The sequence below is a fragment of the Kribbella speibonae genome (assembly GCF_004331375.1).
GTDB lineage: Bacteria > Actinomycetota > Actinomycetes > Propionibacteriales > Kribbellaceae > Kribbella > Kribbella sindirgiensis.
The window spans coordinates 2,186,718-2,412,659 of record NZ_SJKC01000001.1 but is presented as its reverse complement, the minus strand read 5'-3'; the positions used below and the strand labels follow the sequence as shown (position 1 = coordinate 2,412,659).

Below are 225,942 nucleotides of genomic sequence, written 5' to 3'. Positions count from 1 at the left end.
ATGCGCCAGGAGATGTCGAGGCCGAGGCCGGTGCCTTCGCCGATCGGCTTGGTGGTGAAGAACGGCTCGAAGATGCGGCGCCGGATCTCGTCGGGGATGCCCGGGCCGGTGTCGCCGATCTCGACGACCGCGTAGGCGCCGTCCCGGCGGGTGCGGATCGTCAGCGTCCCGGATCCGCCCATCGCGCTGACCGCGTTGTCGATGATGTTGGTCCACACCTGGTTGAGTTCCGCGGCGTACGCCGGGATCGCGGGCAGCTCGGGATCGAAGTCCTTGACGATCTCGTACCCCTGCAGCTTGCCCGACATCATCACCAGCGTCGACTTCAGCAACTCGCGGAGATCGACGGTCTGGTACGGCGCCCGGTCGATCTGCGAGTACTGCTTCGCGGCGCCAACGAGGGTCGAGATCCGGGTCACGGAGTCGTCGATCTCGTTCATCAGCGACTCGGTGTCGATGGTGTACATCAGCCATCGCACGGCGCCTTCGAGGTACTTCGGGCCGACCGCCGCCAGCACGTTCTCCATCCACGGCACGTCGAGGCCCGCGGCGGCGAGCACCGGCGCCACGTCCCAGCTCGCCTGCACGTCGTGGTCGTCGAGCCAGTCCGTCAGCGTGTCCTCGCGGTCGGACAACTCCATCGGTGGGACGTCCTTGTCCTTGTTCTTCTCCAGCCGCTCGACCGCGTCGTCCTGCAACGCGACGATCTGGTGCAGCTTGGTCGCGTCGAGGGTGCCGTCGGCGAGCATCGCCAGCTTCGACCGCATCCCGGACACCCGCTGCCGCAGGGTCGCCGCGGCCCGGACCGCGGCGGCGGCCGGGTTGTTCAGCTCGTGGGTCAGACCCGCGGACAAGGAGCCGAGGGCAAGCAACCGCTCGCGCTCCCCGATCGTCTCGTTGGTCCGGCGCGCACCCATCACGAAGCCCTCGATCAGGTGCACCGCCATCGGGAACCAGGTGTTCATCATCGTCGCCATCGTCTCGGCGCTGATCACGAAGAACGCCGACGGCTGGGTCACCTGCATCGTCGCCGTGTACGACTTGTGGTCGTTGGCGCCGAAGAACGCGTTGAACGCACCGGAGTACACCCCGCGCTGACCGGTCCGGTTGATCTCCACGAGCTCGCCGTGCGACAGCTTGCAGAGCCGGATCTCACCCGAGAGCAGGACGTAGCAGCAGGTCGCCTCGTCACCCTCGTTGAACACGATCCCGTCGTGCACGTCCTCGACGTACCCGGCGTTGGACAGCCACTCGAGCTGCTCCTCGGTGAGGCTCTCGAAGAGGAACAGCGTGCGCAGCTCGTCGGGCGTCAGCCGCTTGACAGCTTGATCGGTCATCAGAGCATCTCCAGGTATCGGTGCACCAGTGTCACGGCCATCGCTCCGTCGCCGACCGCGGAGGCGACCCGCTTCACCGACTCGGCCCGTACGTCGCCCGCGGCGAACACGCCCGGCATACTCGTCTCCAGGTGGTACGGCTCCCGGTCGAGCGGCCAGCCCGGCGGTCTGCCGTGCAGATCGGGTCCGGTGAGCACGAAGCCTCGGTCGTCGCGGAGCAGGTCACCGGGCAGCCAGTCCGTCCGCGGGGCCGCGCCGATGAACACGAACATCCATTCCGTGTTCACCTCACGCTTCTCCCCGGTCTCGCTGTTCAGCAGGGTGAGGTGTTCCAGGTGCTCCGAGCCGATACAGGAAACGACCTGCGTGCAGGTGTGCACCTCGATGTTGTCGATCTCGTCGATCTGGTCGATGAGGTACGACGACATCGTCGCGGTGAGCGATGGTCCTCTCACCAGCATATGCACGCGTTTCGCATGCCTCGAGAAATAGACCGCCGCCTGACCGGCCGAGTTCGCCCCGCCGATGATGTAGACCTCGGAGCCGGCGCACGCCGGACCCTCGGTGGTGGCCGAGCCGTAGTAGATGCCGCGGCCGCACAGATCGTCGACACCGGGCGCCTGGAGGGTCCGGTACGAGACGCCGGTCGCGAGGATCACCGAGTGCGCCGAGATCTCGCTGCCGTCGGCGAACCGCAGCCGGCGGGCGTTCCCGAGCGTCTCGAGCCCGACTACCTGCCGCGTCGTCAGCAGTTCGGCCCCGAACCGGACTGCCTGCCGCCGGGCCCGGTCCGTCAACTGCGCGCCGGACACCCCGTCCGGGAAGCCCAGGTAGTTCTCGATCCGGCTCGACTGGCCGGCCTGTCCGCCGGTCGCCACCTGCTCGACCAGCACGGTCCGCAGACCTTCGCTGGCGCCGTACACCGCCGCGCCGAGCCCGGCCGGGCCGCCGCCGACCACGACCAGGTCGTAGAAGTCCTTCGCCGGCGCGGTCGACAGACCGACCTTCTGCGCGAGTTCGGCCTCGGACGGCGCGACCATGACCGTGGCGTCCGGCGTGATCACGACCGGCAGCGTCGTACCGTCCACGTCGGCGGCGTCAAGCAGCCGCTTCGCCTCGTCGTCGTCGACGTTCAGCCAGCGGTACGGCACCGCGTTCCGGGCGAGGAAGTCGCGGGCCGCGAACGACGGCGCCGACCAGCGGTGACCGATCACCCGGGTCTCGTCGCCGGACGGCTCCGGGGTCGACCGCCACAGGTCGAGCATCGCGTCGACCACCGGATACAGCTTCTCCTCCGGCGGGTTCCACGGCTTGAGCAGGTAGTGGTCCAGGTCGACCACGTTGATCGCCTGGATCGCGGCATCGGTGTCGGCGTACGCCGTCAGCAGCACCCGGCGGGCCAGCGGGAACAGGTCCATCGCGGCCTCGAGGAACTCGATCCCGGACATCTGGGGCATCCGGTAGTCGGCCAGCAGCAGCGCGACGGGTTCACCACGGAGCTTCAGCTCCTTCAGCGCGTCGAGCGCCTGCACCGGGTTCTCCGCCCGGACGATGCGGTTCTCCTCGCCGTACCGACGGCGGAGGTCACGGGCGATCGACCGGGAAACCCCGGGATCGTCGTCGACGGTGAGGATCACCGAGCGGGTCGTTGACGCTGTCATGACTCCTTCATACCAGCGACAACACACAAACCGGGATCGGTAATCCACAGGCCCGAGCCCGGTTCGCGACGGGCTGATTCGCGAACCGGGCGCGAGGGGCGGCCTACGGGAGGGCGTCGAGGTACGGCGCGTGGCTGTTCTGGAACTCCCAGTTGTAGTACTTGTCCCAGTTGATCGACCACGTCATCAGCCCGCGGAAGCCCGGCGAGGTCCCGCCGCGGAGGCTGTAGCCGCCGCAGTTCTGGCCCTTCACCAAGCAGTCGAGCGCGTCGTGCACGGCTGCCGGGGCGGTGTAGCCGTTTCCTGCGCTGACCGCCGCCGGGAGCCCGAAACCGATCTGGTCGTCGCGCAGTCCCGGAAACGTCTGACCGGTGTTCGCCACCGGGAAGCCTGCCTTGACCATGTCGGTCATCGCGATGTGGAAATCCGCGCCGCCCATGGTGTGGTACTGGTTGTCCAGCCCCATCACCGGGCCGGAGTTGTAGTCCTGGACGTGCAGCACCGTCAACGAATCCCGCAGCGCGTGGATCACCGGCAGGTACGAGCCGGTCCGGTTGTCGCCGCCGCTGGAGCCGCCGTAGAACTGGTAGCCGACCTGCACGAAGAACGTCTCCGGTGCCATCGTCAGCACGAAGTTCGCGCCGTACTTCGCCTTCAGGGTCTTGAGCGCCGAGATGAGATTGACGATCACGGGGGTCGTCGGGTTGCGGAAGTCGGTGTCACCCGCGTTCAGATAGAGCGAGTGCCCTTCGAAGTCGATGTCGAGCCCGTCCAGGCCGTAGCGGTCGATGATCGAGCTCACCGAACTGACGAACGCGTCCCGCGCCGCGGTGGTGGTCAGCTGCACCTGCCCGTTCGCACCGCCGATCGAGATCAGCACCTTCTTACCCGCGGCTTGCTTGGCCTCGATGGCTGCTGCGAACTCAGCGTCGCTCTCCACGTTCGGGCACTCTGCGGCAGGACACCGGTTGAACCGGATGTCTCCCGAGGTAACGCTGGTGGGCTCACCGAAGGCCAGGTTGACGATGTCCCACTGGTCCGGCACGTCAGCCATCCGCACGTACCCGGACCCGTTCGCGAAGCTCGCGTGCAGGTAGCCGATCAGCGCATGCTTCGCCAGCCCGGTACTAGTACAGCCCGCCGTCCTACCTGTCACAGCCGCCGACTTCGCCGACTCACCGGCACTGTTGTACGCCGCCACCGCGTAGGAGTGACTGCTGCACGTTTGGAGTCCGCTGACGGTGGCTGTCGTACCAGTGACGGTCTGTACGACGGATGCGCCCTCGTAAACGCGGTATCCGGTGACGGTGCCGGTGGAGGCCGGCCAGCTCAGGGACAGTGACGAGGTGGTCGAGCCGGCGACCGTCGGCGTACCAGGGGTGCTCGGAGCACCCGGCGTACCGCCTGGGCCGTCCAGAGTGAAGTCATCGGCCTGGTACGCCGGCTGACCGTACCAACCGTGCACGTAGATCTGTGCGGACGTCTGACTCGCACCTGTCGTGCAGGACAGGCTCAGCTGGCTGTAGCTCGGCGCGGACGGCGTCCAGGTGGAGACGCCGCCCGCGACACCGAGATAGACATACGAGCCGCGCACCCAGGCCGAGAGCGTGTACGCCGTGTTCGGCTGCACCGGCACCGTCTGACTGCACTGGGCGTAGTCCGAGCTCGTCACCGCCCCGTTCAGCGCATGCCCGCCCGTGCGTACCGGCGTACTGACGACAGAGCCGCCAGAGCAGGACCAGCCGCTCAGTGTGCCGGTCTCGAAACCCGGGTTGTCCAGAATGTTCGCGGCCTGCGCAGGCACAGCAAGGCCGGCCACCAGGACCCCGAGAACCACCGCAAGCCATCGCATAGCCATTTAGTAGAGATGTTCCATAACTCCTGGTCAATGCGCCACGGAGGCGGTTATCCGACGCTGTCGGGAACCCGGCTGGCAGGTTTTCGCCAGCGGCCAGTTGAAGCCAAAACGGTGTGGCCGGAGCGGTGGCTTGGCAGGCTCTTCGGCGTCCGAGCTCGGGGGCGGGCGGCCGGGGCTACAGCTACGGCCAGGACAACATGCCGTGGAGGCATCACGTGAACCATCCGAACCTGCGTCGGCGCGCCGCACTGCTTGCAGGCGCCGCGCTGATCACCACCGCCTTGGTGGCTCCACCAGGCTCCGCCGCACCGGCTCCAGGCGCAACTGGCGCATTCGGCTTCGCGCCCGGTCGGTACGTCGTGACGCTGGCCGACAAGCCGCTCGCGACGTACCAGGGTGGCCTGACCGGGCTCAAGGCCACCAAGCCGGCCGCTGGTCGCAAGGTCGAGGTCAACAGCACCAGCGGGAAGGCCTACCGCTCCTACCTGACCAGCAAGCACGCACAGGTGGCGGCTGCGGTCGGGGCGAAGGTCGACCGCGATTACTCGACCACCCTGAACGGGTTTGCCGCCTCACTGTCCTCGAAGCAGGTCAACGAACTCGCCAAGACCCCTGGCGTCGTGTCGGTCGTACCCGACCAACTGCACCACGCCCTTGACGACCGCAACCCGACCGACTTCCTGAAGCTGTCCGGCCGGACCGGCGTCTGGAACAAGCTCGGCGGTACGGCGACCGCGGGCCGAGGTGTCGTCGTAGGTGTGGTCGACACCGGCATCTGGCCCGAGAGCGCGTCGCTGGCCGGCCCGGCGCTCGGCACCAAGCCGCCGACGGACGCCGACCCGTACCGTCCGTACCTGTCCGGCTCGACGACCGTGATGCAGAAGGCCGACGGCAGCACGTTCACCGGCAGCTGTGAGACCGGTCAGGACTTCACCGCCGACCTGTGCAACACCAAGCTGATCAGTGCCAAGTACTTCGGTGAAGGGTGGCTCAGCCTGGTACCGCCGGAGCGGCGTGCTGACTACGAGTCGCCACGCGACGGCGAGGGCCACGGGACGCACACCGCCACTACCGCGGCAGGCCGCGCCGACGTGGACGTCGTACTGGGTGGCCGCGACCTCGGTACGGTCACCGGTGTCGCACCGGCAGCCAAGATCGCCGTCTACAAGGCGCTCTGGTCCGGCAAGACCGCCCAGGACACAGGTGGTTTCACGTCCGACATCGTCGCTGCCATCGACCAGGCGGTCGCCGACGGCGTCGACGTCATCAACTACTCGGTCGGCTCGACCATCGAGTCCCCGGCCACGGACCCGATCCAGCTGGCGTTCCTGTCCGCTGCATCGGCAGGTGTCTTCGTCTCCGCGGCGGGTGGCAACTCCGGTCCGGACGCGTCGACGCTCGACAACACCTCTCCGTGGGTGACGACGGTTGGCGCCACAACGGTCGCGCCCTGGAACGGGACTGTGGTGCTGGGCAACGGCCAGAAGTACTCCGGTGTCAGCACGACGGTGACGTCCGCGACCGGCAGCAAACCGCTCGTCAACGGAGCTGCGGTGAAGAAGGAGGGCGTGAGCGACGCAGACGCACTCATCTGTCTGGCGAACACTCTCGACCCGAGCAAGACGGCCGGCAAGATCGTCGCCTGCGACCGCGGTATCAGCGCCCGCGTGGACAAGTCCACCGAGGTACAGCGCGCCGGCGGCGTCGGCATGGTGCTGCTGAACCTCTTCGACCAGGACGTGGTCGGCGACTCCCACGTCGTACCGACTGTGCACCTGAACGCTCCGGGCTCGCTGTCGGTGAAGTCGTACGCCACACAGGTCGGCGCCACCGCAGAGCTCGTTCCGGGCAACCAAACCAGCGTGACGACGCCGTACCCGCAGATGGCCGACTTCTCGTCGCGTGGCCCGTCTCTGTCGAGCAACGGCAACCTGCTGAAACCTGACCTCGCCGCACCTGGTGTGAACGTGCTGGCCGCTGTCGCACCGCCTACCAACGGCGGACAGAACTACGCATTCCTGTCGGGTACGTCGATGGCCGCACCGCACGTGGCGGGGCTGGCAGCGCTGTACCTGTCGAAGCACCCGGACTGGTCGCCCATGGCGGTCAAGTCGGCGCTGATGACCACGGCCGGGAACGTGCTCACCTCGACTGGGGCCGTCAACACCAACCCGTTCGACGCCGGTGCTGGTGAGGTGCAGCCGTCGAAGATGCTGGACCCCGGCCTCGTCTACGACTCGAGTGACACGGACTGGCTCGGCTACTTGGAGGGCACCGGCGTCAAGACCGGCACCGGCGTACCTGCCATCAACCCGAGTGACTACAACGCGCCGTCGATCGCGGTCGGCCAACTGCTGGGCACGCAGACGATCACCCGGCGAGTGACGGCTGTTACTCCGGGCCTGTACCGGGCGACCGTTTCCGTTCCGGGTATGAAGGCCGTGGTCACGCCGTCGATCCTGTCCTTCAGCAAGGCCGGTCAGACCAAGACGTTCACGGTGAAGCTCACTCTGGACTCGGCCGACTCCGGCACCACCACCAACGGCTGGCTGACGTGGCAGGGCGCTGACAAGACGGTCCGCAGCCCGATCGTCGTCGTACCGACATCCGTACTCGCTCCGACTGCAGTCAGCGGCACCGGCGCTTCCGGCTCCACGGCGTTCACTGCGACCGTCGGTAAGGCCGGCGTACCGATCCGCTCGTACGGCGTCGTGTCGGCTCCGCTGGTGCCCGGTGCGGTACCGGCTGGTGCCGCGGACGCCGATCTGCCCGACTATCCGGTGACTGTGACCTCACAGACCAAGGCGGTGCAGTGGAACATCAAGACCGTGGACCCGGCCGGCAGCATCTGGCTGGTCCTCTACAAGGTCGTGAACGGTCAGATGCAGCTGCTGTCGTTCGTCGGTGACGGCTCGAACCAGGCGTCGGCCAGCCTGGCCGGACCGACTCTTGGCGTCTGGGGCGTCCTCGCGATCACCCTGTCGAACCCGCCGGGCGCGAGCACGACGGAGTACACCATGCAGACGAACGTCGTGACCGCCTCGTCGCCGCGCAGCCTGCAGGTCACGCCTCCGGTGGCGCCGGCCGCGTTCAAGCCGTTCCAGGTGACGGCCTCGTGGTCCGGGCTGGCGACCGGTCAGCGCTCGACCGGCTTCGTCGAGTTCCCGAACCGGGCCGGGACGGTGGTGACGATCAACTAGATCCAGCTGGTCAGATCCAGCGGCGGCGGGCGGCCTGAACGCCCGCCTGGAACCGGGTCTGCGCGCCGAGGACATCCATCAGCGCGCGGACCCGGCGCTGGGTCGTCCGGGGGCTGATCCGCAGCCGCCGGCTGATCATGTCGTCGGTGGCGCCACCGGCCAGCAGGATCAGGATGTCCCGGTCCGGCGCCCGCAGCTCCGCGACGTCGCCGTTGGCCTCGAGTTCCGGCATCGGCACGGCCAGTCCCCACAACATCTCGAACATCGCGATCAGCCCGTCGAGCAGACCCGACGACCTGATCATCAGGTTGGACTCGGCCGGCGCCCGTTTCGTGAGCGCGACCAGCGCCATGTTGTCGTCACCGAGCACCATCTTCATCGGCATCTGCGGCAGCACCCGGCTCACCTCACCGGCCGCCCGCAGCTCCGGCAGCACCGCCATGACCTCCTCGGACTCGAACACCTCGAACCCGTAGATCGCCCGGTACACCAGCCCGTCGGCCAGCCGATCCAGCTCGAGCTTCTGCTGCGACGCGGGCGGCGTCGAGTACGGCGGCCGATCCAGCGCCCGGACCTGCGTCGTGCAACTGCGCTGCATCTCCTCATACGTCCGCAGCAGCGTCGGCCCGTCCTCGATCAGCTCGACCTGGTTACCCTCCAGGACCGGCTTCCCCCGAGCCTCCCGCAACTCGTCCGCCACCACCCGCAACCGAGCGACCTGCGCATCCAGCTCGTCCAGCGGATCCACCACCGCGCCCTCCGCCACCAGCACCACCCCTCACCAGCCCGACCCAAACCCCCTCACACTAAACCGCGTCAAGTAACTCCTGACAGCGATGTCTCACGCACGGCCGGACGCTGGATCACCGGACAGGACCTAAGGACCGCAGTCGAGGCAGGGCCACGGACGGCCGCAGCGTGAGCAGCGGCCATCAGGAGCCGGCGCCGGCAGCCAGACCGTCGCCTCCTGCGTCTCGGGAGGTGGTGCAGCCGGCCGGACCGGCGGCGGGTCGAGCCAGTGCAGCCGGGTGCCGTCACCGGCGGCGTGAACCGCCAGCAGTGACTCGATGCCGTCCCAGGTCGAGGTGCTCGACCAGCGGCCGAGCCACCTGAGCGCAACGGCACCATCGGACCACTCCGCGCCTTCCGCGAGCATCCGGGAACCAGGGGCGTCGATGGGCCGGACCAGACGGAAGAGGCGAGCCTGTCGCTTCAGCGTGTTCACCTGCTCAGGTTCGCCCAGAACGCAGTGCGCACAACAGGTGTGGGCTGTGGGCTGTGGGAACAGCCCACAGCCCACATGCCCTTGTTTTCCACGGTTTTTGTCGGCGAGGGCTTGTAGCTTGTCCGACACGCACCACATGAGCTCGAAGCGCGAACGGGGTGGTCCTGTGACCGAGACACCGATTGGGACATCGTTTGGGACATCGTTCGGCCCGTTGCTGCGGCAGTGCCGGCAGGCGGTCGGTCTGAGCCTGCGCCAACTCGCAGCACGGGTCGGGTACGACCACAGCTATCTGTCGCAGGTGGAGCGTGGGCAGCGGCCCGGCTCTGCGGACCTGGCCCGGCTCTGCGACCGGGAGCTCGGCACTGAAGGCCGACTGACTGCCACCTTCGAGCGAAGGCCCGCCCGCGCGGATCAGCTCCGCCCGGCGGCCGGCCCGTTGGAGACAGCGTGGCGAGGGCTGGTCGCGACGCTCGGTTCCGGCGGACCGATGCCCGACGACTTCCGCAGTGTTCCACCGGCAGCGCTGCTCCCGGAGCTGGTGCGGCAGATGCAGAGCGCCGACGGTGCGGAGGCAGCCGAGCTGAGCATGCTGATCGCCGAGACCCTCGCCAGGCTGGGTGAGCGACACACTGCCAGGCGCTGGTGGTGGGCCGCACGCACGGCCGCGGACAGCATCGCCGAAGGCCCGCTGCCGGCACTCGTGCGGGCCAGGGAAGTCATCACCGGTCTGGCCGAGCGGCGTCCGTTGGCAGAGCTGCTGGAGCTCGCGGACGAATCGGTCGCGCTCGACCGGCAAGCACCGGGTGCGGCAGGTTGCGTGCCGCGGACAGCGCAGGCACTCGTCCTTGCCGAGCTCGGGCGGACTCAGGAGGCGCACCGTGCATTGCAGGAGCTGATCGGCGTCGGCGACGAGCTCACCCCGGAAGCGCGGCCGTACCAGTTGCACTGGGCGGAGGGACGAGTCTGCACCCTGCTGGGGTACGGCGTTGCGGGCTGCGTCCTGCTGGAGCGCGCCAGGGAGCTCTGCCCGGAGAGCTGGATCGGCGAACGCGCACGACTCGACCTGTCCCTGGCCGAGTGCCTGGTGGTCGCGGGCGAGACCGCGGCCGGCCTGGCCACAGCGCTCCGGGTCCTGGTCGAGCTGCCGGACGAGTGGCACGACTCCTTGGTGTACGACGCCGCCGATCGGGTGCTGCACCTCGTACAGGCAGAGCCCGGTGCCGCTGAGCTACGACAGCTGCTGGCGCGGTCGGCGTACCGGAGTGGTCGGAGTGTGGGCGGCGGGTCGAGCTGGAGATGAGAGCAGGGGTAGCGTGCGGCGAGTGACAGGTGAACAGCAGGCAACGGTAGTGACAGACGCGTGGGACTTCGCGGTCGAGCTGCGCAGCGATCCGGCCAGTGCGGAGGCCCGGGCGGCCGTGCTTGCGGATCCGGCGTTCGGACAATCGTTCACCGACCACATGGTGGTTGCGAACTGGACAGTGGACGGTGGCTGGCAGGGTTCGAAGGTCACGGCGTACGCGCCGCTGTCGCTCAGCCCGGCGGCTGCTGTCTTCCACTACTCGCAGGAGATCTTCGAGGGCCTGAAGGCGTACCGGCACGCGGACGGCTCGGTCTGGGCCTTCCGGCCGGACCGGAACGCCGCCCGGTTCACGGCGAGCGCGGAGCGGCTCGCACTGCCGCAGGTGCCTGAGGACGAGTTCGTCGCGGCCCTGCGCGCGCTGGTGACCGTCGACGAGGCCTGGGTCCCCTCAGCCGAGGATGGCGAGACCAGCCTGTACCTGCGGCCGTACATGATCGCCACCGAGGCCGCCTTGAGCGTCCGGCCGGCCCACGAGGTGCTGTTCGGCGTGATCGCCTCTCCCGCCGGCCCGTACTTCAACACCGGCCCCAAGCCGGTGTCCATCTGGCTGACCACCTCGACGATCCGGGCGACGCCGGGCGGGACCGGTGCGGCCAAGTGCGGCGGCAACTACGCGTCCAGCCTCGCCGGCCTGGCCGAAGCGGTCGCGAACGGCTGCGAGCAGGTCGCGTTCGTCGATGCGGTCGAGCACAAGTGGCTCGAGGAGATCGGCAGCATGAACATGTTCTTCGTGTACGCCGACGGCCGGATCGTGACGCCCGACCTGAACGGTTCGATCCTCGAAGGCGTCACCCGCGCGTCGGTGCTCGAGCTCGCCGCCGACCTCGGCCACCCGGTCGAGGAGCGCCGCATCTCGGCCGACGAGTGGAAGGACGGCGTCCGCTCCGGCGACATCACCGAGGTCTTCGCCTCCGGCACCGCCGCGGTCATCACCCCGATCGGCCGCGTCGCCTGGCCCGAAGGCGACCTCACCATCGGCGACCACTCCGTCGACCACGGCGTCGGCCCGGTCACCGCCAAGATCCGCACCACCCTCCTCGACCTCCAGTACGGCCGCACCCCAGACACCCGCAACTGGCTCACCCGCCTGGCCTGATGCCGTTTGTCCCCGGCGCCGGTTAGGTTGGGGCCCATGGCGACCAAGTCTCCGGCGATCGAGCTCGAGGTTGGCGGGCGGACGGTTCGGGTTTCTAATCCGGATCGGGTGTACTTTCCTGCGCGCGGTGAGACCAAGCTGGATCTGGTGAAGTACTACCTGTCTGTCGGGGACGGGATCGTGAACGCGCTTCGGGAGCGGCCGTGCATGATGCATCGGTTCCCTGAGGGGGTTGCGGGCGAGAAGGTGCATCAGAAGCGGCTGCCGCACGGGGCGCCGCCGTGGATGGAGACGGTCCGGGTCAAGTTCCCGCGGTACAACCGGACCGCGGACGAGCTGTGCGTCACCGAGATCGCCCACATCGCCTGGGCGGTGCAGATGTCAACCGTCGAGTTCCACCCGTGGAACTCCCGGCGCGCCGACACCGAGACGCCGGACGAGTGGCGGATCGACCTCGACCCGATGCCTGACTGCCCGTTCGACCGGGTACGCCGGGTCGCGCACACCGTCCACGAAGTGCTCGACGAGCTCGGCGCGGTCGGCTACCCGAAGACCTCCGGCGGCTCGGGCATCCACATCTACGTCCGGGTCGAACCGGCGTACGGCTTCTCCGACGTACGGCGGGCCGCGCTCGCGTTCGCGCGTGAGGTGGAGCGGCGGGCTCCGGACGACGTGACGACCACGTGGTGGCGCAAGGATCGCGACCCGCGCCTGGTCTTCGTGGATTTCAACCAGAACGCCCGCGACCACACGATCGCGGCCGCGTACTCCGTGCGCGGCAACCCCGAAGGCACCGTGTCGACCCCGATCCGCTGGGACGAGATCGACGACGTGAACCCGAAGGACTTCACGATCGCGACCGTCCCGCAGCGGTACGCCGAGCTGGGCGATCTGCACGCCACGATCGACGACGACGTCTACTCCCTCGACACCCTGATCGAGTGGGCCGAACGCGACGAAAGCGAAGGCGCCGAAGCCCCACCCGAGGACTGACCGCGCACCTGCACCACTCACCAACAACACCTTCCGAGCCGTGGTCAGGCGCGCCCGAGCGTGACCGCCGCGGGCCAGCCCGGCTTGGTGAGTGGTGGAGGTCCGGATCCCCAGGCCATCACAATCTCGCCGAGCGGGCGGTTCGCCGCGGGCGACGGCCGTCGCACAGCGATTGTGATGGCCTGGAGATCGGCTTAGCCAGCCAGGCCGTGGTGCAGGAGGTTGGTGAGGGTGTCGATGGCTTCCTCGTCGGTGATGGTCTCGCCGTTGGACGGGTTGACGACGAGCCAGGTGTAGGCGAAACCCTCCATCAGCGCGTTCATCGCGGAGATCGTGACCAGCGGTTCGGCCGGCGGGTTCGGCAGATGTGAGAAGTGCTCGATCATGTGCTGGTCGTCGTCCGCCATGATCTGCTGCAGTCGGCGCCCCAGCTCCGGGTCCACCATCGCGGCCTGCTTCACCGCGACCATCTCCGGCAGATGCGCCTGGTAGAACGCCCAGAACGCCGCCACATGCCACCGGATCGCCGACCGTTTGCTGAAGTCGGCGTCGTGCCCGGCCACATCGACGACCGCCTCGTCGGCCGCCGCCAGCATGTCGCGCAGCAGCGCCTCGAGCAGCTCTTCCTTGCTCGCGAAGTGGTTGTAGAACGACCCCGTCGCGCGGCCAGCCGCCGCGGTGATGTCGGTGATCTTCGTGTTCAGGTACCCGCGCTCGGCGAAGACCTCGCGGGCGGCCTGCTTCAGCGCCACCTCGGTCCCGGCCGCCCGTTGCCGGCGGCTCACCGTGTCCGTCACGACGTACCTCCTTGACAGCGAACCCTAGCCCTGTGCAAACTGAATCTGAATTCAGTGAATCATAATTCAGTCAAGGAGACCACCATGACCGTCCTGATCGCGGGCGCCGGACCGACCGGCCTGACCCTCGGGATCGAGCTGGCCCGGCGCGGGATCGCGGTCCGGGTGATCGACAAGGCGACCGAGTTCTTCAACGGATCGCGCGGCGACGGCCTGCAGCCGCGGACCCTGGAGGTGTTCGAGGACCTCGGCGTCCTCGACCAGGTGCTGGCCCAGAGCCTGCCGATCCCGCTGATGAAGATCTTCATCAGCGGTCAGCCGTTCGGGGAGCGCCGGATGGCCGACCCGGTCGACCCCACCCCGGACATCCCGTACCCGAACGCACGGATGCTCGGCCAGTCCCGCACCGAACAGATCCTGCGCGACAAACTCGCGGAGTACGGCGTCAGCGTCGAACTGAACACCGCGATCACCGGCTTCACCCAGACCGCAAAAGATGTCACCGCCGAACTGTCCACCGGCGAAACACTCACCGTTGACTACCTGGTCGGCGCCGACGGCGGGAAGAGCTTCGTCCGCAAGCACCTCGGGATCGCCTTCGAGGGCACCACCGACGAGTCGATCCGCACTCTGCTCGGCGATGTCGCGGCGGACGGACTCGACCACGAGTTCGGCTACTGGTTCGCGTCGCAGGACAACCCGATGGCCGGTATCGCGATGACTCCGCTGAGCGGCGGAGACCAGTTCCAGTTCGGCGCGCCACTCGACGGCGACGACGCGGACACCTCGCTCGAAGGTCTGCAGGCGCTGGTCGACAAGTACGCCGGCCCGGGTACGGCGAAGCTCCGCGACCTCACCTGGTCGACCGTGTGGCGTCCGAACGTGCGGCTCGCCGCGAAGTTCCGGGTCGGCCGCGTCTTCATCGCCGGCGATGCCGCCCACGTCCACCCGCCGACCGGCGGCCAGGGCCTGAACACCGGCGTCCAGGACGCGTACAACCTCGGCTGGAAGCTCGCGGACGGTCGCGAAGAGGTACTGGCGACCTACGAGAGCGAGCGTAGGACCAACGCGGAACGTGTGCTCGGGATCAGCGAAGACCTGATGCAGAAGCACGTCGACGGCGATGAGTCGGCGCTCGAGCGCGGCGAGAACACCCGCCAGCTGGACGTCTCATACCGGGACCCGTCGGACACCCGTCCCCTCACCTCAGGCGACCGCGCTCCCGACGCACCCCTAGGCAACAACGTACGTCTCTTCGAACTGCTCCGCGGCCCCCACGAGACTCTGCTGCGCTTCTCCCCCACCACCTCATCAACCCACCCGCACTCGGTCGACATCACCTCACCCGAGGCGTTCGCGATCTACCACGCCCAGCCGGGCGACGAGATCCTCATCCGCCCGGACGGCTATCTGGCGTAGCCCACCGAGGACTCCGAGCCGCCAACGCCAGGACGGCATCCGAGCCCGGCAGGATCGTCTCCACAGCGTCAGCCGGCACGCCACCGGCGCGTGGATCCTCAGGCTCGCCGATCCACCGCCGTACGGCGTCGGCCGGTGCGACGCCCTTGTCCCGGGCCCGCTTCAACCGACCCCGCCAGGGACCGCCGGCATCGAACCCGACCGCTCCGGCGCCATGGACCGGCCGGAAGCCCGCAGCGTCTTCGTCCACCGAGATGGAGCCCCACAGGAAGCCGAGCAACTTGCCGCCGAGGGTCACGGGCAGACAGCAGACCGGCGTTCGCGAGACTCCGATGTACTCGGTCCGCTCGAGTGTGAACGGGCTCAGGTCTCCGAACTCGGTGGGACGGCCGTAGTTCGGCGGTTCGGTCATCGTGACTCCTGGCGAGCTGAGGTTGCGCAAGGGCGGGCCGGCGGCGCAAAGCATCCTAGGATCGGCGGGGTGCGCACACTGGACTCAGCCGCTGCCTACGACCGTGCCGTCGAGTTGGCGACCCGTGGGCGGCGGCAGGTGCTGGGGATCACCGGGGCGCCGGCGGCGGGCAAGTCGACGTACGCCGAACAGCTCGCCGCGAAGCTGATCGCCGACGGGCACAAGGTCGCGCTCGTGCCGATGGACGGATACCACCTGGCACAGTCGGTCCTGGAGCACGAGGGCCTTGCGGACGTGAAAGGCGCGCCGCACACGTTCGACGGGTACGGCTTTGTCGCGCTCCTCAGGCGGTTGAAGGAATCACCGGATGAGCAGATCTGGGCGCCGCGCTTCGATCGCAGCATCGAGGACTCGATCGCCGCGAGCATCGGCATCGCGCCGGAAGTCACGCTGGTCCTGACCGAGGGCAACTACCTGCTGCTCGACGAGGCGCCTTGGTCGAACGTCCGCAGCCTGCTCGACCAGTGCTGGTACGTCGAGGTACCCGAGGAACTCCGTCACGCCCGCCTCGAGGCGCGGCACCGGGCGTTCGGTAGATCAGCCGAGGAAGCGCACGAACGCACGTACGGGTCCGACGAACGCAACGCCCATCTGATCGCGGCGACGGCCTCGGCGGCCGACGCGATCATCCAACCCGGTCAATGAACGCGGCGACCCCGTCCAGGTAGAGCTGCAGGCCGAAGTCGAAGTCGGCCTCGTTGTCCTCCTCGAAGCTCCCCACCTCGTCGAACACCCCGGCCTCGACCGTGCGCACCACGGCCGGATAGACCCGCGGATCCGCGACCTTCCGGAGCGTCGCGCCGAACCGCTGAAACGCGTCCGGGTTGTCCGCGTAGCCCGCAGCCAGGTCGAACGCCATCCGGATCTGGCCCTGCACGTAGGTGATGAGGCCCATCACCACGCCGACCTTCGCCTCCTCCGGCAGGCCGGTGTCGGCCAGCACGCCGAGTGCGGAGTCGAACCAGGCGAGGTTGTTCGGACCGGCCGGCGGACCGGAGATCGGTACCTTCGCGTACCACGGGTGCCGCCGGATCGCGGTCAGTACGCCGTCCGCCCAGAACGTCAGCCCGGTGCGCCAGTCGACACCCTCGGGCATCGGCTCCGGACGCTCGATCGCGGCGTCCGACATGATCACGAGCAGGTCGTCCTTGCTCTTCACGTGCCGGTACAGCGCCATCGTCGAGTTGCCGAGCCGCTCGGCGACCCGCGCCATCGAGACGGCGGCGAGGCCTTCGGCGTCGGCGATCGCGATCGCCGACGCGACGATGTCGTCGAGCGTCAGCGACGGTTTCGGCCCGCGCCGCGGCGTCTCCCGCAGCCGCCACATCAGCGCGACGTCGGCCGGCAGCTCGTTGTTCTCCACCGGGTCAGTTTAGGGCTTGCCCCGCCGTACTGCGTACCTGCTACGCTATTTAGCGTACCTAATACGCAGTAAGGAGGGGACGATGATCGTCGAGGCGAAAGGCTTGCGGAAGTCGTACGGCGCGACCGAGGTACTGGCCGGGGTCGACCTGAGCGTCGCGGAGGGATCGGTGCTCGCGTTACTGGGCCCGAACGGCGCCGGCAAGACCACCACGGTGCGGATCCTGACCACACTGACCCGCCCGGATTCCGGTACGGCGACGATCGCGGGGTACGACGTACTTCGCGAACCGGCCCGGGTCCGCGGCGTGATCAGCCTGACCGGGCAGTACGCCGCGGTCGACGAGAACCAGACCGGCCGGGAGAACCTGGTGATGGTCGGCCGGCTCATGCACCTCGGCCGGCGTACCGCGCGGCGGCGTACGACCGAGCTGCTGGAACAGTTCGGGCTCACCGACGCGATGGGCCGGCGCGTGAAGACGTACTCCGGCGGCATGCGGCGCAAGCTCGACCTCGCGATGAGCCTGATCGCACGACCGCGGGTGATCTTCCTGGACGAGCCGACGACCGGACTCGACCCGGCCAGCAGGTCAGCGATGTGGGACGCGATCGTGGAGCTGGTGCGCGACGGTACGACGATCCTGCTCACCACGCAGTACCTGGAGGAGGCGGACCGGCTCGCGGACCGGATCGTGCTGCTCGACCACGGCCGGATCGTCGCCAGTGGTACTGCGGACGCGCTGAAGACCCAGATCGGTGGCGAACGGATCGAACTGCGCTTCCCCGACGAGGTGCAGCTGCTGAAGGCTGCCGGCGTACTGAACGGAGTGGTCGACCAGCTGGTGCTGAACGTGCCGTCGGACGGTACGGCGGCGCACCTGCACCAGGTCCTCGACGTACTGCGTGACAACGGGCTGACGCCGGAGCGGGTCTCGTCCCACCGGCCCACGCTCGACGACGTGTTCCTCGCACTGACCGCCTGAGAGGTTGCTGATGTCACACCAAGGAGTCGTCGCCGCCTGCTCGGACGTGGTGACCATGATCGACCGCAGTGTGCGGCTCGCACGGCGCAACGTCGACACGTTGTTCGTGTCGCTGCTGCTGCCGTTGCTGATGATGGCGTTGTTCGTCTACGTGTTCGGCGGCGCCATCAACACGGGGACCGAGTACGTGAACTACGTCGTACCGGGGATCCTGCTGCTCACCACCGGGTACGGCGCCTCGTCGACGGCGATGGTGGTCGCCGACGACATGCACAACGGGATGATCGACCGTCTGCGCTCGCTGCCCATCCACAGCTTCGCCGTACTGACCGGCCATGTGGTCGCGAGCGTGGCGCGTAACGCGACATCGACGGCGATCGTCATCGTGGCGTCGCTCGCCATGGGGTTCCGCCCCAACGGTGGCGTGGTGGACTGGCTGGCGGCGATCGGGCTGCTGTTGCTGTACGTCGTCGCACTGTCCTGGCTCGCGGCTGGGCTCGGCGTGATCGCCAAGTCCGTGGAGTCGGCCAGCACGCTCAGCTTCTTCATGCTGTTCCTGCCGTACCTGAGCAGCGCGTTCGTGCAGCCGGAGTCGATGCCGTCGTGGTTGCGACCGATCAGCGAACATCAACCGATCACACCGGTGATCGAGACCGTCCGCAGCCTGCTGATCGGAACGCCGATGGAGAACAACGGCCGGGTCGCCCTCGCCTGGTGTTGTGGTCTGCTCCTGTTCTCCGTCGTCCTGGCGACTTCGCTGTATCGGAGACGATCGCGCCGCTGAGCGCACTTCTGGTGCCGTTCGACGAAAAGTGCTGAGAGTGACCCCTTGGTCGGGTTAACGTCAAACTCCCCCCCAACGTGTGGTGGTCCCACTCCCCCCGGGACCCACACGGACGAGCGCCCCGGTCATCGATCGGGGCGCTTTGTTTTCCCCGAAATTCTTTTGGAAGACGTGTCGAATCCGGCCCCTCTGCTCCGACGTATCAGTAAGAGCGACCAAAGGAGAGGGTCAGAATGAACATCACCACCGACATCCGGAACATGATCGTCACCATGCTGGCCGAGGGGAGCCCGGTCTGGTACGTGGCCGGCATGGTCAACATGCGCAGCCACGACGTGTACGTGATCGGCTGCGAGGCCGGGTACCCCGACAAGGCCAAGCTGCGCCGAGCCGTCTGGGCCGAGCGCAACCGCGTTCCCCAAGCCGCCTGACTCCCGGTCAGGTCGCTCCAGCCGCTGTCTGCCCCTGTGGCGGACAGCGGCTTTGTTCTGTCTAAGGTGATCGGGTGGACGATGTCAGCGTCGTGGACTACCACACGGCCGGGGAGCCCTTCCGGATCGTGACCTCGGTCGACATCCCGGGAACGTCCGTGGCGGACCGTCGCGTCACAGCGCAGTCCTCGGAGGCCATCGACGCCGTACGGCGATTGCTGGTGAACGAGCCGCGTGGTCATGCGGACATGTACGGCGGGTTCGTCGTACCGGGTGACGACGACGGCGCCGACTTCGGCGTGGTGTTCTGGCACAAGGACGGGTACTCGACCGCGTGCGGGCACGGGACGATCGCGCTGGCGACCTGGGCGGTCGAAACCGGTCTGGTCCAGCCCGGTGACGTCGTCATCGACGTACCGTCGGGGCGGGTGACGGCGCGGGTGGACGGTTCAGGCGTTGCCTTCCGCAACGTCCCGTCGTACGTGCTGAGCCGGGGCGTCCAGGTGTCGACGTCGCGCGGCGACGTGCTGGCGGACATCAGTTACGGCGGCGCGTTCTACGCGTCGGTCCCCGCTGCGTCGGTCGGTCTGTCGGTCACGCCGTCGTCGTACGCCGACCTGATCGCGATCGGTCGCGAGATCAAGTGGGCTCTGGACGCGGTCGCCGTCCACCCGACCGATCCGCGGCTCAGCGGTCTGTACGGCACGATCCTGTACGACGATCTCGGGCCCGCACACCAACGCAATCTGGCGGTGTTCGCGGACGGAGAGGCGGACCGCTCTCCCTGCGGTTCCGGCACCTCCGCGCGGCTCGCCTTGCTACACGACGAGGGCCGCCTGCGCACCGGAGAGGTCCTGCGCCACGACTCCATCGTCGGTACGACGTTCCTCGGCCGGGTCCTCTCGGAGACTCCCGAGGGCGTGATCACGGAGGTGCGCGGCAACGCCTACCGCACCGGCACCGCGACGTTCAGCCTCGATCCGCGGGACCCGTTGGGCACCGGATTCACGCTGCGCTGATCTCAGATTGCGACTCCGCACCGCGGCGCCGGCCGCTAGGTTGGTGCTCATGATCTTCATCACCGCGAAGTTCCGCGTACGGCCCGAGCACGCCGACGACTGGCCGACCATCACCGCCGACTTCACCACCGCGACCCGCGCCGAACCAGGCTGCCTGTGGTTCGACTGGTCCCGCTCAGTCGACGACGCGAACGAGTACGTCCTCGTCGAAGCCTTCGCCGACGACGACGCCGCCACCCACCACGTCACCTCCGCCCACTTCAAGGCCGCTCAAGAGCACCTCCCACCCCACCTGGTGGAGACCCCTCGCATCGTCAACTTCAAACTCCCCCAAGACAACTGGTCCGAACTCGGCGAACTAGCCGTCAAGTAGCGCTTCGCGAACCCAAACGCCTTCCCCCAACGGCCAAGTCTCAAGATGAGACCGGCGGCGTCAGCCTGTGGTGTGAGCATCCGAGGTGTACTGATCGGCCGGCGAGAAGGGGTGTTCCGATGAAGGCGCTCGTTTACCACGGACCGGGCAAGAAGGCTTGGGAAGACGTCCCGAATCCCACGATCAAGGACCCGACCGACGCGATCGTGAAGGTCGAGACCACCACCATCTGCGGCACCGACCTGCACATCCTCAAAGGCGATGTTCCCGCCGTCACCGACGGCCGGATCCTCGGCCACGAAGGCGTCGGTGTGGTCACCGAGGTCGGCCCCGGCTGCGAGAACGTCAAGGTCGGAGATCGGGTCATCATCTCCTGCATCAGCAAGTGCGGGACGTGCGACTACTGCAAAGCCGGCCTGCCGTCGCATTGCAAGACGCTCGGCGGCATCGGCTGGATCTTCGGTCACCTCATCGACGGCACCCAGGCCGAGTACGTCCGCGTCCCGTACGCCGACAACGGCCTGATCCCGCTCCCCGAAGGCGTCACCGCCGAACAAGGCGCGATGCTGAGCGACATCCTCCCCACCGGCTACGAGATCGGCGTACTCAACGGCGCCGTCAAGAGCGGGGACGTCGTCGCCGTCATCGGCGCCGGGCCGGTCGGGCTCTCCGCGATCATGACCGCGCGCACGGCCGGCGCCTCGAAGGTCATCGCCGTCGATGGGAACAAGTTCCGGCTCGACCGGTCCCGCGACTTCGGCGCGACCGAGACGATCGAGGCCGGCGAGAACGTCGTACAGGCCCTGCGGGAACTCAGTCACGACGGCCTGGGCGTCGACGTCGCGATTGAAGCGGTGGGCGTCCCGGCGACCTTCGGCACGGCCCTCGAGTCCGTCCGGCCGGGCGGCCACGTCGCGAACATCGGCGTACACGGGGAGAGTGTCGAGTTCCCGATCGAGCGGCACTGGATCAACAACCTCACCATCACGACCGGTCTGGTCAACGCCGTCACCGCACCCGAACTGCTCGAAGACATCAAGAAGGGCGCCATCGCTCCTGAGAAGTTCGTGACACACCAGTACCCGTTCGGACAGTTCGAAGAGGCCTACGACACCTTCGCCAACGCCGCCGAGCAAGAGGCCCTCAAGGTCATCATCACGAACGTTCAGTAGCACGTGGGAGGGTTTGACACCGCGGGTAGGAGCTGTCACAGTCCTGCGGTGCGGGAAGGGTAACTATTCACAGCAGTGGCGATTTCGCTCGCCACGGGTGCTCGCGGTCGTCGTACTGGCACGTGCGTTCCCACTCCGGTTTGTCTTGCTGCTCGGGTGCATCGTCCTCACCGCGATCTGGCCGGCGATCTTCGCGGCACTGGTCGCACACCTCATCACCGTCCTTCCGGGCCCGACCTCTCACGTCATCTCTGCGCTCGCCGGCATCGCTCTAGTGCTGGCAGCGCAGGAGGTGACGCGCGCCGCGTACGAGGTGGCGCGCTGGGCGCTGTACCGGCGGTACGAGGAGTACCTGATCGGCCGAGTGATCCGGGCCGCTCTCAACGCAAGCACCTTGGACGTCTTCGAACGCCCCGACCTGGCCGCCAAGACTGACCGTGCCGTCCGCATCGCAGGCCTCGAGCCCGGGGACCTGGTCGACGGCTTGACCATGAAGTGGCCCCTGCAAGCTCAGGGCGTCGCGGCCGGCGTGCTGGTGGCCACCGTCTCCGTCCCAGCCGCCGCAGTCCTGGGTGTGCTCTGGCTCCTAGTCGGCAAGAAACTGCAGGCGACCATGCGCCGCTCAGACCAGTTCACCTGGGAAGACGCCGTTCACGCCGCGAGCTACACGCACCGGATCGGATTGCGCCCGGAGTGGGCGAAAGAGGTTCGCATCTTCGGTCTCACCGGCTGGTTGTCGGATCGCTACGGTCGCCAGGCGGCGCGCATCCTCGCGGAGCTCGCCAAGGCCCGCATCATCGGACAGCGCTCGCTGACCCTGCTCTTCACCCTGATTGTCGTGGCCAATGCGGCCGTGGTCGCCCTGGCCGCAGACCTCGGCGTAGGAGCGATCGTCCTGCTGCTCCAAGGCATGCTCGGCATGAGCCTTCTCGCGGATCAGTCCGGTGACGCCCTCATCGAGTACGGCGCCAGCCGTGTCCCGGTCGTACTCGAACTGGAACGCCTCGTCGCCGACCACGCCACCACGCACCCGGGCACCACCAGTGCGACGGGACGTCCGACGGAATCGATCGTGTTCGAGGACGTGACCTTCGGCTACCCCGGATCCGGCAAGGTCATCTTCGATCGGCTGAACCTCGAGATCCAGGCGGGTACGTCGCTGGGCGTCGTCGGCCTGAACGGGGCCGGGAAGACAACGTTGATTAAGCTGCTCACCGGCCTCGAGGTACCGCAGAGCGGCCGCATCCTCGTCGACGGAACCGATCTCCGCGAACTCGATCAGGAATCCTGGCGGAAGTCCGTGGCGGCGATCTTCCAGGACTTCATCCGCTACGAGATGTCTGCGCGGGACAACATCGGTCTCGGAGCAGTCGGGCAGTCGACGGACGAGGAGATCGAGCGCTCCGCCGTACGGGCCGGCGCCGACACCATCCTCGGCAGGCTCCCGCAGGGCCTGGATACGACGCTCTCTCCGCGGCTCGACAGCGGCGTGGACCTCTCGGGTGGCCAGTGGCAGCGGATAGCTCTCGCCAGATCACTCATGGCAGTTCAAGGCGGCGCCCGCGTTCTCGTGCTCGACGAACCGACCGCGCAACTGGACGTCCGCGCGGAGTCGGACCTCTTCAACAGGTTCCTCGACCTCACTTCCGGCTTGACCAGCGTCGTGATCAGCCATCGGTTCTCCACGATCCGTCGTTCCCGCCGGATCATCGTGCTCGACGGCGGGCAGGTCACCGAGGACGGCAGCCACGAACAGCTCCTCGCGGCCGACGGAACCTACGCCCGCATGTTCCGCAAGCAGGCGATGCGATTCAGCTCCGACGACGAGGAGAACATCGATGAGTGAGAACCTGCGCGTCATCACCACGATGCTGCAGCTGGCCTGGCGTGCAGATCGCACAGCGGCCGTGCTTGCGTTCGTACTGGCCGCCCTGCAAGCCATCACACAGTCGGCGTACGGTCTGTGGCTGAAGTTCATCGTTGACGGCCCTCTTGCCATCGGCGCTGCCGGAGGTGTCGTCTCGATCGCTGCCACCGTCGCCATCGCGTACGGCGGCCAACGTGCCCAGTCTCGGCTGCGCGATCACACGCGGTACCTGATGAACGGGCAAATCCTCGACCTGGTCAGCGCTACACCGACACTGGAACTCCACGAGAGCCCCCAGCATCTGAACGAGCTGTATGCGTTCCAGCGAGACCGCTATCAGCTCAGCCAGGTCCTACCGAGGATGGTCGAACTCTGCGCAATCACCGTGCAGATCATCACGACCGCGGTCCTCATGGTTCTCGTCGATCCGCTCCTCCTCGCGCTCCCGCTGTTCGCGGTGCCGTCAGTGCTCATTACCTTCAAAACCAGCCGCATCTTCCGCGAGAGTGGCGAGCGCGCAGCCGAACCCGGCCGGCTTGCCGAACATCTCGTGGAGCTGACGGCCACCCCCGGCGGCGCGAAGGAGGTCCGCCTGTTCAGGTTGCAGACGGAGATGCTGCGCAGGTTTCAGCGCGCGCACCAGCAGATCCGACGCTTCCATGGACAAGCCCAGCTCCAGGCCGCCGGTTGGAGTCTCGCCGGACCACTCGTCTTCATCGCCGGATACGTGGCTTCCATCGCCTTGGTGGTGCGGCGAGTCGCCGTCGGCGAAGCGACCATTGGCGAGGCCGCGCTGATCGCGGTTCTGGCCGGTCAGGTACTCGGGTTGGTCAGCGGTTCCGGTGAGGTCCTGCAGCTCACGATCCGAAGTCTGGTCGCCGCCGACCGTTTCGTCCGCCTGCAAGACCTCTTCGGTCACGCGACGCACTCAGGAGACGGCCCCGTGCCGCAGCGCCTCGAGCACGGCATCTCTTTGCGCGACGTTTCCTACCAGTACGACGGCGCAGCACAGCCTGCCCTCCAGAACATCCACCTGGACCTGCCCGCCGGCTCGACGGTCGCCATCGTCGGCGAGAACGGCGCCGGCAAGTCGACGCTGGTCAAACTCCTCGCCGGCCTCTACAGCCCGACCACCGGCACGATCACGATCGACGGGGCAGATCTCGCCGCGATCGACCGCACCCAATGGCAGAACCGGATCTCCGCCGCGTTCCAGGATCACGCCCGTTTCGAACTCCTGGTCCGCGAGACGGTGGCCCTCGGAGATCTCGAGAACGTCGCCAACGATCCGAAGGTCCTTGACGCACTCGAGCGCGCCGCCGCCACCGACGTACTGTCCGCCCTCCCCCGCGGCCTCGACACCCAACTCGGCTCAAGCTGGCCGGCCGGCGTGGACCTGTCCGGAGGCCAATGGCAGAAGCTAGCGATCGCCAGAGCCATGATGCGCCCCGCCCCCGCCTTGCTACTCCTCGACGAACCCTCAGCAGCCCTGGACCCCGAAACCGAACACCAACTCTTCGAAGCCTGGACGAACGCCGCACACGCTCTACGAGAACGCGCCGGCACCATCACCGTCCTGGTCTCCCACAGATTCTCCACAGTCCGCATGGCCGACACCATCATCGTCCTGCACCAAGGAAAGATCGCAGAACACGGCCCCCACAAAGCCCTACTCCAGAGCAACGGCCTCTACGCCGAACTCTTCAACCTCCAAGCCTCCGCCTATCGCTGAACCCGCAGGTCAGGCACCACAAAATGAAGGCCCGGACCTGCTGATCCGGGCCTTCTTCCATAGCGGGCGAGTCGTCCCGACCAGACAACCGGGCACCAGCCATAGCAGGTAGGCCGCGGTAACGATCCCGCCGGTGACTTGGGCTCCCACCCCAAGGTCGGCTGAGGGGCGGCCCTGTCGAAGGTTCTCCGAAGATTCTCCGAAGGTGCACCCGCCAGTCTGTTCACGACATCAGCGCGACGATCGGCGATCAACCAGTCGCCTTCGCACGCAAACCAGTTCTCGTTCAGACCTCGGAGGAATCCTTCTCATGGCTCGAATTACACGCCTGGCGACGGTCGCCTTGATGACCGGTGCCAGCATTTTCGCCCTCGGTGCTCAGTCCGCGTCGGCGGACACCGCCATCGGGCGATGCGACCCGCCGATCGGTCAGGATGCCGCTGTCCGGACGTGTGTCTACATGGATTTCGACAACAACCACGCAAGGTCCCGGGCGGGCGCCTATGACGTCGCCGGCGGAACGAACTTCGATGTCGACGTCACCATCGTCAAGATCGAGGTCAACATCAACGGCACCTGGGTCAACGCGGACTCGGGCACGAGGGTCGAGGTCGGCTACCAAGACGCAACAGACACGTTGGTGGGTAGCTCTGAGACCTGCACCGGTGTTGGCAGGACTGAGAAGGTTCGTGCCGCGGCACGGTTCAGGTGGCGCAATCCTGCCGGCACCGAGGTCTATCAGTGGATGCACACGGACGCCCGCACCATCGGCTGCACGAGCTAGCTGCAATCTCCTGCCACTATCGCTTCGCGCTGAGCTCGCCGAGCTCAGCGCGATGCGGCCTGCAGCGACCATTTCGACCAGGCTGTGAATCTTCTTCGGCTGAGTCCTAACAAGTCGTGCTGGAGCCTGGCTGATCTGTGGCGGTCACGCGATTGAGGAGCTTCGTGCGCGCCCGGCCGGCGGCTGCGTGGTCGAGGCTGTCCAGAGCCAGGAGAGCTTGCTGCCAGGTTCGCCGGGCGGCGTCGCGGTCGCCCGCATCGAGCTCCGTATCGCCGAGGTCGGTGAGGCTGCTGACTTCGAAGTAGCCGTGGCCGATCTGGCGCCACAGCTCCAGAGCGTGGACGTAGCACGTTTGAGCTCGCTGGTGATTGCCGAGCTGGTGGTGTGCGTAGCCGAGTGTGTCCCAGGTGGCTCCCTGGCCTTTCGGATCGCCAACTCTACCGAGCAGAGCGATGGCACGCTCGCCATCGCTGATGGCCTGCTCGAAGTTGCCCAGCATGGCGTTGTTCCAGGCCATATTGCTGAGCGCGCGGCCCTGGCCGGTCGCATTTCCAGCCTTCGTTTGCAGATCGAGTGCCTGGCTGCTGTGTTCGAGCGCTTCGGCATAGTCCTGCTGCTCACAGTGGAGGTGAGAGAGGATCAGGTGGGTTTTGGCTTCCCCGCTCTGATCTCCATCGGCGCGGTAGAGGCTCATTGCGCACTCGAGAACTGTCGTAGCCTCGGTGAAGCGGCGCAGCCGGGCATATGCCAGGCCGAGTCCGCGGCAAGCTAAGCCCTCGGCCGACCGGTTCCCCAGGCGTCGAGCGGCCGCCAAGCCGGCATCCTCCATCGTGAGCCAGTCATGCCATAGGCCGTGCTGGTCGAGAAAGGTCGCGAATGCGTCGACCAGGTGAGTCACATGGGTGTCGAAGCCCTTCGTCGCTGCTTGGTCGACCGTCGCGAGCAGGACGGGACGTTCGCTGGCGAACCAGGCCTGCGCCTGACCGGCATCGACGAGCTCCTCAGGCACTACGCCCGGCTGAGACGCAGCTGGCGCTACCGGGTCGCGGTGCGGCGCGATAATGCGCAACGCCGCATGAGCCGTGTGGGCATAGTGGTCGAATGCCCGATGGACAGCCAACTGGCTTTCGGGCTCAGCCACCGAGAGTTCGGTGGCGTAGGCGCGCAGCAGATCGTGGAATCTGTACCGCCCCGGCGCCCACTCGATCAGCATGCTCGCGTAGCACAACTCGCCGATGAGCCGCGTCGCCTCCGACAGCCCGAGCGCGGCGAGGCTGGCCGCAGCGGCAACTGAGATGTCAGGACCAGGATGCAGACCGAGTAATCGGAACAAGCGCTGCGCTGGAGGGGTCAAGACGTCGTACGACGACAAGAACACCGCCCGCATCGTGGTGCGTTGATCATGGGTGTCCAGTGCGTCCAACCGCTCCCGTTCGCCCGTGAGGTCAGCCGCGATGGCAGCCAGGCTAACGGACGGGTCGATCGCTGCCCGCCCGGCGACGATCGCCAGGGCAAGGGGCAGCCGAGCACACTGCTCCATCAGTTCGATGGTCGCCGCCTGCTCTGCGGCCAACCGGTCGGCCCCGATTCGTTCCCGCAGCAACTGTTCGGCATCGGGGCGTGAGAGCACATCGAGATGGACCGGCCGGGCCCCATGCTCGGCGACCAAACCGGTAAGACGGTTTCGGCTTGTCACCAGTGCCAAACAACCCGGCGCGCCAGGCAATAGTGGTCGAACCTGGTCGACATCGCGCGCGTTGTCCAGCAGCACCAGCATCTTCCGATCGGCGAGGAGGCTGCGAAACATGGCGATCTGAGCGTCGTGCTGCTGCGGAATCGCTGGTGACGAAACGCCCAGTGCCTCGAGAAAGCCGCGGACCGCATCGATGGCCGACAGCGGTACCGCGCCCGGGTCGAAGCCGCGGAGGTTCACGAAAAGCTGGCCGTCCGGAAACCGATCGGCGACCTGGTGCGCCCAATACACCGCAGTTGTAGTCTTGCCGATCCCGGCCGTACCCACGATCGCCGAGATCACCACCGCCGTCGCGTTCTCCGGGAAGGCGATCAGTTCGTCGAGGACCCGCAACTCAGATTCGCGTCCTGCAAAACCTCGCGTCACAGCCGGCAGTTGACGCGGTACGACGCGAACCGCCGCCGAGCCGGCGGCCAAATCGGGATCCCGACGTAACAATCGCAGATGCAAGTCCTGCAGCTCATCGCCGGGTTCCTCGCCGAGTGCGTCGGCCAGGTACGTCCGAAGCTTCGCGTAATAGTCGAGAGCGTCAAGTCTCCGACCGTCCGACGCCAATGCGCGAATCAGGTAGCCGGCCAGCGGTTCGGACAACGGATACTCCTCGGCGACTATCAGCAGATCGTTCACGAGCGAGGCGAGGTCGCCCAACTCGTGGCGACGCCGCGCGAGCAGTAGCCAGGCCGACAATCGCTCCTCGCTCAACGTGTCGCGGAACCGGATCACCCAGTCACCGCTCAGACCGCCCAGCGGTACACCACGCCACAGCGCGAGCGCCTCGCCCAGCAACTCGACTGATGCAGGGACATCGGCCGCCTTGGCCTCGCGAAGCAAGGCACGAAAACGCACCACATCCACGCGGTCCGGTGGAACCTCACAGACGTAGCCACCATCACGCCGTACGATCCGGAGCCCGATGGCGCTACGAAGCTGGCTCAAATAGGGATACAGCGTGGCCGCCGGGCGCGCGGGCGGCTGGTCACCCCAGACCCGCTCGATCAGCACTTCGAGCGGTACAACCTGACCAGGCGTGACCGTGAGCGCCGCTAGCACCAGCCGTTGCTTCGGCGAACCAACGTCCAACTCCGCACCGTTGGTTCTGACCTCGACCGCTCCCAACAACTGGATCTCCATCAAGACCACAGGCTAGCCAACCCAAGGATCGGGCAGCCCGATCTTTCGAGAAGGCGTTGCCACGCGACGTACGGGAGCGTTGTCGGGTGTGAACCGCCCGAGTGAGCAACAGAGGTGCGGCCCAGGCTCGCCGTGATCGGTAGATCACAGCAAGGGCAACGCGCAGGTCAGACCCCGTAGAGCAAACGAAGGCCCGGACCTGATGGTCCGGGCCTTCTTTCGTAGCGGGGGCAGGATTTGAACCTGCGACCTCTGGGTTATGAGCCCAGCGAGCTACCGAGCTGCTCCACCCCGCGTCGTTGTGTCTTTAGTTTAGAGGATCTGGGCTGAGCAACCAAATCGGTTCCCGGTGTGGCCCCGGATCTGCGAAAACCCGTGTCTGCCGGGGGCGTGGCGGCGTACCGTCCGAGTATGTCCCGACACGTCATTCGCCCGTTCGAGGAGGCGGATCTGCCGGCTGCGGCCGGCCTGCTCGCCGAGCGGCACCTGGAGCACCGCAAGCGTCACCCGCTGCTTCCTGCTGACTACGAGGACGCCCAGCTCGCGCTGGTCGAGGTGACGGCCGCGTGGGAGACCGAGGGCGCGTCCGGTGCCGTGCTGGTCGAAGGCGGCGAGATCACCGGCTATCTCTTGGCCGCCCCGAAGCAGTCCCCGGTCTGGGGTCCGAACATCTGGGTAGAGGCCGCCGGTCACGCCGTACGTGAGCCAGAACACATTCGAGATCTGTACGGCGCCGCCGCCGCGCAGTGGGTCGACGACGGCCGCATCGCGCACTACGTCCTGGTGCCCGACGACCCCGCGCTGCTCGACGCCTGGTTCCGGCTGGCGTTCGGTTCGCAGCATGCGCACGCCGTCCGTCCTGCGCCTGACTCTCCCCTGTCGCCGCCATCGGATCTCGTCGTACGTCGTGCCGTTCGCGCGGACATCCCCGTACTCGCGGAACTCGACCTCGAGCTGCCCCGGCATCAGGGGTTGTCGCCGGTGTTCTCGTCCGGTGAACTGCCGACGCTCGAGGAAGCCGTCGCGGACTGGGAGGAATCGATCGACGATCAGGACTACGCGACTTTCGTTGCCTCGTACAACGGTGAGGTCATCGGCTCGTCGGTCGGTTGCTCGCTGGACAAGTCGAGTGCGCACAGCGGGCTCGCGAAACCGGACAACGCGGGGTTCCTCGGGTTCGCGGCCGTGCTGCCGTCGGCCCGCGGACTCGGCGCCGGCCGTGCGCTGGGCGAGGCCGTGCTGCAGTGGTCGGCGGAGACCGGGTACACGTCGGTCGTGACCGACTGGCGGGTGACGAACCTGCTGTCGTCCCGGGCGTGGCCGCGGCTCGGGTTCCGGCAGACGTTCCACCGGTTGCATCGGCTGATCGGGCACTGACCGCGAGGTTGTCCACAGCTCCGGAACTCGTCGGTTCAGACGAGGCACGATCACTGCACCTTCTTGGTCACGAAGGGCGTCTCGCAGCAGGCGGGGCGCCACCGTTTCCAGGAGGCAGCCATGTCGCGTTCAACGCTTCGTTCCCGAGCCGTGCCGTCCGCCCGCCGTATCGTGACCGGGAGCGCGGTCTTCCTGGCCGCGCTCGGGCTCTCGGCGACAGTCCCTGCCTCAGCAACGGAGTTCACACCGCCGTCGACGTACTCCGCGAAACATCCATCGACCGAGCAAAGGGCTGGCACCTTGGACGGCTTCGTGATCGAGAACCTTCCCGACGGCCTCGGCACGCCGAGCGACTTCGAGTACGAGTGGGAGGACGTGTCGTTCCACAGCCGGGTCTGGGAGACCGGGCCGGATCCGGAGGGCGCGTTCAAGGTCGACCTGACCGTGAAGACCCTCCGCGGCGAGAGACTCACCGATCTCGAAGCCGTCAAGGACTTCCTGGTCGAGTACGAGGAGAAGGAGCCGGGCGACTGGCAGCTCGAACCGGTAAAGGTCGGCGGGTACGACGCGCTGTTCGCCGGCAACGAGGTGTTCTACTTCATCGAGCCTGGCGTCGCAGCCGAGGTCACGATCGATCACGAGCGCTTCACCGACGAGGACGTGCTCGACACCGCGGCCGGGTTCCACCCGGAGCCGACGACCTGATGCCGTAGGCAACCAGCCGGCACGGCGCAGACGAACGGGGCGGCGACGCCGACTGATGTCGGTGTCGCCGCCCCGGGAACCACCCTGCGACTCAGCCTGCCGGTGAGGTCGGTGGACTCGTCGGTGTCGTCGAGGCCGGTGGGCTCGACGGATTCGGGGACGGCGTCGGCGATGGTGTCGTCGTAGGCGTCTCCGCTGCGCCGGCAGCGGCTCGGTCGAGCGCGGCCTTCATCTGGTTGAGGTTCGTCTGATAGCCGGTCAGGTCGCCGTTCCTCAGCGCCGTCTGCGCCCGGGTCCAGGCGGCCTGAGCGTCGGCGATGGCCTGCTTGACTGTCTGGTTGGGCTGCTGTGTCGTAGGCGGCTTCTCGGTTCCTGGAGGCAGCTCACCGGTGTCGACGCTGGTCTTGAAGACCTTGGTGAGGGCATCCTGCAACGTCCCGCCGTAGGCGACGCTGTCGCCGAACGACACCAGGACGTACCGCAGGACCGGATAACTACCCTGCCCGCTGGTCCGCACCGAATAGACCGGCTGGACGTAGAGCAGACCGCCGCCGAGCGGCAACGTCAGCAAGTTGCCGTACTGCGCTCTTGCCCCGCTGTTCGGCTGGTTGATCGGCAGCAACGCCTGTCTGATGCCTTCGTCGGTCTGGAACTTGTTGTAGACCTGCCCCGGACCAGGTATCTGCAGGTTCCCCGGCAATCGCAGCACCCGGAACTTGCCGTAGTCCGGTGAGGTGGCCTCGGCATCGACAGCCACGAACGCAGTCAGGTTCTCCCGTTCACCGTTCGGCACGTACACCGACGTCAGGGAGAACTTCGGCTCGGACTGATCGGGCATCCGCAACGAGAGATAGAAGGGAGGCTGGCTGATATGCGTCGCCGAGTCACCACCGGAGGAGACCGCGGTCGGGTCGTCCGGCACTCGCCACAGGTCGCTGTTCTGGTACCAGGTGCCGGCGTCCTGGACGTGGTACTTCGCGAGCAGGTCGCGCTGCACCTTGAACATGTCCTCCGGGTAGCGCAGGTGCGACATCAGGTCCGGCGAGATGTCCGAGCGCGGCTTGACCGTGCCCGGGAACGCCTTCATCCAGGTCTTCAGCACCGGGTCCTTGTCGTCCCAGGCGTACAGCTCGACCGAGCCGTCGTAGGCGTTGACGACCGCCTTGACCGAGTTGCGGATGTAGTTGATCTTCTCGCTCGGTTGCTGAGCGATCGTCCCGCGGCCGGTCGTGGTGTCCCGGGTGCTGACGTCGAGGTCGACCTTCTCGGAGTACGGGTAGTTGTCCGAAGTGGTGTAGCCGTCGACGATCCAGACCACCTGGCCGTCGACGATCGCCGGGTACGGGTCACCGTCCGGCGTCAGCCACGGGGCCGCCTTCTCGACCCGCTCGCGCGGGGTGCGGTCGTAGAGGATCTTCGAGGCGGAGTTCACCCGGCTGGACAGCAGGATGTTCGCATCCCGGAATTTCGTTGCGTAGAGCAACCGGTTGGCGAACGAGCCGACCGGGACGCCGCCCTTGCCGGCATAGGTGTTCAGCGTCGGGTCGCCGCCCTTCTGCCCCTCCGGCGTGTCGAGCTCGACCTTCTGGCCGCCCTCGGGAGCGCCGACGATCGAGTAGTCCGGCGACTGCTCGCCGAAGTAGATCCGCGGTTCGTAGTCACCGAGATCGCCGGTCGGCGGCAGGTCCTTCTCGGTGAACACCGGAGTACCGCCCTGCGATTGGTTCCCGTTGGCGGCGACGACCCCGTAGCCGTGGGTGTAGACGGTGTGGTCGTTGTTCCAGTTGCGCTGACCGGCCGGCAGCCGGTCGACCTGGACCTCGCGGACCGCGATGACCGTGTCGTTGACCTTGCCCTTGATCTTGTACCGGTCGACGTCGAGATCCGTCGGGAACGAGTAGAAGCCACGGACCTGCTGGAGCTGCTCGAACGTCGGTCCGATCACCGTCGGGTCGATCAGCCGGATACCCGGCAGAACTTCGGCATCCGCCGTCAGGTCCTCCGGCTTCGCCGTACTCTTCGCCTGGTATTCGGTGACCTCGGCGCCCTCGAGCCCGTAGGCCTGACGCGTGGCCTCGATGTTCTTGGTGATGTACGGCGCTTCCTTCACGGGCTCGCTCGGTCGCACCCGCAGCTGCTGGAGCGCGGCCGGCCAGAGCGCACCGAGGAGGATCGCCGACAGGATCAGCACGACCGTGCCCACCCCGGGAAGCAGCCAGGTCCGCCGGACCACGTTCGCGAAGAACAAGATCGCACACAGGACCGCGATGACGGCCAGGATCTCCTTGCTCGGCAGGATCGCGTTGTCACCGGTGTAGGAGACACCGGTGAAGAGCTTGGCGTCCGAGGTCGTGAGACCGAACCGGTCCAGCCAGTAGCTGAAGGCCTTGAGCAGGACCAGCAGACCGAGCAACACGGAGAACTGCACCTGCGCTGCGCCGGAGGCCTTCTGGCCCTTCGCGGACGGGCGGAAGCCGCCGTACAGGTAGTGCGTGATGATCGCGGCGACCAGCGACAGCAGGACGATCGAGTAGCCGAAGCCGAGCAGCACGCGCAGCCACGGGTAGTCGAAGACGAAGAACGCGATGTCCTTGTTGAAGTGCTTGTCGGTGACGCCGAAGGGGGTCCGGTTCCGCCAGGCCAGGAAGACCTTCCACTCCCCCGACGCTGCCGAGCCGCCGAAGACCAGCATCAGGGTCGCGACGACGCCGACCGCGATCTTGCCGTGCTGCTGCAGCAGTTCGCCGTACCGCTCGAATCCGGGACTCGGCGACGGGGCGAGGGCCACCCGGGGACGGGTTCGGAAGGCGACGATGATGTTCGCGACGACCGCGGCCGCCATCAGCAGACCGACGATCACGAACAACAGCACGCGGGTGCCGAGCACGGTGCTGAACACCGAGCCGAGGTCGACCGATCGGTACCAGAGCCGCTGGGTCCAGACGTCGGTGAAGATGCTGAAGAGGATCAGCAGGACGATCAGCGTGGCGATCGTCGGCAGCAGCGCGCGAGGGCGTCCGCCTGTTCGCCGGGTCCGGCGGGCCGGCGGCTCCTCGGGCATGTCATAGACGCCGTCGCTCATGGTCGCTTCTCCTCGTTGTCACTCAGGCCGTCGACCCCAGGACCCTCGCCCGACCGGATGCCGGTCGAAGGTTCGAATGTCAAAGACAGTACTTCGCACAGCGTCGGGACCAAGTCGATACCGGTGAGCACCGCGCTGTCCTCGTCGTGGGCACGCAACCGGACGGCGCCGAACCGCGCGCCTTCGCGGAGCACCGCCGCGACCATCCGGACCTCGTGCCTGCGTGGATCGCTCCCGGCCAGCCGGGCCAGTTCGGCGTCCGACTCGACGCTGGACAGGCCGGACTCGGACGCCGCCGGCAGCACGATCCGCTCGATCGCCAGTGCGCAGCCGGCGACTCCGTCCGGCCATTCGATCCGGCCGAGCGTGTCGGCCAGGCGGTCGTCCTCGACACCACCGGGAAGCTCGCCCTGGGCCACCGGGGTCAGCGGCTGCGATGCGTCCTCGGCGCCGAGTTCGGCGGCGAGGTTGGGTTCGGCGCGGAGCAGGTCCGCCGTCGGAACCAGCGCGAACAACTGCGCGGGCTGGTCCCAGCCCGCGCTGCTCACGTGCTTCTCGATCTCGACCACCGCGCGGCTGAGCGCGTCCGGTGGCAGCGTGCCTACGGAATCCATGCCGCCAGATCTTCCCTTCGGCTCACCAGTACGTACCTATCGCTCATTGGCTGCACGACGGGACCTCTCCCTTGCCGTCAGCGACCGCCTGCAGTGCGCTGATGGCGTCGGTCAGCGTGCTGATCTTCACCAGCTGGATGCCGTTCACGCCCGCATGCAAAGCGGCCGCGCAGTTCGGCGCGGGGACCAGGAACACCGTCGCGCCGTCGTTCCGGGCGCCGGCGATCTTCTGCTGGATACCGCCGATCGCGCCGACCTGGCCGAGCGCGTCGATCGTCCCGGTGCCGGCGACGTGCTTCCCGTTCAGCAGGGCGCCCGGGGTCAGCTTGTCGTAGATGGCCAGCGCGAACGCGGTGCCCGCACTGGGGCCGCCGATGTCCTGCCCGAGGTTCACCGTCACCTTGACCTGCGAGTCGACGCCGATCGTGATCCCCACCATCGGCCGGGTCTCGTCACCGGGCGTCGCGGCGGTCTTCAGCTCGACGGTCTGCTCGGCGGTGCCGCGGCGGATCAGGAAGACGACCTTCTCGCCGACCTTGTGCTTCCGGACGAACTCGCCGACCTGCGGGACCTGCGTCACCGCCTGCCCGTCGACCGCCAGCACGATGTCGCCGGCCTTCAGCTTGCCCTGCGCCGGGGAGTTGTCCGCGACCGTCGACACCTTCGTGTGGAACGGAACCTTCGCCGCCTGCAGCGCGGCCGCGACCGCACTGTCCTGCGAGCCGGTCATCTCAGCGGTGTTCTGCTGCTCGACCTCGTCGGCGCTCTGGTCCGGCGGATAGATGATCTCGCGCGGGAACAGGTCGTGGTGCGGGTCGAGCCAGTTCCGCATCGCCTGCGGCAGGGTCAGCTCCCGGTCCGGCGAGGTCACGGACACCGTCGTGAGGTCGAGCTGGCCCGTCGTCGGGAACGTGTCGTGGCCGGTGATCTCGACGACCGGCTTGTTCTTCGACAATCCCAGGGTGTCCTTGACCGGCCCGGGGCTGAACGAGACGAACGGCACCGGGAACGCGGTGACCAGCCCCAGCGAGACGACAAGCACGACGATCGAGGTGACCAATGTGGCGGTACGACGTGTCACGAACCCTGCCCTGCGATCTTGGAGCCGGAGCTACGGATCTCGGAAGAGACCGGCTGATGGTTACGACGACCCAGGCCGCGGCGACGTTCCGGAGTGGCCCGCGGGCCTGGCGCGGCGAGCGCGGCGTTGAAGCGGCGGAAGTCCTCGACCGACGCGAAGGCGCCGCCGGACCGGCGGCGCTCACGGCTGCGCCACCCGCGCCACGCCGCCCAGCACATCGCCAGCAGCGTGGCGGCCAGCGGGAACGCCAGCCACGCCAAAACCTTCATCCGGCCACCTTCATGCGCCCAGCGTACGTGTCAGTGAGCGCCGACCCACTCGCTGCCACCGTCGCTGAAGCGCTGGTGTTTCCAAATCGGGACCTCGGCCTTGAGTTCGTCGATCAACTGCCGACAGGCAGTGAACGCCACATCTCGGTGCGAGGCCGCCACCGCGACGATCACCGCCGCGTCACCGATCACCAGATCCCCGGTCCGGTGCACGGCGGCCAACGCCGTCACCGCGGGGTCGTCGCAGATACGCTGCGCAACCTTCCGCAGGTGCTCCAGCGCGTCCGGGTGCGCCTCGTAGCTCAAGCGGTCGACCGGCTTGTCCTGGTCGTGGTTGCGCACAGTACCGATGAAAAGCGCAGTTCCGCCCGCCGTCGGGTCCGCGACAGCCGCGAGAACCTCGTCGCTGGACAACGCACTGTCGCGAATGTCCAGCAGTCTGATCGCGTCGCTCATCCGTTCCTCATTCCGGCCAGGTCCCCACGCTCACACCACACCATTCCATCCCCCACACGCAATTCTCCCTCCCACCCTCCATTTCCAGGACATCCCCTCCCTTTCCGCTCACCGATCCGCTCGCCGGCACGGGGCGCTGCGGTGCGTGGTACGGCGTACACCAGGAGAGACTGTTGCCTTCCTCACCTACCTGCCGGACCGGGGTTCAGGCTCTGCCGGCGGCGAACAGCGACGGTTGTGCGTTCACCGAGCGAGGAACTGATGGACGGAACCAGTACGTTGGAGTTGTACGCCCCACCCGCACAGGAAGGCCCTCCGATGAGCGACGAACCGGACAACCCGGACAACCCGTTCAAGGGAACGCCGTTCGAGGCCATGTTCCAGCAGTTCTCCGGTGCGGCCGGCGCGGGCGGCACCCCGGACCTGAACGCGATCTTCGCCCAGGTCCAGCAGATGCTGAGCGGGTCGACCGACGGCAAGCCGGTGAACTGGGACCTGGCCAAGGACATCGCCCGCAAGACCGTCTCCGCCGCCGGAGACCGATCGATGACGTCCACCGACAGCGACCGGGTCGCGGATGCGGTCCGCCTCGCCGAGCACTGGCTGGACGACGCGACCACCCTCCCCGAGGTGTCCGCTACCTCCGCGGCCTGGAGCCGCGCCGAGTGGGTCGAGAACACGCTCCCGGTCTGGCAGACGATCGTCGATCCGGTCGCGGAGCACGTGGCCGGTGCGATGGGCAACGCGCTGCCCGCCGAGGCGCAGCAGCTCGCCGGTCCGATGGCGGGGATGCTGCGGCAGTTGGGCGGTTCCGTCTTCGGGGCGCAGGTCGGTCAAGGGCTCGGCGAGCTCGCCGGAGAGGTCGTCAGCTCGTCCGACATCGGGCTCCCGCTCGGTCCGACCGGCCAGGCGATCCTGCTGCCGGACAACGTGGCGAAGTTCGCCGACGGTCTCGGGCTGACCGACGAGGACGTCCGGTTGTACCTCGCGCTGCGTGAGGTCGCACACCAGCGGCTGTACGCGGGTGTGCCGTGGCTGCGTCAGCATCTGCTGGCCGCGGTCGCCGACTATGCGGCCGGCATCGAGGTCGACACCGGCAAGATCGAGCGGGCGATGGCCGACATCGACCCGCAGAACCCGGAAGCCATGCAGGAAGCACTCGCCGGCGGCTTGTTCGAGCCCGAGGACTCGGCGCAGCAGAAGGCGGCGCTCGTCCGGCTCGAGACCACGCTGGCGCTGGTCGAGGGCTGGGTCGACGACGTTGTCCGGCAGGCCACCAAGGACCGGATGCCCGCTGCGGTACAGCTCGCCGAGACGGTACGGCGTCGTCGGGCGGCCGGTGGTCCGGCCGAGCAGACGTTCGCGACTCTCGTCGGCCTCCAGCTGCGCCCTCGCCGCCTGCGTGACGCCGCGAACCTGTGGGCCGCCGTCCGCGACGCCCGCGGCGTCGACGGCCGCGACAACCTCTGGTCCCACCCCGACCTGATGCCGAGCACCAGCGACCTGGACGACCCCATCGGCTTCGCCCAGCACGCCGGCGAACTTTCCGACATAGACATCAGCGACTTCCTCACCGAAGAGACGTCCGACAAGCCCCAGGACGACGACGGCGACACCCCCACCAAGTAGTCACTCGCCCTACCCCGCCTGAGAGTGTCCGGGCGGGGATGGGGAGACTTGCGGGATGCTTCATGGGGATGCGGTTGAGGTGCTGGAGCGGTGGCGTGCGCCTGATGCGGAGCAGGAGGAGCTGCGGGCGCACTACCTGCGGCACCTGGTGACTCATCCTGACGGGATGTGTCGGAGTTGCCGGCCGGAACATGTGACGTCCAGCGCGCTGGTCGTCGACGGCGCGGGCAAGAACACCCTGCTCACCTTGCACAAGACAGTCGGCCGATGGCTTCAACTCGGCGGGCATTGCGAGCCCGGCGACACGACGCTGAGCGGTGCGGCTCTGCGGGAAGCGACTGAGGAGTCCGGGCTCTCGGGCCTGATGGTCAGCCGCGAACCGCTGCAGCTTTCACGGCATCTGCTTGAGGCGGGTGGGTGCGCGGGTGCGTACCACCTCGACGTCCAGTTCCTCGTTACGGCGGCAGCGAACACGGAGTACGTCGTGAGCGAGGAATCCCACGACCTTGCCTGGTTCCCGCTCAACGAACTCCCCCCGGACACAGACGCCTCCGTCCAGGACCTGGCCTCTCGAGCACGCAGACATCTCGCGCGCAACTGACCTCGCGACTCCAGGGCTGAACCGCCTGCTGGGCAGGCGATCCCGCTTCAGGTGACGTTCCTGTGGGCCGACCAGAGTTGGCCGGCCCACCTCCCCACAACAGGGCATTCCTCACCCCTCAGCCCTGCCGTACCGCGTCCCCCGCGATCCCCCTGTCGTGCATCCCCGTGCCCCCGCTGTCCCCCGTTGGTGCTCCCCCGTACTGCGGATTCGTGCAGCGTGCGCAGCCCCCCGACTGCGGCACTCCCCCGTGGTCTTACTGTCCCCGTGGTGTTGCTGATCCCCCGTGCTGATCCCCCGTGCGGTCCCGTCGGATGGTGCTCCCGGGCCGCATCCCCCGATGCGGGCCGGGTTTCTCGTCGGGTGCCGCCCCTGAACGGCATCGGCGATCGGTGAGGTTCCCCGTTGCATGGTGAACGAGCGGATCGGGAGAAGGTGACGGGTCAGGCGTGACGAAGTAGGGATCTTGTCGCATCCCATCCTTCGAGCCCGGGATCCAGTCGCGCTAGGTCAGCATTCGATCGCAGACGGTGCCATCCGGGGCCGATCGCAACGGCGTGACGGCGGGGTTTGCGGGCCTCGAGAACTGAGAGTGGGGTGTCAAAGGTCGGGGCCAGTTCGGCGAGCCAGTCGGCGATCGGGAGCTTCACCCCGATGGCTGCCAGGGAGCCGTCCTCGGCAGGCGTGACGGCGACGTCGGCGTTGCTCAACGCTCGGAACAGTTTGCCGATCAGCAGCCCGGGCAGATCCGGTAAGTCGTGCGACACCGCAACCACCGCTGCGGCAGGGCCAGCGAGTTCCACCGCGTGGAGCACCGGTCGCTCGGGAGAGACGGCGTACGTCGGTGTGCCGGGCCAGGTCAGCGCGCGTACCTCAGCCACAGCACTCTCGTCGCCGGAGACCGCGACCGCGACGTCGACCCGGTCGAGTGCGGCGATCACTTCGTACGTGTCCTCGGCCATCGCCAACCGCCACGCCTCAGGGTCCCTCCCCGGCGGAGCCCAGGTCCCAGCCTCCGGCACAACAACCACCACAACCCGCCGATCGGCCCCGTCCGCGGTTGTCATGCTGGGGTGCTCTCGGTGTCGTAGGTGGCGCGGGCGGTGGTCACTTCGGGCATGTGCGACTCGGCCCACGACTTGATGGCCGAGATGAGCGGCATCAACGTGCACCCCAGCGGGGTCAGCTCGTAGTCGACGCGCACCGGGACGGACGGGGTGACCGAGCGGGTCAGGAGACCGTCGCGTTCCAGGGAGCGGAGGGTCTGGGTCAGCATCTTCTGGCTGACGCCGGCAATGCGGCGCGACAGATCGGAGTAGCGCTGCGGACCATCTGCAAGGGCGCTCAACACCAAAGTCACCCACTTGTCGCTGATCCGGTCGAGGAGTTGCCGCGCGGGACAGGTCGCCAGGAACGCGTCGTACTCGCGCGCTGCCTCTTCGCGGCGCTGGGCTGCGGTGCGGGTGGGCATGGCTCTCCTCGTCGTGCGGTACGCACTCCGAAGTGCGTACTTCCCACCAGAGAGTAGCTCTCCAAGAGTGGTGCATGTTCCAGACACCACGAGGAGGAGAACGATATGCGCGCACTCGTTGCCCGGCGGCTCGACGGGCCGGACGCGATCGAGTTGATCGAGACCGGCGTACCTGAGCCGGCCGCGGGTCAGGTACGGATCAAGGTGGCCGCGGCCGCGGTCAACCCGGTGGACGTGGCGGTCAGCACTGGAAAGGCCGTCCAGTACGGGGTAACCCGTGCCCGCGACCAGTTCGGCCTCGGCTGGGACGTCGCGGGCACCATCGACGCGGCTGGCCCCGGGAGCGACCTCGAGCCGGGTACGCCGGTGATCGGGCTGGCGGATCTGCTCGGACGACCGCTCAAGACACATGCGGAGTACGTCGTCCTGAATGCCGAGGCGGTCGCGCCCGCGCCGAGGAACCTCGACCTCACCGCTGCGTCCACGATCGCCCTCAACGCCCTGACCGCGTTGCAGGCCCTCAAGGCCGTCCAACTCGACCCCGGTGAGACAGTCCTCGTCACAGGCGCGGCCGGTGGGGTCGGAGGGTACGCCGTCGAGCTCGCCAAGCACTTCGGCCTGACCGTCATCGGCACCGCGGCAGCGGAAGACGAACACCTGGTACGGCGTCTTGGCGCGGATCACTTCGTGTCACGTGCAGAGGACCTGACGGCTGCGGTACACGCGATTGCGTCCGGAGGCACCGACGGTTTGGTGGACGCGGCCGTACTAGGCATCGGTGCGCAGGAAGCGGTCCGCAACCGTGGCCGGCACGCGCACGTCCAGGCGGGTCCCACCCCGCCGCATCTGCGCGGCATCACCGTGCATCAGATCTTCGTCCATGCGAACCGTTCGGAACTGTCGGAACTGATACAGCTGACCGAGGCGGGGGTCATCTCCACCCGAATCGCCGACACTTACCCACTTGAGGACGCGGCAACGGCGTACCGGCGATTGGCCAAGGGCGGCGTCCGCGGCCGCCTGGCACTCATCCCCTAAGCGGAGACCTGCAGTTCCGGGGTGATCAGGCCGAGCCGAAGGGCGGTCATGATCGCGTTGGCGCGGTTGGTGGCGCCGAGCTTGTCGTACAGGCGCGAGACGTAGGTCTTGGCCGTCGACAGGCTGACGAACATCGTCCCCGCGATCGCCGGAACCGACTGCCCACGGGCCAGCAGGGCCAGCACCTCCCGCTCACGGGGACTGAGCGCCATCACGGGCGGCACCTGAGCGGCAGCACTACCGCGCCGAGCCAGCGCGGTCGCGAGTCCGGTCGCGGTGAAGGACGAGGCTGCCACCGCGGCGTGGCGGATCGCCCCAAGCACCTCGGTGTTCGGGGCGGTCTTGCCCACGAACGCGGACACCCCGGTCTCCAGCGCCCGGAACAGTACGTCGTCCTCGGCCTGCGACGTGAGTACGACGATGCCGAGCCCGGCGTGCCGGTCACGCAGCTCACGGGCGAGGCGGAGCCCGTCGGCGTCCGGCAGCACGACATCCAGTACCACGACATCCGGGCGGCTGGAGGCGATGACCGCGGACGCCTCGGAGGCGAGGCTGCACTCACCGACGATGCTGATCTCGGGATCCGCGCTGACCAACCGCACCAGCCCGTACCGCGTCAGTGTGTGTCCGTCGATGACGACGACGCTGATCGACCTGCTCATGGTGGCCCCCGTTGAATCCCCAAGCGCAGCGTGACGAGTATCACCTGCTGTAACTATGATCGCTCAACTACTACGCCGCGTTACGCCGATTCAAACAGGTGCTTTCAATCTAAACGGCCTAAACGGCCGGTAACCAAGTTCCCGAGTTCCTCAGTGCAGCAGGGAGCCGTACCAACGGGCGACGGGAGCTGCCGCGAAGACAGCCAGGAGGACCCCGGCGATCATGAACGGCCCGAACGGGAGAGCGGTCTTCCGCCCTCCGCCCGCAATCAGGATGACGCCGATGCCGACGATCCCGCCCAGCAAGAAGGCCGCGAAAGCACCGATCAGTAGCGCGTTCCAGGACAGGAACGCCAGTACACCGCCGACCAGGCCCGAAAGCTTGACGTCACCCCAACCCAATCCCGCCGGGTACACCAGCACCAGCAGCAGGTAGAACCCGAACAGCGCCGCCCCACCGATCACCGCTCGAACGAGCGCCGACCAGTCGTGGTCCCACGCCGCAGCACCGGCTAGCAGTGCTAGCAGAACTGGGTACGACGGCGCCACGATCGCGTTCGGCAGCCGTCGTACGTCGAGATCGATCAAGGCGAGCGCCACACCGGCGCCGACGAACCAGAGGTACGCCGGGAGCGCGGCAGCCGTGTCGAGCCGGAGGGCAACCGCCGCGAACAACAGCCCGGTCGCGAGTTCCACGAGCGGATAGCGCACGCTGATCGGTACCCGGCAGTCCGCGCACCGGCCGCGCAACAGGATCCAACCGGCCACAGGCACGTTGTGCCGGGAACGCACGAGGCTGTCGCACCGCGGGCAGTGCGACGGCGGACTCACCACCGACTCCCCTCGCGGCACCCGGTACACCACCACATTCAGAAACGACCCGACCGCCAGCCCCAGCACCCCGGCAACGAACGCGATCATCCCGGCCTCGACCAACTGAGCACCGTCACCTGACGATGCCCGGGACTCGGAGCCATCGGATTGCTGTCGACCAGAGCCACCTTCGATCGCAGGGCAGGTGTGCCGGTCGTCGAGCACGGCCCCGCTCCGGAGCAGATGTAGGCCGACAGGTAGAGACTGAACACGAAACCGGGCGAGTCGTCCGGTACCTCGATGACCGGCCCGCCGAACGTGAAGCTACCGGTCACCTTGACCCACAACGACCGCGAGACGACTCCGAACCGGAAGACCTGCTCCTCGGCGTTGTTGAGCGTGATGTCCAGAACCGCCTTCGGTGTGTACGTCGTGCCCTGGACGTAGAACAGGCTGTCGTTCGACTGTGCCGTGACGACCGCACAGGTCGACGCGTTGCCCGTGCCCGTGTACGGCGTGTTGGTGATGCAGCCGCTACCGGCGCGCAACGTGGGCGGCACGAACGTCAACTCCAGCCTCAGCGTGTCGAGCGACTCGATGCCCTTGTGCTTGACGCCTGCGGAGTAGCTGAGCTTCGCCCCGGAGTACCCGCCGGCGTTGACGAGTTGCGCGAGGGTTCCGACTCCGCCTTGGAGCACGTCGATCGACTCGGTGTGCATGGCGGCGTCGCCGTACGACGGAACCACGACGGTGAACGGACTACCGTTCGTCGGATCCACCCGGACCGACAGATTGTCCTGCGCGGAGCCGGCGCTGTTGCCGTGGACGACGACCAGCTTCGCCGCGGTGAGGACCGAACCCACCGGGATCGCGGTCGGTGGTGTGTAGCCCGACACCTTCACCGTCCCGGTCTCGTTGCTCGCGCTGGTCTTGGCCCAGGTCGCGCTCTGCCCGTCGCCCTGGGCGATCCAGCCCGGGTTGTTGACGAAGGGTCCGGCGTCGTCGACCGTCGTCATGGCGAGCGCGTTGGTGCCGGTCCAGGCCGCTGGCGTGTCCGATCCCGTGGTCTGACCGTAGATCGCGATCGGTGCCTTGTTGGTGTGGTACGAGCCGCAGATCTCCGCATGCCCCTTGTTGACCGTGAGCTGGCTGTCGCCACCGAAGATGAACTGCACCCCTACAGCGCTCGCGTTCTTGATCGGGTTGTCGCACGAGCCCGGTATCGCGGGCAGCACCGGCGGCTTGGCGATGATGTTGCCTGCGGCATCGGTCGGGGTGCCGCCGACCAGGGTCCCGTTGTCGATCGTCCAGACGTTCGTACCGGATGGCAGCAACGGATTGGCGTTCGTGCCGCTGTTGCGGAAGTCGAAGTAGTACGTGCCCGGCTTGAACCACCAGGTGCTGTCGCGGCACGCACTGCTGCTCCTCATCATCGCGCTCAGCCCTACGGCATCGTCGTACGTGCCTGGCTGGAAGGTGACGACCGTGCCGCGCGAGGTGCAGGCCGGCAGGTCGCGGTGCGGTGGCGGCGTGGTCGTGTCGGCCGCGTAGTTGGGGTCGTCGCCGAGCTCGTTCGCGGCGTTGCCGATGTTGCACGCCGTACCCACGCTCTGGATCGTTCCGGAGCAGGAGCCGCGGGCCCAGACGTTGGCGTTGGTGTTCAGGACGCCCTTGACCACGTTGATGTTGGAGTTCGAGAACACGTTGCCGTGCACTCGCAGAGCGGATCCCGTGTTCGGTTGCGTGATGTTCAGACCGTCCTCACCCGCGACCTTGCCCAACGTCAGGATTGCGTTGCCGGGCCGGTTGCAGTTCGACAACGACGGGCACTGGATCAGGACCTTCTTCGGGTCGGCCTCGCAGGTCACCGCAGCCGAGTCGCCGCCGTGGAAGTTGGTCAGTTGGAGTGTGTCGTCGGCGCCGAAGCAGTGCTGCCCGGTGTTGTGGTTGTAGCTGCTGTTGCGGAGGTTGTTGATCGCGGCCTGCAGGGCGCCGTCGGCGTTGTACGTGTCGGCGACCTGGTCACGGAGCCCGACGGTGGTCCGCACGCTGGTGTCCGACAACGTCAGGAGTGCAGACAGACTGAGCGCGATCACGGTGATCACGATCAGTGCGAGGACGAGGGCCGCGCCTTCGTCGCCGCGGGCACGGGCGATGCGGTCTCTCATTGCTGCCTCCGCTGACCGGTGAGCGTGATCGGGTAGTCGCCGACGGACGCCCGTGTGACCTGGAACGTCAGCGAGATCTGGTCCGGTACGTCGTCGGCCTCGCAGGCGCTCGAGCACGTCACGGCCACGCTGCCCGGCTTCACGTTGTGGGCGAGCACGACGTCGGTCCCGGTGGTCGACGGGCCGATGCACTTGACCCTGTGCAGCTCGCGCCCGTCCGGTGTGAGGTAGTAGGCCACGATGTTGGTGGCCGCGTCCGTCTGCGAGACGTCCGGGTCCCACGCGTCGGAGAGAAGCCGGAGCACGGCCGTCGCGGACCCGCAGGTGCCCCCGGCGGCGTTGTACGGCGCGCCGAGCTGGACCGACTGCTTGAACGGCACCGAGTTCGCGTTGACGGCCGCCCAGTTCCGCAGCCCGACCTCGGCGACGTCGCGAGCGAAGTACGACGAACTGATCTGGGCGTCGTGCGAGAGTTCCAGCCGGTCGGACGTGTCCGTCGTGTTGCGAAAGGCGCCGATGACGACGTTCGCCAGCGGCACCGTGATGACGGCCAGGATCGCGACCGCGACGAGCAGCTCGACCAGGGTGAAACCCTCGTCGGTACGGCGGGTCAGCATGACGTGTCCAGTCCGCAGGGTTTCCGCAGTACGACGTCCACTCGCTCGGTCGCGCGACCGTCGTCGCTGGCGACCTGGATCGTCAACTGCTGAAGGCCGAGATCTGTCGAGCAACCTGTCTGCCACGCACCGCCGTTCCAGTATTTGACCGAGCCGGCGACGACGCTCGGCGTGAACCCGGACGGCGCGCTGAAGGCCGGCACCAGAGCGTCCGGCTTGTACGACGTTGCGCCGGCACACGGGACGTAGTGCTCCCCGGCCACCGACGTCTGGATCGCCTCGGCGTAGTCCCGGACCGCCGTACCGGCCGTGGCCTGTTTGCGGTGTACGTCGGAGATGAGGACGCTGGTGACGAGCCCGGCCATGATCGCGACCACCGCCAGGCCCATGATCGCGACCGCGATCAGCAGCTCCAGCAGCGACTCGCCCTGGTCCCCCCGGGCCCCGCTCATGACTGGACCTGGCGGAAGATCCCGTACATCGCGGACACCAACGCGACCGCGACGAACCCGACGATCACTCCCATGACGACGATGACCAAGGGCTCGAACAGGCCGATCAGCTTCTTCAGCTTGTAGTCCAGCTCGCCCTCGTAGTACTCGGCCGTGACCTCGAGCTGGGTGTCCAGCGTTCCGGTGTCCTCACCGACCCGCATCATCTGCGCCGCGGTCTTGGGGAACAGCTTGGTCGCGGCCAGTGGACGGGCGAGGCCCTCTCCCTCCAGCAGGGCCTCACCCGCCACGCCCAGGGACCGCCGGAAGACCAGGTTCGGCAGTGAGCCGGTGGCGACCCGGAGTGCTTCCGGCAGCTGCACGCCCGCACCGACCATCGACGCGAGGATGCGGCAGAATCGCTCGACCAGGGCGAACTGGATCGTGCTGCCGAGCACCGGCAGAGCGAGGAACATCTTGTCCCTCAGGTAGCGGCCACCGTGGGTCTGAACGATGCCGAAGATGAGCAGCGCCAGGACGGCGGCTCCCCCGCCGAGGGCCCACCACCAGGCGGTGAGGAAGTCCGTGACCGCCAGCAGCATCCGGGTCGGCAGTGGGAGCGTCGCGTGCAGGCTGGCGAAGAAGTCCTTGAACCGCGGCAGCACGAACGCCGCGAGCACGATCACCGTGACCGTCGACATCACTGCCACGATCGACGGGTAGATCATGGCCTGCTTGACCTTGCGGCGCGCCTCGAGGTCGCGCTCGAGGTACGTCGCCAGCTGCTGGAGAACCGTGTCCAACTGACCGCTCAGCTCGGCGGAGCGAAGGATGCCGCGGTAGAACTCCGGAAAGATCTTCGGGTGCCGGTCGAAGCAGTCCGAGAGCTTCTCGCCGCCACGCAGCCCGTGCTCGACCTCTGCCATCATCCGTCGTACCGACGCGTTGTCGGCTTCCTCGCCGAGCGAGTGCACCGCATCGATCAGCGGCAGGCCGGCTTTGATGAAGGCACCGAGCTGGCGGGACAGATGCATCACCTCTTCGCGCTTCACGCGGCGCGGCGTGATCTCCAGCTGCAGGACGCTGCGCTTCTCGGTGACCCGGATGTCGCGCAGCTCGCGCTCGTACAGCGCCAGCTCGGCGTCCTCCCGGCTGTCCGCCTTGGTGATGCCCTTTGCGACCTGGCCGTCCGGCGCCGTCGCGACATACGCGTACCTCATCGGTCAGCTCCCGACCATGTAGATGGATCGCATGACCTCGCCGATCGTGGTGACGCCCGCCTCGGCGAGCCGGATGCCCTCCTCGGTCAGCGTGCGCATGCCTTCGTACCGGGCCACCTTGCGGATCTCGTCGTGCGCGGCCCGGTCGACGACCAGTTCGCGGATCGCGTCCGATACCGGCATCAGCTCGTAGACGCCGGTTCGCTCCAGGAACCCGGTGTGCGCGCAGAAGTTGCAGCCCGCGCCGCGGATGAACCCGTCGTCCGGCGCCCGTCCGCCGGCCGAGGCGAGGAACGCGAGCTCCTCGGCCTTCGGCTCGTAGTACTCACGGCAGTTGCTGCACACCCGGCGTACCAGACGCTGGGAGACCACAGCGGTCACCGAGGAGGCGATGAGGAACGTCTCGATGCCCATGTCCAGCAGGCGGTGCAGGGCGGTCGCGGCGTCGGTCGCGTGCAGCGACGAGAGGACGAAGTGGCCGGTCAGCGCGGACTGTACGGCGATCCGCGCGGTCTCGACGTCGCGGACCTCGCCGACCAGGATCACGTCGGGGTCCTGCCGCAGGATCGACCGCAGACCACCGGCGAACGTGATGCCGGCCGCCTCGTTGATCTGGATCTGGTTGATCGAGTCGAAGGTGTACTCGACCGGGTCCTCGATCGTCATGATGTTGCGCTCGGGACTGTTGATCTCCCCCAGCGACCCGTACAGCGTCGTGGTCTTGCCGCTGCCGGTCGGTCCGGCGCAGATGACCATGCCGTACGGCGCCCTGAGCAGACCCGAGTACCTGACGGCCATCTGGTCCGGCATCCCGAGCTGTTCGAGGCGGTACAGCGGACGGCTCTTGTCCAGCAACCGCAGGACGACCTTCTCCCCGCCGACCACCGCGGTCGCGGAGACCCGGATGTCGACGGGCCGGCCTTCGACGTCCATGCTGATCTGACCGTCCTGCGGGCGGCGACGCTCGACGATGTTGAGGTCGGCGAGGATCTTGATCCGGCTCACCACAGCGGGGCCGATCGACCCGGGCAGCTCGAGTACGTCGTGCAGCGCGCCGTCGATCCGGTAGCGCACCCGAACCCGGTCGCCGTGCGGTTCGATGTGCACGTCCGACGCGCGATCGCGCAACGCCTGGGTGATGACGAGCTGCACGACCTGCACCACGGGGGCGTCCTCGCTGGCGCCGGTCGACTCGTCACGGATGTCCTTGCGGACAGCATCGCGGGCCTCGAACACCTTGACCCGGTCGTCGATGCCCGTGAGCGCGCGGTACGCCGTACCGATCGCATGCAGCACGTCGGTCGGCGCAGCGACCTCGAGCGCGACCCGGCGTCCAAGTGCCGTCTGCAGTTCGTCGAGTACGGCCGGGTCGGCGACGGCCACGACGACGAGGTCATCGCGGAGCTCCAGCGGTACTGCGACCAGGGTGCGAGCGGTGCGTTCATCGAGCAGTGCGGCGGCGACCGGCTCCGGGCTCGTGGTGCGTAGGTCGGCCACGCCGAGGTTGTGCTGCTCTGCGAGGTGACGGGCGCGGGTGCGCTCGATGTGCAGGTCCTGTTCGGTGGCGGCCGGGATGATCTCCGGGCGCGGGTTCGGTGCGGCGTGCCTTGGTTCCGGCCGGTCGGCCTTGCGGAGCTTCATGCCGGCACCCCCGCCCGCAGTCGCGGCCTGGCCTCGATGTCCTTCGGGTAGAGGCTGCGCGCGACCGCGTCGTCGTACGTGACGACCCCGTTCTGCACAAGCGTCGACAGGGACTGTTCGAGAGTGAGCATGCCGTCGCGCTGACCGGTGACGACCGAGTTGCGCAGCTGATGCGTCTTGCCTTCCTTGATCAGGTTGCGTACCGCGGCGTCGGCGACCATCACCTCGTACGCCGCGACCAGGCCGCCGCCGATCCGGGGAACCAGCCGCTGGTACACCACACCGGTGAGTGCGGCGGCGAGCTGTACTCGTACCTGTGCCTGCTGCTCCGCGGGAAACACATCGATGATGCGGGCGAGCGACTGTGCGGTGTCGTTGGTGTGGAGGGTGGCGAAGACCAGGTGGCCGGTCTCGGCGATCGTGAGGGCGAACCGGATCGACTCCAGATCACGCATCTCACCGACCAGCAGTACGTCGGGATCCTCGCGGAGCGCCGAACGCAAAGCATCCGGGAAGCTCGCGGTGTCGCTGCCGACCTCGCGCTGGTTGACGGCGGAGAGCTTGTGGTCGTGGACGTACTCGATCGGGTCCTCGACCGTGATGATGTGACAGGCGCGATCGGTGTTGATCTGTCCGATCATCGCGGCCAGCGTCGTCGACTTGCCGGAGCCGGTCGGGCCGGTGACCAGGACGAGGCCCTGGTGTTTGCGGGCGAACTCGTACAGCACCGGTGGCAGGCCGAGCTCGTCCATCGTCGGGATCTGGCGCGGGATCATCCGGAGCGCCACCGCCGTGTCACCGCGCTGGGTGAACGCGTTCCCGCGGATCCGGGCCTCGTCGCGCCAGGAGAACGAGAAGTCGTGTTCGTGCTTGGTGTTCCAGTCCGCGGCCTGCTCGACGGTCAGGACCTCTGCGAGCAGGCTGTCGGTGTCGTCGCGGGTCAGTGGGTCCAGACCGTTGACGGAGTACAGACGCCCGTGGACGCGGACCTGTGGTGGCAAGCCCGCGGTCAGCAGCAGGTCGGTGCCGCCGGCGTTCCAGAGCTCTTCGAGCAGCAGGTCGACCCGGCTGCCACGAGCAAGACTGATCATGGTGCTTCTCCAGGTAGTCGGTAGTGCACGGCGAAAAGCCCGGTGAGGAAGGGCCTTGGGGAAACCCCTCCCCACCGGAGTCAGGCGATCAGCTGACGGTGCAGGCGCCGGTCGCCGTGACAGCGCCGGTCGAGCTGTAGGTGATCGTGTAGCCGTTAGTCGTCGACGGCTTCTCCTTCAGGAAGCCCTTGTCCGGCGTCGCCGAGACCAGGAGCTTGTCGATGTCCGCCGCGTACGCCCCGTACTTGGCGTAGTACGCCTCAGAGGCGATCTCGACGTTCTTGACATCGGCCTTGCAGGCGGACGCCTTGCCCGTGTCGGTGATGCCGCCGACGGCGAAGACGACGATGCCGGCGAGGACGCCCAGGATGACGATGACCATCAGGAGTTCGATCAGGGTGAAGCCGGACTGGTTTTTGCGGGCTTCGTGGATTCGGTTGAGCATGATGTGATTCGCTTTCTGTACAAGGGATTTGAATGGATGTGCGGAAGTGCTACGCGGAGGGCGGATCGCGGCTGCACCTCCCGTCGCTCGCACCCAGGGCATCGGCCAACCGGCGGACGGCCTGGCTGACGGGGTGGTCCGGGTAGCCGACGGTGATGGGTTCGCCCCGGTTGATCGAGGCGGGTACGTCGGTCCAGTTCGGCAACTGCAGCGTGATCGGGGCCCTGACCAAGTGGTCCACGTCCGCGGCGGTCAGATCCGCCCGGCTGTCCGACCGATTGACCACGACCGTCCGGTCGCCCGCGTCGTACAGGAGGTCGAGGACGTCGAGGGTCATCCGCAGGTTCTTCAGCGACGGCCGCTCCGGCGTCGCGACAAGCACCTGGTGGTCGGCCGCGTCCAGTGCCGCGAGTACCGACGCGTTGAACTGCGCCGGCGTGTCGACAACCACGTAGTCGTAGACACCCCGCAGTACCTGTAGAAGCTCGGCGACGAGCGTGTGCGGGATCTGCGCCGCGTCCCCGGGTCCAGTTGGCGCCAGCAGACAGTCCAGACCCGGCCGGAACGAGGCCATGAGGCCGACCGCCTGTTCGGCGGTCAGAGATCCTGCCCACGGCAGCGCGTCGTACAGGCTGCGCGCCGGACGCAGCCCGAGAAGGCAGGCGACGTCGCCGAACTGGAGGTCCAGATCGACCAGGCAGACGCGACGGGTGCCCAAGGCGCACAGGGCGACGGCCAGGTTCGTGGCGACGGTTGTCTTCCCGCTGCCGTCCTTGGCTGCGAACACTGTGATGATGCGCCCGTCCGGCATCTCGACACCCCCTGGCGCCACTCTGTGTCACCGCAATGCGCGTTGACTTCGCCTAAAGAGTGGCGGCGCAGCGGATTTCGTCACAGCGGGTGAACGGACGACAGAAGCTGTCGTTCGGTCGACACCCTGTCGTCCGAACGGCTGACAGGGTCACCCGAGGGCGGTGTGGAGGCGGAGGGCTACCTGGATGTCGAGGGCGCGGGCCGGGGTTTGCCAGCCGTCGCCTAGTAGGGCGGTGATTCGGTCGAGGCGTTGCTGGACCGTGTTGGGGTGAATGTGGAGTGAGGTGGCGGCTCGGGTCGGGCTTTGGCCGGCGGCGAAGTAGGCGTGGAGGGTGCCGATCAGGTCGGTGCCTCGCTGGGTGTCGTAGTCGAGGACCTTGCCGAGCACCTGGGACACGTGGCTGTGCACGTCGACTTCGGAGGCGCCGACCAGCCCAGCCACACCGAGGTCGTCGGGTGTGGCTGCTTCGCAGAGGCGGTTCAAGCGGACCATGGTGGTGACGAGGCGTGACGCCTGCCGGTGTGCCTCGACCAAGGGCTCTCCCCAAGTCGCAGGACCGGTGACAGCAATCGTTACCCCTGTGCGCTTGGCCAGCTCGGACAGGTCACGTGCGGTCGACACAGCGCTGGTACGAGCAAACAGCAGCACCAGGTCCCCGCCGTACGGACCGGACAGCACCAGTCTGTCTTCCAGTGGCGCGGAGAGCCGAGCGCGTACGGCGGTGTGGTCGCCACGGCACACTGCGACGACCAGGCGATCGTGCCGGTGGTTGGGCGCGAGTAACCGGAGCCGATCGGTGAGAGCGCGTGGATCGGCGCTTCCGCTCAGTACGTCGGCCAGCAGGTCGGCCTGTGCACGTTGGGATTGCTCAGCGGCCTGTCGGCGGAACAGCAGGACCAGTGCGGTCACAACGGCTGCTCGCTCGACGATGCGCTGGTCTGCGCCGGACAGGTCGTCAGCACCGCCGATGACCAGCGCACCGAGCCGCTCGCGCTTCGCGGTCGCCGCCACGACCCAGCAGTCGCCGATGCGAGTCAATCGACCGGACTCGGACTCCTGCCAGGGCACCGGCGTACCAGGGACGCTACCGGCCGCTGCCAGCTCGTTGCCGCTGGCATCGACCAGTACGACCCACATGTCGAGCAGCTCGGCCAGCGCGGCGGCGATGGCGTCCACATCCCCGCCGGACAACACGATCTCGGCAAACCGGTCATGGGCGGCGGCTGCGTGTTCGACGCCCGCGTGTGCGGCGGACAGCTGGTCCAACGCCGCAGCGGTCTCGGCCGCCGCCCGTACCTGCACCAGAGTCACTGCGGCCAGCGTGGCGAGTGAACCGAGCAGCGACACCTCGTCACGGCTGAACGGGCGTCGTGTCCGGTTGGACGCGAACAACACCCCCACGAAGGCGCCATCGACCACCAACGGCGTCCCGCAGATCGCCACCAGCCCCTCTTCGCCCACTGCGTCGTCGATGGGTGTGGTGTGCCGAAAGCGGTGGTCGGACGGGTAGTCCGCGGTCCAGTAAGGCTTGTAGGTCTCCGCGACCAGTCCGCCGAGTCCTGCGCCGAGGGGCAGCCGTAACTGCTGGAACGCCGCCGAGACGGAGCCGTCGGTGGCCCGCATGTACGTGTCGCCACGCGTCTCGTCGTACAGGGTGAGGTACGCGACGTCCGTGCCGACGAGTGTGCGGGCACGGTGGACGATGGTGTGCAGTACGCCGCCTGGGTCGCGGGCGGACGCCAACTCGCGCGCTACGTCGACCAGTGCGGACAGCTCGGCCTCACGCTTCTTGCTGGCGTCCATGCCGGCCCGGATCCGCAGGGCGAGGTCGCGTGCCACCGCGTCCTCGCCCGCCGCCCGGGCCAGCTCGCTCCCGGACGCATCCTCGGCCAGCAGCCGCAGAAGCTCCTCCATGGTCCTACAGCGTAGTGAGGTCCCGGCGATGTGTTTCGGAGTACGACGTCACCGCGACGATCGAGATGACCGCACAGGCCGCGACGTAGACAGCGATCGCGTACCCGGAGTCGTACGCCTTGAGTAGCGCGACCGCGATGAACGGCGCCAGACCGCCCGCGACGATCGACGCGAGCTGGTAGCCGACCGAGACACCGGAGTACCGCACCCGCGTCCCGAACAGCTCCGTGAAGAACGCGGCCTGCGGTCCGTACATCGCACCGTGCAGCACCAGACCGACCGTCACAGCGAGCGTCGCGAGGGCGAAGTTCTTCGTATCAACCAGCGCGATGAAGACGAACGCCCAGACGCCGACACCGACCGCACCGATGAGGTACACGGGCTTGCGGCCGATGCGATCCGACAGCGCGCCCCAGAGCGGAATGGCGAAGAAGTGCACGGCCGCGGCGATCAGTACGGCGTTCAGCGCGAACGACTTGCCCATACCGAGGTGTTCCTTCGCGTACGTCGCGATCACGATCGTGAAGATGTAGTAGCTGACGTTCTCCGCCATCCGCGCGCCCATCGCGGTCAGCACCTCACGTGGGTACCGGGTGAGGACCTCGAGGATGGGCAGCTTCTCCGCCGGGGCCTCCTTGGCGCGCGCCTCCTGGAACACCGGCGACTCCTCGATCCGCAGCCGCACCCACAGCCCCACCAGGACGAGCACTGCGGACAGGAGGAACGGGATACGCCAGCCCCACGAGTTGAACGCAGCGTCCGACTGGAACGCGGCCAGGCCAGCCAGTACGCCGTTTGCGATCAGCTGACCCGCTGGCGCACCAGCCTGCGGCCAGGACGCCCAGAAACCGCGCCGTGCCGGATCACCATGCTCCGACACGATCAGGACAGCCCCTCCCCACTCACCGCCCAGAGCGAAGCCCTGGATGAGTCGGAGCACTGTGAGCAGGATGGGGGCGAGCGCACCGACCTGTGCGTACGTCGGCAGCAGACCGATGGCGAACGTGGCGATACCCATCATGAGCAGTGAGAGCACCAGCAACTGCTTGCGGCCCAACCGGTCACCGAAGTGCCCGAACACGACGCCACCGATCGGACGGGCGAAGAAGCCGACCGCGAACGTGGCGAAGCTCAGCAGCGTTCCGGTGAGCTCCTCGCCTTTCGGGAAGAACAGGTCGCCGAACACCACCGATGCGGCGACCCCGTACAGGAAGAAGTCGTACCACTCGACCGTCGTACCGACGAGACTCGCGCCGACCACCCGGACGATCGAGCTCTTGGTGCGCACTGGTTCTGTAGCTGTCATTGGGCGGGCTCCTGAGTTAGTGGGCGGTCCAGCCGCCGTCGAGTACGAACGAGCTCCCCGTGATGGAGGCGGACGCGGGGCCGCACAGCATGGCCACCAGCTCCGCCACTTCGGCCGGTTCGATCAGCCGCTTCACCGCGACCGGCTCGAGCATGACCTTGTCCAGCACCTCTGACTCGGACAGGCCGTGTGTCGCGGCCTGGTCCGCCAGTTGCGCGGTAACCAGCGGAGTCCGGACGTACGCCGGGTTCACACAGTTGCTGGTCACACCGTGCGCCGCACCTTCCAGTGCGACGACCTTGCTGAGTCCTTCGAGCCCGTGCTTCGCAGCGACGTACGCGGCCTTGAAGGGACTGGCCCGGAGCCCGTGGACCGAGCTGATGTTCACCACACGGCCCCAGCCGGCGCCGTACATGTGTGGGAGCGTCTGGCGGATCAGCCGGAACGGTGCCTCGAGCATGAGCCGCAGGATGTAGCTGAACCGCTCTGGTGGGAACTGCTCGACCGGTGCGACCTGCTGAACCCCGGCATTGTTCACCAGGATGTCCACGTCCTTCGGGAGGTCAGACAGCCGCTCCAGGTCGGACAGGTCGGCCACGACCGTCTCAACGCCGTCCAGCGCGTCCAGACCGGCCTGGTCGAAGTCCACGGCCACCACGTGGACGCCGTCCGCGGCCAGGCGCTGGGCGCAGGCGGCGCCGATACCGGACGCGGCGCCGGTGACGAGGGCTCGACGGGTCTCCATGGCCGATGACTGTAGAAATCGGCGCACCGGCGCACTATGGGATACGGGCACACATCCGGGCACGGAAGCATGGCCCGACGAGCTACTTATCCACAACTGCGGCTATCAAAGCAGCGCGTCACGATAGGTGGACCTATTGTTGAAACATGGTCGATATCGAACAGCCGAAGAAGAAGGCCGCCGGCGTCCCCGCGGTGCTCTCGTCGTTCAAGTTCGGTTTCCGGGAGATGGGTCCCGCGCGGACCGGCAAGGTGTTCTTGAAGATGAACCAGGACGGCGGGTTCGACTGCCCGTCCTGCGCCTGGCCGGATCCTGACCACAAACGCAAGCACGCGGCCGAGTTCTGCGAGAACGGCGCGAAGGCGGTGGCCTGGGAGGCGACCCGCAAGCGGGTCCCGCGGGCGTTCTTCGCCGGGCACCCGGTCGAGGCGATGAACGAGATCTCGGAGTTCGACCTCGGCAAGCTCGGCCGGATCACCGAGCCGATGCTGCTCCGGGCCGGCGCGACCAACTACGAGCCGGTCGGCTGGGACGAGGCGTTCCAGGTCGTCGCCCGGCACCTCAAAGCCCTGGTCGACCCCGACGATGCCGTGTTCTACACCTCCGGCCGGACCAGCAACGAGGCCGCGTTCCTCTACCAGCTCTTCGTCCGCGCCTACGGCACCAACAACCTGCCCGACTGCTCGAACATGTGCCACGAATCGTCGGGTACGGCGCTGTCGCGGGTGATCGGCAGCGGGAAGGGCGCCGTCACCCTCGAGATGCTGGAAGAGGCCGAGCTGATCGTCGTGGTCGGCCAGAACCCGGGCACCAACGCGCCCCGGATGCTCAGCCATCTCGAGATCGCCAAGCGCAACGGCGGCGACATCGTCGCGGTCAACCCGCTGCCGGAGCCCGGCCTGATGAACTTCAAGAACCCGCAGACCGCGCGCGGCTGGGTCGGCAAGGGCACCAAGCTCGCCGACCAGCACCTGCAGATCCGGATCGGCGGCGACCAGGCGCTGTTCCTTGCCATCGGCCACCTTCTGCTCGAGGCCGAGGCGGAGCACCCGGGAACGGTGCTGGACAAGTCCTTCATCGACTCGCACACCAGTGGGTTCGAGCTCTACGCCAAGCACAACACCGAGCTCGACTGGCCCGCGGTCGAGCAGGCGACCGGGTTGCGGCGCGCCGAGATCGAGGAGCTCACCCAGCGGTTCATCAAGTCCAAGGCGACGGTGATCTGCTGGGCGATGGGCCTGACGCAGCACCGCGAGGCGGTCGCGACGATCAGCGAGATCGTCAACGTCCTGCTGCTGCAGGGCAATATCGGCAAGCCGGGCGCCGGCCCGTGCCCGGTGCGCGGCCACTCGAACGTGCAGGGCGACCGCAGCATGGGCATCTGGGAGAAGATGCCGGACGCGTTCCTGGACCGGCTCGATCACGAGTTCTCGTTCAGCTCTCCGCGGGCGCACGGCATCGACGCGGCGGAGACGGTGAAGCGGTTGCGGGACGGCGCCGTCCGCGTGTTCTTCGCGATGGGCGGGAACTTCGCGTCAGCGACGCCGGACACCGAGGTCGTGCATCGCGGGCTCCAGCAGTGCGACCTGACCGTGCACGTGTCCACCAAGCTCAACCGCTCGCACACGGTCACGGGCCGCGAGGCCCTGATCCTCCCCACGCTCGGGCGCACCGACCACGACCACACAGCAGCCGGTCCGCAGTCGGTTACGGTCGAGGACTCACAGGGCGCCGTACACCTCTCGACCGGGAACCTGATTCCCCCGGGTCCGGAGATGAAGTCGGAGATCGGCATCATCTGCGGGCTGGCGCAGGCCGTCGTACCTTCGGTCGGCGAGATTCCGTGGGCCGACTTCGCCGACGACTACAGCCTGATCCGGCAGCGGATCGGACGGGTGGCCGACGGGTACGAGGACTTCGAGGAGCGTCTGCGCGCCAACGAAGGCGGATTCCTGCTGGCGCACGCGGCGCGGGACAAGCGGGAGTTCAAGACGTCCGACGCGCGGGCGCAGTTCACGGCGAACGAGCTGACCTGGCTGCCGACCGAGCCCGGCCGGTTGCTGCTGCAGACGCTGCGCAGTCACGACCAGTTCAACACGACGATCTACGGCCTCGAGGACCGCTACCGCGGCATCCACGGGACCCGCGAGGTCGTCTTCGTGCACCCGGACGACCTGGCCGAGCTCGGCCTGCAGGACGGCGGGTACGTCGACATCGTGAGCGAATTCCAGGGCGTCGAACGGCGGGCCTCGCATTTCCGGCTGGTGTCGTACCCGACGGCTCGTGGTTGCGTGGCGGCGTACTACCCCGAGACCAACGTCCTGATGTCGGCCGACGACGTCGCGAAGGGCAGCAACACGCCGGTCGCCAAAGGCCTGACAGTCAGGCTGGAGCCACGCAGCTGAGGGCGTCAGCCCAACCAGGGGCCGACACCGTCCCATGCGTACTCGAGTTCATGGGCCGCCCCCGGATCCCGGAGCCGGGATGCGACCTGGGCGAGCGCTGCACGCATCCCCTCGATCCCGCCATGGGTGTCCAGCCTGCCGCCGAGCTCGCGGGCACGGGCCTCACCGGGACCGTCGTCGAGGTACTTCCCGGCATCGCCGATCTCCGTCAGTTCCTGAATGACGGCCTCGACGTCCAGGTCACCTGTCGGTTGCGACGCGTCGGTCACCATTCCTCCGATCCGGATCGAGCCGTCGCCTGACCCATGGTTGAAGTATCGCGAGTGCGAAGGCCACTGCGGCGGTTGTCAACCAGAGACCGTTGGGGCCTGCGGATTCGAGGAGCTGGGTGACGGTGACGGGGGCGATCGTGGTCGCGATGCCCCAGCTCAGGCCGAAGACCGCGAGGTAGCGGCCGCGGGCCTTCTCCGGCGCCAGGCCGGACGCCTGGGTGAGGTAACGCGTGAGCAGGAACAGCTCGCCGAGGCTCCACAGGATCGCTGCGAGCAGGAAGATTGCGAGGTTGTGCGCGAGGGCGACGACCACCAGGCCGACGCCGACGAGCACGTACCCGATCGCAATCGCGCGGAAGTCGTCCAACCGCTGCACGCGGAGTACGCGTTGAGCGGCGATCAGCGTGGCGGCGGAGACCGCGAGGATCAGGCCGGTGCCCGACTTTGGGAGTCCGTGCTCGAGCAGCGTGAGCGGTACGCCGATGATCAGCTGCATGTAGATCGTGGCGAAGACCGTGCCGCCCGCGAGGAGCAGTAGCAGCCGCCTGTCTCGCCAGACTGCGACGGGGCGATCCGCCGGGCGTTCCCGGCGTACGTCGGCCGGCAGCGCCAGCGCGACCAGTGCGGCGCAGGACAGGCAGGTGATCGCGTCGGCCACGAACAGCCAGCGGAGGTCCCAGTGGCTGATCGCGGCGGCGAGCAGACCTGCCAGCACGCCGGCCGCTGCCAGCGCCGCGCTGTACAAGCCGTAGGCGGCGGGGCGGTCCTCGGGCTCGGTGACGTCAGCGATCATCGCCTGGCTGGGCGGCTCGTAGATCTCGAACGCGAGCCCGAGCAGGACCGTTGCGAGGACCGCGGACCAGAGGGCGTGGCTGAGCGCGATCCACAGCTGGCCGATCGCGCAACCGACCAGACCGAGAACGATCGTCCGGCGGCGACCGAGGCGATCGGCCAGCTGACCGCCGAGCAGCCGGGACGGGATGGTCGCGACGCCGAAGACCGCGAGGATCAGGCCGACCTGATCGAGCGAGGCCTTGAACTCGACCGCGAGCACCACGCCGAGGAACGGGAGCGTGAACGCGCCGATCCGGTTCACCGCGCGCGCGACGACCAGGATCCACACCGCCCGGGAGAGCCCTCGTGCTGTGACAGCTACGTTCACCGCGAACTCCCATGACTGTCTAAGTGGTTATGATCGGTCACGCAAGCTCGAGCCTACGGAGGTATCGCGTGACTGGTCAAGTGTCTTTTGATAGTCATGCCCGGAGTGTGCTGGCGGCCTCGGTCGAGTACGTGAACCGGCTGACCCCCGGATACTCCGGCGGCCTCCCGTACGACGCTCCGCCCGACGAACCGGACGCGATCACGGCAGCCGTCGCCGAGGCGCTGACGGCGATCGGCCATCCGCCGAAGTCGGTCCCGGTCGATGACGCACGCCGGTTGAAGAGTCTCGCCGGCCGGATGCGGATCGTCTTCGAAGCCGCGAGCTCCGGCGATCTGGATGCGGCGGCGACGGAGATCAACGCGTTGCTGGTCGACACCAACGCACGCCCGCAGCTCGACCGCGGCAAGGACCGCCCGTGGAGCCTGCACTTCCACGGCCCCGACGAGCAACTCGCGAACGGCTGGGCCGCCGGCTGCGCGGCCGGTCTGGCACTCGCCGTCGGAAGCGACCTGGCCGGACGGCTAGGCGTGTGCGCGGCACCGCACTGCGACCGGGTCTTCGTCGACGTCTCGAAGAACGGTCAACGCCGCTTCTGCTCCCCCCAATGCCAAAGCCGCGTCAAGGCCGCAGCACACCGAGCCCGCCAGCAGACCGGATGAGGACCGGGTTGGCCGGATCCTCATTGTTCACGACCAGTTGAGCGCGTTCGGCCGGGCAGACCTGGGCGACGTACAGCTGCTCGCCCGGGATGTACCTGTTGCGGTAGCGCTCCTCGGCGGCCGCTAGCGAGTCCATCCAGGCTGCGTCACGGGCGGCTCCACGGCGGAGCACTGTCTCGAAGCTGACGTCGACGTAGATGCGCAGATCCCAGAACGCGTCGAGCTCCGGGCGCTGCAGGAATGCACCGTCAGCGACCAGGATCGCATCCGGCCCGGCAGTTCGAACAGGTGAGTCGAGGGCGATCCGGGCGTTGGCCTCACGAAGCCCAGCCGTGTACCGCCGATCACCACGCGGCCCCAGCGGCGCGAGCAACCGCTCGCGGATCGCGTCGTAGTCGTACATCTCGAAGTAGTAGCTCTCCGCCGACTCGATCGGATAGCCCGTCCGCAACTCCGGCGCCCGCTTGAAGTAGTCGAGCCCCGCCCGCAGCACCTCCCGATCCGACCGCCGCAGAAGCTCGGCCAGCTCATCGGCCAGCGTTGTCTTCCCGGCCGCCGAGCACCCGTCGATCCCCACCCGCACCGGGTGCTCCCGCCGAACTCCGAGCACGACCTCGGCCAACTCCCCCAGAACCGCCGCGCGATCTCCCATGGCAGCCATTCTCACCATGCCGGAGAGGATTGGCGAAAGGTTTCCGTCGAGCGCTTGCGTCAATTTGTTTGCTGGTCTCCGGTTGCTGGACCGAACACAAGGATCCCCGTACCGTTCACTCCGGGTAGGGGGGAAATACAAATGAAAGAATGCTTTTCTTGTGGTGCGGGCAATCGGCCCGGCGCCACGTACTGCGGCACGTGCGGAAAGCCGCTGCCGCCGGTCGAAGCCGATGTCGAGCCGGCCGCCGATTCACCGCCGTCGGACGCCACGCGCTATTTGTGCGCGGCCGTCCAGCTGAACAGCCAGTTCGCCGACCACGTGGTGCGCGACATTCTGGACGAAGAATTCAAGGCGCCGCCGGCGTCCCCGGACGTCGATCTGGTGCCGGTGATTCTGCACGCGATCGCCGCCCGGAAAAGGCACCTGGTCCGCGACGTCCTGCTGACGCTCCTGCTGGCCAGCGCGGTCTGGGGTGTTTACAGCCCGCGGTACGTCGTCGTTCTGCTGGCCCTCGCACTGTGCTGGGTGGTCGTCGTCGGCGAGACCTTGGTGGCGACGTACGGCGTGGTCGCCAACGACCTGCGTCCGGAACGGTTCGATCCGAAAGCCCTGTCGTCGAGCGATCCCGAGATCACCAGGCGGCTCGAGCAGGTCGCCACCGCCCGGCGCGGCAACGTGACCGTCTACAGCGCGTACGAGCCCTTCGTCGGAAGCGGCGTACTGGTCAAGGCCGAGTCCTTCACGCTGAACACCAAGCGGGCAGCCGAGGGACGCGACGCCGAGTCGTTCACCGCGCTGGAGATCCACGACTTCGTCAAGCGGAAGCTGTGTGACCTGCGGACCGGCCAGGTCGCGTTGTCCGACCGCGTGTTCGTCGACGGTCGCGACATCCGCGACGACCGCCGGTTCCTGCCGGATCGGCTGGCCGTGCCGAAGGCGAAGGTCGACCGATCGCTGGTCCGCAGCCTGATCGTCGAGCCCGAGGACCGGGCGCGCTCGTACCTCACCGTCCAGATCAGCGGTTGGCGTGGCCAGGTGGTCGTCTCGACGTTCCTGCGCTTCGTCGTCACGCCGCACGGTCTGGTCTACGAGGTCACGCACTGCGTCCTCCCGCCGGTACGCGACGAGTTCCAGGAAGTGGACAGGCTGCTGCCGGAGCCCACCGCGCGTCAGGCGATCCGGATCGGCGGGCGCGCAGTACGACGTACGCCGGGACACGTGGTGCGTGCTCCGTTCGCGGTCGTGGCCCACCTGCTCGGCCCGGTGACGGCGGCCCGTCAGCGGAGCAGGCAACGGCGCGAGATCGTCAGCTCGCTCCGGTTCGACTACGGCAGCGCCAGAAGTCCGCGCGAGACGGTCAGCGATCGCTCGTTCCAGCGGTACTTCCAGCAACTCGACGGCGCCTTGTACATCAAGGTGATCGAGGAGCGGATGCTCCAGGCCGTGGAGCAGTTCTTCGAGGCCAAGGGCATCGACACCGCCGAGCTGACGCAACGGCAGACGGTGATCCAGAACAACGGCGTACTCGTCACGACGGGCGGGTCCATCACCGCCGGCAGCGTCGCAGCGGGGACCGGCGCACGCGCGACGGCCGCGCTCCGCAAGGCGGCCAAGGCCGCCCGGCAAGGCGTCAACGAGGCAACGGGAAGGAACTGAGAATCGATGGAGAAGAACGACGGAATCCGGATCTCCGGCGGACACGTCTCGGTCGGCGCGATGGCCGCCGGCGACGGCGCGACAGCGACGAACATCTCGGCGGTATCCGCCGGTTCGCTGGCCGACGCGCGGACCGAGATGGCTCAGCTCCTAGAACTGTTGCGGACACATTCGGAGCGGTTGGACCGCCCCGAGGAAGCCATCGCGGTGGCGGAACTCGCCGAGCGTGAATTGTCCAAGGAGAAGCCCGACAAGACATCCGTACTTCGGCTGCTGGAACTGATCGCGTCCGGAGCGAAATCGATCGCGTCGATCGGTGGCGCGGTCACCGCCGTACAGCAGGCAGTCTCTGCGATCTTCTGAAACGTCTGGGGGGACGAAATTGCTATCTGTGTATTGCACAACTTGTGGGACGCGCCAGGCAGAGGGGGCCAAGTACTGCTCGCGGTGCGAGGCAGCACTCGAGGACGGCGCTGCCGCCTCGCGGAACGCGCGTGGTTCCGGTCCGCTCGGCTACGGACCGGGGTGGTTCGTCGGAGCCACCGTCGTGCTCGCCGCGATCGTGACGGGGGCGATCCTCGGCGGCGACGCACTCATCACGCGGTCCGTGGCAGCGCCCGACATACCCAGCTACAACCAGCGGCTGACGCCTGACGGCTACGTCACGACCGGTCCTGTCGAGCCCGAGGAGGCCCCGAGCGAGACCTGGACTCCAGCGCCGACGGAGGACGAGACAACCACGACCCCGACCGAGTCGACCGAGCCGGCTGCGCCGTCCGTTCCGGCCGTGGGGAACGAACTCGTCGCCGTGACGACGGAGGCAGCACAAGACGCGTCCGCGGCGGCCGTCGTCGAGGTGCTGACGGCCTACTTCACGGCCATCAACAACCGCGACTACGACGCCTACCAGGCGCAACACACCCGCGCAGCACGGGCAGCCATGACCCGGAAGCAGTTCACTTCCGGCTTCCGCTCCACCGTGGACACCGAGATCACGGTGACCGGGCTGAGCATCGCGCGCGACGGGCGGCTGGTGGCTGAGGTGTCCTTCGTCAGTCAGCAGAACGCGGAGGACGGACCGGACGGTCAGACCTGCACGCGCTGGACCGTCGGCAAGTTCTTCGAGGGCCAGGGCACGAACCTTCGGATCGGCAAGGCGCTGTCGGGCAGCAGCAGACACGAAGCTTGCTGATTGCAGTACGACGCCCCACCCGAACGAGTTTCGGGTGGGGCGTCACTGGGTTGTTCAGCCGACGGGGGTCAGCTCGCGCTCCTCCTCGGGGGCCGGCGGGGTCGGGGTGGCGTGCTTGGCGGTGTTGCCACGGAGCCACTTGGGGGCCCACCAGTTGGCGTCGCCCAGCAGGGTCATGATGCTGGGGAGGACCACGGCGCGGATGATCGTGGCGTCGATCAGGATCGCGACCGCCAGGCCGACGCCCAACTGCTTCATGTCCAGGGTGCTCAGGGTGGCGAAGACCGCGAAGACGCCGATCATCACCGCCGCCGCGCTGGTCACCACGCCGGCCGAGCCGGTGATGCCTTCGGCCACCGCCTGCTTGGTCGGTACGCCGCGCAGCACCGCCTCGCGGATCCGGCTGACCACGAACACGTGGTAGTCCATCGACAGGCCGAACAGCACCACGAAGAGGAACAGCGGCAGCCAGCTGACGACCGCGCCGTTCGACCGGAAGTCCAGCAGGCCTTCGGCCCAGGTGTTCTGGAAGACCGCGGTGACGACGCCGTACGCCGCGCCCGCGCTCAGCAGGTTGAGCCCGATCGCCGTGATCGCGACGACCACCGACCGGAACGTCACCATCATGACGATCATCGTCAGCAGCAGCACGAACCCGATCACCAGCGGCAGCTTGTCCCGCGTGTGGGCCGCGTAGTCGACGTCCGCGGCCACGAACCCACCGACCGCGTACTCGACTCCCGGCACCTTGCCGACCGTCTCCGGCATCAGCTCCTTGCGCAGCTTGGACAGCGAGTCCCGCGCCTGGTCACTACCGCCCTCGTACGGCGTGGCGACCTCGAGCGTCGCGACCGTGCCGTCCTTGGAGAACCGCGGCTCCTCGAGACCGTCCGACGCGTACAGGTTGTCGCCCTTGGTCCGCTGCATCAGCTCGGCCAGCGCGGCCTTCACCGCGGGCTGCTGGTTTGCAGGCGCCCGTACGGCGACCTCGTGGCTGGTGCCCGTGCTGGGGAACGCGGCCGTCAGCCGGTCGTACGCCTTCATCACCGAGGTCGTCCGCGGCAGATCCTCCGTCCCCGGGAACTTCAGCGTCATCCCCAGCGCCGGCGACGCGACCGCGAGCAGTGCGGTGACGGCGACCAGCAGCGTCGCGATCGGGTGCTTCAGGGCCGGCTTGAGGACCATCGGCCAGAACCGCGGCTCCTTGTTGCCCGCCGTCAGCCGCCAGACCAGCGGGATCCGCGGCTTGTCCACCCAGCGCCCGAGCTTCGCCAGCACGGCCGGCAGCACGGTCAGCGAACCGACGACGGCCACCGCGACGACCAGGATCGAGCCGACCGCGAAGGACGAGAACACCGCGTCGCGGGCCAGGAACAGACCCGCCATCGAGATGATGACCGCCGTACCCGAGACGACGACCGCGTGGCCCGAGGTCGCTGCCGCGATCTCGACCGCGTCGACGTGGCCGCGGCCCTTGGCACGTTCCTCACGTTCGCGGCGCAGGTAGAACAGCGAGTAGTCGACGCCGACCGCCATACCGATCAGCAGGATCACGCTGTTGACCGCGTCCACCGCCGGGACCAGTTGCGAAGCCGCCGCCGACAGGCCGATCGCGGCCGCCACCGCGGACAGCGCGAGCACCAGCGGGACGGATGCGGCGATCAGCGCGCCGAACGCGATCAAGAGGATCGCCAGCGTCACCGGCAGGCTGAACATCTCGGCCCGTTTGAAGTCCTTGCCCAGCGTCTCGTTCAGCGCCTTGCCGATCGACAGCCCGCCGACCTCCTCGATCCGCAGGTCCGGGTACTGCTGCTGGACCTTGGCGGTCGTGTCGAGCAGCGGCTGGACCCTGGCGTCGTCGTCCGAGCCCTCCGGCACGTCCTCCATCGTCACCCGGACGATCACCGCGTCGTTCTTCGGCGACGGCATCGGCTGTCCGACCTCCGCGACCCCACCGAGGGCGCGCATCTGCTGGATCACCACCGCCGCGGCCTGGTTGGCCTTGGTGTGGTCGAGCTGTCCGGACGGAGCCGTGATCAGCACGCTCTCGACATCCGGGTCGTCGAAGTTACCGGACTTGACGATGTCGTCCGCCCGGGTCACCTCACCGATGTCACCCTCGTTCTTCGACTCCTTGGTCCCGGTCACCTGCCCGAGCGCGAAACAGGCGATCACGACGACAACCCACATCGCGATCGCCCGCCACGGATGGGTAGCGCTCCAGCGCGCCGCCCGGACCGTGATCTGTCCCCTGGCCATACGTTCCCTGCCCCTCTGCGCACCCACCGGCGCCCCACCCAGCGCTCCCTGGCGTAACGCTGGCTACGGGAAGAAGCCTGGCTGCCGCGGACCGGTCGCGACCATGCAGGAAGCCCCCCACCTCCCCCTGAGGAAAACCCCACCCCACCCTTTCCCGTACGCCGTACGCACCCCGGCCGCCCCCCTCGAACCAACCCACTTTGAGCACCCACCAACCGTTTCCGCCCGCCGCAAACGGTTGGTAGGAGCCCAAAGTCGAACCGACGCGCGGGCGGCACGGCGACCCGCGCGACTTTGTGCATCTCTTCCGTATGCGGCACGCCGATCCGTGCGGACTGGGTGCACAAAGTCGAGCGAATGAGCGCGCGGGTCGGGCTGGGCCGGGGTTGGGCGAGCTGGGCGCGGTGTGGGGTGGCTCAGAAGTCGTCGAGGTCGAGCGACGACGCTGCTGAGACACCCTCCAGGTACCCCTCGGCGCGCTCGGCCTTCGGGTACCGGTGGACGAGGTCCCAGAAGGTCGCGTTGTGGGTCGGCTCGATCAGATGAGCGAGCTCGTGGACCAGGACGTAGTCGACGACCCAGGCCGGCATCGACTGCAAACGGGTCGACAAACGGATCGATCGGTCCGCCGGAGTGCAGGATCCCCACCGTCTGTTTTGGTTCGAAACCCACCTCACTGACGCAGGTTCGGGCACTTCCGGGAGGTGGCGACACGCGAGTTCGTGTGCTCTGGCCAACAATTTTTCGTCCGACACGCGCGATCGGCTGCGCTGCTTCTCGAGGCGCGCCAGCATGGTCTCGACCCAGCGCGCCTCCTCGGCGGCGGACAGCCGGTCGGGCATCAGCACGACCACCCGGTCACCGTCCCGGTACGCGCTGACCGTGCGCTTGCGGCGCTTGCTGCGACGGATGTCCACGTGAGGCGGGATCGGGCGCGGTGGAGAGTCGGCCATGGCTCAAAAATGTACCCCCCGAATCCGACAACTTTCTTCGGTCCACATCCTGTGCATCGACGTTTCCGCAGGTCAGATGCCAGATCTTGACCCCTGCGACCCTGGTTGTTCACATCCTGTTCCCCCGCCCGTCCACAGTGCCCGGCGGCGCGTCCCACAGGTTGCGCACAGGGTTATCCACAGGGGTGGACAACCCGGGCTTGCCACCGCCGCCGGTACCTCCTAGCGTCATCGGCAACAGGCTCCCGGACCGCCTCCGGGGCCGCTCGGAGGGGAAGCCGAGTGGTCGCGGAGGCGGATCACCGGGAGCCTGTTCCGCGCCGGCAAAAGTTTCGGTAAGGGCTTTCCTCGGGGGAATCACGCGGCACGCGGACCAGCAGGTGCGCTTGAGCCTGCGCCAGGAGGCCGTAGGGTGAATCCCGACTGGGCCGAACGGCCTACGGCAGGACGGTCTGCCGTTAGCATCCAACGACTGCCCGGGGCGAGACCCCGGGCTGGAATTCAGAGCAAGGAGAGGGCCCTCATGGCAGAGACCTGGAGCGGCGAGTTTTACTGCGTCAAGTGCAAGGCCAAGCGCACCGCCGACGGCGAGGTCAAGGTCAACGACAAGGGCACGCGCATGGCCAAGGCCAAGTGCCCCGAGTGCGGTACGAACCTGAACCGGATCCTCGGCAAGGCCTGACGCACCAGCACCAAGTCGTCGTAGAGGCGGTGTCCGGCACGTTGCGCGTGCCGGACACCGCCTCTCGTCGTACCCGGAGTCGTCGCCGCTTGGGTGACCGGACAGAATGGGATTGTGTCGGACCTTCCTCGTAAGGCGCTGAGCCGGACCGCGAAACTTGCCAGCCTGCCGCTCGGCGCCGCCGGGCGGGCGACGGTCGGCCTGGGCAAGCGCATCGGCGGCGCGCCCGCGGAGGCCGTGTACGCCGAGTTCCAGCGCCGTACGGCGGACCAGTTGTTCGCCGTCCTGGGTGAGCTCAAGGGCGGCGCGATGAAGTTCGGGCAGATGCTCAGCCTGATGGAGTCCGCGATGCCGGAGGAGCTCGCGGCACCGTACCGGGCGACCCTGACCAAGCTGCAGGACTCCGCCCCGCCGATGCCGGCGGCGACCGTGGACACGATCCTCAGCCGTGAGCTCGGCAGGCGCTGGCGGGACCGTTTCGACGAGTTCGGCGAGGTGCCCGCGGCCGCGGCGTCGATCGGCCAGGTGCACCGCGGACGGCTGAAGGACGGCCGTGAGGTCGCGGTCAAGTTGCAGTACCCGGGCGCCGCGGAGGCGCTGCGCGCAGACTTGCGCCAACTGGGCCGGTTCGCGCGGACGATCGGGACCCTGATCCCCGGCTTGGACGTGAAGCCGCTGATCGCCGAGCTCCAGGAGCGGATCGGCGAGGAACTCGACTACGACCGCGAGGCGCAGGCCCAGCAGCAGTACGCCGACGCGTTCAAGGACCACCCGGAGTTCGTGGTCCCGCGGGTCGTCAAGCACTCCCCCGCGGTGATCGTGTCCGAGTGGATCGAGGGCCGGCCGCTGTCGTCGTACATCACCGACGGCACGCCGGAGGAGCGGGACGCGATCGGGCTGAAGTACGTCCGGTTCATGTTCAGCGGGCCGAAGTACGCCGGTCTGCTGCACTCCGACCCGCACCCGGGGAACTTCCGGGTGCTGCCCGACGGCCGGCTCGGTGTCGTCGACTTCGGGCTCTGCGCGCGGCTCCCGGACGGCCTGCCGCCGGCGATCGGGCGGCTGCTGCGGATCTCGCTGAAGGGTGACGGCCTCGCGGTCCGCGACGGGCTCAAGGCCGAGGGCTTCATCAAGCCGCGGATGGAGATCGACCCGGATCAGCTGATGGACTACCTCGCGCCGTTCGCGGAACCGGCCCGCGAGGAGACCTTCCAGTTCAGCCGGGACTGGATGCGCGCGCAGGCGAACCGGACCGGCGACTTCCGGTCCCCCAACGCGTCGCTCGCTCTGCGCCTCAACATGCCGCCGTCGTACCTGCTGATCCACCGCGTCTGGATCGGCGGCATGGCCGTCCTGTCCCAGCTCGAGGCCGAGGCGCCGTTCCGGTCGGTCCTGGAGGAGCTGCTGCCCGGCTTCAGCGACGACTGAGCGCGGGCAGCGCGCGCAGGGTGACCGCCAGCAGGATCGCCATCCCGGCCAGCGCCACAGCGGTGATCCCGGCAGCCACGTGGAGCCCTGACGTGAACGCGTCGCGGGCCTGCTCCAGTACGTCGGCCGGCGCGCCTTGGCTGACCGCCTCGCCCAGCGAGTTGCCGCCGCGACCGTCGGTACGGCTGCGGTAGACGGCGGTGACCACGCTGCCGAGGACGGCGATACCGAGGGAGTACCCGAACTCGTTGCCGGTCTGGGTCAGCGCACCGGCCGACCCGGCCTTCTCCGGCGGGACCGACCCGATGACCAGGTTCGTCCCCAGAATGACCAGCGCGCCCGGCCCGAGGCACTGCACCGCGAAGGCGATCACCAGAACCGTGGTCGACGTCGTCAGGCTGACCACGGCCATGCCGGCCACCGTGAACGCGACACCGGCCGGGATCAGGATGCCCGGACGGATCCGCTGCGCCAGCCGCGGCGCGAGCTGGAAACCGATCGTCGACGTGATCATGCCCGGGACCAGCGCCACACCGGCGTCGAGCGGGCTCATCCCCTTGACCAGCTGGAAGTACTGCGCGACGAAGACCATCACACCACCGGACAGCATCGAGAACGCCGTCATGCTGCCGAGCGTGACGCTGAAGGTCCGCCGGGTGAACAGCCGCACGTCCACCAGCGGGTCGTCGAGCCGGCGCTGACGCCGTACGAAGATCCAGCCGAAGGCGCCGCCGATCAGCAGGGCCCCGACGGACTGGGCGCCGGCGCCGTGCGAGGCGAGGTGCTTCAGGCCGTGGATGGCCGGCAGGATCGCGGCCAGCGACAGCAGGACGCTCGGTACGTCGATCCGCCCGGCCTGCTCGTTGCGGTACTCCGGGAGAATGAACGGCCCGGCCGCGAGCAGAACCACCATCGCCGGGACGCCGATCAGGAAGGCCGAGCCCCACCAGAAGTGGTTGAGCAGCACGCCGCCCACGATCGGTCCGACGATCGCGCCGACGGTGAAGCAGCCGCCCCAGACACCGAGCGCCGTGGCCCGCCGGCGCTCGTCCGGGAACAGCGTGGAGATCAGCGACAGCGTGCACGGTGCGATCGCCGCGCCGGCGATCCCCAGCACCGCGCGGGCGCCGATCAGCATGCCGGGACTGACCGAGTACGCCGCCACGATCGAGGCGACCCCGAACACGGCCGCGGCGATCAGGAGCAGCCGGCGGCGACCGAGGCGGTCCCCCAGGCTGCCCATCGTGATCATCAGACCGGCGACCATGAACCCGTACACGTCGAGGATCCACAGCTGCTGGCTGCCGGTGGCCCCGAGCGCCTCGGTGACGGCCGGCACGGCGAGCAGCATCACGAACAGGTCCAGCGACACGAGCAGCGAGGCGAGGCACAGCACGCTCAGCGCGATCCACTGCCGCTTGCCGGCGGTCACGGGGTCCGCCACGAGGCTGAGGGTCATGATCCGGGGTCCTTTCACAGGAGTGTTGTCACTCCTGCGTCGAGCGGATCACCCTTCAATCGACACCGGGTCCAAAAGTCTCACCAGTAGACCGGGTCGAGCTTTCCCTCGATGCTGCGGACGTTCTCCCGGGCACACCGGTCGCAGTACAGCCGCTTGCGGCCGTCCTCGACCGAGGTCATCCAGGTCAGCGGCACGTCTTCGGACGCCGCTTGCTGGCCACACAACGCACAGGTAGCTCTGCTCACGCGGATCAGTGTCGCACCAGCAGCCTGCAGGAAGCGCCGTACCTCCGTCGTGAACGCTTCGGGAGCCTCGAGGTTGACCTCGTGGCCCACGCCGGGGAGTACCACGAGCTCTGCGGCTGGGATCGCCGACCGGAGCGCTTGAGCAACTGTCCCGACCGGGGAGCGGTCGTCGTGCTCGCCCCAGAGCAGCAGCGTGGGCACCGCGATCGTGGGCAGCACCGCGTTCAGGTCCGCGTCGGCGAACGCCGTCAGCATCGGCACGAGCCCGCCCGGACGACTGTCGAGCATCATCGACCGCACCAGTTCCAGCGACCCGGCCGGCGGCGCCCCGGCGAAGAAGGTGGGGAGATAGGCGTCCATCCACTCAGCCGGAGGCCGCTCTGCCTCGGCCAGCAGCCGCCGTACCCGGGCCTCGACCTCCTCGGGCGGCAGGGAGCCTTTCCAGCCCGCATAGGCGCCGACCAGGATGAGCGACCGGACCAGCTCCGGGTGGTGCTGCCACACCGCCAGAGCCAGGCCACCGCCCCACGAGATGCCGCACAGATGCGCCGCCTCGACGCCCAGCTCGGCGACGAGAGCGGCCACAGCGTCGGCGTAGTCGGCCATCGTCATCTCACGAGGAGGGTCGTCGGAGCCTCCGCAGCCTGGCGCGTCCCAGGCGATCACGTCGAAACCGTCACTCAAGCCGGCGAGCTGAGGTCCCCAGGCCCGGCCGTCACTCCACCCGCCGTGCAGGAACACCAGCGCGGGCCCGGCACCGGCCCGGTGGTACGCCATCGTCCGGCCGCCGACGTCGACCAGCTTCATCGTTCGCACCTCCCCCTATGCTCCTCAGCATGCGCTGGGTGATCCACGGTGAGGAAGAGGCTTGGGGGAATCGGTGGCTGAGCGTCCGGCGCTTGGACGTCGAGCAACCCGATGGGGAGCGGTTCGACTACCACGCGGTACGGATGAAGGACATCGCCGCCGCGGTCGTCACCTGGGACGAGGGTGTGCTGCTGATGTGGCGGCACCGGTTCCTGACCGACACCTGGGCGTGGGAGCTACCGATGGGGATCATCGAGGCCGGTGAGAGCCCGGAGGCCGCCGCGGCGCGGGAGCTCGAGGAGGAGACCGGGTGGCGGGCGGACGGGCTGACCGAGCTCATCCGGTCGGAGCCGGCCGCCGGGATCATGGACTCGCGGCATTTCGTGTACCGGGCGACCAGCGCTACACGGATCGGTGAGCCGACGGAGCTGAACGAGTCGGACCGGATCGAGTGGATCCCGCTGGCCGACGTACCCGGGATGATCGCCCGGCACGAGATCGTCAGCGGCATCACGCTGGTCGGTCTGCAGCAATTGCTGCTGTCCGAACGTGACTGAGGAGCGGCACCCCCTTTAGGTGCCGCCCCTCAGTGATTCAGCTGGTCAGGCTGTGGTTCTGGTGGATCAGACGAGGCGGGCGAGTGCGAGGCGCGCGCGTGCGCTGGCCCTCTCAGCTCGCCGGCCGGCCCGCTCGGCCTGCTTCTGCGCCTTCTCGATCTGGTGAGCGAGGCGGAAGCGCCGGTTCTGCTCTGCGTCCTTCAGCAAGGAACGACAATGAGCACGGGCGAGATCTTCATGAAGTAAATGCATTTCGATGCTCCTGGTGAAAGTCTGAGTGGTCACGTTGACTCGATTCGGATGGGTTGTAGTCGTTCAGGCGGCGGTTACGGTGTCACTCTTGCGGGGACGCCCACGGGGCCGCTTGCGCGGAACCACCACACCTTGGACGAACAGCTCGCCACCCCACACTCCCCACGGCTCGGAACGCTCGAGCGCTCCGGCCAGGCACTCGGCCTTCAGCGGGCAGGTCGTGCAGAGAGACTTCGCGTACTCGACGTCCGCCGGCGATTCGGCGAAGAAGAGTTCTGGCGCGTAGGACCGACAGGGCAGGTCCTGCGACGTTGCGACCTCGGTGAAGACATCGAGGAAGCTCACGCTCATTCCGGTCACCTCCCAGTGACTTTTGGTTGCTGATCTCTTGTTGTCGGTGACGGCTGCCGGTTGACGGCCGCCAAATCTTGGGACAAACAAAAGGGCCGCGGGACCCTTTGGTGGGTTCCGCGGCCTGGAGGTGCCGGCTCTGACGTCTGTCAGACCGGTGGACTCCATGCTCGAGAACCCGAACCGCCGTACTTCACATCGCCGACAGCTCCGCCCGCGAACGGGGCAGTGCCGGAAGCCATGAGCACAACGGTCGCGACGTGCAGGCGCGGCGAGGCACCCTGAATCGGGGCGCACGGCAGCGCGGCAGCGTCGCTGAACGGCTTCTTGACCGTGTTGGTGATCATTTCCAGGGCACCTCCTCTCGTTGTGGCGAAGCGGGCGGTTAGCTCGATCGCTATGGTGGTTTGAAGTTTTCGGCCAGGCTTCGACCGCAGAAAGAACAGTACGCCGTCCGCGCCGGAGCCCGCAAACTATTTAACGCCAGTTCGCGAAGTTGGCCGGAAGTTGCCGCTCCGGCGGCAAGATCTCACTGCCGGCGCAGGCTACGAACCGTCTTTCGGCACGCTCCGGGACGCCGACCGCACGCTCCGGGATCGTTGCCTCTGTCACCTAACTGCCACGTCTGCCAGGAGCAGAACACGGCACGTCCTCCAGGATGCGCCGTGGATCTCGTGCCTGGCAACAGGTTTGCCCGAAGAGGCAGCCCTCAGCGCGTGCAGAGGTTGAGGATGTGCTCGCCGTACTTGGTCAGCTTGGTGTGCCCGATGCCCGGGATCTGCCGGAGCGCCTGGGCGTCGCCGGGCTTCGTCTCGGCGATCGCGGTCAGGGTCGCGTCGGTGAGGATCACGAACGCCGGCATCTTCTCGGACTCCGCCTGCTCGGTGCGCCACTCGATCAACGCGTCGTACAGCTTCTGGTCGATCGAGGACGGGCAGTCCTCGCAGCGGCCGAGCTTGCGGGCTCCCGGGTCGGTCAGGCCGCGGCCGCAGACCCGGCACTTCGGGATCGGCCGGCCCGATTTCTCGGACCGCTCGGAGCGGGACGGTCGCTCCCAGCCCACGGACGACGACGGGGTCCACTCGGAGCGCGCCGTACGGACGCCGATCGGGTCGAGGAAGCGGGTCGGGCCCCGGGTACCGCGGCCGCCGGGCGAGCGGGAGGTGGACCAGCTGACGAACAGCTGCTGCTTGGCCCGCGTCACGCCCACATAGAACAGCCGCCGCTCCTCCTCCACCTGCGCCGGCGTCTGGGCGTAGCTGATCGGCAGCGTCCCCTCGTGGGCCCCGACGATGAAGACCGACTCCCATTCCAGGCCCTTGGCCGCGTGCAGGGTCGCCAGCGTGACGCCCTCCGCGAGCGGCGCGTGCTGGATCGTGGCTCGCCGGTCCAGCTCCGCCATCAGCTCCGGCAGCCGGGCCTCCGGGTGCGCCGCGGCGAAGTCGGCGGTCATCGTCACGAGCGCGCTCAGCGACTCCCAGCGGTCCCGCACCGCACCGGTCCCGGTCGGCGGCTCCTGGGTCCAGCCGGCCCCGGCCAGCACGCCGGTCACCGTGGTGACCAGGTCGTCCCCGGCTTCACCGGCCTTCGCCTGCCCGCGCAGCAATACGGCGGCCTGCCGGATCTCCGCGCGCTCGAAGAACCGCTCCGCACCCTTCAGCACGGTCGGGATCTTCCGCTCGGCCAGCGCCTGCTCGAAGTTCTCCGACTGCGCGTTGGTCCGGAACAGTACGGCGATGTCGCGCAGCGCCACGCCCTCGTCCTTGAGCCGTACGACGGCCCGCGCCACCGCATCCGCCTCCGCGACCTCGTCGGAGTACTCGCGGTAGACCGGAACCGGACCGGCCTCCTTCTGCGACCGCAGTGTGACCCGCCCGGGCAGCCCGGTCGGACCGGCCGCGTCGAGGATCTTGTTCGCCACGTCGACGATCTGCGGCGTCGACCGGTAGTCGCGGACCAGCTTGATCACGGTCGCGGACGGGTGCCGGGACGCGAACCGCACCAGGTTCTCCGGGTCGGCGCCGGCCCACGAGTAGATCGTCTGTGCCGGGTCCCCGACCACGCAGACGTCCTCACGGCCGCCGAGCCACAGGTCGAGCAGGCTCTGCTGCAGCGGCGAGACGTCCTGGTACTCGTCCACGACGAACGTGCGGTACTGCCGCCGGATCTCGGCCGCCACCCGCTCGTCCTCCGCGAGCAGCGCGACCGTGCAGAGCAGGACGTCCTCCAGGTCGATCCGCCCGCGCTCCAGCTTCACGTCCTCGTACGCCGCGAAGATCCGGGCGATCGTCGGCGGGTCGAAGGCTGCCAGCGCCCGCGCCGACTTGGGCGCCAGCCGCGCGTAGTCGTCCGGCCGGACGTTGCTCACCTTGGCCCACTCGACCTCGCCGGCCAGGTCGCGCAGCGCGGGCGTGTCCACCCGGACGCGGCACCGGGACGCGGCCTCGGTCAGCAGCGGGAACTTGCGGTCCGCGATCGGCGGCAGCTCCCCGCCGTACACCTTCGGCCAGAAGAAGCGGGCCTGCCGGAGCGCGGCGGAGTGGAACGTGCGGGCCTGCACACCCTGGACGCCGAGCTGCGCGAGCCGGCCGCGCATCTCCCCCGCGGCCCGCTGGGTGAACGTCACCGCGAGCACGCGGACCGGGTCGAACGTCCCGGTGCGCACGCCGTACGCGATCCGGTGGGTGATCGCCCGCGTCTTGCCCGTGCCCGCACCCGCCATCACCGCGACGGCGCCGTGCAAGGTGGTCGCGACCGCCCGCTGCTCCGGGTCGAGGGCCTCCAGGAGGTCCTCAGCGGATGCAGATCGTGTGAAGTCGCTCACGGGCTGAGACATGCGGGAACAAGCACCACCTGCGGCATGGTTCGAATACGTCGAAGGCAACCCTAGACGGGCGGCCCGACAAAACCCCTCCCCACTCCTCAAGGAGTCCGCCGATGTCGGCATTCACCATGTACTCGACCCCGTGGTGCGGTTACTGCCACCGCCTCAAGGGCCAGCTCAAGCGAGCCGGTATCGAGTTCACCGAGATCGACATCGAGCAGGTCCCGGAGGCCGCCAAGATCGTCGAGAAGGTCAACAACGGCAACCAGACGGTGCCGACGGTGGTCTTCCCCGACGGCACCGCGATGACGAACCCGTCGCTGGCCCAGGTCGCGGAGAAGCTCGTCGCCTGACAACTGACTCAGGTCATATCGCCTGAGTTATGGACTTTACGGTCATGACCGTTATACCTTGCGCTGAACGCCGTCGCAGGGAGTCCGCCCATGTTCTCGCGCCGTTCATTCCGTCGTGCCTTCACGACCTTCGCCGCAGTACTCGGCCTGCTCGCCACGGGTGGCCTGCAGGCCACCGCGGCCCCGCCGGGTGACCTTCCGGAGCCGTTCCCGTCGGAGAACTGGCCGCTCGGCACCCCGACGCGACCGATCGCGCCGTCCGCCGCCGATGTCATCAAGGACCTCGGCTCGCCGGTCAGCTCGCTCACGATCATGGAAGGCGCGATCGGCCATACGCCGGACGGCCGTGACGTCGTGTACGCCGTACCCGCGGGTGAAAACGCCCGTTTGAACGTGGTCGATCTGCACAGCCGCCAACTGATCCGCACCGTGCCGCTGGCGGGCGCCGCCGGCGGCTGGGCGATCGTCGTGACGCCGAACGGTGACGTCTACCTCGGCACCTACGCGAACGCGCACCTGTACCGCTACAGCCCCGTCACCGGTGAGGTGACCGACCTGGGTCAGCCCATCCCCGGTCAGTCCCAGATCTACGGCCTCACCTCCGACCAGGCCGGCAACGTGTACGCCGGGACGTACCCGAACGCCCACGCGTTCAAGTACGACGCGGCGACCGGAGAGGTCACCGACTACGGCTCGCTGGACCCGGTGCAGCAGTACGCGCGGTCCACGGTCTACGACCCCGACCACAACAAGCTGTTCGTCGGCGTCTCCACTCCGAACGCCAGGCTGCTCCGCATCGACGTCGACACCAAGGTGGTCGAGGACATCACTCCCCCGGGGACGACGGCGAAGGACTTCATCGACCTGGACTACGCCGGCGGCAAGGTGTTCGCGAACGCCAGCAGCCGTCTGGTGGTGGTCGACGCGGTGACCGGCGAGCAGGTCAAGTACACCGACAGCACCACGGGCCAGCAGGTGATGGACTACCCGATCGCTGCGCGCGGTGTCTCCGCGGCCGGACCAGGTGGCGTCTACTTCACCAACAACACCCTGTCCCTCACGCACTACGACCTGGACACCAACACGGTCGGTCCGGTCTCACCGCCGCGCACACTGACCCGTGGCGCGTCCATCGGCTACGGCTGGGTGACCGAGAACGGCGTACCGGTGCTGTACGGCCTCGCCGGCAACTACTCCGGTGGGACGTTCCGCTACAACCCGGCGGACGGGACTCTCGCGCAGTGGAGCTCACCGTTCCAGTACGTGCCCTCGCCGCTCATGCACACACTGGCCGACCCCAGCACCGGCAAGGTGTTCGTCAACGTCTATCTGAACGGCGCGACCTCCGTCTACGACCCGGCAACCGGCAAGTCCACCGTCACGACCCGGCAGGGCCAGGTGGAGGGCTGGGCCTGGGACGGCGCCGGCAAGATGTACGTCGGTATCTACCCGTATGGCCGGCTCTCGCTCTGGGACCCGACCCAACCGGACAGCCCGACCAACCCGAAGGAACTGTTCAGCCTCGTCGACAGCGACCACCAGAACAGGCCGGTCGCCGTGGTCCCGGCCGGCAACCGCGTGTACGTCGGCACCACACCGGCGTACGGCGAGTACGGCGGCGCGCTGACCGTGTACGACGTACCGACGGGCGGCCACACGGTCTACCGCAACCTGGTGACCGACCAGACCATCTCCTCCGTCGTGCCTTCCGGTGCTGATGTCTGGGTGGGCTCGAGCATCGAGGGCGGTCAGGGCACCGAGCCGCGGGCCAGTGAGGCCCATCTGGTCAAGGTGAACCCGTCCACAGGAGAGGTGCTCGCTGACGTCGTTCCGGTGTCCGGTGCGGCCAGTATCAACGAGCTGATCGTCGGACCGGACGGCAACATCTGGGGTCTGGCCGATGGCATCGTGTTCGCCATCGACCCGTCGACCGGCGCGGTGAAGCGGTCGTTGCCTGTCTTCAGCGGCTACACCGGCTCACAGGACGGCGCACTGTCCTGGCGCGACGGGTACCTGTACGGCGTGACGGGCGGCCGGCTGTTCGTGCTGGACATCCTGGGCGGCCAGACGACCGTTCTCCGCGACCACGGTCTCAACCGGCTGACCCAGACGCCGGACGGCACCTACTACACGCTGCTGCGTCCGGACGGATACATCAACCCGACCAACCTGGCGTCGTACACGCCACCGGTCGACGGGTGTCCGCAGTCCGACCTCCGCCCGACGGTCTGGACCGGGAACATCGACAGCCACGTCCAGAACCGCTTCCTGACCTACGGCTGCACGTTGACCGACGTACTGCCGGACGCAGAGGCGGACTGGCCCAGCCACAGCGCCTACGTCGCCGCTGTCGTCAAGAAGGTCCAGAAGCTTCAGGCCGACGGCTCCATCGAGCGCTGGGAAGGCACTCTGATCGTGGTGGCCGCAGCTCGGTCCGACGTGGGCCGGTGATCACCAGCTCCCGGTGAGGCTCTCGCCGTACCAGCCTTCGATCAGGCGGCGGGAGATCGAGATCGCGCCCGGGAGGGCCATCGTGCCGGCTTCGACCAGCACGCGGAGGTCCTCCCGGGTGAACCACTTCGCCTCGGCGATCTCGTCCTGGTCCACGTCGATGTCGAAGTTCGTCGCCTTCGCGTAGAACCCGAGCATCAGGCTCGCGGGCAGCGGCCACGGCTGGCTGCCCGCGTACTCGACCTCCGGTCCCACGATCACACCGGTCTCCTCGAGCACCTCACGCCGTACGGCGGCCTCCAGCGACTCACCGGGCTCCACGAAGCCGGCCAGCGTGGAGTACCGCCCCTCGGGCCAGGCCTCGTTGCGGCCGAGCAGTGCCCGGTCCTGGTCGTCGGTGACCAGCACGATGATCGCCGGGTCGCTACGCGGGAAGTGCGACAGCCCGCACCCCGGGCAGCGCCGGACGTGTCCGGCCTCCACGACCTCGGTGTGCTCGCCGCAGTTCCCGCAGTGCGTGTAGACGGCGTGCCAGTTCGACAAGCCGATCAGGTGCACGGCGATGCCGGCCTCACGGTCGTTCAGCACGGCGCCGAGCTCGCGCAGTCCGCCGTACGACTCGTCACCCTCACCGCTGACCAGTACGCCGAACACCGCGCGACCCTCCGCGGTCATCCCGGCCCCCGACTCGCGGTCGATGCCCAGGAAGATCCGGATCCCCTCCGGCGCCTCGGACGGCCGCACGAACCGCAGTGCGGAACGGTCGTCGACCACCTGGATCTTGTCGCCGGCCACGACCACCACCTGCGTTTCGGGCGCGGCCCAGGCCTTCTCCAGCCAGTCGTCGTCACGGCGGCGGTCGGCGGCGCGGTCCAGTACGGACCGGGACAGAGCTAGCGAACCAGGAGCGATGGAGTAGGCCACATGCCTCAACATATCCCGCGCCCGTGAGAGCATCCCCGCATGAGTATTCACATCGCCGCCGAGAAGGGGCAGATCGCACCGCGGGTGCTGTTTCCGGGCGACCCGCTGCGGGCCAAGTGGATCGCGGAGACCTACCTGTCGGACGTGACCTGCTACACCGAGATCCGCAACATGTTCGGGTTCACCGGCATCTACAAGGGTGAGCGCATCTCCGTGCAGGGCTCCGGGATGGGCCAGGCGTCCGCCTCCATCTACGCGAACGAGCTGTTCGAGGAGTACGACGTCCAGACCCTGATCCGGGTCGGGACGTGCGGCGCCCTGGTGGAGAGCGTCCGGGTCCGCGACGTGATCGTGGCGATGTCCGCGAGCACCGACTCGCAGATGAACCGGCTGCGCTTCCACGGCATCGACTACGCGCCGACCGCCGACTACCAGCTGCTCCGCGCGGCCGTGGACGCCGCCGAGGCGGCCGGGCTGAACGTGCACGTCGGCCAGGTGTTCTCCGGTGACCTGTTCTACAACGACCGCCCGGACCTGGTCTCGCGGACCGCGGAGTACGGGGTACTCGGCATCGAGATGGAGGCCGCGGCGCTCTACACGCTGGCCGCGAAGTTCGGCCGTCGCGCGCTCGGCATCATGACCGTGTCGGACCACCTGATCACGCACGAGGTGACCTCGGCGGAGGAGCGTCAGACGACGTTCTCCGAGATGATCACGATCGCCCTCGACGCAGCGATCGAGGTGCCGGTCTGAGCCGGACCAGGAGCGTGGCCACCGCCATCGCCGCTCTCCTGCTGCTGGCCGCCTGCTCGTCGAACAAGCCTGCCGAGAACCCGGGGGCTTCGTCGTCCGCTCCGTCGTCCGCATCCACGCCGTCGTCGGCTCCCGAGACGTTGACGCCCGTCAACGCGACCGCAGTGGTCGCCGGGCTGACCAGCGCGGGCTTCACCTGCGGTACTGACGAGGCATACGCCGCCTGTACGTCGGAAGGCGCCGTGGTGTCGATCCTGCTCGGCGACCACCCCAGGCCGCCCGTGGTGTCGGTGAACGCCGCCGGGCCGGTTGACACCGCGTCCGCCGCGATCGCCAAGGTGCTGCCGAAGGCGCTCGAGGTAGCGCACATCAGTCAGCCCGGGGACATCGTCACCTGGTACGGCGCGCAGAAGGGCAAGCCGTCCGCCGAGATGACCGCCGGCGACTGGCTGGTGAGCTACGCGGCCGAAACCGACACCGAGGAGCCCGGCGTGCACCTGACGATCACCGACAAGCTCTGCAAGACCGCATGTCAGGCGGAGTGAACCAACCGCTCCCCCAGCAGCCGCTGGAAGGGCTCGACCAGCCCGGCCCGCGTCCGTAGGTAGCGCCTGAGGGAACCGTCGTCGAGCATCAACTCGACGGCGGTTCCGCGCACCTCGCGGACCACCCGCGCCTGGTGCACCCGCACCACCGGGACGAACTCCGGCTGCGGGACGATCTCCATCAGGTCGTCGGTGATCCCCTTGGCCTCCGCCCGCAGCCGCCGCCGAGCCAGGGCCCGCGTCGTCATCGTGGCAACCCCGAACAGGTCACCCAGGCGGTCCAACGCGACCAGGACCACGGCCGCGACCAGCGCGACCGCGGCGACGGCCAGGAGTGCGGTGCGGAACCCACCGAGACCTGCGTTCCCGGCCAGCCACGCCAGCACGAGCGCACCGGCCATGACAACCACGCACCACAGTGAGGGGTCCATCCGGCGCCCGAAGATCGGCGTCGCCGTCCACCCGTCCGCAGTGAACTCCAGATCGACCAGTCCGCCCGGCTCCGACCGAACCCGCTTCACAATCACGGGACGCAGCTTAGGTCGTGCTCAGGTCGTGATGAGCTTCGGGAGAATCTGGCCGACGCGGTCGGCCAGGCGCTCCGGCGCACCGGCCGGGTCACCGGCGTAGCCGACCACGGCCTGCTCGAAGAGACCGTCCATCAGCGCGTACGCCGTTGCCGCGTCGACAGCCGCCTCACCTCCGACCAGCTCGGCGTACCGGCTCAGGATGCGCCAGATCATCTCTTCCAGCAGCTGGTCGATCGCAACCACATCTGCGCGCAGCTGCTCCTCGAACATGCTCTGCGCGCGCAGGTCGTACCAGAGGCGGTGCATCGGCGTCTCTTCGACCAGAGTCTGGGTCATCTTCGCCAGGAAGCCCGCACCGAGCTCGTCGGCGGAGGTCGCGGTCTCGACGACCTCGTCGTACCGCCGGGCGCACTTGGTCTTGTAGTAGCGCACGCAGTAGCTGATCAGGTCGATCTTGTCGCGGAAGTAGTAGTGCACGACGCCGTGTGTGAACTCGGAGTTGTTCGCGATCTCGCGCAGGCTGGTGCGCGCGTAGCCGAGCTCGCCGAGCGTCTTCAGCGCCGACTCCGCCAGCGCGACCCGGCGGCGCTCGATCTTGTCGATCCCGGAGACACGGGCAGGCCGCTCCTCAGCAGCGGACGCCACGGCAATCACCCACTCTCGCGCTCGGGACGGATCCGGTCGATGGGTCAGAGTACCCCGCCCCGGGCCAGGCGCGTCCCGGTGCGGGGAGATTTCTTGACAAGTGTCAAACAAAGTCTTGACGACTGTCAAAAGCCTGGCCAGAGTGTGAAACAACCCGAGCGAGCACGAAGGAGTGTCAGATGGGTTCACTCGATCTCTCCGGCCGCAAGGCCCTGGTCACCGGCGGCGCGCAGGGTCTCGGCGAGGGGATGGCGAAAGCCCTCGCCGCGGCCGGCGCCAAAGTCGTGATCAGCGATATCCAGAAGGACGTCGGCGCGGCGGTCGCCGACGCGCTCGACCAGGAGTACGGCGCCGGCAACGGCTTCGTCGCCCACGACATCACCGACGACGGCGACTGGGAGAACGCGGTCGTCGCCGCGAACGACATCCTCGGCGGCCTCGACATCCTGGTGAACAACGCGGGGGTGGAGATCACCAGCCTGCTCACCGAGGTCACCGCGGACCAGATCCGCAAGATGCTCGACGTGAACGTCCTCGGCACCACGCTCGGTATCAAGTGGGGTCTGCGGACGATGCGGCCCGAGGGCCTGGCCGGCCAGGGCGGCGCGATCATCAACGTCGCGTCGGTCGCCGCCACCATCGCGTTCCCCGGCATCGCCGTGTACTCCGCGACCAAGTCCGCCGTCGACCGGCTGACCCGGGTCGCCGCGATGGAGTCCGGCAAACTCGGGTACGGCGTCCGCGTCAACTGCATCTACCCGGGCCTGGTGCCGACCGCGATGGGCGCGGGCCTGGCGAACGACGTGGCCCAACTCGGACTGTTCGAGTCGCCGGACGCCGCCGTCGCCGCGGTGATCGGGCTGACCCCCGCCGGCCGGCTCGGCGAGGTCGCGGACATGGCCGACGCGGTCGTCTTCCTCGCGTCCGACGAGTCCCGGTTCATCACCGGCATCGGCCTGCCCGTCGACGGCGGAATGGGAATGTGATGGCGAAGCCTGTTGTTGTCTACGGCGCGTCCGGCTACACCGGGCGGCTGGTGTGTGAGTACCTGCGCCAGTACCACGTGCCGTTTGTTGCGGCCGGGCGTGACGAGGCGAAGCTCAAGGCCTCCATGGACTCGCATGTCCCTGGCATCGAGACAGCCGACTACGAGGTCGCAGCAGTCGACCACGACGTCGCTGCGCTTACTGATCTGTTCAAGGGCGCCTCCGTCGTGCTGAACACGGTCGGACCGTTCAGTGAGCTCGGTCCGGCGGCTGTGGAAGCAGCACTCGCAGCAGGTGCGCACTACACCGACACGACCGGTGAGCAGGACTGGCTGATGACCTGCGACGAGAAGTACGGTCCGCAGTTCGCCGAGGCCAACCTGGTGCTGGCCCCGGGGATCGCGCAGATGTACACCACCAGCGAGATCGCTGCGCAGCTGTGCCTCGAGCAGCCCGGTCTGGACACTCTGGACGTCGCCGTCTTCTGGGGCGGCAGTCCGACGATCGCCTCGACCCGCACGATTCTGGTGAACGCTGCGACGTCGAAGGCGCACTACCTGGAGAACAACCAGTACGCCGAGTTCCCTGAGCAGGGTCTGGTGCCGTTGGTGGTCCCCGGCCAGCACGAGCTCGCGCTGTCACTGCCCTGGGGTGGCATGTCGCACCCGGTGTGGTTCAAGCGCGATCCTCGAGTGGCGAACTGCAAGGCACAGGGCGGTGTGTTCAACGCCGCACTGATGAACGGGGTCCCGCAGATCGTTGCAGCAGCACTGGAAGCCACGAAGGACATGTCGCCCGACGACCGCAACACCGCCCTGACCGAGACCGCTCGCCAGGTGATGAACGAGATGCCGCCCCGGGAGAACCCACGCGTCAACAAGACGCTGGACTCGGTGCACGCGTCCGGACCGCTCGGGCGGGCGCACTGTGTCATCCACGGCAACAGCAACTACCAGCAGACCGGTCTGCTCCAGGCGTACGCGGCGTACTCGCTGCTGCAGACGCCGCCGAAGCGGGTCGGTTTCGCGAGTGGCTGCCAGGCGTTCGGTCACCGTGAGCTGCTCGGAGTACTGCGCAGCTTCGGGCTCGTGTCGGAACCACAGCTCACGGTGCAACGCTGATGCGATTGGTCGAGTACTTGGACAAGGGGGCGTCGCTGGCGCCGGACGCCCCCTGTCTGACCACGGACGGCGAGACGCTGACGTACGCCGACGTACAGCAGCTCTCGTACCGGATCGCGGGCGCGCTGGCGGCAACCGGCGTACAGCCCGGCGGCAAGGTGGCGATCCTGTCCGCAAACGACCCCGTGGCTTTCAGTTGCGTGTTCGGGATCAGCCGGGCCGGTGCGGTCTGGTGCCCGATCAACCCGCGCAACGAGGCCGCGGAGAACCGTGAACTGCTCGACCAGTTCGACTGCGAAGTACTGATCTACCAGGCGGCGTTCGCGCCACTGGTGGACCGCATACGGGACTCACTGCCGAAGGTCCACACGTTCGTGTGCCTCGACGGGGAGCCCTCCAGCTCCGGCCCGACCCCCCACCCCAGCGGCCGGAGCACTGTCGGCTGGGACGCGTTCTGCGGGGGCGCGTCCCAGCCGGCACCCGATCTGACCGACCCGCATGATCTCGCGATGATCGTCGGGACCGGTGGCACGACCGGGCGTCCCAAGGGAGTCATGCTCAGCAACAGCAACCTGGAGACGATGACCGCGCTCACGCTGATCGGGTACCCGTTCGGCGAGCGGCCGGTCTACCTGGCGCTGGCACCGCTGACACACGCAGCAGGTGTGCTGTGCTTCCCCGTGCTCGCGTCCGGCGGCGAGATCGTGATCATGCGAGCTCCCGACGTCCACGCGTTCCTGGAGCTGATACCGCGGCACGGGGTGACGCACACGTTCCTGCCGCCAACGCTGATCTATATGGTGCTGGCAGCGCCGGAGCTCGACTCCACGGACCTGTCCTCACTGAGGTGCTTCTGGTACGGCGCTGCGCCGATGTCGGTCGCCCGGCTCGAAGAGGCGCTGCACCGGATCGGTCCCGTGATGGCCCAGCTGTTCGGGCAGACCGAGGCGCCGATGATGATCTCGATGTTGCCGCCCGCCGCACATTTCGATGCCGGCGGCAACGTCGCCCGGGGACGGCTGTCATCCGCGGGACGGCCGTCCCCGCTGGTCACGGTGGCGATCATGGGCGCCGACGGGACGCTGCTCCCGCACGGTGAGCGCGGGGAGATCGTGGTGCGCGGGTCGCTGGTGATGCAGGGCTACTACCGCAACGCCGAGGCCACCGCAGCGGCTTCGGCGCACGGCTGGCACCACACCGGCGACATCGGGTACCTGGACGACGACAACTACCTCTACATCGTCGACCGCGCGAAGGACATGATCATCACCGGTGGCTTCAACGTGTACTCCACCGAGGTCGAGCAGGCGCTGATGGCGCACGCCGACGTACAGGACTGCGCGGTGATCGGTCTGCCGGACGAGAAGTGGGGCGAGCGGGTCGTCGCCGTCGTACAGCTCCAGCCGGGCAGTGCGGCCGAGCCGGACGAGCTGATCGCGTTCGCGAAGGCTCGCATCGGCAGCGTGAAGGCGCCGAAGGAGGTGCTCGTCTGGCCCGACCTGCCACGCTCCAAGGTCGGCAAGGTGGTCAAGCCGGAGATCAAGGCCCGGTTAGCTACTGCCTGATGCTCCTGCGGTCGACGCGACCACGATGGCGGCAGTGACGGCGGCCTGCATCTCGGTGACTGCCTTCTTCACTGCGGCGGCGGCCCAGTCCGAGTCGGCGATCTCCTTCGCCCGCTGCTTCAGCGCCTTCTTGTCCACCGCATCGGTGATGACCTTCGGTACGACGTTCAGCGCGCTCAGGAGCGCGACCAGCGCGGCAGTGCGCTCGTCCGGCGCCGTACCGACCTTCAGCACACTCTCCAGCCTGGCCCGCACGTCCTGCTCGTGCCGCGCATCCTTGGCCGGCCAGCGGGTCACCGGGAAGAGTCCGAGCACCCTGCCCTCGTCCTGCTCCAGCACACCCCGCTCCGCGAGCCGTGTCAGCAGCTGGTTGCGCAGCCGCTTCGAGAGCGCGCCGATCTGGTCCTTCGGCTTCTTGCCGGGCTTGTTGACCACGTACGCGAGGCGCTCGTCCAGGATCGGGTCCCCGGTCGGTGCGCCGTCCAGCACCTGCAGACGGCCCGTCTTGCCGTCGATGGTGATGTCGAGCTTCCGGTTCAGCGTCAGCTCGATCAGCACCGCGCCGGCCAGCGCGTAGTCCAGGCCTGGCGACCCGGCAACAGGCTTGCCGGTCTCGTCGTCGTACAGGAGCAGCAGCAGGTCCTCGGCGATCAACATGTCACCAACGTAGGCAGGATGTGCGGTTCGGCACATCCGCCGCGCGGGCTACTTCACGGGTCCGTCCTGGGATGGTTGGATCAGTCCAGGTAAGGTAAGCCTTAGCTTACACGCCCGCCCAGCCTGGGAGCATCCGCCATGACCCGAGCACTGCCCGAGCCGACGTACCGGCGTTTCGTCGCCGGCCTCGGCACCCTCAGCCTCCGGCCGTTCGACCTCGCCGAGGACGTGACCACCCTGCACAGCTGGGTCACCCAGCCGTACGCGCGGTACTGGGGTCTGCTGACCGCGTCCGTCGCCGACGTGCACGCGGAGTACCTCCGGATCGCCTTGACGGCGCACCACCGCGCGTTCCTCGGTGAGCACGACGGTCGGCCTGCGTTCCTGATGGAGCGGTACGCGCCGGCGGACGACGCGGTCGGACAGGTGTACGACGTGGCGCCGGGTGACGTCGGCATGCACGTCCTGGTCGGACCTCCGGTCACGCCGATCCCCGGGTTCACCGGGGCGGTGTTCGAGACGATCATGGACAGCCTGTTCAGCGATCCGCTGGTCGACCGTGTGGTGGTCGAGCCCGACGTACGGAACGCGAAGATCCAGGCGCTGAACGCGCGAATGGGATTCCGCAAGCACAGCATCGTGACGTTGCCGGACAAGCAGGCGTGGTTGAGCTTCTGCACCCGCGACCAGTACGCCGACGCACACCGAATGAATGAGGCGGGCTGATGGATTCCTGGGCAACGGTCAACCAGGCACTGGTCCGGAAAGCGCTGGCGGAGTTCACCCACGAGCGCATTCTCGAACCTGTTGCTGATGGCAATCGCTTTGTCCTCGGCCGGTACAGTTTCGCGGCCCGGCGTTATCCCTTGAATCATTGGGATATCTCGGACGTTGTTCGCGAGGACGGCGCGCCGGTCGACGCGTTGGAGTTCATCACCGAGTTCCACGAGCAGCTCGGGATCGGGCGCGAGATGCTGCCCGTGTACCTCGAGGAGATCAGCAGCACGCTGGCGTCGGCGGCGTACAAGCTGTCGAAGCCGGACCTGACGGCCACCGACCTGGTCACCGCGGACTTCCAGACCATCGAGGCCGGGATGACCGAGGGGCATCCGTGTTTCGTCGCGAACAACGGGCGGCTCGGGTTCGGGCTCACGGACTACCTGGCCTACGCGCCGGAGACCGGCGCGGGCGTGCAACTGACCTGGATCGCGACCCGGCGGGACCGAACCACCGTTTCTTGTAGTTCCTCCGTGGATTTCGACTCGCTCATGCAGTCGGAGTTGGGCGAGGACGTGCTGGCGCGATTCGCTACGGTCGCCGATCCGGCAGAGTACGTCTATCTGCCGGTGCATCCGTGGCAGTGGGACAACAAGACGTCGATCACCTTCGCCGCGGACATAGCTTTGCGGCACATTGTTCATCTCGGGTCGACCGATGACGTTTATCAACCGCAGCAGTCGATCCGGACGTTCTTCAACCGGTCCGAGCCGTCCCGGTGCTATGTGAAGACGGCGTTGTCGGTGCTCAACATGGGATTCATGCGCGGGCTGTCACCGTCGTACATGGCCGCGACGCCGGCGATCAACGACTGGGTGCATTCCGTCGTCTCGAACGACCTTGTGCTCAAGCGGTACGGGTTCACCGTGCTGCGCGAGATCGCGGCGGCCGGGTACCACAATCGGTACTACGAGAACGCGACCGACAAGACCTCGCCGTACCGGAAGATGCTGTCGGCGCTCTGGCGCGAGAGCCCGGTGCCGTCGCTGGAGCCCGGCGAGCGGCTGGCGACGATGGCGTCCCTGCTGCACGTCGACCGGCACGGCGCATCGGTGGCCGCGGCACTGGTCCGGGCCTCCGGTCTGGCGCCAGCCGACTGGTTGCGCGCGTACGTCGACGCGTACCTGATCCCGTTGCTGCACAGCTTCTACGCGTACGAACTGGTGTTCATGCCGCACGGCGAGAACCTCATCCTGGTACTGCGCGACGCCATCCCGATCCGGGTGATCATGAAGGACATCGCCGAGGAGATCGCGGTCCTGAGCCCGTCGACCGTGGTGCCGCCCGAGGCGGAGCGGGTGCGGGCCGACGTACCGGACGACGAGAAGCTGCTGTCGATCTTCACGGACGTCTTCGACTGCATCTTCCGGTTCCTGTCGCCGTTGCTGGATCGTGAAGGGCTGCTGACGCCTGCGGAGTTCTGGTCCGTGGTTTCGGAGGCGATCCGCGACTACCAGGCGGCGACACCGGAGCTGGCCGAGGCGTTCGCGAAGTACGACATCTTCGCGCCTTCCTTCGCGCTGTCCTGCCTGAACCGCCTCCAGTTGCGCAACAACCAGCAGATGGTCGACCTCACGGACGTGGCGGGGTCGTTGCAGTTCGTCGGCACACTGGACAACCCGCTCGTCACGGAAGCAGCTGACTGACCAGGGTGTCGCCGAGCCAGGTCTCGTACTCCGCCTCTGACCAGCCGCGATCGCTGACCAGCAGGCGGTAGACCTCGGCCGTCGTACAGGCGAGGAAGATGTCGAGCGCGCGGTCCTGCGGTTGGGCGAGGTCGCCGTCGAAGCTCTCCAGGTAGAGCTTCAGCTCGTGCTCGCGCGCGGCCCAGACGCGCTGCATCTCGTCGGCCATCCGCGGGTCGGCGCGTGCGGCCTCCTGGTAGATCTGGATGACGTCGATGCCGGCCACGAACTGGCGGGTGTTCCAATGCGCGGCGGCCCGGAGGCGCTCGGCCGGGTCGGCGAGGGCGAGTGACTCCTGCGCGAGCCGCCGGGTGTCCGCCTCGGCGATCCAGATCCGCGCGATCTCGCGCAGGATCGCCGGCTTGTTGCCGAACGCCGAGTAGATCGTCTGCGCCGGAATCTCGGCCGCGTCGGAGATCGCCGCGATCGTGGTGGCGACGTACCCCTGCTGCCGGAACAGTACGCGAGCCGCCCGCGCCACCTGTTCCTTGGTCGCCTGCGCCTGCCGGGCGCGATGCGAGTCCTTGACAGCCATGCCGTCAAGCTATCACTCTGTTCATCATAGTCTTACTCTGATGAACAGATAGGGGATCTGATGAAAACCTTGGACCTGTACGCCGACCCCGCCTGCCCGTGGAGCTGGCTGGCCGTGCGCTGGCTGACCGCCGTCGCGCCATCGCGGGAGCTGCAGTTGACCTTCCGCTCGTACAGCCTCTGGATGCGCGACGGCGACCGGCCGCTGGACGGGGTGCCCGAATTCGTCCGGATGATCGCTGTTGCCGCGAGCAAACAATCGCTCCGGCTGCTCCGGATCTTCGAGGCCCTCCGGGCGGCTGATCAGGAGCGCGCGATCGAGCGGTTGTACCTCGCGTGGGGCGGGCGCGTGTTCGTCCCGGGACCACCTCAGGCGCCGACGACCGCCGTACTCGAAGAGGCCCTCGCTGCCGCGGGCCTGGCGCCGTCCTGGCTCGACGCGGCGGACGACCACCGATGGGACGCGTCGATCGAGGCCTCCAACGCGAGACTCGTCGCACTGTCCGATAGCGCACCGGTCGTACCGACCCTGGCCAACGGACCAAGTGTCCTGTTCCGTGGCGCCGTACTGTCCGCGCCCGTCACGCCCGAGCACGGACTCGAACTCTGGGACGCCCTCACGATCCTCACCGCCGACCCCACCTTCGTCGCGCTGTCCCCGGCCCAGGTCGCGATGCCGGCGTTCGACCTTGTGGATAACTCCGACGGCGGTACGGCGAAATCGGTCAAGCTGATGCGGTGACCACAGTTTCCGCACCACCCGACGGCCGGCGGTACGAGGTGCTGGACGGGCGCCTGCTGATCACCGGCCCGCAGCCACCCGCCCACCACGCCGCTGTCATCGCCCTCATGGTGCTGCTGAAACACGCCTGCCCGCCCGACCTCCTGGTCGCGGTCAACTCCCTCGCCTACCGCCCCAACCTCACCACGACCCTCCGCCCCGACCTCCTGGTCTGCCACCGCACCGACGCCGGCCCGCAACTCCTCACAACCCCACCCGTCCTGGCCGTAGAAGTCCTCTCCCCCACCACCCGCTCCACAGACGTGGTCATCAAACGCGCCGTCTACGAGACCCACCAAATCCCGTCGTACTGGCTCCTGGACCCCACAACCCAGGAACTAACCATCCTCGCCCTAACCCCCACCGGCTACACCTGCCAAGCCGTCCTCCAATCCGAAGAAACCTTCCACACCACCCACCCGTTTCCCCTAACCCTCTGTCCTGCCGCCCTCACCAAATGACCCACCGATCGGGGAATCCCGGGGCATCCAGGGGCAGATCACCAAAACGGCCCAAACCACCGGCTGCACGCCCTCATGATGGTTGTGTGATCGAGAAGGAGGCACCACGATGGGATACGTGGAAACACTTGAGCCGGGGAACTTCACGCTGGCCGATCTCGAAACGCTTCCCGACGACGGGAACCGCTACGAGGTGGTCGACGGGACACTGCTGGTGACCCCCGCGCCGTTGCCGCTGCATCAGACCGCGGTGCTCGAACTGGCAGTTGCTCTCCGAGGGCGCTGCCCAGAGGATCTGAAGGTGTTCGTCGCGCCGGTCGACTTCAGGCCGACGCCTACGCGGTCGGTGCAACCGGACGTACTTGTCTGCCGCCGGAAGGACGTCGGTGAGAAGACGATCGAGAAGCCGCTGCTTCTGGCGGTCGAGGTCCTGTCGCAGTCGACGAGTCTGGCGGACCGGCTGCTCAAGCGACGGTTGTACGAGCAGGCCGGCGTCGCGTCGTACTGGATCTTCGATCCCGCCAACGAAGAGCTCACCGTGCTCGAGCTCGACGGCGACACGTACGTCGCGCGCGCAGTTGTCACCGGCAAGGAAGCGTTCGAGGCCACCCTGCCGTTCCCGGTACGCGTCGTCCCCGCCGACCTCGTCGTCTAGCAACTGCGGGGCAACCTGGGGCAGATGCTCATCTGCCCTCCCGTACCCGGGGCTCTCCGCTGCAGGCTCGGAGCAGGTGGCCTATCGAACCAGGTGAATTCACAACTGCTGACCTCGACGCGGCGCCGGACGAGGGGGCACGCTACGAGCTTGTCGACGGAGTCCTGCTCCTGACTCACATGTCGTCCCTCGTCCATCAGCGTGCCCTCGGCAACCTGCTGATGCAGATGGTCCCGGCGTGCCCCGACTACCTCGAGGTCCTGCACGGACCGCTGGAGTTCCGGCCCAACAGTCGGCTGGCGGTGGTGCCGGATCTGTTGGTGCTGCCGTACGAGGACAGCGCGACGCGGTGGGTCGAGAACCTGGCGCTTGCTGTTGAGGTTGTTGTGTCGACGACACGGACGGTTGATCGGGTACTCAAGCCTGTGTTGTACGAACGAGCCGGCGTTCCCGCGTACTGGTTGCTCGATGCAGAGGAGGCGACGTTGACGGTGCTCGAGTTGGTGGCGGGGAGCTACGTGGAACGTGCTGTGGTCGCGGAAGGCGGGGTGTTCGAGGCGGAGGTGCCGTTTCCTGTGCGGGTTGGGGTCAGCCGTTCAGTAGCGTGGTGAGTTGTTGTTTGGTGGGGAGGTTTTCGGGGCGGATGATGTCGGCGGTGCGGACGTAGTAGAAGGCTGCTGTTACCTGGTTGAGGGGGATGTTCATGAGTTCGGACCAGGCGACTCGGTAGATGGCCAACTGGAGGGGGTCGGCGGTTTCGCCTCGGGTGGTTTTCCAGTCGATGACGTCGTAGCCGCGGGAGCCGTCGGGGCGGACGACCTGGTAGACGGCGTCGATACGGCCGCGGACGACGCGGCCGTCGAGAGCGAGGGCGAACGGGGCCTCGATCTCGTACGGCGTGGTGTCGCCGAACGGGCCGTCGCGGAACGCGTCCATCAGGTCGGTGAGGTCGGTGTCGTCGACGATGTCCTCGTCCGCGGCGCCGGGCAGGTCGTCCGGGTCGAGCAGCAGCTGCTGGCCGAAGTAGCTCTCCACCCACGCGTGGAACCTGGTCCCGAACCGCGCGGCCCGGTTGGGTTTGCGCGGCATGGGGCGGGCCAGTTCGGCGGCCAGACCGTCCGGATCCTTCGCCAGTCGCATCAGTTGCGTCGCGGACAGCGCGGCCGGTAGCGCCACGTCGTACGCCTTCCGGCTCCGGCTTTCTCTTGCCTCGGACAACAATCGCTCGAGCTCCGAGTCCCAGCGCGCGACCGTCGCCTGCTCGTCGAGCAGCAGCGCCTCCTCCGCCTCGACCGACGGACCTTCCGCGCGTGACCGCTGCACCAGGGCAGCCGATTCCAGCCGTCGCTGGAACGAGTCCACGTCGTACGGCGTCGGCCACGGCGCCTGCGTCTGCTCGGCGAGCTCCGGGTTCTCCGCGGTCAGCTCCGGCTGTTCCGCCCACGCGATCACCCGCTCGCCGGCGTGCTTCTTCAGCACCGAGAGGTACGTCGAGGGCCCGCGCGGCCGCTTCTGGGTCGGACCCCACCAGTGCCCGGTCGCGACCAGCAGTTCCTTCGCTCGCGTGAACGCGACGTACCCGAGCCGCCGCTCCTCCAGCGCGTTCACGTCCTTGCACTCGTCCGCGAACGCCTTCAGCCCGGCGTTCGACAGGTCGTGGATGTCCGGCAGCGTGTCGGCGTCACCGCGCAACGGCCACGGAAGCACCTTCGCGTTCGTGGTCCACTTGTCCCGCCCGCGGTCCGACGGGAACACCTTCGACACCAGGGTCGGCACGAAGACGACCGGCCACTCCAGGCCCTTCGACCGGTGCGTGGTGAGCAGCTTCACCGAGTCGGCTTCACTCGGTACGGCGAGATCGAGGCCGGCGGCGTACTCCTCTTCGGCCGCGAGGTACGCGAGCAGGCCGTCCAGCGATCCGTCCGACTCGGTCGACACGAAGTTGCCCACAGCATCCAGGAACGCGGCGAGGTGATCGCGACGCCCGGCGTCGACGTGATCGGGGGTCGCGGTCAGCTCGACGTCGAGGCCGATCGTGCTGATCACCCGGCGGACCAGGTCGAGCAGCGGTTCGCCCGCGTGCGCGCGCAGCTCGCGAAGCTCGACGGACAGCTCCTTGAAGCGGGTAAGGGCTTCCGGCGCGTACGCCGACAGGCCCGGATCGTCGACCGCCTCGGCGAGCGAGATGACCTCGGTCGAATCCATCCCTGCAACGGCTGCGTCGAGTGCGGCGACCAGATCGTCGGCGGCCGGCCGATCCCCCGCGTCGGCGAGCGCTCGCGCCCGGTTGGCCAGCAGGGCGAGATCACGATGGCCGATCCGGTACCTCGGGCCGGTCAGCAGACGGAGCATCGCCGCGTTGGCGGTCAGGTCGTTGACGGCTTGCAGGGTCGCGACCACGTCGACGACCTCGGGGAGCGCGAGCAGACCGCCGAGGCCGACGACCTCGACCGGGACCTTCCGCGCGATCAGCGCCTCGTGCACCGCGCTGAGGTCGACGTTCGTCCGCATCAGGATGCCGATGTCCTTCCAGCGGCGGTTCCGGGTGCGGTGCGCGGCGACGATCGCGTCGGCGACCCACTCGATCTCCTGCGAGCGGGTCTCGAACAGCCCGACCGTGATCGCGCCCTCCGGCGCGTTCGCCGGGGCCTCGAGCGGGATGACACCGGGGTGCTGCTCGTACAGCTCGGCAGCGTGCTGGTTGGCGGCCGCGAGGATGCGGCTGCCGCAGCGGCGGTTGACGCTCAGCACATACCGCTGCGCCGGCGACCCATCGGCCTGTGGAAAGTGCGTAGGGAACTCGTCGAGGTTCGCGACGGAGGCACCGCGCCAGCCGTAGATCGCCTGGCACGGGTCGCCGACCGCGGTGACCGGATGGCCGCGTCCGTCGCCCGCGGCGAACAGTGCGGTGAGCATCCGGCGCTGCGAGACGGAGGTGTCCTGGTATTCGTCGAGCAACACGACCCTGTACCGCCCGCGCTCGACAGCAGCCACCTCCGGGCACTCCTCGGCGAGCCGCGCGCCGAGCGCCATCTGGTCGGCGAAGTCGACGACGCCGCGCTCCCCCTTGTACGCCTGGTACTCCTCGACGAGCTGCAGGATCTCCCCACGCTTCAACGCGGTCTCCGCGAGCTTGCGAACCTCCACCGTCTGCTTGCGCGCCGCCGCGACCTCCTGCCGTACGGCCTCGTCGTGGTCGCGGATGTCGTCGGGACGGAGCAGGTGGTCCGCCAGCTCACCGTCGAGCGCGAGCAGGCTGTTGACGAGGGTCGGCACGTGATGCGAGGCGAAGCGGATCGGCCCGGCGGACCGCCGTACGACGCGACCCGCCAACTGGAATCGGGTGGCGTCGGCGAGCACCCGGGAGTCGGGCTCGAGTCCGAGCCGGAGGCCGTGTTCCGCGATCAACGTGCCGGCGAACGCGTGGTACGTCGAGACGACGGGCTCGCCCGGCTCCTCGGGCTCCCAGTTCGGGATGTTGCTGCGCAGATGCGCCGCCAGAATCGGGTGCTGATCCTTCGGCAAGGTCGATCCGAGTACGCCGGCCTTCGTCAGGTCCTCGCGGATCCGTACGTCGAGTTCGTTCGCCGCCTTCTTGGTGAACGTCAGCCCGAGCACTTCTTCCGGTTTCACCTGCCCCGTGCAGATCAGCCACACGACCCGGGCCGCCATCGCCGTCGTCTTCCCCGACCCGGCGCCCGCGACGATCACGCCCGGTGCCAAGGGAGCGGTGATGGCGGCCAACTGCTGATCCGAGAACGGAATCCCCAACAAATCGCACAACTCGGCTGTCGACCGCAGCTGAACCATCAGACGATCTCCCGGCCTTCAGGCTGGATGGGGCAGAGTGCGCGGGCTTCGCAGCGGTTGCAGCCGTCGTTGCGTTGCGCGGTGAACTGCTCGGTGCGAATCATCGACTCGGCGTCGTCGACCGCATCGTCGAGCCAGGTACGGCCGTCCTCCGCAGCCTCCAACGGGCCCTGGTGCTGGACCTTCGGGAACCCGCCGTTGTCGTCGTGGCGCAGCTGGACGAGCTCGGCCCCGCCGGCGACCGCCTCCTCGCCGAGCTTCTTCAGCTGCCGCGAGTTGATCGCGCGCTGGTAGATCGCCAGCTGCACGTGCCGCTCCAGCGCGGGCTTGGTCGGAATGTTCCGCCCGGTCTTCAGGTCGACCACCCGGACCGTACCTTCTGGATCCGTTTCGACGCGGTCCATCCGGCCCTTCACGCGGACGGCCGGGTGCTCCTCGTCCGGCAGCAGTACGTCGAAGTCGACCTCGGTCCCCACCAACGTCCGGTCGGGCCGGCCCTGGTGCCACGCGACGAACCGCCGCAACGCCTGCTCCGCCTCGACCCGCTCCCGGTCCGAGATCCACGCGGACTCGAACTCGAGCTGCGTCCACACCTTGTCCAGCCACCCGTTCAGCTCGTCGACCGACGGCGGCAGCGTCCCGGTCGCGACGGCATCGGCCAGCGTGTGCAGCACCATCCCGAAGCCGATCGCCGACGTACTCGGCGTCTCCCCGCCGGCCCGCCTGGTCAGGAACCAGCGCAACGGACAGTCCACGATCGTCGTCAGCGCACTGCCCGACAACGGGACGGGTTGCGCGGGGTCGGCGATCGGCCGCACCGACTCGGTCCGTTCCCGCACACCCCACCACCGCGACGGATCGGCCGTCGGCACCAACGCCTGTTCGCGATCGTCGACAGCGTCCGCGAGCTGCGCCAACCGGTCCGCCGCGACGCGTTTCAACGCCGGTGACGACGACGGATCGGCCAGCACGCAGCGCAGATCCGCCACCAGACCCGGCAACGACAACGGCCGTCGCGGCCGCCCGGCGACCAGTTTCAAAGGAATGTCCAGCTCGGCCAGGAATCGGGACGGTTGGTCCCCGTCGGCCTCAGGCGCCTGTACGGCGGTCACGATCAACCGCTCGCGCGCACGGGTGATCGCGACGTAGAACAACCGTCTCTCCTCGGCCAGCAACGCGCCCGCCGACAACGGATCGATCAACCCGTCGGTCCCCAACCGGTCCGGCTCCAGCAACGACCCGCGCCGCCGCAGATCCGGCCACTGCCCCTCCTGCACGGAAGCTACGACGACGAGCCGCCACTGCAGACCCTTCGAGCGGTGCGCCGTCATCAGCTGGACGCCGGCCTCGCGGTACGTCCCGTCGAACCGGTTGTCGCCCGCGATGTCCAGCGACTCCAACTCAGAAAGGAACGCCGAAACCCCCTTGAACCCGACCTGCTCCTCCGCCCGGCCGGCCGCGTCGAACAACGCGCATAGAGAGTCCAGATCCCGGTTCGCGGTCCGCGCGGTCTCACCGCCCGACGTGGCCTGCCCGCGGAGCCGCCGCAACCACGGCGACTCCGACCACAGCGACCACATCACCTCGTCCGGCGCCGCTCCCGCGGTCACGATATTCCTTGCCTTGAGCAACCGCTCGCCGAGCGCCGCGAACCGTGCCTCGGCCGGCGACGCCTCCTCGTCGAGCAGCAACGGGTTCAGCATCGCCTCCCGCAACAGCTCGTCCGACGACCGCGGCAACCGCTGCCCGCCAGCGGCGTCCCGATCGCGCCGGCGGAGCACCCGCGCCAGCCGCCGCAACTGCCCCGCGTCCATCGCACCCAGTGGCGACAGCGCCAACGCCCGTACGACATCGACGGTCAACGTCTCCGGGTCCGCCACCGCACGCAACGCCAGCAACATCGGCCGTACGGCGGGCTCGCGCGACAACGGCAGCTCGTCGCCCGCGACGTCCACCGGGATGCCGGCCGCCGCCAACGCCCGACGCAACGGTGGAATCGAACGGCTCCCGGACCGAACGAGCACCGCCATCTCGCTCCACCCGATGCCGTCCTGGACGTGCGCGCGCCGCAGCAGGTCCGCGATGTGCTCGAGCTCCGCGCCGCTCGTCGAGTACAGGTTCGCCTCGACCTTTCCCGGGCCGAACACACACGACGAGGCGTCCGGGTTCCGGAAGCGCTCGAACGTCTCACGGTCCAGGGAGCCCGGTACGCCGAGCCGGTTGACGACGTTGCGCGACACGCGTTGCAGGGTGGTGCCGAAGCGTCGCGTCGTACCCAAAGCGATCTGGGCGGCCTCCGCGCCGTCGCGGGACCGGAACTCGTCGGTGAACCGCAGCAGTCCGCGCACGTCGGCCCCGCGGAACGTGTAGATCGACTGGTCCGGATCGCCGACCACGACCAGGTCGCGACCGTCGCCCGCGATCGCCTGCAGCAGCTTCGTCTGACCGGGATCGGTGTCCTGGTACTCGTCCACGAACACCGCTTTGAACTCGGTGCGCAGCTTCGCCTGCACCTGCGGCTGCTGCGCCAGGATCACCGCGCGATGGATCAGCTCGGAGTAGTCCAGCACCTGCTCGGCGTCGAGGACCTGCAGGTACTCCTCGAAGAAGTCGCCGACCGCGACCCATTCGGCCCGCTCCGCCGACCGCCCGATCGCGGATAAGTCCTCCGGGTCGAGACCGAGCTGCCGCGCCTTGCCGATCACGGCCTGCACCTCGTCGGTGAACCCGCGCGTCTTCAACGCCGGGTGGAGACTGCGCGGCCAGTGCACCGCACCGACCTCGCGGCTTCCCGACAACGCCTCGCTCAGCCGCAGTGACTGCTCCGGCCCGGACGGCAGCCGCAGCGGTACGTCGAACGCGTCGGCCGGAGTGAACCGTCGCAGCAACGCGTAACAGAAGGAATGGAACGTCATCGACGGCATCACGCGCGTCGTCCGCCCGAGGCGCCCGGTGATGCGATCCCGCAGCTCGGTCGCGGCCTTCCGGCCGAACGTCAGCACGAGCACCTCGTCCGGACTCAGCCCACGATTGCGGACCCGGTCGACGACCGCCTCGACCAACGTCGTCGTCTTCCCGGTGCCCGGCCCCGCGAGCACCAGCAGAGGTCCGCCCGGGTGATCCACCACGGCTTGCTGGTCGGCATCGAGGACAGGGGCCTCCGCGCTCCGGCGCTCCTCCCGGACCAACCGGTACCGGGACCTCTGTCTACTGACCACCGCCCTATCTCAACAGACCCCACCGACTTTTTTTGCATGGGGCACTCCGTAACTTTTCCACTGCGCTCTGCATCGAGTTCTCGACAGGTTCACAACCAAACAAGGAGCACCGAATGAGGACGATGCGGCGTACCGCCGCCCTCCTGGGGACGGCTGTTCTCCTCGCAGGTCTCGGCACCGCCACTGCTACCGCAGCCAATCCGAAGGTCCAGTCGATCTGCTCGCTGGACCTCGGCTCGATCACCGCGAACGGAAACTATGTCGACCAGGTTCTATCCGCCGCGAGCCCGCCAGCCGCGAGCGAACGCCGGGTCGGCCCGCAGGTCGCCGACCCGGGCGAAACGAAGGCCAGTGCGACCTGGGAGTACTCCTACGACAGCCACGACGGCATCGTCGACCGCGGCTACGCGATCTACGGCACCTGGCTCTACAGCACGCTGATCGCCCGGCCGCCGGACGGACCGTGGTGGGGTCAGGCGAACATCCAGGACGGGATGGGCGACTTCACCCAACTGGCCCGGTCCGGCTATCCGAAGGGCGCCGACCCCAGCCGCGAATACCTGTACGGGCTGCGCGGCGACGTACTGTTCCGCTGGAAGACGGACAAGGTCAACGGCTTCCAGCCACTCGGTTCGTACGCCGGGTTCTCGGCCGTGAAGACCATGACGCTGATCAGCCAGACGGCGACGTACGACACGCTCCTGGCAACGACCAAGGCCGGCGCGCTCTACACGATCCACATCCCGGTCACGTCGCCGATGAAGCCGGTGGTGAAGGTCGTCCGGGCGTCGACCTGGCAGGGGTTCGAGGCGATCGTCGCGGAGAAATGCGGTACGCAGAGCACGCTGCTCGCCGCGATCGACCGGGACAGCGGGTCGGCGTACCTGTACGCCGTCGGCCACGCGAACGGCACCGCCACGGTCATCCAGAACCTGGGCAAGGTGCCCGGCACGTTCAACGACCCGATCTACTTCCTGCGGACCCCGCAGGCGGGCACGCCACTGAACGGCGAGTAGAAACTCATCGGCGGCGCGGGGACCCGGGGCGGGGTCGCCGCGCCGCCGATGTCATTCCTCGGGGTCCCAGCGGACCTGGCGTAGATTCACGCGGCCGTTGGTGATCCGTACTCCGTCCGAGCGCAGTCGGTGCAGTTGCTCGTCGCCGACCTCGTCGGCCGGTACGCCGGACGCGCGGATCACCCGCCACCACGGAACACTCGCGCCGTACTCACGCATGATCGCCCCGACCTGCCGCGGTCCGCCCTGCCCGACGTACTCCGCGATGTCGCCGTACGTCGCGACGCTGCCCTCCGGGATCGACTCCACGGCCTGCAGTACGGCCTCGACGTACTCCTCCCTGTCCACGGAGTTCAATCTAGGCGAGGGGTGCGAGTGCCTTCGCGAGCGGCTCCAGAACGGACGGCGGCGCGTCCAGCGGGAGGTTCATGATCACCAGGTCGACGCCTGCCTCGCCGTACGCCGCGGCCTCGGCGACAGCCTTGTCGAGCGGGCTGTCGGGGTCGATGCGGACGTTCACCGAGCAGGTGATCTCGTTGACGTCGCGGCCGACCTCTTCGCACCGCTGGATCAGGACGTCCTTGAGCGCCTTCCACTCCTGCGGATTCGGGACGATGACGTTCCACTGCTGCGCCCACTTGGCGACCGCGCGGAGCGTCCGGTTCGGGCCCTTGCCGCCGATGGTGATCGGCGGGTGCGGGGTCTGCACCGGCTTCGGGTTGCAGTACGCGTCGGTCAGCTTGATGTACTTGCCGTCGAAGTTCGCGATCTTCTCGGTGAGCAGCGCGATCATCGCCTCGGTGCCCTCGTCGAACCGGTCGAAGCGCTCCTTCAGGCCGTACAGCTCGATGCCGTACGCCGCGGTCTCCATCTCGTTCCAGCCGGCGCCGATGCCGAGCTCGAGGCGGCCGTTGCTGATGATGTCCGTGGTCGCCGCCATGTTCGCGAGCACGGCCGGATGCCGGTAGATCATCCCGGTCACCTGGCAGCCGAGCCGGATCCGGGACGTCGCCTGCGCCAGCGCCGCCAGCGTCGTCCAGGCCTCCAGGTTCGGCCCCTGCATGTCACCGCTGAGCGGGTAGAAGTGGTCCCAGTGCCACGCCGACTCGAAGATCTCGAACTGATCCGCCGCGACCCACACGTCCCGCATCTGCTGCCAGGTCGTGTGCTCCGGCCTGGTCTTGACCCCGAACCGCATCCGCGCCTCCCTAGGGCAACCGTTTCCCGAAGGGAGACACTACTCCGCGCGAACGATCAGTCCAGGCCGAGGCGGGCGCGGACTTCCGGCCGCCGTAGCGGCGGCACGGTCTGGGGTGGGTTGCGGCGGGCCGGCATTTCCTCGAGGAGTTGCTCGGTGATGCGGGCGACCTCGGTGGCGGCGCGTTCGATCGGGGCGCGGGTCGTCGCGCTCAGGGAGCCGACGCCCGTCACCTTGCGGACGTACTGCAACGCGGCCGCGTAGATCTCCTCGGAGGTCGCGGACGGCTCGAGTCCCCGGAGCACGGTGATGTTTCTGCACATGCCACAAAACAGTACGCGGAACCACGGACAACCTACGAGGTATTGACATCCCTAATGCCATTAGGTTTTCCTCATGACATGAGCACTACAGCGCCGGACCGCCGGACCCGCCGTCGTCAGCAGACGATCGGAGAGATCCTCGACGTCGCCATCGAGCTGATGGAGGCCGAGGGGGTCGCGGCGCTGAGCCTGTCCGCGGTGGCCCGGCGGCTCGGCATGCAGCCGCCGTCGCTGTACCAGTACTTCCCGTCGAAGATGGCGATCTACGACGCGCTCTTCCAGCGCGGCGCCGAGCTGTTCCTGGCCGCTCAGCGGGAGGCTGTCGAGGCCGCAGCGACCGACGACGTCCTGGAGCTGCATCTGATCGGCACTACGGCGTACGCGCGCTGGAGCATGCAGAACCCGGTCTACTCGCAGCTGATGTTCTGGCGGACGATCCCCGGATTCGAGCCGAGTCCGGAGGCGTACGCGCCGGCCCAGGAGGCGCTGGCCGCTGTACGGGAAGGGCTGCAGACGGCCGTGGACGCGGGCCGGCTGCACCCGGACGCTGCGAGCGAGGAGGGTCTCGCAGTGTTCACGTCGATCACGGCCGGGGTGCTGTCGCAGCAGATGGCGAACGAGCCGGACGCGTCATTCGAAGAAGGACGGTTCAGCCGGCTGCTGCCCGTCGTACTCGAGATGTTCTACACGCACTACGCACCTGACAGGGGGAAGAGATGACCGCAGTACTCGCGGAACAGATCGGGCGGGCCGACCGGGCGCAGTGCCGGTCGCACCGGGACGCCGAGCTGACGGCGTGGCACGAGCTGCTCGCGTCGATCGAGGGGGACGAGTGGCAGCGCCGTACCGTCTGCGACGCGTGGGACGTCGCCGACATCGCCGGCCACCTGATCGGCCAGGCGGAGGACGTGAACAAGCCGTTCTCGTTCCCGCGCCGGTACCGCAAGGCGAAGCGGGTCTATCCCGACGTACTGCGGATCGACGCGCACATGATGGTGCAGGCCGACGAGCACCGCGGTACGCCGCCTGCGCAGCTGCGGACCACGTTCGACCAGGTGTGGGCCAAGGCGACCCGGAAGATCTCCAAGGAACCAGAGTTGATGCGGCGGGTGTCGATGACCATCGACGGATTCGAGTCCGTGAAGCTCAACCTCGGCTACATCCACGACATCCTGCTGGCGCGGGACCTGTGGATGCACCGCGACGACGTGTCCCAGGCACTCGGCCGCCGGTTCGACGCGGGACCGCACGCGACGGAACTCGTCGCGCAGGTGATGTACGACGTCATCGACGGGCCATGGTGGGGCGACCGGCCGACCGTCGAGGTGGAACTCACCGGACCGGGAGGCGGGGCCTACACGTTCGGGAGGGGTGAGCCGGTAGGCCGGGCCTCCGTCGACGCGGTCAGCTACATGCGAACCCTGTCCGGCCGCGACGACGCCCCGGCGGTGACGGGTGATCCCGTCGCTACCGAGGCGGTCGCGTCCTGCCGGATGCCGTTCTAGTAGGAAGGCTGACTCGGGTCGATCTGGTCGACCCAGGCGACCACGCCTCCGCCGACGTGCACCGCGTCGGAGAAGCCCGCGCCCTTGGCGATCGCGAGGACCTCGGCGGAGCGGACGCCGGACTTGCAGTGGAAGACCAGCTGCTTGTCCTGCGGCAGCTTCTCGAGCGCGACACCGGTCTGGAAGTCCGCCTTCGGGATCAGCACCGAGCCCGGGATCTTGTTGATCTCGTACTCGTTCGGCTCCCGGACGTCGATCAGCAGGAAGTCCTTCTCGCCGTTCTCCTGCAGCTTGATCCACTCCGACAGCTGCTTCACCGAGATGGTCGAGCCGACGGCCGCGTCGGCCGCCTCCTCGGTGATCGCACCGCAGAAGCTCTCGTAGTCGATCAGCTCGGTGACGGTCGGGTTCTCGCCGCAGATCGCGCAGTTCGGGTCCTTGCGGACCTTCAGCGCGCGCCAGTTCAGGTCGAGGGCCTCGTAGATGTTCAGCCGGCCGAGCGACGGGTCGCCGATGCCGGTGAGCAGCTTGATCGCCTCGGTGACCTGTGCGGCGCCGACGGACGCGCAGAGCACGCCGAGGACACCGCCCTCGGCGCAGGACGGAACCATGCCGGGCGGCGGGGGCTCCGGGTACAGGCAGCGGTAGCACGGCCCGTGCTCGGCCCAGAACACGCTGACCTGGCCGTCGAAGCGGAAGATCGAGCCCCAGACGTAAGGCTTGCCGAGCAGCACCGCGGCGTCGTTGACCAGGTAGCGGGTGGCGAAGTTGTCGGTGCCGTCGACGATCAGGTCGTACTGCTCGAAGATCTCGAACACGTTGTCGTTGTCGAGGCGCACCTCGTGCAGGACGACGTTCGTGTTCGGGTTGGTCTCGAGGATCGAGTCCTTGGCCGACTGCGCCTTCGACTTCCCGACGTCGGACTGGCCGTGGATGATCTGGCGCTGCAGGTTGGACTCGTCGACGGTGTCGAACTCGACGATGCCGAGCGTGCCGACACCGGCGGCGGCCAGGTAGAGCAGCGCAGGGCTGCCGAGACCGCCGGCGCCGATCACGAGCACCTTGGCGTTCTTCAGCCGCTTCTGCCCGGCCATCCCGACCTCGGGGATGATCAGGTGCCGCGAATACCGCCGCACCTCGTCAATCGTCAGCTCGTCGGCCGGTTCGACCAGCGGTGGCAGTGACACGTGTCGGCTCCTCAGGAAGACGTCGGACGGGATCTCCGGTTTTCAACCATCTGTCCCTCCTCCATGTTCCCGCACTATCCCAACTACCCCCGCCGCAGTCCACATCCCGGTCCTCGCGTCTCAGTTCCGCACTTTGAGCACCCATCAACCATTTCGGCGGGCGAGATCTGGTTGGTGGGTGCTCAAAGTCGGCTCAGTCGCTGGCGGCGATCGTGGCGGTCACGGTTGTTGGGAGGCTCAGGGCGGCGCCGTCGACCTGGTCGATCACCGCGGTGAAGGTCTCGGCCGGCTCCTTGAGCTTGTCGTCCAGGATCTTGACCTGGAGCTCACCGGTGGTCTTACCCGGTTCGACGGACCCCTCGACGGTCCGATCGGCCGTCCCGGTGCCGTCGTCGCTGACGCCGACGTAATCCTTGCGGATCACCGCCGTACCGTCCTTCAGCACGCCGGAGAAGCTGACGTACTTGTCGCTCGGCGCGGACAGCTTGACCGGGAAGCTCACGACGCCCGCCTTCTCGGCGACCTTCAGGTTGCCGATGGTCAGCGTCGGCGTCGGGTCGTCGTCGAGGACCAGACCGTGGCCGAACGACTCGTTCAGCAGCCCGTCCCGGGGCGCCGAGAGCACCAGGCTGAACGGTAGGTCGTAGCTGTCCCGGGTGTTCGCCGTGATCGGTACGGTCACCTTCTGCCGCACCTGTCCCGGCTTGAACACCAGCTGCCGCGCGACGTCCCCGACAGACTCCCCGAGCTCGCCGTTCGTCTCGACGTACACGCTGACCGGCCGGATGCTCGGCCGCGACATGCGCACCCAGAAGTCCACTGTGTGCGCGCCCTTGTCCCCCTCCTTCACGGTGACGCTGGACGCGGACAGCTTCGGCAGCAGCACCGCAGGTGCCGAGAACCCGAGTCCGGGCGACGAGAAGCCCAGATCACTCACGTACGCCGATCCGCTGGCGACCCTGTCCGTCCGCAGCTCCACCGCGCGCACGTCGCGCAGGTCCACGCCCTTCAGCGACGACACTGGGATGCGGACCGTCCGCAGCAGGTTCTTCGGCAGACCGACCTCATTGTTGCCCGGCATCCGCACCAGCGCATCACTGACCGCGGACACCGGCACGGCTGCCGCCCGGCCATGCCCGTCGACGACCCGGACACTCAGGTCGGTCTTGGGCGCACCGGCCGGGTCTGGTGCGGCGCGGAACGTCAGAGCCGCAAACCGCCGTACGTCACGCTGCCCAGCAGGTACGTCGACGCGTACGACCCCGTTGGCACCTGTCCACTTGAGTTTGGTGACCGCTGTGGTGGGCGTCTGCGCGGCGAACCACGCCGTGTCCCAGTGCGGCGCGTTGCCCCAGTCCTCGGTCTCCATGCACGTCGGCACACCCGACCGCCTGGTCGGACCGCTCACACCCGCGCACACAGTCGCAGACAACTTGCCGCTGACCGCACCGGCCGGAAGTGCCTTGTCGAAGTGGTTCAGGTCTCGCCGCGACCCCAGGGGCGCCTGCGACACCACTCGTACGACGGCCTTCCCAGCAGACGCCACCCGCGAGTCCGAACCATCGAACTGCGGCAGGAACTGGGTCTCGTGGCCCAACTGCAGCCGGAAGAACCCAGCGACGTACGCCGTGCCCACCGCCTGCTGCTGCTTCGCGGTCAACCGGCCCGCGTACTTCGCTCCGCACGGCGACTCCTTCTCTTCACCGAACCAGTCGTCGTTCGACGGAGCCACCGACTGACCAGGGGTCCACTCGGTGTTGAAAAAATTGTGGTTGGCGCCCAGCACCGTGACGGTCGAGCGCGGAGCGGTGTCACCGCCCACGGAATACCTGGTGTCGTCGTAGAACTTCTGGCCTTGCAGATCGGACACGTCACCGTCGCAGTACGGCAGGACGACGCTCATCGCCACACCGGGCACCGTGGCCCGGGCGAAGTCGGTGGGAGCCAGCGGAAGCACCGCACGGATGCCGAACTGGCCACCGCGGTCGGCGTTGAGCACAGCGGCCCGGGCGACGCCTTCGCCACCACGGGAGTGCCCCATCAGGCCTACGTTCTGCAGGTTCATCGTGCCGACGAAGCGGGTGCCGAACGGGCCGCCGCCGATCGTCGACCACTTCCGCCACAGTGCGAGGTGGTCCAGGATCAGTTCGGCCCGCGCTTGTGCGCCGGCGTCGTACGCCTCGCTGTCCCAGCCGTTGATCGCGTTGGCGCTGATGGAGACGACCTGGTAGCCGTTGCTCGCCAGTGCGGTCGCAGGACCGTCGTACCCGCGGTAGCTGGGGATGGGCTTCATACCGGGCGGACACGGCCACGGCTTCTCGGTGTCGGACGGGTTCGTGGGTTCGCCGTAGCAGACCTCGTGGCGGCCGTGCAGGAAGAGCACCACAGGCCGCGGGCCTACCGCGCCACTGGGCGAGTAGACCTTCCCGCGGAGCTCGGAGCGGTGCGCGAGACCTGGCAAGTAGACGGCCTCGTCACCGAGGTTGTACTCCGCGGTGTCGACCTTGTACTTGCCCAGAGCGCCGGGATCCGACGGCAGCAGCGGTCCACGCCGCGCCTTCAGCCAGTAGGCATCCGTCGGTCCGGCTGAGCTGATGCTCCGGTTCTGGCCGGTCTCCTTACCGAGGTCCCCGGACCAGACCAGGCGGACGTCGCGGGCTTTCAGCACGGCCGGATCGGTGCTGATCAGGGTCAGCGCCTTCCGGTCCGGCGACTGCTTCGCGACACCGAGCGGCTTGCCGTCGACCTCCAGCAACGGCAGCGATGCGCGCATCGGTGCGGGTGCGTCGAGGTGCAGGGTGAGTTGATATCCGCTGGCAACAGGCCGGACCTCCCATTGGTTGCTCTGAGCAACAACCGGTGGTGCGGCGGTCGCGGTCAGCGGCCCCACACCAAGGAGTACGGCGATCCCCAACGACAGATTTCGGGCGGTTCTGCCAATCACGCGCCCAAGTTGACCTGACGCTCCGCTCAGTCGTGTCTCAGCCGGGCGTCGGATTCGACTCGATCAAGCGATCAACTGACGGAACGCCCGCGCCACCTGGTCCGGGTGCTCCATCTGCGCGACATGTCCCGACTGCGGCAGGTAGAGCAGACGCGCGTTCGGGAAGCTGCGCTGGGCCTTGGTGCGAATCCGTGCGTCGACCAACCGGTCCTTGCCGCCGTAGATCAACAGCACCGGGCACTCCACTCTCGCGGCGTCGGCCCACAGCGACCTGCGCGGTCTGGCCAGTGACGAGCGCAGGATGCTGCGTGCGGCCTCCACAGTGGCCTGCCGGCCCCACGGGTCGGTGTCACGCCGGTGCAGCTCCTCCTCGTACGCCGCACGCACCTCAGGCGCCAGCGACCGCGGGTCACCGAACACCATCGCCAACGACGCCTGGAACCGCTGGTCGAACGGCAACCGCTGTGTTCGCTCCAGGACGACGGGACCGAGCCGGGGCGTCGCCAGCGCGGCGAACCACAGCGCGCTCGCCGACACCCGCGGATGCGGCAGTGCGGGCGACACGAGCGTCAGCGACGCCACCAGGTCGGGCCGCTGCGCAGCCAGCGCCACGGACGACGCACCACCCATCGAGTTCCCGAACACGTGCGCGGGCTGGTCGCACTCGCGTTCCAGGAGCTGGATCAGTACGTCGGCCTGCTCCGCGATCCCGGGCACCCCGGCAAGCGGCGTACGACCGAAACCCGGCAGGTCGGGTGCAATGCCCCGGATCGTGTCGTTGAGCATCAGGCCGAGAGCGGTCCAGTTCAGCGACGAGCCGCCCAGGCCATGGACGAACAGGGCGGGCGGCAGGTCGGGCGCCGCATCCGGCACATCTCTGACCAGCAGGTCCACCCCTGCGACCGGCACACGCCGCTCCGGCCACTTCTGCAGTTCCACGGGTGCGGCGTCCCCGGTTACTGGCCCGTAACTATCCACGGGGTCCATGTTAGGCATCTATTCAGGTGGAGACTGGGACGCATGGCGGGAGCGCAGCAGCAGCTGACTACCGAGGTGGATGGGCAGACGATGAAGCTCACCAACCTCAGTAAGGTCCTGTATCCACAGACCGGGTTCACCAAGGCCGAGGTCATCGACTACTACCACCAGGTGGCCGCGTTACTGCTGCCGCACCTGTCTGACCGGCCCCTGACCCGCAAACGCTGGCCGGACGGCACCTCAGCGGCGTACTTCTTCGAGAAGAACGCTCCTCGCGGTACGCCGGCCTGGGTACGGACCGAGACGCTGCCGACACCCGGTAGTTCGACGGGCCGCGACGAAATGAGTTTCGTGGTCTGTGACGACGTACAGACCGTGGTGTGGCTGGCCAACCTGGCCGCGCTCGAGCTGCACGTCCCGCAGTGGCGGATCGGGCTGTCCGACCAGGGGCAGGACCCGCAGGCCGACCTGATCGTGTTCGACCTGGACCCGGGTCCAGGAGCGAGCATTGTCGAGTGCTGTGACGTTGCGCTCGCCCTGCGGCAGCTCTTGGGCCACTACGGCATGGAGGGCTGGCCCAAGACGTCCGGGAACAAGGGGATGCACCTGTACGTGCCGATCGAACCTGCGTCGTCCAGGCAGACCAGCGCGTTCGCCAAGCAGCTGGCCGAGCAACTGGCCGAGGCGTTGCCGGAGAACGTCACCGCCAACATGACCAAGGCGCTGCGACCCGGCAAGGTGTTCATCGACTGGAGCCAGAACGCCAGCGCCAAGACCACCCTGGCGCCGTACTCGCTCCGCGGCTCCGACGAGCCCCGGGTGTCCACACCGATCGACTGGGACGAGGTGGCATCCGCAACCTCACCGGAGGACCTCCGGTTCCTGCCGCACGACGTCCTCGCCCGGATCGAGGAGTACGGCGACGTACTGGAAGGGCTGTACGACGACCCGCAGCCGCTACCCACGAAGGAGGCGACATGACTGAGACGGATTTCGAGGGCCCGGACTACGACCCGGCCTTCGACGCCGAGCACGACACCGACCAGGACGAGTCGGAGCCTGACGTACCCGCCGACGCCAACCCCGCGGATGTGGAGGAGCAGCGCCGCGAGCTGGGTGACTCCGGCGAGGACGACTACCGCTGACCACCGCCTGACGGATACCACGATGGAACGCCGATCGGCGGGGAAGCTACTGGCGAGGAGGACTGCTGGGTAGGATTCGGGGAACATCACCGAAGGAGTACCCACCGTGTCGACGACCCCGGAGACCGCACCCAAGCGTGGCAGCCGCCTGCCCCGGCTGGCCCGTCGCGCGCAACTGCTCGAGGCAGCCCAGGAAGTCTTCGTCGCGAACGGGTACCACGCCGCCGCGATGGACGACATCGCCGACCGGGCCGGTGTGTCCAAGCCGGTCCTGTACCAGCACTTCCCCGGGAAGCTGGAGCTGTACCTGGCGCTCCTGGACACGTCCTGCGACGCGATCGTCGCGTCCGTGCAGGACGCGCTGAAGTCGACCGAGGACAACAAGCTCCGGGTCGCCGCGACGATGCACGCGTTCTACGACTACGTTGCGAACGCGCAGGGCGCCTTCCGGCTGGTGTTCGAGTCGGACCTGACCAACGAGCCGGCCGTGCGGGAGCGCGTCGACCGGGTCACCCACGCCTGCGCCGAGGCCGTGTCCGAGGTGATCAGCGCCGACGCCGGCCTCAGCCGTGAGCAGTCGATGGTGCTGGCCGTCAGCCTGGTCGGCATGGCTCAGGTGAGCGCCCGCTACTGGCTCGGCGCCGGCGACCCGTCGTTCCCGCAGCAGCAGGCCGCCGACCTGGTCGCCTCCCTGGCCTGGCGCGGCATCCGCGGCTTCCCGAGGACCGACACCTGAAGGTTCTGCTTTGGGCGGACGGATGAGAGCTGGGGACCGCTAGCGGATAGGCTCGAAGCGTCATCGGCGAGAGTCGCCGGTCGGAGCGTGCCCGGAGGGTTTCGTGGAGGTCAAGATCGGCGTGCAACACGCCAATCGTGAATTGGTTCTGGAGAGCGAGCAGACTCCGGATGAGGTCCAGGAACTGGTGGCGGCGGCGCTCACCGGCAAGTCCGGTCTGCTCGAGCTGACCGACGAGAAGGGCCGCAAGGTCCTCGTCCCGGCCGACCGGCTGGCGTACGTCGAGATCGGCGAGGTATCCACCCGCAAGGTCGGATTCGGCGCGATCTGATCGCGTTCGGGACACGTTCGCGCGTGTCCTGGTTGCGGAGTGCCACCGACAGGGCACGATTGCGGTGAGACCTGCGCCGAACTGGTCTGGTTGTCACGGGGCACCGGGCCGGCGCAGGTTCACCATCCCTCACAAGGAGGAACCGTGTACTGGGTCTGGATGCTCATCGTCAGCCTCATCGCGGGCATCATCTTCGGGCCGTTGGCCCGGGCGGTGCTCCCCGGCAAGCAGAACATCAGCCTCGGCTGGACCATCCTCGGCGGCGGCATCGGCGCCTTCCTCGGTGGTCTGATCGCCAAACTCCTCGGCGTCAAGGACACATCGGGACCGGACTGGATCCAGTACCTGATCCAGATCATCTGCGCCGCGATCGTGGTCGCGATTATCTCCGCACGCAACAGCAAGCCCAAGTCCGCCTGACTCAGGCACCACCAAACGGCCGCCACCCCCACCCGGGGGCAGGCGGCCGTTGCCGTGTCCGGACCTAGGCCTGGAGGCCGAGGGCGGTCATACGGGCGGTGTGCGCCTCGGTCAGGCGGGTGAGCATGCGACCGATGGCGGCCAGGTCGAGGCCGGGGCGGTCCACGCTGCCGGCCAGGAGGGCGGCGAGGGAGTCGCGGTCGGCGGCGATCCGCTGGGCCTGGCTGAGGGCCTCGCCCACCAGGCGGCGGCCCCACAGCGCCAGCCGGCCGCCGAGCTTCGGGTCCTCGTCGATCGCGGCCCGGACCCGGTCCACCACGAATTCGGCCTGACCGGAGTCGGCGAACACCTCGAGCACCAGACCCCGCGTCTCCGCGTCCACGAACGACGCGATCTCCCGATAGAAGTCGTTGGCCAGCCCGTCCCCGACGTACGCCTTGACCAGGCCCTCGAGCCAGTCGGACGGCGCGGTGTGGTCGTGGAACGCGTCCAGCGGCGTGACGAACGGCCGCATCGCCTCCATCGGGTCCACCCCGAGCTGCACGAGCCGGTCCCGGAGCCGCTGGAAGTGGCCGAACTCGGTGGTCGCCAGCGCCGCCAGCTCCGCCTTGTCGTCCAGCGTCGGCGCCAGTTTGGCGTCCTCGGCCATCCGCTCGAACGCGGTCAGCTCGCCGTACGCGAGCACTCCCAGCAGATCCACCGCCGCGGCCCGGTAGGCGGGATCATCAAAGGCCGTCTGCTCCATGCCCGGCACCCTATCGGGCCGCGCGGAACAGTGGCGCATGCCACACGAAGCGGCGTTGACAGCCGCTGCGGTTACACTGGTGAGCGATTCGCCGGTGACGCGCCCAGATGGGCAAGCTGGTGCGAGGTGCTTGCACAGTGTCCCCGCGCCTCACGATCGGGGCTTTCAGGCCCCAGGCGCCCGGCCACTGAGCATCTGTCCGCACAAGCATGTGAGAGGCGATCAGCCTGACCACCTTCCGAGAGCTCGGGGTGCTCCCCGAGATCTGTGACGCGCTCGACCGCGTCAACATCATCGAACCCTTCCCGATCCAGGAGATGACTCTCCCGGTGGCCCTGATGGGCACCGACCTGATCGGGCAGGCCCGTACCGGCACCGGCAAGACGCTCGGATTCGGCATCCCGTTGCTGCAGCGCACGCTCGCGCCGCACGAGGCCGACTACGACGAACTGGTCGCGCCGGGCAAGCCCCAGGCGCTGGTCGTCACCCCGACCCGGGAACTGACCATCCAGGTCGCCAAGGACCTCGAGACCGCCTCCACCGTCCGCACCGTGCGGATCCTCAAGGTGTACGGCGGTGTCGCGTACGAACCGCAACTGGACGCGCTGAAGGCCGGCGTCGACGTCGTCGTCGGTACGCCGGGACGCCTGCTGGACCTGGCCAACCGGGGCGTTCTCGACCTCGGCCACATCAAGGTCCTGGTCCTGGACGAGGCCGACGAGATGCTCGACCTCGGCTTCCTGCCCGACGTCGAGCGGATCCTCCGCAAGACGCCCGAGCTGCGCCAGACCATGTTGTTCTCGGCAACCATGCCGTCGGCCGTCATCGCCCTGGCCCGCACCCACATGCGGCACCCGCTGAACATCCGGGCCGAGTCCCACGAGGACACCCAGATGGTGCCGACCACGGCACAGTTCGTCTACCGGGCGCACGAGCTCGACAAGCCCGAGGTGGTGGCCCGCATCCTGCAGGCCGATGACCGCGGCCGGGTGATGATCTTCTGCCGCACCAAGCGCGAGGCCTCCCGGCTGACCGACGACCTGCAGGACCGCGGGTTCAAGGCGGCCGCGATCCACGGCGACCTGAACCAGCAGGCCCGCGAGCGGGCGCTGACCCGGTTCCGCGGCGACAAGATCGACGTCCTGGTCTGCACCGACGTCGCGGCCCGCGGCATCGACGTCGAGGGCGTCACGCACGTCATCAACAACACCTGTCCCGAGGACGAGAAGACCTACATCCACCGGATCGGCCGGACCGGGCGCGCGGGGGCGAGCGGTATCGCCGTCACCTTCGTCGACTGGCCGGACCTGACGCGGTGGAAGGTGATCAACAAGGCGCTCGACCTGCCGTACGACGAGCCGCAGGAGATCTACTCCACCTCACCGGAGCTGTACCACGACCTCGGGATCCCGTCGGAGGCTAAGGGCCGGATCCGGGCGGCGCGGGAGGCGAAGGAGACCCGCGAGCCTCGTGAGTCGCGGGAGCCTCGTGAGTCGCGGAGCTCGCGCGAGGGGCGGTCCGAGGGTGAGCGTTCGGCCGCGAAGAAGCGCAACCGGACCCGGAAGCGCACGCGCGCCGGTCAGCCGGTCGAGGAACTCGCCGACGTCACCACGAAGACCGAAGTACCGGCCGTGACCGAGGCCCCGGAGGAGGCGCCGGCGCCGAAGGCCCGCAAGCGCACCCGCACCCGGAAGACCGCGGAGCCCGTGACCGAGGCTGTGGAGACCGCAGCCGTCGAGGCCCCGGCCGAGACAGCACCCGAGGCGCCGGCGGAGAAGAAGCCGGTCAAGCGCACGCGGACCCGCAAGACCGCCGCGGCAACGGAGACTGCACCCGCCGCGGCTCCGGCAGACGCTCCTGAGGAGAAGAAGCCGGTCAAGCGGACGCGGACTCGCAAGACGGCCGCGACGAAGGCACCGGCCGAGCCGAGCGCGGTGCCGACGACCACGCCGATCTTCAGTGCGCCGGAGTGAACGTCACCTAAAGGTGACCTGAAGCTGCAACACCCAGCCCCGCGTGGGCCGTCCTAGGGCGGTAAACCACGAGAGAGGGGCTGGGTGATGAGGCGGATCAGAGCGGTAACAGCCGTGGTGGCTGTCGTGGGGGTCATGGTGCTGGCCGGATGCGGTGCCAGCGGCAACGACAGCGCGACCAGCGGCGACGCTGCGCCGGCGCCGGCCGCGAAGCAGGGCTCCGGGTCCGAAGAGTCGGCGGGTCAGGCGAACCCGCAGGCACCGTCCGCCGGCAAGACGGACTCGGGAGCGGGCGGCGGCAAGGAACAGCCGGCGATTACGCGGGCGATCATCAAGACCGGCTCGCTGACCGTCGAAGGCGACGACGTCTCCGGGATGCGGCAGAAGGCGGTCGCCGCGATCGGCAGCCTCGAGGGTCAGGTGGCCTCCGAGGACACCGGCAGCGACTCCGACGGCAAGATCACGCGCTCGAACCTGGTCCTCAAGGTCCCGACCAAGTCGTTCGAGACCGCGATCCAGCGGCTCTCCGACCTCGGCAAACGCCTGCAGATCCACCAGGAGTCGACCGATGTCACCGAGCAGGTGATCGACGTGGCCAGCCGGATCGAGTCCCAGCGCGCCAGCCTGGACCGGATGCGCGCGCTGATGGCGAAGGCGAACACGATCGGCGAGATCGTCTCGGTCGAGAGCGAGCTGACCCGCCGGGAGGCCGACCTGGAATCCCTGCTGGCCAAGCAGAAGAACCTGTCCCTGCAGACCGAGCTCGCGACGCTCACACTGACGCTGACCGAGAAGGGCAAGCCGCCGGTGGAGACCGTGAAGGAGCCGGACAAGGGTTTCGTGGCCGGCCTCAAGGGCGGCTGGAACGCGTTCACCGCGGCGTTCTCCGCGATCGCGACCGCGGTCGGCGCGCTGCTGCCGTTCCTGGTGCTGCTCGCGATCATCCTCGTACCGCTGTGGCGCTTCCGCGGCAAGCTCCGCCGCCAGCCGACACCTGTGCCGGTAACTCCGCCGGCACCCAACGGCGGTCAGTAGAGCAACGCGACGGCCAACGCCCGGTAGGCCTTCGCACCGGGCGAGGCCGGCGCCGTGCTGAGTACGGTCTCACCGATCGCGGGCGCCTCCGCGAACCGGATCGATTTCGGGATCGCCGGCTGCAGCACGTCCAGCGAGTACGTGTCCGCGATCGTCTCGAGGACGGTACGGGCGTGCGTCGTGCGGCCGTCGTACAGGGTCGGGAGGACGCCGAGCACGTGCAGGCCGGGGTTGGTCAGCTGTTGTACGTCGTGCACCGTGTCCAGTAGTTGCCCTACGCCACGATGCGCCAACGTCTCGCACTGCAAGGGAATCAGGACGTCGGACGCCGCGGACAACCCGTTCACGGTGAGCAGGCCGAGCGTCGGCGGGCAGTCCACGATGATCCAGTCGTACGCCGTTCGCAGCGGGCGCAGCGCGGTGCGCAGTACCTGCTCCGGACCGCTCTCCCGGGCCAGCTGCACGTCGGCGGTCGCCAGCGCGATCGTGGCCGGCAGTAGGTCCAGGGCGCCGTCCAGCTCGATCAGTACGTCGCGGGCCCGCACACCGCCGAGCAGCACGTGGTGGATCGACTTGTCCAGGTCCTCGGGGTCGATACCGACCGAGAACGTCAGGCAGGCCTGTGGATCCAGGTCGACCAGCAGCACCCGTTGGCCGAGCTCGGCCAGGGCGGCTCCGAGGGTGGCGACAGTGGTCGTCTTGGCCACGCCGCCCTTCTGATTGGCGACCGCGAGAGTGCGAGGCACCCGGCCATTGTGCCGTACCGCGGAACGCGAGCCCACACCGAGCTGTTGACTTCAAGGACACTTGAGCTCTCAGCATGCTGGACATGACCGGCACAGCGATCTGCCCCGACCCTCCGACCCCCGACTGCGACGACGGCCCGGCGCGCGCCGGGCGGCGGGAATGGCTCGGGCTGGCCGTGCTGGCGCTGCCCACCATCCTGATCGGCCTCGACGGCACGGCCCTGCACCTCGCGGCGCCGGCTCTCAGCAAGGATCTGGCGCCCAGCTCGTCCCAGCTGCTCTGGATCATCGACGTCTACGGGTTCGTGGTGGCCGGGCTGCTCGTCACCATGGGCACGGTCGGCGACCGGATCGGGCGCCGCCGGCTGCTGCTGATCGGCGCGGCGGGCTTCCTCGTCGCCTCGCTGCTCGCGGCGTTCGCGACCAGCTCCGGGCAGTTGATCGCCGCGCGGGCACTGCTCGGAGTGGCCGGAGCGACCCTGATGCCGTCGACGCTGTCGCTGCTCAGCAACATGTTCCGCGATCCCGGTCAGCGCCGGATGGCGATCGCGATCTGGATGACGAACTTCATGATCGGCGGTATGGCCGGTCCCCTCGTCGGCGGCGTACTCCTCGACCATTTCTGGTGGGGGTCGGTCTTCCTGATCGGCGTACCGCCGTTGCTGCTCCTGCTCGTCGTAGCGCGGCCGCTGCTCCCCGAGTTCCGGAACGAGCAGGCCGGCCGCATCGACCCGCTCAGCGTGGTTCTGTCCATCGGCGCGATCATCTCGCTCGTCTACGCCGTCAAGGAGACCGCGAAGAGCGGACCGCACCTGAGCGCCCTGGCCGTCGCCGTGGTCGGCGTGGGCCTCGGCTGGGTGTTCGTCCGCCGCCAGCTCAGGCTGCCGGAGCCCCTGCTCGACCTGCGTCTGTTCAGCCGGCCCGCGTTCGGCGCCTCGCTCGGCGCGCAGATGTTCGGTCTCTACGTGCTGGCCGCCGTGCAGTTTCTGGCCGTGCAGTACTTCCAGCTGGTTCTCGGTATGACGCCACTCGAGGCAGGTCTCTGGATGCTGCCGACGATGGTCGCCGGCATCGTCGGCACGCTCGGTGCGCCATACGTCGTCCGCGTCCTCCGCCCGGGCACCGCGATGACAGCCGGCTTCCTGGCCGCGGCACCAGGACTCGCACTGATGACAGCGTCCGAGCGCTGGACAGTCGTCGTCGGACTGTCTCTCGCCGGCCTGGGCATCCAACTGGTCCTTGCGCTCACGTACGACGTCATTGTGAGCAGTGCACCGCCAGAGCGAGCCGGTGTCGCGTCCGGGATGGGTGAGACCGGCACTGAGCTGGGCATAGCGCTCGGCATCGCCATCGCGGGCAGCATCGTCACAGCGGTCTACCGGGCCGGAGTGTCGGTGCCGGTCGGCGCACCGGACTCTGTGCGCGACACGCTGGGCAATGCGGTGGCTGAGGCCCAGCACCTGCCCGCTCCAGTCGCCCAGCAGCTCCTCACGGCGGCGCGGGACGCCTACACGGACGGCGTACAGGTGGCGGCCTGGGTGAGCGTCGCAATGGTTCTGGTCCTCGCCGCGACCACAGCCAAGCTGGTTCGGACCAGGTGAACGGTTAGGGCCTATTCTCTTTACTTGTGAGTACGCCGCGTACGTTGACGCTGCCCGACGGGGTGCGCCCAGAGACACTCGAGACCGACCGTGGGGCGTTCGCGACCCTGACCGCCGTACCGGACCTCGGTACGCCGCTCGGCACGGTCCTGCTCGTGCCGGGGTGGACGGGGAGCAAAGAGGACTTCACTCCCCTGGTCGACCACCTGTGCCGGTACGGGTGGCGCACGGTGGCCGTCGACCAACGGGGTCAGTACGAAACCACAGGTCCTTCCGACAAGTCGGCGTACTCGCTGGCTGAGCTGGGCGCGGACGTGGTGGCGATGAGCAAGGCGCTGGGCGGGTATAGCCAGCTGGTCGGCCACTCGTTCGGTGGGCTCGTGGCGCGTGAGGCGGTGCTGACCGACCCGTCGGTGTTCTCCACACTCACACTGCTCTGCTCGGGGCCGGGCGCCTTCACCGACGAGACGACGCTCCAGAGCCTGCAGATGCTCGCGTTCGGGCTCGAGAACCTGCCGATCGAGCAGGTGTACGACCTCAAGCTCGACCACGAGAGCAAGGCGCCCGGGTACGTCGCTCCGCCGGAGGACATCGCCGCGTTCCTGCGGAAGCGGTTCACCGGCAACGTGCCGACCAGCCTGGCCGAGATCACTCGCCGGCTGACCGACGCGGAGGACAAGACCGATCAGCTCGCGAAGTCCGGCGTACGTACACAGGTACTGCACGGAGCGACCGACGACGGCTGGCCGCTCCCGGTGCAGGAGGCGATGGCCGCAGCTCTCGGGTTGGAGGCGGAGGTCATCCCCGACGCCGGTCACTCACCAGCCATCGACCAGCCCGCAGCGACCGCCCGCCGTCTCGTGGACTTCTTCCACGACTACCCCAGCCTGACGACTACCTGACGGGCCGCACCTGCGGCGCCACCCGGATCAGGTCCAGTCCGACCGGCGTGAGCGCGGCCTTCACCTCTGGGGTGTACGCCGTGACCTGGGCCAACGCGGGACCGCCGTAGATGCCGGCACCGCTGGCACCGTAGATGCCGAGCTTCGGGTTGCCGCTCATCACATTGCCGATCGCGGTGGTGACCCGTTGCTCGTCCGACTGGCTGAGCAGGGTCGGGACCACGCAGTAGTTCCCGCGGTAGACCTTCTCGAACGCCTGCCGGAACGCGGCCGCGTCACCGTGCGCGAGACCGATGAGGATCACCACGGGCGCGCCGCGGCTGGTGCCGTTCGGGTAGCGGAAGATCGGGCCGGTTGCCTGGTCGGCGTGCGCCGCCAGGAACTTCGTCACCGCCGTCGAGGAGATGTTGCTCGGCTGCGACTTCCAGCCGCCGGGCGGGACCGGGCATTCCAGCTCGGTCTGCGCCGGATATTCCAGCGGCTTCAGGCCGGTCTGCCCGTCGACGTCGATCGCGCCGCCGCGCCAGGTGCCGGTGACCGTCGCTTCGCCGGTCAGGACGCCCTTGATCGTGGAGAGGCCGGGGATCTTGTCCAGGTCCAGGCCGTTGAGCTTGACCGCGAACTTGTCGGGGCAACTCGGGGCCGGCTCCTGACCAGGCGGGTAGCCGATCGCGTGGACGGCCAACGGCGGGCAGAAGACCGGCGTCTTGCCGGTGGCGGCGATGATCTGGCCGCTCACCTGCACCTTGTCGCCGGGTTTCACCAGGAACTCGTCGTTGCCTTGGGCAAACGTTTGCGGGGTTCTGGCGTCGGGCGTCGCCGCGGTGGTGCTCGGCGCCTGGGCCGTCGGGGTCTTCGGGGTCTTCGGGTCCGGGAGTACGGCGATGACGCCGGCCGCGATCACCGCCACACTGGCCGCCGCGAGCGCGGGCACCCAGCGACGGTGCTTGCGGCCGCCGCTCAGCATGTACTCGAGATCGGGCTCCGGCGGCGCCTCCTGATCAGCCCGCCAGCGAGCGCCGGCGCGGGTCAACAGGTCGTCGACCTCATCGGTCTGCTTCATTCGGTCACCTCCAGGAGGGTGCGGAGTCTGGTGCGGGCATCGGACAGCGTGGATTTCACGGTGCCTTCGGAGCAGCCCATGACGGCGGCGGTATCGGCGATCGACAGGTCCGCAAAGTAGTAGCAGTCGACCGCGAGCCGCTGCCGCGCCGACAGCGACATGATCGCGTGGTCCACATCCATCCGGGCGTCGAGATCCGGCCTCGACACCGGTCCGCCCGTGGCCTCGTCGATCAGCGACAAGGACGCGCCGCCCGGGCGCATCCGGCGTACCGCTTTCCGGGCCTGGTCCGCGGTGATCGCGAGCAGCCAGGCAGACGGCGTACCGCGGCTCGCGTCGTACTGCGAGCGCTTGGCCCAGGCCCGCGCCAGCGCCTCCTGCACGATGTCGTCCCGATCCGCCCCGACCGCGAGCCGCCCCGCCAGTCGCGCCATCGCCACCAGATGCGGCCGCACCCACGCGACGAACCCAGGCCCGTCCCCCGGCGGCCCCTGCACCCCCACCACCGGCTCACCCGTCATCGTCGGCATACCTTCTCTACCCCCGATCGACCCGCCCGGTTGGGTCCTACCCGCATTTCAACGACCCCACCACCCCAAGGTCACCACCCCACCCCATTCCGTAACCCACCCGAGTTATCCACAGATCCAATTTCCCACCCCACAGCCCACCCCCAACTCCCTACGGTCGAAGAACAGCCCACCGACCAGGGGAAACCAGATGCCAGGCACCCCACCCCTCCCACCCACCCCCAAATCCCTCCACCAGGCCCTCAACGCCACCCGCCCCCTGATCTGGGACGACGTGTCGGCGTCCACGGACGAGATCAGCAGCCGCTACGGCCCCGAAGCAACCGAGCGGAGCCTGCACCTACTCGAGCAGGCAGCGGCCGTGGAGCCCATCGTGACCGACCAGTTCCTCGACTCACTCCCGTCAGGCACCATGCCGTACCAACTGGACCGCCGGGTCAAGTCACCAGAATCCCTCGCGCGCAAGATCGCCGACTGGACGGACGCCGGCCGGCACCTCCCGATCGACGACATACTGCGGTACACCGCAGTAGCTGAGAATCCTGACGAACTGGTTGCCGCGGCTCGGCGGACCGTCGACGAGCTGAACAGTCACGACTGGCACGTCAGGACAGCGATGCACTCGTACACCGAAGGTTCGAGGTACAAGGGCCTCCATGCGGGCATGACGATCTCGGGATGTCCGCGGGTCGAGGTCCAGTTCCATTCGGTCGCGTCCGCGAAGGTCAAGGAGATGACAACTCCCTGGTACGAGATCGAGCGCAGCGCGACCGCCACGCTGGAAGAGCGGGCCGAGGCCAGGCAACGATCCGTCGAGGCGTCGAAGACGTTGAAGCCACCACAGGGTATCGACGAGTTGACGAAACTGGGCGGAACCCGGGTTCAGGTGAACAACTACAGTGACTCCAGGCTGCGTCCCGTGAGCGAAGGGCGTGGGGCGCCACAAGGCGAGCAGCAGAGGTCACACAACACCACACTCGACAAGACAGATGGGATCGCGCGATGAGGCTCTACCTGGTCAAGGAAGAGGAGCGGTTGGTGTGGGTTGCGGCTTTGGCGCATGAGGTTATGTATTCGTACGTCGCGAACACCGGTAAGTTCCACAACAACAATGCCTTGCGCAACGACTTCTACATGGTGCGCGACCTCACCTACGAACCGATCGGCCCGGCGGAGGCCCGGCGGCTGATCGATCAGGGAGTCGGCACGCTCGACGAGGCGCGTTCCGCGACGTCCCTCGCCAAGTGGCGCGCAGACCCGAACCCGCTCGCCCTCGCCGATGTGCTCGCCATGGCCGCCGGCTCCAACGACTAGGACCTTCACGATGACGCGGTTGTTCTTGGTCAAGGACGGGGAGCGGGAGTTGTGGGTGGCGGCACTGGTGGAGGAGGACGTTTGGACGTATGTCGGGAACACCGGGAAGTTCCACTACAACGAGGGTGCCCGGCATGACTACTACTTCCTCAACGAACTCCAGTACGTCGACATCGGTATCGCGGAGGCCAAGCGCCTGATCCAGGCCGGCGTCGGCACGGTCGACGAGGACGAACTCCCGGACTCCGCCCGCCGCTGGCGCGAGGACCCCAAGGGCATGGACCCCGAGGTCGTGTTCGCGTCGATGGCTGCCGATCTCGCGTAGCCGAGGATGTTGGGGAGGTTTCCTGCCTGATTCGGGTAGGTAATCCTCCCCAGATGGTCAGCCCCACAGGCGCCGACCGCTGATTCTGTCTAGGCGGTGTTGTAGAGCTGGGTGATCACGGATTCGATGGTGGGTTCGGAGACTGATAGGTCTACCAGGGGGTAGTTGGCGGCGATTTCGGCGAGGAGGGGGGCGGCGCTGGTGTTGGGGGGGAAGGTTAGGTGTTGGCGGGGGCCTTCGGTTTTGGTGACTGTGGCTCCGGTGACCTGGATGGGGGGCAGGGTTGCGGCCAGGTCTACGACCAGGGTGCGGGGGGCGGACTGGCTGGATTTCAGGCCGTCGAGGGTGCCGTCGAAGATCTGGTGGCCGTGGTCGATGACCATCACCCGGGTGCACAGGGCCTCGATGTCGTCGAGGTCGTGGGTGGTGAGGATGATCGTCGTGCGGCGTTCCGCGTTGACCTGTGCGAGGAACTCGCGGAGTCGCGCCTTGCTGATCACGTCCAGCCCGATCGTCGGCTCGTCCAGGTAGACGATCTCGGGATCGTGCAGCAGCGCGGCGGCGATGTCACCGCGCATCCGCTGCCCGAGCGACAGAGCGCGTACCGGTACGTCGAGCAGGTCGCCGAGATCGAGCAGTTCGACGAAGGTGGCCAGGTTCTGCCGGTGCCGGGCCGGCGGGACGTCGTACATCTTCTGCAGTACGGCGAAGGAGTCCTTCAACGGGAGGTCCCACCAGAGCGTCGTACGCTGGCCGAACACCACGCCGATCCGCTTGGCCAGCTTGAGCCGGTGCCGGGAAGGATCCACCCCGGCTACCCGGATCGAACCGCTGGACGGCACGAGGATGCCGGTGAGCATCTTGATCGTGGTCGACTTCCCGGCGCCGTTCGGCCCGATGTACCCGACCACCTCCCCCCGTTCGACCGTGAACGACAGCTCGTCCACCGCTCGAACCTCGCGCCGGGTACGACGCAGGCCGGACCGCGACGTCACGGTGAACGCACGTGACACCTGAGACAACTCGATGACTGGCACGACTCAGCTCCCTGTACTGCGGTAACGACGGAGACCGCCCCGCCACGCCAGCGACGCCAGCGCGACCATCGCGACGGCGACCAGCGGCGACAACAGGCCGATCCAGGACGGCAGGCCCAGCGGGGCCGGCTTACCCAGCACGTACAGCACCGGGTAGTAGTTGACGAAGGCAAGCGGTACGACGAACGTGACGGCCCGGACGATCTCCTTGCCGAAGATCGTCAGCGGGAACTGGGTCAGCGCCTGACCGCCGTACGTGACCGAATTGGCCAGCTCGGCCGAGTCGACCGAGATGAACTGGAACGCGCCACCCAGCGCGAACAGCGCCGCGAAGATCACCGACCCGGCCACGAACGAGACCGCCAGCATCAGCACGCGGGCGGCCGTCCAGTCGACGTCGATGTTGCTCAGGGCAATCACCAGGACGGTCCCGGCCTGCAGCGGCCGTCCGAGCCGGCGCAACGCGAACCCGTCCGCCGCCGTCTGCAGGAACGCGGGCACCGGCCGGATCAGGTAGGCGTCGAACGACCCGGTCCGGATCCGTTCGCCGACCCGCTCGATCGAGCCGGTGACCAGGTCGGCCGTACCGAGCGCGATCGAGGCCGTTGCGTAGAGCAACGCCATCTCCGCGAGCGAGAACCCGCCGAACGACGTGATGTGGCTGAACATCATCAGGACCGCGATGAAGTCCGTCACCGTGACCAGGATCGAGCTCACCAGCATCAGCACGAACGACGCCGGGTAGGCGAGCACGGACCGGATCCACATCACGATCAGCATCCAGTACTGCGCCGGCGCCCGGAGGATCCGCTCAACCACCCTGGATCACCACCTTCCGGGTCGCCAGCGACGTGACGCATTGCGCGACGAGCACCAGGACCAGCAGCCAGCCGCACTGGAACATCAGCGCCGCGCCGGTCCCGCCCGGGTTCCGGCCGAGCCAGATGTCGATCGGCACCTGCATGGTCGCGGCCCACGGCGTCGCGCGGGCGACCTCGCCGATCCAGCCGGGGAACGCGACCAGCGGCAGGATCGTCCCGGCGAAGAACAGCGACAGCACGAGCGCGAGGTGCTCCATCCCGCGCGAGTCGGTGATCCAGAACCCGGACAGTGCGACCAGATAGCGGATCGAGAAGCTGACCAGGATCCCGAGCACCAGCCCGAGCGCCACCGCCGGCCAGACCAGCGGACTCGAAGGAAACTTGAGATCGAACACGAGCGCACCCACGACGAACGGCGCGCCGCCCCGAACCAGCAACTGGAACACGGCCCGCCCGAGATCGACCGACAGCCACCACAGCAGCAGGTGCGTAGGCCGGTACAGGTCCACCGCGATCTCCCCGCTGCGCACGCGCTCGCCCAGCTCGTTCGTGGTGGTCGCGCCGAAGATCCCGATCGGCATCAGCAACCCCTGCTGCAACCACACGAACGTCAGCGCGTCGGGTACGTCGTACCCGCCGAGCCCGGGCCGTTCGTGCCACAGGGTCAGGTAGACACCGCACAGGATGAACCCGAACACGGTGTTGGTGAACACGCCGGACGCGGTCGCGATCCGGTACGTCGAGAACCGGCGGAACGACCGTACGGCGATCGCCCAGTAGACGCCCACGGCAACCTCCTCTCGAACTCCAGGTGGTGTCCGAGAGGCGCAGCGGCACGCAGAACCGCCCCGAATCCAGAAAGACCCGGGGGTTCGGACACCACTGTGACGGCATGGCTGAACCACACCGATTGTCAAGGCAGAAGAGGGACGCTACGCCGGACCGCGGGACGGCGTCAACACAAATAACCGGTCCGGACGTGGGACCCCTCAGACCCACGCCCGGACCGGTGCCCGGAAGGTACAGGAACCTACAGGGTGTCGCTCTTGAGCAGATGAGCGAGGTGGGTGGCGAACGGCGCCGGGTGGCTGGAGTACCCGCCGTGCCCGCCCGGGAACATCACCACCGGCCAGCCGAGACGGTCCGCGATGACCTCGATCGGCCGCCCCGGAAGATGCATGTACGACTCCAGCCCGGCCGCCGGGACGAGACGATCGGCGACCCGCTTCAAGGCGTCCAGATCCGGCTCGTACCGGGTGAAGGGCAACAGCTTGTGCTCGTAGAAGTTGGCCGCGTTCGCCTGCATCCGCTCGGCGAGTTCGCGGTACTCCGGCAGCAGGTCCTCCATCGGCGGCATCGCGTCGTCCTCCATGCCGGTGCCCATCATGAACACCACGTCGGCCGCGGTCAGGCCCTCTGCGCGGTAGGTGTCGTACACGTCGGCGAAGAACGCCCGCGCGTCGTCCGCGTCCGATTCCGGCAACACCTCGGTGCACGGCGGCTCGTGCGCGACCAGCATCCGCACCCGTTCGGGGTGGCGGGTGATCAGCTCGAGACCGGTGATCGCGCCGGAGCTGCTGCCGAAGACGTACGCCGGTTCGCTGCCGGCGACCGTGCCGATCAGGGCCAGCGCGTCGGCGGCCGCCTGTACGAGGGTCTCGTCCGTCGCGTCACCGGCGTACCCGCTGCGCGAGTTGCCCCGCGGGTCGTACGTCACCACCGTGTACTCCGCGGCGAGCTGTCCGACCATCCCGGAGAACACCCCGGCGTCGGTCCCGCCGCCCGCGATCAGCAACAGCACCGGCCCCGCGCCGGCGACCTCGTAGTGCAGCGTTGCCCCCGGCACCGCCAACTTGTTCACAGTCTTCGCACCCATCGAGCGAGCCCCTTTCATTCCCCCTCAGGCTCCACCCACCCACTGGCACCCCACGCACACGGCGCTGGCACGGCGGCAGCTCGACAGGAGGTCTCCGGCCGACTCGCCCTGGCTCACGCTCAGCGGGACGGGCGATCCTGCGTAGTGGGCGTATACGTACTGTCGAGCTGCCGCGAAAGTCAGCCGGCCTCTTCCAGTGGGATCTGCGACGGCTCGTCGAGGCCGGCCCAGGGGTCGCGGGTGGGGGCTTCGCGGCGGCCCTGGGGACAGATTTTCGCGAAGTCGCACCAGCCGCACAGCGCGGACGGCTCCGGCGGGAAGGCCTCGTCGGCTTCCGCGGGGGTCAGCCCCTCGGCCCACTTCGCTTCGGCGGCGGCCGCGTCGTCGGCCATCGCCTCGGCGCGTTTCTGGTGCCGGCCGAGGGACGCCTCGTCGTGGTCCGCGGCCGCGACGGTGTTGGTCGGCAGGTGGTGGAGCTCGACGCGCGTGCACGGCTTGTGCAGGACGCGGCGCGCCCCGAGCACGTACAGCGCCATCGCCAGCGAGGACCGGGCGTCGACAGCGGTCAGCGGGCGGCGGCCGGTCTTGTAGTCGACGATCGCCAGCTCGGTCCCGCCGCTCCCGTCCCGCGCCGGTCGCTCGTCGATCCGGTCGACGCGTCCGCGCAGCGAGGCCCGCTCGGTGGTGAACGCGACGGTGCGCTCCACGCCGCGAGGTTCGTAGTACGGATCGGTGTCCCGCAGGTACCCGATCACCATCTCGGTCGACCGGTCCCGCCAGTCCAGCGACTGCTGCTCGTCGCGGAATCCCTCGCTGCGCCAGCTCGACCGCATCTTCGCGACGACCTCGTCCGGCGTACGGCGGGACGCGGGCCAGCGCCCGAAGAAGTCCGCGAGCACCTCGTGGACGATCGCACCGACCGTGTTGTGCGCCCACGGCGGGCCCTTGGGCGGCCGCGGCGTCTCCAGGTACGTGTACCGGTACTTCCGCTTGCAGTCCGCGAACGTCAGCAGTTTCGTCGGCGTCGCGACGAACAACCGCTTCGGCATACCGGGAAGCACCGTCATCCCGCCTTGATGAAGTCGGTGACGGCGTCGGCCACGAGCTGTACGGCGATGGCGCTCAGCAGCAGGCCCGCGATCCGGGTGACGAGCAGTACGCCGTTCTCGCCGAGGATCCGCATGATGATGCCGGAGAACCGGAGCGTCAGCCACATCACCAGATGGATCAGGATGATGCCGACGGAGATCGCGACGACATCCGGCAGCGACCCGTTCGCCCGCTGCACGAACACCATCGTGGCGACGATCGCGCCCGGGCCGGCGAGCAACGGCGTACCGAGCGGGACGAACGCGATGTTCACGTTCTTGGTCTGCACCGGGTCCTCGGCGGTGTCGGTCAGCAACTGCAGTGCGATCAGCAGGAGCAGCAGACCGCCGGCGCACTGCAGCGCGGGCAGCGTGATGCCGAGGTGGTGCAGGATCTGCTGACCGAACGCCGCGAACGCGACGATCACACCGAACGCGACCAGCACCGCCTGCCAGGCGGCCTTCTTCCGTACCGCGCGGGACTGACCGGCGGTGAGCGAGATGAAGACCGGCACGGTGCCCGGCGGGTCCATGATCACGAACAGCGTGACCACGACCTCACTGAGCAGCCCGAGGTTGATGACACTGTTCACGGCAGGTAGGCCTCGGGAACAGTGGAGCCGGAGGCGGCGGCGTTGGTCTTGGCAACGTCCAGCAGGCGCTCGAACTGCTCGGGCTCGGTGGAGTTCACCCCCAGGTCGTGGTCGATCTTCCCGAGGCCGTGGTGGTCGCTGGAGCCGGTGTAGATGATGCCGAGGTTCCGGGCGATGGCCCGCAGCGCTTCCCTCGACTCCGGCGAGTGGTCCTGATGGTCGACCTCGATCCCGGCCAGGCCGTGGTCCGCGACCAGACCCGCCAGGTTCTCCTCGGTCATCACCTTGTAGCTCGACCGGCCCCACGGATGCGCGATCACCGGCACACCGCCGGCCTCCCGCACCAGGTCGATCGCGTGACCCGGCTCGAGCGCGTAGTGCGGGACGTGGCCGGCGCGGCCGTCGGCGAGGAACCGGTCGAACGCCTCACTCCGGTTGGCGACCGTACCGTTCGCGACCAGCGCGTCCGCGACGTGCGGGCGGCCGACCGACGGCGTACCGGTCGCCTGGGCCAGCACCTCGTCGACGGTGAGCGGTACGCCGATGCTGTTCAGCCGGGCGACGATCGTCGGGATCCGGTCGGTGCGGCCCTCGCGCACCACCTGCAGGTCCTTCGCGAGCGGGGCGTACGTCGGGTCGGGGAGGTAGCCGAGCAGGTGCACGCTGATCCCGTTGAGCTTGCAGGAGATCTCCAGCCCCGGGACGAACCCGATGCCGAGCTCCTCGGCGGCCCGCCGGCCGTCCACCCAGCCGTCGGCGGTGTCGTGGTCGGTGAGCGCGATCACATCGAGCCCGGCCTGCTGCGCGTGCCTCATCAGGACGTCCACCGGGTCGGTGCCGTCCGAACGGTTCGAGTGGGTGTGCAGGTCGATGCGCACGAGCTGGCCGTGTCCTTTCCGTTGGACTGTCACGGCTGATGCTATCCGCGTTCACCTCCGCGGCCTGGCACTTGTGCACAGAACCCCTATCCTCGGGGTGCATGGAGCGCGTGGACTGCGTAGGTGCCCTGGTGTACGACGAGCAGCACCGGCTACTCGTCGTACGGAGAGCGCATGATCCCGGGCGAGGACTCTGGTCGATTCCCGGCGGCCGGGTCGAGTCCGGTGAGGACGATCCGACCGCGGTCGCGCGTGAGGTCGCGGAGGAAACCGGCCTGACCGTGAAGGTCGGCGAACTGGTGGGCGAGGTCGAGCGGCCCGGTCCGCGCGGCCAGCTGTACGTGATCCGCGATTACGCGGCGACGGCGGTCGGCGGCACGCTCACGGCCGGTGACGACGCGACGGACGCCCGCTTCGTGACCCGGTCGGAGTTCGCGGCGCTCCCGACCACGACACTGCTCGTTTCCACGTTGGAGCAGTGGAACGCGTTGCCCGGCTAGCAGGTACTCAACGGCACCCGGCCGGTCGCGTAGGCCGTGGGGGTGACCCGCATCAGGGAGCGAAAGTCGGCGATCAGGTGGGACTGGTCGGTGTACCCGGCGTACGCCGCGACGTCGGACCAGGAGCGGCGCGCCTGCGCGATCACCGTGCGTACGCGGGTGATGCGCGCGAACTGCTTCGGCGACACGCCGACGGCCTCGCGGAACACGCGCCGCAGGTACCGCTCGCTCACTCCGAGGCGCCGAGCGGTCTCTCCCACGGCGCATGGCGATGCGAGCTCGGCTACAGCTTGGCCGACGAGCTCCAAGCGGTCCGGAAGACGACGCGGCAGCTGACCGAGCAGGAAATCACCGAGAACTTCGACTGCCTGCTCGGGTTCGTCTTTGGAGCTGACCAGCCGCTCGGCGAGAGTGGTTGCCGTCGGCCCGATGAGATCACCCAGCGGAACCGTCCGATCGACCAACTCGTCGGCGGCCGCGCCGAGCAGCGGCAGCACCCGACCCGGCCGGATCCGGAGCCGCACGCACACCGGGAGATCCTTGGTGGCGTGGTACGCCGCTGTTGTGCGCGGACCCGCTACCAGTACGTCGCTCTCGCCGGCCCTCGTCATCCGCCAGACGACCGTGGTCGCGGGATCCGGTGGTAGGACGGTGACCGACGTCGCCGGCGGCCGCAGCGTGACGTTCTCGATCCACGGGTGCACGCCTTCGAGCGTAACCAGGTGGCTCGGGAGTTCCGTAGTACCGAAACTTCCTATCCTCCGCGCGCTTCGCTTGGTCAGGGTGGCGGCATGATCCTGATCACCGGCGCGACCGGCACCATCGGCAGTGAGCTCAGCAGGCAGCTAATGGCCCGCGACGTCCCGGTGCGCAGGATGACGCGAAAACCCCTTCCAGGCTTCGTCCAGGGCGACTTCGACGACCCGGTTTCGTTGCGCAAAGCAACCGATGGGGTCGACACAGTGTTCCTGCTGAGCGCGCCAGGGCCTCGCGTTCCGGATCATGACCGCGCTCTCGTCACGGCTGCGATCGATACCGGCGTACACCGGGTCGTGAAGATGTCGGCCATCGGAAGCACCGACGCGGAAATGCCCGGAAACTGGCACGTTTCCGGAGAGCGTGCGGTACGGGAGAGCGGTCTGGCGTGGACGATCCTGCGGCCGACCGGATTCGCGTCGAACGTGCTGCGCTGGCTGCCGGCCGTGCGCACCGGCCAACCGATCCCCAACCAGACCGGGGACGGGCAGCACGCGTTCATCGACCCCGCGGACGTCGCGTCGGTGGCCGCCGAGGCACTGGTTTCGGGCGCACATGATGAGCGCACCTACACCTTGACGGGCCCCGAGCTGCTGAGCGTCCCGGACCAGGTCGCGGTGCTGTCGGACGTACTCGGGCTGACGTTACAGGTGGTCGACGTACCGCTGAATCTCTACGCGGAGCAGCTGCGCGCGGCCGGCCTGGACGAGGCGGTGGTATCCGTCGCGCTACGGGGAGCGGAACTGATCCGGCGGGGTGCCGAGCGGACGCTGACAACCGACGTCGAGCAGGTCCTGGGCCGACCAGCCAGAACCTTCCGCCAATGGATCGAGACGCACGAGACCCTGTTTCGGCGAGACTTGGCAGATGGACGACGCTGAGATTGTGCGGGCGATCGAGGACAACGCGGCCGAGCTGCTGATGGCCATGGGCGCTGCGGGCGGTGGGTCGCAGCGCGTCGACGACCGCGCGGAGTGGACGATCGGTGGTTCGCCGATCGATTATCACAACGCTGTGGTGCGGGCCTCCGCCGCCGAGGTGGTGGCCGAATCCCTGGCGGAGTTGAAGAAACACGACGTACCGGGGACCTGGCATGTCGGTCCGTCGATGCCGATCTCCGCTGACGACCTGACTGCGGCGGGGTTCGCCTCGGCCGGGAGCGAGCCTGGGATGGCCGTGCGGATCCCGGATCTGATCGCGCCCCGTGCCGTACCGGGTCTGTCGGTGACGCGGGTGCAGGACGACGAGGCGCTGGCAATCTGGGAGGCGACGCTCGGGCAGGGATTCGGCGAGGGCGAGCGCGAGGCGCGGTGGGTCGCGTCGGTCTACCGGAAGCTCGGGTACGACGACCCGTGGCAGCACTACCTCGGCCAGCTGGACGGCGTACCGGTCGCGACGGCGACGGTGTACCTCGGGGCGGGCGTCGCCGGCCTGTACTTCGTGATGACGGTGCCGGAGGCCCGCCGGCGCGGCATCGGAGCAGCGATCACGTACGACGCCCTGCGTGCAGCACCCACAGAATACGCCGTACTCGAATCCTCCTCGGCAGGCCGCCCCGTCTACGAGTCCCTCGGATTCCGCGAGCACTGCACCGTCAACCTCTACGAGTGGGCAGGCTGAACAACCTCACCGGCCTGGGTGGTGGCGGGGATGGGGCGCTCGCGGAGGAGGAGGACTGCGTCGAAGAGGACCACGAGTGCTGTGAGTCCGTGAACTCCGAGTGCCGTGGCCGCGGGACCGTCGTGGGTGAAGACAGTGATCATGTCGATGATCGGGACGAGCGAGGTGATCGCGAGTACGACGCCCGTCGCGCGCCGCTGGCGCAGCGCGAACAGGGCCAGGATGCTCAGCCCGAGGGCGATATCGCGGATCCCCTTCACCGCGAAGTACCCGGCCGCGGTACCGGTCGGCCACGGATCGATCCCGAAGTTCGCCGCGGCGCCGTGCCCGTCGAACAACCCGTTGAACAGGAACTGGGCTCCGAACGTCAGCGGAAAGATCCCCAGCAGAACCGTCAGAACAGTGGTGAAGCGGCGCATCGCATAACTCCTCAACTCACAGGACTCCTACCAGCACGGGCACTTCCCGAACCGGAAATCTAGCAGCGCTAGATTTCCTAGCGATGCTAACTCGAGCGTCGCTAGATTGTCTAGCGTTGCTAGATTGCCTGTCGCCGCTAGGTTGCCTAGCGGTGCTAGGATCCGGGCATGCCGACTCAGTCACGCCGTGAAAGGGCCCGCGCGGAGCGTCACGAGCTGATCCTGCGCACCGCGCGCGAGCTCGCCGAGTCCATCGGCTGGGGAGCAGTCACCACCCGCCGCCTGGCCGACGCCATCGACTACAGCCAGCCGGTTCTCTACGGCCACTTCGAGAACATGAACGCGATCGCCGACGCCGTCGCCATCCAGGGCATCGAGGAACTGATCGCCGTACTGCGTGTCGCCCGCACGACCGCGCCGGACCCCGCGACCGGCCTCAGCGCACTGGCCAAGGCCTACCTCGAGTACGCGTCCAACCACCCGGCCGTGTACGAGGCGATCTTCGTCCGCCCGACCGACCTGGAATTCGCTAGCAGTGATAGCCCACTGCTCCTGAAGACCGCGTTCGCCGAGTTCCAGGCCGCGATCGAACCCTTCGCCGCCGGCGCCGACCCCGAAACCCTCACCGAGGTCCTCTGGAGCGCCCTCCACGGCCAAGCCACCCTCGCCCACGCCCGCCGCCTACGCCCCGGCCAACGTGACGGCCGGGTTGAACTCCTCGTAGCTCGCCTTTCCGGAAAGAATTCGCCACCGAGCGCGAAATAAGTTCCGGAAAGCGCCGGTCGCCAGCTCCGGGACAGCGGCGGCCGCCAGCCGTCCGGTAGCGCGGGTCGCCGGGTTGTCCACAGGGGTACGGCAGGCTCGGACGGAATCCGTCATCCTGGGGCGCGTGGAGTGGTGGTGGACGCAGCCGTTGTGCGAGAAGGGGATCGATGAGCTCATCCACGTCCAGGGCGGGATCGTCTCGCGCGCCCAACTCCTCGCGGCAGGCTGGTCCGAGCCGCGCATCAGAAGACCCTTACGCAACAGGCGCTGGCGAGCGGTGCATCCCGGCGTTTACGTCACCCACACAGGTCCGATCGGGTACGCCGAGCGCCTGCTGGCGGCCCTGTTGTACGCCGGCCCCGACGCGGCGTGGAGTCATTACACCGCCGCGGAGCAGCTGGGACTGATCAAGCCGGATCCGGAGCGCCGCGTCCACGTGGCCATCCCGGAACACCGTAAGGTCCGACCGCGCGCCGGTCTCGTCATCCACCGCGACGAGCACTGGGCCGCCCGTCTCGCCGCAGTCGCTCCACCGCGACGTACGCCCGCGGAAGCGGTCCTCGACATCGTGGGGATCGCGCCGTCGCTGGACGAGGCGGCCGCGGTCATCGCCGAGGCGTGTCAGAGCGGCCGCGTCGGCGCGGAGGACATCCTGAGTTCGCTGGCCGATCGTCCCAGACTGCGGCATCGCCGGAACCTCCGGTTGATCATGAAGGATGTCGTCGCGGGATCACACTCACTGCTGGAGATCCGCTACGCGCGGGACGTCGAGCGTCGCCATGGGTTGCCCAGCGGGCAACGGCAGCGCTCCGTCGACGGCGAGTTCACGGACGTGCACTACGCCGGGTTCGGTCTGAACGTGGAACTCGACGGCCGCCTCCATCTCGTGCCGCAGCAGCGGTGGCGCGACCTCGATCGGGACAATCGCGCCACGCTACGGACCGAGGCAACCCTGCGCTACGGGTGGTTCGACGTCACGAGCCGCTCGTGCGATGCCGCCGTACAGGTGCTTCAGGTGCTTCGTCGTACGAACCCGTTCCTCGATGCCGCACCCTGCTCGCGCGGATGCCCCATCTCGGCTTTCCGGAACATTTCTGCCAGCTAGTGCAAGAAATGTTCCGGAAAGTGAGTCAGCTGTTCCAGCGGTGGATGGCGGGGGAGCCTCGTTCCCAGCCGAGGGTTGAGATGGTGGCTGTGTTGAGGACGAAGTGGCGGCCTTCGGTGACGTCGAGTTCGAGCCAGCGGGCGGTGAGGCCGCGGAGGGCGTGGGAGTGGCCGAAGACGAGGACGTCGCCGGGTACGGCGGCGAGGCGGGCGTTGACGCGGTCCAGGCGGGTGGCGACGTCGGCGGCTGTTTCGCCGTGGGGTACCGGGTTGTCCCAGACTGTCCAGCCGGGGACGGTTTCGCGGATCTCGGCGGTGGTGATGCCTTCGTAGTCGCCGTAGTTCCACTCGACCAGGTCGTCGTCGATCTCCGCGTCGGGGAAGCCGGCGAGTTCCGCCGTACGCCGGGCGCGCTGCCGCGGTGACGTCAGTACCAGGTCGAAGGACTCCCCCGCGAGCCGGTCCCGCAGACTCGTGGCGATCCGTTCGCCCTCAGGTGTGAGCGGGAGGTCGGTGACGGACGTGTGCCGGCCCGACCTGCTCCACTCGGTTTCCCCGTGCCGGACCAGGAAGACCCGGTCCTTCCGCTCCTGTGTGGTCACGCCTGCATCCTCGCAGACCGCGGATCCGTCGGCGCCGAACCCTTGACCGTTCGATCGATCCAAGGCATCGTATCGAAACTGTAAGCGCTTCCACTTTTCCGTCAGGAGCGAACCCAGTGCCTCCCGGACCCACCGGCCGGCCCGCGACGATCTACGACGTCGCGGCCCGCGCGAAGCTGTCGATCGCGACGGTTTCGCGTGTCCTGCAAGGGACCGGTCCGGTGTCGGCGAAGGCGCGGGCGCGGGTCGACCAGGCGGCGCAGGAGCTGAACTACGTACCGCTGCGGGCCGCGCGGAGTCTCGCCGTACAGCGGCACGAGGCGCACGGGCTGGTCCTGCCGGATCTCGCCGGTCCGTTCTACGGCGATCTGCTGATGGGCTACGAACGCTGGGCCGGCGAACACGGTCAGAGCGTCGTCATCACGGTCACGCACGGCAACCCGGATCCGCGACGCACCGTGATGGACCTGGCCGGGCGGGTCGACGGGATCGTTGTCCACGGCAACGCTCTCGATCTGCCTACGGTGCAGGGGCTGCGGAAGGCCGGCGTACCGGTGGTGATGATCGCCCATCCGCCGGTCACCGGGTGCGACTCGGTGCGGAGCGAGAGCGCGGCGAGTGCCGAGCAGCTCACGACCAGACTGCTCGACCACGGGCGGGAGAAGCTGCTGTTCGTCGGCGATCCGGCCAGCTCGTACGACGTTTCCGAGCGGTACGCCGGGTTCGCGAAGGCACACGAACTCCGCGAGCTGCAGGTGCCGAAGCCGGTGCGCGTGCCGCTGACGGAAGAGGCGGGGCGAGCAGTCGCCGAGAAGATGCTCCAAGCAACCACTAGCGCACGGAAGAGGCGGCCCGATGGGCTTGTGTGTGCTAACGACGAGTTGGCGTTGGCTGCGTTGAGTGTGTTGGTGGCGAACGGGGTCGGGGTGCCTGGGGAGATTGTTGTTACCGGGTGGGACGACGTGATGGCGGCTCGGTATGTGTCGCCGGGGTTGACGACTGTGCGGCAGCCGATGGCCGAGTTGGGTCGGGTGGCCGCGGAGCGGGTGCACGAGCGGGTGACCGGGGTTCGGACCCGGGCGCGCAACGACGTACTGGCAACAGAACTGGTGCTGCGGGACAGCTGCGGCACCAACCGGGGGATGCAGAAGTAACCGAGTGAGGAGACAGCACATGTTCACCCACAGCATCCGCCGCCGGCTGGTGATCGGCAGCGCTGCACTCACCGCGACAGCGCTCGCGCTGGCCGGTTGTGGACGGTCCGAGGACACGCCGAGCGGCGGGTCCCAGGCGACCACCACCGTCAGCGAAGGACCCGCGACCGGGAACCTGACCGTCTGGGCGATGGGCACCGAGGGCGAGAACCTGCCCAAGCTGATGGAGCAGTTCAAGCAGGCCAACCCGGGCGTCAACGTGACCGTCACGCCGATCCCGTGGGACGCCGCGCACAACAAGTTCACCACCGCGATCACCGCGAACACGCTGCCCGACGCGGCCATGGTCGGCACCACGTGGATGGGCGAGTTCGCCGACCTCGGCGCGCTCGACCCGACGCCGCAGGGCTTCGACAACTCCGGCTTCTACGAGGGCGCGCTCGACACCACGAAGGTCGGCGGAACGCAGTACGGCGTTCCCTGGTACGTCGAGACGCGGCTCGTGTTCTACCGCAAGGATCTCGCCGCGAAGGCCGGTATCACCACTCCCCCGACGGACTGGGACGGGCTGAAGGCGATGGCCAAGGCGATGAAGGAGAAGGCCGGCGCGAAGTACGGGATCAACCTGCAGCCCGGTGGCGACGGGTCCTGGCAGACCGTGATGCCGTTCGCGTGGTCGGCCGGGGCGAACATCACCGGGGACGACCAGAAGGAGTTCACCTTCGACACCCCGGAGATGCAGGAGGGGCTGAAGTACTACCAGAGCTTCTTCACCGAGAAGCTGGCCGGTACCGACCTGCCGCCGAACCAGACCGAGGCGCAGTTCGTGAACGGTCAGGTGCCGATGTTCATCTCCGGTCCGTGGATGGCCGGGTCGGTGGCGAAGGCCGGTGGGGACGCGATCAAGCCGAACATCGGGGTGTTCCAGATCCCGAAGAACAAGACGGCGACGTCGTTCGTCGGCGGGTCGGACTTCGTGGTGTTCAAGGCGTCGAAGAACAAGGACAGTGCCTGGAAGCTGGTCAAGTTCCTGTCGGATCCGAAGACGCAGGCTTCGTGGTTCAAGATGTCGTCGGATCTGCCCGCGGTGAAGAGCGCTTGGGAGGACCCGAGTATTGCTTCGGATCCGTTGCTGCCAGTGTTCGGTAAGCAGTTGGAGGACGCGAAGGCGCCGCCGGCGATCGTGAACTGGGAGCAGGTCGCCAAGGCGTTCGACACCGAGGTGGAGAAGATGGCGAAGTCGGGGCAGTCGCCGGCTGACACCGCCAAGGCCATTCAAACCAAAGCATCCGCCATCGGCACGGGCGGTAGCTGAGCATCATGAGTCAACGGACAGCACCCGACGAGACGCAGCGCGTTTCGTCGGGTGCAAAGAAGGCCGGACGGTCCGCGCCGGCGGGTGGAGCGGGCCGGCGGCTGGATCGGCAGACCGCGGCTGCTTGGATTCTGGTGCTGCCGTTCGTGGCGTTGTTCTTGGCGTTTACGGCCGGGCCGGTGCTTGGGTCGTTGGGGATGAGTTTTACCGATATCAAGCAGCGGGATCTGCGGACGCCGTTGTCGGTGAACGGGGTCGGGTTCGACAACTACGCCAAGGCACTCCAGGACGAGACGTTCCGTAAGGCGGCGTTCAACACGGCGTACTTCGTGATTGTCGGGGTGCCGTTGACGCTGGTGGTGGCGCTGGGTGCGGCGGTGTTGCTGGATCGTGGCGTCAAGCGGTTCCAGGCGCTGTTCAAGGTCGGCTACTACCTGCCGGTGGTGACGTCGATCGTCGCGATCGCGGTGATCTGGCGGTTCGTGCTGTCACCGGACAACGGTCTGCTGAACACCGCGCTCGGCTGGGTCGGGATCGACGGCCCGAACTGGCTGGCGTCGAAGACCTGGGCGATGCCGTCGCTGATCGCGATGGCGGTCTGGCGGAACTTCGGTTCCGCGATGATCATCTTCCTGGCCGGCCTGCAAGGCATCCCGGAGTCGGTCGAGGAGGCCGGCCAGATCGACGGTGCGAGCTCCTGGCAACGGTTCCGGCACCTGATCCTGCCGTTGCTGCGGCCGACGATCCTGTTCACCAGCGTCACCACCGGTATCGGCTATCTGCAGTTCTTCGAGGAGCCGTTCGTGATGACGCAGGGCGGACCGCTGGACAGCACGATCTCGGTGTCGATGGCGACGTACGACCAGTTCGGGTTCGGCAACTACGGGCTCGCGACGTCGATGGCGTACATCCTGTTCGTCGTCATCGCGGTCGTCACGTTCATCCAGTTCCGGCTGCTGAGGGAGAAGTGATGCGCCGTACCTGGTGGATCTACCTGATCGGGGTGCTCGGCCTGGTCGCCGTCGCGGCGCCGTTCCTGTGGATGGTGCTCGGCAGCTTCAAGACCCAGGGCGAACTGCTCCGGGTCCCGCCGACCTGGTGGCCGAATGAACCGACGAGTCAGAACTACGACGACCTGTTCAGCAAGGCGAACTTCCCGCGGTACTTCCTCAACTCGACGCTGGTCGCGCTGGCCGTCACGGCCGGCAACCTGATCTTCTGCTCGATGATCGGCTACGCGCTGGCGAAGCTCAACTTCAAGGGCCGCAACGCCTTGTTCGTGCTGGTGATGGCCACGCTGATGATTCCCGGCATGGTCACGTTCGTTCCGTTGTTCGTCCTCGTCACCAACGCCGGGCTCGCGAACTCGTACCCCGGCCTGATCCTGCCGTTCCTGGTGTCGCCGTTCGGCGTCTTCCTGATGCGGCAGTTCTTCCTCGGGCTGCCCGACGACCTGATCGACGCCGGCCGCGTCGACGGCACCAGCGAGCTGGGCATCTTCGCCCGGATCATGCTGCCGCTGACCCGGCCCGCGCTGGCCACGCTCGGCATCCTCACCTTCCTCGGCTCCTGGAACAACTTCCTCTGGCCGCTGGTGATCGCTCAGACCGAGGACAAGTACACGCTTCCCGTTGCCCTGGCGCTGTACTCGACCGGCCAGAACGCGCAGAACTACGGCCTGCTGATGGCCGGCGCGGTCGTGGTCGTCGTACCGGTGCTCGTCATGTTCCTGGCGTTCCAGCGGCATGTGACCAAGGGCATCGCCATTACCGGACTGAAATAGGAGACCTCAGATGACCGCCATCATCAGTCGCCGTACTGTCCTCGCTACCACCGGAGCCCTGGCGTTCGCCGGCGCCGGATCACCCGCGTACGGCGGGACGCCCGCACCTGCCGAACTACTCAAAGGCGGCTGGGTCCCGAGCCGCGCCGACAAAGCGCTGGTGGGGCGCTGGGCGCGGGACACCTGGCGCAGTCTCGTTGCGATGACCGATGAGAAGACCGGGCTGCCGGCCGACAACATCGGCGAGTCGGTGACGAACCCCGTGCGCAGCAAGTACACCTCGCCCACCAACATCGGCGGCTACCTGTGGAGCACGGTCGTCGCGAAGCACCTCGGCATCATCTCGCCGCAGGAGTCGCTGCGCCGGATCACGCAGACGCTGACGACGATGAAGAACGTCGTTCATCACGAGCCGAGCGGCATGTACTTCAACTGGTACGACGAGGCGACCGGTGAAGTGCTGCGCGTCGACCCGGACGGCACCAGGGCGATCACGCCGTTCGTGTCGAGTGTCGACAACGGCTGGTTCGCGTGCGCGCTGATGGTGGTCCGCAACGCCGAGCCGCGCGCCCGTGCGCTCGCGGACTCCCTGCTGAACAAGATGAACTTCAAGTTCTACTACAACCCCGCGGCCCGTCCGGGCGGGCTGATGCGCGGCGGATTCTTTGAGACCCCGCCGCCGGACGAGGAAACCGACCAGGGCAACCACGCCGGCGTCGGCCCGGACGTGTACTACCGCAAGTTCCATTACGACACCTGCAACACCGAGGCCCGGATCGCCGGGTACGTCGGGTTCGCGCTCAACCAGGTCCCGCACACGCAGTACTTCGCGACGTACCGCACGTTCCCGGACAGCTGCGACTGGTCGTGGGTGGAGCAGAAGCCGAAGGGCGTGCACCGGACGTACCTCGGGCTGGACGTCTTCGAGGGAACCTACGAGTACCGCGGGATGCGACTCGTGCCGTCCTGGGGCGGCGACATGTTCGAGTCGCTGATGCCCGACCTGTTCGTCCCCGAGGCGACCTGGGCGCCGCGCAGCTGGGGTATCAACCACCCGCTCACCGTCCGCGCCCATATCGAGCACGGTCTCGACGACGCGAAGTACGGCTACTGGGGCTTCTCCCCCGCGTCGAACCCGAAGGGCGGGTACTCCGTCTACGGTGTCGACGCGATCGGGATGGACCCGGGCGGCTACCCGTCGGACCTGGAGGCGACCAACTACGACGCCGGCTTCGAGGGCTGCCGCGAAGGCGTCAACCCGAACCCGGCGTACGGCGACGGCGTCGTCACTCCGCACGCCGCGTTCCTGGCGATGGCGTACGCGCCGCGGCAGGCGATCGACAACCTGAGCAAGATCGAGAAGAACCTGCACGCGTACGGCGGCGGCGGGTTCTACGACTCGGTCGCGGTGAAGTCGGGGCTGATCGCCAAGCGGTACCTGTCGCTCGACCAGGCGATGGTGATGAGTGCGATCGGCAACGTGTTCGGCGAGAACCTGATCCGCCGCAGCTTCGCGAGCCGGACGGTGGAGAGCAGGATCCGGCCGCTGATCGCGATGGAACAGTTCGGATCGGGAGTCGCGTAGATGCCGGACGACGCCAAGACCGACTGGGACCAGCGGATCGCGCTTCGCTCCGACGAACAGCGTGCGTTCGCCTTTCCGGAGCTCGATCCGCCGAAGCAGGTTACGGCGGTCGGCGGCGTCGGCCAGGTGACGATCGACTGGTCGCCGGTGGACGGTGCGGTCGGCTACCTGATCTTCAGGGGGACCGGCGAGCGCGGCCCGCTGGCGCCGGTCGATCATCACAGCGGCGACGTGCTGTCGGTCCCGTCGCCGCCGTACGTGGACACCACCTGCACCCCGGGCACGCCGTACCGCTACGCCGTCGCGAGTGTGCCCGAGGTGACGACGCACGGGCGGCCGGGTCCCACCGTCGGCGCGGTCCCGTTGGTGGCAGGCGAGTCTGTTGCGGGCGTGGTCGTGACCGTGGATGCGGTTGCCGAGGGCACCGAGCTGCAGCGGCCCTGGGAGCCGATGGTCGGCAGCGAGCGGCTGAGTCAGCTGCTCTGCAAGGACCTGACCGGCGGCCATGAGATCGGCGGCGAACTCGAGGACGCGCTGCGCCGGATGCACGACGAGATCGGCGTCCGCACGGTCCGCGCGCACGCGATCTTCCACGACGACACGCACGTGATCGATGGCGATACCTACGATTTTTCGATCGTCGACACGATCTACGACAAGCTGCTCGCGATCGGGCTGCGGCCGGTGGTCGAGCTCGGGTTCATGCCGCGGGAGCTGGCGAGCGACCCGGCGAAGACGGTCTTCGAGTACGGCGCGATCATCTCGCCGCCGGCGTCGTACCAGCGCTGGCACGATCTGGTCCGCGCGCTCGTCCAGCACCTGGTCGACCGGTACGGCCTCGGCGAGGTGCTGACCTGGGACTTCGAGGTCTGGAACGAGGCCAACCTCGAGGTCTTCTGGTCCGGCACCAAGATCGAATGGCTCCAGCTGTACGACGTGTCCGCTGCCGCCGTGAAGTCCGTAGACCCACGCCTCGCGGTCGGCGGCCCGTCATCGGCCGCAGCCGGCTGGGTGGACGATCTGCTCGCCCACGCCAAGGCCCACGGCACACCGGTCGACTTCGTCACCACGCACACGTACGGGTCGCCGCCGCTCGACGTGCGGGCGTCGCTGGAGCGGCACGGGTACGGCGATGCGCGCATCCTCTGGACCGAGTGGGGCGTGACGCCGCGGCACTTCAACCCGATCAACGACTCGGTGTTCTCCGGGGTGTTCCTGCTCCGTGGCATGCGGTCCGCGGCCGGGCGGATCGACGCGCTCTCGTACTGGGTCGCGTCCGACCACTTCGAGGAACTCGGCCGGCCGCCGCGGTTCCTGCACGGCGGCTTCGGCCTGCAAACCGTTGGTGGGCTCGCGAAACCGCGCTACCACGCGATGACGCTGCTCAGCCGGCTCGGACCGGTCGAGCTGCCGGTCAGGTACGACGGTGACGGCGGCGGGAGCCTGGTGGAAGCCTGGGCCTCCCGAGACCGCGATCGGGTCGCCGTACTGCTGTGGAATCTGACCCTCGATCAGACCAAGTCGTCGGGGGCGCCGGAACTGACCAGGACGGTCCAGGTCCGGCTGCCCGGCGTCGACCCGTCCTGGGAAGCGACGGCAACCACGCTGGCCATTGGCGCAGGTGACATTGCCACAGCCGCAGAGGGTCTCGGCGACTGGCCGACCGATGCCGAGCTCGCCGACCTGGCCGAGCGCAGCCGGATGGTCAGTACTCCACTGGAGTTGCACGACGGAGCGGTCGAACTGTCCCTCCCGATGCCGAGCGCAGTTCTCGTGGAGCTGACTCCTCGTCGAGATTGACCGCCTCCTGAATCCAGCGCTCCACGCCGGCGATGTGCACCGTCGCCCAGGACCTGGCCACCTCCGGCTCACGCCCCTCGATCGCGTCGAGGATGGCCCGATGCTCGGCCAGCGTCCGGGCGACGGCGTCGCTCTGCGTCAGCCCGCGCCAGATCCGTGCCCGGTACGTCGGCTGCCGCAGACTGTCGATCATCGACGCCAGCGCCCGATTGCCGCTTCCCAGCGCCACCACCTTGTGGAACTCCACGTCACTGGTGAGCAGATCCTCGACCGACGGCTCCGGTCCGAGATCGTCCAGCAGTTTGCGCAACGCGGTGATGTCCTCGTCGGGCATCCGCAGGGCCGCCCGGGCCGCGGCAGCAGGCTCGAGGATCCGCCGTACCTCGAAGAACTCCAGCACCGACGCGTCCTGGTGCAGGTCGAGGACGAACCCCATCGTCTCCATCAGCAGCGCCGGGTCGAGGCTGGTCACGAACGTGCCGTCGCCCTGCCGGACCTCCAGCACCCGGATCAGGGCGAGCGCCTTCACCGCCTCGCGCAGTGAGTTCCGGGACAGGCCGAGGCGGGCAGCCAGATCGGCCTCCCGCGGCAAGCGATCGCCGGGCCGGAGTTCACCGGCCACGATCATCTGCTTGATCCGATCGATCGCTTCGTCGGTGACGCGCATCGCCTCACCTCCTGAATCTGCTGAGACATCCGATGTTCCTGCACGATACATCGGATGTCTAGGGCTGAATTGCCGGTTCAGGTCAGGAATTATGGGCCTGAGGTGTTGACTGCGCCGAATGCTTCCGACTATAGATCGGATGACTAAGCACATCCCCTGGAGGTCAGCGATGAAAGCATCACCGGCGCGGACACGCCGCTGGGTCACCGCCGCTCTGTCGGTCCTGGCCCTGACCGCCGTGGCCGCCTGCGGGGGCAACGACGGCAGTAGCGGTAGTAGTTCGGGAGCGGCCGACAAGGCAGACCTGACCTGGTCGTTCTGGGTCGCCGGCGCCGAGGACCAGGCCGCCTGGCAGAAGGTCGCCGACCAGGCCCACACCGACCACGCCGGGATCACCGTCAAGCTCCAGGGCGCCCCGTGGGACAGCTACTGGTCGAAGATCGGGACCACGCTGGCCGGCGGCAAGGCACCCTGCATCATCGGTATGCAGAGTCTGCGGATGGCGTCGTACGCCGGCGCGATGCTGCCGCTGGACGACCTGATGAAGAAGTACGGCCTGAAGGCCGAGGACTTCGACAAGCCGATCATGGACGGTCTGAAGGCGGACGGGAAGCAGATCGCGATCCCGTACGACTCGGGCCCGATGGTGATCTTCTACAACAAGGACATGTTCAAGGCCGCCGGCGTACCCGACCCGAAGCCGGGCTGGACGATGGACGAGTTCAAGGCTGCCGCGAAGAAGCTGACCGCCGCCGGTAAGACCGGCCTGGTGACGACCCCTGGCGACCTGGGCACGATGTCCTGGATCCGGACCATGACAGGGGCCGAACCGCTCGCCGACGGCAAGCTCAACTTCACCGACTCGAAGTTCGAGCAGGGCTTCTCGCAGTACGCCGACTTCGTCAAGACCGACAAGATCGCCCCGCAGGTGCCGGGCGGCAACCCGGACTTCGAGACCCAGCAGTTCACCGGCGGCAAGGCCGCGATGCAGCTGAACGGGCCGTGGTCGCTGATCGACACGAAGGGCAAGGTCAAGTTCAACCTCGGCATCGCGCCGATCCCGGCCGGTCCGGACGGCTCGAAGACCTACACCGCCGGCTCCGGCTTCGGCATCTCCCGGTCCTGCAAGACACCGGACGCCGCCTTCCAGGCGATCATGTCGATGACCAGTGAGAAGCCGCTGACCACGCTGGCCCAGGCCGGCCGCGCGTACCCGGCGCGCACCGTCGCGCACCCGGCGTGGTTCACCGCGGCGAACATCGACGGCGCGAAGGAGACCATCGACTACGCCTCCGAGCACTCGATCCCGCTGGTCACCTCGAAGAACTGGGTCCAGGTCGCCGACCTGCTCAACCGCTTCGGAACGCAGGCCCTGAACGGTGAGATCCCGCCGGACCAGGCCCTGAAGACCATCCAGGACCAGGCAGGCGCTGGTTCGTAATGGCTGCCTTGAACACCACGGTCGCCCCGACCGGTACGCCGCCTTCGCGCGGCGACCGGGCGGGGCGCCGCCCCGCGTTGCGCCGGGACGGCCGGTACGCGTCGGTCTTCCTGACGCCGAGCCTCGGCGGGCTGGCCCTGTTCACGTTGTTCCCGACGGCGATGGCACTGGGCATCAGCCTGTTCGACTGGCCGGTGTTCGGGGAGCGCACGTTCCAGGGCTTCGGCAACTACTCGCACCTGCTGCACGACCCGGTGTTCCGCCGGGTGGTACTGAACACGGTTCTGTTCGTGGTGCTGTACGTCCCGCTGAACGTCGTCGTCTCGCTCGGGCTCGCGGTCTGGCTGGGCCCGCAGATCAGGGGCCGACAGGTATTCCGGGTGCTGTTCTTCATCCCGGTGATGACGCCGATGGTGGCCAACGTGATGGTCTGGCGGCTGCTGTTCCAGCCCGGTGGGCTGATCGACGGCGGCCTGCAGAGCTGGTTCGGCATCGACGCGCCGAACTTCCTGGGCTCGTCGAACTGGGCGATGCCGGCGATCGTGGCGATGTCGATCTGGCAGGGCTTCGGGTACAACTTCCTGGTCTTCTCGGCCGCGATCGACCAGGTTCCGCAGTCGCAACTGGAGTCCGCGCAGATCGACGGGGCCGGGCCGCTGCAGCGGTTCCGCTACATCACCTGGCCGATGATCACGCCGTCGATGTTCTTCGCCACCACGATGACGCTGATCACCTCGTTCCAGGTGTTCGCGCAGCCGTTCATCCTGACCCAGGGCGGCCCGGGTGTGGCCACCCAGACCATCGTCATGTACGTCTACAACCAGGGCTGGCAGTTCCTCCAGATGGGACTGGCGTCGGCGGCCGGATGGGTGTTGTTCGTGATCATCATGGGCATCACCGCGATCCAGTTCGTCGGGCAGAAGCGGTGGGTGAACTACGATGTCTGAGACGTCTGTGGTGGCCCGCCGCGTTCGCAGCAGCGTCTCGCACGTGCTGCTGATCGTCGTCGCGATCGCCTTCCTCGGCCCGCTGGTGTACGCCGTTTCCACGTCGCTGAAACCCGCCGACGAGGTGTTCACCCCGACACCGCACCTGTTCGGCTCCGAGATCCGCTGGAAGAACTACGCGGACGCGTTCACGTTCGCTCCGTTCGATCGCTACTTCCTGAACAGCCTGCTGGTGGCGGTGGCCGGCACCCTGGTGGTGGTCGCGGCCTCGAGCATGTCGGCGTACGCCTTCGCCCGGTTGAAGTTCAGGGGCCGGGAGCAACTGTTCGTCCTGTTCCTGGGGACGTTGATGGTGCCGCAGGAAGTGCTGATCGTGCCGATGTACTGGCTGATGCAGGCGCTCGGCTGGGTGGACAGCTACTGGGCACTGATCCTGCCGTGGGCGTTCACCGCGTTCGGCACGTTCCTGCTCCGGCAGTTCTTCCTGACCATCCCGGCCGAACTGGAGGAGGCGGCCCGGGTCGACGGGTGCGGTCCGTTCGGAACGTTCCTGCGGATCATGCTGCCGCTCGCGCGGCCGGCCATCGCCGTACTCACCGTCTTCACCTTCATCAGTTTCTGGGGCAGCTTCCTGTGGCCGTTGATCATCATCAACAGCGTCGAGGACAAGGGCACCGTGCCGCTCGGCCTGGCGCAGTTCGTCGGCCAGCAGGGCACCCAGTGGAACCTGATGATGGCCGCCTCGATCATGGCCATGCTTCCCACCGTGCTGCTTGTCGTCCTGCTGCAGAAACACCTCGTCCGCGGCCTGCTCGTCACCGGGCTGGGCGGCCGTTAAACCTTAAGGAGATTGCTGATGACCGACGTGCCTCCCGCGGCCTCTGTCGAGAAGTTCCGCGACTGGCGGTTCGGCCTGTTCGTCCACTGGGGCCTGTACTCGCTGCCGGCCCGGCACGAGTGGGTGAAGAACCGCGAACGGCTGACCGACGAGGACTACCAGCCGTACTTCGACCACTTCGAGCCGGACCTGTACGACCCGGCCAAGTGGGCCCGCGCCGCCCGCGAGGCCGGCATGAAGTACGCCGTACTCACGACCAAGCACCACGAGGGCTTCTGCCTGTGGGACTCCGAGGTGTCCGACTACACCGTCGCGCACACGGCCTGGGGTGCGGGCAAGGATCTGGTCAAGCAGTTCGTCGAGGCCTGCCGGGCCGAGGGCCTCGGGGTCGGGTTCTACCACTCGCTGATCGACTGGCACCACCCCGAGTTCCCGATCGACCTCGTGCACCCGCAGCGCGACGACGAGGAGGCGATCGCGAAGGCGGCCGGGCGGGACGTCCAGGTGTACGCCGACTACCTGCACGCACAGACCCGTGAGCTGCTGACCAACTACGGCCCGATCGACATCATGTGGTTCGACTTCTCCTACCCGGGCCGCAAGTACGACGACGGTCGCGACGGGCACGGCAAGGGCCGCGACGACTGGCGGTCCGAGGAACTGATGGCGATGGTCCGGGAGCTGCAGCCGGACATCCTGATCAACGACCGGCTGGACATCCCGGGTGACTTCGTGACGCCGGAGCAGTACCAGCCGGACGGGCCGATGGAGCGCGACGGCGTACCCGTGCTGTGGGAGGCGTGCCAGACGCTGAACGGCAGCTGGGGCTACGACCGGGACAACCTGGACTGGAAGTCACCCGAACTGCTGGTGAAGATGCTCGTCGACTCGGTCTCCAAGGACGGCAACCTGCTGCTGAACGTGGGGCCGACGGGTCGAGGTGAGTTCGACCCGCGGGCGCTGGCGACGCTGGCGTCGATCGGTGAGTGGATGCGGCTGCACGAGCGCTCGATCCGCGGCGCCCGGCCGGCCGAGTACACGCCGCCGGTGGACGCCCGCTACACGCAGAAAGGCAACCGGCTGTACCTGCACCTGTTCTCGTGGCCGATGGGGCACGTGCACCTGGCCGGCCTCGGCGGGAAGGTGAAGTACGCCCAGCTTCTGAACGACGCGTCCGAGATCCACCGCATCGAGAACGACCCGCACCAGCAGGCGCAGAACACCACCATGGGCGGCGTCTCGAGCGACGTACTCACCCTGAAGCTCCCGATCCAGAAGCCGAACGTCCTCGTCCCGGTGATCGAGCTGTTCCTGAGCTGAACTCATTTGATGGGCTGACCCACCCGGATCGGGGTTGGCCGCTGGTGGGTTGACGTCCGAGATGCAGGGTTTGCGACCGGGATACGGTTCGCAAACCCTGCATCTGGTGGGTCTACCCACGAGAGGCGCCGGGGCTGCAGGCGGCGGTCGGGCGGGCGGCGGTCGGGCGGGCGGGCGGCGGGTTAGGTGCTGGGGGTGGGGCGGCCGGGTTGTTCGCCGCCGCGGGCCTCGAGGTACGAGTTCTTCGGGACCATGACCTTGCGGCGGAACAGGCAGACGACGGTGCCGTCCTGCTTGTAGCCCTTGGTCTCGACGTAGACGACGCCGCGGTCGTCCTTGGACTTGGACTCCCACTTGTCCAGGACGAGCGTCTCGCCGTAGATCGTGTCGCCGTGGAAGGTCGGGGCGACGTGCCGCAGCGACTCGATCTCCAGGTTGGCGATCGCCTTGCCGCTCACGTCCGGGACCGACATCCCGAGCAAGATCGAGTAGATGTAGTTGCCGACCACAACGTTCTTCCCGAACTGGGTCGACCCCTCCGCGTAGTGCGTGTCCAGGTGCAGCGGATGGTGGTTCATGGTGAGCAGGCAGAACAGGTGGTCGTCGTACTCGGTGACCGTCTTACCGGGCCAGTGCTTGTAGATCGCACCGACCTCGAACTCCTCGTAGCTGCGCCCGAACTGCATCTCGGTTCCTCCTCGGCTCCTGGATTCCCCATGCTGCCGGTTCCGGGCGCATCCGGGCCGTGGCGTGGCTCTCACCGGCAGGAGAGATAGCTCACCCTCAGTCGACCGGACGCTGCTGAGCTTGGTGATCCGGCAGGAGCGGGTGGACCTCACCCTTCAGTGCGAGCTTGGCGAGGTGGTTGCGGGCCTCTTCGGCGAACTTGAAGTCGCACAGGACGTCGTACGTCGTCGCGACCACGGCCGTCCGCGAGGTGAAGTCACGTCGGCCGGCCGACTGCGCGTAGCCGAGGCCGCCGAACACCAGTCCGAAGAAGGCGCCCAGGACGACGCCGGTCAGCACCGCCGCGATCCAGTTGTTGGTGGTGAAGAGGCCCAGCAGCAGGCCGACGAACAGCCCGAACCAGGCGCCGCTGGCCAGGCCGGCGGTCAGCGCCCGGCCCCAGGTCAGCCGGCCGGTGATCTTCTCGACCTGGCGGAGGTTGTTGCCGACGATGGTCGTGTGCTCGACCGGGAACTTCTCGTCCGAGAGATAGTCGACAGCTCGCTGTGCCTCCCGGTAGGTGTCGTACGTCCCGATCGTCAGGCCGGTCGGCCTGGGGTCCATCGAGGGCATGCCCTGGGTGGTCATCGTCGTTCCTCTCCACGTGCTTCCACCCCCATCATTGCCGACGGCTGGTTACCGCGTCTTGATAGCCTCGCCGGTGATGGCCGGGCGACGATGGGACATGGGCGCGACACGCCGCGTGGGACGAGTGTTCGCCCGGCGCGGCGGCGGTGCCGGACGCCCGCCGGACGACGTGGTCACCGGCAAGCTCGAGGGCGCCCTGGTCGACTGGGGGCTGTACCGCGACGGCGTCCGCGACACCCGGGTCAACTCCTACACCGAGGCGCTGGTCCGGGCGCAGCGCGGGCAGGGGTTCGTGTGGATCGGCCTGTTCCAGCCGACCGACCACCAGCTCGCCATCATCGGTGCCGAGTTCGGTCTGCACCCTCTGGCGCTGGAGGACGCGTCCGAGGCGCACCAGCGCCCCAAGCTGGAGCGGTACGGCGAGACGCTGTTCGCAGTGTTCAAGACGGTCACGTATGTCCCGCACGGCGACCTGACCGCGACCAGCGAGGTGGTCGCGACGGGTGAGGTCATGGTGTTCTGCGGACCCGGCTTCGTCGTCACGGTCCGGCACGGTGAACACAGTGAGCTGGCCGGGCTCCGGCAGGAGCTGGAGCGGGAGCCGCAACGGCTCGCCACCGGTCCGGGCGCCGTACTGCATGCCATCGCGGACCACGTCGTGGACCGGTACCTCGAGGTCGCGGACGCCGTACAGGCCGATATCGACCTGATCGAGACGTCCATGTTCACGCCGCGTGGCTGGCGGAACATCGACCGGGTCTACCAGCTGAAACGTGAGGTCCTGGAGCTCAAACGGGCCGTGGCGCCGCTGACGGGTCCGATGCGGGCGCTGGCCACGCTGCGGCACCCGCTGATCGCCGACGAGACCAAGAACTACTTCCGCGACGTCGACGACCATCTGCAGCGGGTGAAGGAGCAGGTGATCTCGTTCGACGAGCTGCTCAGCTCGATCCTGCAGGCCGGGCTGGCCCAGGTCCAGGTGGCCGAGAACGAGGACATGCGGCGGATCTCGGCCTGGGTGGCGATCCTCGCGGTGCCGACGATGATCGCCGGGATCTACGGCATGAATTTCGATTACATGCCGGAACTGCGGATGAAGTACGCGTACTTCGTCGTACTCGGAGTGATGGTGACCGCGTGCACCGTCCTTTACCGGTTGTTCAAGCGGAACCACTGGCTCTGAGCCCTTGGCAACCTTTTGCCATGGCCGGGACTACTCCCGGATTGGAATGTTCAAACGGTTGTCGCCGGATCCGCTGCCTTGATTGAATTCCCGAATCGCATTCGGTCAGGAATTGATTACTTTCCGCGACCGATAAGGACGGGAGGGGATCGCGGTGCTTCGTATTCATTTCACGCCGCGCGACCTGACCCGGGTCACCGTCGCTACTACGCCGGCACCGCTCTGGGAGGTGCTGCTGAGCCTGCACATGCTGCAGCACTCGGAAGGCCGGCTGATCTTCGAGGACTGGCGGCGCCACGTGCGGGCCACGGTCGCACCGGACCAGATGCGGCTGCTGCTCGAGCTGACGCCGCCGAAGGGCTACTCCCCCGACTTCCTCACCCCGGCTGAGCCCGCACCGGACTTCGACACCGCCCTGGAGCAGGCGCTGGCGACACCGCGGCAGCAGATCCGCAGCCAGCTCGACCTGCTCGCGCAGTCCCGGCCGGCCTCCCCTTGGACACGGGAGCTGGCCCAAGGCGGCCGTTCGTCGATGGAGAAGCTCGGACGGGCCATCCGGACGTACCACGACGCGGCGATCGCGCCGTACTGGAAGTCGATCGGGACGCACGTGTCCGCCGACCACGCCCATCGAGGGGAGGCGCTGGCCCGGCACGGTGTGGACCGATTGCAGTCGTCGCTGCATCCGCGGGTCCGGTGGGTCGCACCGGTGCTGCAGGTGCTGGACATGAACGACCGAGATCTGTATCTCGATGGCAGGGGAATCGAGTTGCAGCCTTCGGCGTTCTGCTGGCAGGTACCGACCAAGCTGCGGGACCCGGACCTCAAACCGATCCTGGTGTACCCGATCCAGCATGCGCCCGGGATCCTGCGGCAGGCGCCGATGGAGCAGCCGCCGTCGAGTGACCCGCTGGGTTCCCTGCTCGGGTCCACACGGGCCGCCGCGCTGCAGGCGACCGTCAGCGGCTGTACGACGACGGAGCTGGCGAGACTCTGCCGGATCTCCCCGGCCGCCGCGAGCCACCAGGCGACGGTACTGCGGGAGGCGGGCCTGATCACCACCCGCCGGGACGGCGCGTCGGTGCGCCACGAGATCACCCAACTGGGCATCTGGCTGCTCTCCGGCCACGGCTCCGGCCGTTCCCGGGCGCCGACGCCACCCTGAGCCCCTGCCCCGCCGCGCGCTGGGCCGACCGGCACCGCCCCGCCTGTCGACCCAGCACGCCGGGCTCTCAGACACCCTCTTAGAGCTTGTAGTCCTCCAGGAGACGCCGGCCGATGATCATCCGCTGGATGTCGGCCGTACCCTCGCCGATCAGCAGCATCGGGGCCTCGCGGTAGAGGCGTTCGATCTCGTACTCCTTGGAGAACCCGTAGCCGCCGTGGATGCGGAACGAGTCCTCGACGACCTGGGCGCAGTACTCGCTGGCCAGGTACTTCGCGACACCGGCCTCGAAATCGTTGCGGGAGCCGCTGTCCTTCTTGCGGGCCGCCTTCACCATCAGCTCGTGCGCGGCCTCCACCTTGACCGCCATGTCGGCGAGCCGGAACAGCACCGCCTGGTGCTCGGCGATCTTCTTGCCGAACGTCTCGCGCTGCTGCGCGTACGAGATGCCGAGCTCGAACGCCCGCCGCGCCACGCCGCAGCCGCGCGCGGCCACGTTCACGCGGCCGACCTCGACGCCGTCCATCATCTGGTAGAAACCCTTGCCCGGTACGCCGCCGAGGATCTGGCCGGCGTCGATCTGGTAGCCGTCGAACACCAGCTCCGTGGTGTCGACGCCCTTGTAGCCCATCTTCTCGATCTTGCCGGGGATCGTCAGGCCCTTGTCGACCTCGCCGAACCCGGGCTCCTTCTCGACCAGGAACGTGGTCATGTTCTTGTAGACCGAGTCCTGACCTTCGTCGGTCTTCACCAGTACGGCGACCAGGTTCGACGACCCGCCGTTGGTCAGCCACATCTTCTGGCCGTTGACGACGTACCCGTCGCCCTCGCGAGTGGCCTTGGTCTTGATCGCGGCGACATCGGATCCACAGCCCGGCTCGGACATCGAGAACGCGCCGCGGACCTCGCCGGTCGCCATCCGCGGCAGGTACTTCCGCTTCTGCTCGTCGGTGCCGTGCTGGAGCAGCATGTACGCGACGATGAAGTGCGTGTTGATGATCCCGGACACGCTCATCCAGCCGCGGGCGATCTCCTCGACGCACAGCGCGTAGGTGAGCAGCGATTCGCCGAGGCCGCCGTACTCCTCGGGGATCATCAGGCCGAACAGGCCGAGTTCCTTGAGCCCTTCGACGATCGCGAGAGGGTACTCGTCGCGGTGCTCGAGCTCGGTCGCGACCGGGAGGATCTCGGCCTCGACGAAGGCCCGGACCGTCTTCAGGATCTCTTCCTGGATGTCGGTCAGCCCCTCGGTCTGCTGCAACCTGCTCATCTGCGTCTCCTTCGCGCCGGCTTACCCGCGAGTATCGCGGTTCTCAGCATCCCGGTACGAGGGTGACACCCGCTGTGACACCGGCCACCTGTCGGAGGTCGCGTGCCTCACTCGTCGTCGTGGTCGGGGCGCGGGAGTGACTGGGAGATCGTGAAGAACAGCGAGGCGATCTGCTGGGTCGGCTGCCAGCGGTGGCGTTGCTGTGCCTCGACCAGCCGCTGCCGCGCCTCGTAGAAGTGCTTCGCCGCGGACTCGGTGTCACCGTGGTCGAGAGCCTGAGCAGCCTGGTCCAGGTCGCTCGCAGCCTCCCGCGGCGCCCTACTACGCGAGCCCTCCTGCGTCGCACGAACCTGTGCGGCCAGAGAGCGCATCCGCTGCACCAGGACCGCCTGCGGGTTCTGCGTGGGCTTCTGAGTCTGCTTCTGGGTCGGCTTCTTCGTCGGGGTCGTCTTGGTGGGCGTAGGGGTCGGCTTGGGCTTCGGTGTGGTCTTGGGCGCCGCTGTGGCCTTCTGCACCGGAGCAGACGGCGTGCCGCCGGCCTGCGCGGGCGGGTCGTTCGACACGCCCGCCCGGAGCATGAGGGCGGCCACCACACCTGCCACAACCACCGCAGCAGCCACACCCGCCTTGGCCAACGGGAATCCACTGCGGGTGGCTCGATGCGCCGGTTCGTCGGAGTCCTGCTCCCACTTGCCAACACCGAGCACCTCGCCGGCGTCCGCAGGTGGGGTGAAGGCCAGTACCTGGGTCTGGTTGGCCGGTGCGAGCAGTGCGGCCACCTCTTGCTCCGACGACGGGCGGTCCGCCGGGTCCTTGGCCAGCAGGTGCGTCACGAGGTTCGACAGCTCAGCCGGTACGTCGGCACGCGTCACAGGCGGAGGCGGTACGTCGAGATGCTGCCGCATGACCACGTCGACGGTCGGCCCGGTGAACGGCGGCGTACCGGTCAGGAGCTCGTGCAGGACGCAGCCGAACGAGTACCAGTCGCTGGCGGCGGTCGCGGGCTCGCCACGGACCTGTTCCGGCGACACGTACGACGCCGTACCGAGGAGGACGCCCAGTCCGGTCGTCTCGGCGCCGGCGCTCTTGGCGATACCGAAGTCGGTCATCTTGAGCGTGCCGTCGGGAGCGAGCAGCAGGTTGCCCGGCTTCACGTCGCGGTGCACGATCCCGGCCGCGTGCGCCGCGTCCAGTGCGCGGGCGCCCTGCCGGGCGATGTCCTCGACGAGTGCGGCGGTCGGGAGTCCCGACGTACGCATCAGCTGGGCCAGATCGGGGCCTGGGACGAGTTCCATCACCAGGAACACGTGGTCGCCTTCGGTGCCCACGTCGTACGTCGCGACGACGTTCGGATGCGTCAATCGAGCGGCTGATTGAGCCTCGGCGCGAAACCTCTGGACCGCGTCCATGGGGTCGCCTTCGAGGCTGCGCAGCAGTTTCACCGCGACCTGACGGGCCAGGACCGTGTCCTGTGCCTGCCACACCTCACCCGCACCGCCCCTGCCCAGCAGGGTCAGCAACCGGTACCGACCTGCCAGTACCTCGCCGTTCACACATACACCTTCCGCAGCGGACCGCAACACCTTAGGCGGGAAGCTCCGGATCTTCGAGTCCACGAGGGAAACCTTCAGAAAGCTCTGCAGAGAGCGAGCGAAGTACTACGGTGTGCTGATGAAGCGATCACTCACCGCCCTGATCGCGGCCGTTCTGGTCGCGACAACGCTTTCCACGACCTCCGCCTCCGCCGCACCGGCCGCGAAACCGGTGGCGAAGTGCGAGTTCACGCCGACGCCGGAGAACCCGGCGGCCAAGCCAGTCCGGATCCCGTCGCCGGTCGCCCGCGCGAAGGGCACGGTCGACGTGTACTTCGTCACCAATTACGGACCGTTCGTGGTCCGGATGGACCGCGCCAACGCGCCCTGCGGCGTCCACAACTTCGTGCACCTGGTGAAGAGCCGGTTCTACGACGCCACGCAGTGCTTCCGGCTGACGAACTCGTCCCGGCTCGGGGTCCTGCAGTGCGGTGACATCTACCGCCAGGAGGAGGGCGGGCCGGGGTACAAGTTCCCCGACGAGGTCACCGGGCAGGAGACCTACCCGCGCGGCACCGTTGCCTACGGCAACCAGGGCCCGGGTACCAACGGGTCGGAGTTCTTCGTCGTGCACTCGTTCGCCAACATCGCCCCGAACTACACGGTCCTCGGCCACGTGATCGCCGGCATGTCCACCTTCGACCGGATGGTCGCGGCCGGGATCGCCGACCCCGACCAGGACGGCCCGCCGGTCAAGCCGATCCGCATCTACAAGGTCTGGGCCCGCTGAGGGGGAGGGTAATTCGGGCGGTACGCCGCTAGCTTGAGGGTGTGGGTACACGCGGACGGCCCCGGCATCCCGACGTACTGACACCCGCCGAGTGGCAGGTGGTGCACGCGGTGCGGCACGGGATGTCGAACCGGGAGATCGCGCGCCGGCGTGGAGTCAGCGTCGACGCGGTGAAGTTCCACGTCGCCAACGCGCTGATGAAGCTCGGCCTGAACCGCCGGGCCGAGCTTCGCAGCTGGCGCGGTGTGCCCGTCGACAGTGCTCTTCGAGGAGGCCAGGACATGAGCGTGCAACTCGGCGCGATCGGGCAGATCGCGCGCCCGTGCAATGACATCGAGAAGGCGGTCGAGTTCTACCGCGACGTACTCGGACTCCCCCACCTGTACACGTTCGGCGACCTGGCGTTCTTCGACTGCGGCGGGACCCGCCTGTTCCTCAGCGCCAACGACGCCCCACCCGGCGAGCCGTCCTGCCTGTACTTCCGCGTCGACGACATCAACACGGCGTACGACGAACTCCGGGAGCGCGGCGTGCAGTTCGAGGGCGCCCCGCACCTCATCCACAAACACGACAACGGCACCGAAGAATGGATGGCCTTCTTCCCCGACCCCGACGGCCACCTCCTCGCGATCATGGCCCAGGCGGGTTAGGGCCTAGTCGGCCGGGGGTTGCCAGATGTCGGTGCGGGTGAGGCCGGCGGCGCGGCCCTTGGCGGAGATGACCAGGGCCATTTTGCGGCTGGCTTCGTCGATCATCTCGTCGCCGAGCATGACCGCGCCGCGGCCGCCGCCGGCTGCGGAGGTGTAGTGGTCGTAGGCGTCGAGGATGTTCTCGGCGTGGTCGTAGTCGTCCTGGCGGGGTGAGTAGACCTCGTTCGCGGCGGCGATCTGGTCGGGGTGCAGGACCCACTTGCCGTCGAAGCCGAGCGCGGCCGAGCGGCCCGCGACGCGGCGGAAGCCGTCGACGTCCTTGATCTGCAGGTACGGGCCGTCGATGGCCTGCTTGCCGTGCGCGCGGGCGGCCATCAGGATCTGCATCAGGATGTAGTGGTAGGCGTCGCCGACGTCGTACCCGGGCGGCTGCTCGCCGACCACCAGCGACTTCATGTTGATCGACGCCATGAAGTCCGCCGGGCCGAAGATGATCGTCTCCACCCGCGGCGACGCGGTCGCGATCGCGTTCACGTTGGTCAGGCCGAGCGCGTTCTCGATCTGCGCCTCGATCCCGATCCGGCCCGGCTCGTAGCCGTGCACCTTCTCCAACTGGGTGAGCAGCAGGTCGAGCGCGACCACCTGTTCGGCGGTCTGCACCTTCGGCAGCATGATGCAGTCCAGGTTCGCGCCGGCGCCGCCGACGACCTCGATCACATCGGCGTACGTCCACTCGGTGGTCCAGTCGTTCACCCGGACGACGCGCAGCTTGGTACCCCAGCCGCCCTCGTTGAGCGCGGCGACGATGTTCTTGCGGGCATCCGGCTTCGCGATCGGCGCAACCGAGTCCTCGAGGTCCAGGAACACCTGGTCCGCGTCCAGCCCCTTCGCCTTGGTCAGGAACCGCGGGTTCGATCCCGGGGTGGCCAGGCACGACCGCCTGCTGCGCAAAACCTGTTCCGCCATCGGGGGACCTCCACTCGGTTACTCGCCGGTCACCGGCAGCGTACGGCGTCTACCGTCGCCGCTCCGGTGACCCGGCTCACTTCCCTCCCGAGTGTGTCCCGATTCACCACTTTGAGAAGCCACCAATCATTTCGACGCCCGAAAAATGATCGGTGGCTTCTCAAAGTTGGGCGTCAGCGGGCGGTGAGACCGTACGCGCGGGTGATGGTCTGCTTGATCGTGTTGCCCGCGGCGTCCACGCCCTCCGTGCGCAGGCTGACTGCTTTGGCGCTCCTCGGGTGCTTCAGTACGGCGGTGTACTCGCTCCGACCCGACTTCGTCGTCCGCACCGACTGCCACGTGGCCCCGTCGTCGTAGCTGACCGACAGCTTCAGACTGGTCAGCTCCGGGTCGCTCCCGAGATACGAGTGGTGGTAGCCGCTGATGGTGATCCTGTTGTCGCGTCCGGCGGGCAGGGTGTTGTTCAGGCGCAGTCCGAGGTCGTAGCCCAAGTACAGCTGGCTGTTGGCCGCGCAGCTGCCCTTGTCCTGTCCTAGTCGGGTGATCGTGTCCCAGGTCCCGCAGTGCACGCCGTACCCCTTCGGCGGCCGGTACGGGAAGCCGTCCGTGGGCTTGGCCGTGGTGAACGTCCACTCCGACGCGACGGTCCGCGACCACTTCTGCAGCTTGTACGGCGCGGGGTACGTCTCGGTCATCCGGTACCGGCCCGGTGCGTCGGGCAGAACGAAGTACGGCACGCCGATGACCGCGATGAAGAACACCCAGAAGCCCTGCTCGACAGGGATCTCCTGGCCGTCCGGTCCCCAGAGCTTGATCTGCGTCTGCGGCTCGCCGCGCAGGATCTCGGGGATGTAGTACGTCTGCGTGCCCGCGGCCAGGCCGTCGCTGCTCTGGGTGTGCCAGGGCATGAAGATGTTGCCGCTGCGGCACGCCTGACACAGCTGCCAGGTGTAGTCGTTGTCCTCGGGCGTCACGGTCCGCAGCGCCGAGTGCACCAGCGGCTGCTCGCCGTACGTGTCAGTACGTCGACCCGGCCGCGTGAGCACGTCGCCGCGGCTCTGCACCCATCCGGAGCGGTGGAACGGCTCCATGTCGGCGGGTGCGTCGTACGTCAGCCCGGCGCCTCGATTGCGTCGTACGTCGTCCTGGATCGGGCCGACGTACTCGGTGAGTGTGCCCGGCCCGCGCATCGTCAGCTTCACACTGCCCAGGCTGCGGCCGTACTTCTTCGCAGCATTCCAGCTGAGCGCGACCGTGCCGGGCGCGTCGCCGTGGTAGCTGCTGTCGAAGCGGTACACGTCGCGTGCGCTGACTGTCTTCTGCGTCAGGGGCACTCGTCCCTCGACGGGGTAGGACATCGCGTAGACGTACGGCATCGCCGCCTTGCCTCGTACAGTCACCACTCGCGGCAGGTGGGCCCGTAGCGCCTGCCCTTGCGCCGCAGGGATCGTCAGCACCGGGATCGGTACGGCGACATCGTCGACCGGAACCGCCCGGCCGCGTGCGCCGTACAGGAGCACACCAGCCGCGCCGGCCTGGTGCGCGGCCTGAGCTCTCGCCAGTACACCGGATTTGCAGGACCACGCGGCGGCAGGGCAGAGGTCGGATACGTCTAGCAGCACGACCGCACCGCGCGCCGGCGTACCGAACACGAGCGGGAGCACCTTTGTACCGTCGAAGCGTGGGTCCTCTGCTTCGAGACTCACGTACTTCGCGTCGAGGGTCCTGCCACCGGCATACATCGTTACTGGTGGTGTGGTGAGCAGCCGGTCGTCACGCCACAGGAACTGACCAACCGTGACCTGCTGCGTTGGCGTGACCCACAGACCCCACTCCTGCTTGTACAGCGAGGAGGCACTGACCCGGAGCGTCCACATGCCAGATGCTGACGTCTGAGCCCACCCGACCTGGGTGTCAACCGGCACGGAAGCCAGTGGGGTCCGCGTACTCACCCTGCTCGCAGTGCTCGCGTCCAGTACGACGTTCTGGTCGGAGCGCACGTCGACCTGTGGACTGGTCAGCAGCGTGACCTGAGGGTTGCCGGCCGCGTCACGCCAGTTGATGGACGTTTGGACGCTGTACGTGCCCTCGTCGAGCGTGCCGCTGATGTTCTGCGCTCCCCCGGCGTACCCGACGTTGTTGGTGATGTCGAGGTCGTTCTGGTCGTCGGTGCGCAGGAAGTACCAGGTGTTGTACTGCACGTCGGTCGCACCGGCCGGGAGCTTGATGGACCCGGTCAGCTTGTGCCGCGCCGCGTGCGTGTACGCCGCTACGGCGTTACGCAGCTCGGTCTGGCCATTCGTAGCGACGATCGAACCCTGGTACCAGGTGCCCGGACCACTGGGGTCGAACGTCGCTGTGACCGGTGCGGACCCGTTGGCGGGAACCGTGACCGTGGCAGGCACCTGCAACGCGTTCGGCGGCGCCGTACCTTCGGTCGCCTTGATGGACGCGGTCAACTGCAGCGTGACGGGCTCAGCGGTCGTGTTGACGTACGTGATGGTCTTCGTGGCCGGTACGTCGTACGGCTCCGGGAGGATGCCGAAGTCCAGGTTGCCCGTGCTGTAGACGTCTTGTGTGACAGCACGTGCGACGTCGACGCGACCGGAGCCGACCTGGTACGCCGTACCGTTGATCTGCTTGCTGCTGCTGATCAGATGGCTCTTGAGCTGCTCACCCGTCCAATCGGGGTGCTGCTGCGCCAGCAAAGCCGCCGCGCCGGCGACATGCGGTGTGGCCATGGACGTGCCGCTGAGGCTCGTGTACTTGTCGCCGACGAGTGGGCCGAGCGACGTACCTGCTGCGCGAGCGGCCACGATCGAAACACCCGGCGCGGAGATGTCCGGCTTGAGGCCGTAGTCGACTCGTCGCGGCCCCTGGCTGGAGAACGAGGCCCGCTGGTCCTGCTTGTCGACCGCCGCGACAGTCAGCGCCGCGTCCGCGACCCCTGGCGCACCGACCGTGCCGGCCGCGGTGTCGTTGCCCGCCGCGATCACGAACAGGGTGTGGTACTGCGCAGTCAGGTCGTTCACGGCCTGACTCATCGGGTCCGTGCCGTCGGTGCAGCAACCGCCGAGACTCATGCTGATCACGTCGGCCCCCTGCGAGGCCGCCCACTGCATGCCCGCGATGATGCCGGATTCGAAACCACCACCGCTGTTGTCGAGCACCTTCCCGACCATCAGTGTGGCGTCCGGCGCTACGCCCTTGTACCTCCCACCGGACGCGGCGCCGGAACCGACGATGGTGTCGGCCACATGGGTGCCATGGCCGTGCTTGTCGGTGGCATCCAGCCCAGGTACGAAGCTCACTGCCTCGGTGACCTTCCCGGCGAGGTCGGGATGGGTCTGGTCGATCCCGGTGTCGAGTACGGCGACCTTGACGCCCTTGCCGGTGTAGCCGGCCTGCCACGCCGACGGTGCACCGATCTGCGGCACGCTGACGTCCAGACTCGCCTGCACCTTGCCGTCGAGCCAGACACTCGCCACACCGTCCAGCGTGCGAGCCGTCGGGGTGTCGACGGCCGCCCAGAAGCCACGCACCTGCGACTTGCCGAGTGTGACGGCCTCCGAACGAATGCTGGGCAATGCCTTGACGCGACGTGTGCCGGGCAGTGCGGACGTGCTGCTGCTCTGGAGGATCAAGGGCAGCGTCGTGCTCTTGCTGTCGGTGTAGCCGTACTTCGTCAGGTAGGCCACGTCGAACAGCCGCCGGTCGAGGCGGCCTGTTCTGATCAGCTCGGACGCGTCGGACGGGTAGACGTAGTACTGGTCGCCTTGGTGCAGTTCGGTGAAGACGACCGGGCGGCCGTTCTCCCGTGGCGCCGGGGTGACGTCGGCGTCGAGCGGCGTACCGTCCGCGGTGAACCGGTACGTGACCTGGTCGCCGGTGATCAGCGTGACCTGCTCGCTCCCGGCCGGCTCAGCCACCTGCTGTGCGGCCGGCGGAGCAGGCGGCGTGTCAGCAGCCCTCGCGGTCGTAGAACCGAGCAGGAGTGCGAGAGCCGACAGCACGGCGACGGGGGCGCGCCATCCGATCCTGGGGCCTCCCGGCCTGGACTGAGGAGCGGAGGGAGCGAAGCGACCGGAGCGACGAGGGAAGGCCGGGAGTAACAGCCCCAGGATCCGCTGCGCCGGAGGCGCAGCATTCAGCACAGTCATGTTGGCGAGGCTGTCAGGGGTGCGACATGTCCGGAAGCGGTCTGGCTGTGCAGTTCCCGCCAATGGCGGAAACCGGAGATGATCGGTCAGTGCTCGAGTCACTCGGTCTGAACCGCGAGGAGCAGGCCCTGTACGAGGAACTCGTCTCCTGCCCTCCGGTCCGCGCAACAGAGCTGGCCGGGTCCCGTGCGCTGGCCAAGCTGGTCGACCTCGATCTCGTCACCCTGGTCAGCACAGATCCCCCGAGGTACGTCGTACTGCCGCCGGACACCGCCCTGGACGTGCTGGCCCGACGGCGCGAGCGGGAGCTGGCGGATGCCCGTCGGAAGATGGTGGAGCTGACAGTGCGGTTCCACGGGAGTACGGCGCGACGCGAGCCGGCCGACCTGGTCGAAGTGCTCCATGGTGACCAGGAGATCGCGCAGACCATGAGCAGGTTGTTGCTGGGCGCACGGAACGAGGTGTGCGGCTGGGACGCGCCGCCGTACCGCGACGACCCGAACCAGGTGAACCAGCTGGAGATCGACCAGCTGAAGCGCGGTGTGTCGTTCCGCGTGATCTATGACCGTCGCGGTTCGGTGGACCGGCCGGGGCGGCTGGCCGCGCTGATCCAGGGCATCGCGGACGGCGAGCAGGCCCGGGTCGGCGACGTACCGATGAAGCTGATCGTCACCGATGCGCCGATGGCCTTCGTCCCGTTCGACGTCCACGCGACGCGTCATGAGACCGCGCTGCTGGTCCACGACCCGGTGATGGTGGAGGGTCTGGCCGCGTTGTTCGAGCTGTACTGGCGCAAGGCCGTCCCGTTGGCGACGTACGACCCGCAGCCGCCGGCTACCGACCGTCCGACGGCGGCCGAACGCGATCTGCTCGCTCTGCTGATGTCCGGCTTCACCGACAACGAGATGGCGGTGCATCTGGGCTGGAGCGAGCGGACCGTCCGCAAACACATCGACGGGATGCGGCACCGCCTCAACGCTGACACCCGCTTCGAAGCGGGCTACCAGGCCGTACTGCGGGGCTGGCTGGGACACCGTGGGTGACCTGACGGCGCTGGGCCTGTCCCCGGACGAGGAGGCGACCTACAGCGCTCTCGTGGCGTCTGGCCCCGCGGACAACGAGCAGAACGCCGTACTGACCGGCCTGATCGCCAAGGGCCTCGTCAGCCGCGTGGGCGAGCGTTACGTGGCTGTGGCGCCGGATATCGCGTTGGAGGTGCTGCTGCTGGAGCAGGAGCGCCTGCTGCGTGACGCACGCGCACACATCGACGACCTGTCAGCGGCGTACCGCAATCACACCGGGACTCCGACCGCGACACTGGTCGAGCTGGTGACAGGTGGTGGGGCTGTCCGGCAGCGGATCGACCAGGTGCAGGCAGCGGCCCGTACCGAGCTGCGTCGACTCGTGAAGGCGCCGTACGGCGATCCGCCGGTGCAGCGGGCCGAGTGCAGGACGGTGTACGAGCACGGCGTACTCGATGCGCATGGCAACGAGACCGCACGAGTGCTGCCGGCGCTGCCGATCCACCTGTATCTGGCTGATGATCGGCTCGCACTGGTTCTGCTGAGCGAGGAGTCCGCCGTGCTGGTGCAGCCATGCGGGCTGTTCGATGCGTACGTCGAGCTGTTCGAGGCGTTGTGGGAAGGGGCGCTGCCGGTGAAGGCCGACGGCACCCTCGTCAAGCTCCTCCTCGCAGGTCTGACCGACCAGGCCATTGCCCGGCAGCTGGGGGTCAGCGAACGCACGGCACAACGGAAGATCGCTGCACTGATGCAAGAGCTCGGCGCGCGGACCCGGTTTCAGGCTGGCGCTCAAGCTGCGATCAAAGGTCAATAATGTGCCTGTGAGCACCGAGGAGATCGCTGGCGTCATGAAGAAGGCCGGACTCGTTTGGCTGGCGTGGGACGGCCGGCGACCGGTGCCGGCGTGGTTCTCCACGGTCGAGGGGCAGTACGTCGTCCTGGCCGACTCAGCCGACGGTGCGGAGCAGCCGCTGCCCGGACTCGTAGCAGCGGCCGCGGTCGAGGTCGTCGTACCGGCCAAGCCGGCCACGAACCGGCTTGCGAGCTGGAAGGCGACGGTGCGGCGGCTGGACCCCGGAAGCGAGGAGTGGACAGCAGCCGCGCAGGTACTCCGCAGCGAGCGGCTGAACGCAGCCGAGCTGGACACTCAGCTGGAGCGGTGGAGCACGGAGGCGGACATCCTCGTGCTGGAGCCCACCGGTGAGATCAGCGAGTCGGCCGGGCGGTACGACGCGACACCGCGGACCGAGGCCCCGGTACCGACCCGGGCCACGACCCGCGGCAAGGCACCGATCACACTGCATCGCCCAGTGCGCCGCCGCCCCAAGCTGAGCTAGCCAGGGTTCCGCCGAGACTCAGGTTCGACGGGTTAGCCTTCGACCATGAGTGGATCTCCGTCGCGGGTATACGTCGCCCGGTTGGCGGGTCTGCCGGTGTACGACCCCAACGGGGACCAGGTCGGCAAGGTCCGGGACGTCGTGGCCATGATGCGCCAGGGCGACCAGCCGCCCCGCGTGCTCGGCCTGGTCGTCGAGGTGTTCACCCGGCGCAAGATCTTCCTGCCGATGACCCGGGTGACCTCGGTCGACGTCGGCCACGTCATCACGACCGGCCTGCTCAACATGCGGCGCTTCGAGCAGCGCACGACCGAGGTACTCGTCCTGGGCGAACTGCTCGACCGCACCGTCACGATCGCCGACACCGGCGCCACCGCGGTGGTGTTCGACATGGCGATGGAGCAGTGGCGGACCCGGGACTGGTTGCTGACCAAGGTGGCGGTCCGGGAGGGCTCCAAACGGTTCCGGCGCCGCGGACAGACCCATGTGCTCGACTGGACCGACGTCAGCGGGTTCACCCAGGTCGAGGAGGGGCAGGGCGCGACCCACATCCTCGCCGCGTTCGAGTCGATGCGTGCCGCGGACCTGGCCGGCGTACTGCATGACCTGTCTCCCAAGCGGCGCAAGGAGATCGCCGTCGCGCTGGACGACGAGCGGCTGGCCGACGTCCTCGAGGAGTTGCCTGAGGACATCCAGGTCGAGATCCTCGCCGGTCTGGACACCGAGCGGGCCGCGGACGTGCTGGAAGAGATGTCCCCGGACGACGCCGCTGACCTGATCGCTGAGCTGCCTACCGAGACAGCCGAGCGTCTGCTGACGCTCATGGAGCCCGAGGAAGCCGAAGACGTACGCCGGTTGCTGACCTACGAGGAGCACACCGCCGGCGGTCTGATGACGTCGGAGCCGGTCATCCTGCCCGTGGACGCCACCGTGGCCGAGGCACTCGCCCGCGTACGCAACGCGGACCTGAGCCCGGCACTGGCCGCGATGATCTACGTGTGCCGGCCGCCGCTGGAAACGCCGACCGGACGGTTCATCGGGATCGGCCACATCCAGCGGCTGCTGCGCGAGCCGCCCTCCGAACTGGTGTCCGCCGTCCTTGACACCGACCTGGACGGGCTGCGGCCGGACGACAGCCTGCAGACGGTCAGCAAGTACCTCGCGACGTACAACCTGGTCGCAGCGCCGGTGCTCGACGACGAGGGCCGGCTGATCGGCGCGGTGACCGTGGACGACGTCCTCGACCACCTGCTCCCCGACGACTGGCGAGAACACGACCATGCCGAACCGGGCGACCAGGAGGTAGACCACGATGGCTCGTGACGACCGCCTGTCCACGGACGAGCGCCGGCTCTTCCGCGGTACGACGACACGGCTCGACGTACCGCGCGACTGGCGACGGACCTTCGTCCCGCGAGCGGCGTACGACGCCGACGCATTCGGGCGGCTGTCCGAACGGATCGCCCGCTTCCTCGGCACCGGACGGTTCCTGGTCTACATGACCGCGACCATCCTGTTCTGGGTCGGCTGGAACATCTTCGCGCCGGAGAGCGTGCGGTTCGACCAGTACCCGTTCATCTTCCTCACACTGGCACTCAGCCTGCAGGCGTCGTACGCCGCTCCGCTGATCCTGCTCGCCCAGAACCGGCAGGAGGCCCGCGACCGGGTGCAGTACGAACGCGACCGGGACGTCGACGCGCGGACCCGGGCCGACATGGAGTTCCTGGCCCGCGAGGTGGCGGCGCTGCGGATGGCGGTCGGCGAGGTCGCCACCCGCGACTTCCTGCGCTCCGAGCTCCGCTCCCTGCTCGCCGACCTCGACACACGCGAGGACGACCGGGTTTGAACGCGAGCTACCCTCGCTATCAGGTGAGGAAGGACGTGGGATGAAGACTCGATTCGCGCCTGATCGCGGGCTGTCCAGCCGGATGGTGATCACCAGTTTCCTGCTCGGCCTGCTGTACGTCGGCTTCGTGGCGCTGCTGATCGCACTGACCCGGAGCGCGGTGCTCGCGGTGCTGATCGCCGGCGGCATGCTCTTCGCGCAGTACTGGTTCTCCGACCGGATCGCGCTCTACGCGATGCACGGCCGGATCGTCACCCCCGAGGAGGCACCGGAGCTGCACGGCGCGATCGACCGGCTGTGCGCGCTCGCCGACATGCCGAAACCGCGGGTCGCGATCGCCGACGTCGACCTGCCGAACGCGTTCGCGACCGGCCGCAACCCGAAGAACGCCGTCGTGTGCGTGACCACCGGCATCATGCGCCGCCTGGACCGCGACGAGCTCGAGGGCGTGCTGTCGCACGAGCTCTCGCACGTCGCGCACCGGGACGTCGCCGTGATGACGATCGCGTCCTTCCTCGGCGTACTCGCCGGCCTGATCACCCGCTTCGGCCTGTACGGCGGCCTCGGGCGGAACCGCGACCAGAACGCGGCGGTGATCATGCTGACGATCATCGGGGTGTCCATCGCCGTGTACGCGATCTCGTTCCTGCTGACCCGGGCCCTGTCGCGGTACCGCGAACTGGCCGCGGACCGGGCCGGAGCGATGCTGACCGGCAGACCCTCGACGCTGGCATCGGCATTGACGAAGATCAGCGGGGACATCGCACAGATACCGTCCCGCGACCTGCGCCAGGCGCAGGCGTTCAACGCATTCTTCTTCGCGCCGGCGATCACCGGCAAGAGTCTGTCGTCGCTGTTCTCCACGCACCCGTCGCTCGAGACACGCCTCGACCGCCTCGGTACGCTCTCCCGCGAGCTGGGCGAGCAAGCTTAGACACATGGGCCTCCTCGACATCCTGCTCGGGCGCAGCAAGGCTGTGCCGCCGAATCTCGATCAGCTGTTCTCGCTTCCGTCGGCCGCGATCACCTTGGAGACCGCGGCCGGCTTCCGCCCGACGGGCAGTGGCTCGGTCTGTTTCAAGGCGGCCGAGGGCGGTGGGTTCACCGCATTGCGCGAGGAGGTCGACAAGCTGCTCGCGCTGGACAACGGCAAGTTCACCAGTACGACGGACTCGTACGGCTTCACCTGGCTGGTCCGGCAGACGGCCCCGGACGACCTGGAGACCCTGGTCACCGACCTGCACGCGGTCAACACGTCGCTCGTCGACGCCGGCTACGGCAACGCCCTGCTCTGCACCCTCGTCGCCTTCACCAACGGCAGCCAGTCCGTGGGCCTCGTCTACCTCTACAAACGCGGCTCCTGGTACCCGTTCGTTCCCGTCGGCACGGACCGCCGCGACAACGCCCAGGAGCTCCAGATCAAGTCCGTCGTGGGCGCCGACCTGAACTTCGAACCGGACCTCTCCCGCTGGTTCCCCATCTACGGCGCCCCCGGCCTCTGAGGTTAGGTTCACCTTCCCGGGCCTACGTCACACGGACTGCGGTCGGGGCGTGCCGGCGGAGCACGTAGCCTGGGGGCATGGCTCCCACTGCTGATCAGGTGACCACGGCGCTCGGTGGCGTAATGGATCCGGAGATCAAGAAGCCGATCACGGATCTGGGGATGGTCGAGACCGTCGCCGTCCGCGAGGACGGCGTGGTCGCCGTACGCATCCTGCTGACCGTCGCCGGCTGTCCGATGAAGGACACGCTGCGCAGGGACATCACTGCCGCGGTGAGCAAACTGGACGGTGTCACCGGCGTCGAGATCGACCTGGGCGTGATGTCCGCCGAGCAGCGCGCGGCCCTGCAGACCCAGTTGCGCGGCGGCGTGGCCGAGAAGGAGATCCCGTTCTCCCGGCCGGACTCGCTGACCAAGGTGTTCGCGATCGCGTCCGGTAAGGGCGGCGTGGGCAAGTCGTCGGTGACGGTCAACCTCGCGGTCGCGATGGCCAAGCAGGGGCTGTCGGTCGGCGTCCTCGACGCGGACATCTACGGCCACTCGGTGCCGGCCATGTTCGGCGTCGCCGACGAGCGGCCGACCGCGGTGGACGACATGATCATGCCGGTGCCCGCGCACGGCGTGAAGGTGATCTCGATCGGCATGCTGAAGCCGAAGCGCGACCAGGTGGTCGCGTGGCGCGGCCCGATCCTCGACCGGGCGCTGGTGCAGATGCTCGCGGACGTCTACTGGGGCGACCTCGACGTACTGCTCCTGGACCTACCGCCCGGCACCGGTGACATCGCGATCTCCGTCGGTCAGCGGCTGACCAGCGCCGAGGTGATCGTCGTGACGACCCCGCAGGAGGCCGCCGCGGAGGTGGCCGAGCGGGCCGGCACGATGGCGCAGATGGTGCACCAGCGGGTGGCCGGCGTGGTCGAGAACATGTCGTACCTGCCCTGCCCGCACTGCGGTCCCGAGCACCGCATCGAGATCTTCGGCACCGGCGGCGGCACCCGCGTCGCGGAGACCCTGTCCGCACGCCTCGGGTACAGCATCCCGCTGCTCGGCGAGATCCCGCTCGACGAGCGGCTCCGCGCCGGCGGCGACCTCGGCCAGCCGCTCGTGGCCGCCGACCCCGACACCCCCGCGGCGCAGGTCCTCGACAAGATCGCCTCGACCCTGGGCGGCAAGCCGCGCGGCCTCCTCGGCCGCCAGCTCGGCCTCTCCCCCGCGGGCCGCTGACAGTGGATCACCCCGTGCTGGAGACGGCGCGGTTGCGGTTGCGGAGGTGGCGTGACGACGAGCTGCCACGGATCTCCGCGGCTCGCACCAACCAGGCGACCGCGCATTTCCTGCCGTTCATCCCGCAGCCGTTCACCGTGGAGGACGCGCGGTTCTGGCTGAAGGACCTGGCCGAGCAGGCAGCGGCCGGGACGCGGTTCAACTGGTGCGTGGCGGACGCCGCGACGGATCAGGGGCTGGGCAACCTCACGCTCTTCGGCATCCACGTCCGCGGCGCGGTCCGCGACGCCGAGGTGGGGTACTGGATGCATCCCGAGGCGCAGGGCGGCGGCGTGATGAGCGAGGCGATCCGGCGGGTCGCCCAGTGGTACTTCGCTTCCGCGAACGCCGGCGGGTTCGGCGGCCGGCGGATCTTCATCCGTACGGCGGCCTCCAACACGGCGGCCCGCCGTACCGCGGAGAAGGCCGGCTTCCGGCATGTCGGCACGGAGCGCGCCGCCTTCGAGATCGGCGGCGGAGTCGACGACAAGGTCACCTACGACCTACTGATCACCGACTGACCAGATCGGGCGGAGCGGGGACAGACCTTCCTCGACGTACGCCGCGACGGGCCGCGTTCCGCCGTCGAGATACCACTGCTCCAACGCCGCGAAGTAGCCGAAAACAAGGGCGTTCGCGGCCACCCGGGCCTGGGTCTCGGTGAGCCGGCCGCCGGCCATCAGCGGCGCGATGCGCAGGCTGGCGCGGTCCAGCGACGCGCAGAACGCCGTACGCACCGACGGTTCCTTGAAGAAGTAGCGGATCCGCCGCCACGGGACCGGCTCGCCGCCGCCCGGCGCCGCCTCGTAGTCGCGGACGATCCGGGTCATCGTGCCGACCGGGTCCTCACGGTCGAACAGCTCCTCCAGCGCCTCCTGGCTCATCGTGTCGAACTCGTCGGCGACGATCAGGCCTTCCTTGGTGCCGAAGTAGCGGTACACCGACGACGGCGACACCTCGGCCGCGGCGGCGATCTCCTCGATCGTCACCGCGCCGAACCCGCGCTCGTCGAACAGGTCGAGCGCGCACTCCTGGATCGTCCGCCGCGCCTTCTCGCGCCAGCGTTCCCGCAGACCGGTAGCCATACCCCGACCTTAGAGACAGTGACGCGCTTCAGCAAGTCACTGTCTAAATCTCTTGACCAGGCCGAACCGACGTTCGTACAGTCACTTGCATGAGACAGTCACTTTCTGAAAAGCGCACAGCGCTGCTCGCGGTCGGACTCTCGGTCCTGCTGGCCGCCATCGCGATCGTCGACCAGGCCGGCAGCCGCAGCCTGTTCGACCACGCCTCGTCGGGCTACGCCTCGTACGGCAAGCACGCGTCCGAGGGCGCGCTCTACGGCCTGCTGTACGGCGTAGCGGTCCTGGACGCCCTGTTGTGGCTACTGGTCGCGGGGCTGGCCCGCTCGCACCGCCTGGCCGCAGCAGGCGTCGGCGTACTCGTCGTACTGCTCACGGCCTCGCTGGGCGTGACGCTACTGGTCGCGTCCGAGTACGGCGTCCAACCGTACCCGCCGCTCTGGGGCGCCCTAGCGCTCCTGCCCGCGGTCGCCGGCGCGGTCGCGACGGCTCTGCTCCTCCGACGGAGATGAGTCAGGTCGACTCGGGGTCGTACGGCGGCTTGGCGCCGGCCGGGAGGCGTTGCGGGGCACTGTCGACGAAGTTGGCGACGGGTTTGTCATCGTCGTCGTCCATCGGCTCGAGCAGGTGCTTGCGGACGAAGTTCTTCGGGTTCAGGTCCTGCAGCTCGAGGTCGGCGTACTCCGGACCGAGCTCGTTGCGTAGATCGTTCTGCGCGTTCGTCACCATCTGACGGACCTGGCGCAGCAGACGTCCCGCCGTACGGGCGAACTCCGGCAGCCGATCCGGACCGAAAACGAGTACGGCGACGATCGCGATCACGACCAGTTCGAGTGGCCCGATGCCGAACATGTCCCCACCTCTCCGTACTTCGTCCCGGACTGCGCCCAGCCTATCCCGACCCTGGGTAGCACCCGTCAGCCGATCTGCTGGGCGAGAGTGAGCGTAACCGTCCGGGACCGCCCGCCGCGCTCGTACGCGAGCCGCACGGCCTCACCCGGCTGGTGGGTGCGGATCGCGACGATCAGCACCTCGGCGCTGTCGACCGGGTCGTTGTTGATCGAGGTGATCACGTCACCGACGCGCAGACCGGCCCGGGCGGCCGGCGAACTCGGGCTCACCGCACTGACCCGGGCGCCGCCCTCGAACATCATGTCCACACTGGCCCCGATCACCGGGTACGACGCCTTACCGGTGGCGATCAGCTGCTGCGCGGTCCGCCGGGCCTGGTCGATCGGGATCGCGAACCCGAGCCCGATGCTCCCGCTCTGCCCCTCCTCGGATCCGCGGACAGTGGCGATCGCGGAGTTCACGCCGATCACCCGCGCGTTCATGTCGACCAGCGGACCACCGGAGTTGCCCGGGTTGATCGCGGCGTCGGTCTGCAGCGCGCTGATGTACGACGACGCCTGGCCGGTGTCGTCGCCGGTCGTCACCGGCCGGTTCTTCGCCGAGATGATGCCCGAGGTGACCGTGCCGGCCAGCCCGAGCGGCGAGCCGATCGCGACCACGTCCTGCCCGACGACCGCCTGGTCCGACCGGCCGAACTGCACCGAGGGCGCGGTCAGGCCGGCCACCTGCACGACGGCCAGGTCGTACGCCGGGGAGCGGCCGACGAGCCGCGCGGTCGCGGTCTTGTTGTCGTTCGTGACGACCTGGATCGAGCCGCCCTTGGCCGCTGCCGCGACGACGTGGTTGTTGGTCAGGATGTGCCCGACATTGTCGATCACGAACCCGGACCCGGTGGCGTCGGAGTTGTCCGAGCCTTCGACCTTCAGCTGCACCACGCTGGGCAGGAGGGTCGCGGCGACCGCGGACACCGAGCCGGTACGGATCTTCGGGTCGGCTCCGGTGCCGACCGGCGGGTTCGGCTGCTGCGCGATCGGTGTGTCGTTGCCACTGAGCGCGACGACGGCCGTGGCCGCACCGGCGCCGGCCAGGACGCCGATGACCAGCGCGACCAGACCGGCGATGGTGACGACCCGGTTGAGCTTCTGCGGCTCCGACGCGTACGAGCGGGCCTGCTGCTGGTGCCAGTCGGCCGGTGGCGGCGGCACGTACGCAGGCCGGTACTGCGGCTGCTCGGTCGGCCAGGCCTGCCCTTGGTACACCGGACGGAAGGTCTGCTGCTGCGGCTCCGGGCGCCCGAAGCTGCGCTGCGAGGTAGACCGCGCCCCGTTCGTCAGCGCACCGTTCGTCGGGCCGCCGTTGGTCAGGCCGCCGTTCGTCTGCCGGTACGCCGAGTCCGAGCCGGGTGTCCGCAGCGGCATCGCGCCCGCGCCGGGAGCCGGCGGGGTCAGACCGGTCAGCGGCGGACCTGCCGCGGTGCCGTTCCCGTCGGGTGCGCCCGCGGTGGGCAGGACCGCGGTCGGTTCCGCGGTCGCCGGATTCGGAACTGTCGGCTCGGCGTCGTCGCTCGTCACGGTGCCCGCCTCACGTCGTCGTCGTGGTCGTCGGTGGAAGCCTCCCGGAGGTAACCGGGACACACTTCCATCTTTGATTATCCCAGCTTCGGCGAGAGTGCACCCATCGGAGTGAGCCAGGTCGCGATTTTGGCCAGCCCGGACCCCACTCGCTGGATCGCACTGAGCTCCGTCGGCAGCTCGTGCGGGAAGGATCTGACCACCTGTCCGAGCTGGTCGGGCGGCAGATCCCCGATCAGCGTGTAGACGATTCCGCCGGACGACCAGACGACGTACGAGGGCATGCCGTACCGCAGGTACACACCCGGGCTGTCGGTGCTGCTGAAGCCCTGGACCGCGGCCGGATCCAGCGTGCCGCGCTGCTCGAACAGGGAGACGTTGAACAGCCCGTCCGAGTACGAGAACTGCAGAGAGCCGTTACTGGTGTCCTGGTGGACGTCGTACAGCTTGAGCGACGCAGGCAGCTCCGGCGCGCAGACCCAGCCCTCGGAACGCAGGTTGTCCACCTTGCCCATGCCCAGCGACTCGACACCGCTCGGCACGGTCGGCGGCAGGTGGCCGATGAACTCCGAGCCCTCGATCTCCAGCTCGGTGAACACGGTCGCGCGCACCATCGTCTTTCCGTCCGCACTGAACAGCTGACGCTGCAGCAGCAGCCCGGTCGCCTTATCGATCCAGAACTTGGCCGCCAGCGTCTCATCGTCCCGCAGCGCCTCCACGAGCACAGCGGTCCGGCCGATCAGGTCGGTGCAGCACTTGTCGACCAGGTGGTACGTCGCCTGCAGCAACGCCAGCGGTCCGCCGTCGATGGCGGCGTCCGCCGTGGTGGCGCGCTGCACGAACGCCTTCGCACCAGGTGCGGACGAACCGAGCACGCTGATCTCAGAGCCCTGTGACGCCGCGTGCAGGATGTCCAGCATCGCGGAGCTGGCGCCCTGCGGTCCCCAGGCGGTGATGATCTGCGTACCGTGGTACGAGACCTGGTTCGGCGCGAGGGCCGCTCGCTGCAGCCAGCTGACCGCCGTCGGCGAGTCCGTCTTCGACAGTGCCGGCACGACGGCTGCCGCGGACGTGGGCAGGCCGAAGCCGATCAGAGCGGTGCTGACCAGGACGGCGAGCCGGGAGAGGCTCACCGGTCAGCGTCCTGTCAGGGCCACCGGGCGCAGCGTCGGGTTGTTCAGCCCCGCGTACCCCGCGCCGTTGTAGGAGTTCAGCAGCGCGACCGGGTCGGCGAACGGCGCTCCGCCGCTGGTGCTCGCGTGATCGGACGAGAAGCTCGCGACCGGCGGTTGCAACGTCGGCGGCTGCTCCGAGCGGGACGGGTCGCCGACGACGAACGCCGTACCGAGCAGGGAGGCAACTGCGGCAGCTGAGCCGGCTGCGCCCAGGACGCCGCTGCGACGGCGGGAGCGGGTGCCGCGGGCGGGTCCGGGTCGGGTGCCACCTGTGCGCCCCGCTGGGAACGCGGACCGCTGCGGGAACACGCTGACCGGCGTGACCACTGGGCGGACCTCTTCGCGTGGCTCGGTCGAGAACGACGAGACACCCATCAGGCGCTGCATCAGGTCGGTCGACGGATCCGGCGACTCGAGCGCGGCGATCCGCGCCTTCAGCCGGCGCTGCGCGTCCACCTCGGAACGGCAGGTGTCGCAGCCGACCAGGTGGCTCAGGACCTTGTCACGGGAGTCGTGGTCGAGCTGGCCGTCGACCACGGCACTCAGCTTGTCCAGCGGGTGCGTCATGCGAGGTCACCTCCGTCGCCGAAGAGGCCGCCGTCGACCGGCGGGCCGCCGACCCGGGTCTGACCGGACCGCGGGGCCCGGTGCTCCAGGTGCTTGCGCAGCATCGACCGGCCGCGGTGGATGCGGCTGCGGACGGTGCCGAGCTTCACGTCCAGGACGTCCGCGATCTCGTCGTACGTCATGCCCTCGATGTCGCACAGCACCACGGCCGCGCGGAAGTCCTCGGGCAGCGCGTCGAGCGCGTCCTGCACGTCGTGGTCGAACAGGTCCGAGTCCAGCTTCTCGGCCGGTCCCTCGCCCTTGGCCGGGAGCCGGTCGTGCGCGTCCTCGGGCAGGCCGTCGAAGCGGATCCGCTGCTTGCGGCGGGCGCCGTCCAGGAACAGGTTCGTGGTGATCCGGTAGAGCCAGCCCTCGAAGGTCCCCGGCGTGTACGACGACAGCGAGCGGAACACCCGGACGAACACTTCCTGGGTGAGGTCCTCGGCGTCGTGCTTGTTACCGGTCAGCCGGTACGCCAGCCGGTAGACGCGCGCGGAGTGGGTGCGGACGATCTCGTCCCACGACGGCAGCACATCCGGGACGTCCGGCACCTGCTGGGGTGCGGGGACCGTCGACGTGTCGAACGGCTTCACCGCAACGCCTCCCTGGGTCCTCTCGGCAATGAGCGTGAAGGCCATGGTGCCGCGGTCACCGTCCTCTGCGCACGTCGGGAAAACCCGGGCTGGACCCTGGTTTGTTCGTACGACGGCTCAACGCGGCGCCCCGGCCGGAAGTTCCCGGCCGGTGCCTTCACTACACAAGACGCCTGAGAGGTCATTTCGGTTGAACTACTTCTCCTCGATCACGGCGATCGGGTCGCCGTCGCGGACGACCTCGCCCTCGACGACCTTCAGCTCGACGATGGTGCCGGCCACCTCGGCCAGCACCGGAATCTCCATCTTCATGGACTCCAGGATGACCAGCGCGTCATCCGGTCCCACCGTGTCTCCGGCCTTGGCGGTGACCTTCAGCACGTTGGCCACCAGCTCGGCCAGCACGGTGTGACTCAACTCGCACTCCTCCCACTTCCCGGAATCCCCACTCACGATCCTAGGCGTGGCAGGCCAGCGCCCCGCTACTGGGCGTGCTGCCGGGCCCGGTACGACGCCACGCGGGTCCGGCTCGAGCACCGCGGTGTACAGAACCTTCGCGGCCGCTTCTCCGCCGGATTGGCGAACACCCGCTCGCAGTCCACCGCCGCGCAGACCCCCAGCGCCTCGAACCCGTGACCGGCCGCGAACGTCGCCAGACCGAGCGCGGTCGTCGCCGCCATCCAGTCGGCCCAGGTGGCTCCGGGCCTGGCCACATGCAGGTGCCACGGCGACCCGTCGTGGTCGGACAGGTACGGGCGTACGGCGTACTCCTCCAGCAACTGGTTGAGCATCCGGGCCGCTGCCGGCGGGTCGGCGTGAAAGACCTCGCGGACCCGCGCCCGGACCTCGCGGACCGCGGCCAGGTCGTCGTCGGCCAGCGTGATCGGGTCCGACTCACCGTGCTCGAGGAGGAACGCACGGACATCGGCCGGCGACGTCAACTGCTCCGGGTCGCGGGTGTGCGTGTTGACCAGGTCGACCGCGAGCCGCACCTGCCGGTCCGGCGACTGGATATCCACTGGACTCCCTCCTCCGTAACGCCTCTATGATCGTAACGCGTAACAGCCAGCTTTGCGTTACAGGAGGTCAGGGGTGGCGAGCTACTACTTGGCGGCAACGCTGGCCCGGCTTGCCGACGAGATGGTGGCGTTCACGTTGGTGCTGCTGGTGCTGGAGCGGACGGACAGTCCGGCACTGGCAGGAGTCAGCGGAGCCGCTTATGCGCTTCCGGCAGTCGTGACCGGGCCACTGCTCGGTGCCTGGCTGGACAGGACGCCGTACCGGCGGAGCGCGCTCGCACTGAACCAGGCTGTTGTCGGGGTGGTCATGCTCAGCCTGTTGGCCGCAGTCGGCCACAGCGCGCACTGGATCACGCCGGCGCTCGCAGCGGTCGCCGGCGCGACACTGCCGATGGCGAGCGGCGGATTCACCAGCATGCTGCCCAGCCTGGTCCCACAGGACCGGCTGGCTCGCGCCAACTCGTTCGAGGCCGCGAGCTTCGGTGCCGCAACCATCACCGGCCCCGCGACCGCTGCCACGATCGCAGCCACCTTGTCGGTAGAAGTCGCCGCTGTAGCCATCGCCGTCATCGCGGCCCTCAGCATCTGCGCCATCAGCCGCCTGCCCGCGCTGCCACCATTACGAACCGCTGGAGAACCCTTCCTGCCAGCAGTCCTGGCCGGTCTGTCCCACCTGGTCCGCACACCGCGGTTGCGTGCCTCCACTGTGACCACCACTCTTCTCATGGGCGCCACAGGCTTCCTGCTGATCGCTCTGCCGCTTCACATGGCTTCGCTCGGCATGCCCAAGTCAGCGGCCGGCTACCTCTGGACAGCCATCGAACTCGGCAGTGTCACCACCGCACTCCTCCTGACTCGCCTCCAGAACCGCTGGCGCCCCGAGCAGGTCGTCATCGTGTCGGTCGCGGCCTACGGTCTCGCCCTCAGTAGCTGGCCCCTGGCCACCAGTTTCGTTGTCCTGCTACTTGTGGCCTTTGGCAGCGGCCTCTTGGAAGGCCCCACCCTCCCTGCCATGTTCGCCGCACGCCAGCAGTACAGCCCGGAGTCACTACAAGGCCGAGTCAGCACGACCGCCGCCAGCCTCCGAATCGGCGCCGCTGCAGTCGGCCAGGCCACCGGCGGCCTGCTGGTCCCGGCAATCGGCACCCACAAGGCTCTACTGGTCGTCGCCCTGGCTCTTCTCGTGGCCGCCGGGCTCGGCGCAGTCACTTCACGAAAGGCACCGCCACATGTCTCTTGACGCCTGGGTCCACGGCTGGACCATCTCCCGCGGCACCCCGGCACCTGTGAAGATCCGCAGCGGTTACCGCGTCGATGTCGGCCTGCCCGGTCACCAGGTCCGCTACGTGCTCCCGACGTACGACGCCGTTCTGGTCGACGGGCTCGGCGAGCCGGACACCTGGCTCAAGATCTGCGGGCAGGTCTCACTGGGCGCGCCGTGGCAGGTGCAGCCGGTCGAGTACCTGATGAGTCGCCCGCTGGCCGGCGCAGGAGCGAGTGTGGCTGCGTCGTACGAACTGACGAGTGTGCGGCGGGACAGTGTGGTCGACGTCGTCGTACGCGACGCCGACGGCTCTGTGGCGGCGCGCGGGAAGGCAGCGCTCACCGGAGACGCCGCTGTCTTCGACCAGGTCGAGACGTCTCCGCACCACCGGCGGCGTGGGCTCGGCCGGAGCGTCATGGCCGCCCTGTCCGCAGCAGCGCAGTACGCCGGTGCGAACACCGGCGTACTGGTTGCGACTGAGGACGGGCGGGCGCTCTACACCGCGCTGGGGTGGACGCTGGAGTCCCCGATGACTGCCGCGGTCAGTCGAGGATGACGGAGCGCGAGAGGCTGCGCGGCTGGTCGGGGTTGAGGCCGAGAGCCAAGGACTTGGCGACCGCGACGCGCTGGGCGACGACGAGGGACGCCATCGGGTCGAGGTCGGCGTGGTGGACGATGGTGGCGCCCGTGGCGTTCACGTCGTCCAGCAAGCCCGCCGGCGGCTCACCGAAGACCCAGACACCGCGGCCGGGCTGCGCGATCGCGATCGGACCGTGCCGGTAGTCCATCGCCGGGTACGCCTCGGTCCACGCCGACGCGGCCTCACGCTGCTTGAGCGCGGCCTCGTGCGCCAGGCCGACCGTCCAGCGGGTCCCGACGTACGTGACCTGCTCGAGCTTGGCCAGGTCGTCGACGTCGATGGTCAGTGCGGTCTGAGCGTCCGCAGCGGCCTTCGACAGGTCCTCGCCGAGCGACGCGCGCAGCAGCGCCAGCGTGGTGGTCGCGAACCGGGTCTGCACCACGGACTGCTCGTCGGCGAAGTCCAGCATGATCGTGTGGTCGGCCAGCTCGACGATCGGCGAGTCCACGGTGGCGGTGATCGCGATCGTCGGCACATCGGTGGCGCGGATCAGGTCGAGTACTTCGGTCGTCGTACCGGAGCGGCTGATCACGACGATCGCGTCGTACGCGCGGTCCGCCGGGAACTCGGATCCGGCGAACGCGTCGGTCTCGCCCTGGCCGAGGTCCTCGCGCAGCGCGGCGTACGCCATCGCCATGAACCAGGAGGTGCCGCAGCCCACTGCCGCGACCCGCTGACCGGCCTTCGGAAGTGCACCGCCGTACTGCGCGAAACCGTCCGAGACCTGCCGCCAAAGGTCCGGCTGAGTGGCGATCTCAGTGCTCACAAATGGCTGCTGCGTCATGTCGTCTCCGCACTTCTGATGGTCGAAACTGCTCGAACGTGATCGAATGGTGCCAACCAGCCGCCACCGGGCTGACCGATTGTGTGAAGGAGGAGCCCCGGGTGAAGCGTTATGAACGCCTCAACACCTTGCTCGAGTCGCTCGCCGAGAAAGGCGCCATCGACGTCGACGAGCTCGCCGAGCAGTTGCACGTGTCCGCGGCCACGATCAGGCGTGACCTGGACCATCTCGGCAAGCAGCAGCTCCTCACCCGGACCCGCGGCGGCGCGGTCGCCAACGCGGTGTCGTACGACCTGCCGCTGCGCTACAAGACTGCGCGTTTCGCGTCCGAGAAGCAGCGGATCGCGCAGGCGGCGGCCACGCTGGTGCGCCGCGGCATGGTGATCGGGATGAACGGCGGCACCACCATCTCCGAGGTGGCGCGGACGCTGGCGACCCGGCCGGAGCTGTCCGCGGAGCACGGCGAGCCCGCGTTCACGCTCGTCACCAACGCGCTGAACATCGCCAACGAGCTGATCGTCCGGCCGCACGTGAAGATGGTGCTGACCGGCGGCGTGGCGCGGCCGCAGTCGTACGAGATGATCGGGCCGCTGTCGCACCGGATCCTGTCCGACCTGTCGCTGGACATCGCGTTCATCGGCGTCGACGGGATCGACGAGACCGGCGCCACCGCTCATCACGAGGGCGAGGCGAACATCAACCAGCTGATCGTCAGCCGGGCCGCGAAGGTCGTCGTGGTGGCCGACTCCTCCAAGCTCGGGCAGCGGGCCTTCGCCCGGATCTGCGAGCTGAGCGAGATCGACACGCTCGTCACCGACGCCCAGGCCGACGAAAGCCAGCTCGCCGTCTTCAAGGAAGCCGGCATCGACGTCATCCGCGCCTGATCCCACTCCACACACCTCCCTCACCAGGTGAGTCACGTCTCGTGCGGACGATCATATCTGATTGTGGGGCAGTTGTTATGAGCAGGAGTGCGCAACCTCCGCGCGTGCAGCACGGAAAGCGGACCTCCAGCCGCTAGGCTTCGGTTCAGCATGGGTACCGCAGCCGCACAGCACTCCGCCGACCACTCCGCCGATCACTGGGAGGACGCCATCGCTACCGGCATCGACCCGACGTCCTGGGCGTACGCCGAGGACTACATCGGTGAGGACGAGGTCGTCACCGGTGCGCGGGCGAGCGCCGCGGACAGCGGTGTCGCCCCGATCGGCCCCGGCGCGGCCGCCGCGCTGAGCCTGCTCGCCGCCGGCGTGAGCGCGAAAGCGGTCGTCGAGATCGGCACCGGGACCGGCGTCTCCGGGCTCGCGCTGCTCCGCGGCATGCGCGCCGACGGCACCCTCACCACGGTCGACATCGACGCGGAGAACCAGCGACTGGCCCGCAAGACGTTCCTGGACGCCGGCGTCGCGTCGAACCGGTTCCGCCTGATCGCGGGAGCCGGGCTGGACGTGGTCACTCGGCTCACCGACGGTCACTACGACCTGGTCTTCTGCGACGCGGACCGCCGCGAGAACACGGCGTACCTGCACGAGGCGCTGCGCCTGCTCCGCCCCGGCGGCATCGTCGCGTTCGCCGGCATTCTCACCGGCGGCCGAGTCGCCGACCCCGCCCGCCGCGACCCCGACACCATGGCCCTCCGGGACCTCATCCGCGCCGTCCGCGACGACGACAACCTGGTCTCAGCCCTCCTCCCCACCTCCGACGGACTCCTCACCGCCGCCAAGCGCCTGAAGTAGCTAGCTCGTCAGGCGGGTCAGTTCGGTGGTTACCTCGTGCCAGGGGTCGGACTGGGGGTCTATCAGTTCGTAGTGGCCGCAATGGGGGACGCGGTGGAAGTGGGCCGTGGGGTGGGCGGTGAAGTACGAGTCGGTGATGGTGATGGGGACGACCGTGTCGTTGACGCCGTGGATGAGGGTTACGGGCGCTATCGACGCGGGGAGGTGGGCGGGGTCCAGGTCGTTGCGGACACCGCCGCCGATGAAGGCCTGTACGGCGCCGTCGTCGAGCATCAGCTGGTCCGCCTTCAGGAGGTCGGCTACGGGGGCCAGGGCGACCACACCGCGTAGCCGGACCGGGTTGAGCGTCGACGCGGCCCACAGGGCGAGCTGGCCTCCGGCGGAGTGGCCCATCAGCACGTAGCCCGCGTGCACGTCCACGAGGTCGGGTAGCGCGTCCAGCGCCGTACGGATGTCACTGGTCGTCGCGTCGGGGTTGCCGGGCTCGCGGCGGTACTCCAGCGACAGGACCGGCCAGCCGAGGTCGGACAGCGCCGCACCGAGTGAGCGGGCGTGCACCCGGTCGTACTCCGGCCGCCAGAACCCGCCGTGGATGAACACGATCAGCGGCCGGTACTCCTTCGCGTGCCAGTAGTCGATCACCTGGTCCGCGTGGTCGCCGTACCGCAACTCCTCATCCGGCTCTGGTGCTTTGCGCGACAGTACCGATCGGTCCTCACTCATCAGACCTCCCGAGGTAGCTCAGGGCGTTCGACGTGAGCAGTTTGTGCTGCTGCTCCGCGGTCAGGAAGCCGGCCTTCCGTACCACCTCCCCGACCGGCCGCTCGCCCAATGGATAGGGATAGTCACTGCCGACCAGAACGCGGTCTTCCCCCAAGGTATCGACAAGTAGCCGCAAAGGCGCTGATTCGAACACCACCGTGTCGACCAGGATCCGGTCCAGGTACGTCGACGGTGGGTGCTCGGAGCAACCACGGACGATGTCGCCGCGCCGGTGCCACGCGTTCTCCAGCCGCCCGAGCCAGAACGCGAAACTCCCGCCCCCGTGAGCGAAACAGATCCGCAAGGACGGCGGTAACCGGTCGAACGCGCCGCCCAGGATCATCGCCAGCAACGACAGATGCGTCTCGGCCGGCATCCCGGTCAGCCAGCGCGCCATCCAGCGATCCAGCCGCGGGCCGCCCGGCATGTCCCACGGGTGCACGAGGACCGGCGTACCGGTCTCCGCGCAGTGGTTGAGGAAGGCAACGATCCCGGCGTCGTCGAGGTCCTTGTCGCCGACGTGGTTGCCGATCTCCACCCCGACATGCCCGGCCGCCCGGCTCCGGTCCAGTTCGGCGCAGGCCAGGTCCGGGTCCTGCAACGGCACCTGGCAGAACGGCACGAACCGGTCGTCACCGGCCAGCGTCTCCAGGGTGAGGTCGTTGAAGATCTCCGCCAGCTTCACGGCCTGCGCCGCCGGCCGTTCGTAGCCGAAGAACACCGGGGTCGGCGACACCACCTGAAGATCGATGCCGTCGGCATCCATATCGGCCCGGCGTACGGACCGATCCCAGGCCTGCGGTCCGATCGGGCGGAACTCGGTCTCGCCGATCATGATCATCGCGGCCCGCTCGGAGTCGATCCGCAACCACGGCCAGCCGTCGCCGCCGCATGCTGCCGAGAGATCCGGCCACCCCTTCGGCACCAGGTGTGTGTGCACATCGACCGTCATCCACCGCTCCTTCCGTCCCCACAGCATCTCGGACGCCCACCCACCAGATGCAGGGTGTACGTCCCCGATCCCAGGCGTAAACCCTGCATCTCGGACGCCTACCCACCAGATGCGGGGGCGCGGTGTGGCGAGTGGTTACGCCTTGCCCGGGTGCAGCGTGCCGCAGTCCGGGCACGTGCGTGCGTCCTCGCTGTCGTAGAAGGCTTTGAACACCGGCGGCAGGTCCGCGACGATGTCGGTCACCTGGAGCTCGACCTCGTGCACGATCGCGTTGCAATTGGCGCAGTACCAGCGGAACTTCTCCAGTACGCCGGGCTCCCGGACTCGCTCGATCACCAGGCCGATCGAGTTCGGGCCGCGCTGCGGCGAGTGCGGCATGTTCCGCGGCAGGACCCACATCTCGCCGGCATTCACCGCGACGGTCGCGGGGCCGTCGTCGGTCATCACGTTGACCTTGAGCTCGCCGGAGATCTGGTAGAAGAACTCCTCGTACGGGTCGACGTGGAAGTCGGTGCGCTGGTTCGGGCCGCCGACCACCATCGTGATGAAGTCGTCCCCGGTCGGGAACATCTGCTTGTTGCCGACCGGCGGCTTCAGCAGGTGCTTGTTCTCCTCGATCCATTCCGGAAAGTTCGTCGACTCCAAATTCGCCATACCTACTCCTCCTGAGAGTGTTGCGGGATCGCCGCAACAGCCTGGATCTCGATCAGCAGCTGGGGATGCGGCAGCTGATGGACTGCGACGGTCGTGCGCGCGGGCCCCGACTCGTCGAAGAACTCACCATAGATCTCGTTGTACCCCCCGAAGTCGTTCATCGACACCAGGTACGTCGTCACGCTGACGAGATCCTCCAACCCGGCCCCGACCGCCCCGAGGATGTCCCGGATGTTCTCCAGTACCGCCCGCGTCTGCTCACGAATGTCCAGCGCGACGGTGCCCAGCTCGTCGACGGACGCACCCGCGATGGTGTTGTCGGGCCGCCGGCTCGACGTCCCCGACACGAACGCGAACCCGCCCGCGACCCGCACATGCGGAAACCGCCCGCGCGGCGTGGCCTTCCCCGGCACAACGGTCATGAGAGCTCCACGCAGACATTGGTGGTTTCGGTGTAGAAGTCCACCGAATGCCGTCCGCCTTCGCGGCCGACGCCGGACAACTTCACTCCGCCGAACGGTGTCCTGAGGTCTCTGAGGAACCAGGTGTTGACCCAGCACAGGCCGACGTCGAGGGCGGCGCCGGCGCGGTGGGCGCGGCCGACGTCGCGGGTCCAGACGGTTGCCGCCAGCCCGTAATCGGAGGAGTTGGCGAGGGCGTAGGCCTCCTCCTCGGTGTCGAAGGGGGCGATGTGGCAGATCGGGCCGAAGATCTCTTCACGATTCGTCCGGGCGTCAGGCGGTAGACCGGTGACCACGGTCGGTTGGACGTAGGAGCCGCCGTCGCGGGCATCCCCGAACGTCGGTACGCCGCCGCCGGCCAGCACCTCAGCACCTTCGCGGCGGGCGAGGTCGTAGTACGACACGACCTTGTCGCGGTGCTGCTTGGAGATCAACGGCATGTTCATCGTGGACTCGTCGGCGGGCCAGCCGTACGTCAGCTCCTCCGCCCGCCGCGCCAGCCGGGACGTGAACTCCTCGAAGATCGGGCGTTCGACGTACAGGCGTTCCGTGCACAGGCAGACCTGTCCGCCGTTCGTGAAGACCGAGCGCACCGAGCCCTCGACCGCGGCGTCGAGATCGCAGTCGGCGAAGATCAGCCCCGCGTTCTTCCCGCCGAGCTCGAAGGACACCGCCTTGACGCGGTCCGCGGCAACCTTCGCGATCGCCGTACCGGTCGCGGACTCCCCGGTGAACGTGATCGCGTCCACGCCCGGGTGCCGGGTCAGGTACTCCCCCGCCGACGACGGGCCGAATCCGTGCACCAGATTGAAGACACCAGCAGGTACGCCGGCCTCGGCCATCACCTCGGCGAGAACGGTCGCCGACGACGGCGTCTCCTCGGACGGTTTCACCACAACCGCGTTGCCGCAGGCAAGCGCCGGCGCGACCTTCCAGGTGAGCAGCAGCAACGGCAGATTCCACGGTACGACGATCGCGACCACGCCGACCGGTTTCCGTACGGCGTAGTTCAGCGCGCGCCGCCCGTCGGGGAGGACGGTCGTGTACGACTCGGTCGGTACTGTCGTCGCGAAATCCGCGAACGTGCGGAAGTTCGCCGCACCGCGCGGGATGTCCAGCGTGCGCGCCTGACTGATCGACTTCCCGGTGTCGCCGACCTCCGCCGCCACCAGATCCTCGAACCGCCGCTCCAGCTCGTCCGCGACCCGCCGCAGTACGACGGCCCGCTCCTGTTCGCTCATCCGTCCCCACGGACCGCTCAGCGCCTGGCGCGCCGCGTCCACCGCCGCATCCACGGTCGACTGATCCGCCTCACAGACGTCGAAGATCTGCTCCCCCGTCACCGGCGAAACCTTCGCGAACCGCGAGGCACTCTCCACAAACCCACCCCCGACGAAGTGCCGCAGCACTCCGACGGACGAGGGCTGCCCGGTGAGCAACTCCGCAGACCACAGGCTCACCGTCGTCGCCTCCGAGCAAGTCCGAGCAGGACCCCGGCCGACGCGACCGCCGCAGCGCCGAGGAGTTGGTGCTGGCGGTGGACGCGGCGTTGAACTTCGGCGTACGGCGTGGTGGAGAAGGAGACCAGTTCGTAGCGGGAGACGTACTTGCCCGGGAGCAGGCGTTCGAGGGCGTGTTCCACCTGCTTCTGGAGGCGGAAGACGGGTGAGGCGACCTTGTCGCGCATCTCGACGAAGTTCGCGAGTGCCATCTCGGCGATCGCCTCGGTGTTCTCGCGCCGCCGGGTCTCGAACAGCGGCAGCGCCCGCGCCCACGACCCGCCCGTGTCGTCCAAGCAGCGATCCAGTTCGACCACGTCCTCGAAGGCACAGTTCGCGCCCTGCCCGTAGAACGGCACGATCGCGTGCGCCGCGTCGCCGAGCAACGCCGTACGTCCATGGGCCTGCCACGGGAGCGTGTGGACGGTCCCGAGCACCCCGACCGGATTGTGCAGATAGTCGTCGACCAGCGAAGGTGCCAACGGCAACAGATCGGGATAGTGCTCCTGGAAATGCGCGGAGATGCCGTCGGCGGTGGTCAGCGCGTCGAACGACCCGGCCGGCCAGAACAGCGTGCAGGTGAACGAGCGGTCCGGATTCGGCAGCGCGATCATCATCGACGTACCGCGCGGCCAGATGTGCAGCGCGCCGGGATCGAGCGCGAACTCACCCGCGGCCGCCGGGATCGACAGTTCCTTGTACCCGTAGTCGAGGAAGTCGACATCCTCCGCGACGATGCCCTCGGCAAGCAACTGCTCGCGGACGGCGGACCCCGCGCCGTCAGCGCCCAGCACCACATCGGCCGACGCCGACACCTTCCCGGACGGCGTGGCGAACACCAGCGAACCAGCGGCCGAGTCCAGCTCCACCAACCGGTGCTCGAACTCCACCGACACGCCAGGAGCCGCCGCTGCGGCCGACAGCAAGGCGTTGTTCAGTGCGCCCCGGCTGATCGAGTTGATCGCACGGTCCCCGGACGCCGAGTACGCCTGGAAGTCCAGCGGACCCGCCACCGGATGAATCATCCGGCCCTTCATCGGCAACGCGTCCGCCATCACCTCGTCGACCAGGCCGATCCGCCGCAACGCGTCCAGCCCACGTTCGGAGATCGCCAGGTTGATCGACCGGCCGCGTTCAACGACAGCGACGCGCGGATCCGGACGCCGTTCGTACAGCGTCACGGTCAGGCCGCGGCGCGCGAGGAAACACGCGAGCAGCGAACCGGTCAGTCCCGCACCGACGATCGCGACCTTCATGCCGTCACCTCGGCCATCGCCGCCCCGGCCCGCCAGCAGTCGTGGTACGTCGAGTACAACGGCACCGGCGCGAACCGCAGTACGTCAGGCTCCCGCGAGTCCGCGATCACGCCGTACTCGAACCGCAGTCGCCGCGACAACGCTCCGGCCCCGGGCACCCGCACCGACAACTGGGCGCCGCGGCGCGCCGGATCGGCCGGGGTGATGACCTCGAGACCCGCCAGCAGCCCCGCCAGGTACGCCGTCAACCGCACACTCCGCTCCCGTAGTACCTCGATACCGATCTTGTCGAAGATCTCCAGTGACGTCCGCACCGGGCTCATCGCGAAGATCGGCGGGTTCGACACCTGCCACGCGTCCGCGGTCGCCGGCGGCCGCGACTCCGGTGTCATCTCGAACCGCGTCTTCGCGTCGGTGCTCCACCAGCCCTCGAACCGCGGCAGGTCCGCGCCGAGGTGCCGCTCGTGCACGAACGCGCCGGCGATCGCCCCCGGACCCGAGTTCAGGTACTTGTACGAGCACCAGGCCGCGAAGTCCACGTCCCAGTCGTGCAACGCGAGCGGCACGTTCCCGGCCGCGTGTGCGAGATCCCACCCGACGATCGCCCCGGCCGCGTGACCGGCCTTCGTGATCGTGGGGATGTCCATCAGCTCACCGGTCAGGTAGTTCACGCCACCGAGCAGGACGAGCGCCACGTCGCCACCAAGCTGCTCGACCACATCCGCCGTCCGCAGACTGTTCTCCCCCGGCCGCGGACGCAGCCGGATCACCGCGTCCTCCGCGTCGTACCCGTGGAACTCGACCTGCGACCGTACGGCGTAACTGTCCGAAGGGAACGCCGAGTCCTCGATGACGATCCGGTGCCGGGACCGCGTCGGCCGGTAGAACGACACCATCAACAGATGCAGGTTGACGGTCAGCGTGTTCATCACGACCGTCTCGCTCGGCAACGCGCCGACGAGTCGCGCCGCGGGACCGGTCAGCAGCTCGTGGTACGGCAACCAAGGCCGGGCCGCGTCCAGGTGCCCTTCGACCCCGAGCGCCGCCCACGAGTCCAGGTCCTCGAGCAGCTCGGCCCGGGTCGCCTTCGGGCGCAGGCCGAGCGAGTTGCCGGCGAAGTACGCGACCTCCGGATAGTCACCGCCCTGCGCGGGCGGTACGTCGAACAGCTCCCGGTGCCCCGGGTCCGCGGCATCGAGCTCCAGCGCCTCGGCCTCGGTGCTCACGCCTCAGCGACCTCGTCAGCTACGGCGGCCTTCGGAGGCTCGATCACCTGCCCCTTGCCGAGCACGGTCACGCCGCCCTTGGACACCGTGAACCCGCGTTCCCGGTCGTAGTCCTGGTCGACGCCGATCTGGGTGCCGTCCGGGATCACGATGTTCTTGTCCAGGATCACGTTCTTCAGCACGACGTTCTTGCCGATCTTGCAGTTGTCCATGATCACCGAGTGCTGGATGTCGGCACCGGCGCTGACGATCACGTTCGACCCGATCACCGAGTGGTCGACGTGCGCACCGGACACGATCGATCCCTGGCAGACGATCGACTCACCGACCGTCGCGTCGTCGGTGAACTTCGCCCCCGGCAGCTGCGGGTGCGAGGTGAAGATCGGCCAGTCGTTGTTGTAGAGGTTGAACACCGGCTGGATCGACACCAGGTCCATGTGCGCCTCATGGTACGAGTCCAGCGACCCGACGTCGCGCCAGTACGAGCGGTCCCGGTCGAGCGCGCCCGGTACGTCGTTGTCCTTGAAGTCGTAGACGCCCGCCTTGCCCTCGGCAACGAGCATCGGGACGATGTCACCGCCCATGTCGTGCCGCGAGGCCGGGTTCGCGGCGTCCTTGCGGAGCGCCTCGACCAGCACGTCCCGGCTGAAGACGTAGTTGCCCATCGACGCGAACGTCTCGTCCGGCGAGTCCGGCAGCCCCGGCGGGTCGGCCGGCTTCTCCAGGAACTCCTCGATCGCGTGCCCGTCCGCGGCGGTCTTGATCACGCCGAACTCGGTCGCCTCGGCCCGCGGCACCCGGATCCCGGCCACGGTCACGCCGTTCCCGCGCTCGATATGCGCGGCGACCATCTGCGACGCGTCCATCCGGTACACGTGGTCGGCGCCGAAGACCACGATGTACTCCGGGTCGGCGTCCTTGATCAGGTTCATCGACTGGTAGATCGCGTCCGCGCTGCCCTGGTACCACTGCGGGCCGAGCCGCTGCTGCGCCGGGACGCAGGTCACGTAGTTGCCGAGCAGGGTGGACATCCGCCAGGTCAGCGTGACGTGCCGGTCCAGCGAATGCGATTTGTACTGCGTCAGCACACAAAGATTTCGATAACCCGCATTGACCAAATTCGACAGGACGAAATCGATGAGGCGATAACTGCCGCCGAACGGCACGGCCGGTTTGGCCCGGTCCGCCGTCAGCGGCATCAACCGCTTCCCCTCACCACCGGCCAGCACGATTCCGAGAACTCTGGGCGCCTTTGCCATGTCGGCACCTTAGCTCCGACGGCCCGCGGACATAAGCGTTTGCGGGTGTCGCGACACTGGGAGGATGCCGATCCTCGTCGTACCGACCACTGCCGTTCACCGATCGTTTCTCGCGGCCTGGGACGAGCTCGGTCCGGATCATGAGCGGTGGATGGGTGCGCGCGCCCACGCCGCCGGAGCCGAGGAGGACTGGACCCGGAACCAGGCCGCGGACCCGGCGGAGTTCGCACGGCTGGTCGCCGAGATCCGGCGCGAGGCCGAGCCGGACACTGCCCTGGCGCCGGGCATCGTGCACCAGACCGTGCTGTGGTTCGTGGACGGTCTCGAGTTCCTCGGCCGGCTCTCGATCCGGCACGACCTGACACCGGCGCTCACCGAGGTCGGCGGGCACATCGGGTACTGCGTCCGCCCTTCGGCCCGGCGGCGCGGGTACGCGACCCAGATGCTCACCCAGTCGCTCCCGATCGCCGCCGCCCTCGGCATCGAGCCGGCCCTGGTCACCTGCGACCTGGACAACACCGGATCGCGCAAGGTGATCGAGGCAGCTGGTGGCGAACTGGAAGACGAACGACACGGAAAGCTGCGCTTCTGGGTGCCGACACAGGTCGCCTGATGACCTATGGTCGGAGCTTATGAAGGTCGCCATTCTGACGCGTGAGTTTCCTCCGGACGTGTACGGCGGGGCCGGTGTGCACGTGGACTTCCTGGTCCGCGAGCTGCGCCGGCTGATCGACGTCGACGTCCACTGCATGGGCGAACCCCGGAAGGGCGCGACCGCGCATTCCGAGGACGACCCGCGGATCCCGAACGCGAACGCGGCGCTGCGCATCCTGTCCACGGACCTGACCATGACCGCGGCGGTCGGCGACGCGGACCTGGTGCACTCGCACACCTGGTACGCGAACATGGCGGGGCACTGGGCCAAGCTGCTGTACGGCGTACCGCACGTGGTGACCGCGCACTCGCTGGAGCCGCGCCGCCCGTGGAAGGCCGAGCAACTGGGCGGCGGGTACCGACTGTCCAGCTGGGCCGAGCAGACGGCGTACGAGGCGGCCGACGCGGTGGTCGCGGTGAGCCGCGGGATGCGTACCGACGTACTGGAGTGCTACCCGTCGATCGACCCGGCGCGCGTTCACGTGATCTCCAACGGCATCGACGCCGACTTCTACCGCCCGGATCCGTCGACGCATGTCCTCGAGCGGCTGGGCGTCGACCTGAATCGTCCGTACGTGACGTTCGTCGGCCGGATCACCCGGCAGAAGGGCGTACCGCACCTGCTCCGCGCGGGACTGCGCCTGGATCCGTCCGTACAGCTCGTGCTGCTGGCCGGCGCCGCCGACACGGTCGAGCTGAAGGCCGAGACCGACGCGCTGATCGACGACCTGAAGTCGGCCCGCGACGGCGTGTTCGTGGTGTCCGAGATGCTGCCGCGGGAGGAGGTCCGGCAGGTGCTGACGCACGCGCTGGCGTTCTGCTGCCCGTCGATCTACGAGCCGCTCGGGATCGTCAACCTGGAGGCGATGGCGTGTGAGACCGCGGTCGTGGCGAGCGCGGTCGGCGGCATCCCCGAGGTCGTCGACGACGGCGTGACCGGCACCCTGGTCGCGTACGACGAGAACGACCCGGACACCTTCGAGCGCGGTCTCGCGGACGGGATCAACGCGCTGGTCGACGACCCTTCCCGGGCAGAAGCGATGGGCAAGGCCGGGCGGGCACGCGCGGTCTCCGAGTTCGGCTGGGACGCCGTCGCGGGACGCACCGTCGACCTGTACAACAGCCTGCGCGGGTAGGCAAAACCCCACCTGCGACCGGGAGTTCGCACCATTCTGTGCGGCGACCGGCGGCGGTTGGCTTGAGGCATGACATCTCGCCTGACAAAGCCAATCGCCGCCACCCTCGCCACCGCCGCCCTCCTCACCTTCCCCCTCTCCGCCTACGGCGCGGTCCACCAGCCGCCCCTCTCCGAGGCTGCGGTCTCCAGCGTGCATACCCCACGTGGTGCGCTCGTCTCGGCCACGCCGGTCGCTCACCTGACAGCAGCTCAGCTGGATGCGGCCGCCGCCGACTTCCCGGGCACACCCCGCGCGGCGTACGGCGTCACGGCGTACCGCCTGATCTACCGGACGGTCGACGTCCACGGGCGCCCGACAACGGCGAGCGGGATCGTCGTACTTCCGGACGGACGCCGGGGCGCGCTGACCGTCGCGGAGTACCTGCACGGGACCACCGCAACCAAGGCGTACGCCGCATCCGTCGACGACACCTCGACCGACCGCCTGGTCACCGCCCTGTTCGCCGGTCAAGGACTGGTCGGCGTGGCACCCGACTACCTCGGCCTAGGCTTCGGCCCGGGCCTCCACCCATACATCGACACGAAGACCGAAACCTCCGCGTCCGCCGACCTGCTCCTCGCAGCGCGCACGTTCGCCGCCAAGCGCGGCATCGCGCTGAAGCGGGACGTCCTGGTAACCGGCTTCTCACAAGGCGGCCGAGCCTCCCTGGCCTTCGGACGCGCCCTGAGCCGCGGCGAGGTCGGACCGTTCCGTCTAGGTGAGATCCGGGCCGTCGCGGGACCCTACGACCTGGTCGGCGAAGAACTCCCGGCAGCGTTCGACGGCCGCGTTCTCCCGCCGACCGCGACCTTCTACCTCGCGTACTTCGTGACCGCGTGGAACCGGACCGTCGGCTTGTACAACAACCCGCGCGAGGCGTTCCAGGCGCCGTACGCCTCGACCGTCGAAGGGCTGTTCGACGGCTCCCATCCCTTCGAGGAGATCGTGGCCGGGCTGCCGGACACACCGGAGAAGCTGTTCACGCCGGAGTTCGCGGCGAAGCTGCAGCATCCGAGCGGACGGTTCCTGCGCGCCCTGCGGACGGCCGATCAGATCTGCCATGACTGGACGCCGCGGGTACCGGTGCACCTCTACAACGGGACGAAGGACACCGACGTGGTCGCCTCCAACGCCGACTCGTGCGCGACCTCGCTGCGCAAGCGCGGCGCGGACGTGACGGTGCACTCGATGGGCGCCGTCGACCATTTCGGCACGGCGTTCACGGCGTACCCGGAGATCATTCGGGCCTACGCTCGCTGGGCCTGACGCTCCGGTCGAGCGGCTCGCCCTGTGTCTGCTGGGATGCGGCCAGGCTGCCTAGCAGTGCTAGCAATTCCGCGTCGCGTGATCCGGGCACCGCGTGGAAGACGACCAGCGTCATGTTGTCGGTCCCGCCGATGGTGAGCTTGTCGCTCTGCAACGCGAGCTCGCCCACCTCGGGCAGCGTCAGCAGGCTCACCCGCCCGCGGCGGGGCCGCACGTCGTGCCGGGCCCACAGCTGCCGGAAGCGCTCGCTGCGCACCGAGAGGTCTCCGACCAGTTCCTTCAGGCGCGGATCGTCGACGTTCGACCCGAGCTCGGACCGGAGCGCGCCGACGCCCTCCTCGGTCAGGTCCTTCCAGTCCCGGCGAAGCGCGCGCTCGGCCGGATCGAGGAGCACGGTGGTGAGCAGGTTGACGCCGACGGCGTAGTTCGGCGAGAGCGCCGCGCAGAGCGCGTTCACCGCGAGTACGTCGGTATACCGGTTCTGCACGTACGCCGGGTTGTCCGACCAGCCGTTCATCAGCTCGACGATGCTCGCCGGCGCCTGCTCGATCCGGGATCGCGGGCGCGGCGCCGACCGCTCCTGGGCCAGGCCGAGGAGGTAGCTCGTGGCGTCGACGTCCAGGCGCAGTACGTCGGCGAGCGCTTCGAGGACCTGCACCGACGGATTGCGGTCCCGGCCCTGCTCGAGGCGGAGGTAGTAGTCGGAGCTGATACCGGCCAGCATCGCGACCTCCTCGCGGCGCAGCCCGGGCACGCGGCGACGGCCGATGCTCCGGATGCCGACGTCCTCGGGCCGCACCTGCTCCCGGCGAGCCCGCAGATAGTCACCCAGCGCGTTGTCCATGGTTTCCACGGTAGACCGGGTACGCCGCCGCAACCTGGGTCCTGTCACTCCCAGGAACAGCGAGGTACTCCCTGTTCGGTGCGCGCCGACGAACAGTGGAGACATGACGAACTCAACCATCACCCTCGCCGAGGACCTGACCATCACCCGGATGGGGTACGGCGCCATGCAGCTCGCCGGCGCAGGTGTCTTCGGACCGCCGAAGGACCGCGACCAGGCGATCGCCGTACTACGGGAGGCCGTCGTGCTCGGCGTCACGCACATCGATACCAGCGACTTCTACGGACCGACCGTGGTCAACGAGATCATCAAGGAGGCGCTGCACCCGTACCCGGCGGACCTGGTCCTGGTCACCAAGGTCGGCGCGCGACGCGGCGACGACGCCAGCTGGATCCCGGACCTCGCACCGGATGCGCTGCGCCGCCAGGTCCACGACAACCTCGAGCACCTTGGTCTCGACGTCCTCGACGTGGTCAACTTGCGCAGCATGGCGCACGAAGGCCACAGCGAGGAGTCGATCGCGGAGTCGTTCAGCACACTGGTCGAGCTCCAGCAGCAGGGCCTCATCAAGCACCTCGGCCTGAGCGGCGTGACGATCCCGCAGATCCGTGAGGCGCAGGCGATCGCGCCGATCGTGACCATCCAGAACCTGTACAACCTGGTGAACCGCGATGACGACGACGTGGTCGAGTACGCCGCGGCGCACGACCTCGCGTACGCGTCGTTCTTCCCGCTGGGCGGGTTCACCCCGCTGCAGTCCGAGACGCTGGCGAAGGTCGCGGCCCGGCTCGACGCCACTCCACAACAGGTCGCCCTGGCCTGGCTCCTCCAGCGCTCCGCAACCAGCGTCGTCATCCCGGGCACGTCGTCACTCGCCCACCTCCGCGAGAACATCGCCGCCCGCGACCTCGTACTCCCCGCCGACGCCGTCGCCGAACTCGACGCGATCGGCGCCTGACTTAGCGCAGTTCGCGCTGGAGCATCTGGATGAGGGCGTCGACGAGCTCGTCCACTCTCGTGGGTCCACCCACCAGATGCAGGGTTTGCGTCCGAGATCCGGGACGCAAACCCGGCATCTCGGACGCCAACCCACCAGATGCTGGGGATCGCGAGGAGCACGGTCGGGTTCGCCGACCGGCGTGGGGGGCGGTGTCAGCTGGCGAGCGGGGTACGGCGGGCGCGGGCGAACGCCTGCCGGATGCGCATCGCCGTACGCGCCGGATGCTCGAGGTCTGCCCAGGTGATCCGGACGACCTCCAGCCCCAAGGCCCGGAGGCGGTCTTCGCGCAGCTTCTCGCGGATCACCGCCTCACGAGTCCCCTCCCCGTACTTCGCCAGGCCGTCGAACTCGACGACGGTGTTGTACTCGGGGAAGTAGAAGTCCACGCGTCCGATGAAGCCGTCGGCATCCGCGAACTCCGCCTGCAGCACCGGCACCGGCATGCCCTCGTTGTGGAAGAGGAGCCGCAGCCGGGTCTCGCCGACGGACTCGGCCTGAGCATCGGCGAAGTCGAGCACCGCACGAATCCGCGGGCCGCCCGGCCAGTTGTGCGTGACCTCGCGCAGCCGGAGCAGCTCGTCCGCACTCACCTCCGGTCGCCGGAACGCCGCGTCGGCGCTGACCACCGCCGCCTCGAACGACGACGTACCGGCGACCTCGACCACTGCCCGGGTCAAGGCGGTCACGGCGAGCCCGGCGACGGCTGTCGCGTCCGAAGCACCGAGCCTCGATCGGTGGTGACGCACTCCGGTCTTCGGCCCGCTCCGCATGCCGGCCGCACGCGTCAACTGAACCTCGGACAGGTCAGCCTGCCAGACCGGTACGCCGTGCATGACCAGCGCGGAGTGGTGACTCACGACTGCGGATCCCGGGCACATGGAGTTCACGGCGGCGTGGACCAGGCGCCGGTGACGGAGGAGCTCGCGTTCCCAAGGCGGCAGGTCGCGCAGATCCAGGCACTCGGCGTACTGCCCATACCGAATCCGCTCCCAGCGCCCGTCGCCAAGCCGTCGACTGATCTGCTCCCGGGTGTAACCGGCGCTCATCGCCTGCGCTCTGCTGACCACACCGCCCTGCCCGGCCGCGATCGTCTTCAGTCGAGGATTCACCCCCCCAGCATCGGGCCCAGGCGCACTCCCCCGCTGCCCGTGACCGCAATCTGTGGATAGCCCTCTCGTGGGTCCACCCATCAGATGCCGGGTTTGCGTCCGAGATCCGGGATGCAAACCCTGCATCTCGGACGCCAACCCACCAAATGCGGCTGGGGGTGCGGGGTGCGGGGGGTGCGGGGGTCAGCCGATGCCGGAGGTTGGCGTGTCGGAGGCCAGCCAGGTGCTGAGTAGGCGGGCGCCGGCGCCGGTTGCGCCGATCGAGTACTCGAAGCGGTCGGCCGGCGACTCGGCGATCGACGACAGGTCGAGGTGCGCCCACGGCAGGTCGCCGGCGAACGCCTTCAGGAACAGCGCCGCGGTGATCGAGCCCGGACCCTTCGAGCTGTTCACCGAATCGGCGATCGGCGTCGAGATCAGGTCTTCGTACTCGGCCGGCAACGGCATCCGCCACAGTTCCTCACCGGACACCCGGCCGGCGTCCGCGAGGTTGTCCGCGAGCGCGTCGTCGGTCGCGAACATCCCGCCGTACAGCATCGCGCCGAGCGACACCTTGATCGCGCCGGTCAGCGTGGCGATGTCGACGAGTACGTCGGGCTTCAGCTCCTGCACGGCGTACGCGAGCCCGTCGGCGAGGACCAGACGGCCCTCGGCGTCGGTGTTCTTCACCTCGGTGGTGCGGCCGCCGAAGTGCCGGATCACGTCGTCCGGGCGGTACGCCGTACCGGACGGCATGTTCTCCGCGGCGCAGACCAGACCGGTCACGCGGACGTTCGCGCCGAGGTCGCGCAGCGCCGACAGGGTCGCGATCACGGAGCCGCCGCCGGTCATGTCGCGCTTCATCGACACCATGCCCTCGCGCGGCTTCAGCGACAGGCCGCCGGTGTCGTAGGTGATGCCCTTGCCGACAAGGACGACGTACGGCGTCTTCTTGGTCGCGCCCTTCGGCACGTAGTCGAGGCGGATCAGCCGCGGCGGGCGGGTCGAGCCCTGGCCGACCGCGAGGATGCCGCCGAACCCGTCGGCGGCGAGCTTCTTCTCGTCCCAGACCGTCACCTCGAGACCGGTCGCGGCGGCCACCTCGGTCGCCCGCGCGGCCAGCCAGGCCGGGTCCTTCTCGTTCGACGGGGTGATCGCGAGCTGCCGCGCGAGCCAGCCGGTGCGCCCGATCACGACACCGCGATCGATCACCGGCTGCCGCTTGTCCGCCGATCCGTCGGTCAGCGTGACGGTGCCGACGGCGGGCTTCCCCGCGTCGACGGTCTTCTGGGTGTACGAGAACGAGCCGAGGACGACGCCCTCGGCGAACGCCTGCAGCGCCGCGTCATCGATGCCCTCGGCAACGACGGTGGTCAGCTCGTCCTTGCCGCGGCCGAACCGCGCGATCGCCGCCCCGGCGTGTCGCAGGTCCTTGGCGCTCCCGTCACCGGCCCCGACCAGCAGGATCTCGGTCACCTCACCGGTCAGCAGCGGGTACGTCGCGGTCGCGCCGGCGGACGGGGTGAACCCAGTCGCGCGCTGCACCTCCAGCAGCCGGTCGAGGTCGACGCCGAGCCGCCCTCCGGCCTCCTTCGCGGCGGCCGGCAGGCCGTCCTGGTCACCGACGACGACAACCCACGTCGACGACCCGTGCACCGGCAGACCCGGCTGCCAGGCAACGACCGGAAGACTGGGAAAAGGAGACGAACTACCACGGCGAGCCACTGGGTCGAACCTCACTGTTTGATCAGATATGAGCTAGGCAACCGTAACGACCCCGGCCGGTGCCGCAAAGGGCACCCACCGGGGTCGGAATGATGTAGGTAAGGGGCGCGGACACACCCCCGGAGGACGTGATCAGCCGACGACGGCCTTCAGTGCGTTGCCGAGCTCGGTCGCTTCGTCGGCGTTCAGCTCGACGACGAGCCGGCCGCCGCCCTCGAGCGGAACCCGCATCACGATCCCGCGGCCCTCCTTGGTGACCTCGAGCGGACCATCGCCCGTCCGCGGCTTCATCGCCGCCATGCGCGCACCCCTTCCCAGTGTCGGTGTTGAGCGACGACACCGCGCTGGGAACCGTGACCGGCGCCGTTGCGGTGATGCGCCGTCGGCGCGTATCGCAGTGTGTATCGGACCCCATTATTCCCGATCCCGGGCCAGAGCCGTGCACCATACGGCAGACTCGAGTCTTGTGCACGCCCGTTCAGCCCTCTTCGACCTGTACGGCGACCACCTGCGCGCGCGAGGTGCGCAGGCCCCGGTCGCGGCTCTCGTACTGCTGCTCGCACCGCTCGGGGTCCACCCGCCCGCGGTCCGGACCGCCGTCTCGCGGATGGTCCGGCAGGGCTGGCTGGAGCCGGTCAGGATCGACGGCCAGCCCGGGTACGCGCTGACATCCCGGGCGCGTCGCCGCCTCGACGACGCCGCCGCGCGCATCTACCGGACCACGCCCGACGGCACGCCGGTGGAGACCGGTTCGGAGGGACCGGGCGACTGGGACCGGCACTGGCACCTGGGCATTCTCCGCGAGGTCCCGAACGCCCGGCGCCGCGAGCAGCTGGCGAGCCAACTCTCCTTTCTGGGTTGGGCTCCGCTGTCCGACGGCGCGTGGGTCGGGCTGCGCAACGACGCCGAGGTGGACCAGATCCTGGGCCTGGAGGGCATCGCCGCGGACCGGTTCCGGGCCCCGGTCGACGCCGGCGCGGTCGAGTTCGCCCGGCGGGTCTGGAAACTCGACGAGCTCGGCGCGTCGTACGACGCCTGGCTGATCGAGGCGAAGGCCCTGGTGGACGCGGCCGGCACGGAAACCGGCGACGAGCAGGCGTTCGCCGTCCGGTCGGAACTGGTGCACGAGTGGCGCAAGTTCCTGTTCCGGGATCCGGGCCTGCCGGACGAGCTGCTGCCGGCCGACTGGGCCGGGACGAAGGCGGCCGCGTTCTTCGATTTCCATGCGGAACGATTGGGCCCCGCGGCCGGGCGTTTCGTCGACGACTGCCTGACACAGCACTGAAAATCTCACTGACCGTCAAGGAGCTGACCACGATGAGTGATTCCGTTTTGTACACCGTCGACGCGGGTGTCGCGACGGTCACCCTGAACCGGCCGGATGCGATGAACGCGCTCGACACGCCGACCAAGGTGCAGCTCCGCGACACGATCCTGGCTGCCGCCGACGACCCGGCCGTGCGCGTCGTCGTACTGACCGGGACCGGCCGGGCGTTCTGTGTCGGGCAGGACCTGAAGGAGCACATCGGGCTGCTGCAGGCCAACGACCAGGCGGCGCTGTGGAGCACAGTGCCGGACCATTTCGCGCCGATCGCGCTCGCGCTCGCCGAGATGCCGAAGCCGGTGATCGCGGCGATCAACGGCGTGGCGGCCGGCGCCGGCGCGTCGATGGCGTTCGCGTGCGACTTCCGTGTCGTCGCCGACACCGCGGGTTTCAACCTCGCGTTCACCGGTATCGCGCTGTCCTGCGATACCGGGATCTCCTGGACGCTGCCCCGCCTGATCGGGCACGCGAAGGCACTTGAGCTGCTCTACTTCCCGCGGACCGTCCCCGCCGCCGAGTCCCTCGACCTGGGCCTGGCCACCTCGGTCGTCCCTGCCGCCGACCTCGAGACCGCCGTCGCCGAACTGGCCGCCAAACTCGCAGCCGGCCCCACAGTCGCGTACGGCGCCGTCCGCCAGTCCCTCGGCTACTCGGCAAGCCACACGCTCGCCGAGGCCCTGGTCTTCGAGGCCGGAAAGATGCAGGAAACCGGCGCCACGGAAGACCACCACAACGCGGTGGAGTCCTTCGTGGCCAAACAGAAACCCACCTTCACCGGCCGCTGATACCACGGGTCCAGCCTCTTGTAATCGTTTACGTAAGCGATTACAACCTGACGTGTGAGGAAACTGCTGCTACCGGTCCTGACCGCCGCCACGCTGGTCGGGAGCCTCGTCGTCCCCGGATCCACCGCCGCGCCGACCGCCGAGCCGGGAGTCATCCAACCCGCCGCAGTGCGGTCGGCGACGCTCGGCGAGGACATCAACTACAACGTCTACCTCCCCGCCGGGTACGACGCCTCGGACCGGCGCTACCCGGTCATCTACCTGCTGCACGGGCGCGGGGACTCGATGAGCGCCTGGACGCAGGTCAAGAGCCGCCTGGACAAGCTGATCGGGAACGGCGAGATCCCGCCGACGATCGCGATCATGCCGGACGCGCCGTGGAGCAGCCGGGCCAGCTGGTACGTCGACTCGGCGTACAAGGGATCCGATCCGGGACGACCGGTCGAGACCGCGTTCTTCAAGGACCTGGTGCCGCAGATCGACGCGAAGTACCGCACCATCGCGGACCGCACCGGCCGCGCCGTCGCCGGTTACTCGATGGGCGGCGCCGGCGCGCTCCGGTACTCGCTGGCGCACCCGGACGTGTTCGGCGCGGCGATCGCCCTCAGCCCGGCCGCGTACTTCCCGCTGCCGCCGAGCGATTCGAGCACCCGCGATTTCGGTGCCTTCGGCAAGGGTCAGGACCCGTTCGTCGAGTCGACGTACCTGAAGCTGAACTGGCCCGCCGCGCTGAAGTCGTTCGCGGCGACCGGGTTGCGGTCGCATCTGTTCCTCGCGGTCGGCGACGACGAGTACAAGAACCCGAAGCCGATCGACGCCACCCACGACCTCGACTTCGAGACGCATGTGGTGTTCAACCAGGCGGCGCGGGTGCCGACCCTCACGTCGGAGTTCCGGGTCGTCGACGGAGGGCACGACTGGGACGTGTGGGGGCCGACGTTCGCCGAAGGCGCGAAGTACATCTTCCAGTACCTCGGGAAGCCGCCCGCCACGCCGATGCGGGCCGTGATCACCGGGACGCCGGGCGAGGACCGCGCGGGCGGAACCGCAACAGATGCCTCAGGCAACATTTATCAGGCGGTCGCGGCGGCGGGCGCGCTGGACGGGCAGCCGTACGCCGGCGGCACGGACGTCGCGCTGATCAAGTATCGCGCCGACGGATCGCGGGAGTGGACGCGATCGCTGGGAACCGCCGGCACAGAACGCGCGTACGGCGTTGGGGTCGACGCCGACGGGCGGGTCGTGGTGACCGGCTACACGAACGGCGACCTGGACGGCGCGCATGCGGGGAACGCCACGGACGACGCGTTCGCGGCGCAGTACGACGCCGACGGGAATCGCCGGTGGCTGACGCAGTTCGGCGTACCAGGGGTGGCGGATCGGAGCTACTCGGTAGCCGTCGACGGGACCGCGGTGTACGTCGGCGGTTACACGAAAGGCGCGCTGGGCGGGGCGAATCAGGGCGACAAGGACGTGTTCGTCGCGCGGCTCGACGCGGACGGGAAGCAGGTGTGGTTGCGGCAGACCGGCAGTGCGGGCGAGGACAAGGGCATGTCCGTCGCGGTCTCGGGCGGCGCGGTCTACCTGGCCGGGATGACGGCCGGCGAACTCGGTACGTCGGCCGGCGGGATCGACGGATTCCTCGCGCGCTACTCGGCCGGCGGCGATCCGGTGTGGACGAAACAGCTCGGCACTGCTGCCTCCGACGAGGTGTGGGGCGTCGCCGCTGATCCGACGGGTGGGGTCTATCTGACCGGTTACACGGCAGGCGATTTCGCCGGCCCGTTGGTCGGCGACAAGGACATCCTGGTCGCGCGCGCCGACGCAGACGGCGTACTGACGTGGCGGGATCAGATCGGGACGACCGGCAACGACAAGGGCGCCGCGGTGGCAGTGGATGCGGGCGGTGCCGTGTACGTCGGCGGCTTCACGGACGGATCGTTGGAGACACCACTGGGCAAGTTCGACGGCGTACTGACGAAGTACTCGCCGGACCATGCGCGCAGCTGGACGCGACAGTTCGGTACGGCGGACGATGACGCGGCAGATGCTTACGCCGAAGCGAATCTGTACCTGACGACGACCTCAGCCGGCACCCAACTGTCCGGTCTGACCGGAACCGATGTGTTCCGAACGGCGTTCACCGCGGACGGCACGAACACGCTGCCGTAGCGGGGTGTCCGGGGCAGCTTCACCGGACACCCTCCAACGTTTGGTGGGCTCCACGACCACGTTCCGGCAGGGCGAGTCACGGCCGGACAACCACCTGACAGTCGGGGAGCCCGCTGAACACCTCATCACGTTCAGTGCCCGAAGCACAACTCGTTCAGCCGTTTGTCTTTTGATTCCGCCAAAGTACCTTTTGCATCTGCAAAAGGCTTCTGCACGTGCACGCGGATTACCGGGCTATACAGGTCTTCAGGTGGTCGTTCACGATGCCCGTGGCCTGCATCAACGCGTACGCCGTGGTGGGTCCGACGAAGACGAAACCCTTCTTCTTCAAGGCCTTCGACATCGCCACGGACTCCGGCGTCGTGGCCGGTACGTCGGCCAGCGTCTTCGGGACCGCGTGCTTCGCCGGCCGGAACGACCACAGCAGGTCGGTGAACTCGCCGTCGGCCAGCTCGAGCAGCGCCCGCGCGTTGGAGATCGTCGCGTTGATCTTCAGCCGGTTGCGGACGATGCCCGGATCGGCCATCAACCGGTCGAAATCCGCGTCGTCGAACTTCGCGATCGTCTCCGGATCGAACCGCGCGAACGCGGCGCGGAAGTTCTCCCGTTTGCGCAGGATCGTGATCCACGACAGCCCCGACTGGAACCCCTCGAGCGTCATCCGCTCGAACAGCGCGACATCGCTGCGGATCTCCTTGCCCCACTCGGTGTCGTGATACTCGACGTACTCCGGTGCGGACGTCGCCCAGCCGCAGCGCGGCTGACCGTCCGGACCGACGACCGTCATGCGCCGGCCTCCTTGACCAACCGCCGCAGCGAGATCCGCATCATCACCTCGAACGCCGGGCGCACCACCGGCCAGGCGAACGCCCCCAGGCGACCGAGCGGCGGTACGACGTCCTCCGACCAGGTGAACGTGCTGCCGACCGGCTCGCCGCGGAGCGCTCGCGGCTCGATGGCGAACGTCCCGGTGCCGCGGACGAGCTTGCCGAGATGTTTCACCGTGCACTCGCGCGGCGGATCCCAGTGTGTGATGACCATGTCGTCAGTGAACCCGACGCCACCGACAGAAGTCCGCGCCGCGACTCCCCCGCCGACGCCGACACCGTCGTTCTCGGTCGACCAGACGCGCGTGAACAGCATCCAGCGGGACTGGCGCTCCCAGTCCATCACCACGTCCCAGGCGACCTCAGGCGCCAGCCGCAACCCGATCGACGCCTCCGCGTGACAGCTCCTCGTCGCGTCCATCAGCTCGGGCGCTGATACGCCCCTTCACCCTGCTGATCCGCAGGCGGCCAAAACCGCCACCCTTCCTCATCCCCCTGCTCCCCCTGACCCTCCTGCTCCTGCGCCTGCTGCTTCTGGGCCGGCTGGTCCGCGGGTGGCTGCTGTGCGGCGGTGGGCTCGTCCGGCGTCTGCTCAGGCGGCAGCGACGTCCAGTGGGGGGCGGGGGGCTCTGCGGGAGGCTCTGCGGGGGCTGAGTCCGGCTGGTGGTTCTGCTGAGCGGGCGGTTGCTGATGCGGTGCCGGCGTACGGCGTGGGGTCACCGGTTGGGACTGAGCTTCCAGTACGGCGCGAGCCTCCGCCTGGAGACGCTCGTACTCATCGGCAGCTGCCTGGACCGCCCGCGGCAACTCGGTCGTCTCCGGCTCGTCATCCGCCTCGTCAGCACCGGTCGCGACATCCGACTCAGTGTCCGCTGCCTCAGCCGCCTCTGACCCGGCGGACTCCTCTGGGTCCTTGGGCTCGGCTGCTGGAGTGGGCTGGATGGCGGGGTCCGGGAAGGCGCCGCCGACCAGGATCGGCTGCTGCGTTCCGGTGTCCTCGAACTCGGCCGGGTCGTACGGGCGGGAGCTGAACCCGTGCCCGTCCGGCGCCTCGACGATCGGGGCGACCGCACGCTCCAGGTCGGCGATCCGGCGGTCACGTTCGGCGACCTCCTTCGCGACCCGTTCGAGCAGCGTGTCGACCTCGTCCATCCGGTAGCCGCGCACCCCGACCGCGAACCGCGCCGACTCGATATCGGTCGACGTGAGCGCCTGCCGGGCCGGCACGGTCATGTCGGGCCGGTCGTCGTACGCCGTGCTCATGGCACCCCAACGACCCGAGGCGACTACCGCGACAGCCCCGATCAACAGCACCACGATCAGCCCGAAGAACCACATCACGGGACCGATCGTGCCATGCCCGGCGAGTCAACCGCGAAAACCCCCGGCAATTCAGCTCCCGTCCGAGCCGAGACGGTGTGCTCGGCGGGCCGGGTCGTTCGCCGCGTCGACCTCGCGCGCGGCCTCCTGGGCGGCTTCCTCGGCGGCCTCGTCGGCGAGTTCGCCGGCCTTGACGATGTAGCTGATCGCCTCGTCGACGTCGTCGGTGACGACGAACATCTCCAGGTCGGCGGCCGAGATCTTCCCGTCCTCGAGCATCGTGGTCCGCAGCCAGTCGACCAGCCCGCCCCAGTACGACGTACCGAACAGGACGACCGGGAACGACGTGACCTTCCGGGTCTGCGCCAGCGTGAGCGCCTCGAACATCTCGTCCAGCGTGCCGAACCCGCCCGGCATCACCACGAACCCCTGGGCGTACTTCACGAACATCGTCTTCCGGGTGAAGAAGTACCGGAAGTTCATCCCGATGTCGACCCACTCGTTCAGGCCGTTCTCGAAGGGCAGCTCGATACCGAGCCCGACCGACACCCCGCCGGCCTCGGACGCGCCCTTGTTCGCGGCCTCCATCACACCCGGTCCGCCGCCGGTGATCACGGCGTACCCGGCCTCGACCAGTTTCCGCCCGAACTCCTCGGCGGCGCCGTACATCGGGTCGTCCACCTTGGTCCGCGCCGACCCGAACACGCTGATCGCCGCGCCGAGCTCGGCCAGCATGCCGAAGCCTTCGATGAACTCCGACTGGATCCGCAGCACCCGCCACGGGTCGGTGTGCACCCAGTCCGACGGCCCGCGGCTGTCCAGCAGCCGCTGCTCGGAGGTCGAGTGCTGCACCTGGTTCCGCCGCATCGTGACCGGCCCGCGCTGCTGCTGGCCGACCGGACGGTCGGGGTGGATCGATGGTTCTGACATGCCTCCAGGTTATTGCCTGGCCGGTAACCGGGCGCGTTCACGCGCGGTCTGTCAACCAACTCCTCAGCCGCTGTTCACACAGCTCGATCTCGGCCTCGGGAACGAACTCGTCCTGCTTGTGCGCGTACAGCGGGTCGCCCGGCCCGTAGTTCACCGCCGGTACGCCGAGCAGCGTGAACCGGGCCACGTCCGTCCACCCGAACTTCGGCTGCGGCTCCCCGCCCACCACCTGCAGGAACGCCGCCGCGGCCGGTCGCTCGAGCCCCGGCAGCCCGCCCGGGGCGGAGTCCGTGACCACCACGTCGTACCCCTCGAAGACCTCACGCAGATGCGCCTCGGCCTCCTCCTCGGACCGGTTCGGCGCGAACCGGTAGTTGATCGTCACCGTGCACAGATCCGGTACGACGTTGCCGGCGACACCGCCCGTGATCGCGACCGCGTTCAGCCCCTCGCGGTACTCGAGGCCGTCGATCGGCACCCGTCGCGGTTCGTACGCCTGGAGGCGCGCGAGCACCTCACCCGCCGTGTGGATCGCGTTCGACCCCATCCACGACCGGGCCGAGTGCGCCCGCTCGCCGCGGGTGGTCACCTCGATCCGCATCGTGCCCTGGCAGCCGGCCTCGACGACCGCGTTCGACGGCTCCATCACGACCGCGAACACGCCTTCGAGCAGCTCCGGGTTGGAGCGGGTCAGCTTGAACAGGCCGTTCCGCTCAGCTTCGATCTCCTCGCAGTCGTAGAACACGTACGTGACGTCCCGGTTCGGCGCGTCGAGGGTCGCGGCGAGCCGCAGCCCGACCGCGACGCCGCCCTTCATGTCGCACGCGCCGAGGCCGTGGATCAGCCCGTCGGCGCGGCGGGCCGGGAGGTTGTCGTTGAGCGGCACTGTGTCGAGGTGACCGGCGAGGACGACGCGCTCGGCGCGGCCGAGGTCGGTGCGGGCGACGACGGTGTTGCCGTGCCGGAAGACCTTCAGGTGCGAGTACGCCGAGAGCGCCTTCTCGACCTTGTCCGCGAGCTTCTCCTCCGTGCCGCTGACCGAGGAGACGTTGACCAGCGCCTCGGTCAGGTCGGACGCGGACACGGTCAGATCGAGCTTCATGGAGCCTCCGGGGGCAGGAACACGCAGAATTCGTTGCCCTCGGGGTCGGCGCAGACGTTCCAGCCGATCTCGTCGTCCTTGGGCCGCAGCAGTGTCGCACCAGCGTCGAGCACGGGCTGCAGGGCGGGTGCGGTGACATCCCAGTGCACGCGGTTCTTGACCGTCTTCGGCTCCGGGACCGGGTTGAAGACCCAGTACCGGAACGGCAGACCGGGGACGTTCTCGAGCCAGTGGTACGGCCGGCCCTCGCGACTCGAGAAGTCGCCGCCGACGACGTTCGCCCACCACCGGGCCTGCGCCTCCGGGTCGGCCGAGTCGACGATCAGCTCCATCAGCCGGTACGCCGGGACCGTCTCGCGGACGAACCCGCAGAACTCACCGCCCTCCGGGTCGGTTAGCACCGTCCACTGCTGGTCCGGCGTCTCCGGGGAGAGGACCGTCGCGCCGGAGCGTTCGAGGTCCGCGACGGCACCGGTGATCACGTCGAGGTGCACACGGTTCTTCACGGTCTTCGGCTCCGGGACCTTGCACATCCAGATGGTCTTCTCCGGGAGGTCCCCGACGAGCACGTTCGGGTTGTCGGCCGGCACGGTCAGCCCGATCGCCTGTCCCCAGAAGGCGGCCATCCCGCTCGGGCTCGCCACGTCCACACACAGGTCCTTGAACCGCGCGACGCTCATACCGCACAGATTATCCGGCGGTCCGTTTCCGGTAGTGCCGGTTCACCCGCTCGCGATTCCCGCACGCCGGCGAACACCACGTCTGCCGCGGGTCGTCCTGCAGGAAGTACTTCACACACCGCGCGGCCGGGCACGCCCGCAACCGCGCGCGATCCGGCCCCACCAGAAAGTCGATCGCCGACCGCCCAACCGCCCCCACGAGCAACGCGACCGGATCCGCGGTCCGCGGCACGCGCTTGGTCGCCGGAGCCGCGCCCTCCACCCACTCCAACTGCTCGCACCCCAACGCCTCCGCCGCCCGGTTCACGATCCGCAGCGCGTCCTCGACCCCCATCAGTCGCCCGGCGTCCGCCGTACTAGGAGCCCCGGGCGCAACCGCCCGAGCAAACAACGCCCGCACCGCACCCCGCATGCGAACTAGCTCCTCCCGAGCGTTGGGGAGGATTTCTTCCCGAATCGGGTGGGAAACCCTCCCCAACCCGTCCCCCAGCACCTCCGCGACCAGGGTCTCGTGCTGGTTCAGCCACGCGGCGGTCTGCTCCGGCGTCGACAGGAGGTCCGCGACGCCGCCGTGCCCGTCGTGCCTGATCGTGGCGGCCAGAGCGAAGGCCAGCGTGGTCATGTGATGATCCTAATGGGATATTCGATTGATGGCATGTGGATTCGTGCTCTAGTGTCTCGAACCGTGAGCGATCTCCGCACCCGCCTCCGCGCCGTACCAACGCTGACCGGGACCCCGCCGTCGTGGGATCCGTCGCAGACTCCCGAGACGCCGTACCAGCTGTTTGTCGAGTGGTTGCTGGCAGCGATCGACCGTGACGTGGTCGAGCCGTGTGCGGCCACGTTGTCGACGGTCCGCGCCGACGGACGGCCGAACGCGCGCGTGCTGATCCTCAAGAACGTGACGGAGGACGGCTGGCAGTTCGCGTCGTCGTCGACCAGCCGCAAGGGCGAGGAGCTCGAGACCACGCCGTACGCCGCTCTGACGTTCTACTGGATCCCGCTTGGTCGCCAGGTCCGTGTCTCGGGGCGAGTCGTGCCCGCCCCGGCGGAGGAATCGGCCCGCGACTTCCTGCTCCGCCCGCCCGCGGCCCGGGCGGAAGCGCTCGTCGGGCGGCAGAGCGCCGTACTCGCGGACCGCGCCGACATCGATCCCGCGGCGCAGGAGCAGGCCGACCGGATCGCCGCGGATCCCGAGCTGATCGCACCGAACTGGACGCTGTACACGCTGCGTGCCGACGAGGTCGAGTTCTGGCAGGCCGACCCGGACCGCCGGCACCTGCGACTGCGTTACCGCCTGGACGAGAACTGGACGAAGGAGCTGCTGTGGCCCTGAACGAAGTACGTGCGATCGCCGACCAGTTGCTGGCCGTGACGGCAGACCTCGACGACGCCACCGCCCGCGGCGCGTCCGGCCTGCCCGGGTGGTCGCGCGGGCATGTGATCACCCATATCGCGAACTTCTCCGAGGCGATGACGCGTCAGGTCGACGAGGCGCTGCAGGGCCGGCTCGTCGAGGTGTACGACGGTGGGCGCCCGGCACGCGACGCCGCGATCGAGGCCGGCGCCGACCGCCCCGCCGCCGAGCTCCGCTCCCACCTGACGCAGGCCGTCACGACCTTGCTCGCCTCCTGGGAGAAGGTCGGCCCAACCGACTGGCCCCTCCCGATCCTGCACCGCAACAGCAACCTCTCCGCAGGCCTCCAGGCGACGTGGCGCGAACTCACCATCCACACCACAGACCTCGACCTCGGCATCACCGCCACCACCTGGTCCGACGACTTCTGCCTCCACCTCCTGGACTTCCTCCGCCCCCGCACCCCCGACAACACCCACCTGACCCTCAAGTCCCCCACCCACACCTGGGACAACGGCACCGGCAACGAAGTCACCCTCGAAGGCCCCTTCACCGCCCTAACCGCCTGGTACGCCGGCCGCCCAACCCCAGCCCCCGTCACAGGCCCGACCCCAGAACTCCTCCCCTGGCCGTAGAACCCGTCTCGCCGGCGCAGCGGACCCGCACCACTCACCAACCCCACCCGCCGGCACCCCAAGAGCCACCGCCAAGCGTGCAACCACCCAACCCGCGCAGGTTGGTGAGTGTTGGGGGTCCGCCCCAGCGCAGAAGAGCACCGAAATCAGACGCCGCCCGCCGTGGCATCGGCGTGCGAGCTACCCGGCCTGGTCGCTCGCGCCGACGACGAGCCGGTCGGCGTACTGCTACACCGAAGGCTTTCCCGGAGGCAGCCGAGATCCACCTGATGGCGATCTCCCCCGACTGGCACCGGCGCGGCATCGGTACAGCGATGGTCAACCGACTGATAACAGACCTGGGCCGCACCGAATGCCAACTCCTCCAGGTCAAAACACTCGGCCCTTCACGACCACACGCCGGCTACGCAGCAACCCGCGCGTTCTACCGAGCCGCCGGTTTCCTCCCCCTCGAAGAGCTGAAGGACCTGTGGGGAAACAACCCCTGCCTCCTGATGGTCAAGCCACTCAACGTGAGCTGAGGAGGAAGTCAGCTGACGGTGAAGTCGTCGATCTGGATCCAGGTGTCTTGGTTGGGGGCGTTGAAGCCGGTGTAGACGGTTAGTTCGTGGGTGTTGGGTGGGACTTTCACTGTGACCTCGTGGTGTACGTAGCCGGTGCCGGCGCCGAAGGTGGTGGTGGCGAGGTCGGTGGTTCCGGTGCGGACGCCGAAGCGGCCCTGGTCGGCGGGGAGGTTTGCTGATGCGTTGACCCAGGCGCCGAACGTGTACGTCGTACCCGGGACAACCGGCACGTTCTGGTACAGCGCGTTCCAGCCCGTGCACGTACAGCGGATCCATCCGTTGTTGGCGCCGGAGTGTGCGAAGCCCAGGCCGCGGTCGACGCCGTTGGCCGCCGTACCTTCGAAGTGCCACGCCGGCTTGCCGCTGCCGGTGCCCTCGAATCCGCCGTCGGCGAGCTGCGACACGTAGCGAACCGCGACCTCGGAAACAGTCGTGTACGAACGCGTACCACCCGGCAGGCCGATCACCCGGACCCCGTCGGTCTCCTGCACCGGGAACGTGATCGTGTACGTCGTGTTCGCGCCGGCCGACGCATCACCCGAGTACGCCGGCGACACGGTCTGCGCCCCGACCTCGACCCACTGTCCGCCCTGCCGAACCTGGACCCGTGGCCGCCCGGTGAAGTACCCGCCCTCGGCCGACACCGCCCCGGACGTGAACTCCACGTTGTTCACCTTGTGCCGCGCGGGCCACTCGTAACCCCACCACGAGGCGCCCTTCACCTCGTCGTCGAAGTCCGATTCACTGCCGGTGCGAGCGCCGTCGTTCAGCGCCGCGAGACTGCCCGACTGCGTCGACTTCGAGATCGCGACCGCACCGGTCGAAGGAGCGGCCAGGTTGTCCGCTCCCGGCAGGTTCGACGCCGGCCGGTCGTCAGCAGGTGTCAGGACCAGCTTGCGCAGGTTGAAGTTGTAGACCGACGTACCGATACCGCCTCCGCCACAAGGACAAACGTTTGCCTGCAGGTACATCGTCTTTCCGTCCGGCTGCACGAACTTCGACGGGATCGTCACGCCGTACCCGCCGTACTTCGAGGTCGACCACGGGTACCCGCCGAAGTCCTTCGAGAGGAAGTGCTTCCACGGCCCCCACGGCGTCGGCGACTCGTAGAACTCGAAGGTGTACTCCGTCCACGACGTGTACACGTACCGCTTCTGCTGGGCCAGGTACGTGACACCGCCCTGACTGATCACGCTCAGGTTGGACGCGTTCGGCCCGTACGTCTGCGCGTACAGCCGCCGCTGGTCGTCGAGCACCGGCTTGCGATCGGCGATCTTCGCGGACCACCCGGACCCGGTGTAGAACTTCCACGCGCTCCGGTTCTGCACGTCACGCTTGGGCACCCGCGCCAGGAAAACGCTCTGCGGATCGGCGACGGTGTCGTCGAACGAGTCCCGCCAGTTCCCGTCCAGCCCGTACGCGTACACGTACCCGTCCGGCGCCAGCGACCCGCCGCGCCCGAAGTCCGCGAACCAGATCGTCGTGAAAACGTGTTCCGCGAACATCGGCTTCGACTTGTCCCACGTCCACGTGCGCCCGTGGTCGGTCGACTTCAGGATCGTCGCCGCCGGTACGTCGTTGAAGTCGAGCGCTAGGTCCTGGACGGCGAGGTACATCGTGTCGCCGACGCACACCATCCCGGTCGGCTTCCGGTTGTACCCGGCGCCGCTCCAGACCGGCCCGACCTGGTCCCCGCGAGAGATCGTTGCCCCGGACAAGTTTCCCGGCGTACCGGTGATCTCGCTGACCGCGATGTCGGCGAAGTCGCCGTCGACGCTGAACCCCTTGCCGTCGCCGTTCGCGGCGTACAGCTTGTCGTTGCCGGCCCAGCACGACGGCCACAGGTCGCCGTCGCTCTTGCTGGGCATGCCCTTCGACTCCACCTGGGCGGTGCCGATCGCGTTCACGGTGGCGGCCTCCCGCGGGTTGGCGGACTGGTTCGAAGACTGGGTCAGGAGTGCCGCCGTCCCGAAGACCAGCGGCAGGACAGCGAGCAAGGCCCCACGCTTCATGGGCGATCCCTTCCGGCACCCCGAGGGGCAATCGATTTCTCGCAATGTACGAGTGACGACTACGACGGTCAAGGGCCGATGGGACGCCGATCCGGTCAGCATGGGCGATTCCCGCCTGTACACAAGGGTTTCGACCTGGGCTCACACGTTGACACCACCCGACCCCACTGCCTAATCTGCGGAAATCGATTTCTGAGATGAGAGGCACTGGGATGCCAGTTGTGCCGAACCGTGCGTCCGTCCACCGCACGGCCGACGAGCTGTCCAGAGACCTGGTCGCCAGGGGGCTGCAAGCGGCGCGGGACGCCATCGAGACCGAAGCCGCCGCTGTATCGGCGCTCGCCGACCGCCTGGACGGGGTGTTCCTGGACGTACTGATCGCGGTCGCCCGCTGCGAGGGTCACCTGGTGGTGACCGGCCTCGGCAAGTCCGGTCTGGTCGGACGGAAGATCGCCGCGACGCTCGCGAGCACAGGTACGCCGGCCACGTTCATCCACTCCGGCGACGCGTTGCACGGGGACTCCGGCGCCGTGACGTCCCGCGATCTCGTCCTGGCGCTGTCCGCATCCGGCGAGACCGCCGAGGTGTGTGAGTTCGCCCGGATGTTGCGGGCGCGCCAGATCCCCGTGATCGCGATGACCGGTCGCGAGGAGTCGACGCTCGCGCAACTGGCGACGTACACGCTCGACACGATGGTGCTCCGCGAGGCGGATCCGCTGAACCTGGCGCCGACCGCGTCGACGACCGCCTCACTCGCGATGGGCGACGCGCTGGCGTGCGCACTCGTCGTCCTGCGGGAGTTCAGCCACCACGACTTCGCGCGGTTCCACCCGTCCGGTGCCCTCGGCAAGCGTCTCTCGGAGGACCAGGCATGAATGATGTCTGTGTACTCGGGTCGTTCATGAAGGATCTGGTCGCGTCGGCGGAGCGGCGGCCGTTGCCGGGCGAGACGCTGCACGGCACCGGGTTCGCGGAGTTCCTCGGCGGCAAGGGCGTGAACCAGGCGATCGCGGCGGCCCGGATGGGTGCGCGGACCGCGATCATCGGGACGATCGGCGAGGACCGGTACGGCGAGGAGTTCCTGGAGCTCCTGTCCGCGAACGGGGTCGACACCTCGTGGGTCGTGCGGCACCCGTCGCTCGGCACCGGGGTCGGACTGCCGCTGGTACTGCCGGACGGCGGGAACTCGATCATCATCGTGTCCCGCGCGAACGCGGCGATCACGGCGCCCGACGTCGAGGCCGCGACCGACGTACTGACCGCGAGCAAGGTGCTGAGCGTGCAACTCGAGCTCCCGGTCGAGGCGAGCCACACCGCCCTCCGGCTCGCCTCGGCCGCGGGCGTCACCACGATCCTGACGCCGGCCCCGGTCGGTCCGGTCGACCCGACGCTGGCGGCGTACGTCGACATCCTGGTGCCGAACGAGGTGGAGGCGGCGGCCCTCACCGGGCTGAACTGCGACGACGAATCGCAGGTGCCGATGATCGCGCGCAAACTCGCCGAGGACTGGGACCTGCGGGCGTGTGTGGTGACGCTCGGATCCCGGGGCGCGTACGTCCTGGACCGGGTCGGCGGGTTCGAGGAGCGGATCGCCGCGTTTGACGTGGACACCGTCGACACGGTCGGCGCGGGGGACGCGTTCTGCGGATCGCTGGCCGCTTCGCTCGCACATGGGGCCGGCCTGGTGGACGCCGTAAGGCTCGCGAACGCGGCGGGCGCCCTCTCGACCACGGTGAACGGCGCCGCCGACTCCGCACCATCACACGCCGCAGCGCTGGCACTACTGGAAGGTGTCACGTCGACGACATGAGATCCTTTGCGTCGGATCGGCGTTAGAGTGCGATCCAGACGACCATCGGATCTCCAGCGGGGAGCGGGTATGACGACGATCTACGACGTAGCGCGTAGGTCGGGGGTGTCACCGGCGACGGTGTCACGCGTGCTGAGCGGCCGGCGGAACGTGGATCCCGAGCTCTCGGAGAAGGTCCGGGCCGCGGTCGCCGAGCTCGGGTACCGGCCGAACGGGGTCGCGCGGAACCTGCGCAAGTCCTCGACGAACCTCTGGGCAGTCGTCATCTCGGACATCGAGAACCCGTTCTTCACCTCGCTGGTCCGCGGGCTCGAGGACGTCGCGCAGACCGAGGGGTACCACGTCGTCCTCTGCAACTCCGACGAGGACTCGGCCAAGGAAGCGGCGTACGCGTCGGCGGTCCTGACCGACCAGATGGCCGGCGTCGTGATCTCCCCGACGTCGACGGCCGAGGGCGTGCACCTGCTCGCGAACGCGAAGATCCCGCTCGTGATGATCGACCGCCGCGTGGAGGGCGTCGAGGCCGACACCGTGCTGGTCGACAACGAGCACGGCGCGTTCGAGGGCGTCAAACACCTGATCGACGGCGGATACCGGCGGATCGCCTGCATCACCGGCCCGCGCAAGGTGTCGACCGCGATGGACCGCCTGGCCGGGTACCGGTCGGCGCTGCGGGCCGGCGGCATCCGGTACGACAAGGACCTGGTCCGGCACGCCGACTTCCGCGAGGCCGGCGGGTACGCCGCGATGGAAAGCCTGCTCGAACTCCCCGACCCGCCCGAGGCGCTGTTCGCCACCAACAACCTGATGACCGTCGGCGCCCTCGAATGCCTCGCGAAGAAGGGCCTGCGGGCACCCGACGACATCGCGATCGTCGGCTTCGACGACATCCCCTGGGCCGACCTCGTCGTCCCCAGCCTCACCACCGTGGCGCAGCCGACGTACGAGCTGGGCCGCACCGCCGGCCTCCTCCTGAAAGACCGAACCGCCTCCCCCGGCCGCCCACCCTCCACCGTCACCCTCCGCACCGAACTCCACATCCGAGCCACCTCCGCCCCCAAGAAGTAACCCCGCCGAAAGGCCACCCGCACCCCAGCAGCTGAGGTCGGCGGAGTCTCCCAAATGAGGGGTGACCCCGGAGTTGCAGGGTTGCCCACCGAGAATCTGAGGGGGCAACCCTGCAACTGAGCGGTTGCCCCCCGAGTTGGAGGGTTGTGGGGTCGGGGTCGTACGTGACACGCACGCGCCGCAGGCGCCGACAAGACAGCCGCCGCGCAGCGGTGTCCGGTCTGGGGTCAGTGCAGGAGCTCTAGTTGGGCCAGCGTTGCTGGGGTGGGGGTGGTTAGGCGGTAGTGCTGGTACTCGCCCGGGGTCTTGATGGTGAAGGGGCGGGTTTGGCGGGACCAGCGGAAGGTCTGGTTGGTGCGCTCGTCGAGCAGGGTCCACGTGGTGCCGTCGGTGGAGGCCTCCAGTTGCCACGCGCTGGGGGCCTCCGCCGAGCCCGACGTGAGGGTGTAGAGGGTGGGCGTTGCGGGGGCCGGGAGGGTCCAGGCGACTCGCTCGACAGTGGTTTCGGTGGCGGACGTGTCGTCGAAGAGCGGGTTGCTCGGGTCGACCGGGATCAGGTCGACGAGGGGCCTGGCGACCGCGGCGTCCGAGGTGAGCGCCGGCGGAAGTTCCAGGGTCGCCCAGTCGGACGGTTCGGCGCCCAGGGTGAAGTGGAGTTGGTCGGCGGCGGTCAGGTCCGAGTGGGTGATGGATGCTACGGACAGCTGCTTGCCGTCGACCTGGAGGTCTTGTACATAAGGGTGTTCAGCACCTGATGCAGTGATCGTGAGAGGGCGACCGCCCAACGGGGAGACGCTGACCCGCGGGAAGAGCGGCGAGCCGATCGCGTACTCCGGAGCGCCGACCCGCAGCGGATACAGACCGAGCGCCGCGAACAGGTACCACGCGGACATCTCGCCGTTGTCCTCGTCACCCGGGTACCCCTGCCCGATCTGCTCACCGACGTACAGCCGGTCGAGGACCTCGCGGGCGATCGCCTGGGTCTTGGCCGGCGTACCGGTGTAGTTGTACATCCAGGCGATGTGGTGCGCCGGCTGGTTCGAGAAGCCGAACTGGCCCATCCGGACCGCCTGGGCCTCGAGCATCTCGTGGATGACGATCGAGTACGTGCCCTTCTTGACCGCGAGTTCGGGGGTCGCGAAGAACGCGTCGAGCTTCGCCTCCAGGCCGCGCGGTCCGCCGTACAGGTTGGCCAGGCCGCGCGGGTCGTGCGCGACGTGGAACGCGAAGTTCCATCCGTCGGTCTCGGTGAAGTCGCCGCCCCACTCCTCGGGATCGAAATCGGCAGCGGTCTTGGCGAAGGAACCGTCCGCCCGCCGGCCCTGGAAGAAGTTCACCGAGTTGTCGAACAGCAGCACGTAGTTCAGCGACCGGCGCCGGAGGTACTCCGCTTCCTCCAGCAGCTGATCACGACGCTCGGGATATTCGTCGGCCAGGCGCGTGGCCATCTCCGCGAGCGCGAAGTCGTTCAGGTACGCCTCGAGCGACCACGACACGCTCTCCTCGGTATCAGTGCTCACGTACCCGGCGAAGAACCCGGTCTCGACGCCCTTCCGCCCGACCTCAGTTTCCGAAGGTGCGACGGTCGCGTTCCGCAGCCCCGCGTCGTACGTCGCCAGCGGGTCGGGCAACGTCACGCCCTTCAGGTACGCATCCGCGAACGACACGTCGGAGCTCGTCCCCGTCATGCAATCCGCGTACCCGGGCGAGGACCAGCGGGCGATCCAGCCGCCGTCGCGGTACTGCTGCACGAACCCGTCGACCAGCTCCGCGGCCAGTTCCGGGTAGAAGAACGCGTACGCTGGCCACGCGGTCCGGTACGTGTCCCAGAACCCGCTGTTCACGTACATCTTGCCGCTCTTCACAACCGCGTTCGTGTCCCGCTCGGTCGGGTCACCCGATGTGGGCAGGACCGGGCTGGCGTAGCGGTACTCCGGTGCGTCCGGCGTACCCGCGTTCTCGAAGTGTGAGTTCGGGTAGAGGTTGAGCCGGTACAGGTTGCCGTACACGGTCCGCATCTGCGGTGGCGTCGCGCCCTCCGGCCGGATGACCTGCAGGCGCTCGTTCCACACCGCGTTGGCTGCGGCCTGGACCTCCTCGAAGGACCGCCCCTCGAGCTCGAGCTCCAGATTGTGCCGCGCCTGGTCGACGCCGATGAACGAGGTCGCGATCCGCAGCGTCACCTCGGGTACGTCGAACGTCGCGGCGCGGGCGTTGGCGCGACCACCGTGCGCGTGGCCGAAGGTGGTGGGAGCGGTCGAGAACTCGCCGTAGCAGTACATGCGGGTGCGACCCGTCTCCGAGCCGTTCTCGACCCAGCCGGTGATCGCCTTACCGTCGTACGAGAAGGCGCCGTGCTCGTCGATCGTGTCGAAGATCAGGTGCCGTCCGGCCGCGTCCTGCGGGAACGCGAACCGGAAGATCGCGCCGTGATCGGTCGGAGTGAGCTCCGCGCGGACACCGTTCGCGAGGTCGACCGCGTACAGGTCGGGGCGGGCGGTCTCGTCGTCGTGGCTGAACGCGGCGGCGCGCTCGGCGGGATCGCCCAGCGGCTCGGCGGCGGCGACCGGCATGATCGTCAGCTGATCACGGTCGCCCATCCACGGGCTCGGCTGGTGCGAGAACGTGAGGCCCTGCAACTCGGGGCGGTTGTCCGCGTTGTTGGCGCGGTGGTACTCGTACGGCCAGCGGTGCGTCGAGGCGTTCGTGACCGGGGTGAGGAAGTTGAACCCGTTCGGCCAGGCGGTGATCGGCAACGTGTTCCCGCGGGAGAAGTCATGGCTGGCGTTGGTCCCGCGGCGCGTGTCGACGTACGCCGCCAGGTCCGACCCGTCGGGCTCCGCCGGCGCAGGACCGATCTCGACGTCGTCGATCCATCCCGCGAACTCATGCCCCGCTTCAGGCGCATCCACCACGAGCACGACCTGCTCGACGGTCCTCCCCGCGGCCGCGGTCAGATCGACCTGGACGTCATTCCACTGACCGGCGTACAGGATCTTCGCGGCCCCCTGTCCCGCCGCGTCAGCAGCCATCCCGTACTGGTCCCGCGCCCCGTCCAGCCGGCCCCCGTCCGCAAACACCACCTCGACGGCCACGTACGTCGCCGAGTAACTCAGCCCCGCATCAAGCTCCGGATAAACCTTGTACCGCAACCGATCCCCCGCCGACACAACCCAACCCCCACCAGGCAACCCCACCACCTGCCGCCCACCCGACGTCCCGGAATACCGAGCCCCGTCCACCCCACTGAACCCCGCCCGAGAACTAGTAGCCCCACCAGGCCCGCCACCACTCACAATCATCACGCCGCAATCCTACGAATCAGTGCGGTGGATCCGGCGAGGTGTTTCCATCCTGGACCCCGGTCGAGCAGATCCTCGGACAGCTCGACAGTACGTATACGACCACTGCCCCGTTGATGGAGGCGGCGTCAGGCGTGCGGGCGGGCTCGGTGGACGTATACGTACTGTCGAGCTGCAGAACTGCACCCCTTTGACTGACACGGGGAGTGGTCGATCAGTGGGGTGGGGCGGGTGGGATGTTTCCGGCTTGGATCCAGGTCACGTAGTCGTGGGCGATCGCCTTGTCGGGGCGGAGGTGGAGGCCGGCGTGGAGGGCTCGGCTGTTGTCCAGTTGGAAGGTGCCGTCGTTGGTGCCGTCTTGGGGGAGGTGGAAGCGGTCTTCCGACGGGGTCCAGTTGATGGGGTGGGAGGTGGGTACGGCGGTGCGCCAGAGGTTGGCCAGGTGGGACATCGTGTGGGTGGGGCCTACCGCGTTGAAGGGGCCGGGGATGGCCTTGGTGGTGAGGTGGAGGAGGAAGGTGGCCAGGTCGCGGGCGTCGATGTACTGGATGGGCTGGTCGGGGCGGGCGGCGCATTCCATCGGGACGTTGTGGGCCAGGGCCCAGCCCCAGTTGCCGAAGTCGGGGTTGTAGGGGCCGACGACGAAGCCGGAGCGTACGGCGGCGGTGCGGTCGCCGAAGGTGGCGGTGAGCAACGATTCGTTGCGGACCTTCGACGGGCCGTAGAGGTCCATCGTGAAACGGTCCTCGGGGGCGCCGGCCGGCCAGGGCAGCAGCAGCGCGGACTCCGTCATACCGGGTGTGGTCTTGCTCGCGTACACGGCGATCGAGGACATGTACGTGTAGTGGCCACAGCGGTCGCGGAGTACGGAGGCGCTGAGCGAGACGTCCCGGACCAGGAAGCCGGACATGTCGATCACGCCGTCCCACTCCCCCGCGGCGAGCGCGTCGGGCGCGGCGCGGTCGCCGGCGATCCGGCGTACGGACGGGAAGAGTTCGGGGTTCGTCTGCCCGCGGTTGAACAGCGTCACCTCGTGACCGTCCGCGAGCGCGGCCTCGACCACGTGCCGGCCGAGATTCTTGGTGCCGCCGAGGACGAGCAGCTTCATGCCAGGGCTCCGACGACGTCCGCGAGTTCGGTGAGTAGGCCGTCGATCCAGTGCACGGAGTCGGGGATCGTTCGCAGGCCCTCCTCGATCACGAACGTCAACGCCAGCAGGTAGAAACAGCCGCCGCCCACCAGGAGCTGACGCTCCACCAGGGATCGGTCGGCTCCGGCGGCGTCGACGTACCGTTCCACGATCGGCGCGCGGTCGTGGCCGAGGGCAACGGCATCGCGGATCAGCGTGTAGAGATCGCTCAGGTGCGGCGCCAGGTACGCGCCCGGCCAGTCGATCGCGGTCCATCGCCGGCCGTCGGTGACCAGGTTCTTCGGCACGAAGTCGCCGTGTACGACGGCCGTCGGAGCGTCCCGGTGCACCCCGGCCAGCGCTTCGGTGAGCGGGCCGAGGTCGAAGTCGATCCGCCCGATCCGATCGGCCAACTCCTTCACCCGCTCCGGCGGGAACTCGCTCGGCCCGCCGACCGGCCGTTTCCGGATCGCTGCGAGCAGCTCCGCGGCTGCGAGGAACCCTTCGACGCTCGGCTCCTGCTCCAGCGTCACCCGGCCCACGTCTGCCAGCACGAGCACGCCCTCGGCGCCGTACAGCAGGTCCGGCGCCGGCAGTTCGAACGGTACGACGAACCGCTCGTAGGCACTCGCCTCGCCGGACTGCCCGTCGGTCCCGTGCTTCACGATCACGCTGCGCAGCCCGTACGACAGCCGCCGTACCTCCGACGACCCCCACTGCCGCAACAGCTCCGAGTGCACCGCATCCTCCCCCGGTGCCCCCAGCGCCTCCAGCACCACCGCACGCGGAACCCAGCCAGGAAGCATCCGAAAAGTAGACCACGGGGCAGTCCCCTGGCGCCGCCGAATTAGGGTAGGCCCATGAGCGAGCGAAGCGAGCGAACGATGAGCGCAGTCGAGATCTCGGGCACGCCGGAGCGAAGCGGAGGTGTGACCGAGAACGCCACGCACGCCTGGGGCTTCGGCCTCGCGACCGTTACGACCGCTGGGGACGTCCTGGATGTCTGGTATCCGGCGCCCGAGCTCGGGACGCAGCCCGAGGACTCGAAGGCTCCGGCCGAGCTTGTGGCGGCCGAGGGCAACGACGACCTCCGGCAGGTACGGCGTGAGGTCGTGACGACCGAGATCGCGCTGGATGCGGCCCCGGACGGTACGGCGGACGCGTATCTCCGGCTGCACCTCCTGAGCCACCGCCTGGTCCGCCCGCACGGCGTGAACCTGGACGGTATCTTCGGCGCCCTCCCGAACAACGCGTGGACGTCGCTCGGCCCGGTCCCGGTCGAGGAGATCGAGAACGTGCGGTTGCGGGCGCGCGCGGCGGGTCAGCACCTGAGCGTCACGAGCGTGGACAAGTTCCCGCGGATGACGGACTACGTCGTACCGTCCGGGGTCCGGATCGGCGACGCGGACCGCGTCCGGCTCGGCGCGCACCTCGCCGAAGGAACGACGGTCATGCACGAGGGATTCGTGAACTTCAACGCCGGCACGCTCGGTACGTCGATGGTCGAGGGCCGGATCGTCGCCGGTGTCGTGGTCGACGACGGCAGCGACATCGGCGCGGGCGCGTCGATCATGGGCACCCTGTCCGGCGGCGGCAAGCAGGTCGTCTCGATCGGAAAGCGCTGCCTGCTCGGCGCGAACGGCGGTACCGGGATCTCGCTCGGCGACGACTGCGTGGTCGAGGCGGGCCTGTACGTGACCGCCGGTACCAAGGTCACCCTCCCGGACGGCAGCGTGGTCAAGGCCCGCGACCTGTCCGGGCAGCCCGGGCTGCTCTTCATCCGCAACTCGGTGACCGGCGCCGTGGAGGCCCGCCCGCGCAAGGGCGAAGGCATCACGCTCAACGAGGCTTTGCACGCCAACGCCTGATCGTCCGAAAGTATGAATTCGCCAACCGACGTGAGGCGCGGTACGTCAACCCGTTCGTGAGGCAGGAACCTGTCACCCGCCCTCGGACGTTGGGAGCGGTATGCCGATAAAGCGTGGTGCCCTCGTGGCCGTGGGGGGCATTGGCGTGCTCAGCCTGGCGGTCGGGGTCGGCATCGCCTGGCTCGGCGGGAAGCATGTCGGCAACCTCCTGCCGCCGACCGAGGAATGCTCGGCGTCCGTCAACGGGCAGATGGTCGTGGTCGACTTCGAACAGGCCGAGTCGGCGGCGATCATCGCGGGCGTCGCCGTCCGGCGCGGTCTGCCGGCCCGCGCGGCGACGATCGCGCTCGCCACGGCGTACCAGGAATCCGGCCTGCGCAACCTGGCGCACGGCGACCGGGACTCGCTCGGGCTGTTCCAGCAGCGGCCGTCACAGGGCTGGGGTACGGCGGCGCAGGTGCGGGACCCGCACTACGCGGCCGGCAAGTTCTACGACGCGCTCGTGAAGATCAAGAACTACCAGAAGCTCGCCATCACGGTCGCGGCCGACAAGGTGCAGCGCAGCGCGTTCCCGAACGCGTACGCCGACCACGAGGCGGACGCCCGCCTGCTCGCGTCAGCGCTGACCGGGCAGTCGAGGAGCGTGTTCAGCTGCACCGTGAACACGGACGCGGTGCCGCAGGAGGTCATGGGGCGCAACGGGCTGACGCCGCGTGCCGACGCCGTACGGAAGGACCTGCTCCGGACGTTCGGGAAGGTGTCGACCGGTGGGTACGCCGCGGGCGGGGTGAGCACCGGGCACATGGAGGGGTCGGCGCACTACGACGGGCGGGCGGTGGACGTGTTCGTCCGGCCGATCTCGGCGGCGAACACCACCAAGGGCTGGGCGATGGCGCAGTACCTGGTCGCGCGGGCGGACCTGCTGAAGATCAAGACGGTCATCTTCAGCGACAAGATCTGGACCGCCGGCGGGCGGTCGGACTCGGGCTGGCGGGACTACACCCCACCCGAACGCTCAGGAGACCCCAAGATCCTCCGCCACCTCGACCACGTCCACGTGGACGTCCTGGAGCAATAACACAACGTCCGAAGAACCGTGCGCTGGGGGCCACAGTTCTTCGGACGTTAGGTGATAGAGCGGTTACTCGTCGTGTTCCTGCGGAGGTAGGGCGGCGATGAACGGGTGGTCCTTGTCGATCTTGCCCATCTTGGACGCACCGCCGGGCGAGCCGAGGTCGTTGAAGAAGTCGACGTTCGCGGTGTAGTAGTCCTTCCACTGCTCCGGAGTGTCGTCCTCGTAGTAGATCGCCTCCACCGGGCAGACCGGCTCGCAGGCTCCGCAGTCGACGCATTCGTCGGGGTGGATGTACAGCATCCGGTTGCCCTCGTAGATGCAGTCGACGGGGCACTCCTCGACACAGGCGAGGTCCTTCAGGTCAACACACGGCTGCGCGATGACGTAGGTCACTGCTACTCCTCCTATGGCAGGCAAGCGCAGCGGGGACTGGGGTGCTGCGATGCGGTGGTGCTCGGTGTCTCTAGTATCACGGTAGTACGTTGACCACTGTGCCAGGAGTCCGGATCGTGTCAGGCCTGGGTGCCCGTGATATCGGCCACCGTGTCGTGGTCCGGCACCGGATTCCGGGCGGTCTGACCGACGTCATCGGCCTTCTGCAGTCGTGGACTCCCGCACTGGTCATTGTCCGCCACGCCGACGGCTCGGTCCACGAAATCCCGTCATCCGACGTCACCGCCGCCAAAACGATCCCCGAGATGCCGCTCCGCCCGGTGGACGTCGACCAGCTCTTCCTCACGACCGCACTGGGCCGCCCAGCCGGCGAGACGGCGTACGTCGGCCACTGGTTGCTCCGAGCATCGTCAGGCTGGACGGGCCGCGGCAACTCACTCCTCCCGGCCGGCGACCCCGGCATGCCGGTCCCCGACGCCCTCCACCAGGCCAGCACCTTCTACCGGGAGCGTCACCTACCTCCACAGGCTCTGGTCCGCGTAGGCAGTCCCGAAGACCAGGAGATTCGCGCCTGCGGCTGGGTGGACGCCCGTCCGAACCAGTCCGACGTACTGGTCATGCACACCACGCTGGACCACGTGAACGCGCTTCCTGAGTACGACGTGCAGCTCGACGAGGCACCGGATGACGCGTGGTACGCCGCCGCTTTCCAGGGCCCGGTACCGGAAGTAGCCCCCAAAGTGCTCGAAGGAGCGCCCAAGGCGGTGTTTGCATCGGTGACTCTCGGCGGGGTCGTGGCGGCTGTCGGGCGTGGCTCCATGACCGGGCACTGGCTCGGGGTGGATGCCATCCGCGTGGCCGACGACTACCGCCGCCAGGGCCTCGGTACGGCGATTGTGCAGGGGCTGGCGCGCTGGGCGGGACCGCACGGCGGCCGCCGTACCTATCTGGAGGTTCTCGTCGAGAACACCGCTGCGATGGCGACGTACACCCGTCTCGGCTACCGCGAGGCCTACCGCTACCGCTACCTGACCAGCCGGTGAGCCGCATGCGCGCCGATGAGCGTCAGCACGATGAATCCCGCTAGTACGACCTCCAGCGCGCGACTGGGGTCGACTGCCAGCGCAGCGTAGGTAGAGCCGGCTATCGCGACCCCTAGCGCTCCAGACAGCTGAGCATTGGTGGCCACCACGCCGGACAGGTCAGCGGCGTACTGCGACGACATGCTGGACGTGACGGCGCCGATGAGCGTGTTGGAGGTGATCCCGAGCCCCAGCCCGCCTATGCCGAGTAACGCGAACAGAAGCGGCCCAGCGGTCCCGTCAAGCAGCAGGTACGCGAGCACAGCCACGTAGCCGACGGCCAGGACCAGGCAGCCGATGACAGGCATCCACCGCACGCCCCGGCGCAGTCGGGGCAGGATCGGGCCGGCCAGACCGAACGTGGCAACCCAAACGACCATCGCGAAGCCGGAGTACGCCGGGCCTTTGTGCAGACCGCCCTGGAGGTAGAGCGCGAGTACGAAGAGTAGGGCGAAGTACGTGCCCGACGTACAGCCGTGGGCGAGCAGACCGAGGCGGACGGACGGATTGCCGAGGACCGGACGTGCGATCAGTGGGCGGCTGCCGCGACTGGCTGCGCGGCGTTCGCCGTACTCGAAGAGGGCCAGGGCCGGAACGCTGAGCAGGAGGCACAGCCAGGACCAGGTGGGCCAGCCGCGTTCGGAGCCGAGCAGGAGCGGGACGATGACGAGCAGAACCGTTGTGGACAAGGCGAGTACGCCGCCAAGGTCCAGGCGGTCGCGGTGGCCGGGCGGGTCGGCGGGAAGCAGGCGACGGCCCGCGACGGCGAGGACGATGCCGATCGGCACGTTGACGAGGAAGATCGGGCGCCAGCCGGTGCCGAAGAGATCCGCCGCGATGATCACGCCGCCGAGCAGCTGGCCGGCCACGGCGCCGCCGGACAGCGCGATCGAGAAGTAGCCGAGCGCCTTGAGACGGTCGCGACCTTCGAAATGCATCTGGATGCCGCTGAGCACCTGCGGAACTATCAGCGCGGCACCGGCCCCCTGGATGAAGCGGGCCACGACCAGGGTGGCGGTTCCGGGCGCGAGGCCACAGGCGAGGGAGGCCGCGGTGAAGACGGTCAGGCCGAGCAGGAACGTCCGCCGGTACCCGAGCGACGAGCCGAGCCGGGCGCCGGTGATCAGCAGGACAGCGAACGCGACGACGTACCCAGCGAGGTCCGCCTGGACCGCGTCCTCCGCATCGACCCACAGCACGTCCGCCGCGAGGGCGCCGTGATCCCGGAACCCATCTTCAACCAGGTCGCCGCGGGACTCCACAACCGCTGACACATATCCCCTCGTCTTGGGGGTTCTCCGCTCGTACACCAGCAGAGAACCCTCGGCGCCAGGGGATATCCCGTGGCGTCAGTTCGGCTTGCGGCCGGGTGGGGTTGAGATGCCGCCCGGTGGCGGGGTCACGGTGGTGCCTGGCTTCGGGCCGCAGCGGATGTCGTCGGCCGCGTTGTACTTCGTGGTGAACGACTCGGTCTTCTGCCGGACGCCGTTCTTCGCGAAGTACCGGTAGATGGTGATGTCGAAGCCCGGAGTCGGCGCCTGCGGCTCGCACTTGGCGGCGGTGTTGTAGACGAGGCCAGGCTGCCGGAAGTTGGTCTTCTCCGACTGCCCGGCGGTGACGTCGACGAACTTGGTGCCCCAGATGATCACCCGGATGCTGCCCTTGCTGCCCGGCGTCGACGCCTTGAAGATCGTCTGCACCAGCAGGCCGTGCCCGGAGTCGTTCAGGAACTTCAGGTCCACGTTCGGCCAGGCCACGGTCGCTTCCCGCCCGACCGGGTAGCGGCTGATGTAGACGCTGTGCGCCTTGTGCGCGACGATCTTCAGCCCGGCGAAGAACGCCGCGTTGAAGGTGGTGGTCGCCGACTGCGAGACACCGCCGCCGAAGTCCTTCTCGAACTTGCCGCCGCTGATGATGTAACCCTCGGCGAACCCGTTCTCCTTGGTCCGCTCGCCGACGATCTTGTTCAGGCTGAACTCTTCGTTCGGCTTCAGCAGCGTCCCGTTGATCTTGGCCGCGGCCGTCCCGATGTTGGTGTTGCGGTACGGCGCGTGCGGGAACTCGGTCTTGAAGTCGCCGATGTTCTGCGTGATCCCGAGCGCGGTCGCCTGCGCGGTGGTGAACTTCGCCGGGGTCGGCGTCAGCGGTACGGCGGCCCGCCGCTCACCGGTCGGCTTCGGCAGGATCGCGAGGATCGCCGCACCGACCTTCGCCCGGTCGACGACCATGCCGTTGACCGCCGGGACGACCTTCGGCCCGGCGCCGACGATCTGCACCGTCGCGTCCTTCGGCAGTGTCTCCAGCGCCTTGAACCGCTGCACGAACAGCGGCTCCAGCAGCTTGGTGTTCAGCGCCGGGATGACCTTGCCCTCCTGCACGCTGACCGCCAGCGCCGGCGCGAGCTCGGCCGGCTCCAGCTCGACCGACTTCGACCCGACGGTCAGCCGGATCGGGCCCGACATCGCGGGCTCGGCGAACTCCTTGAGCGCCTTGTCGATCGCCTCGGACGCGGCCTGCGGCTTGGTGACATCGGCCGGCAGTTCCTTCGGGGCCCCGTCCGACGGGTACGCAGCGAGCACCGCGTCGACCGCCTTCGCGGTGTCCAGCTGCAGGCCGTCGGCCGGGTCGTGCTTCACCGGCTGCGTGCCCTTGAAGGTGATCGTGCCCTCGGTGGCCTTGCGGTTCACCTGGCCGGCCAGCTTGTCGACGGCGGCCTTCAGCTTCGCGTCGTCCTTGGTGACGACCGGCTCGACCGCGTCCCCGCCGGTCAGCGCGTGCCAGATCCGGCCGGGGGCCAGGCTGCGGCCCGCGCCCGCGGCGGCGACGGTCTTGTCCACGTCCACGGACAGCCCGGCGTCGGCCGGCTGGACCTGGAACTTGGAGTCACCGGCCTTCAGCGCGATCGGCGCGGCCACGCGGTCCTTGAGGCCCGCGGTCAGCTTGGTCTTCGCGTCGGCCTCGGACAGGCCGCCGATCGGGATGCCGAGCACGGTCGTGTCCGTCGGGATCTTGGCTCCGGCGAACGCGAACGCCGCGCCGTACCCCACGACGACAACACCGAGCCCCGCGGCGGCGATGATCCCCGCGAGCTGCTTTCTCCCCACCGGACAGAGTCCTCCCGCTCGAGCGCTTGGTCAGGGCACAAGCGCACATCCTACGGGACGGGGCAGGCCCCACCGACCGTCGGGGCTGCCCCGCGATGCCCCGGCAGTAACGATCAGTTTCCGGGCAGTTCCCGGTAGTGACTGGAATGGTAGATCAGGGCGCTCGGGTCGCCTGCGGCACCCGTCCCGAGGCTCAGCACCTCACCCACCACGATCGTGTGATCGCCCCCGTCGTACGTCGCCCACGTCCGGCACTCGAGCCACGACAGGGCGCCGTCGACGGTCGGGCACCCGGTTTTCGGGCCTGCCGTCGTACCGATGCCGTCGAACTGGCTGTACAGGTCCCGCCCGGACCGCGCGAACCGCTCCGCGATCGCCTCCTGCGCCCCGGAGAGCACCGACACGGCCCAGTAACCGCAGTCCAGGACGGCGGAGTGCATCCGGACGCCCTTGTCGACGCAGACGAGCACCAGCGGCGGGTCGAGCGACACCGAGGTGAACGCGTTGGCGGTCATCGCGTGCGCGACGCCGTCCTGCAGCGTGCTCATGATCGTGATCCCCGACGCGAACTGCCCGAGCGCGGCGCGGAACTCCGCAGGCGGGACGCTCCCACTCGACTCGGTTGAGGACACCTCAGCAGGTTATGCCCGCCGACAGGTTGATGCCTCAACCGAGCGTGTGGGAACGGTCACCATCGTCTACAGACCCGCGAACAGATCGTGTTCCAGGCCGTCCGGGCCCGGGGCCGGGGTGCCCTTGACCAGGCGGTACGGCTCGGAGGCCCAGATCTGGTTGCCGTTGTTGTTGGACAGCGCGAAGAACGGTCCGTCGACGGTGATCTGGGTGGCGTGCGCCTTCATCGCGTTCATCTTCCGGTCGATGAACTCCTCGCCCTCGATCACGCAGTCGATCAGCCGGTCCGGCGTGATCATCGGCGGCATCGGGCCGTCCGGGTCCATCCCCTCGAAGGTGGTGGTGTCCCCGGAGTCGCGGAGCGCCCGGAGTTGCTCGCGCATCCGGGACTCGGCCATCGCGGTCCAGTAGATCTTCGGGATGTCCCAGGCCGGTCCGAGGTCCTCCCGGTACGACCGGGCGGCGGCCAGCGCGGCGGCGTACGTCGCGACGCGGTGCGCCTTGATGTGATCGGGGTGGCCGTAGTTGCCCCACTCGTCGTAGGTCACCAGGACCTGCGGGCGGAGCTCGCGGATCACCGGGACCAGATCGTTCGCCGCGGCGACCAGGTCGGCCTGCCAGAAGCTGTCCTTGCGGGTCTGCGGCGGGACGTCCGCATTGCCCTCGTCGTTGTAGATCATGCCGGTGTCGCGGTACTTGCCCGCAGCCCCGAGGAAGCGGTGGTCGGTGACACCGAGCTCGGCCATCGCGTTCGCGAGTTCACCGATCCGGTGCTCGCCGAGGCCGTCGTCCTGGTCGGCGGCCAGGTGGGCCAGGTCGGGGACGAGGACCTCTCCCTCCTCACCGAGGGTGCAGGTGATCAGGGTGACGTGGGCGCCCTCCGCGACGTAGCGCGCCATCGTCACACCGTTGTTGATGGTTTCGTCGTCCGGGTGGGCGTGCACCAGCAGCAGCCGGCGCTCAGCAAGCTCAACCATGCCGAAAGCCTACGTCGCCCTCCGGACAGTTCTCGCGGCAGCGGGTCAGCCGAAGCGGCGGACCAGCAGGCAGCCGGCCTGGAACCGCGACTTGGCGCCGAGACCGGCGATCAGCGCACTGATCTCGGAACGCACGGTGCGCAGCGACAGCCCGAGGTCGCGGGCGATCGCCGCGTCCTTCGCGCCGGTCGACATCATCCGGCCGATCGTCACCTGGCGGCTGGTCAGCTCGTTGACCGCGGCGGGCGTCCGCCGGTGCGATCCGAGCTCGTAGACCTCGCAGACGATCTGCGGAGCGACATCCTCGAGTCGCACCGCGGGAACTGCCGGATACACCGACATGCCTCACTCCTCCCCAAGAGTTCAGGAAGGATTCTCGTCTCCGGGCCGGACCGCGTGCCAGGTACAACCCATACAAACCACCCATACAGTTGCGGTGCGTGAACACGCGAGAAGGGCGGCGCCCGTAGGCACCGCCCTCCTCAGAAGCGTGCTGGGATCAGCTCACTTTCTTCACACCGATCTGGGTCAGGTCGGGGAAGCCACCGGTGTTCGGGTCGGTGACCACGTTGTCGAGGTTCGAGCCCACGACGTAGACGTTGAGGTCCTGAACGGTCGGCACCAGCGGCGCCGTCTTCATGATCTCGACGTACAGGTCGGACAGACCGGACTCGATCTTCGTCTTGTCGGACTCCTTGGCCAGCTCGGCCATCTTGTCCCAGCCGGCCTGGCTGCGCGCGTAGTTGTTCTGCGCGGCCTTGCCCGGGGCGGTCGTGTCCGGTCCGAAGACCGACGGCACGATCGTCGTGAGGCTCGCCCAGTCGTAGCACCAGCCGGCGGTGATCAGGTCGGTCGCCGACGAGTCCTGCTGCTGGGTCGAGTAGTAGTTGTCACCCGGGATCTTCTGGATCTCGACGTTGACCCCGATCGCCTTCCAGGACGCCTGAGCGGCCTCGGCGGCCTTCACGGCCAGACCGGAGTCCGCCGTACCCAGGACGAGCTTCTCGCCCTTGTAGCCGGCCTCGGTCAGCAGCTGCTTGGCCTTCGCCGGGTCACCCTCGTCCGGAGCCTTGAAGTTCTCCTCCGGCTTGTAGCCCTCCATGTCCTGCGGAATGATCGAGTCGACCACCTTGGCGAGCCGCTCGCCACCACGGCCGTCGCGGTAGCTGGTCCGGTCGAGACCGTAGTACAGCGCCTCGCGCATCTTCTGGTTCTTCAGCAGCGGGTTCTTCTGCTGGTTGAACGCGATGTAGCGGCGGCAGATGTCGGTGCCCTCGACGATGCGGTCCTTGACGTTGGCGCCGTTCGTCTTGGCGATGTTCTCCGGCTGCACACCGGTGAAGCTCAGCGAGCTCTGGTCCGCGGCGCCGTTCGCGATCAGCCGCTGGTCGACGGTCGCCTCGGCGTCACCGAACTTGAAGATGAACTTGTCCGGCCGCGCGTCGCGCAGCGGGTCGGTCTTCTGGTCCCAGTTGGTGTTGCGGACCAGCACCAGCTGCTTCTTCCGCGTGTACGACTCGATCTTGTACGGGCCGCTGGCAACCGGGTGGTTGTCGTACTGCGTCTTGGTGTCCTTGGCCTTCGGGACCGGCGAGAAGACCTTCATGCTCGCCGTACCGTCGAACGAGGCGACCGGGCGGTTCAGCTTGAAGACGATCGTCTTCTCGTCCGGGACCTCGATCGCGGTGCAGCCCTTGCCGCCGTTGTTGTCCGCGACGTACGGGCCCTTGTAGCCCTTGCAGTCGAGGTACTCGTGCGCGTACGGCGCACCCTCGGCCATGTCCGCGGCGAACGACCGCTCGGCGTTGTACTTGATGTCGGCGGCGACGATCGGCGTACCGTCCTCGTACTTCAGGCCGTCCTTCAGCTTGAAGGTCCAGGTCTTGAAGTCCGGTGACGCCTCGTAGCTGTCGGCGAGGTCCTTCTCGAGGATGAGCTTCTTCGCCTTGGCGTCGTACCGGTAGTCCGTCAGGGTCCGGGTGATCAGCTTGCCGATCATTCCGGAGTCGGTGACGAAGTTCCGTGCGGGGTCGAGGTGCTCGACGTCCGTGACGGAGTAGACGGTGACGGTGCCCCCCTTGGCACCGGCCGAAGCCTGCCCGCTCGGCGTGTCGCTGTTCCCCCCGCCGCAGGCAACCGCGGTCAGGCTCAGAACCAACCCTGCGGCGATCGCCGCTCCGGGTCGTTTGAGGTGATCCATGGCCAGTGATTTCCTTCCTTGTGTTGACACTTGTCGCCGGGTCACGGCGGCATGGAGAAACTGATCTACGTCATGTGGCGGTCATCAACTCACGTGTTCACACACTGCGCAATGGAGTGTGGGCCGCTTGACCGGATCGTGATCCCTTCAATGCCGTCGCTACACCGGACGAACACTCTGTGTAGTAGTCACACCACGTCCCGTTCCTCGGGGAAGTGGCAAGCCGCTTGATGGCCCGGGGCTCCGATCTGCATCAGCGGCGGCTCTTCCGCAGCGCAGATTTCCTGTGCCTTCCAGCACCTGGTCCGGAAGCGGCACCCCGAGGGCGGGTTCAATGGGCTCGGCACGTCACCGGTCAGCCGGATCCGCTCACGCGCTTCCTCGGCGTCCGGATCGGCCTCCGGCACCGCGGACAGCAACGCGTGCGTGTACGGGTGCCGAGCATGGTTGTAGAGCTCGTCCCGGTCGGCGGTCTCGACCACCTTGCCGAGGTACATCACCGCGACCCGGTCGGAGATGTGCCGGATCACCGACAGGTCGTGCGCGATGAACAGGTAGGCGAGATCGAACTCGTCCTGCAGGTCCTCCAGCAGGTTCACGATCTGCGCCTGGATCGACACGTCGAGCGCCGACACCGGCTCGTCACAGACGATCAGCTTCGGCCGCAGCGCGAGCGCCCGGGCGACGCCGATCCGCTGCCGCTGACCGCCGGAGAACTCGTGCGGATACCGGTTGTAGTGCTCCGGGTTCAGCCCGACCCGTTCCATCAGGGTCTGGACCGCCTTCTTCGTCCCGGTCTCGCTCTTCACCTTCTGGATGTCGAACGGCGCGCCGATGATGGTGCCGACGGTCTGCCGCGGGTTCAGCGACGAGAACGGGTCCTGGAAGATCATCTGGACCTCCCGCCGGAACGGGCGCATCCGGGCCCGGTTCAGGTGGGTGATGTCCGAGCCCATGAACGAGATCGTCCCGCCGGTCGGCTCGTCCAGTCTGGTCACCAGCCGGCCGGTGGTGGTCTTCCCGCAGCCGGACTCACCGACCACGCCGAGCGTCTCGCCGGCGTGGATGCTGAGGTCGACACCGTCGACCGCCTTCACCGCGCCGGTCTGCCGCTGGAAGATGATCCCCTGCGTCACCGGGAAATAGCGCTGCAGCCCCCGGGTCTCGAGCAGCAGTTCGCCGCCCGCGGACTGCTTACCGGTCGCCTGCTCGGCCGATGTCGTCGTACTCACCAGCACTCCCCCGCCATCAGAGACTCGGCTTGATCTGCTCGGTGAACAGCTGTTTGCGCTGCTCGGAGTTGATGTGGCACCGCACCCGATGCTGTTCCTGGCCGATCTGCAGCAGTTCCGGCAGCTCGGTGGCGCAATTCGCCCCCTCGACGTGCTCCTGGTAGTCACAGCGCGGCTGGAACGGGCAGCCCTTGGGCAGGTTGATCAGCGACGGCGGAGTACCCCGGATCGACTTGAGCCGCCCGTCGCCGGAGCGGTTCACCCGCGGGATCGAGCCCAGCAGCCCCCAGGTGTACGGCATCTCCGGCCGGTAGAAGATGTCCCGGACGTTGCCCGACTCGACGACGCGGCCGCCGTACATCACGACCACGTTCTCGGTCATCTTGGCGACCACGCCGAGGTCGTGCGTGATCAGGATGATCGCGGAGTTGAACTCCTTCTGCAGATCCTTCATCAGGTCCAGGATCTGGGCCTGGACGGTGACGTCGAGCGCGGTGGTCGGCTCGTCGGCGATCAGCAGCGCGGGGTCGCACATCAGCGCCATCGCGATCATCGCGCGCTGCCGCATACCGCCGGAGAACTGGTGCGGGTAGTCGAAGAACCGCTTGTCCGGCGACGGGATGCCGACCCGGTCGAGCAGCTCGACCGCGCGCTTCTTGGCCACCGCCTTCGGTGCGTTGTTGTGCACCAGGAAGGCCTCGGTGAGCTGGTCACCGACGCGGTAGAACGGATGCATCGCCGACAGCGGGTCCTGGAAGATCATCGCGACCTGCTGGCCGCGCAGGGCCCGCATCTCGGGCACGGACATCCCCACCAGCTCGGCGCCGTCCAGCCAGATCTCGCCGTTCACCTTCGCCTTGCTGCCCTTGTGCAGGCCCATGATGGCCAGGCTGGACACGCTCTTGCCGGAGCCGGACTCGCCGACGATACCGAGCGTCTTGCCCCGCTCGAGGGTGAAGTTCAGGCCGTTGACGGCCTTCACCAGCCCGTCGTCGGTCGGGAAGTGCACCT

The 225,942-nt window shown here is 68.3% G+C and carries 220 protein-coding genes and 1 tRNA gene (2 of these 221 running past the window's edge); 105 read left to right on the top strand and 116 right to left on the bottom strand.

The window, feature by feature from the left end; genetic code table 11:
* The 3 genes from E0H92_RS45475 to E0H92_RS12145 form a co-directional block, all read right to left on the bottom strand.
* Positions 1-1,337: the 5' portion of an ATP-binding protein gene (locus E0H92_RS45475; protein ID WP_131467700.1), read on the bottom strand. The gene continues 124 nt to the left of window position 1, outside the view; only the first 1,337 of its 1,461 coding nucleotides appear in the window; the start codon lies at positions 1,335-1,337; the stop codon falls past the left edge of the window.
* Positions 1,337-2,998, bottom strand: coding sequence for an FAD-dependent oxidoreductase (locus E0H92_RS12150; RefSeq protein WP_131467701.1), 1,662 nt, complete (start codon positions 2,996-2,998; stop codon positions 1,337-1,339). The genes E0H92_RS45475 and E0H92_RS12150 overlap by 1 nt, the downstream gene beginning before the upstream one ends.
* A gap of 103 nt (positions 2,999-3,101) precedes the next feature.
* Positions 3,102-4,850 carry a chitinase gene (locus E0H92_RS12145; RefSeq protein WP_165549755.1) on the bottom strand — a complete coding sequence of 583 codons (1,749 nt, stop codon included), beginning with the start codon at positions 4,848-4,850 and terminating at the stop codon, positions 3,102-3,104.
* Between the two features lie 221 nt (positions 4,851-5,071).
* Between E0H92_RS12145 and E0H92_RS12140 the strand changes: the two genes are divergently transcribed.
* A complete protein-coding gene (locus tag E0H92_RS12140) occupies positions 5,072-8,056 on the top strand; it encodes a S8 family peptidase (RefSeq protein WP_202873578.1) in 2,985 nt (994 codons plus the stop codon).
* A 10-nt stretch (positions 8,057-8,066) separates the two neighbouring features.
* On the opposite strand, the gene E0H92_RS12135 is transcribed toward E0H92_RS12140, so the two are convergent.
* Together E0H92_RS12135 and E0H92_RS44120 are read right to left on the bottom strand one after the other, a co-directional pair.
* Positions 8,067-8,822, bottom strand: coding sequence for a helix-turn-helix domain-containing protein (locus E0H92_RS12135; protein WP_131496264.1), 756 nt, complete (start codon positions 8,820-8,822; stop codon positions 8,067-8,069).
* A gap of 111 nt (positions 8,823-8,933) precedes the next feature.
* Complete coding sequence (locus tag E0H92_RS44120; protein ID WP_165549754.1) at positions 8,934-9,281, bottom strand: hypothetical protein; 348 nt, start codon at positions 9,279-9,281, stop codon at positions 8,934-8,936.
* Positions 9,282-9,447: 166 nt separating this feature from the next.
* Here E0H92_RS44120 and E0H92_RS45470 point away from each other — a divergent pair, with 166 nt between their 5' ends.
* The 3 genes from E0H92_RS45470 to ligD (E0H92_RS12120) are packed head-to-tail and all read left to right on the top strand — an operon-like array spanning position 9,448 to position 12,736.
* Positions 9,448-10,584 carry a helix-turn-helix domain-containing protein gene (locus tag E0H92_RS45470; RefSeq protein ID WP_275670088.1) on the top strand — a complete coding sequence of 379 codons (1,137 nt, stop codon included), beginning with the start codon at positions 9,448-9,450 and terminating at the stop codon, positions 10,582-10,584.
* A gap of 13 nt (positions 10,585-10,597) precedes the next feature.
* The gene (locus E0H92_RS12125) at positions 10,598-11,743 is read left to right on the top strand and encodes a branched-chain amino acid aminotransferase (RefSeq protein WP_131496262.1); all 1,146 of its coding nucleotides are present in this window, start codon (positions 10,598-10,600) and stop codon (positions 11,741-11,743) included.
* A 36-nt stretch (positions 11,744-11,779) separates the two neighbouring features.
* The gene (gene ligD / locus E0H92_RS12120; RefSeq protein WP_131496261.1) at positions 11,780-12,736 is read left to right on the top strand and encodes a non-homologous end-joining DNA ligase; all 957 of its coding nucleotides are present in this window, start codon (positions 11,780-11,782) and stop codon (positions 12,734-12,736) included.
* Between the two features lie 194 nt (positions 12,737-12,930).
* Here ligD (E0H92_RS12120) and E0H92_RS12115 read toward each other — a convergent pair whose 3' ends face one another.
* On the bottom strand, positions 12,931-13,533 hold the full coding sequence (locus E0H92_RS12115) for a TetR/AcrR family transcriptional regulator (RefSeq protein ID WP_202873576.1): 603 nt from the start codon (positions 13,531-13,533) through the stop codon (positions 12,931-12,933).
* Between the two features lie 84 nt (positions 13,534-13,617).
* Here E0H92_RS12115 and E0H92_RS12110 point away from each other — a divergent pair, with 84 nt between their 5' ends.
* Positions 13,618-14,952 carry an FAD-dependent monooxygenase gene (locus tag E0H92_RS12110; RefSeq protein ID WP_131496260.1) on the top strand — a complete coding sequence of 445 codons (1,335 nt, stop codon included), beginning with the start codon at positions 13,618-13,620 and terminating at the stop codon, positions 14,950-14,952.
* On the opposite strand, the gene E0H92_RS44990 is transcribed toward E0H92_RS12110, so the two are convergent.
* The gene (locus E0H92_RS44990) at positions 14,924-15,364 is read right to left on the bottom strand and encodes a hypothetical protein (protein WP_131496259.1); all 441 of its coding nucleotides are present in this window, start codon (positions 15,362-15,364) and stop codon (positions 14,924-14,926) included. The two genes, E0H92_RS12110 and E0H92_RS44990, sit on opposite strands and share 29 nt — an antisense overlap.
* Positions 15,365-15,433: 69 nt before the next feature.
* Here E0H92_RS44990 and E0H92_RS12100 point away from each other — a divergent pair, with 69 nt between their 5' ends.
* Positions 15,434-16,069 carry a nucleoside/nucleotide kinase family protein gene (locus E0H92_RS12100; protein WP_131496258.1) on the top strand — a complete coding sequence of 212 codons (636 nt, stop codon included), beginning with the start codon at positions 15,434-15,436 and terminating at the stop codon, positions 16,067-16,069.
* Here the strand turns inward: E0H92_RS12100 and E0H92_RS12095 are convergent.
* Positions 16,050-16,787: a TetR/AcrR family transcriptional regulator gene (locus E0H92_RS12095; RefSeq protein ID WP_238173386.1), complete on the bottom strand. Its 738-nt coding sequence runs from the start codon at positions 16,785-16,787 to the stop codon at positions 16,050-16,052. The two genes, E0H92_RS12100 and E0H92_RS12095, sit on opposite strands and share 20 nt — an antisense overlap.
* An 82-nt stretch (positions 16,788-16,869) precedes the next feature.
* Between E0H92_RS12095 and E0H92_RS12090 the strand changes: the two genes are divergently transcribed.
* From E0H92_RS12090 to E0H92_RS12050, 9 genes are all read left to right on the top strand, one after another.
* Positions 16,870-17,769 carry an ATP-binding cassette domain-containing protein gene (locus E0H92_RS12090; protein WP_131496257.1) on the top strand — a complete coding sequence of 300 codons (900 nt, stop codon included), beginning with the start codon at positions 16,870-16,872 and terminating at the stop codon, positions 17,767-17,769.
* Positions 17,770-17,779: 10 nt separating this feature from the next.
* Positions 17,780-18,553, top strand: a complete 774-nt coding sequence (locus E0H92_RS12085; protein WP_131467449.1) for an ABC transporter permease — start codon at positions 17,780-17,782, stop codon at positions 18,551-18,553.
* A gap of 233 nt (positions 18,554-18,786) precedes the next feature.
* The gene (locus E0H92_RS12080) at positions 18,787-18,984 is read left to right on the top strand and encodes a hypothetical protein (RefSeq protein WP_131467448.1); all 198 of its coding nucleotides are present in this window, start codon (positions 18,787-18,789) and stop codon (positions 18,982-18,984) included.
* A 74-nt stretch (positions 18,985-19,058) separates the two neighbouring features.
* A complete protein-coding gene (locus E0H92_RS12075) occupies positions 19,059-20,003 on the top strand; it encodes a proline racemase family protein (RefSeq protein WP_131496256.1) in 945 nt (314 codons plus the stop codon).
* Between the two features lie 49 nt (positions 20,004-20,052).
* Complete coding sequence (locus E0H92_RS12070; protein ID WP_131496255.1) at positions 20,053-20,376, top strand: putative quinol monooxygenase; 324 nt, start codon at positions 20,053-20,055, stop codon at positions 20,374-20,376.
* 119 nt (positions 20,377-20,495) lie between these two features.
* Positions 20,496-21,548 carry a zinc-dependent alcohol dehydrogenase family protein gene (locus E0H92_RS12065; RefSeq protein WP_131496254.1) on the top strand — a complete coding sequence of 351 codons (1,053 nt, stop codon included), beginning with the start codon at positions 20,496-20,498 and terminating at the stop codon, positions 21,546-21,548.
* A 97-nt stretch (positions 21,549-21,645) separates the two neighbouring features.
* On the top strand, positions 21,646-23,394 hold the full coding sequence (locus tag E0H92_RS12060; protein ID WP_238173385.1) for an ABC transporter ATP-binding protein: 1,749 nt from the start codon (positions 21,646-21,648) through the stop codon (positions 23,392-23,394).
* Positions 23,387-25,147 carry an ABC transporter ATP-binding protein gene (locus tag E0H92_RS12055; RefSeq protein ID WP_131496253.1) on the top strand — a complete coding sequence of 587 codons (1,761 nt, stop codon included), beginning with the start codon at positions 23,387-23,389 and terminating at the stop codon, positions 25,145-25,147. The genes E0H92_RS12060 and E0H92_RS12055 overlap by 8 nt, the downstream gene beginning before the upstream one ends.
* A gap of 346 nt (positions 25,148-25,493) precedes the next feature.
* Complete coding sequence (locus E0H92_RS12050) at positions 25,494-25,931, top strand: hypothetical protein (protein WP_131496252.1); 438 nt, start codon at positions 25,494-25,496, stop codon at positions 25,929-25,931.
* A gap of 106 nt (positions 25,932-26,037) precedes the next feature.
* On the opposite strand, the gene E0H92_RS12045 is transcribed toward E0H92_RS12050, so the two are convergent.
* Both E0H92_RS12045 and E0H92_RS12040 read right to left on the bottom strand, forming a co-directional pair.
* On the bottom strand, positions 26,038-28,815 hold the full coding sequence (locus E0H92_RS12045; RefSeq protein WP_238173417.1) for an AfsR/SARP family transcriptional regulator: 2,778 nt from the start codon (positions 28,813-28,815) through the stop codon (positions 26,038-26,040).
* Positions 28,816-29,037: 222 nt separating this feature from the next.
* A tRNA-Met gene (locus tag E0H92_RS12040) sits at positions 29,038-29,111 on the bottom strand.
* A gap of 115 nt (positions 29,112-29,226) precedes the next feature.
* Here E0H92_RS12040 and E0H92_RS12035 point away from each other — a divergent pair.
* Both E0H92_RS12035 and E0H92_RS12030 read left to right on the top strand, forming a co-directional pair.
* Positions 29,227-30,192: a GNAT family N-acetyltransferase gene (locus E0H92_RS12035; protein ID WP_165549753.1), complete on the top strand. Its 966-nt coding sequence runs from the start codon at positions 29,227-29,229 to the stop codon at positions 30,190-30,192.
* Positions 30,193-30,312: 120 nt separating this feature from the next.
* Positions 30,313-30,897, top strand: coding sequence for a hypothetical protein (locus tag E0H92_RS12030; RefSeq protein WP_131467443.1), 585 nt, complete (start codon positions 30,313-30,315; stop codon positions 30,895-30,897).
* A gap of 91 nt (positions 30,898-30,988) precedes the next feature.
* Here E0H92_RS12030 and E0H92_RS12025 read toward each other — a convergent pair whose 3' ends face one another.
* Genes E0H92_RS12025 through E0H92_RS12005 form a run of 5 tightly spaced genes read right to left on the bottom strand, consistent with a single transcriptional unit; the run spans position 30,989 to position 36,399 of the window.
* Entirely contained in the window at positions 30,989-33,979 is a 2,991-nt protein-coding gene (locus E0H92_RS12025) for a UPF0182 family membrane protein (RefSeq protein ID WP_131467442.1), read from the bottom strand.
* A complete protein-coding gene (locus E0H92_RS12020; RefSeq protein ID WP_202873574.1) occupies positions 33,976-34,593 on the bottom strand; it encodes a PPA1309 family protein in 618 nt (205 codons plus the stop codon). Before E0H92_RS12020 ends, E0H92_RS12025 begins: the two co-directional genes overlap by 4 nt.
* Before the next feature lie 43 nt (positions 34,594-34,636).
* Positions 34,637-35,674 (bottom strand): YlbL family protein, encoded by a 1,038-nt coding sequence (locus E0H92_RS12015; protein ID WP_131467441.1) that lies wholly within the window; start codon positions 35,672-35,674, stop codon positions 34,637-34,639.
* Positions 35,671-35,943: a hypothetical protein gene (locus E0H92_RS12010; protein WP_238153424.1), complete on the bottom strand. Its 273-nt coding sequence runs from the start codon at positions 35,941-35,943 to the stop codon at positions 35,671-35,673. The genes E0H92_RS12015 and E0H92_RS12010 overlap by 4 nt, the downstream gene beginning before the upstream one ends.
* A gap of 30 nt (positions 35,944-35,973) precedes the next feature.
* Positions 35,974-36,399, bottom strand: coding sequence for a molybdenum cofactor biosynthesis protein MoaE (locus tag E0H92_RS12005; protein WP_131285467.1), 426 nt, complete (start codon positions 36,397-36,399; stop codon positions 35,974-35,976).
* A gap of 318 nt (positions 36,400-36,717) precedes the next feature.
* On the opposite strand from E0H92_RS12005, the gene E0H92_RS12000 reads away from it, so the two are divergent.
* Positions 36,718-38,028, top strand: coding sequence for a zinc-dependent metalloprotease (locus tag E0H92_RS12000; protein WP_131496250.1), 1,311 nt, complete (start codon positions 36,718-36,720; stop codon positions 38,026-38,028).
* A 55-nt stretch (positions 38,029-38,083) separates the two neighbouring features.
* Positions 38,084-38,629, top strand: a complete 546-nt coding sequence (locus E0H92_RS11995; RefSeq protein WP_131496249.1) for an NUDIX hydrolase — start codon at positions 38,084-38,086, stop codon at positions 38,627-38,629.
* A gap of 443 nt (positions 38,630-39,072) precedes the next feature.
* Here E0H92_RS11995 and E0H92_RS11990 read toward each other — a convergent pair whose 3' ends face one another.
* Both E0H92_RS11990 and E0H92_RS11985 read right to left on the bottom strand, forming a co-directional pair.
* Positions 39,073-39,696: a DUF2064 domain-containing protein gene (locus E0H92_RS11990; RefSeq protein WP_202873573.1), complete on the bottom strand. Its 624-nt coding sequence runs from the start codon at positions 39,694-39,696 to the stop codon at positions 39,073-39,075.
* Positions 39,693-40,100, bottom strand: coding sequence for a winged helix-turn-helix transcriptional regulator (locus tag E0H92_RS11985; RefSeq protein WP_131496248.1), 408 nt, complete (start codon positions 40,098-40,100; stop codon positions 39,693-39,695). The genes E0H92_RS11990 and E0H92_RS11985 overlap by 4 nt, the downstream gene beginning before the upstream one ends.
* A gap of 105 nt (positions 40,101-40,205) precedes the next feature.
* Between E0H92_RS11985 and E0H92_RS11980 the strand changes: the two genes are divergently transcribed.
* On the top strand, positions 40,206-41,138 hold the full coding sequence (locus E0H92_RS11980) for an NADP-dependent oxidoreductase (RefSeq protein WP_131496247.1): 933 nt from the start codon (positions 40,206-40,208) through the stop codon (positions 41,136-41,138).
* Here E0H92_RS11980 and E0H92_RS11975 read toward each other — a convergent pair.
* From E0H92_RS11975 to E0H92_RS11915, 13 genes are all read right to left on the bottom strand, one after another.
* Positions 41,135-41,800: a response regulator transcription factor gene (locus E0H92_RS11975; protein WP_131496246.1), complete on the bottom strand. Its 666-nt coding sequence runs from the start codon at positions 41,798-41,800 to the stop codon at positions 41,135-41,137. The two genes, E0H92_RS11980 and E0H92_RS11975, sit on opposite strands and share 4 nt — an antisense overlap.
* A 150-nt stretch (positions 41,801-41,950) precedes the next feature.
* Positions 41,951-42,721, bottom strand: coding sequence for a prepilin peptidase (locus E0H92_RS11970; RefSeq protein WP_131496245.1), 771 nt, complete (start codon positions 42,719-42,721; stop codon positions 41,951-41,953).
* Positions 42,718-44,781, bottom strand: coding sequence for a hypothetical protein (locus E0H92_RS11965; RefSeq protein ID WP_131496244.1), 2,064 nt, complete (start codon positions 44,779-44,781; stop codon positions 42,718-42,720). The genes E0H92_RS11970 and E0H92_RS11965 overlap by 4 nt, the downstream gene beginning before the upstream one ends.
* A complete protein-coding gene (locus E0H92_RS11960) occupies positions 44,778-45,398 on the bottom strand; it encodes a prepilin-type N-terminal cleavage/methylation domain-containing protein (protein WP_131496243.1) in 621 nt (206 codons plus the stop codon). Before E0H92_RS11960 ends, E0H92_RS11965 begins: the two co-directional genes overlap by 4 nt.
* On the bottom strand, positions 45,392-45,850 hold the full coding sequence (locus tag E0H92_RS11955) for a type IV pilus modification PilV family protein (protein ID WP_131496242.1): 459 nt from the start codon (positions 45,848-45,850) through the stop codon (positions 45,392-45,394). The genes E0H92_RS11960 and E0H92_RS11955 overlap by 7 nt, the downstream gene beginning before the upstream one ends.
* Positions 45,847-47,049, bottom strand: a complete 1,203-nt coding sequence (locus E0H92_RS11950; protein ID WP_131496241.1) for a type II secretion system F family protein — start codon at positions 47,047-47,049, stop codon at positions 45,847-45,849. The genes E0H92_RS11955 and E0H92_RS11950 overlap by 4 nt, the downstream gene beginning before the upstream one ends.
* A 3-nt stretch (positions 47,050-47,052) precedes the next feature.
* Complete coding sequence (locus E0H92_RS11945) at positions 47,053-48,690, bottom strand: GspE/PulE family protein (RefSeq protein ID WP_131496240.1); 1,638 nt, start codon at positions 48,688-48,690, stop codon at positions 47,053-47,055.
* Entirely contained in the window at positions 48,687-49,781 is a 1,095-nt protein-coding gene (locus tag E0H92_RS11940; RefSeq protein ID WP_131496239.1) for a type IV pilus twitching motility protein PilT, read from the bottom strand. The genes E0H92_RS11945 and E0H92_RS11940 overlap by 4 nt, the downstream gene beginning before the upstream one ends.
* 88 nt (positions 49,782-49,869) lie before the next feature.
* Positions 49,870-50,226 (bottom strand): prepilin-type N-terminal cleavage/methylation domain-containing protein, encoded by a 357-nt coding sequence (locus E0H92_RS11935; protein WP_131496238.1) that lies wholly within the window; start codon positions 50,224-50,226, stop codon positions 49,870-49,872.
* A 49-nt stretch (positions 50,227-50,275) separates the two neighbouring features.
* Complete coding sequence (locus E0H92_RS11930; RefSeq protein WP_131496237.1) at positions 50,276-51,037, bottom strand: CpaE/TadZ family protein; 762 nt, start codon at positions 51,035-51,037, stop codon at positions 50,276-50,278.
* Between the two features lie 150 nt (positions 51,038-51,187).
* Positions 51,188-52,954 carry a helix-turn-helix domain-containing protein gene (locus E0H92_RS11925; protein ID WP_131496236.1) on the bottom strand — a complete coding sequence of 589 codons (1,767 nt, stop codon included), beginning with the start codon at positions 52,952-52,954 and terminating at the stop codon, positions 51,188-51,190.
* A gap of 4 nt (positions 52,955-52,958) precedes the next feature.
* On the bottom strand, positions 52,959-54,260 hold the full coding sequence (locus E0H92_RS11920; protein WP_131496235.1) for an MFS transporter: 1,302 nt from the start codon (positions 54,258-54,260) through the stop codon (positions 52,959-52,961).
* 16 nt (positions 54,261-54,276) lie between these two features.
* Positions 54,277-55,005 carry a 3-hydroxybutyrate dehydrogenase gene (locus tag E0H92_RS11915; protein WP_131496234.1) on the bottom strand — a complete coding sequence of 243 codons (729 nt, stop codon included), beginning with the start codon at positions 55,003-55,005 and terminating at the stop codon, positions 54,277-54,279.
* Positions 55,006-55,151: 146 nt separating this feature from the next.
* Here E0H92_RS11915 and E0H92_RS11910 point away from each other — a divergent pair, with 146 nt between their 5' ends.
* Positions 55,152-57,410, top strand: a complete 2,259-nt coding sequence (locus E0H92_RS11910) for an FdhF/YdeP family oxidoreductase (protein WP_131496233.1) — start codon at positions 55,152-55,154, stop codon at positions 57,408-57,410.
* Between the two features lie 5 nt (positions 57,411-57,415).
* On the opposite strand, the gene E0H92_RS11905 is transcribed toward E0H92_RS11910, so the two are convergent.
* Positions 57,416-57,679 carry a hypothetical protein gene (locus E0H92_RS11905; RefSeq protein WP_131496232.1) on the bottom strand — a complete coding sequence of 88 codons (264 nt, stop codon included), beginning with the start codon at positions 57,677-57,679 and terminating at the stop codon, positions 57,416-57,418.
* Positions 57,651-58,844 (bottom strand): MFS transporter, encoded by a 1,194-nt coding sequence (locus E0H92_RS11900; RefSeq protein ID WP_238173384.1) that lies wholly within the window; start codon positions 58,842-58,844, stop codon positions 57,651-57,653. The genes E0H92_RS11905 and E0H92_RS11900 overlap by 29 nt, the downstream gene beginning before the upstream one ends.
* A 68-nt stretch (positions 58,845-58,912) precedes the next feature.
* On the opposite strand from E0H92_RS11900, the gene E0H92_RS11895 reads away from it, so the two are divergent.
* Positions 58,913-59,506: a CGNR zinc finger domain-containing protein gene (locus tag E0H92_RS11895; protein WP_131496231.1), complete on the top strand. Its 594-nt coding sequence runs from the start codon at positions 58,913-58,915 to the stop codon at positions 59,504-59,506.
* On the opposite strand, the gene E0H92_RS11890 is transcribed toward E0H92_RS11895, so the two are convergent.
* Positions 59,466-60,158 carry a nucleoside/nucleotide kinase family protein gene (locus E0H92_RS11890; RefSeq protein WP_131496230.1) on the bottom strand — a complete coding sequence of 231 codons (693 nt, stop codon included), beginning with the start codon at positions 60,156-60,158 and terminating at the stop codon, positions 59,466-59,468. The two genes, E0H92_RS11895 and E0H92_RS11890, sit on opposite strands and share 41 nt — an antisense overlap.
* Before the next feature lie 141 nt (positions 60,159-60,299).
* Between E0H92_RS11890 and E0H92_RS11885 the strand changes: the two genes are divergently transcribed.
* From E0H92_RS11885 to E0H92_RS11875, 3 genes are read left to right on the top strand one after another with little or no spacing between them, the layout of a single operon-like run.
* Positions 60,300-61,817 carry a zinc ribbon domain-containing protein gene (locus E0H92_RS11885; protein WP_131496229.1) on the top strand — a complete coding sequence of 506 codons (1,518 nt, stop codon included), beginning with the start codon at positions 60,300-60,302 and terminating at the stop codon, positions 61,815-61,817.
* A gap of 6 nt (positions 61,818-61,823) precedes the next feature.
* On the top strand, positions 61,824-62,180 hold the full coding sequence (locus E0H92_RS11880) for a hypothetical protein (protein WP_131496228.1): 357 nt from the start codon (positions 61,824-61,826) through the stop codon (positions 62,178-62,180).
* Positions 62,181-62,208: 28 nt separating this feature from the next.
* Positions 62,209-63,009, top strand: a complete 801-nt coding sequence (locus E0H92_RS11875; RefSeq protein ID WP_131496227.1) for a hypothetical protein — start codon at positions 62,209-62,211, stop codon at positions 63,007-63,009.
* 54 nt (positions 63,010-63,063) lie between these two features.
* Here the strand turns inward: E0H92_RS11875 and E0H92_RS11870 are convergent, their stop codons facing one another.
* A complete protein-coding gene (locus E0H92_RS11870) occupies positions 63,064-65,268 on the bottom strand; it encodes an MMPL family transporter (protein WP_131467417.1) in 2,205 nt (734 codons plus the stop codon).
* Between the two features lie 416 nt (positions 65,269-65,684).
* Positions 65,685-66,062, bottom strand: a complete 378-nt coding sequence (locus E0H92_RS11865; protein WP_337590466.1) for a M48 metallopeptidase family protein — start codon at positions 66,060-66,062, stop codon at positions 65,685-65,687.
* A 682-nt stretch (positions 66,063-66,744) separates the two neighbouring features.
* On the opposite strand from E0H92_RS11865, the gene E0H92_RS44110 reads away from it, so the two are divergent.
* Positions 66,745-66,903 carry a DUF5679 domain-containing protein gene (locus tag E0H92_RS44110; protein WP_012922897.1) on the top strand — a complete coding sequence of 53 codons (159 nt, stop codon included), beginning with the start codon at positions 66,745-66,747 and terminating at the stop codon, positions 66,901-66,903.
* Positions 66,904-67,017: 114 nt separating this feature from the next.
* On the top strand, positions 67,018-68,331 hold the full coding sequence (locus E0H92_RS11860; RefSeq protein ID WP_131496226.1) for an ABC1 kinase family protein: 1,314 nt from the start codon (positions 67,018-67,020) through the stop codon (positions 68,329-68,331).
* Here the strand turns inward: E0H92_RS11860 and E0H92_RS11855 are convergent.
* Together E0H92_RS11855 and E0H92_RS11850 are read right to left on the bottom strand one after the other, a co-directional pair.
* Positions 68,318-69,790, bottom strand: a complete 1,473-nt coding sequence (locus E0H92_RS11855; RefSeq protein ID WP_131496225.1) for an MFS transporter — start codon at positions 69,788-69,790, stop codon at positions 68,318-68,320. The two genes, E0H92_RS11860 and E0H92_RS11855, sit on opposite strands and share 14 nt — an antisense overlap.
* Before the next feature lie 80 nt (positions 69,791-69,870).
* On the bottom strand, positions 69,871-70,845 hold the full coding sequence (locus tag E0H92_RS11850) for an alpha/beta fold hydrolase (protein ID WP_131467413.1): 975 nt from the start codon (positions 70,843-70,845) through the stop codon (positions 69,871-69,873).
* Between the two features lie 29 nt (positions 70,846-70,874).
* Here E0H92_RS11850 and E0H92_RS11845 point away from each other — a divergent pair, with 29 nt between their 5' ends.
* Positions 70,875-71,402 (top strand): NUDIX domain-containing protein, encoded by a 528-nt coding sequence (locus tag E0H92_RS11845; protein ID WP_131467412.1) that lies wholly within the window; start codon positions 70,875-70,877, stop codon positions 71,400-71,402.
* A gap of 66 nt (positions 71,403-71,468) precedes the next feature.
* On the opposite strand, the gene E0H92_RS11840 is transcribed toward E0H92_RS11845, so the two are convergent.
* The 4 genes from E0H92_RS11840 to E0H92_RS11825 form a co-directional block, all read right to left on the bottom strand.
* Positions 71,469-71,609 carry a hypothetical protein gene (locus E0H92_RS11840; protein WP_238150791.1) on the bottom strand — a complete coding sequence of 47 codons (141 nt, stop codon included), beginning with the start codon at positions 71,607-71,609 and terminating at the stop codon, positions 71,469-71,471.
* 108 nt (positions 71,610-71,717) lie between these two features.
* Complete coding sequence (locus E0H92_RS11835) at positions 71,718-72,005, bottom strand: WhiB family transcriptional regulator (RefSeq protein WP_131285495.1); 288 nt, start codon at positions 72,003-72,005, stop codon at positions 71,718-71,720.
* 149 nt (positions 72,006-72,154) lie between these two features.
* Positions 72,155-72,352 carry a hypothetical protein gene (locus E0H92_RS11830; protein ID WP_131496224.1) on the bottom strand — a complete coding sequence of 66 codons (198 nt, stop codon included), beginning with the start codon at positions 72,350-72,352 and terminating at the stop codon, positions 72,155-72,157.
* A gap of 362 nt (positions 72,353-72,714) precedes the next feature.
* On the bottom strand, positions 72,715-74,841 hold the full coding sequence (locus E0H92_RS11825) for an ATP-dependent DNA helicase UvrD2 (protein WP_131496223.1): 2,127 nt from the start codon (positions 74,839-74,841) through the stop codon (positions 72,715-72,717).
* A gap of 101 nt (positions 74,842-74,942) precedes the next feature.
* Here E0H92_RS11825 and E0H92_RS11820 point away from each other — a divergent pair, with 101 nt between their 5' ends.
* Positions 74,943-75,182, top strand: a complete 240-nt coding sequence (locus E0H92_RS11820; protein ID WP_131285498.1) for a mycoredoxin — start codon at positions 74,943-74,945, stop codon at positions 75,180-75,182.
* A gap of 90 nt (positions 75,183-75,272) precedes the next feature.
* The gene (locus E0H92_RS11815; RefSeq protein WP_238173383.1) at positions 75,273-77,633 is read left to right on the top strand and encodes a hypothetical protein; all 2,361 of its coding nucleotides are present in this window, start codon (positions 75,273-75,275) and stop codon (positions 77,631-77,633) included.
* Here the strand turns inward: E0H92_RS11815 and nudC are convergent, their stop codons facing one another.
* Positions 77,634-78,557 (bottom strand): NAD(+) diphosphatase, encoded by a 924-nt coding sequence (gene nudC / locus E0H92_RS11810; RefSeq protein WP_238173382.1) that lies wholly within the window; start codon positions 78,555-78,557, stop codon positions 77,634-77,636.
* A gap of 39 nt (positions 78,558-78,596) precedes the next feature.
* On the opposite strand from nudC, the gene deoD reads away from it, so the two are divergent.
* On the top strand, positions 78,597-79,310 hold the full coding sequence (gene deoD, locus E0H92_RS11805) for a purine-nucleoside phosphorylase (protein WP_131496221.1): 714 nt from the start codon (positions 78,597-78,599) through the stop codon (positions 79,308-79,310).
* Positions 79,311-79,324: 14 nt separating this feature from the next.
* Positions 79,325-79,855 (top strand): hypothetical protein, encoded by a 531-nt coding sequence (locus E0H92_RS11800; RefSeq protein WP_238153417.1) that lies wholly within the window; start codon positions 79,325-79,327, stop codon positions 79,853-79,855.
* Here E0H92_RS11800 and E0H92_RS11795 read toward each other — a convergent pair.
* Together E0H92_RS11795 and E0H92_RS11790 are read right to left on the bottom strand one after the other, a co-directional pair.
* Positions 79,843-80,382, bottom strand: a complete 540-nt coding sequence (locus tag E0H92_RS11795) for a hypothetical protein (RefSeq protein ID WP_238153416.1) — start codon at positions 80,380-80,382, stop codon at positions 79,843-79,845. The genes E0H92_RS11800 and E0H92_RS11795 overlap by 13 nt on opposite strands.
* A 21-nt stretch (positions 80,383-80,403) precedes the next feature.
* Positions 80,404-81,030, bottom strand: coding sequence for a TetR/AcrR family transcriptional regulator (locus E0H92_RS11790; protein WP_131467407.1), 627 nt, complete (start codon positions 81,028-81,030; stop codon positions 80,404-80,406).
* Between the two features lie 179 nt (positions 81,031-81,209).
* On the opposite strand from E0H92_RS11790, the gene E0H92_RS11785 reads away from it, so the two are divergent.
* Genes E0H92_RS11785 through E0H92_RS11775 form a run of 3 tightly spaced genes read left to right on the top strand, consistent with a single transcriptional unit; the run spans position 81,210 to position 84,702 of the window.
* Positions 81,210-82,016, top strand: a complete 807-nt coding sequence (locus E0H92_RS11785; protein WP_131467406.1) for an SDR family NAD(P)-dependent oxidoreductase — start codon at positions 81,210-81,212, stop codon at positions 82,014-82,016.
* Positions 82,016-83,137, top strand: coding sequence for a DUF5938 domain-containing protein (locus tag E0H92_RS11780; RefSeq protein ID WP_131496220.1), 1,122 nt, complete (start codon positions 82,016-82,018; stop codon positions 83,135-83,137). Before E0H92_RS11785 ends, E0H92_RS11780 begins: the two co-directional genes overlap by 1 nt.
* A complete protein-coding gene (locus E0H92_RS11775) occupies positions 83,137-84,702 on the top strand; it encodes an AMP-binding protein (RefSeq protein WP_131496219.1) in 1,566 nt (521 codons plus the stop codon). The genes E0H92_RS11780 and E0H92_RS11775 overlap by 1 nt, the downstream gene beginning before the upstream one ends.
* Here the strand turns inward: E0H92_RS11775 and E0H92_RS11770 are convergent.
* Positions 84,688-85,359, bottom strand: a complete 672-nt coding sequence (locus E0H92_RS11770; protein WP_131467403.1) for a GOLPH3/VPS74 family protein — start codon at positions 85,357-85,359, stop codon at positions 84,688-84,690. The two genes, E0H92_RS11775 and E0H92_RS11770, sit on opposite strands and share 15 nt — an antisense overlap.
* Before the next feature lie 138 nt (positions 85,360-85,497).
* Between E0H92_RS11770 and E0H92_RS11765 the strand changes: the two genes are divergently transcribed.
* Together E0H92_RS11765 and E0H92_RS11760 are read left to right on the top strand one after the other, a co-directional pair.
* On the top strand, positions 85,498-86,085 hold the full coding sequence (locus E0H92_RS11765) for a GNAT family N-acetyltransferase (RefSeq protein WP_131496218.1): 588 nt from the start codon (positions 85,498-85,500) through the stop codon (positions 86,083-86,085).
* Positions 86,085-87,782: an IucA/IucC family protein gene (locus tag E0H92_RS11760; RefSeq protein ID WP_131496217.1), complete on the top strand. Its 1,698-nt coding sequence runs from the start codon at positions 86,085-86,087 to the stop codon at positions 87,780-87,782. The genes E0H92_RS11765 and E0H92_RS11760 overlap by 1 nt, the downstream gene beginning before the upstream one ends.
* Here the strand turns inward: E0H92_RS11760 and E0H92_RS11755 are convergent.
* Positions 87,763-88,356 carry a TetR/AcrR family transcriptional regulator gene (locus tag E0H92_RS11755; protein ID WP_131467400.1) on the bottom strand — a complete coding sequence of 198 codons (594 nt, stop codon included), beginning with the start codon at positions 88,354-88,356 and terminating at the stop codon, positions 87,763-87,765. The genes E0H92_RS11760 and E0H92_RS11755 overlap by 20 nt on opposite strands.
* Positions 88,357-88,416: 60 nt before the next feature.
* On the opposite strand from E0H92_RS11755, the gene E0H92_RS11750 reads away from it, so the two are divergent.
* The 4 genes from E0H92_RS11750 (at position 88,417) to E0H92_RS11735 (ending at position 90,863) form a co-directional block, all read left to right on the top strand.
* Positions 88,417-89,097, top strand: coding sequence for a DsbA family protein (locus E0H92_RS11750; protein WP_131496216.1), 681 nt, complete (start codon positions 88,417-88,419; stop codon positions 89,095-89,097).
* Positions 89,094-89,597, top strand: coding sequence for a Uma2 family endonuclease (locus E0H92_RS11745; RefSeq protein WP_131467398.1), 504 nt, complete (start codon positions 89,094-89,096; stop codon positions 89,595-89,597). Before E0H92_RS11750 ends, E0H92_RS11745 begins: the two co-directional genes overlap by 4 nt.
* A 109-nt stretch (positions 89,598-89,706) precedes the next feature.
* Positions 89,707-90,252: a Uma2 family endonuclease gene (locus E0H92_RS11740; protein ID WP_131496215.1), complete on the top strand. Its 546-nt coding sequence runs from the start codon at positions 89,707-89,709 to the stop codon at positions 90,250-90,252.
* Positions 90,253-90,284: 32 nt separating this feature from the next.
* Entirely contained in the window at positions 90,285-90,863 is a 579-nt protein-coding gene (locus E0H92_RS11735) for a Uma2 family endonuclease (RefSeq protein ID WP_338068855.1), read from the top strand.
* Here the strand turns inward: E0H92_RS11735 and E0H92_RS11730 are convergent.
* Complete coding sequence (locus E0H92_RS11730; RefSeq protein ID WP_131496213.1) at positions 90,841-94,062, bottom strand: ATP-dependent DNA helicase; 3,222 nt, start codon at positions 94,060-94,062, stop codon at positions 90,841-90,843. The two genes, E0H92_RS11735 and E0H92_RS11730, sit on opposite strands and share 23 nt — an antisense overlap.
* A complete protein-coding gene (locus tag E0H92_RS11725; protein ID WP_131467394.1) occupies positions 94,062-97,280 on the bottom strand; it encodes an ATP-dependent helicase in 3,219 nt (1,072 codons plus the stop codon). Before E0H92_RS11725 ends, E0H92_RS11730 begins: the two co-directional genes overlap by 1 nt.
* Positions 97,281-97,393: 113 nt before the next feature.
* Between E0H92_RS11725 and E0H92_RS11720 the strand changes: the two genes are divergently transcribed.
* Positions 97,394-98,296: a hypothetical protein gene (locus tag E0H92_RS11720; protein WP_238153415.1), complete on the top strand. Its 903-nt coding sequence runs from the start codon at positions 97,394-97,396 to the stop codon at positions 98,294-98,296.
* Between the two features lie 51 nt (positions 98,297-98,347).
* Here the strand turns inward: E0H92_RS11720 and E0H92_RS11715 are convergent, their stop codons facing one another.
* Genes E0H92_RS11715 through E0H92_RS11705 form a run of 3 tightly spaced genes read right to left on the bottom strand, consistent with a single transcriptional unit; the run spans position 98,348 to position 99,817 of the window.
* Positions 98,348-98,644 (bottom strand): MGMT family protein, encoded by a 297-nt coding sequence (locus tag E0H92_RS11715; RefSeq protein WP_131467393.1) that lies wholly within the window; start codon positions 98,642-98,644, stop codon positions 98,348-98,350.
* 10 nt (positions 98,645-98,654) lie between these two features.
* Complete coding sequence (locus E0H92_RS11710) at positions 98,655-99,494, bottom strand: TIGR03560 family F420-dependent LLM class oxidoreductase (protein WP_131496212.1); 840 nt, start codon at positions 99,492-99,494, stop codon at positions 98,655-98,657.
* A 56-nt stretch (positions 99,495-99,550) separates the two neighbouring features.
* Entirely contained in the window at positions 99,551-99,817 is a 267-nt protein-coding gene (locus E0H92_RS11705; protein ID WP_130383962.1) for a DUF2277 domain-containing protein, read from the bottom strand.
* A gap of 78 nt (positions 99,818-99,895) precedes the next feature.
* Here E0H92_RS11705 and E0H92_RS11700 point away from each other — a divergent pair, with 78 nt between their 5' ends.
* Both E0H92_RS11700 and E0H92_RS11695 read left to right on the top strand, forming a co-directional pair.
* A complete protein-coding gene (locus tag E0H92_RS11700) occupies positions 99,896-100,537 on the top strand; it encodes a TetR/AcrR family transcriptional regulator (protein WP_165549752.1) in 642 nt (213 codons plus the stop codon).
* Positions 100,534-101,322, top strand: coding sequence for a maleylpyruvate isomerase family mycothiol-dependent enzyme (locus E0H92_RS11695; protein WP_131496211.1), 789 nt, complete (start codon positions 100,534-100,536; stop codon positions 101,320-101,322). Before E0H92_RS11700 ends, E0H92_RS11695 begins: the two co-directional genes overlap by 4 nt.
* On the opposite strand, the gene moeZ is transcribed toward E0H92_RS11695, so the two are convergent.
* From moeZ to E0H92_RS11680, 3 genes are all read right to left on the bottom strand, one after another.
* Positions 101,319-102,509, bottom strand: coding sequence for an adenylyltransferase/sulfurtransferase MoeZ (moeZ, locus tag E0H92_RS11690; RefSeq protein WP_131285518.1), 1,191 nt, complete (start codon positions 102,507-102,509; stop codon positions 101,319-101,321). The two genes, E0H92_RS11695 and moeZ, sit on opposite strands and share 4 nt — an antisense overlap.
* 193 nt (positions 102,510-102,702) lie before the next feature.
* Positions 102,703-105,453 (bottom strand): Calx-beta domain-containing protein, encoded by a 2,751-nt coding sequence (locus E0H92_RS11685; RefSeq protein WP_238173381.1) that lies wholly within the window; start codon positions 105,451-105,453, stop codon positions 102,703-102,705.
* A gap of 63 nt (positions 105,454-105,516) precedes the next feature.
* Complete coding sequence (locus tag E0H92_RS11680) at positions 105,517-106,392, bottom strand: alpha/beta fold hydrolase (RefSeq protein ID WP_238173380.1); 876 nt, start codon at positions 106,390-106,392, stop codon at positions 105,517-105,519.
* An 81-nt stretch (positions 106,393-106,473) separates the two neighbouring features.
* Here E0H92_RS11680 and ligD (E0H92_RS11675) point away from each other — a divergent pair, with 81 nt between their 5' ends.
* The 5 genes from ligD (E0H92_RS11675) (at position 106,474) to E0H92_RS11660 (ending at position 109,063) form a co-directional block, all read left to right on the top strand.
* Entirely contained in the window at positions 106,474-107,412 is a 939-nt protein-coding gene (ligD, locus tag E0H92_RS11675; protein WP_131467387.1) for a non-homologous end-joining DNA ligase, read from the top strand.
* The gene (locus tag E0H92_RS44105) at positions 107,409-107,576 is read left to right on the top strand and encodes a hypothetical protein (RefSeq protein WP_165549751.1); all 168 of its coding nucleotides are present in this window, start codon (positions 107,409-107,411) and stop codon (positions 107,574-107,576) included. The genes ligD (E0H92_RS11675) and E0H92_RS44105 overlap by 4 nt, the downstream gene beginning before the upstream one ends.
* Before the next feature lie 106 nt (positions 107,577-107,682).
* Positions 107,683-108,312: a TetR/AcrR family transcriptional regulator gene (locus E0H92_RS11670; RefSeq protein WP_131467385.1), complete on the top strand. Its 630-nt coding sequence runs from the start codon at positions 107,683-107,685 to the stop codon at positions 108,310-108,312.
* 103 nt (positions 108,313-108,415) lie between these two features.
* Positions 108,416-108,643, top strand: a complete 228-nt coding sequence (locus E0H92_RS11665) for a DUF3107 domain-containing protein (RefSeq protein WP_131467384.1) — start codon at positions 108,416-108,418, stop codon at positions 108,641-108,643.
* Between the two features lie 144 nt (positions 108,644-108,787).
* Positions 108,788-109,063 (top strand): GlsB/YeaQ/YmgE family stress response membrane protein, encoded by a 276-nt coding sequence (locus tag E0H92_RS11660; protein ID WP_131285525.1) that lies wholly within the window; start codon positions 108,788-108,790, stop codon positions 109,061-109,063.
* Between the two features lie 64 nt (positions 109,064-109,127).
* On the opposite strand, the gene E0H92_RS11655 is transcribed toward E0H92_RS11660, so the two are convergent.
* Positions 109,128-109,808: a ferritin-like fold-containing protein gene (locus tag E0H92_RS11655; RefSeq protein WP_131285526.1), complete on the bottom strand. Its 681-nt coding sequence runs from the start codon at positions 109,806-109,808 to the stop codon at positions 109,128-109,130.
* Between the two features lie 251 nt (positions 109,809-110,059).
* On the opposite strand from E0H92_RS11655, the gene E0H92_RS44650 reads away from it, so the two are divergent.
* Both E0H92_RS44650 and E0H92_RS44645 read left to right on the top strand, forming a co-directional pair.
* Positions 110,060-111,781, top strand: coding sequence for a DEAD/DEAH box helicase (locus tag E0H92_RS44650; RefSeq protein WP_202873572.1), 1,722 nt, complete (start codon positions 110,060-110,062; stop codon positions 111,779-111,781).
* 87 nt (positions 111,782-111,868) lie between these two features.
* On the top strand, positions 111,869-112,816 hold the full coding sequence (locus E0H92_RS44645) for a DUF4349 domain-containing protein (RefSeq protein ID WP_131467381.1): 948 nt from the start codon (positions 111,869-111,871) through the stop codon (positions 112,814-112,816).
* Here E0H92_RS44645 and E0H92_RS11645 read toward each other — a convergent pair.
* Positions 112,810-113,562, bottom strand: a complete 753-nt coding sequence (locus E0H92_RS11645) for a ParA family protein (protein WP_131496208.1) — start codon at positions 113,560-113,562, stop codon at positions 112,810-112,812. The two genes, E0H92_RS44645 and E0H92_RS11645, sit on opposite strands and share 7 nt — an antisense overlap.
* A gap of 83 nt (positions 113,563-113,645) precedes the next feature.
* Here E0H92_RS11645 and E0H92_RS11640 point away from each other — a divergent pair, with 83 nt between their 5' ends.
* Together E0H92_RS11640 and E0H92_RS11635 are read left to right on the top strand one after the other, a co-directional pair.
* The gene (locus tag E0H92_RS11640) at positions 113,646-115,163 is read left to right on the top strand and encodes an MFS transporter (protein WP_131496207.1); all 1,518 of its coding nucleotides are present in this window, start codon (positions 113,646-113,648) and stop codon (positions 115,161-115,163) included.
* Positions 115,164-115,189: 26 nt separating this feature from the next.
* On the top strand, positions 115,190-116,065 hold the full coding sequence (locus tag E0H92_RS11635) for an alpha/beta fold hydrolase (RefSeq protein ID WP_131467378.1): 876 nt from the start codon (positions 115,190-115,192) through the stop codon (positions 116,063-116,065).
* On the opposite strand, the gene E0H92_RS11630 is transcribed toward E0H92_RS11635, so the two are convergent.
* Together E0H92_RS11630 and E0H92_RS11625 are read right to left on the bottom strand one after the other, a co-directional pair.
* Entirely contained in the window at positions 116,058-117,128 is a 1,071-nt protein-coding gene (locus tag E0H92_RS11630; RefSeq protein WP_131496206.1) for a hypothetical protein, read from the bottom strand. The genes E0H92_RS11635 and E0H92_RS11630 overlap by 8 nt on opposite strands.
* Positions 117,125-117,658, bottom strand: coding sequence for an RNA polymerase sigma factor (locus tag E0H92_RS11625; RefSeq protein WP_131467376.1), 534 nt, complete (start codon positions 117,656-117,658; stop codon positions 117,125-117,127). Before E0H92_RS11625 ends, E0H92_RS11630 begins: the two co-directional genes overlap by 4 nt.
* 190 nt (positions 117,659-117,848) lie before the next feature.
* Between E0H92_RS11625 and E0H92_RS11620 the strand changes: the two genes are divergently transcribed.
* From E0H92_RS11620 to E0H92_RS11610, 3 genes are read left to right on the top strand one after another with little or no spacing between them, the layout of a single operon-like run.
* Positions 117,849-118,664 (top strand): hypothetical protein, encoded by an 816-nt coding sequence (locus tag E0H92_RS11620; protein WP_131496205.1) that lies wholly within the window; start codon positions 117,849-117,851, stop codon positions 118,662-118,664.
* The gene (locus E0H92_RS11615) at positions 118,661-118,972 is read left to right on the top strand and encodes a hypothetical protein (RefSeq protein WP_131285536.1); all 312 of its coding nucleotides are present in this window, start codon (positions 118,661-118,663) and stop codon (positions 118,970-118,972) included. The genes E0H92_RS11620 and E0H92_RS11615 overlap by 4 nt, the downstream gene beginning before the upstream one ends.
* 10 nt (positions 118,973-118,982) lie before the next feature.
* The gene (locus E0H92_RS11610) at positions 118,983-119,297 is read left to right on the top strand and encodes a hypothetical protein (RefSeq protein ID WP_131496204.1); all 315 of its coding nucleotides are present in this window, start codon (positions 118,983-118,985) and stop codon (positions 119,295-119,297) included.
* 89 nt (positions 119,298-119,386) lie between these two features.
* Here E0H92_RS11610 and E0H92_RS11605 read toward each other — a convergent pair whose 3' ends face one another.
* From E0H92_RS11605 to E0H92_RS11575, 7 genes are all read right to left on the bottom strand, one after another.
* Entirely contained in the window at positions 119,387-120,334 is a 948-nt protein-coding gene (locus E0H92_RS11605) for an ABC transporter ATP-binding protein (RefSeq protein ID WP_131496203.1), read from the bottom strand.
* A 3-nt stretch (positions 120,335-120,337) separates the two neighbouring features.
* Positions 120,338-121,153, bottom strand: a complete 816-nt coding sequence (locus E0H92_RS11600) for an ABC transporter permease (RefSeq protein ID WP_238153412.1) — start codon at positions 121,151-121,153, stop codon at positions 120,338-120,340.
* Entirely contained in the window at positions 121,146-121,943 is a 798-nt protein-coding gene (locus tag E0H92_RS11595) for an ABC transporter permease (RefSeq protein ID WP_131467371.1), read from the bottom strand. The genes E0H92_RS11600 and E0H92_RS11595 overlap by 8 nt, the downstream gene beginning before the upstream one ends.
* Before the next feature lie 242 nt (positions 121,944-122,185).
* Entirely contained in the window at positions 122,186-123,031 is an 846-nt protein-coding gene (locus E0H92_RS11590; protein WP_165549750.1) for an alpha/beta fold hydrolase, read from the bottom strand.
* Positions 123,032-123,210: 179 nt separating this feature from the next.
* A complete protein-coding gene (locus tag E0H92_RS11585) occupies positions 123,211-124,098 on the bottom strand; it encodes a RecB family exonuclease (protein WP_165547008.1) in 888 nt (295 codons plus the stop codon).
* On the bottom strand, positions 124,095-124,712 hold the full coding sequence (locus tag E0H92_RS11580; RefSeq protein WP_131285542.1) for a MarC family protein: 618 nt from the start codon (positions 124,710-124,712) through the stop codon (positions 124,095-124,097). The genes E0H92_RS11585 and E0H92_RS11580 overlap by 4 nt, the downstream gene beginning before the upstream one ends.
* Positions 124,709-125,590, bottom strand: coding sequence for a PHP domain-containing protein (locus E0H92_RS11575; RefSeq protein WP_131467475.1), 882 nt, complete (start codon positions 125,588-125,590; stop codon positions 124,709-124,711). The genes E0H92_RS11580 and E0H92_RS11575 overlap by 4 nt, the downstream gene beginning before the upstream one ends.
* 101 nt (positions 125,591-125,691) lie before the next feature.
* Here E0H92_RS11575 and E0H92_RS11570 point away from each other — a divergent pair, with 101 nt between their 5' ends.
* Positions 125,692-126,090, top strand: a complete 399-nt coding sequence (locus E0H92_RS11570) for an NUDIX hydrolase (RefSeq protein ID WP_131467369.1) — start codon at positions 125,692-125,694, stop codon at positions 126,088-126,090.
* On the opposite strand, the gene E0H92_RS11565 is transcribed toward E0H92_RS11570, so the two are convergent.
* Positions 126,087-126,794, bottom strand: a complete 708-nt coding sequence (locus E0H92_RS11565; RefSeq protein WP_131496201.1) for a helix-turn-helix domain-containing protein — start codon at positions 126,792-126,794, stop codon at positions 126,087-126,089. The two genes, E0H92_RS11570 and E0H92_RS11565, sit on opposite strands and share 4 nt — an antisense overlap.
* An 87-nt stretch (positions 126,795-126,881) precedes the next feature.
* Between E0H92_RS11565 and E0H92_RS11560 the strand changes: the two genes are divergently transcribed.
* Both E0H92_RS11560 and E0H92_RS11555 read left to right on the top strand, forming a co-directional pair.
* The gene (locus E0H92_RS11560; protein ID WP_131496200.1) at positions 126,882-127,727 is read left to right on the top strand and encodes an NAD(P)H-binding protein; all 846 of its coding nucleotides are present in this window, start codon (positions 126,882-126,884) and stop codon (positions 127,725-127,727) included.
* A complete protein-coding gene (locus tag E0H92_RS11555; RefSeq protein WP_131496199.1) occupies positions 127,714-128,466 on the top strand; it encodes a GNAT family N-acetyltransferase in 753 nt (250 codons plus the stop codon). Before E0H92_RS11560 ends, E0H92_RS11555 begins: the two co-directional genes overlap by 14 nt.
* On the opposite strand, the gene E0H92_RS11550 is transcribed toward E0H92_RS11555, so the two are convergent.
* Positions 128,448-128,885 (bottom strand): DUF4267 domain-containing protein, encoded by a 438-nt coding sequence (locus E0H92_RS11550; RefSeq protein ID WP_131496198.1) that lies wholly within the window; start codon positions 128,883-128,885, stop codon positions 128,448-128,450. The two genes, E0H92_RS11555 and E0H92_RS11550, sit on opposite strands and share 19 nt — an antisense overlap.
* Before the next feature lie 168 nt (positions 128,886-129,053).
* Between E0H92_RS11550 and E0H92_RS11545 the strand changes: the two genes are divergently transcribed.
* Both E0H92_RS11545 and E0H92_RS11540 read left to right on the top strand, forming a co-directional pair.
* Positions 129,054-129,650, top strand: a complete 597-nt coding sequence (locus E0H92_RS11545; RefSeq protein WP_131496197.1) for a TetR/AcrR family transcriptional regulator — start codon at positions 129,054-129,056, stop codon at positions 129,648-129,650.
* A gap of 124 nt (positions 129,651-129,774) precedes the next feature.
* Positions 129,775-130,755: a hypothetical protein gene (locus tag E0H92_RS11540; protein ID WP_131496196.1), complete on the top strand. Its 981-nt coding sequence runs from the start codon at positions 129,775-129,777 to the stop codon at positions 130,753-130,755.
* Positions 130,756-130,780: 25 nt separating this feature from the next.
* On the opposite strand, the gene E0H92_RS11535 is transcribed toward E0H92_RS11540, so the two are convergent.
* Positions 130,781-131,356 (bottom strand): histidine phosphatase family protein, encoded by a 576-nt coding sequence (locus E0H92_RS11535; protein ID WP_131496195.1) that lies wholly within the window; start codon positions 131,354-131,356, stop codon positions 130,781-130,783.
* Positions 131,357-131,472: 116 nt separating this feature from the next.
* Between E0H92_RS11535 and E0H92_RS11530 the strand changes: the two genes are divergently transcribed.
* The 6 genes from E0H92_RS11530 to E0H92_RS11505 are packed head-to-tail and all read left to right on the top strand — an operon-like array spanning position 131,473 to position 138,993.
* Positions 131,473-132,510 carry a LacI family DNA-binding transcriptional regulator gene (locus tag E0H92_RS11530; protein WP_131496194.1) on the top strand — a complete coding sequence of 346 codons (1,038 nt, stop codon included), beginning with the start codon at positions 131,473-131,475 and terminating at the stop codon, positions 132,508-132,510.
* Between the two features lie 19 nt (positions 132,511-132,529).
* Positions 132,530-133,825 carry a sugar ABC transporter substrate-binding protein gene (locus E0H92_RS11525; RefSeq protein ID WP_131496193.1) on the top strand — a complete coding sequence of 432 codons (1,296 nt, stop codon included), beginning with the start codon at positions 132,530-132,532 and terminating at the stop codon, positions 133,823-133,825.
* 5 nt (positions 133,826-133,830) lie between these two features.
* Positions 133,831-134,796, top strand: a complete 966-nt coding sequence (locus E0H92_RS11520) for a carbohydrate ABC transporter permease (RefSeq protein WP_238153411.1) — start codon at positions 133,831-133,833, stop codon at positions 134,794-134,796.
* On the top strand, positions 134,796-135,608 hold the full coding sequence (locus E0H92_RS11515; protein WP_131467361.1) for a carbohydrate ABC transporter permease: 813 nt from the start codon (positions 134,796-134,798) through the stop codon (positions 135,606-135,608). The genes E0H92_RS11520 and E0H92_RS11515 overlap by 1 nt, the downstream gene beginning before the upstream one ends.
* A gap of 10 nt (positions 135,609-135,618) precedes the next feature.
* On the top strand, positions 135,619-137,193 hold the full coding sequence (locus tag E0H92_RS11510) for a glucoamylase family protein (protein ID WP_131496192.1): 1,575 nt from the start codon (positions 135,619-135,621) through the stop codon (positions 137,191-137,193).
* Positions 137,194-138,993, top strand: a complete 1,800-nt coding sequence (locus E0H92_RS11505; protein WP_131496191.1) for a GH39 family glycosyl hydrolase — start codon at positions 137,194-137,196, stop codon at positions 138,991-138,993.
* On the opposite strand, the gene E0H92_RS11500 is transcribed toward E0H92_RS11505, so the two are convergent.
* Complete coding sequence (locus tag E0H92_RS11500) at positions 138,899-139,660, bottom strand: FadR/GntR family transcriptional regulator (protein WP_131496190.1); 762 nt, start codon at positions 139,658-139,660, stop codon at positions 138,899-138,901. The two genes, E0H92_RS11505 and E0H92_RS11500, sit on opposite strands and share 95 nt — an antisense overlap.
* Before the next feature lie 169 nt (positions 139,661-139,829).
* Between E0H92_RS11500 and E0H92_RS11495 the strand changes: the two genes are divergently transcribed.
* The 4 genes from E0H92_RS11495 to E0H92_RS11480 are packed head-to-tail and all read left to right on the top strand — an operon-like array spanning position 139,830 to position 144,206.
* A complete protein-coding gene (locus E0H92_RS11495) occupies positions 139,830-141,101 on the top strand; it encodes an ABC transporter substrate-binding protein (protein WP_165549749.1) in 1,272 nt (423 codons plus the stop codon).
* Positions 141,101-142,048, top strand: coding sequence for a carbohydrate ABC transporter permease (locus E0H92_RS11490; protein WP_131496188.1), 948 nt, complete (start codon positions 141,101-141,103; stop codon positions 142,046-142,048). Before E0H92_RS11495 ends, E0H92_RS11490 begins: the two co-directional genes overlap by 1 nt.
* On the top strand, positions 142,041-142,886 hold the full coding sequence (locus E0H92_RS11485) for a carbohydrate ABC transporter permease (protein WP_131467355.1): 846 nt from the start codon (positions 142,041-142,043) through the stop codon (positions 142,884-142,886). The genes E0H92_RS11490 and E0H92_RS11485 overlap by 8 nt, the downstream gene beginning before the upstream one ends.
* An 18-nt stretch (positions 142,887-142,904) precedes the next feature.
* On the top strand, positions 142,905-144,206 hold the full coding sequence (locus E0H92_RS11480) for an alpha-L-fucosidase (protein ID WP_131467354.1): 1,302 nt from the start codon (positions 142,905-142,907) through the stop codon (positions 144,204-144,206).
* A gap of 182 nt (positions 144,207-144,388) precedes the next feature.
* On the opposite strand, the gene E0H92_RS11475 is transcribed toward E0H92_RS11480, so the two are convergent.
* Together E0H92_RS11475 and E0H92_RS11470 are read right to left on the bottom strand one after the other, a co-directional pair.
* On the bottom strand, positions 144,389-144,892 hold the full coding sequence (locus tag E0H92_RS11475) for a MaoC family dehydratase (protein WP_131467353.1): 504 nt from the start codon (positions 144,890-144,892) through the stop codon (positions 144,389-144,391).
* Between the two features lie 97 nt (positions 144,893-144,989).
* Positions 144,990-145,520: a YflT domain-containing protein gene (locus tag E0H92_RS11470; RefSeq protein WP_131467352.1), complete on the bottom strand. Its 531-nt coding sequence runs from the start codon at positions 145,518-145,520 to the stop codon at positions 144,990-144,992.
* 76 nt (positions 145,521-145,596) lie between these two features.
* Between E0H92_RS11470 and E0H92_RS11465 the strand changes: the two genes are divergently transcribed.
* Positions 145,597-146,703, top strand: a complete 1,107-nt coding sequence (locus tag E0H92_RS11465) for a magnesium and cobalt transport protein CorA (protein ID WP_238173379.1) — start codon at positions 145,597-145,599, stop codon at positions 146,701-146,703.
* Positions 146,704-146,857: 154 nt separating this feature from the next.
* Entirely contained in the window at positions 146,858-147,868 is a 1,011-nt protein-coding gene (locus tag E0H92_RS11460; protein WP_131496187.1) for an ArsR/SmtB family transcription factor, read from the top strand.
* Between the two features lie 79 nt (positions 147,869-147,947).
* Here E0H92_RS11460 and E0H92_RS11455 read toward each other — a convergent pair whose 3' ends face one another.
* Both E0H92_RS11455 and E0H92_RS11450 read right to left on the bottom strand, forming a co-directional pair.
* Positions 147,948-149,138, bottom strand: a complete 1,191-nt coding sequence (locus E0H92_RS11455; protein WP_131496186.1) for an acyl-CoA dehydrogenase family protein — start codon at positions 149,136-149,138, stop codon at positions 147,948-147,950.
* A 107-nt stretch (positions 149,139-149,245) separates the two neighbouring features.
* Positions 149,246-150,691: a serine/threonine-protein kinase gene (locus E0H92_RS11450; protein ID WP_131496185.1), complete on the bottom strand. Its 1,446-nt coding sequence runs from the start codon at positions 150,689-150,691 to the stop codon at positions 149,246-149,248.
* 118 nt (positions 150,692-150,809) lie between these two features.
* Between E0H92_RS11450 and E0H92_RS11445 the strand changes: the two genes are divergently transcribed.
* Together E0H92_RS11445 and E0H92_RS11440 are read left to right on the top strand one after the other, a co-directional pair.
* Positions 150,810-151,460: a peptidylprolyl isomerase gene (locus tag E0H92_RS11445; RefSeq protein WP_131496184.1), complete on the top strand. Its 651-nt coding sequence runs from the start codon at positions 150,810-150,812 to the stop codon at positions 151,458-151,460.
* Between the two features lie 41 nt (positions 151,461-151,501).
* Complete coding sequence (locus E0H92_RS11440) at positions 151,502-152,110, top strand: VOC family protein (protein WP_131467347.1); 609 nt, start codon at positions 151,502-151,504, stop codon at positions 152,108-152,110.
* Between the two features lie 3 nt (positions 152,111-152,113).
* On the opposite strand, the gene E0H92_RS11435 is transcribed toward E0H92_RS11440, so the two are convergent.
* Both E0H92_RS11435 and E0H92_RS11430 read right to left on the bottom strand, forming a co-directional pair.
* Positions 152,114-153,076, bottom strand: coding sequence for an HpcH/HpaI aldolase/citrate lyase family protein (locus E0H92_RS11435; protein WP_131467346.1), 963 nt, complete (start codon positions 153,074-153,076; stop codon positions 152,114-152,116).
* A gap of 173 nt (positions 153,077-153,249) precedes the next feature.
* The gene (locus tag E0H92_RS11430) at positions 153,250-157,005 is read right to left on the bottom strand and encodes a S8 family peptidase (RefSeq protein ID WP_165549748.1); all 3,756 of its coding nucleotides are present in this window, start codon (positions 157,003-157,005) and stop codon (positions 153,250-153,252) included.
* Positions 157,006-157,325: 320 nt separating this feature from the next.
* On the opposite strand from E0H92_RS11430, the gene E0H92_RS11425 reads away from it, so the two are divergent.
* The 9 genes from E0H92_RS11425 to E0H92_RS11385 all read left to right on the top strand — a co-directional run bounded on the left by E0H92_RS11425 (position 157,326) and on the right by E0H92_RS11385 (position 164,726).
* Positions 157,326-158,279, top strand: a complete 954-nt coding sequence (locus E0H92_RS11425) for a helix-turn-helix transcriptional regulator (protein WP_165549747.1) — start codon at positions 157,326-157,328, stop codon at positions 158,277-158,279.
* Positions 158,272-159,072 carry a helix-turn-helix transcriptional regulator gene (locus E0H92_RS11420; RefSeq protein WP_165549746.1) on the top strand — a complete coding sequence of 267 codons (801 nt, stop codon included), beginning with the start codon at positions 158,272-158,274 and terminating at the stop codon, positions 159,070-159,072. Before E0H92_RS11425 ends, E0H92_RS11420 begins: the two co-directional genes overlap by 8 nt.
* A 7-nt stretch (positions 159,073-159,079) precedes the next feature.
* Positions 159,080-159,595, top strand: coding sequence for a hypothetical protein (locus E0H92_RS11415; protein ID WP_238173378.1), 516 nt, complete (start codon positions 159,080-159,082; stop codon positions 159,593-159,595).
* A gap of 45 nt (positions 159,596-159,640) precedes the next feature.
* Positions 159,641-160,918, top strand: coding sequence for a magnesium transporter MgtE N-terminal domain-containing protein (locus E0H92_RS11410; RefSeq protein ID WP_131496180.1), 1,278 nt, complete (start codon positions 159,641-159,643; stop codon positions 160,916-160,918).
* Entirely contained in the window at positions 160,908-161,441 is a 534-nt protein-coding gene (locus tag E0H92_RS11405) for a DUF1003 domain-containing protein (RefSeq protein WP_131496179.1), read from the top strand. Before E0H92_RS11410 ends, E0H92_RS11405 begins: the two co-directional genes overlap by 11 nt.
* Positions 161,442-161,481: 40 nt before the next feature.
* Positions 161,482-162,375 carry a zinc metalloprotease HtpX gene (gene htpX / locus E0H92_RS11400; protein ID WP_131496178.1) on the top strand — a complete coding sequence of 298 codons (894 nt, stop codon included), beginning with the start codon at positions 161,482-161,484 and terminating at the stop codon, positions 162,373-162,375.
* A 4-nt stretch (positions 162,376-162,379) separates the two neighbouring features.
* A complete protein-coding gene (gene pspAB / locus E0H92_RS11395) occupies positions 162,380-162,943 on the top strand; it encodes a PspA-associated protein PspAB (protein WP_131496177.1) in 564 nt (187 codons plus the stop codon).
* A gap of 77 nt (positions 162,944-163,020) precedes the next feature.
* Complete coding sequence (locus E0H92_RS11390; protein ID WP_131467338.1) at positions 163,021-164,166, top strand: Mrp/NBP35 family ATP-binding protein; 1,146 nt, start codon at positions 163,021-163,023, stop codon at positions 164,164-164,166.
* A gap of 14 nt (positions 164,167-164,180) precedes the next feature.
* Positions 164,181-164,726, top strand: coding sequence for a GNAT family N-acetyltransferase (locus E0H92_RS11385; RefSeq protein ID WP_238153408.1), 546 nt, complete (start codon positions 164,181-164,183; stop codon positions 164,724-164,726).
* Here E0H92_RS11385 and E0H92_RS11380 read toward each other — a convergent pair.
* Entirely contained in the window at positions 164,709-165,290 is a 582-nt protein-coding gene (locus tag E0H92_RS11380) for a TetR/AcrR family transcriptional regulator (RefSeq protein WP_131467336.1), read from the bottom strand. The two genes, E0H92_RS11385 and E0H92_RS11380, sit on opposite strands and share 18 nt — an antisense overlap.
* Positions 165,291-165,379: 89 nt before the next feature.
* Here E0H92_RS11380 and E0H92_RS11375 point away from each other — a divergent pair, with 89 nt between their 5' ends.
* A complete protein-coding gene (locus tag E0H92_RS11375; protein WP_131496176.1) occupies positions 165,380-165,799 on the top strand; it encodes a hypothetical protein in 420 nt (139 codons plus the stop codon).
* A 1-nt stretch (position 165,800) separates the two neighbouring features.
* Here the strand turns inward: E0H92_RS11375 and E0H92_RS11370 are convergent, their stop codons facing one another.
* The 7 genes from E0H92_RS11370 to E0H92_RS11340 form a co-directional block, all read right to left on the bottom strand.
* A complete protein-coding gene (locus E0H92_RS11370) occupies positions 165,801-166,139 on the bottom strand; it encodes a sec-independent translocase (RefSeq protein ID WP_131467334.1) in 339 nt (112 codons plus the stop codon).
* A gap of 65 nt (positions 166,140-166,204) precedes the next feature.
* The gene (locus tag E0H92_RS11365) at positions 166,205-167,710 is read right to left on the bottom strand and encodes a S1C family serine protease (protein ID WP_131467333.1); all 1,506 of its coding nucleotides are present in this window, start codon (positions 167,708-167,710) and stop codon (positions 166,205-166,207) included.
* Between the two features lie 77 nt (positions 167,711-167,787).
* Positions 167,788-168,843, bottom strand: a complete 1,056-nt coding sequence (locus E0H92_RS11360) for a LolA-like protein (protein ID WP_131467332.1) — start codon at positions 168,841-168,843, stop codon at positions 167,788-167,790.
* Between the two features lie 3 nt (positions 168,844-168,846).
* On the bottom strand, positions 168,847-169,452 hold the full coding sequence (locus tag E0H92_RS11355) for an anti-sigma factor family protein (RefSeq protein ID WP_131467331.1): 606 nt from the start codon (positions 169,450-169,452) through the stop codon (positions 168,847-168,849).
* Positions 169,449-170,129, bottom strand: a complete 681-nt coding sequence (gene sigE, locus E0H92_RS11350) for an RNA polymerase sigma factor SigE (RefSeq protein WP_131285582.1) — start codon at positions 170,127-170,129, stop codon at positions 169,449-169,451. Before sigE ends, E0H92_RS11355 begins: the two co-directional genes overlap by 4 nt.
* 150 nt (positions 170,130-170,279) lie before the next feature.
* The gene (locus E0H92_RS11345; protein WP_131467330.1) at positions 170,280-170,501 is read right to left on the bottom strand and encodes a biotin/lipoyl-binding carrier protein; all 222 of its coding nucleotides are present in this window, start codon (positions 170,499-170,501) and stop codon (positions 170,280-170,282) included.
* 65 nt (positions 170,502-170,566) lie between these two features.
* On the bottom strand, positions 170,567-171,103 hold the full coding sequence (locus tag E0H92_RS11340; RefSeq protein WP_131467329.1) for a CGNR zinc finger domain-containing protein: 537 nt from the start codon (positions 171,101-171,103) through the stop codon (positions 170,567-170,569).
* 73 nt (positions 171,104-171,176) lie between these two features.
* Here E0H92_RS11340 and E0H92_RS11335 point away from each other — a divergent pair, with 73 nt between their 5' ends.
* Together E0H92_RS11335 and E0H92_RS11330 are read left to right on the top strand one after the other, a co-directional pair.
* Positions 171,177-172,343: an MFS transporter gene (locus E0H92_RS11335; protein WP_238173377.1), complete on the top strand. Its 1,167-nt coding sequence runs from the start codon at positions 171,177-171,179 to the stop codon at positions 172,341-172,343.
* Complete coding sequence (locus E0H92_RS11330) at positions 172,333-172,923, top strand: GNAT family N-acetyltransferase (RefSeq protein ID WP_131496175.1); 591 nt, start codon at positions 172,333-172,335, stop codon at positions 172,921-172,923. The genes E0H92_RS11335 and E0H92_RS11330 overlap by 11 nt, the downstream gene beginning before the upstream one ends.
* Here E0H92_RS11330 and E0H92_RS11325 read toward each other — a convergent pair.
* On the bottom strand, positions 172,910-173,773 hold the full coding sequence (locus tag E0H92_RS11325) for an SIS domain-containing protein (RefSeq protein WP_238173376.1): 864 nt from the start codon (positions 173,771-173,773) through the stop codon (positions 172,910-172,912). The genes E0H92_RS11330 and E0H92_RS11325 overlap by 14 nt on opposite strands.
* 119 nt (positions 173,774-173,892) lie before the next feature.
* Between E0H92_RS11325 and E0H92_RS11320 the strand changes: the two genes are divergently transcribed.
* Together E0H92_RS11320 and E0H92_RS11315 are read left to right on the top strand one after the other, a co-directional pair.
* The gene (locus E0H92_RS11320; RefSeq protein ID WP_130384025.1) at positions 173,893-174,675 is read left to right on the top strand and encodes a DeoR/GlpR family DNA-binding transcription regulator; all 783 of its coding nucleotides are present in this window, start codon (positions 173,893-173,895) and stop codon (positions 174,673-174,675) included.
* Between the two features lie 150 nt (positions 174,676-174,825).
* Positions 174,826-175,527, top strand: coding sequence for an O-methyltransferase (locus E0H92_RS11315; RefSeq protein ID WP_131467326.1), 702 nt, complete (start codon positions 174,826-174,828; stop codon positions 175,525-175,527).
* Here E0H92_RS11315 and E0H92_RS11310 read toward each other — a convergent pair whose 3' ends face one another.
* From E0H92_RS11310 to glgC, 8 genes are all read right to left on the bottom strand, one after another.
* Positions 175,528-176,250: an alpha/beta hydrolase family protein gene (locus E0H92_RS11310; protein WP_131467325.1), complete on the bottom strand. Its 723-nt coding sequence runs from the start codon at positions 176,248-176,250 to the stop codon at positions 175,528-175,530.
* On the bottom strand, positions 176,243-177,241 hold the full coding sequence (locus E0H92_RS11305) for an amidohydrolase family protein (RefSeq protein WP_131496173.1): 999 nt from the start codon (positions 177,239-177,241) through the stop codon (positions 176,243-176,245). Before E0H92_RS11305 ends, E0H92_RS11310 begins: the two co-directional genes overlap by 8 nt.
* Before the next feature lie 135 nt (positions 177,242-177,376).
* The gene (locus E0H92_RS11300) at positions 177,377-177,895 is read right to left on the bottom strand and encodes a 3-hydroxyanthranilate 3,4-dioxygenase (RefSeq protein WP_131467323.1); all 519 of its coding nucleotides are present in this window, start codon (positions 177,893-177,895) and stop codon (positions 177,377-177,379) included.
* Between the two features lie 2 nt (positions 177,896-177,897).
* Positions 177,898-178,317 carry a RidA family protein gene (locus tag E0H92_RS11295; RefSeq protein ID WP_131496172.1) on the bottom strand — a complete coding sequence of 140 codons (420 nt, stop codon included), beginning with the start codon at positions 178,315-178,317 and terminating at the stop codon, positions 177,898-177,900.
* Positions 178,314-179,816, bottom strand: a complete 1,503-nt coding sequence (locus tag E0H92_RS11290) for a 2-hydroxymuconic semialdehyde dehydrogenase (RefSeq protein WP_131496171.1) — start codon at positions 179,814-179,816, stop codon at positions 178,314-178,316. The genes E0H92_RS11295 and E0H92_RS11290 overlap by 4 nt, the downstream gene beginning before the upstream one ends.
* Entirely contained in the window at positions 179,813-181,111 is a 1,299-nt protein-coding gene (locus E0H92_RS11285) for an FAD-dependent oxidoreductase (protein WP_131496170.1), read from the bottom strand. Before E0H92_RS11285 ends, E0H92_RS11290 begins: the two co-directional genes overlap by 4 nt.
* Positions 181,108-182,337, bottom strand: coding sequence for a kynureninase (gene kynU, locus E0H92_RS11280; RefSeq protein WP_131496169.1), 1,230 nt, complete (start codon positions 182,335-182,337; stop codon positions 181,108-181,110). The genes E0H92_RS11285 and kynU overlap by 4 nt, the downstream gene beginning before the upstream one ends.
* Positions 182,334-183,596, bottom strand: coding sequence for a glucose-1-phosphate adenylyltransferase (glgC, locus tag E0H92_RS11275; RefSeq protein WP_131496168.1), 1,263 nt, complete (start codon positions 183,594-183,596; stop codon positions 182,334-182,336). The genes kynU and glgC overlap by 4 nt, the downstream gene beginning before the upstream one ends.
* Positions 183,597-183,660: 64 nt before the next feature.
* Here glgC and E0H92_RS11270 point away from each other — a divergent pair, with 64 nt between their 5' ends.
* The 3 genes from E0H92_RS11270 (at position 183,661) to E0H92_RS11260 (ending at position 186,694) form a co-directional block, all read left to right on the top strand.
* Positions 183,661-184,209 (top strand): GNAT family N-acetyltransferase, encoded by a 549-nt coding sequence (locus E0H92_RS11270; RefSeq protein ID WP_131496167.1) that lies wholly within the window; start codon positions 183,661-183,663, stop codon positions 184,207-184,209.
* Between the two features lie 19 nt (positions 184,210-184,228).
* Positions 184,229-185,386 (top strand): glycogen synthase, encoded by a 1,158-nt coding sequence (gene glgA, locus E0H92_RS11265; protein WP_131496166.1) that lies wholly within the window; start codon positions 184,229-184,231, stop codon positions 185,384-185,386.
* Between the two features lie 69 nt (positions 185,387-185,455).
* Complete coding sequence (locus E0H92_RS11260) at positions 185,456-186,694, top strand: alpha/beta hydrolase (RefSeq protein WP_131496165.1); 1,239 nt, start codon at positions 185,456-185,458, stop codon at positions 186,692-186,694.
* On the opposite strand, the gene E0H92_RS11255 is transcribed toward E0H92_RS11260, so the two are convergent.
* Positions 186,666-187,538: a helix-turn-helix domain-containing protein gene (locus E0H92_RS11255; protein WP_131496164.1), complete on the bottom strand. Its 873-nt coding sequence runs from the start codon at positions 187,536-187,538 to the stop codon at positions 186,666-186,668. The genes E0H92_RS11260 and E0H92_RS11255 overlap by 29 nt on opposite strands.
* Before the next feature lie 103 nt (positions 187,539-187,641).
* Here E0H92_RS11255 and E0H92_RS11250 point away from each other — a divergent pair, with 103 nt between their 5' ends.
* The gene (locus E0H92_RS11250; protein WP_131496163.1) at positions 187,642-188,496 is read left to right on the top strand and encodes an oxidoreductase; all 855 of its coding nucleotides are present in this window, start codon (positions 187,642-187,644) and stop codon (positions 188,494-188,496) included.
* Positions 188,497-188,690: 194 nt separating this feature from the next.
* Here the strand turns inward: E0H92_RS11250 and E0H92_RS11245 are convergent, their stop codons facing one another.
* The 3 genes from E0H92_RS11245 to E0H92_RS11235 form a co-directional block, all read right to left on the bottom strand.
* Positions 188,691-189,647, bottom strand: coding sequence for a type IV toxin-antitoxin system AbiEi family antitoxin domain-containing protein (locus tag E0H92_RS11245; protein ID WP_165549745.1), 957 nt, complete (start codon positions 189,645-189,647; stop codon positions 188,691-188,693).
* Positions 189,648-189,830: 183 nt separating this feature from the next.
* Positions 189,831-191,282, bottom strand: coding sequence for a leucyl aminopeptidase family protein (locus E0H92_RS11240; protein WP_238173375.1), 1,452 nt, complete (start codon positions 191,280-191,282; stop codon positions 189,831-189,833).
* 201 nt (positions 191,283-191,483) lie between these two features.
* The gene (locus tag E0H92_RS11235; protein ID WP_012923066.1) at positions 191,484-191,651 is read right to left on the bottom strand and encodes a DUF3117 domain-containing protein; all 168 of its coding nucleotides are present in this window, start codon (positions 191,649-191,651) and stop codon (positions 191,484-191,486) included.
* 166 nt (positions 191,652-191,817) lie between these two features.
* Between E0H92_RS11235 and E0H92_RS11230 the strand changes: the two genes are divergently transcribed.
* The 3 genes from E0H92_RS11230 to E0H92_RS11220 are packed head-to-tail and all read left to right on the top strand — an operon-like array spanning position 191,818 to position 195,632.
* Positions 191,818-192,636, top strand: a complete 819-nt coding sequence (locus tag E0H92_RS11230; RefSeq protein ID WP_131467311.1) for a PaaX family transcriptional regulator — start codon at positions 191,818-191,820, stop codon at positions 192,634-192,636.
* A 32-nt stretch (positions 192,637-192,668) separates the two neighbouring features.
* Positions 192,669-193,460 (top strand): enoyl-CoA hydratase/isomerase family protein, encoded by a 792-nt coding sequence (locus tag E0H92_RS11225; protein ID WP_131467310.1) that lies wholly within the window; start codon positions 192,669-192,671, stop codon positions 193,458-193,460.
* Positions 193,461-193,514: 54 nt separating this feature from the next.
* A complete protein-coding gene (locus E0H92_RS11220; protein WP_131496160.1) occupies positions 193,515-195,632 on the top strand; it encodes an alpha/beta hydrolase-fold protein in 2,118 nt (705 codons plus the stop codon).
* Positions 195,633-195,858: 226 nt separating this feature from the next.
* Here E0H92_RS11220 and E0H92_RS11215 read toward each other — a convergent pair whose 3' ends face one another.
* Genes E0H92_RS11215 through E0H92_RS11185 form a run of 7 tightly spaced genes read right to left on the bottom strand, consistent with a single transcriptional unit; the run spans position 195,859 to position 201,113 of the window.
* On the bottom strand, positions 195,859-196,419 hold the full coding sequence (locus E0H92_RS11215; RefSeq protein ID WP_131467308.1) for a DNA-3-methyladenine glycosylase I: 561 nt from the start codon (positions 196,417-196,419) through the stop codon (positions 195,859-195,861).
* On the bottom strand, positions 196,416-196,880 hold the full coding sequence (locus E0H92_RS11210) for an SRPBCC family protein (protein ID WP_131467307.1): 465 nt from the start codon (positions 196,878-196,880) through the stop codon (positions 196,416-196,418). The genes E0H92_RS11215 and E0H92_RS11210 overlap by 4 nt, the downstream gene beginning before the upstream one ends.
* Complete coding sequence (locus E0H92_RS11205) at positions 196,880-197,797, bottom strand: DivIVA domain-containing protein (protein ID WP_238153429.1); 918 nt, start codon at positions 197,795-197,797, stop codon at positions 196,880-196,882. The genes E0H92_RS11210 and E0H92_RS11205 overlap by 1 nt, the downstream gene beginning before the upstream one ends.
* 54 nt (positions 197,798-197,851) lie before the next feature.
* Positions 197,852-198,709 (bottom strand): LOG family protein, encoded by an 858-nt coding sequence (locus E0H92_RS11200; protein ID WP_131467305.1) that lies wholly within the window; start codon positions 198,707-198,709, stop codon positions 197,852-197,854.
* 37 nt (positions 198,710-198,746) lie between these two features.
* Complete coding sequence (gene dapE / locus E0H92_RS11195) at positions 198,747-199,811, bottom strand: succinyl-diaminopimelate desuccinylase (protein ID WP_131467304.1); 1,065 nt, start codon at positions 199,809-199,811, stop codon at positions 198,747-198,749.
* Entirely contained in the window at positions 199,808-200,491 is a 684-nt protein-coding gene (locus E0H92_RS11190; RefSeq protein ID WP_131496159.1) for a VOC family protein, read from the bottom strand. Before E0H92_RS11190 ends, dapE begins: the two co-directional genes overlap by 4 nt.
* 10 nt (positions 200,492-200,501) lie before the next feature.
* On the bottom strand, positions 200,502-201,113 hold the full coding sequence (locus E0H92_RS11185) for a CGNR zinc finger domain-containing protein (protein ID WP_131496158.1): 612 nt from the start codon (positions 201,111-201,113) through the stop codon (positions 200,502-200,504).
* 63 nt (positions 201,114-201,176) lie between these two features.
* Here E0H92_RS11185 and E0H92_RS11180 point away from each other — a divergent pair, with 63 nt between their 5' ends.
* From E0H92_RS11180 to E0H92_RS11170, 3 genes are all read left to right on the top strand, one after another.
* The gene (locus E0H92_RS11180) at positions 201,177-201,827 is read left to right on the top strand and encodes a pyridoxine/pyridoxamine 5'-phosphate oxidase (RefSeq protein WP_238153399.1); all 651 of its coding nucleotides are present in this window, start codon (positions 201,177-201,179) and stop codon (positions 201,825-201,827) included.
* Positions 201,818-202,483: a maleylpyruvate isomerase family mycothiol-dependent enzyme gene (locus tag E0H92_RS11175; protein ID WP_131496157.1), complete on the top strand. Its 666-nt coding sequence runs from the start codon at positions 201,818-201,820 to the stop codon at positions 202,481-202,483. Before E0H92_RS11180 ends, E0H92_RS11175 begins: the two co-directional genes overlap by 10 nt.
* 77 nt (positions 202,484-202,560) lie before the next feature.
* A complete protein-coding gene (locus E0H92_RS11170; protein ID WP_338068850.1) occupies positions 202,561-203,004 on the top strand; it encodes a GNAT family N-acetyltransferase in 444 nt (147 codons plus the stop codon).
* 8 nt (positions 203,005-203,012) lie between these two features.
* Here the strand turns inward: E0H92_RS11170 and E0H92_RS11165 are convergent, their stop codons facing one another.
* Positions 203,013-205,058 carry a DUF4185 domain-containing protein gene (locus E0H92_RS11165; RefSeq protein ID WP_165549744.1) on the bottom strand — a complete coding sequence of 682 codons (2,046 nt, stop codon included), beginning with the start codon at positions 205,056-205,058 and terminating at the stop codon, positions 203,013-203,015.
* 212 nt (positions 205,059-205,270) lie between these two features.
* Here E0H92_RS11165 and E0H92_RS11160 point away from each other — a divergent pair, with 212 nt between their 5' ends.
* From E0H92_RS11160 to E0H92_RS11150, 3 genes are all read left to right on the top strand, one after another.
* Entirely contained in the window at positions 205,271-205,933 is a 663-nt protein-coding gene (locus E0H92_RS11160) for a KpsF/GutQ family sugar-phosphate isomerase (RefSeq protein WP_238173374.1), read from the top strand.
* On the top strand, positions 205,930-206,868 hold the full coding sequence (locus E0H92_RS11155) for a ribokinase (RefSeq protein WP_131496154.1): 939 nt from the start codon (positions 205,930-205,932) through the stop codon (positions 206,866-206,868). The genes E0H92_RS11160 and E0H92_RS11155 overlap by 4 nt, the downstream gene beginning before the upstream one ends.
* Before the next feature lie 69 nt (positions 206,869-206,937).
* Positions 206,938-207,936 (top strand): LacI family DNA-binding transcriptional regulator, encoded by a 999-nt coding sequence (locus E0H92_RS11150; RefSeq protein ID WP_131285633.1) that lies wholly within the window; start codon positions 206,938-206,940, stop codon positions 207,934-207,936.
* Between the two features lie 227 nt (positions 207,937-208,163).
* On the opposite strand, the gene E0H92_RS11145 is transcribed toward E0H92_RS11150, so the two are convergent.
* The 3 genes from E0H92_RS11145 to E0H92_RS11135 form a co-directional block, all read right to left on the bottom strand.
* Entirely contained in the window at positions 208,164-211,106 is a 2,943-nt protein-coding gene (locus E0H92_RS11145; protein WP_202873571.1) for a GH92 family glycosyl hydrolase, read from the bottom strand.
* A 346-nt stretch (positions 211,107-211,452) separates the two neighbouring features.
* Complete coding sequence (locus E0H92_RS11140; protein WP_131496152.1) at positions 211,453-212,346, bottom strand: Rossmann-fold NAD(P)-binding domain-containing protein; 894 nt, start codon at positions 212,344-212,346, stop codon at positions 211,453-211,455.
* Positions 212,343-213,173: a phosphotransferase gene (locus E0H92_RS11135; protein ID WP_131496151.1), complete on the bottom strand. Its 831-nt coding sequence runs from the start codon at positions 213,171-213,173 to the stop codon at positions 212,343-212,345. The genes E0H92_RS11140 and E0H92_RS11135 overlap by 4 nt, the downstream gene beginning before the upstream one ends.
* Before the next feature lie 123 nt (positions 213,174-213,296).
* Here E0H92_RS11135 and dapD point away from each other — a divergent pair, with 123 nt between their 5' ends.
* Together dapD and E0H92_RS11125 are read left to right on the top strand one after the other, a co-directional pair.
* Positions 213,297-214,235, top strand: coding sequence for a 2,3,4,5-tetrahydropyridine-2,6-dicarboxylate N-succinyltransferase (gene dapD, locus E0H92_RS11130; RefSeq protein WP_131467465.1), 939 nt, complete (start codon positions 213,297-213,299; stop codon positions 214,233-214,235).
* A gap of 130 nt (positions 214,236-214,365) precedes the next feature.
* The gene (locus E0H92_RS11125) at positions 214,366-215,313 is read left to right on the top strand and encodes a VldE C-terminal domain-containing protein (protein ID WP_238173373.1); all 948 of its coding nucleotides are present in this window, start codon (positions 214,366-214,368) and stop codon (positions 215,311-215,313) included.
* Positions 215,314-215,376: 63 nt separating this feature from the next.
* On the opposite strand, the gene fdxA is transcribed toward E0H92_RS11125, so the two are convergent.
* Entirely contained in the window at positions 215,377-215,703 is a 327-nt protein-coding gene (gene fdxA, locus E0H92_RS11120) for a ferredoxin (RefSeq protein ID WP_131285641.1), read from the bottom strand.
* Between the two features lie 116 nt (positions 215,704-215,819).
* Between fdxA and E0H92_RS11115 the strand changes: the two genes are divergently transcribed.
* Positions 215,820-216,746: a GNAT family N-acetyltransferase gene (locus E0H92_RS11115; protein ID WP_238173372.1), complete on the top strand. Its 927-nt coding sequence runs from the start codon at positions 215,820-215,822 to the stop codon at positions 216,744-216,746.
* On the opposite strand, the gene E0H92_RS11110 is transcribed toward E0H92_RS11115, so the two are convergent.
* The 8 genes from E0H92_RS11110 to E0H92_RS11075 all read right to left on the bottom strand — a co-directional run.
* Complete coding sequence (locus E0H92_RS11110) at positions 216,728-218,059, bottom strand: MFS transporter (RefSeq protein WP_165549743.1); 1,332 nt, start codon at positions 218,057-218,059, stop codon at positions 216,728-216,730. The genes E0H92_RS11115 and E0H92_RS11110 overlap by 19 nt on opposite strands.
* A gap of 75 nt (positions 218,060-218,134) precedes the next feature.
* Positions 218,135-219,889, bottom strand: a complete 1,755-nt coding sequence (locus E0H92_RS11105) for a VanW family protein (RefSeq protein WP_131467286.1) — start codon at positions 219,887-219,889, stop codon at positions 218,135-218,137.
* A 113-nt stretch (positions 219,890-220,002) separates the two neighbouring features.
* Positions 220,003-220,521, bottom strand: coding sequence for a flavin reductase family protein (locus E0H92_RS11100; protein ID WP_131467285.1), 519 nt, complete (start codon positions 220,519-220,521; stop codon positions 220,003-220,005).
* A gap of 66 nt (positions 220,522-220,587) precedes the next feature.
* Positions 220,588-221,499: an N-acetyl-1-D-myo-inositol-2-amino-2-deoxy-alpha-D-glucopyranoside deacetylase gene (gene mshB, locus E0H92_RS11095; protein WP_131467284.1), complete on the bottom strand. Its 912-nt coding sequence runs from the start codon at positions 221,497-221,499 to the stop codon at positions 220,588-220,590.
* Positions 221,500-221,544: 45 nt separating this feature from the next.
* A complete protein-coding gene (locus E0H92_RS11090; RefSeq protein WP_131285650.1) occupies positions 221,545-221,841 on the bottom strand; it encodes a LuxR C-terminal-related transcriptional regulator in 297 nt (98 codons plus the stop codon).
* Positions 221,842-221,998: 157 nt separating this feature from the next.
* Positions 221,999-223,699 carry an ABC transporter substrate-binding protein gene (locus tag E0H92_RS11085; protein ID WP_131467283.1) on the bottom strand — a complete coding sequence of 567 codons (1,701 nt, stop codon included), beginning with the start codon at positions 223,697-223,699 and terminating at the stop codon, positions 221,999-222,001.
* Positions 223,700-223,887: 188 nt separating this feature from the next.
* Positions 223,888-224,931: an ABC transporter ATP-binding protein gene (locus tag E0H92_RS11080; RefSeq protein WP_131467282.1), complete on the bottom strand. Its 1,044-nt coding sequence runs from the start codon at positions 224,929-224,931 to the stop codon at positions 223,888-223,890.
* A gap of 16 nt (positions 224,932-224,947) precedes the next feature.
* A protein-coding gene (locus E0H92_RS11075) for an ABC transporter ATP-binding protein (RefSeq protein WP_131467281.1) crosses the window boundary here: on the bottom strand, positions 224,948-225,942 show its 3' portion. 76 nt of this gene lie beyond the right edge of the window; the window shows 995 of its 1,071 coding nt (coding positions 77-1,071); its start codon lies off the right edge, out of view; the stop codon is at positions 224,948-224,950.

What these genes read in the sequence shown, in the direction of transcription:
- E0H92_RS11980 (WP_131496247.1), top strand. Translation starts at nt 40,206, where the DNA reads ATGCGCGCACTCGTTGCCCGGCGGCTCGACGGGCCGGACGCGATCGAG.
- E0H92_RS11545 (WP_131496197.1), top strand. Translation starts at nt 129,054, where the DNA reads ATGCCGACTCAGTCACGCCGTGAAAGGGCCCGCGCGGAGCGTCACGAG.
- htpX (WP_131496178.1), top strand. Translation starts at nt 161,482, where the DNA reads ATGAAGACTCGATTCGCGCCTGATCGCGGGCTGTCCAGCCGGATGGTG.
- E0H92_RS11610 (WP_131496204.1), top strand. Translation starts at nt 118,983, where the DNA reads ATGACGCGGTTGTTCTTGGTCAAGGACGGGGAGCGGGAGTTGTGGGTG.
- E0H92_RS11560 (WP_131496200.1), top strand. Translation starts at nt 126,882, where the DNA reads ATGATCCTGATCACCGGCGCGACCGGCACCATCGGCAGTGAGCTCAGC.
- E0H92_RS11185 (WP_131496158.1), bottom strand. Translation starts at nt 201,113, where the DNA reads ATGACCACGCTGGCCTTCGCTCTGGCCGCCACGATCAGGCACGACGGG.
- E0H92_RS11200 (WP_131467305.1), bottom strand. Translation starts at nt 198,709, where the DNA reads ATGTCAGAACCATCGATCCACCCCGACCGTCCGGTCGGCCAGCAGCAG.
- E0H92_RS12000 (WP_131496250.1), top strand. Translation starts at nt 36,718, where the DNA reads ATGAGCGACGAACCGGACAACCCGGACAACCCGTTCAAGGGAACGCCG.
- E0H92_RS11445 (WP_131496184.1), top strand. Translation starts at nt 150,810, where the DNA reads ATGAAGCGATCACTCACCGCCCTGATCGCGGCCGTTCTGGTCGCGACA.
- E0H92_RS11620 (WP_131496205.1), top strand. Translation starts at nt 117,849, where the DNA reads ATGCCAGGCACCCCACCCCTCCCACCCACCCCCAAATCCCTCCACCAG.
- E0H92_RS11615 (WP_131285536.1), top strand. Translation starts at nt 118,661, where the DNA reads ATGAGGCTCTACCTGGTCAAGGAAGAGGAGCGGTTGGTGTGGGTTGCG.
- E0H92_RS11380 (WP_131467336.1), bottom strand. Translation starts at nt 165,290, where the DNA reads ATGGCTACCGGTCTGCGGGAACGCTGGCGCGAGAAGGCGCGGCGGACG.
- E0H92_RS11845 (WP_131467412.1), top strand. Translation starts at nt 70,875, where the DNA reads ATGCGCTGGGTGATCCACGGTGAGGAAGAGGCTTGGGGGAATCGGTGG.
- E0H92_RS11950 (WP_131496241.1), bottom strand. Translation starts at nt 47,049, where the DNA reads ATGAGGTACGCGTATGTCGCGACGGCGCCGGACGGCCAGGTCGCAAAG.
- E0H92_RS11470 (WP_131467352.1), bottom strand. Translation starts at nt 145,520, where the DNA reads ATGACCACCCAGGGCATGCCCTCGATGGACCCCAGGCCGACCGGCCTG.
- E0H92_RS12145 (WP_165549755.1), bottom strand. Translation starts at nt 4,850, where the DNA reads ATGCGATGGCTTGCGGTGGTTCTCGGGGTCCTGGTGGCCGGCCTTGCT.
- E0H92_RS11995 (WP_131496249.1), top strand. Translation starts at nt 38,084, where the DNA reads ATGCTTCATGGGGATGCGGTTGAGGTGCTGGAGCGGTGGCGTGCGCCT.
- E0H92_RS11315 (WP_131467326.1), top strand. Translation starts at nt 174,826, where the DNA reads ATGGGTACCGCAGCCGCACAGCACTCCGCCGACCACTCCGCCGATCAC.
- E0H92_RS11835 (WP_131285495.1), bottom strand. Translation starts at nt 72,005, where the DNA reads ATGAGCGTGAGCTTCCTCGATGTCTTCACCGAGGTCGCAACGTCGCAG.
- E0H92_RS11150 (WP_131285633.1), top strand. Translation starts at nt 206,938, where the DNA reads ATGACGACGATCTACGACGTAGCGCGTAGGTCGGGGGTGTCACCGGCG.
- E0H92_RS12045 (WP_238173417.1), bottom strand. Translation starts at nt 28,815, where the DNA reads ATGGAGATCCAGTTGTTGGGAGCGGTCGAGGTCAGAACCAACGGTGCG.
- E0H92_RS44105 (WP_165549751.1), top strand. Translation starts at nt 107,409, where the DNA reads ATGACTGAGACGGATTTCGAGGGCCCGGACTACGACCCGGCCTTCGAC.
- E0H92_RS11410 (WP_131496180.1), top strand. Translation starts at nt 159,641, where the DNA reads ATGAGTGGATCTCCGTCGCGGGTATACGTCGCCCGGTTGGCGGGTCTG.
- E0H92_RS11765 (WP_131496218.1), top strand. Translation starts at nt 85,498, where the DNA reads ATGACCCGAGCACTGCCCGAGCCGACGTACCGGCGTTTCGTCGCCGGC.
- E0H92_RS11515 (WP_131467361.1), top strand. Translation starts at nt 134,796, where the DNA reads ATGCGCCGTACCTGGTGGATCTACCTGATCGGGGTGCTCGGCCTGGTC.
- E0H92_RS11495 (WP_165549749.1), top strand. Translation starts at nt 139,830, where the DNA reads ATGAAAGCATCACCGGCGCGGACACGCCGCTGGGTCACCGCCGCTCTG.
- E0H92_RS11760 (WP_131496217.1), top strand. Translation starts at nt 86,085, where the DNA reads ATGGATTCCTGGGCAACGGTCAACCAGGCACTGGTCCGGAAAGCGCTG.
- E0H92_RS12020 (WP_202873574.1), bottom strand. Translation starts at nt 34,593, where the DNA reads ATGGATTCCGTAGGCACGCTGCCACCGGACGCGCTCAGCCGCGCGGTG.
- E0H92_RS44990 (WP_131496259.1), bottom strand. Translation starts at nt 15,364, where the DNA reads ATGACCGAACCGCCGAACTACGGCCGTCCCACCGAGTTCGGAGACCTG.
- E0H92_RS11825 (WP_131496223.1), bottom strand. Translation starts at nt 74,841, where the DNA reads ATGTCTCAGCCCGTGAGCGACTTCACACGATCTGCATCCGCTGAGGAC.
- E0H92_RS11890 (WP_131496230.1), bottom strand. Translation starts at nt 60,158, where the DNA reads ATGGGAGATCGCGCGGCGGTTCTGGGGGAGTTGGCCGAGGTCGTGCTC.
- E0H92_RS12055 (WP_131496253.1), top strand. Translation starts at nt 23,387, where the DNA reads ATGAGTGAGAACCTGCGCGTCATCACCACGATGCTGCAGCTGGCCTGG.
- E0H92_RS11850 (WP_131467413.1), bottom strand. Translation starts at nt 70,845, where the DNA reads ATGAAGCTGGTCGACGTCGGCGGCCGGACGATGGCGTACCACCGGGCC.
- E0H92_RS11740 (WP_131496215.1), top strand. Translation starts at nt 89,707, where the DNA reads ATGGGATACGTGGAAACACTTGAGCCGGGGAACTTCACGCTGGCCGAT.
- E0H92_RS11870 (WP_131467417.1), bottom strand. Translation starts at nt 65,268, where the DNA reads ATGGCCAGGGGACAGATCACGGTCCGGGCGGCGCGCTGGAGCGCTACC.
- E0H92_RS11775 (WP_131496219.1), top strand. Translation starts at nt 83,137, where the DNA reads ATGCGATTGGTCGAGTACTTGGACAAGGGGGCGTCGCTGGCGCCGGAC.
- E0H92_RS12035 (WP_165549753.1), top strand. Translation starts at nt 29,227, where the DNA reads ATGTCCCGACACGTCATTCGCCCGTTCGAGGAGGCGGATCTGCCGGCT.
- E0H92_RS11205 (WP_238153429.1), bottom strand. Translation starts at nt 197,797, where the DNA reads ATGTGGTTCTTCGGGCTGATCGTGGTGCTGTTGATCGGGGCTGTCGCG.
- E0H92_RS11820 (WP_131285498.1), top strand. Translation starts at nt 74,943, where the DNA reads ATGTCGGCATTCACCATGTACTCGACCCCGTGGTGCGGTTACTGCCAC.
- E0H92_RS11815 (WP_238173383.1), top strand. Translation starts at nt 75,273, where the DNA reads ATGTTCTCGCGCCGTTCATTCCGTCGTGCCTTCACGACCTTCGCCGCA.
- E0H92_RS11590 (WP_165549750.1), bottom strand. Translation starts at nt 123,031, where the DNA reads ATGGGTGCGAAGACTGTGAACAAGTTGGCGGTGCCGGGGGCAACGCTG.
- E0H92_RS11155 (WP_131496154.1), top strand. Translation starts at nt 205,930, where the DNA reads ATGAATGATGTCTGTGTACTCGGGTCGTTCATGAAGGATCTGGTCGCG.
- E0H92_RS11940 (WP_131496239.1), bottom strand. Translation starts at nt 49,781, where the DNA reads ATGATCAGTCTTGCTCGTGGCAGCCGGGTCGACCTGCTGCTCGAAGAG.
- E0H92_RS11955 (WP_131496242.1), bottom strand. Translation starts at nt 45,850, where the DNA reads ATGAGCGGGGCCCGGGGGGACCAGGGCGAGTCGCTGCTGGAGCTGCTG.
- E0H92_RS11435 (WP_131467346.1), bottom strand. Translation starts at nt 153,076, where the DNA reads ATGGCGGAACAGGTTTTGCGCAGCAGGCGGTCGTGCCTGGCCACCCCG.
- E0H92_RS11490 (WP_131496188.1), top strand. Translation starts at nt 141,101, where the DNA reads ATGGCTGCCTTGAACACCACGGTCGCCCCGACCGGTACGCCGCCTTCG.
- E0H92_RS11235 (WP_012923066.1), bottom strand. Translation starts at nt 191,651, where the DNA reads ATGGCGGCGATGAAGCCGCGGACGGGCGATGGTCCGCTCGAGGTCACC.
- E0H92_RS11885 (WP_131496229.1), top strand. Translation starts at nt 60,300, where the DNA reads ATGAAAGAATGCTTTTCTTGTGGTGCGGGCAATCGGCCCGGCGCCACG.
- E0H92_RS11930 (WP_131496237.1), bottom strand. Translation starts at nt 51,037, where the DNA reads ATGCCGGACGGGCGCATCATCACAGTGTTCGCAGCCAAGGACGGCAGC.
- E0H92_RS11915 (WP_131496234.1), bottom strand. Translation starts at nt 55,005, where the DNA reads ATGGAGACCCGTCGAGCCCTCGTCACCGGCGCCGCGTCCGGTATCGGC.
- E0H92_RS11510 (WP_131496192.1), top strand. Translation starts at nt 135,619, where the DNA reads ATGACCGCCATCATCAGTCGCCGTACTGTCCTCGCTACCACCGGAGCC.
- E0H92_RS11500 (WP_131496190.1), bottom strand. Translation starts at nt 139,660, where the DNA reads ATGCGCGTCACCGACGAAGCGATCGATCGGATCAAGCAGATGATCGTG.
- E0H92_RS12150 (WP_131467701.1), bottom strand. Translation starts at nt 2,998, where the DNA reads ATGACAGCGTCAACGACCCGCTCGGTGATCCTCACCGTCGACGACGAT.
- E0H92_RS11285 (WP_131496170.1), bottom strand. Translation starts at nt 181,111, where the DNA reads ATGAAGGTCGCGATCGTCGGTGCGGGACTGACCGGTTCGCTGCTCGCG.
- E0H92_RS11520 (WP_238153411.1), top strand. Translation starts at nt 133,831, where the DNA reads ATGAGTCAACGGACAGCACCCGACGAGACGCAGCGCGTTTCGTCGGGT.
- E0H92_RS11695 (WP_131496211.1), top strand. Translation starts at nt 100,534, where the DNA reads ATGACCGCAGTACTCGCGGAACAGATCGGGCGGGCCGACCGGGCGCAG.
- E0H92_RS12050 (WP_131496252.1), top strand. Translation starts at nt 25,494, where the DNA reads ATGACCGGTGCCAGCATTTTCGCCCTCGGTGCTCAGTCCGCGTCGGCG.
- E0H92_RS11780 (WP_131496220.1), top strand. Translation starts at nt 82,016, where the DNA reads ATGGCGAAGCCTGTTGTTGTCTACGGCGCGTCCGGCTACACCGGGCGG.
- sigE (WP_131285582.1), bottom strand. Translation starts at nt 170,129, where the DNA reads ATGGCCTTCACGCTCATTGCCGAGAGGACCCAGGGAGGCGTTGCGGTG.
- E0H92_RS12005 (WP_131285467.1), bottom strand. Translation starts at nt 36,399, where the DNA reads ATGAGCGACGCGATCAGACTGCTGGACATTCGCGACAGTGCGTTGTCC.
- E0H92_RS11305 (WP_131496173.1), bottom strand. Translation starts at nt 177,241, where the DNA reads ATGACGGTCGATGTGCACACACACCTGGTGCCGAAGGGGTGGCCGGAT.
- E0H92_RS11085 (WP_131467283.1), bottom strand. Translation starts at nt 223,699, where the DNA reads ATGGATCACCTCAAACGACCCGGAGCGGCGATCGCCGCAGGGTTGGTT.
- E0H92_RS11755 (WP_131467400.1), bottom strand. Translation starts at nt 88,356, where the DNA reads ATGGCTGTCAAGGACTCGCATCGCGCCCGGCAGGCGCAGGCGACCAAG.
- ligD (WP_131496261.1), top strand. Translation starts at nt 11,780, where the DNA reads ATGGCGACCAAGTCTCCGGCGATCGAGCTCGAGGTTGGCGGGCGGACG.
- E0H92_RS11525 (WP_131496193.1), top strand. Translation starts at nt 132,530, where the DNA reads ATGTTCACCCACAGCATCCGCCGCCGGCTGGTGATCGGCAGCGCTGCA.
- E0H92_RS11710 (WP_131496212.1), bottom strand. Translation starts at nt 99,494, where the DNA reads ATGCGGTTCGGGGTCAAGACCAGGCCGGAGCACACGACCTGGCAGCAG.
- E0H92_RS11485 (WP_131467355.1), top strand. Translation starts at nt 142,041, where the DNA reads ATGTCTGAGACGTCTGTGGTGGCCCGCCGCGTTCGCAGCAGCGTCTCG.
- E0H92_RS12030 (WP_131467443.1), top strand. Translation starts at nt 30,313, where the DNA reads ATGTCGCGTTCAACGCTTCGTTCCCGAGCCGTGCCGTCCGCCCGCCGT.
- E0H92_RS11135 (WP_131496151.1), bottom strand. Translation starts at nt 213,173, where the DNA reads ATGCTTCCTGGCTGGGTTCCGCGTGCGGTGGTGCTGGAGGCGCTGGGG.
- E0H92_RS11585 (WP_165547008.1), bottom strand. Translation starts at nt 124,098, where the DNA reads ATGACGGTGCTTCCCGGTATGCCGAAGCGGTTGTTCGTCGCGACGCCG.
- E0H92_RS11925 (WP_131496236.1), bottom strand. Translation starts at nt 52,954, where the DNA reads ATGGAGGAGCTTCTGCGGCTGCTGGCCGAGGATGCGTCCGGGAGCGAG.
- E0H92_RS11700 (WP_165549752.1), top strand. Translation starts at nt 99,896, where the DNA reads ATGAGCACTACAGCGCCGGACCGCCGGACCCGCCGTCGTCAGCAGACG.
- E0H92_RS11720 (WP_238153415.1), top strand. Translation starts at nt 97,394, where the DNA reads ATGAGGACGATGCGGCGTACCGCCGCCCTCCTGGGGACGGCTGTTCTC.
- E0H92_RS11160 (WP_238173374.1), top strand. Translation starts at nt 205,271, where the DNA reads ATGCCAGTTGTGCCGAACCGTGCGTCCGTCCACCGCACGGCCGACGAG.
- E0H92_RS44110 (WP_012922897.1), top strand. Translation starts at nt 66,745, where the DNA reads ATGGCAGAGACCTGGAGCGGCGAGTTTTACTGCGTCAAGTGCAAGGCC.
- E0H92_RS11210 (WP_131467307.1), bottom strand. Translation starts at nt 196,880, where the DNA reads ATGGACGCGACGAGGAGCTGTCACGCGGAGGCGTCGATCGGGTTGCGG.
- E0H92_RS11090 (WP_131285650.1), bottom strand. Translation starts at nt 221,841, where the DNA reads ATGTCGGTGTATCCGGCAGTTCCCGCGGTGCGACTCGAGGATGTCGCT.
- glgA (WP_131496166.1), top strand. Translation starts at nt 184,229, where the DNA reads ATGAAGGTCGCCATTCTGACGCGTGAGTTTCCTCCGGACGTGTACGGC.
- E0H92_RS11990 (WP_202873573.1), bottom strand. Translation starts at nt 39,696, where the DNA reads ATGACAACCGCGGACGGGGCCGATCGGCGGGTTGTGGTGGTTGTTGTG.
- E0H92_RS11855 (WP_131496225.1), bottom strand. Translation starts at nt 69,790, where the DNA reads ATGACCCTCAGCCTCGTGGCGGACCCCGTGACCGCCGGCAAGCGGCAG.
- dapE (WP_131467304.1), bottom strand. Translation starts at nt 199,811, where the DNA reads ATGAAGCTCGATCTGACCGTGTCCGCGTCCGACCTGACCGAGGCGCTG.
- E0H92_RS11310 (WP_131467325.1), bottom strand. Translation starts at nt 176,250, where the DNA reads ATGAGTGAGGACCGATCGGTACTGTCGCGCAAAGCACCAGAGCCGGAT.
- E0H92_RS11465 (WP_238173379.1), top strand. Translation starts at nt 145,597, where the DNA reads ATGGCCGGGCGACGATGGGACATGGGCGCGACACGCCGCGTGGGACGA.
- deoD (WP_131496221.1), top strand. Translation starts at nt 78,597, where the DNA reads ATGAGTATTCACATCGCCGCCGAGAAGGGGCAGATCGCACCGCGGGTG.
- E0H92_RS11405 (WP_131496179.1), top strand. Translation starts at nt 160,908, where the DNA reads ATGGCTCGTGACGACCGCCTGTCCACGGACGAGCGCCGGCTCTTCCGC.
- E0H92_RS12010 (WP_238153424.1), bottom strand. Translation starts at nt 35,943, where the DNA reads ATGAAGGTTTTGGCGTGGCTGGCGTTCCCGCTGGCCGCCACGCTGCTG.
- E0H92_RS11295 (WP_131496172.1), bottom strand. Translation starts at nt 178,317, where the DNA reads ATGACCGTTGTGCCGGGGAAGGCCACGCCGCGCGGGCGGTTTCCGCAT.
- E0H92_RS11225 (WP_131467310.1), top strand. Translation starts at nt 192,669, where the DNA reads ATGAGTGATTCCGTTTTGTACACCGTCGACGCGGGTGTCGCGACGGTC.
- E0H92_RS11190 (WP_131496159.1), bottom strand. Translation starts at nt 200,491, where the DNA reads ATGAGCGTCGCGCGGTTCAAGGACCTGTGTGTGGACGTGGCGAGCCCG.
- E0H92_RS11570 (WP_131467369.1), top strand. Translation starts at nt 125,692, where the DNA reads ATGGAGCGCGTGGACTGCGTAGGTGCCCTGGTGTACGACGAGCAGCAC.
- E0H92_RS11505 (WP_131496191.1), top strand. Translation starts at nt 137,194, where the DNA reads ATGCCGGACGACGCCAAGACCGACTGGGACCAGCGGATCGCGCTTCGC.
- E0H92_RS11375 (WP_131496176.1), top strand. Translation starts at nt 165,380, where the DNA reads ATGAGACAGTCACTTTCTGAAAAGCGCACAGCGCTGCTCGCGGTCGGA.
- E0H92_RS12065 (WP_131496254.1), top strand. Translation starts at nt 20,496, where the DNA reads ATGAAGGCGCTCGTTTACCACGGACCGGGCAAGAAGGCTTGGGAAGAC.
- E0H92_RS11985 (WP_131496248.1), bottom strand. Translation starts at nt 40,100, where the DNA reads ATGCCCACCCGCACCGCAGCCCAGCGCCGCGAAGAGGCAGCGCGCGAG.
- E0H92_RS11475 (WP_131467353.1), bottom strand. Translation starts at nt 144,892, where the DNA reads ATGCAGTTCGGGCGCAGCTACGAGGAGTTCGAGGTCGGTGCGATCTAC.
- E0H92_RS11550 (WP_131496198.1), bottom strand. Translation starts at nt 128,885, where the DNA reads ATGCGCCGCTTCACCACTGTTCTGACGGTTCTGCTGGGGATCTTTCCG.
- E0H92_RS11215 (WP_131467308.1), bottom strand. Translation starts at nt 196,419, where the DNA reads ATGACGGTCGTCGGTCCGGACGGTCAGCCGCGCTGCGGCTGGGCGACG.
- E0H92_RS11480 (WP_131467354.1), top strand. Translation starts at nt 142,905, where the DNA reads ATGACCGACGTGCCTCCCGCGGCCTCTGTCGAGAAGTTCCGCGACTGG.
- E0H92_RS11370 (WP_131467334.1), bottom strand. Translation starts at nt 166,139, where the DNA reads ATGTTCGGCATCGGGCCACTCGAACTGGTCGTGATCGCGATCGTCGCC.
- E0H92_RS11655 (WP_131285526.1), bottom strand. Translation starts at nt 109,808, where the DNA reads ATGGAGCAGACGGCCTTTGATGATCCCGCCTACCGGGCCGCGGCGGTG.
- E0H92_RS11260 (WP_131496165.1), top strand. Translation starts at nt 185,456, where the DNA reads ATGACATCTCGCCTGACAAAGCCAATCGCCGCCACCCTCGCCACCGCC.
- E0H92_RS11270 (WP_131496167.1), top strand. Translation starts at nt 183,661, where the DNA reads ATGCCGATCCTCGTCGTACCGACCACTGCCGTTCACCGATCGTTTCTC.
- E0H92_RS11830 (WP_131496224.1), bottom strand. Translation starts at nt 72,352, where the DNA reads ATGATCACCAACACGGTCAAGAAGCCGTTCAGCGACGCTGCCGCGCTG.
- E0H92_RS11330 (WP_131496175.1), top strand. Translation starts at nt 172,333, where the DNA reads ATGTCTCTTGACGCCTGGGTCCACGGCTGGACCATCTCCCGCGGCACC.
- E0H92_RS11975 (WP_131496246.1), bottom strand. Translation starts at nt 41,800, where the DNA reads ATGAGCAGGTCGATCAGCGTCGTCGTCATCGACGGACACACACTGACG.
- mshB (WP_131467284.1), bottom strand. Translation starts at nt 221,499, where the DNA reads ATGGTTGAGCTTGCTGAGCGCCGGCTGCTGCTGGTGCACGCCCACCCG.
- E0H92_RS12110 (WP_131496260.1), top strand. Translation starts at nt 13,618, where the DNA reads ATGACCGTCCTGATCGCGGGCGCCGGACCGACCGGCCTGACCCTCGGG.
- E0H92_RS11165 (WP_165549744.1), bottom strand. Translation starts at nt 205,058, where the DNA reads ATGAAGCGTGGGGCCTTGCTCGCTGTCCTGCCGCTGGTCTTCGGGACG.
- E0H92_RS12080 (WP_131467448.1), top strand. Translation starts at nt 18,787, where the DNA reads ATGAACATCACCACCGACATCCGGAACATGATCGTCACCATGCTGGCC.
- E0H92_RS11705 (WP_130383962.1), bottom strand. Translation starts at nt 99,817, where the DNA reads ATGTGCAGAAACATCACCGTGCTCCGGGGACTCGAGCCGTCCGCGACC.
- E0H92_RS11630 (WP_131496206.1), bottom strand. Translation starts at nt 117,128, where the DNA reads ATGAAGCAGACCGATGAGGTCGACGACCTGTTGACCCGCGCCGGCGCT.
- E0H92_RS11140 (WP_131496152.1), bottom strand. Translation starts at nt 212,346, where the DNA reads ATGAAGCTGCTCGTCCTCGGCGGCACCAAGAATCTCGGCCGGCACGTG.
- E0H92_RS11920 (WP_131496235.1), bottom strand. Translation starts at nt 54,260, where the DNA reads ATGACAGCTACAGAACCAGTGCGCACCAAGAGCTCGATCGTCCGGGTG.
- E0H92_RS11250 (WP_131496163.1), top strand. Translation starts at nt 187,642, where the DNA reads ATGACGAACTCAACCATCACCCTCGCCGAGGACCTGACCATCACCCGG.
- E0H92_RS11355 (WP_131467331.1), bottom strand. Translation starts at nt 169,452, where the DNA reads ATGACGCACCCGCTGGACAAGCTGAGTGCCGTGGTCGACGGCCAGCTC.
- E0H92_RS11455 (WP_131496186.1), bottom strand. Translation starts at nt 149,138, where the DNA reads ATGAGCAGGTTGCAGCAGACCGAGGGGCTGACCGACATCCAGGAAGAG.
- E0H92_RS11880 (WP_131496228.1), top strand. Translation starts at nt 61,824, where the DNA reads ATGGAGAAGAACGACGGAATCCGGATCTCCGGCGGACACGTCTCGGTC.
- E0H92_RS11970 (WP_131496245.1), bottom strand. Translation starts at nt 42,721, where the DNA reads ATGATCGCGTTCGTTGCCGGGGTGCTGGGGCTGGCGGTCGGGTCGTTT.
- E0H92_RS11785 (WP_131467406.1), top strand. Translation starts at nt 81,210, where the DNA reads ATGGGTTCACTCGATCTCTCCGGCCGCAAGGCCCTGGTCACCGGCGGC.
- E0H92_RS12085 (WP_131467449.1), top strand. Translation starts at nt 17,780, where the DNA reads ATGTCACACCAAGGAGTCGTCGCCGCCTGCTCGGACGTGGTGACCATG.
- E0H92_RS11865 (WP_337590466.1), bottom strand. Translation starts at nt 66,062, where the DNA reads ATGCTGGCGCGCCTCGAGAAGCAGCGCAGCCGATCGCGCGTGTCGGAC.
- E0H92_RS11730 (WP_131496213.1), bottom strand. Translation starts at nt 94,062, where the DNA reads ATGGTTCAGCTGCGGTCGACAGCCGAGTTGTGCGATTTGTTGGGGATT.
- E0H92_RS12070 (WP_131496255.1), top strand. Translation starts at nt 20,053, where the DNA reads ATGATCTTCATCACCGCGAAGTTCCGCGTACGGCCCGAGCACGCCGAC.
- E0H92_RS11255 (WP_131496164.1), bottom strand. Translation starts at nt 187,538, where the DNA reads ATGGACAACGCGCTGGGTGACTATCTGCGGGCTCGCCGGGAGCAGGTG.
- E0H92_RS11390 (WP_131467338.1), top strand. Translation starts at nt 163,021, where the DNA reads ATGGCTCCCACTGCTGATCAGGTGACCACGGCGCTCGGTGGCGTAATG.
- E0H92_RS44645 (WP_131467381.1), top strand. Translation starts at nt 111,869, where the DNA reads ATGAGGCGGATCAGAGCGGTAACAGCCGTGGTGGCTGTCGTGGGGGTC.
- E0H92_RS12025 (WP_131467442.1), bottom strand. Translation starts at nt 33,979, where the DNA reads ATGAGCGACGGCGTCTATGACATGCCCGAGGAGCCGCCGGCCCGCCGG.
- E0H92_RS12090 (WP_131496257.1), top strand. Translation starts at nt 16,870, where the DNA reads ATGATCGTCGAGGCGAAAGGCTTGCGGAAGTCGTACGGCGCGACCGAG.
- E0H92_RS11555 (WP_131496199.1), top strand. Translation starts at nt 127,714, where the DNA reads ATGGACGACGCTGAGATTGTGCGGGCGATCGAGGACAACGCGGCCGAG.
- E0H92_RS11965 (WP_131496244.1), bottom strand. Translation starts at nt 44,781, where the DNA reads ATGAGAGACCGCATCGCCCGTGCCCGCGGCGACGAAGGCGCGGCCCTC.
- glgC (WP_131496168.1), bottom strand. Translation starts at nt 183,596, where the DNA reads ATGGCAAAGGCGCCCAGAGTTCTCGGAATCGTGCTGGCCGGTGGTGAG.
- E0H92_RS11960 (WP_131496243.1), bottom strand. Translation starts at nt 45,398, where the DNA reads ATGCTGACCCGCCGTACCGACGAGGGTTTCACCCTGGTCGAGCTGCTC.
- E0H92_RS11640 (WP_131496207.1), top strand. Translation starts at nt 113,646, where the DNA reads ATGACCGGCACAGCGATCTGCCCCGACCCTCCGACCCCCGACTGCGAC.
- E0H92_RS11750 (WP_131496216.1), top strand. Translation starts at nt 88,417, where the DNA reads ATGAAAACCTTGGACCTGTACGCCGACCCCGCCTGCCCGTGGAGCTGG.
- E0H92_RS11945 (WP_131496240.1), bottom strand. Translation starts at nt 48,690, where the DNA reads ATGAAGCTCCGCAAGGCCGACCGGCCGGAACCAAGGCACGCCGCACCG.
- ligD (WP_131467387.1), top strand. Translation starts at nt 106,474, where the DNA reads ATGGCGGGAGCGCAGCAGCAGCTGACTACCGAGGTGGATGGGCAGACG.
- E0H92_RS11910 (WP_131496233.1), top strand. Translation starts at nt 55,152, where the DNA reads ATGGTCGATATCGAACAGCCGAAGAAGAAGGCCGCCGGCGTCCCCGCG.
- E0H92_RS11770 (WP_131467403.1), bottom strand. Translation starts at nt 85,359, where the DNA reads ATGTTGATCGCCGAGGACCTGCTGCTGCTCCTGTACGACGACGAGACC.
- E0H92_RS11300 (WP_131467323.1), bottom strand. Translation starts at nt 177,895, where the DNA reads ATGGCGAATTTGGAGTCGACGAACTTTCCGGAATGGATCGAGGAGAAC.
- E0H92_RS11625 (WP_131467376.1), bottom strand. Translation starts at nt 117,658, where the DNA reads ATGCCGACGATGACGGGTGAGCCGGTGGTGGGGGTGCAGGGGCCGCCG.
- E0H92_RS11935 (WP_131496238.1), bottom strand. Translation starts at nt 50,226, where the DNA reads ATGCTCAACCGAATCCACGAAGCCCGCAAAAACCAGTCCGGCTTCACC.
- pspAB (WP_131496177.1), top strand. Translation starts at nt 162,380, where the DNA reads ATGGGCCTCCTCGACATCCTGCTCGGGCGCAGCAAGGCTGTGCCGCCG.